General features: G+C 56.9%; 234 protein-coding genes, 3 tRNA genes and 2 pseudogenes (2 of these 239 only partly in view). 123 read left to right on the forward strand and 116 right to left on the reverse strand.

Going from position 1 to position 225201, the window contains the following annotated elements; genetic code table 11:
- The 4 genes from rlmB to AABB29_RS13380 all read left to right on the forward strand — a co-directional run.
- Positions 1–598, forward strand: the 3' portion of a protein-coding gene (gene rlmB / locus AABB29_RS13365; protein WP_341366440.1) for a 23S rRNA (guanosine(2251)-2'-O)-methyltransferase RlmB. The gene continues 182 nt to the left of window position 1, outside the view; the window shows 598 of its 780 coding nt (coding positions 183–780); the start codon falls outside the window, past its left edge; the stop codon is at positions 596–598.
- Positions 599–883: a hypothetical protein gene (locus AABB29_RS13370; RefSeq protein ID WP_341366439.1), complete on the forward strand. Its 285-nt coding sequence runs from the start codon at positions 599–601 to the stop codon at positions 881–883.
- 103 nt (positions 884–986) lie between these two features.
- Complete coding sequence (locus tag AABB29_RS13375) at positions 987–1433, forward strand: YHS domain-containing (seleno)protein (RefSeq protein ID WP_341366438.1); 447 nt, start codon at positions 987–989, stop codon at positions 1431–1433.
- Positions 1434–1651: 218 nt separating this feature from the next.
- The gene (locus tag AABB29_RS13380; protein ID WP_341366437.1) at positions 1652–2119 is read left to right on the forward strand and encodes a CoA-binding protein; all 468 of its coding nucleotides are present in this window, start codon (positions 1652–1654) and stop codon (positions 2117–2119) included.
- Here the strand turns inward: AABB29_RS13380 and AABB29_RS13385 are convergent.
- Together AABB29_RS13385 and hisF are read right to left on the reverse strand one after the other, a co-directional pair.
- A complete protein-coding gene (locus tag AABB29_RS13385; RefSeq protein ID WP_341366436.1) occupies positions 2116–2421 on the reverse strand; it encodes a phosphoribosyl-ATP diphosphatase in 306 nt (101 codons plus the stop codon). The two genes, AABB29_RS13380 and AABB29_RS13385, sit on opposite strands and share 4 nt — an antisense overlap.
- A complete protein-coding gene (gene hisF, locus AABB29_RS13390) occupies positions 2418–3179 on the reverse strand; it encodes an imidazole glycerol phosphate synthase subunit HisF (RefSeq protein WP_341366435.1) in 762 nt (253 codons plus the stop codon). The genes AABB29_RS13385 and hisF overlap by 4 nt, the downstream gene beginning before the upstream one ends.
- 79 nt (positions 3180–3258) lie before the next feature.
- Here hisF and AABB29_RS13395 point away from each other — a divergent pair, with 79 nt between their 5' ends.
- On the forward strand, positions 3259–3702 hold the full coding sequence (locus AABB29_RS13395; protein ID WP_341366434.1) for a DUF302 domain-containing protein: 444 nt from the start codon (positions 3259–3261) through the stop codon (positions 3700–3702).
- Here AABB29_RS13395 and AABB29_RS13400 read toward each other — a convergent pair.
- Positions 3692–4150 (reverse strand): DUF2867 domain-containing protein, encoded by a 459-nt coding sequence (locus AABB29_RS13400; RefSeq protein WP_341366433.1) that lies wholly within the window; start codon positions 4148–4150, stop codon positions 3692–3694. The genes AABB29_RS13395 and AABB29_RS13400 overlap by 11 nt on opposite strands.
- Positions 4151–4153: 3 nt before the next feature.
- On the reverse strand, positions 4154–4873 hold the full coding sequence (gene hisA / locus AABB29_RS13405) for a 1-(5-phosphoribosyl)-5-[(5-phosphoribosylamino)methylideneamino]imidazole-4-carboxamide isomerase (protein ID WP_341366432.1): 720 nt from the start codon (positions 4871–4873) through the stop codon (positions 4154–4156).
- 138 nt (positions 4874–5011) lie between these two features.
- On the opposite strand from hisA, the gene AABB29_RS13410 reads away from it, so the two are divergent.
- Complete coding sequence (locus tag AABB29_RS13410; RefSeq protein ID WP_341366431.1) at positions 5012–5401, forward strand: DUF2147 domain-containing protein; 390 nt, start codon at positions 5012–5014, stop codon at positions 5399–5401.
- Positions 5402–5489: 88 nt separating this feature from the next.
- Here AABB29_RS13410 and AABB29_RS13415 read toward each other — a convergent pair whose 3' ends face one another.
- The 3 genes from AABB29_RS13415 to AABB29_RS13425 form a co-directional block, all read right to left on the reverse strand.
- On the reverse strand, positions 5490–5834 hold the full coding sequence (locus tag AABB29_RS13415) for a PilZ domain-containing protein (protein ID WP_341366430.1): 345 nt from the start codon (positions 5832–5834) through the stop codon (positions 5490–5492).
- A 168-nt stretch (positions 5835–6002) separates the two neighbouring features.
- On the reverse strand, positions 6003–7397 hold the full coding sequence (locus AABB29_RS13420; RefSeq protein ID WP_373636569.1) for a DEAD/DEAH box helicase: 1395 nt from the start codon (positions 7395–7397) through the stop codon (positions 6003–6005).
- A 204-nt stretch (positions 7398–7601) separates the two neighbouring features.
- Complete coding sequence (locus AABB29_RS13425; RefSeq protein WP_341366429.1) at positions 7602–8558, reverse strand: alpha/beta hydrolase; 957 nt, start codon at positions 8556–8558, stop codon at positions 7602–7604.
- On the opposite strand from AABB29_RS13425, the gene AABB29_RS13430 reads away from it, so the two are divergent.
- The gene (locus tag AABB29_RS13430) at positions 8557–9363 is read left to right on the forward strand and encodes a WYL domain-containing protein (RefSeq protein WP_341366428.1); all 807 of its coding nucleotides are present in this window, start codon (positions 8557–8559) and stop codon (positions 9361–9363) included. The two genes, AABB29_RS13425 and AABB29_RS13430, sit on opposite strands and share 2 nt — an antisense overlap.
- Position 9364: 1 nt before the next feature.
- Here the strand turns inward: AABB29_RS13430 and AABB29_RS13435 are convergent, their stop codons facing one another.
- From AABB29_RS13435 to AABB29_RS13450, 4 genes are all read right to left on the reverse strand, one after another.
- Positions 9365–10105: a hypothetical protein gene (locus AABB29_RS13435; protein WP_341366427.1), complete on the reverse strand. Its 741-nt coding sequence runs from the start codon at positions 10103–10105 to the stop codon at positions 9365–9367.
- A gap of 29 nt (positions 10106–10134) precedes the next feature.
- The gene (locus tag AABB29_RS13440; protein ID WP_341366426.1) at positions 10135–10752 is read right to left on the reverse strand and encodes a hypothetical protein; all 618 of its coding nucleotides are present in this window, start codon (positions 10750–10752) and stop codon (positions 10135–10137) included.
- Positions 10753–10770: 18 nt separating this feature from the next.
- Positions 10771–11217: a hypothetical protein gene (locus AABB29_RS13445; protein ID WP_341366425.1), complete on the reverse strand. Its 447-nt coding sequence runs from the start codon at positions 11215–11217 to the stop codon at positions 10771–10773.
- 81 nt (positions 11218–11298) lie between these two features.
- Positions 11299–12900, reverse strand: coding sequence for a peptide chain release factor 3 (locus tag AABB29_RS13450; protein ID WP_341366424.1), 1602 nt, complete (start codon positions 12898–12900; stop codon positions 11299–11301).
- Positions 12901–13010: 110 nt separating this feature from the next.
- On the opposite strand from AABB29_RS13450, the gene AABB29_RS13455 reads away from it, so the two are divergent.
- Positions 13011–13934, forward strand: a complete 924-nt coding sequence (locus AABB29_RS13455; protein ID WP_341366423.1) for a glycosyltransferase family A protein — start codon at positions 13011–13013, stop codon at positions 13932–13934.
- 82 nt (positions 13935–14016) lie between these two features.
- Positions 14017–14634, forward strand: a complete 618-nt coding sequence (locus AABB29_RS13460; protein ID WP_341366422.1) for a hypothetical protein — start codon at positions 14017–14019, stop codon at positions 14632–14634.
- Position 14635: 1 nt separating this feature from the next.
- Here the strand turns inward: AABB29_RS13460 and AABB29_RS13465 are convergent, their stop codons facing one another.
- The gene (locus tag AABB29_RS13465; protein WP_341366421.1) at positions 14636–15598 is read right to left on the reverse strand and encodes a Hint domain-containing protein; all 963 of its coding nucleotides are present in this window, start codon (positions 15596–15598) and stop codon (positions 14636–14638) included.
- Between the two features lie 118 nt (positions 15599–15716).
- On the opposite strand from AABB29_RS13465, the gene AABB29_RS13470 reads away from it, so the two are divergent.
- From AABB29_RS13470 to AABB29_RS13485, 4 genes are all read left to right on the forward strand, one after another.
- The gene (locus tag AABB29_RS13470) at positions 15717–16496 is read left to right on the forward strand and encodes an SDR family oxidoreductase (protein ID WP_341366420.1); all 780 of its coding nucleotides are present in this window, start codon (positions 15717–15719) and stop codon (positions 16494–16496) included.
- The gene (locus AABB29_RS13475) at positions 16496–17614 is read left to right on the forward strand and encodes a hypothetical protein (protein WP_341366419.1); all 1119 of its coding nucleotides are present in this window, start codon (positions 16496–16498) and stop codon (positions 17612–17614) included. The genes AABB29_RS13470 and AABB29_RS13475 overlap by 1 nt, the downstream gene beginning before the upstream one ends.
- A gap of 75 nt (positions 17615–17689) precedes the next feature.
- Positions 17690–18760, forward strand: coding sequence for an ABC transporter ATP-binding protein (locus AABB29_RS13480; protein ID WP_341366418.1), 1071 nt, complete (start codon positions 17690–17692; stop codon positions 18758–18760).
- 313 nt (positions 18761–19073) lie between these two features.
- On the forward strand, positions 19074–19556 hold the full coding sequence (locus AABB29_RS13485; protein ID WP_341366417.1) for a hypothetical protein: 483 nt from the start codon (positions 19074–19076) through the stop codon (positions 19554–19556).
- 172 nt (positions 19557–19728) lie between these two features.
- On the opposite strand, the gene AABB29_RS13490 is transcribed toward AABB29_RS13485, so the two are convergent.
- The 3 genes from AABB29_RS13490 to ccmI are packed head-to-tail and all read right to left on the reverse strand — an operon-like array spanning position 19729 to position 21724.
- The gene (locus AABB29_RS13490) at positions 19729–19971 is read right to left on the reverse strand and encodes a DUF1289 domain-containing protein (RefSeq protein ID WP_341366416.1); all 243 of its coding nucleotides are present in this window, start codon (positions 19969–19971) and stop codon (positions 19729–19731) included.
- The gene (ruvX, locus tag AABB29_RS13495; protein WP_341366415.1) at positions 19968–20444 is read right to left on the reverse strand and encodes a Holliday junction resolvase RuvX; all 477 of its coding nucleotides are present in this window, start codon (positions 20442–20444) and stop codon (positions 19968–19970) included. Before ruvX ends, AABB29_RS13490 begins: the two co-directional genes overlap by 4 nt.
- Complete coding sequence (gene ccmI, locus AABB29_RS13500; RefSeq protein ID WP_341366414.1) at positions 20441–21724, reverse strand: c-type cytochrome biogenesis protein CcmI; 1284 nt, start codon at positions 21722–21724, stop codon at positions 20441–20443. The genes ruvX and ccmI overlap by 4 nt, the downstream gene beginning before the upstream one ends.
- Before the next feature lie 191 nt (positions 21725–21915).
- On the opposite strand from ccmI, the gene AABB29_RS13505 reads away from it, so the two are divergent.
- Entirely contained in the window at positions 21916–23160 is a 1245-nt protein-coding gene (locus AABB29_RS13505) for a sarcosine oxidase subunit beta family protein (RefSeq protein WP_373636570.1), read from the forward strand.
- Between the two features lie 17 nt (positions 23161–23177).
- Here AABB29_RS13505 and AABB29_RS13510 read toward each other — a convergent pair whose 3' ends face one another.
- Positions 23178–23312 carry a hypothetical protein gene (locus AABB29_RS13510; protein WP_341366413.1) on the reverse strand — a complete coding sequence of 45 codons (135 nt, stop codon included), beginning with the start codon at positions 23310–23312 and terminating at the stop codon, positions 23178–23180.
- Positions 23313–23479: 167 nt separating this feature from the next.
- Here AABB29_RS13510 and AABB29_RS13515 point away from each other — a divergent pair, with 167 nt between their 5' ends.
- The 5 genes from AABB29_RS13515 to AABB29_RS13535 all read left to right on the forward strand — a co-directional run bounded on the left by AABB29_RS13515 (position 23480) and on the right by AABB29_RS13535 (position 28622).
- On the forward strand, positions 23480–23701 hold the full coding sequence (locus AABB29_RS13515; RefSeq protein WP_341366412.1) for a hypothetical protein: 222 nt from the start codon (positions 23480–23482) through the stop codon (positions 23699–23701).
- A gap of 135 nt (positions 23702–23836) precedes the next feature.
- Positions 23837–24166 (forward strand): sarcosine oxidase subunit delta, encoded by a 330-nt coding sequence (locus AABB29_RS13520; RefSeq protein WP_341366411.1) that lies wholly within the window; start codon positions 23837–23839, stop codon positions 24164–24166.
- Positions 24163–27174, forward strand: coding sequence for a sarcosine oxidase subunit alpha family protein (locus AABB29_RS13525; RefSeq protein WP_341366410.1), 3012 nt, complete (start codon positions 24163–24165; stop codon positions 27172–27174). Before AABB29_RS13520 ends, AABB29_RS13525 begins: the two co-directional genes overlap by 4 nt.
- Complete coding sequence (locus tag AABB29_RS13530; protein ID WP_341366409.1) at positions 27167–27730, forward strand: sarcosine oxidase subunit gamma family protein; 564 nt, start codon at positions 27167–27169, stop codon at positions 27728–27730. Before AABB29_RS13525 ends, AABB29_RS13530 begins: the two co-directional genes overlap by 8 nt.
- Positions 27731–27821: 91 nt before the next feature.
- Positions 27822–28622: a polyhydroxybutyrate depolymerase gene (locus AABB29_RS13535; RefSeq protein WP_341366408.1), complete on the forward strand. Its 801-nt coding sequence runs from the start codon at positions 27822–27824 to the stop codon at positions 28620–28622.
- Between the two features lie 183 nt (positions 28623–28805).
- Here the strand turns inward: AABB29_RS13535 and AABB29_RS13540 are convergent, their stop codons facing one another.
- Both AABB29_RS13540 and AABB29_RS13545 read right to left on the reverse strand, forming a co-directional pair.
- Entirely contained in the window at positions 28806–29366 is a 561-nt protein-coding gene (locus AABB29_RS13540; protein ID WP_341366407.1) for an AAA family ATPase, read from the reverse strand.
- A gap of 214 nt (positions 29367–29580) precedes the next feature.
- The gene (locus tag AABB29_RS13545; protein WP_341366406.1) at positions 29581–30654 is read right to left on the reverse strand and encodes a Hint domain-containing protein; all 1074 of its coding nucleotides are present in this window, start codon (positions 30652–30654) and stop codon (positions 29581–29583) included.
- A gap of 232 nt (positions 30655–30886) precedes the next feature.
- Between AABB29_RS13545 and AABB29_RS13550 the strand changes: the two genes are divergently transcribed.
- Both AABB29_RS13550 and AABB29_RS13555 read left to right on the forward strand, forming a co-directional pair.
- Positions 30887–31486, forward strand: a complete 600-nt coding sequence (locus AABB29_RS13550) for a superoxide dismutase (protein WP_341369088.1) — start codon at positions 30887–30889, stop codon at positions 31484–31486.
- A gap of 71 nt (positions 31487–31557) precedes the next feature.
- Positions 31558–32535, forward strand: coding sequence for a threonine/serine dehydratase (locus tag AABB29_RS13555; protein ID WP_341366405.1), 978 nt, complete (start codon positions 31558–31560; stop codon positions 32533–32535).
- Here AABB29_RS13555 and AABB29_RS13560 read toward each other — a convergent pair.
- Entirely contained in the window at positions 32524–33078 is a 555-nt protein-coding gene (locus tag AABB29_RS13560) for a TIGR00730 family Rossman fold protein (RefSeq protein ID WP_341366404.1), read from the reverse strand. The genes AABB29_RS13555 and AABB29_RS13560 overlap by 12 nt on opposite strands.
- Before the next feature lie 12 nt (positions 33079–33090).
- Here AABB29_RS13560 and AABB29_RS13565 point away from each other — a divergent pair, with 12 nt between their 5' ends.
- Together AABB29_RS13565 and AABB29_RS13570 are read left to right on the forward strand one after the other, a co-directional pair.
- Positions 33091–34344, forward strand: coding sequence for a LysM peptidoglycan-binding domain-containing protein (locus AABB29_RS13565; RefSeq protein ID WP_373636571.1), 1254 nt, complete (start codon positions 33091–33093; stop codon positions 34342–34344).
- A 425-nt stretch (positions 34345–34769) separates the two neighbouring features.
- A complete protein-coding gene (locus tag AABB29_RS13570; protein WP_341366401.1) occupies positions 34770–36590 on the forward strand; it encodes an ABC transporter ATP-binding protein/permease in 1821 nt (606 codons plus the stop codon).
- Positions 36591–36703: 113 nt separating this feature from the next.
- Here AABB29_RS13570 and AABB29_RS13575 read toward each other — a convergent pair whose 3' ends face one another.
- Positions 36704–40390 (reverse strand): efflux RND transporter permease subunit, encoded by a 3687-nt coding sequence (locus AABB29_RS13575; RefSeq protein ID WP_373636572.1) that lies wholly within the window; start codon positions 40388–40390, stop codon positions 36704–36706.
- Positions 40387–41622, reverse strand: coding sequence for an efflux RND transporter periplasmic adaptor subunit (locus AABB29_RS13580; protein ID WP_341366399.1), 1236 nt, complete (start codon positions 41620–41622; stop codon positions 40387–40389). The genes AABB29_RS13575 and AABB29_RS13580 overlap by 4 nt, the downstream gene beginning before the upstream one ends.
- A gap of 269 nt (positions 41623–41891) precedes the next feature.
- On the opposite strand from AABB29_RS13580, the gene AABB29_RS13585 reads away from it, so the two are divergent.
- The 4 genes from AABB29_RS13585 (at position 41892) to AABB29_RS13600 (ending at position 46614) form a co-directional block, all read left to right on the forward strand.
- Entirely contained in the window at positions 41892–42548 is a 657-nt protein-coding gene (locus tag AABB29_RS13585) for a tetratricopeptide repeat protein (RefSeq protein ID WP_341366398.1), read from the forward strand.
- Between the two features lie 19 nt (positions 42549–42567).
- Positions 42568–43863, forward strand: coding sequence for a PQQ-binding-like beta-propeller repeat protein (locus tag AABB29_RS13590; RefSeq protein WP_341366397.1), 1296 nt, complete (start codon positions 42568–42570; stop codon positions 43861–43863).
- A 48-nt stretch (positions 43864–43911) separates the two neighbouring features.
- Complete coding sequence (gene der / locus AABB29_RS13595; RefSeq protein WP_341366396.1) at positions 43912–45369, forward strand: ribosome biogenesis GTPase Der; 1458 nt, start codon at positions 43912–43914, stop codon at positions 45367–45369.
- Positions 45370–45447: 78 nt separating this feature from the next.
- Positions 45448–46614, forward strand: a complete 1167-nt coding sequence (locus AABB29_RS13600; protein ID WP_341366395.1) for a DUF2235 domain-containing protein — start codon at positions 45448–45450, stop codon at positions 46612–46614.
- On the opposite strand, the gene serS is transcribed toward AABB29_RS13600, so the two are convergent.
- Positions 46589–47881 (reverse strand): serine--tRNA ligase, encoded by a 1293-nt coding sequence (gene serS / locus AABB29_RS13605; protein WP_341366394.1) that lies wholly within the window; start codon positions 47879–47881, stop codon positions 46589–46591. The two genes, AABB29_RS13600 and serS, sit on opposite strands and share 26 nt — an antisense overlap.
- A 250-nt stretch (positions 47882–48131) precedes the next feature.
- Here serS and yajC point away from each other — a divergent pair, with 250 nt between their 5' ends.
- From yajC to AABB29_RS13655, 10 genes are read left to right on the forward strand one after another with little or no spacing between them, the layout of a single operon-like run.
- The gene (gene yajC, locus AABB29_RS13610; RefSeq protein WP_341366393.1) at positions 48132–48413 is read left to right on the forward strand and encodes a preprotein translocase subunit YajC; all 282 of its coding nucleotides are present in this window, start codon (positions 48132–48134) and stop codon (positions 48411–48413) included.
- A gap of 21 nt (positions 48414–48434) precedes the next feature.
- Complete coding sequence (gene secD / locus AABB29_RS13615) at positions 48435–50096, forward strand: protein translocase subunit SecD (protein ID WP_341366392.1); 1662 nt, start codon at positions 48435–48437, stop codon at positions 50094–50096.
- Position 50097: 1 nt separating this feature from the next.
- Positions 50098–51066: a protein translocase subunit SecF gene (secF, locus tag AABB29_RS13620; RefSeq protein ID WP_373636573.1), complete on the forward strand. Its 969-nt coding sequence runs from the start codon at positions 50098–50100 to the stop codon at positions 51064–51066.
- A gap of 9 nt (positions 51067–51075) precedes the next feature.
- Positions 51076–51429: an Mth938-like domain-containing protein gene (locus tag AABB29_RS13625; RefSeq protein WP_341366391.1), complete on the forward strand. Its 354-nt coding sequence runs from the start codon at positions 51076–51078 to the stop codon at positions 51427–51429.
- Entirely contained in the window at positions 51430–52047 is a 618-nt protein-coding gene (ccmA, locus tag AABB29_RS13630; RefSeq protein ID WP_341366390.1) for a heme ABC exporter ATP-binding protein CcmA, read from the forward strand.
- Positions 52044–52700 (forward strand): heme exporter protein CcmB, encoded by a 657-nt coding sequence (gene ccmB / locus AABB29_RS13635; RefSeq protein ID WP_341366389.1) that lies wholly within the window; start codon positions 52044–52046, stop codon positions 52698–52700. The genes ccmA and ccmB overlap by 4 nt, the downstream gene beginning before the upstream one ends.
- A 42-nt stretch (positions 52701–52742) precedes the next feature.
- Complete coding sequence (gene ccmC / locus AABB29_RS13640; protein ID WP_373636574.1) at positions 52743–53474, forward strand: heme ABC transporter permease CcmC; 732 nt, start codon at positions 52743–52745, stop codon at positions 53472–53474.
- Positions 53467–53610, forward strand: coding sequence for a heme exporter protein CcmD (gene ccmD / locus AABB29_RS13645; RefSeq protein ID WP_341366388.1), 144 nt, complete (start codon positions 53467–53469; stop codon positions 53608–53610). The genes ccmC and ccmD overlap by 8 nt, the downstream gene beginning before the upstream one ends.
- A complete protein-coding gene (locus AABB29_RS13650) occupies positions 53603–54142 on the forward strand; it encodes a DsbE family thiol:disulfide interchange protein (RefSeq protein ID WP_341366387.1) in 540 nt (179 codons plus the stop codon). The genes ccmD and AABB29_RS13650 overlap by 8 nt, the downstream gene beginning before the upstream one ends.
- A 1-nt stretch (position 54143) precedes the next feature.
- Positions 54144–54827, forward strand: coding sequence for a hypothetical protein (locus tag AABB29_RS13655; protein ID WP_373636575.1), 684 nt, complete (start codon positions 54144–54146; stop codon positions 54825–54827).
- 72 nt (positions 54828–54899) lie between these two features.
- Here the strand turns inward: AABB29_RS13655 and acnA are convergent, their stop codons facing one another.
- Positions 54900–57590 carry an aconitate hydratase AcnA gene (gene acnA, locus AABB29_RS13660; RefSeq protein ID WP_373636576.1) on the reverse strand — a complete coding sequence of 897 codons (2691 nt, stop codon included), beginning with the start codon at positions 57588–57590 and terminating at the stop codon, positions 54900–54902.
- Between the two features lie 228 nt (positions 57591–57818).
- Between acnA and AABB29_RS13665 the strand changes: the two genes are divergently transcribed.
- The gene (locus tag AABB29_RS13665) at positions 57819–58511 is read left to right on the forward strand and encodes a DUF1223 domain-containing protein (RefSeq protein ID WP_341366385.1); all 693 of its coding nucleotides are present in this window, start codon (positions 57819–57821) and stop codon (positions 58509–58511) included.
- Here AABB29_RS13665 and AABB29_RS13670 read toward each other — a convergent pair.
- The 6 genes from AABB29_RS13670 to AABB29_RS13695 all read right to left on the reverse strand — a co-directional run bounded on the left by AABB29_RS13670 (position 58508) and on the right by AABB29_RS13695 (position 62359).
- Positions 58508–59398, reverse strand: coding sequence for a lysophospholipid acyltransferase family protein (locus tag AABB29_RS13670; RefSeq protein ID WP_341366384.1), 891 nt, complete (start codon positions 59396–59398; stop codon positions 58508–58510). The genes AABB29_RS13665 and AABB29_RS13670 overlap by 4 nt on opposite strands.
- The gene (nthA, locus tag AABB29_RS13675; RefSeq protein ID WP_341366383.1) at positions 59395–60039 is read right to left on the reverse strand and encodes a nitrile hydratase subunit alpha; all 645 of its coding nucleotides are present in this window, start codon (positions 60037–60039) and stop codon (positions 59395–59397) included. Before nthA ends, AABB29_RS13670 begins: the two co-directional genes overlap by 4 nt.
- A complete protein-coding gene (locus tag AABB29_RS13680) occupies positions 60029–60310 on the reverse strand; it encodes an SH3-like domain-containing protein (protein WP_341366382.1) in 282 nt (93 codons plus the stop codon). The genes nthA and AABB29_RS13680 overlap by 11 nt, the downstream gene beginning before the upstream one ends.
- A complete protein-coding gene (locus AABB29_RS13685) occupies positions 60303–60608 on the reverse strand; it encodes a ScnB-like protein (protein ID WP_373636917.1) in 306 nt (101 codons plus the stop codon). Before AABB29_RS13685 ends, AABB29_RS13680 begins: the two co-directional genes overlap by 8 nt.
- Positions 60609–60775: 167 nt before the next feature.
- Positions 60776–61822, reverse strand: coding sequence for a FliG C-terminal domain-containing protein (locus tag AABB29_RS13690; RefSeq protein WP_341366380.1), 1047 nt, complete (start codon positions 61820–61822; stop codon positions 60776–60778).
- A gap of 48 nt (positions 61823–61870) precedes the next feature.
- On the reverse strand, positions 61871–62359 hold the full coding sequence (locus AABB29_RS13695; protein WP_341366379.1) for an autoinducer binding domain-containing protein: 489 nt from the start codon (positions 62357–62359) through the stop codon (positions 61871–61873).
- Positions 62360–62498: 139 nt separating this feature from the next.
- Between AABB29_RS13695 and AABB29_RS13700 the strand changes: the two genes are divergently transcribed.
- The gene (locus tag AABB29_RS13700; protein WP_341366378.1) at positions 62499–63107 is read left to right on the forward strand and encodes an autoinducer binding domain-containing protein; all 609 of its coding nucleotides are present in this window, start codon (positions 62499–62501) and stop codon (positions 63105–63107) included.
- Between the two features lie 123 nt (positions 63108–63230).
- Positions 63231–63890 (forward strand): acyl-homoserine-lactone synthase, encoded by a 660-nt coding sequence (locus AABB29_RS13705; protein WP_373636577.1) that lies wholly within the window; start codon positions 63231–63233, stop codon positions 63888–63890.
- A 51-nt stretch (positions 63891–63941) separates the two neighbouring features.
- On the opposite strand, the gene purB is transcribed toward AABB29_RS13705, so the two are convergent.
- Positions 63942–65249, reverse strand: a complete 1308-nt coding sequence (purB, locus tag AABB29_RS13710; protein ID WP_341366376.1) for an adenylosuccinate lyase — start codon at positions 65247–65249, stop codon at positions 63942–63944.
- Between the two features lie 72 nt (positions 65250–65321).
- On the opposite strand from purB, the gene AABB29_RS13715 reads away from it, so the two are divergent.
- Positions 65322–65753 carry a DUF6314 family protein gene (locus tag AABB29_RS13715; RefSeq protein ID WP_341366375.1) on the forward strand — a complete coding sequence of 144 codons (432 nt, stop codon included), beginning with the start codon at positions 65322–65324 and terminating at the stop codon, positions 65751–65753.
- A gap of 79 nt (positions 65754–65832) precedes the next feature.
- Positions 65833–66474 (forward strand): biotin transporter BioY, encoded by a 642-nt coding sequence (locus AABB29_RS13720; protein ID WP_341366374.1) that lies wholly within the window; start codon positions 65833–65835, stop codon positions 66472–66474.
- 50 nt (positions 66475–66524) lie between these two features.
- Here AABB29_RS13720 and AABB29_RS13725 read toward each other — a convergent pair whose 3' ends face one another.
- Positions 66525–67730, reverse strand: coding sequence for a bifunctional alpha/beta hydrolase/OsmC family protein (locus AABB29_RS13725; protein WP_341366373.1), 1206 nt, complete (start codon positions 67728–67730; stop codon positions 66525–66527).
- Between the two features lie 110 nt (positions 67731–67840).
- Between AABB29_RS13725 and AABB29_RS13730 the strand changes: the two genes are divergently transcribed.
- Positions 67841–68707: an endonuclease/exonuclease/phosphatase family protein gene (locus tag AABB29_RS13730; RefSeq protein WP_341366372.1), complete on the forward strand. Its 867-nt coding sequence runs from the start codon at positions 67841–67843 to the stop codon at positions 68705–68707.
- Positions 68708–68752: 45 nt separating this feature from the next.
- Here AABB29_RS13730 and AABB29_RS13735 read toward each other — a convergent pair whose 3' ends face one another.
- The 3 genes from AABB29_RS13735 to AABB29_RS13745 all read right to left on the reverse strand — a co-directional run bounded on the left by AABB29_RS13735 (position 68753) and on the right by AABB29_RS13745 (position 71437).
- Positions 68753–69169: a hypothetical protein gene (locus tag AABB29_RS13735; RefSeq protein ID WP_373636578.1), complete on the reverse strand. Its 417-nt coding sequence runs from the start codon at positions 69167–69169 to the stop codon at positions 68753–68755.
- 491 nt (positions 69170–69660) lie between these two features.
- Positions 69661–71067, reverse strand: a complete 1407-nt coding sequence (gene glnA / locus AABB29_RS13740; RefSeq protein ID WP_341366370.1) for a type I glutamate--ammonia ligase — start codon at positions 71065–71067, stop codon at positions 69661–69663.
- 31 nt (positions 71068–71098) lie between these two features.
- The gene (locus tag AABB29_RS13745; RefSeq protein WP_341366369.1) at positions 71099–71437 is read right to left on the reverse strand and encodes a P-II family nitrogen regulator; all 339 of its coding nucleotides are present in this window, start codon (positions 71435–71437) and stop codon (positions 71099–71101) included.
- A 173-nt stretch (positions 71438–71610) separates the two neighbouring features.
- Between AABB29_RS13745 and AABB29_RS13750 the strand changes: the two genes are divergently transcribed.
- From AABB29_RS13750 to AABB29_RS13765, 4 genes are all read left to right on the forward strand, one after another.
- Positions 71611–73290: an NAD(P)H-hydrate dehydratase gene (locus tag AABB29_RS13750; protein WP_341366368.1), complete on the forward strand. Its 1680-nt coding sequence runs from the start codon at positions 71611–71613 to the stop codon at positions 73288–73290.
- An 89-nt stretch (positions 73291–73379) separates the two neighbouring features.
- Positions 73380–73464 (forward strand) — tRNA-Leu (locus AABB29_RS13755).
- A gap of 23 nt (positions 73465–73487) precedes the next feature.
- Entirely contained in the window at positions 73488–74819 is a 1332-nt protein-coding gene (gene tig / locus AABB29_RS13760; protein WP_341366367.1) for a trigger factor, read from the forward strand.
- Positions 74820–74947: 128 nt separating this feature from the next.
- Positions 74948–75424, forward strand: coding sequence for a hypothetical protein (locus AABB29_RS13765; RefSeq protein ID WP_341366366.1), 477 nt, complete (start codon positions 74948–74950; stop codon positions 75422–75424).
- Between the two features lie 95 nt (positions 75425–75519).
- On the opposite strand, the gene AABB29_RS13770 is transcribed toward AABB29_RS13765, so the two are convergent.
- The 4 genes from AABB29_RS13770 to rpsF all read right to left on the reverse strand — a co-directional run bounded on the left by AABB29_RS13770 (position 75520) and on the right by rpsF (position 79040).
- Positions 75520–77475, reverse strand: a complete 1956-nt coding sequence (locus tag AABB29_RS13770) for a bifunctional 2',3'-cyclic-nucleotide 2'-phosphodiesterase/3'-nucleotidase (protein WP_341366365.1) — start codon at positions 77473–77475, stop codon at positions 75520–75522.
- A gap of 309 nt (positions 77476–77784) precedes the next feature.
- Complete coding sequence (gene rplI, locus AABB29_RS13775; RefSeq protein WP_341366364.1) at positions 77785–78423, reverse strand: 50S ribosomal protein L9; 639 nt, start codon at positions 78421–78423, stop codon at positions 77785–77787.
- Between the two features lie 12 nt (positions 78424–78435).
- The gene (rpsR, locus tag AABB29_RS13780; protein WP_320238886.1) at positions 78436–78663 is read right to left on the reverse strand and encodes a 30S ribosomal protein S18; all 228 of its coding nucleotides are present in this window, start codon (positions 78661–78663) and stop codon (positions 78436–78438) included.
- Positions 78664–78686: 23 nt separating this feature from the next.
- A complete protein-coding gene (rpsF, locus tag AABB29_RS13785; RefSeq protein WP_341366363.1) occupies positions 78687–79040 on the reverse strand; it encodes a 30S ribosomal protein S6 in 354 nt (117 codons plus the stop codon).
- A 264-nt stretch (positions 79041–79304) separates the two neighbouring features.
- Here rpsF and AABB29_RS13790 point away from each other — a divergent pair, with 264 nt between their 5' ends.
- Together AABB29_RS13790 and AABB29_RS13795 are read left to right on the forward strand one after the other, a co-directional pair.
- Positions 79305–79880 carry a hypothetical protein gene (locus AABB29_RS13790; RefSeq protein ID WP_341366362.1) on the forward strand — a complete coding sequence of 192 codons (576 nt, stop codon included), beginning with the start codon at positions 79305–79307 and terminating at the stop codon, positions 79878–79880.
- Between the two features lie 118 nt (positions 79881–79998).
- A complete protein-coding gene (locus tag AABB29_RS13795) occupies positions 79999–80577 on the forward strand; it encodes a YceI family protein (protein ID WP_341366361.1) in 579 nt (192 codons plus the stop codon).
- Between the two features lie 22 nt (positions 80578–80599).
- Here the strand turns inward: AABB29_RS13795 and AABB29_RS13800 are convergent, their stop codons facing one another.
- Positions 80600–81802 carry a cytochrome b/b6 domain-containing protein gene (locus AABB29_RS13800; RefSeq protein ID WP_341366360.1) on the reverse strand — a complete coding sequence of 401 codons (1203 nt, stop codon included), beginning with the start codon at positions 81800–81802 and terminating at the stop codon, positions 80600–80602.
- A gap of 140 nt (positions 81803–81942) precedes the next feature.
- Between AABB29_RS13800 and fabD the strand changes: the two genes are divergently transcribed.
- The 3 genes from fabD (at position 81943) to AABB29_RS13815 (ending at position 84065) form a co-directional block, all read left to right on the forward strand.
- Positions 81943–82878, forward strand: a complete 936-nt coding sequence (fabD, locus tag AABB29_RS13805) for an ACP S-malonyltransferase (protein WP_341366359.1) — start codon at positions 81943–81945, stop codon at positions 82876–82878.
- A gap of 22 nt (positions 82879–82900) precedes the next feature.
- Positions 82901–83638, forward strand: a complete 738-nt coding sequence (gene fabG, locus AABB29_RS13810) for a 3-oxoacyl-[acyl-carrier-protein] reductase (RefSeq protein WP_341366358.1) — start codon at positions 82901–82903, stop codon at positions 83636–83638.
- A 193-nt stretch (positions 83639–83831) separates the two neighbouring features.
- Complete coding sequence (locus AABB29_RS13815) at positions 83832–84065, forward strand: acyl carrier protein (protein WP_272146625.1); 234 nt, start codon at positions 83832–83834, stop codon at positions 84063–84065.
- 17 nt (positions 84066–84082) lie between these two features.
- Here AABB29_RS13815 and AABB29_RS13820 read toward each other — a convergent pair whose 3' ends face one another.
- Positions 84083–85009: a hypothetical protein gene (locus tag AABB29_RS13820; RefSeq protein WP_341366357.1), complete on the reverse strand. Its 927-nt coding sequence runs from the start codon at positions 85007–85009 to the stop codon at positions 84083–84085.
- Between the two features lie 149 nt (positions 85010–85158).
- On the opposite strand from AABB29_RS13820, the gene fabF reads away from it, so the two are divergent.
- From fabF to cysE, 19 genes are all read left to right on the forward strand, one after another.
- Positions 85159–86418 (forward strand): beta-ketoacyl-ACP synthase II, encoded by a 1260-nt coding sequence (fabF, locus tag AABB29_RS13825; protein ID WP_373636579.1) that lies wholly within the window; start codon positions 85159–85161, stop codon positions 86416–86418.
- Complete coding sequence (gene mltG / locus AABB29_RS13830; RefSeq protein ID WP_341366356.1) at positions 86418–87578, forward strand: endolytic transglycosylase MltG; 1161 nt, start codon at positions 86418–86420, stop codon at positions 87576–87578. Before fabF ends, mltG begins: the two co-directional genes overlap by 1 nt.
- Before the next feature lie 158 nt (positions 87579–87736).
- A complete protein-coding gene (locus AABB29_RS13835; protein WP_341366355.1) occupies positions 87737–88132 on the forward strand; it encodes a hypothetical protein in 396 nt (131 codons plus the stop codon).
- 10 nt (positions 88133–88142) lie between these two features.
- On the forward strand, positions 88143–89372 hold the full coding sequence (locus AABB29_RS13840; protein WP_341366354.1) for a terminase large subunit domain-containing protein: 1230 nt from the start codon (positions 88143–88145) through the stop codon (positions 89370–89372).
- Between the two features lie 111 nt (positions 89373–89483).
- A complete protein-coding gene (locus AABB29_RS13845) occupies positions 89484–90662 on the forward strand; it encodes a phage portal protein (protein ID WP_341366353.1) in 1179 nt (392 codons plus the stop codon).
- 201 nt (positions 90663–90863) lie between these two features.
- Positions 90864–91394, forward strand: a complete 531-nt coding sequence (locus AABB29_RS13850) for an HK97 family phage prohead protease (protein ID WP_341366352.1) — start codon at positions 90864–90866, stop codon at positions 91392–91394.
- Positions 91395–91421: 27 nt separating this feature from the next.
- Positions 91422–92603, forward strand: a complete 1182-nt coding sequence (locus AABB29_RS13855; RefSeq protein ID WP_341366351.1) for a phage major capsid protein — start codon at positions 91422–91424, stop codon at positions 92601–92603.
- A 168-nt stretch (positions 92604–92771) separates the two neighbouring features.
- A complete protein-coding gene (locus AABB29_RS13860) occupies positions 92772–93371 on the forward strand; it encodes a head-tail connector protein (RefSeq protein WP_341366350.1) in 600 nt (199 codons plus the stop codon).
- Positions 93368–93706, forward strand: coding sequence for a head-tail adaptor protein (locus AABB29_RS13865; RefSeq protein ID WP_341366349.1), 339 nt, complete (start codon positions 93368–93370; stop codon positions 93704–93706). The genes AABB29_RS13860 and AABB29_RS13865 overlap by 4 nt, the downstream gene beginning before the upstream one ends.
- Positions 93703–94116, forward strand: coding sequence for a DUF3168 domain-containing protein (locus tag AABB29_RS13870; protein ID WP_341366348.1), 414 nt, complete (start codon positions 93703–93705; stop codon positions 94114–94116). Before AABB29_RS13865 ends, AABB29_RS13870 begins: the two co-directional genes overlap by 4 nt.
- A 30-nt stretch (positions 94117–94146) precedes the next feature.
- Entirely contained in the window at positions 94147–94563 is a 417-nt protein-coding gene (locus tag AABB29_RS13875; RefSeq protein WP_341366347.1) for a phage major tail protein, TP901-1 family, read from the forward strand.
- Complete coding sequence (locus AABB29_RS13880; protein WP_341366346.1) at positions 94563–94877, forward strand: gene transfer agent family protein; 315 nt, start codon at positions 94563–94565, stop codon at positions 94875–94877. The genes AABB29_RS13875 and AABB29_RS13880 overlap by 1 nt, the downstream gene beginning before the upstream one ends.
- The gene (locus AABB29_RS13885) at positions 94874–95065 is read left to right on the forward strand and encodes a rcc01693 family protein (protein ID WP_341366345.1); all 192 of its coding nucleotides are present in this window, start codon (positions 94874–94876) and stop codon (positions 95063–95065) included. The genes AABB29_RS13880 and AABB29_RS13885 overlap by 4 nt, the downstream gene beginning before the upstream one ends.
- Positions 95066–95068: 3 nt before the next feature.
- Positions 95069–95728 (forward strand): phage tail tape measure protein, encoded by a 660-nt coding sequence (locus AABB29_RS13890; RefSeq protein WP_341366344.1) that lies wholly within the window; start codon positions 95069–95071, stop codon positions 95726–95728.
- Between the two features lie 13 nt (positions 95729–95741).
- A complete protein-coding gene (locus AABB29_RS13895; protein WP_341366343.1) occupies positions 95742–96374 on the forward strand; it encodes a DUF2460 domain-containing protein in 633 nt (210 codons plus the stop codon).
- Positions 96371–97255, forward strand: a complete 885-nt coding sequence (locus AABB29_RS13900; protein WP_341366342.1) for a DUF2163 domain-containing protein — start codon at positions 96371–96373, stop codon at positions 97253–97255. Before AABB29_RS13895 ends, AABB29_RS13900 begins: the two co-directional genes overlap by 4 nt.
- Positions 97252–97680 (forward strand): NlpC/P60 family protein, encoded by a 429-nt coding sequence (locus AABB29_RS13905; protein WP_341366341.1) that lies wholly within the window; start codon positions 97252–97254, stop codon positions 97678–97680. Before AABB29_RS13900 ends, AABB29_RS13905 begins: the two co-directional genes overlap by 4 nt.
- A gap of 6 nt (positions 97681–97686) precedes the next feature.
- A complete protein-coding gene (locus tag AABB29_RS13910) occupies positions 97687–101598 on the forward strand; it encodes a glycoside hydrolase/phage tail family protein (RefSeq protein ID WP_341366340.1) in 3912 nt (1303 codons plus the stop codon).
- Between the two features lie 378 nt (positions 101599–101976).
- Positions 101977–102783 (forward strand): serine O-acetyltransferase, encoded by an 807-nt coding sequence (cysE, locus tag AABB29_RS13915; RefSeq protein WP_341366339.1) that lies wholly within the window; start codon positions 101977–101979, stop codon positions 102781–102783.
- Positions 102784–102854: 71 nt separating this feature from the next.
- Here cysE and AABB29_RS13920 read toward each other — a convergent pair.
- The 6 genes and pseudogenes from AABB29_RS13920 to pgk form a co-directional block, all read right to left on the reverse strand.
- Positions 102855–104146, reverse strand: a pseudogene (locus tag AABB29_RS13920) (pyruvate dehydrogenase complex dihydrolipoamide acetyltransferase).
- Between the two features lie 12 nt (positions 104147–104158).
- A complete protein-coding gene (locus AABB29_RS13925; RefSeq protein WP_341366338.1) occupies positions 104159–105529 on the reverse strand; it encodes a pyruvate dehydrogenase complex E1 component subunit beta in 1371 nt (456 codons plus the stop codon).
- 3 nt (positions 105530–105532) lie between these two features.
- Complete coding sequence (gene pdhA / locus AABB29_RS13930; protein ID WP_341366337.1) at positions 105533–106534, reverse strand: pyruvate dehydrogenase (acetyl-transferring) E1 component subunit alpha; 1002 nt, start codon at positions 106532–106534, stop codon at positions 105533–105535.
- Between the two features lie 123 nt (positions 106535–106657).
- Positions 106658–106957 carry a septum formation initiator family protein gene (locus AABB29_RS13935; RefSeq protein WP_341366336.1) on the reverse strand — a complete coding sequence of 100 codons (300 nt, stop codon included), beginning with the start codon at positions 106955–106957 and terminating at the stop codon, positions 106658–106660.
- A 453-nt stretch (positions 106958–107410) separates the two neighbouring features.
- Positions 107411–108340: a class I fructose-bisphosphate aldolase gene (locus tag AABB29_RS13940; protein ID WP_341366335.1), complete on the reverse strand. Its 930-nt coding sequence runs from the start codon at positions 108338–108340 to the stop codon at positions 107411–107413.
- Positions 108341–108524: 184 nt separating this feature from the next.
- Positions 108525–109700 (reverse strand): phosphoglycerate kinase, encoded by a 1176-nt coding sequence (gene pgk, locus AABB29_RS13945; RefSeq protein ID WP_341366334.1) that lies wholly within the window; start codon positions 109698–109700, stop codon positions 108525–108527.
- A 131-nt stretch (positions 109701–109831) separates the two neighbouring features.
- On the opposite strand from pgk, the gene AABB29_RS13950 reads away from it, so the two are divergent.
- Positions 109832–110338, forward strand: a complete 507-nt coding sequence (locus tag AABB29_RS13950; RefSeq protein WP_341366333.1) for a peptidylprolyl isomerase — start codon at positions 109832–109834, stop codon at positions 110336–110338.
- Positions 110331–110876: a peptidylprolyl isomerase gene (locus AABB29_RS13955; protein ID WP_341366332.1), complete on the forward strand. Its 546-nt coding sequence runs from the start codon at positions 110331–110333 to the stop codon at positions 110874–110876. The genes AABB29_RS13950 and AABB29_RS13955 overlap by 8 nt, the downstream gene beginning before the upstream one ends.
- Positions 110877–110950: 74 nt before the next feature.
- Here the strand turns inward: AABB29_RS13955 and AABB29_RS13960 are convergent, their stop codons facing one another.
- Positions 110951–112366 (reverse strand): protein adenylyltransferase SelO family protein, encoded by a 1416-nt coding sequence (locus AABB29_RS13960; protein WP_341366331.1) that lies wholly within the window; start codon positions 112364–112366, stop codon positions 110951–110953.
- The gene (locus tag AABB29_RS13965) at positions 112366–113307 is read right to left on the reverse strand and encodes a nucleoside hydrolase (RefSeq protein ID WP_341366330.1); all 942 of its coding nucleotides are present in this window, start codon (positions 113305–113307) and stop codon (positions 112366–112368) included. The genes AABB29_RS13960 and AABB29_RS13965 overlap by 1 nt, the downstream gene beginning before the upstream one ends.
- Before the next feature lie 356 nt (positions 113308–113663).
- On the opposite strand from AABB29_RS13965, the gene AABB29_RS13970 reads away from it, so the two are divergent.
- Positions 113664–113906, forward strand: a complete 243-nt coding sequence (locus tag AABB29_RS13970) for a hypothetical protein (protein ID WP_341366329.1) — start codon at positions 113664–113666, stop codon at positions 113904–113906.
- Between the two features lie 222 nt (positions 113907–114128).
- On the opposite strand, the gene ilvN is transcribed toward AABB29_RS13970, so the two are convergent.
- The 7 genes from ilvN to AABB29_RS14005 all read right to left on the reverse strand — a co-directional run bounded on the left by ilvN (position 114129) and on the right by AABB29_RS14005 (position 120726).
- Positions 114129–114695, reverse strand: a complete 567-nt coding sequence (gene ilvN, locus AABB29_RS13975; RefSeq protein ID WP_341366328.1) for an acetolactate synthase small subunit — start codon at positions 114693–114695, stop codon at positions 114129–114131.
- A gap of 76 nt (positions 114696–114771) precedes the next feature.
- Positions 114772–115176, reverse strand: a complete 405-nt coding sequence (locus tag AABB29_RS13980) for a hypothetical protein (protein ID WP_341366327.1) — start codon at positions 115174–115176, stop codon at positions 114772–114774.
- A 2-nt stretch (positions 115177–115178) separates the two neighbouring features.
- Positions 115179–116933: an acetolactate synthase 3 large subunit gene (locus tag AABB29_RS13985; RefSeq protein ID WP_341366326.1), complete on the reverse strand. Its 1755-nt coding sequence runs from the start codon at positions 116931–116933 to the stop codon at positions 115179–115181.
- Positions 116934–117204: 271 nt separating this feature from the next.
- Positions 117205–117831: a hypothetical protein gene (locus AABB29_RS13990; RefSeq protein WP_341366325.1), complete on the reverse strand. Its 627-nt coding sequence runs from the start codon at positions 117829–117831 to the stop codon at positions 117205–117207.
- Between the two features lie 257 nt (positions 117832–118088).
- On the reverse strand, positions 118089–118964 hold the full coding sequence (gene yghU, locus AABB29_RS13995) for a glutathione-dependent disulfide-bond oxidoreductase (RefSeq protein WP_341366324.1): 876 nt from the start codon (positions 118962–118964) through the stop codon (positions 118089–118091).
- 95 nt (positions 118965–119059) lie between these two features.
- Complete coding sequence (locus AABB29_RS14000; protein ID WP_373636580.1) at positions 119060–119911, reverse strand: polysaccharide deacetylase family protein; 852 nt, start codon at positions 119909–119911, stop codon at positions 119060–119062.
- 8 nt (positions 119912–119919) lie between these two features.
- Complete coding sequence (locus AABB29_RS14005; protein WP_341366322.1) at positions 119920–120726, reverse strand: arginyltransferase; 807 nt, start codon at positions 120724–120726, stop codon at positions 119920–119922.
- A gap of 105 nt (positions 120727–120831) precedes the next feature.
- On the opposite strand from AABB29_RS14005, the gene AABB29_RS14010 reads away from it, so the two are divergent.
- Positions 120832–121059: a hypothetical protein gene (locus AABB29_RS14010; RefSeq protein ID WP_341366321.1), complete on the forward strand. Its 228-nt coding sequence runs from the start codon at positions 120832–120834 to the stop codon at positions 121057–121059.
- A gap of 104 nt (positions 121060–121163) precedes the next feature.
- Here AABB29_RS14010 and AABB29_RS14015 read toward each other — a convergent pair whose 3' ends face one another.
- Together AABB29_RS14015 and AABB29_RS14020 are read right to left on the reverse strand one after the other, a co-directional pair.
- Positions 121164–121598 carry a DUF2852 domain-containing protein gene (locus AABB29_RS14015; protein ID WP_341366320.1) on the reverse strand — a complete coding sequence of 145 codons (435 nt, stop codon included), beginning with the start codon at positions 121596–121598 and terminating at the stop codon, positions 121164–121166.
- A gap of 108 nt (positions 121599–121706) precedes the next feature.
- The gene (locus AABB29_RS14020) at positions 121707–122186 is read right to left on the reverse strand and encodes a YbaK/EbsC family protein (protein ID WP_341366319.1); all 480 of its coding nucleotides are present in this window, start codon (positions 122184–122186) and stop codon (positions 121707–121709) included.
- A gap of 81 nt (positions 122187–122267) precedes the next feature.
- Here AABB29_RS14020 and AABB29_RS14025 point away from each other — a divergent pair, with 81 nt between their 5' ends.
- Positions 122268–125033: a glutamine-synthetase adenylyltransferase gene (locus AABB29_RS14025; RefSeq protein ID WP_341369087.1), complete on the forward strand. Its 2766-nt coding sequence runs from the start codon at positions 122268–122270 to the stop codon at positions 125031–125033.
- Positions 125030–125296, forward strand: coding sequence for a hypothetical protein (locus AABB29_RS14030; RefSeq protein ID WP_341366318.1), 267 nt, complete (start codon positions 125030–125032; stop codon positions 125294–125296). Before AABB29_RS14025 ends, AABB29_RS14030 begins: the two co-directional genes overlap by 4 nt.
- Before the next feature lie 12 nt (positions 125297–125308).
- Here the strand turns inward: AABB29_RS14030 and AABB29_RS14035 are convergent, their stop codons facing one another.
- The 3 genes from AABB29_RS14035 to edd form a co-directional block, all read right to left on the reverse strand.
- Complete coding sequence (locus tag AABB29_RS14035) at positions 125309–126172, reverse strand: hypothetical protein (RefSeq protein WP_341366317.1); 864 nt, start codon at positions 126170–126172, stop codon at positions 125309–125311.
- Between the two features lie 146 nt (positions 126173–126318).
- Positions 126319–126957, reverse strand: coding sequence for a bifunctional 4-hydroxy-2-oxoglutarate aldolase/2-dehydro-3-deoxy-phosphogluconate aldolase (gene eda, locus AABB29_RS14040; protein ID WP_341366316.1), 639 nt, complete (start codon positions 126955–126957; stop codon positions 126319–126321).
- Positions 126958–126998: 41 nt separating this feature from the next.
- Positions 126999–128804 carry a phosphogluconate dehydratase gene (gene edd, locus AABB29_RS14045; protein ID WP_341366315.1) on the reverse strand — a complete coding sequence of 602 codons (1806 nt, stop codon included), beginning with the start codon at positions 128802–128804 and terminating at the stop codon, positions 126999–127001.
- 173 nt (positions 128805–128977) lie between these two features.
- Between edd and AABB29_RS14050 the strand changes: the two genes are divergently transcribed.
- The 3 genes from AABB29_RS14050 to AABB29_RS14060 all read left to right on the forward strand — a co-directional run bounded on the left by AABB29_RS14050 (position 128978) and on the right by AABB29_RS14060 (position 131379).
- Positions 128978–129535, forward strand: a complete 558-nt coding sequence (locus tag AABB29_RS14050; protein ID WP_341366314.1) for a DUF6778 family protein — start codon at positions 128978–128980, stop codon at positions 129533–129535.
- 93 nt (positions 129536–129628) lie between these two features.
- A complete protein-coding gene (locus tag AABB29_RS14055; RefSeq protein ID WP_341366313.1) occupies positions 129629–130837 on the forward strand; it encodes an RSP_2647 family RNA methyltransferase in 1209 nt (402 codons plus the stop codon).
- Positions 130834–131379 (forward strand): RSP_2648 family PIN domain-containing protein, encoded by a 546-nt coding sequence (locus AABB29_RS14060; RefSeq protein ID WP_341366312.1) that lies wholly within the window; start codon positions 130834–130836, stop codon positions 131377–131379. Before AABB29_RS14055 ends, AABB29_RS14060 begins: the two co-directional genes overlap by 4 nt.
- Here the strand turns inward: AABB29_RS14060 and AABB29_RS14065 are convergent.
- From AABB29_RS14065 to AABB29_RS14100, 8 genes are all read right to left on the reverse strand, one after another.
- Entirely contained in the window at positions 131376–132059 is a 684-nt protein-coding gene (locus AABB29_RS14065; protein WP_341366311.1) for a M48 family metallopeptidase, read from the reverse strand. The two genes, AABB29_RS14060 and AABB29_RS14065, sit on opposite strands and share 4 nt — an antisense overlap.
- Positions 132060–132063: 4 nt before the next feature.
- A complete protein-coding gene (locus AABB29_RS14070; RefSeq protein WP_341366310.1) occupies positions 132064–132696 on the reverse strand; it encodes a DedA family protein in 633 nt (210 codons plus the stop codon).
- On the reverse strand, positions 132693–133067 hold the full coding sequence (locus AABB29_RS14075; RefSeq protein ID WP_341366309.1) for a hypothetical protein: 375 nt from the start codon (positions 133065–133067) through the stop codon (positions 132693–132695). The genes AABB29_RS14070 and AABB29_RS14075 overlap by 4 nt, the downstream gene beginning before the upstream one ends.
- Positions 133068–133083: 16 nt before the next feature.
- A complete protein-coding gene (locus tag AABB29_RS14080; protein WP_341366308.1) occupies positions 133084–134271 on the reverse strand; it encodes a VWA domain-containing protein in 1188 nt (395 codons plus the stop codon).
- A complete protein-coding gene (locus AABB29_RS14085; RefSeq protein WP_341366307.1) occupies positions 134271–134447 on the reverse strand; it encodes a hypothetical protein in 177 nt (58 codons plus the stop codon). Before AABB29_RS14085 ends, AABB29_RS14080 begins: the two co-directional genes overlap by 1 nt.
- A 10-nt stretch (positions 134448–134457) precedes the next feature.
- Complete coding sequence (locus AABB29_RS14090) at positions 134458–135804, reverse strand: DUF2927 domain-containing protein (RefSeq protein WP_341366306.1); 1347 nt, start codon at positions 135802–135804, stop codon at positions 134458–134460.
- Positions 135801–136259: an N-acetyltransferase family protein gene (locus AABB29_RS14095; RefSeq protein WP_373636581.1), complete on the reverse strand. Its 459-nt coding sequence runs from the start codon at positions 136257–136259 to the stop codon at positions 135801–135803. Before AABB29_RS14095 ends, AABB29_RS14090 begins: the two co-directional genes overlap by 4 nt.
- 98 nt (positions 136260–136357) lie before the next feature.
- Positions 136358–137197, reverse strand: a complete 840-nt coding sequence (locus AABB29_RS14100; protein ID WP_341366305.1) for a MoxR family ATPase — start codon at positions 137195–137197, stop codon at positions 136358–136360.
- Between the two features lie 177 nt (positions 137198–137374).
- On the opposite strand from AABB29_RS14100, the gene dksA reads away from it, so the two are divergent.
- Positions 137375–137797, forward strand: coding sequence for an RNA polymerase-binding protein DksA (dksA, locus tag AABB29_RS14105; RefSeq protein WP_341366304.1), 423 nt, complete (start codon positions 137375–137377; stop codon positions 137795–137797).
- On the forward strand, positions 137772–138947 hold the full coding sequence (locus tag AABB29_RS14110; RefSeq protein ID WP_373636582.1) for an FAD-dependent monooxygenase: 1176 nt from the start codon (positions 137772–137774) through the stop codon (positions 138945–138947). Before dksA ends, AABB29_RS14110 begins: the two co-directional genes overlap by 26 nt.
- Positions 138948–138955: 8 nt before the next feature.
- Here the strand turns inward: AABB29_RS14110 and AABB29_RS14115 are convergent, their stop codons facing one another.
- From AABB29_RS14115 to AABB29_RS14125, 3 genes are all read right to left on the reverse strand, one after another.
- The gene (locus AABB29_RS14115; protein WP_341366302.1) at positions 138956–139276 is read right to left on the reverse strand and encodes a hypothetical protein; all 321 of its coding nucleotides are present in this window, start codon (positions 139274–139276) and stop codon (positions 138956–138958) included.
- Between the two features lie 65 nt (positions 139277–139341).
- Positions 139342–140142, reverse strand: coding sequence for an exodeoxyribonuclease III (xth, locus tag AABB29_RS14120; protein WP_341366301.1), 801 nt, complete (start codon positions 140140–140142; stop codon positions 139342–139344).
- A 54-nt stretch (positions 140143–140196) separates the two neighbouring features.
- The gene (locus AABB29_RS14125; protein WP_373636583.1) at positions 140197–140523 is read right to left on the reverse strand and encodes a HesB/IscA family protein; all 327 of its coding nucleotides are present in this window, start codon (positions 140521–140523) and stop codon (positions 140197–140199) included.
- A gap of 75 nt (positions 140524–140598) precedes the next feature.
- Here AABB29_RS14125 and AABB29_RS14130 point away from each other — a divergent pair, with 75 nt between their 5' ends.
- Together AABB29_RS14130 and AABB29_RS14135 are read left to right on the forward strand one after the other, a co-directional pair.
- Positions 140599–141771 carry a deoxyguanosinetriphosphate triphosphohydrolase gene (locus AABB29_RS14130; protein WP_341366300.1) on the forward strand — a complete coding sequence of 391 codons (1173 nt, stop codon included), beginning with the start codon at positions 140599–140601 and terminating at the stop codon, positions 141769–141771.
- Complete coding sequence (locus AABB29_RS14135) at positions 141761–143596, forward strand: sodium:proton antiporter (RefSeq protein WP_341366299.1); 1836 nt, start codon at positions 141761–141763, stop codon at positions 143594–143596. The genes AABB29_RS14130 and AABB29_RS14135 overlap by 11 nt, the downstream gene beginning before the upstream one ends.
- A 36-nt stretch (positions 143597–143632) precedes the next feature.
- Here AABB29_RS14135 and AABB29_RS14140 read toward each other — a convergent pair whose 3' ends face one another.
- Positions 143633–144136, reverse strand: coding sequence for a hypothetical protein (locus tag AABB29_RS14140; RefSeq protein WP_341366298.1), 504 nt, complete (start codon positions 144134–144136; stop codon positions 143633–143635).
- Between the two features lie 177 nt (positions 144137–144313).
- Between AABB29_RS14140 and argS the strand changes: the two genes are divergently transcribed.
- The 7 genes from argS to AABB29_RS14175 all read left to right on the forward strand — a co-directional run bounded on the left by argS (position 144314) and on the right by AABB29_RS14175 (position 151133).
- Positions 144314–146053 (forward strand): arginine--tRNA ligase, encoded by a 1740-nt coding sequence (gene argS / locus AABB29_RS14145; RefSeq protein WP_341366297.1) that lies wholly within the window; start codon positions 144314–144316, stop codon positions 146051–146053.
- A gap of 71 nt (positions 146054–146124) precedes the next feature.
- Positions 146125–147090: an SPOR domain-containing protein gene (locus tag AABB29_RS14150; RefSeq protein ID WP_341366296.1), complete on the forward strand. Its 966-nt coding sequence runs from the start codon at positions 146125–146127 to the stop codon at positions 147088–147090.
- A gap of 1 nt (position 147091) precedes the next feature.
- On the forward strand, positions 147092–148081 hold the full coding sequence (locus tag AABB29_RS14155; RefSeq protein WP_341366295.1) for a glycoside hydrolase family 3 N-terminal domain-containing protein: 990 nt from the start codon (positions 147092–147094) through the stop codon (positions 148079–148081).
- Between the two features lie 6 nt (positions 148082–148087).
- The gene (locus AABB29_RS14160) at positions 148088–148882 is read left to right on the forward strand and encodes a ScpA family protein (protein ID WP_341366294.1); all 795 of its coding nucleotides are present in this window, start codon (positions 148088–148090) and stop codon (positions 148880–148882) included.
- The gene (gene scpB / locus AABB29_RS14165) at positions 148875–149516 is read left to right on the forward strand and encodes an SMC-Scp complex subunit ScpB (protein WP_373636584.1); all 642 of its coding nucleotides are present in this window, start codon (positions 148875–148877) and stop codon (positions 149514–149516) included. Before AABB29_RS14160 ends, scpB begins: the two co-directional genes overlap by 8 nt.
- 46 nt (positions 149517–149562) lie before the next feature.
- Positions 149563–149763, forward strand: a complete 201-nt coding sequence (locus tag AABB29_RS14170) for a hypothetical protein (protein WP_341366292.1) — start codon at positions 149563–149565, stop codon at positions 149761–149763.
- A gap of 158 nt (positions 149764–149921) precedes the next feature.
- A complete protein-coding gene (locus AABB29_RS14175; protein ID WP_341366291.1) occupies positions 149922–151133 on the forward strand; it encodes a Hint domain-containing protein in 1212 nt (403 codons plus the stop codon).
- On the opposite strand, the gene AABB29_RS14180 is transcribed toward AABB29_RS14175, so the two are convergent.
- The 8 genes from AABB29_RS14180 to AABB29_RS14215 all read right to left on the reverse strand — a co-directional run bounded on the left by AABB29_RS14180 (position 151130) and on the right by AABB29_RS14215 (position 156496).
- Positions 151130–152212, reverse strand: a complete 1083-nt coding sequence (locus AABB29_RS14180) for a 2'-deoxycytidine 5'-triphosphate deaminase (RefSeq protein ID WP_341366290.1) — start codon at positions 152210–152212, stop codon at positions 151130–151132. The genes AABB29_RS14175 and AABB29_RS14180 overlap by 4 nt on opposite strands.
- A 62-nt stretch (positions 152213–152274) precedes the next feature.
- A tRNA-Pro gene (locus AABB29_RS14185) sits at positions 152275–152351 on the reverse strand.
- 59 nt (positions 152352–152410) lie between these two features.
- A complete protein-coding gene (locus tag AABB29_RS14190; protein WP_341366289.1) occupies positions 152411–153052 on the reverse strand; it encodes a MerR family transcriptional regulator in 642 nt (213 codons plus the stop codon).
- Positions 153053–153055: 3 nt separating this feature from the next.
- On the reverse strand, positions 153056–153358 hold the full coding sequence (gene ihfA / locus AABB29_RS14195) for an integration host factor subunit alpha (RefSeq protein ID WP_341366288.1): 303 nt from the start codon (positions 153356–153358) through the stop codon (positions 153056–153058).
- Positions 153359–153456: 98 nt separating this feature from the next.
- On the reverse strand, positions 153457–154428 hold the full coding sequence (locus tag AABB29_RS14200) for a beta-ketoacyl-ACP synthase III (RefSeq protein ID WP_341366287.1): 972 nt from the start codon (positions 154426–154428) through the stop codon (positions 153457–153459).
- Positions 154429–154430: 2 nt separating this feature from the next.
- Positions 154431–155555: a phosphate acyltransferase PlsX gene (gene plsX / locus AABB29_RS14205; protein ID WP_373636585.1), complete on the reverse strand. Its 1125-nt coding sequence runs from the start codon at positions 155553–155555 to the stop codon at positions 154431–154433.
- Between the two features lie 25 nt (positions 155556–155580).
- Positions 155581–155787: a 50S ribosomal protein L32 gene (rpmF, locus tag AABB29_RS14210; protein WP_373636586.1), complete on the reverse strand. Its 207-nt coding sequence runs from the start codon at positions 155785–155787 to the stop codon at positions 155581–155583.
- 163 nt (positions 155788–155950) lie between these two features.
- Positions 155951–156496, reverse strand: coding sequence for a DUF177 domain-containing protein (locus AABB29_RS14215; RefSeq protein ID WP_341366286.1), 546 nt, complete (start codon positions 156494–156496; stop codon positions 155951–155953).
- Between the two features lie 81 nt (positions 156497–156577).
- On the opposite strand from AABB29_RS14215, the gene AABB29_RS14220 reads away from it, so the two are divergent.
- Positions 156578–157063 (forward strand): outer membrane protein assembly factor BamE, encoded by a 486-nt coding sequence (locus AABB29_RS14220; protein ID WP_341366285.1) that lies wholly within the window; start codon positions 156578–156580, stop codon positions 157061–157063.
- Between the two features lie 27 nt (positions 157064–157090).
- Here the strand turns inward: AABB29_RS14220 and AABB29_RS14225 are convergent, their stop codons facing one another.
- Genes AABB29_RS14225 through AABB29_RS14245 form a run of 5 tightly spaced genes read right to left on the reverse strand, consistent with a single transcriptional unit; the run spans position 157091 to position 160509 of the window.
- On the reverse strand, positions 157091–157633 hold the full coding sequence (locus AABB29_RS14225) for a pseudouridine synthase (protein ID WP_341366284.1): 543 nt from the start codon (positions 157631–157633) through the stop codon (positions 157091–157093).
- A 56-nt stretch (positions 157634–157689) separates the two neighbouring features.
- A complete protein-coding gene (locus tag AABB29_RS14230; RefSeq protein ID WP_341366283.1) occupies positions 157690–158406 on the reverse strand; it encodes an SDR family NAD(P)-dependent oxidoreductase in 717 nt (238 codons plus the stop codon).
- 1 nt (position 158407) lies between these two features.
- Positions 158408–159064: an HAD family phosphatase gene (locus AABB29_RS14235; RefSeq protein ID WP_341366282.1), complete on the reverse strand. Its 657-nt coding sequence runs from the start codon at positions 159062–159064 to the stop codon at positions 158408–158410.
- Entirely contained in the window at positions 159061–159879 is an 819-nt protein-coding gene (gene mazG / locus AABB29_RS14240) for a nucleoside triphosphate pyrophosphohydrolase (protein WP_341366281.1), read from the reverse strand. Before mazG ends, AABB29_RS14235 begins: the two co-directional genes overlap by 4 nt.
- A gap of 60 nt (positions 159880–159939) precedes the next feature.
- Positions 159940–160509: a porin family protein gene (locus AABB29_RS14245; RefSeq protein ID WP_341366280.1), complete on the reverse strand. Its 570-nt coding sequence runs from the start codon at positions 160507–160509 to the stop codon at positions 159940–159942.
- 237 nt (positions 160510–160746) lie between these two features.
- On the opposite strand from AABB29_RS14245, the gene AABB29_RS14250 reads away from it, so the two are divergent.
- Genes AABB29_RS14250 through speB (AABB29_RS14260) form a run of 3 tightly spaced genes read left to right on the forward strand, consistent with a single transcriptional unit; the run spans position 160747 to position 163858 of the window.
- The gene (locus tag AABB29_RS14250; protein WP_373636587.1) at positions 160747–161916 is read left to right on the forward strand and encodes a M20 aminoacylase family protein; all 1170 of its coding nucleotides are present in this window, start codon (positions 160747–160749) and stop codon (positions 161914–161916) included.
- Positions 161917–161948: 32 nt separating this feature from the next.
- Entirely contained in the window at positions 161949–162917 is a 969-nt protein-coding gene (gene speB / locus AABB29_RS14255; RefSeq protein ID WP_341366279.1) for an agmatinase, read from the forward strand.
- Positions 162917–163858 (forward strand): agmatinase, encoded by a 942-nt coding sequence (speB, locus tag AABB29_RS14260; RefSeq protein ID WP_341369085.1) that lies wholly within the window; start codon positions 162917–162919, stop codon positions 163856–163858. The genes speB (AABB29_RS14255) and speB (AABB29_RS14260) overlap by 1 nt, the downstream gene beginning before the upstream one ends.
- Before the next feature lie 385 nt (positions 163859–164243).
- On the opposite strand, the gene AABB29_RS14265 is transcribed toward speB (AABB29_RS14260), so the two are convergent.
- Positions 164244–164813, reverse strand: a complete 570-nt coding sequence (locus AABB29_RS14265) for an outer membrane beta-barrel protein (RefSeq protein ID WP_341366278.1) — start codon at positions 164811–164813, stop codon at positions 164244–164246.
- 176 nt (positions 164814–164989) lie between these two features.
- Here AABB29_RS14265 and AABB29_RS14270 point away from each other — a divergent pair, with 176 nt between their 5' ends.
- The 4 genes from AABB29_RS14270 to AABB29_RS14285 all read left to right on the forward strand — a co-directional run bounded on the left by AABB29_RS14270 (position 164990) and on the right by AABB29_RS14285 (position 168141).
- Positions 164990–165424 (forward strand): DUF1499 domain-containing protein, encoded by a 435-nt coding sequence (locus tag AABB29_RS14270; protein WP_341366277.1) that lies wholly within the window; start codon positions 164990–164992, stop codon positions 165422–165424.
- Between the two features lie 18 nt (positions 165425–165442).
- Positions 165443–166498 carry a peptide chain release factor 1 gene (prfA, locus tag AABB29_RS14275; RefSeq protein WP_341366276.1) on the forward strand — a complete coding sequence of 352 codons (1056 nt, stop codon included), beginning with the start codon at positions 165443–165445 and terminating at the stop codon, positions 166496–166498.
- On the forward strand, positions 166495–167352 hold the full coding sequence (gene prmC, locus AABB29_RS14280; RefSeq protein WP_341366275.1) for a peptide chain release factor N(5)-glutamine methyltransferase: 858 nt from the start codon (positions 166495–166497) through the stop codon (positions 167350–167352). Before prfA ends, prmC begins: the two co-directional genes overlap by 4 nt.
- 231 nt (positions 167353–167583) lie before the next feature.
- On the forward strand, positions 167584–168141 hold the full coding sequence (locus AABB29_RS14285; RefSeq protein WP_341366274.1) for a DUF4167 domain-containing protein: 558 nt from the start codon (positions 167584–167586) through the stop codon (positions 168139–168141).
- 194 nt (positions 168142–168335) lie between these two features.
- Here the strand turns inward: AABB29_RS14285 and rsmA are convergent, their stop codons facing one another.
- The 6 genes from rsmA to AABB29_RS14315 are packed head-to-tail and all read right to left on the reverse strand — an operon-like array spanning position 168336 to position 175687.
- Entirely contained in the window at positions 168336–169181 is an 846-nt protein-coding gene (gene rsmA, locus AABB29_RS14290; RefSeq protein ID WP_341366273.1) for a 16S rRNA (adenine(1518)-N(6)/adenine(1519)-N(6))-dimethyltransferase RsmA, read from the reverse strand.
- On the reverse strand, positions 169178–170137 hold the full coding sequence (pdxA, locus tag AABB29_RS14295) for a 4-hydroxythreonine-4-phosphate dehydrogenase PdxA (RefSeq protein ID WP_341366272.1): 960 nt from the start codon (positions 170135–170137) through the stop codon (positions 169178–169180). Before pdxA ends, rsmA begins: the two co-directional genes overlap by 4 nt.
- 6 nt (positions 170138–170143) lie before the next feature.
- Positions 170144–171385 (reverse strand): peptidylprolyl isomerase, encoded by a 1242-nt coding sequence (locus tag AABB29_RS14300; protein ID WP_373636588.1) that lies wholly within the window; start codon positions 171383–171385, stop codon positions 170144–170146.
- Positions 171386–171387: 2 nt separating this feature from the next.
- Positions 171388–173487 carry an LPS assembly protein LptD gene (locus AABB29_RS14305; RefSeq protein WP_341366269.1) on the reverse strand — a complete coding sequence of 700 codons (2100 nt, stop codon included), beginning with the start codon at positions 173485–173487 and terminating at the stop codon, positions 171388–171390.
- A complete protein-coding gene (gene lptG, locus AABB29_RS14310) occupies positions 173487–174581 on the reverse strand; it encodes an LPS export ABC transporter permease LptG (protein WP_341366268.1) in 1095 nt (364 codons plus the stop codon). The genes AABB29_RS14305 and lptG overlap by 1 nt, the downstream gene beginning before the upstream one ends.
- Positions 174578–175687 carry an LptF/LptG family permease gene (locus AABB29_RS14315; protein ID WP_341369084.1) on the reverse strand — a complete coding sequence of 370 codons (1110 nt, stop codon included), beginning with the start codon at positions 175685–175687 and terminating at the stop codon, positions 174578–174580. The genes lptG and AABB29_RS14315 overlap by 4 nt, the downstream gene beginning before the upstream one ends.
- A gap of 160 nt (positions 175688–175847) precedes the next feature.
- On the opposite strand from AABB29_RS14315, the gene AABB29_RS14320 reads away from it, so the two are divergent.
- Positions 175848–177317 carry a leucyl aminopeptidase gene (locus AABB29_RS14320; RefSeq protein ID WP_341366267.1) on the forward strand — a complete coding sequence of 490 codons (1470 nt, stop codon included), beginning with the start codon at positions 175848–175850 and terminating at the stop codon, positions 177315–177317.
- A gap of 1 nt (position 177318) precedes the next feature.
- On the forward strand, positions 177319–177774 hold the full coding sequence (locus AABB29_RS14325) for a DNA polymerase III subunit chi (protein WP_341366266.1): 456 nt from the start codon (positions 177319–177321) through the stop codon (positions 177772–177774).
- Between the two features lie 12 nt (positions 177775–177786).
- Here the strand turns inward: AABB29_RS14325 and AABB29_RS14330 are convergent, their stop codons facing one another.
- A complete protein-coding gene (locus AABB29_RS14330) occupies positions 177787–178368 on the reverse strand; it encodes a GNAT family N-acetyltransferase (protein ID WP_341366265.1) in 582 nt (193 codons plus the stop codon).
- Complete coding sequence (locus AABB29_RS14335; protein WP_341366264.1) at positions 178302–178844, reverse strand: TetR/AcrR family transcriptional regulator; 543 nt, start codon at positions 178842–178844, stop codon at positions 178302–178304. Before AABB29_RS14335 ends, AABB29_RS14330 begins: the two co-directional genes overlap by 67 nt.
- Positions 178845–178922: 78 nt before the next feature.
- On the opposite strand from AABB29_RS14335, the gene AABB29_RS14340 reads away from it, so the two are divergent.
- Entirely contained in the window at positions 178923–179786 is an 864-nt protein-coding gene (locus AABB29_RS14340; protein WP_341366263.1) for an alpha/beta fold hydrolase, read from the forward strand.
- An 88-nt stretch (positions 179787–179874) separates the two neighbouring features.
- Here the strand turns inward: AABB29_RS14340 and AABB29_RS14345 are convergent, their stop codons facing one another.
- On the reverse strand, positions 179875–180453 hold the full coding sequence (locus tag AABB29_RS14345; RefSeq protein ID WP_341366262.1) for a TIGR02281 family clan AA aspartic protease: 579 nt from the start codon (positions 180451–180453) through the stop codon (positions 179875–179877).
- A gap of 16 nt (positions 180454–180469) precedes the next feature.
- On the reverse strand, positions 180470–181099 hold the full coding sequence (locus AABB29_RS14350) for a MarC family protein (protein WP_341366261.1): 630 nt from the start codon (positions 181097–181099) through the stop codon (positions 180470–180472).
- Between the two features lie 212 nt (positions 181100–181311).
- Between AABB29_RS14350 and AABB29_RS14355 the strand changes: the two genes are divergently transcribed.
- Positions 181312–182400, forward strand: coding sequence for a hypothetical protein (locus AABB29_RS14355; protein WP_341366260.1), 1089 nt, complete (start codon positions 181312–181314; stop codon positions 182398–182400).
- A gap of 61 nt (positions 182401–182461) precedes the next feature.
- Here the strand turns inward: AABB29_RS14355 and abc-f are convergent, their stop codons facing one another.
- Positions 182462–184315 (reverse strand): ribosomal protection-like ABC-F family protein, encoded by a 1854-nt coding sequence (gene abc-f, locus AABB29_RS14360; RefSeq protein WP_341366259.1) that lies wholly within the window; start codon positions 184313–184315, stop codon positions 182462–182464.
- A gap of 285 nt (positions 184316–184600) precedes the next feature.
- Between abc-f and AABB29_RS14365 the strand changes: the two genes are divergently transcribed.
- Entirely contained in the window at positions 184601–185437 is an 837-nt protein-coding gene (locus tag AABB29_RS14365; protein WP_341366258.1) for a hypothetical protein, read from the forward strand.
- Positions 185438–185483: 46 nt separating this feature from the next.
- On the opposite strand, the gene AABB29_RS14370 is transcribed toward AABB29_RS14365, so the two are convergent.
- A complete protein-coding gene (locus AABB29_RS14370; RefSeq protein WP_341366257.1) occupies positions 185484–185858 on the reverse strand; it encodes a DUF1304 domain-containing protein in 375 nt (124 codons plus the stop codon).
- Between the two features lie 183 nt (positions 185859–186041).
- Here AABB29_RS14370 and ndk point away from each other — a divergent pair, with 183 nt between their 5' ends.
- Positions 186042–186464 carry a nucleoside-diphosphate kinase gene (ndk, locus tag AABB29_RS14375; protein WP_341366256.1) on the forward strand — a complete coding sequence of 141 codons (423 nt, stop codon included), beginning with the start codon at positions 186042–186044 and terminating at the stop codon, positions 186462–186464.
- Here the strand turns inward: ndk and AABB29_RS14380 are convergent.
- The 4 genes from AABB29_RS14380 to AABB29_RS14395 all read right to left on the reverse strand — a co-directional run bounded on the left by AABB29_RS14380 (position 186461) and on the right by AABB29_RS14395 (position 191073).
- The gene (locus tag AABB29_RS14380) at positions 186461–186880 is read right to left on the reverse strand and encodes a DUF4112 domain-containing protein (protein WP_341366255.1); all 420 of its coding nucleotides are present in this window, start codon (positions 186878–186880) and stop codon (positions 186461–186463) included. The genes ndk and AABB29_RS14380 overlap by 4 nt on opposite strands.
- A gap of 200 nt (positions 186881–187080) precedes the next feature.
- Positions 187081–188205 carry a Hint domain-containing protein gene (locus tag AABB29_RS14385; protein WP_341366254.1) on the reverse strand — a complete coding sequence of 375 codons (1125 nt, stop codon included), beginning with the start codon at positions 188203–188205 and terminating at the stop codon, positions 187081–187083.
- A gap of 114 nt (positions 188206–188319) precedes the next feature.
- Positions 188320–188655, reverse strand: coding sequence for a TfoX/Sxy family protein (locus AABB29_RS14390; RefSeq protein ID WP_341366253.1), 336 nt, complete (start codon positions 188653–188655; stop codon positions 188320–188322).
- Between the two features lie 339 nt (positions 188656–188994).
- Complete coding sequence (locus tag AABB29_RS14395; RefSeq protein WP_341366252.1) at positions 188995–191073, reverse strand: DEAD/DEAH box helicase; 2079 nt, start codon at positions 191071–191073, stop codon at positions 188995–188997.
- 251 nt (positions 191074–191324) lie between these two features.
- Here AABB29_RS14395 and AABB29_RS14400 point away from each other — a divergent pair, with 251 nt between their 5' ends.
- From AABB29_RS14400 to AABB29_RS14410, 3 genes are all read left to right on the forward strand, one after another.
- The gene (locus AABB29_RS14400) at positions 191325–192398 is read left to right on the forward strand and encodes a GTP-binding protein (RefSeq protein WP_341366251.1); all 1074 of its coding nucleotides are present in this window, start codon (positions 191325–191327) and stop codon (positions 192396–192398) included.
- A 97-nt stretch (positions 192399–192495) separates the two neighbouring features.
- Positions 192496–193824: a glutamine synthetase family protein gene (locus AABB29_RS14405; protein WP_341366250.1), complete on the forward strand. Its 1329-nt coding sequence runs from the start codon at positions 192496–192498 to the stop codon at positions 193822–193824.
- A complete protein-coding gene (locus AABB29_RS14410) occupies positions 193824–195128 on the forward strand; it encodes an FAD-binding oxidoreductase (protein WP_341366249.1) in 1305 nt (434 codons plus the stop codon). Before AABB29_RS14405 ends, AABB29_RS14410 begins: the two co-directional genes overlap by 1 nt.
- 4 nt (positions 195129–195132) lie before the next feature.
- On the opposite strand, the gene AABB29_RS14415 is transcribed toward AABB29_RS14410, so the two are convergent.
- Genes AABB29_RS14415 through AABB29_RS14425 form a run of 3 tightly spaced genes read right to left on the reverse strand, consistent with a single transcriptional unit; the run spans position 195133 to position 196754 of the window.
- Positions 195133–195723 carry an HD domain-containing protein gene (locus tag AABB29_RS14415; protein WP_341366248.1) on the reverse strand — a complete coding sequence of 197 codons (591 nt, stop codon included), beginning with the start codon at positions 195721–195723 and terminating at the stop codon, positions 195133–195135.
- The gene (locus tag AABB29_RS14420) at positions 195724–196098 is read right to left on the reverse strand and encodes a hypothetical protein (RefSeq protein ID WP_341366247.1); all 375 of its coding nucleotides are present in this window, start codon (positions 196096–196098) and stop codon (positions 195724–195726) included.
- A gap of 2 nt (positions 196099–196100) precedes the next feature.
- Positions 196101–196754 (reverse strand): alpha/beta hydrolase, encoded by a 654-nt coding sequence (locus AABB29_RS14425; protein WP_341366246.1) that lies wholly within the window; start codon positions 196752–196754, stop codon positions 196101–196103.
- Positions 196755–196920: 166 nt separating this feature from the next.
- Between AABB29_RS14425 and AABB29_RS14430 the strand changes: the two genes are divergently transcribed.
- The 11 genes from AABB29_RS14430 (at position 196921) to AABB29_RS14480 (ending at position 206468) form a co-directional block, all read left to right on the forward strand.
- Positions 196921–197382 carry an Rrf2 family transcriptional regulator gene (locus AABB29_RS14430; protein ID WP_341366245.1) on the forward strand — a complete coding sequence of 154 codons (462 nt, stop codon included), beginning with the start codon at positions 196921–196923 and terminating at the stop codon, positions 197380–197382.
- Between the two features lie 84 nt (positions 197383–197466).
- Positions 197467–198498 carry an aminotransferase class V-fold PLP-dependent enzyme gene (locus tag AABB29_RS14435; RefSeq protein ID WP_341366244.1) on the forward strand — a complete coding sequence of 344 codons (1032 nt, stop codon included), beginning with the start codon at positions 197467–197469 and terminating at the stop codon, positions 198496–198498.
- An 11-nt stretch (positions 198499–198509) separates the two neighbouring features.
- Positions 198510–200033 carry a Fe-S cluster assembly protein SufB gene (gene sufB / locus AABB29_RS14440; RefSeq protein ID WP_341369083.1) on the forward strand — a complete coding sequence of 508 codons (1524 nt, stop codon included), beginning with the start codon at positions 198510–198512 and terminating at the stop codon, positions 200031–200033.
- A 145-nt stretch (positions 200034–200178) separates the two neighbouring features.
- Entirely contained in the window at positions 200179–200694 is a 516-nt protein-coding gene (locus tag AABB29_RS14445) for a hypothetical protein (RefSeq protein ID WP_341366243.1), read from the forward strand.
- 111 nt (positions 200695–200805) lie between these two features.
- Complete coding sequence (sufC, locus tag AABB29_RS14450; protein WP_341366242.1) at positions 200806–201561, forward strand: Fe-S cluster assembly ATPase SufC; 756 nt, start codon at positions 200806–200808, stop codon at positions 201559–201561.
- Positions 201561–202847 (forward strand): SufD family Fe-S cluster assembly protein, encoded by a 1287-nt coding sequence (locus tag AABB29_RS14455; protein ID WP_341366241.1) that lies wholly within the window; start codon positions 201561–201563, stop codon positions 202845–202847. The genes sufC and AABB29_RS14455 overlap by 1 nt, the downstream gene beginning before the upstream one ends.
- A complete protein-coding gene (locus AABB29_RS14460) occupies positions 202847–203350 on the forward strand; it encodes a hypothetical protein (RefSeq protein WP_341366240.1) in 504 nt (167 codons plus the stop codon). The genes AABB29_RS14455 and AABB29_RS14460 overlap by 1 nt, the downstream gene beginning before the upstream one ends.
- Positions 203347–203946, forward strand: coding sequence for a YIP1 family protein (locus AABB29_RS14465; protein WP_341366239.1), 600 nt, complete (start codon positions 203347–203349; stop codon positions 203944–203946). Before AABB29_RS14460 ends, AABB29_RS14465 begins: the two co-directional genes overlap by 4 nt.
- Positions 203943–205166, forward strand: a complete 1224-nt coding sequence (locus tag AABB29_RS14470; RefSeq protein ID WP_341366238.1) for a cysteine desulfurase — start codon at positions 203943–203945, stop codon at positions 205164–205166. The genes AABB29_RS14465 and AABB29_RS14470 overlap by 4 nt, the downstream gene beginning before the upstream one ends.
- Positions 205167–205226: 60 nt before the next feature.
- Positions 205227–205303 (forward strand) — tRNA-Arg (locus AABB29_RS14475).
- 493 nt (positions 205304–205796) lie between these two features.
- Positions 205797–206468: a sulfotransferase family 2 domain-containing protein gene (locus AABB29_RS14480; protein ID WP_373636590.1), complete on the forward strand. Its 672-nt coding sequence runs from the start codon at positions 205797–205799 to the stop codon at positions 206466–206468.
- Between the two features lie 627 nt (positions 206469–207095).
- Here the strand turns inward: AABB29_RS14480 and AABB29_RS14485 are convergent.
- From AABB29_RS14485 to AABB29_RS14505, 5 genes and pseudogenes are all read right to left on the reverse strand, one after another.
- Complete coding sequence (locus AABB29_RS14485) at positions 207096–207263, reverse strand: hypothetical protein (protein WP_341366236.1); 168 nt, start codon at positions 207261–207263, stop codon at positions 207096–207098.
- Positions 207264–207340: 77 nt separating this feature from the next.
- Entirely contained in the window at positions 207341–207754 is a 414-nt protein-coding gene (locus AABB29_RS14490) for a type IV pili methyl-accepting chemotaxis transducer N-terminal domain-containing protein (RefSeq protein ID WP_341369082.1), read from the reverse strand.
- A 102-nt stretch (positions 207755–207856) separates the two neighbouring features.
- Positions 207857–208141, reverse strand: a pseudogene (locus AABB29_RS14495) (type IV pili methyl-accepting chemotaxis transducer N-terminal domain-containing protein); the annotation flags it as partial.
- A gap of 436 nt (positions 208142–208577) precedes the next feature.
- Entirely contained in the window at positions 208578–208904 is a 327-nt protein-coding gene (locus tag AABB29_RS14500) for a hypothetical protein (protein ID WP_341366235.1), read from the reverse strand.
- Between the two features lie 258 nt (positions 208905–209162).
- Positions 209163–211598, reverse strand: a complete 2436-nt coding sequence (locus AABB29_RS14505; RefSeq protein WP_373636591.1) for an FAD-dependent oxidoreductase — start codon at positions 211596–211598, stop codon at positions 209163–209165.
- A gap of 103 nt (positions 211599–211701) precedes the next feature.
- On the opposite strand from AABB29_RS14505, the gene AABB29_RS14510 reads away from it, so the two are divergent.
- The 3 genes from AABB29_RS14510 to AABB29_RS14520 all read left to right on the forward strand — a co-directional run bounded on the left by AABB29_RS14510 (position 211702) and on the right by AABB29_RS14520 (position 218858).
- Positions 211702–212631, forward strand: a complete 930-nt coding sequence (locus tag AABB29_RS14510; RefSeq protein WP_373636592.1) for a LysR family transcriptional regulator — start codon at positions 211702–211704, stop codon at positions 212629–212631.
- A 245-nt stretch (positions 212632–212876) separates the two neighbouring features.
- Positions 212877–216986 (forward strand): hypothetical protein, encoded by a 4110-nt coding sequence (locus AABB29_RS14515; RefSeq protein ID WP_373636593.1) that lies wholly within the window; start codon positions 212877–212879, stop codon positions 216984–216986.
- A 357-nt stretch (positions 216987–217343) separates the two neighbouring features.
- Complete coding sequence (locus tag AABB29_RS14520; RefSeq protein WP_373636594.1) at positions 217344–218858, forward strand: DUF2235 domain-containing protein; 1515 nt, start codon at positions 217344–217346, stop codon at positions 218856–218858.
- A 49-nt stretch (positions 218859–218907) separates the two neighbouring features.
- Here AABB29_RS14520 and nqrF read toward each other — a convergent pair whose 3' ends face one another.
- The 6 genes from nqrF to AABB29_RS14550 are packed head-to-tail and all read right to left on the reverse strand — an operon-like array spanning position 218908 to position 224753.
- A complete protein-coding gene (nqrF, locus tag AABB29_RS14525; RefSeq protein WP_341366230.1) occupies positions 218908–220128 on the reverse strand; it encodes an NADH:ubiquinone reductase (Na(+)-transporting) subunit F in 1221 nt (406 codons plus the stop codon).
- Positions 220129–220140: 12 nt separating this feature from the next.
- Entirely contained in the window at positions 220141–220749 is a 609-nt protein-coding gene (gene nqrE, locus AABB29_RS14530) for an NADH:ubiquinone reductase (Na(+)-transporting) subunit E (protein WP_341366229.1), read from the reverse strand.
- On the reverse strand, positions 220749–221402 hold the full coding sequence (locus tag AABB29_RS14535) for an NADH:ubiquinone reductase (Na(+)-transporting) subunit D (RefSeq protein ID WP_341366228.1): 654 nt from the start codon (positions 221400–221402) through the stop codon (positions 220749–220751). The genes nqrE and AABB29_RS14535 overlap by 1 nt, the downstream gene beginning before the upstream one ends.
- Positions 221402–222217, reverse strand: a complete 816-nt coding sequence (locus AABB29_RS14540) for a Na(+)-translocating NADH-quinone reductase subunit C (protein WP_341366227.1) — start codon at positions 222215–222217, stop codon at positions 221402–221404. The genes AABB29_RS14535 and AABB29_RS14540 overlap by 1 nt, the downstream gene beginning before the upstream one ends.
- Positions 222210–223409 (reverse strand): NADH:ubiquinone reductase (Na(+)-transporting) subunit B, encoded by a 1200-nt coding sequence (locus AABB29_RS14545; RefSeq protein WP_341366226.1) that lies wholly within the window; start codon positions 223407–223409, stop codon positions 222210–222212. Before AABB29_RS14545 ends, AABB29_RS14540 begins: the two co-directional genes overlap by 8 nt.
- A 3-nt stretch (positions 223410–223412) precedes the next feature.
- Positions 223413–224753, reverse strand: a complete 1341-nt coding sequence (locus AABB29_RS14550; RefSeq protein WP_341366225.1) for a Na(+)-translocating NADH-quinone reductase subunit A — start codon at positions 224751–224753, stop codon at positions 223413–223415.
- A 171-nt stretch (positions 224754–224924) separates the two neighbouring features.
- Here AABB29_RS14550 and AABB29_RS14555 point away from each other — a divergent pair, with 171 nt between their 5' ends.
- Positions 224925–225201, forward strand: the 5' portion of a protein-coding gene (locus AABB29_RS14555; RefSeq protein ID WP_341366224.1) for an FAD:protein FMN transferase. 752 nt of this gene lie beyond the right edge of the window; the window shows 277 of its 1029 coding nt (coding positions 1–277); it begins with the start codon at positions 224925–224927; the stop codon falls past the right edge of the window.

Below are 225201 nucleotides of genomic sequence, written 5' to 3' on the forward strand. Positions count from 1 at the left end.
GGACCTGACCCCGGAAATTTCCGACCCGCGTAAATTTGCAGCGCCGCTTGATCCGCAATCTGTCCATCAGGGGGCCGCGCTTGAGGTGAAACCGCTTGATTGGGGTAGCCTGGAGGATGTCGCGCTGGGCGAGGGGCCAACACCGCCGCGTATTGTCTTGCTCGACCGGGTGACCGATCCGCATAATGTGGGCGCGATTCTGCGCTCCGCAGAGGTCTTTGGCGCACGCGCCGTTGTCGCCGTGCAGCGCCATGCCGCGCCGGAAACGGGCGCTTTGGCCAAGACCGCCAGTGGCGCATTGGAACGGCAACCCTATATAAGGGTGCGGAACCTTGCCGATGCGATGGAGGCGCTACGGGCTATGGGATATATGGTGCTGGGCCTTGATGGCGAGGCGGACACAACGATTGAAACGGCTCTTGCGGGCAAAAGTGACCGCGCTGTTGCCTTGGTGCTCGGCGCCGAGGGGCCGGGCCTGCGTGACAAAACCAAAGAGACATGCGATCAATTGGTCAAGATTGATGCGGCATCGGGCTTTGGGTCTTTGAACGTCTCAAATGCTGCGGCTGTGGCACTTTATGCGGCGAAAGGCAGCTAAATGGGCGCGACCAAGATTACGACATGTTGCTATTGCGGGAATCGTGCGGCGTTGGTGCTGCGCGGCAAGGAACGGCATGAGCTAAGCTGCAATGCCTGCGGCGCTCCGCTTCATGCGATGAAAATGTTACCAAAGGACGGTGGCGGTAAAAAGCGGTCGTCCAAGCCCCCAAAACACGACGACCCCCGTGCAAAAAAAGAAAAGAAACGCAAGAGCTTCGGCAGCCGGGTCGTGTCGGGCCTTTGGGACGTCATCGAAGATGTCGTGGATGAGGTCTTTGACTGACCACTTATCACCTCTGGTCACGGCTTGGAGAGGCACCTAGGCGTCGGGGCATGCTCTATGCATATTAAAGGGGAATCGACCCCATGCAGGAGCTGCCTACACCATGATCACCCGCCGCCACATACTTGCCACCCTTACTGCAACCGCCTTTGCGGGACCGGCATTGGCAGGACCCTCCCGGATTTTTGCAAAATCCGGCCTGGCGATCTGCGGCTATGATCCGGTCGCTTATTTTCGTGATGCAGAGCCGGCATTGGGCGCATCTGCTTATCGTATCGGCTGGCGCCGGGCGGTTTGGCAATTCGCATCGGCAGAGAACCTGGCCCTGTTTGAGCGTGATCCACATGCCTACGCGCCTCGATATGGCGGCTATTGCGCGATGGCGCTTTCACGGGGCGAGGTGGCCTATAGCGATCCTGAAATGTGGGCGATCCATGATGGCAGGCTTTATCTGACCCATTCAGCCACCGTGCGCGAACAGTGGCTTGATGATCCCGATCAGCATATCGCAGATGCCGATTTGCACTGGCCCGCGCTTTTGCTGGGCTGATCACGCGCCTTAGCCAAATTTTGACACGCCGTTCACGTTTCGCTGAGCATGTATTCCGACACGGGCATTACACCCTAAGTATGTATCACGGAGGCCCGCAACGGAACATGCGTGTCTCAACTTACTGTCCCTCGTTCCGAAACTGCGCCCGGCTCAGGTCGGGCGCCTTTTTTACGGGGGGTATTATTATAAGGGGCATATTTTGCTAGGCTTTTTGCATGACCTATACGGATGATCATCTGCGCGGGATTCTCACACGAACCAAAACCATCGCGGTTGTGGGTGTGTCATCCAATCCGGTTCGTCCCAGCTACTACGTCGCCCGCTATCTTGGGCTGAAAGGCTATCGGGTGATCCCGGTGAACCCGGGGCTGGCCGGGCAAGAGCTGCTTGGCGAAACGGTCTATGCCGATCTGGCTGCGATCCCGTTTGATGTGGATATGGTGGATATTTTCCGGCGGCCTGACGCCGTGCCCGCTATTGTTGATGCAGCATTGGCGCGCTGGCCGGGTTTACAGACGATTTGGATGCAAATCGGGGTCGAACATGCCGAGGCCGCCGCCAAAGCGACTGCGCGCGGCGTTGATGTGATCCAAGACCGCTGTCCGAAGATCGAATATCAACGTCTGTTTGACGAATTACGCATGGGCGGGTTTGTGACGGGTCGCGTATCGGCGCGAATCTAGCGCGATGCCTTTTCGGCAATGCCTGAGACACCTTGCCGACGTGCTAACTCTGCCATCACCGTATCGAAACTGACGCCACGCGCGGTCAGCATGACAAGCAGGTGATACAAAACATCAGCAGCCTCAGCCGTCAGACCGATATTGTCGCCCTTCACGGCCTCAATGACGGCTTCGATCGCTTCTTCACCAAATTTTTCAGCGCATTTTTCGGGGCCCTTGGACAGCAGTTTGGCCGTCCAACTGGTTTCAGGGTCAGCATCTTTGCGGGACGCGATGAGATCTGCCAGTTCATTCAGGGTCATGAGAGCCTCACAGGGATGCCGGCTGCGGCCATATGGTCTTTGGCCTGCCCGATTGTGTAAGTGCCAAAGTGAAAGATGGACGCGGCCAGCACAGCCGATGCGCCGCCTTCGGTGACGCCTTCGACAAGGTGGTCCAGCGTACCAACACCGCCCGAAGCAATGACCGGGACCTCAACCGCATCCGAAATGGCGCGGGTCAGGGGCAGGTTGAACCCGGCCTTTGTTCCGTCGCGATCCATTGAGGTCAGCAAGATCTCACCGGCGCCTTTTTCAACCACCTTGCGGGCGAAATCGACCGCATCAATACCGGTTCCCCGGCGACCGCCATGGGTGAAAATCTCCCATTTTCCCGGGGATACGGTCTTTGCGTCGATGGCGACCACAATACATTGCGAGCCAAAGCGCATCGCGGCCTCTGCCACGACATTGGGGTCGGCCACAGCGGCAGAGTTAAAGCTGACCTTATCTGCGCCCGCCAAAAGCAGATCACGCACATCGTGATGCGTACGCACGCCGCCGCCAATGGTCAGGGGCATGAAACACTGCTCTGCCGTGCGGGTGGCCAGATCAAACATCGTGCCCCGGTTTTCATGGGTGGCCTTGATATCCAGGAACACCAATTCATCCGCGCCAGCCGCATTATAGGCGATGGCCTGTTCCACTGGATCGCCAGCATCGATCAGATCAACAAAATTTACGCCCTTGACCGTGCGCCCTTCGGCGACGTCCAGGCAGGGGATGATGCGGGTTTTCAACATACCGTGAGGTCTAGGAGGAATAGCAGGAAATGGGAAGAGCAAGATGTTAACCAGCCCCCACTGGAATAGGGAGCATCACATGAAATACCTCATTGCCTCAGCCCTGATTGGGCTTTCTGCAACAACAAGTTGGGCGCAAGACATGATCAAACCATCGCCGCATTCTGTCGGTGACACAATCGACGCCCTTGAGGCCGCCGTTGCTGGCGCTGGCGCGACCGTGTTCGCCCGTGTCGATCACGCACAAGGGGCCGAGAATGTCGGCAAATCCATTCCTGACGCGCAATTGCTGATCTTTGGCAATCCGGCTTTGGGAACGCTTGCGATGGAGGCCGATTTGCGCGCCGGTCTGGTCCTGCCGCTTCGCGTGCTGGCCTATCAGGACGCAGACGGAAACACGCAGCTGACCTGGTCCTCAGCAGAAGAGCTGTTCGATGGGCTTGATATCCCCGCCGATGCCGAAGTTGTCGGTCGCGTGAACGGCGCGCTGAACATGCTGACGGATAAGGCCGTCAGCCAGTAGCGTGCGCCACCCTTGCCAGCGCGTTGCGCGCGATCGCAATGTGGAATGGCATGATCGCCCCCAGGTAGATGCGCCCACCGATATTGTTGGGCGACACCCAGGTCGCAAGGTGGACTTTGCCTTCATGGCTGAGGACAGAAACACGGAAATCGAGGTGCTTGTCGTCAAACCCGGCAATCACTTCGGTTTCCGTTTCGCTTTCCACGGGGAAAATCCCGATCTTATCGGCGGAGTCCGGCCCATCATTGTTCAGCCCGAAAGGGGCGGTTACGATGCGCCGGATGACCAGCAGAAACCGGCCCCAGCTTGGAAAATCTGTAATAATCTCGCCGGCCTGGCGCGGGGACATGGTGGATGGGACGCTGAAACAATCAAGAAAATCAGTTGCGGCTTTGCGTTGATGCAGGGCGCTGATTTCGGGAAGTTCGGTGGCGCGTACTTGGGCCATGTCCTATCCTTTCAAGGTCTCCAATGCAGAGCTAAGATCGATGGCCCCATCATACAAGGCGCGGCCCGAAATCGCGCCTGAGATCACGCCGGTGGCCTTCAGCGCCGACAGGTCCGCCATGGAAGAAACACCGCCCGATGCAATCACCGGGATCTCAACCGCGCGGGCCAGGTCAGCCGTCGCGTCGATATTGGGGCCCTTCATCGCCCCGTCCCGCAGGATATCAGTGTAGATGATCGCAGCGATGCCCGCATCCTCAAAGGATTTTGCCAGATCCGTGACCATCACATCGGTTTCTTCGGCCCAGCCGCGCGTTGCGACTTTGCCGTTGCGCGCATCAAGGCCCACGGCGACCTTGCCCGGAAATTCGCGGGCCGCTTCGCGCACCAGATCAGGGTTTTCGACCGCCACAGTGCCCAGGATCACACGGGCAAGCCCCTTATCCAGCCAGCGTTCAATCGTGGCCATATCCCGGATGCCGCCACCCAATTGCGCAGGAACGGGGCAGGCGGCCAGGATCGCCTCAACCGGGGCGGCGTTTACGGGCTCACCGGCGAAGGCGCCGTTGAGGTCCACAAGATGCAGCCATTCGCAGCCCGCGTCGACAAAGGCACGTGCCTGGGCCGCGGGGTCATCGTTGAAAACGGTTGTCTGATCCATATCCCCATGGACAAGCCGGACGGCATTCCCGTCTTTAAGATCGATTGCAGGGTAGAGGATCATGGCAAGCCTTTCGTCATTTTGCGTGTTTTATGCACGGGGCCTAAGAGAATGCAATGTGGCGTTCGGACCCAACGTTATAGTTGATCCCAAATAGGGGCAGGGCGCATGCTGCATTCAATTTCTCAGGGAGGAGACGAGATGAAAAAGATCATGATGGCCGCTATTGGCGCGATCGCATTTGCAGGGGCGGCTTTTGCTGACCCGCTGGAAGGCCTGTGGCAGACTGCGCAAGATGACAACGGTAATTTCGGGCATATTCAGGTTGCGCCATGTGGGCCTGCGCTTTGCGGGACACTTGTGCGGTCCTTCGATGCATCGGGCAATGAGATTGCTTCGAACTTCACTGGCCGGAACATCATTTCCGAAACAACGCCCAGCGGCGGCGGGCAGTATCGCGGCAAAGTCTATTCGCCCGATCGGGACAAGACCTATAATTCGCGGCTGCAGCTGAACGGCAACAGCCTGTCGGTCTCTGGTTGCGTGCTAGGGATTTGCCGCGATGGCGGGACGTGGACGCGAGTGCAATAATTAGATCAGCCAACAGATGACGTGCCCGGGCAAGTTTCTTGGCCGGGCCAAGCGCCAATGGCGGACTTACACGCCCAAACGGTGACTATTAGCCATCGAGCAGCCGGATGGTGCCTGCGTCGGCAAGACTGTTCAACGTGTTTTCAAGACTTGCTTTCTTTCCGGCGCTGGTGACGAATTGCAATCCAAATTCAGAGCCTCGTTGCCAAATTTTCTTGGCGCGGAGGCGACCAATACGGTCGATGACGAGGTCCCATTCATCTTCACGAAAGCTGGAGATCAGGGAAGGGGCGACCCCGATCTTCGCACCGGTTGCCGAAATGTCGACGACCCTGCAGGAAAAATCGAAGGTCTTCGTGCGTACGCGCGCCACAGCAAAACCTGTGTATCGGCGCGCTGATCTACGATCGACGACTGAAGTTGCAAAAGCCATGCGCATTCCATCTCAAAGATATAGCGTCTGGAATGGCATAGAATAATTATCAAAACCTGAAGGAATTTTGGCCCCCTTCAAGCAATCCAGGATTACGCAATGATCGCGCCAAGGTATCTGCGCGGCCAAGGCAGGTTCACAGCTGACCGCATTATCAGATAAAGCCGGTCAGACCTTCGCGCGTTCGGCAAAGCTTAGTGCGATAAATGCAGGCGGCTCATCACCCATGCCAACGACCTCGGGCTCGTTCCGACCGCGTCCGCGATTACGTTCGCGCCGCGGTTTTTCTTCGCGGGCAGGCGCGGCGTCTTTTGGAGGTGTTTCCGTCTGCTCGGGTGCGGCAACATCTTCCTTCTTGCGCCGACTGCGGCTGCGCTTGGGCTTTTCCTCTGCCTCTTCCTTGGCCGGTTCGGCAGGTGTCGGATTGTCGAGACGGGGGATTTCCTGTTTGACCAGGGCTTCCACATCGTCGAGGTTCTTCTCATCGCGTGGGATGCAGATCATGATCGCGGTGCCGCTACGGCCCGCGCGGCCAGTGCGTCCGATCCGGTGCACGTAATCTTCGGCATGGCTGGGCACGTCGAAGTTGAACACGTGGGTTACGGCCGGAATGTCTAGGCCACGCGCGGCCACGTCAGAGGCGACTAGGAACCGCAGTTCGTTGTCGCGGAATTTCTCTAATGTGCGGGTGCGGTGCGACTGGTCCAGATCACCATGGATCGGGGCCGCGTTATAGCCGTATTTGTTCAAGGATTTTGAAACGATATCGACGTCAGACTTGCGGTTGCAGAAGATGATCGCATTGGTGCAGGCCTCACCTTCGGCTTCGATCAGCGCGCGCAAAAGGGCGCGTTTTTCAGAAGGTTCCTTGCGCTTTTCGGACCCTTTGAAAATCACAACACCCTGTTTGATATTGTCATTCGTGGTCGCGGCCCGGGCGACCTCGATCTTGGCCGGGTTGGACAGGAAGGTATTCGTGATCCGCTCAATCTCAGGCGCCATGGTGGCGCTGAAAAACAGGGTCTGGCGGGTGAAGGGCGTGCGTTTGAAGATTTCCTCAATATCGGGAATGAACCCCATATCAAGCATCCGGTCGGCCTCATCCACCACCATAACCTTCACGTCGGTCAGAATCAGCTTGCCGCGTTCCAGGTGGTCCAGCAAACGGCCTGGGGTGGCGATCAGTACATCAACGCCTTTGTCGATGATTTTATCTTGGTCCTTAAAGCTGGTGCCACCGATCAACAAAGCCTTGGATAGCTTGGTGTATTTGGCATAGGCATCGAAATTCTCGGCCACTTGGGCGGCCAGTTCACGGGTTGGTGCCAGCACCAGACTGCGCGGCATCCGCGCCCGTGCACGGCCGCGGCCCAAAAGTGTGATCATGGGCAGCGTAAAACTGGCGGTTTTGCCTGTCCCGGTCTGGGCAATGCCCAGTACATCGCGGCCTTCCAAAGCGGGGGGAATGGCGCCCGCCTGAATAGGTGTCGGGCTTTCATAGCCGGTTTCAGCTACGGCTTTGAGAACCTTGGCATCAAGGTTCAGGTCGGTAAATTTGGTCATATACGTCCTATTTCTGCGGTTTCGGTCCGCAAAGGTGAAAGGACGCATTGTTCCGAGCGTCCCGCGTCGTCGGCGAATTTTGCCGTGTCTGCGGATAGCGGATATGCCGCACTGGGTCAAGAACTGCCCAATTTGCAAGGTTTTGGCCTGTTGCCGGGGGCTGGGTGTCACGCGTTATCTGCCGATCCAAATCACCCCGGGGTCTTAACCCTGGCGTGGCGACAGGTCAAAATCCGCAAGCCAGTCAAGGATTGCCATGCTCGTCTGATCCGGCCGTTCTTGCTGAATCCAATGTCCGGCATCAATGCCTATTTCCGTCACATTGGGCACGATATCTTTCAGATTCGGCGCGCGCGGGATCACGTCACGGTCGCCATAGATCATCAAAGCAGGGTGGTTGATCACCGGATCCACATCCGCCAAATGATGCCAGTTCCGATCCAGATTACGATACCAGTTGATGCTGCCGGTAAAGCCTGTGCTGGCAAAGGCGGCATCAAACACCGCAAGTTCGTCATCGCGCAGCAAGGCCGCGCCCGGCGCGGATGTGGCCTGGGCCAGATTGATCATGGCCATGCCTGGCTCTGGCGGGGCAGGCGGGATGTCCTTGCGATAGAGGTTGCGCAGGAACTGAAGGCGGTTTTGATCCAATATCGCATCGGCCACACCTGGGCGCCGGTTGAAATGGACCATATAATGGTCTGGGCCGAACAGACTTTCGATAAATTCGGTCCAGGGGATATCCCCGCGTTCCTGATAGGGCAGGCTGAGCGCAATCAATTTGCTGACGCGTTCGGGATGCAATAGCGCCATGCTCCACACGACATTCGCCCCCCAATCATGGCCGACAAAGATCGCGTCCGCATAGCCAAAATGGTCAAGCAAAGCGGCAAGATCACCCGTCAGATGCTTGATATCATAGGCGTCCACATCGCCAGGGCAGCTGGAATGGCCATAGCCGCGCTGGTTCGGCACGATCACGTGATAACCTGCGGCGGCAAGCGCTGGTATCTGGTGGCGCCAGGAAAAGGCGTGTTCGGGCCAGCCATGGCAGAGGACAATCGGCCCTTTACTGCTGGGCTGACCGGCTTCAAAAACTTCCAGTGTCACACCGTTCACGGGGATGATCGTAGGGCTGGGGAAATCTGTTGGGGTCGTCATGGTGGTCCTCATTTTTGTTTACGCCCCAGGCTATATTGATAAATATGCCGATAATTGGCATATTAATGCGATGGCAAATATCAGCTTTGAAGAACGGTCCGAGCGGCGGAACCGGCTGATCGGGATTTTGCGGTCCGAAGAGCATTGGAAAACCGCGGATTTGCGGGCACAGCTTGGGGTCAGCCAGCGCACCTTGATGCGTGAACTGGCCGAGCTGCGCCTTGCCGGATACCCGATCGAATCGGACCGGGGGCGCGGCGGCGGCGTGCGGTTGAGTGACCGTTGGGGGATTGAACGGCTCCACCTGACCCATCAAGAGGTGGTAGAGCTGATCCTGGCGCTGACGATCATGGAAACCTTGCAATCACCGCTTCTAACGGGGCACCTGCGGGCCATTCGGCAAAAGCTGTTTCAGGCCTTCCCGCAAAAACAACGCCAAGCGGTCAGCACGCTCCGTAAGCGGATCTTGTTGGGGGATCGTGCCTCGGGAAATGTGGTGTCACTTTACGCAAATCCAGGCGCGCCCCTGTCCGAAGATATCGCCAGCGCGTTTCTGCAACAGCACTGCCTTGAAATCACCTATCTGTCCGAGGCGCGGCAGACTACCAAGCGTCTGATTGAACCGCATTATATTCTGCTGAACTGGCCTGTTTGGTACATCATCGCCTGGGATCATCTGCGGGACGCCTCCCGCGTGTTTCGGATCGACCGAATCCGGGCGCTGCGCAGTACGGGCGAGCGGTTTCAACTGAAACCAGTTGAGACTTTCGGTGATATCTTTGCGCCGCATTTCAAGGCGATTTGACTTACCGGTTTTGCGCGGTTTCGCGCATCAGGGCAAAGCGCCGAAAGACGGTGCTATCGTCTGCGTTCAGCAGGTTCAGCAGATGGCGCACAAGGTTGCCAATAGCTGGCGCATGTTTCGCATCACGCCAAAGCGGGGCCAGCAGATGCGCCTCAAGATCACCTTTGAGGACCGAAAAATCCTTCATTCCCATGGGCAAGGGGGACTTGTTGCGATCCTTGATCCGGAACGGCTCTTGCGGAGGCAGGCCTGAGAAACAGCGCTCGGCCTCATAGATTTTCATCAGCGAAAACAGGATGTTCATGGATTGGGCCAGCATCCGGTCATCCTCGGTTTGCCCATGCTGGGCAAAGGTGATCACAGCCGAGATCAGCCAACGGGTGGGCAGGTTTTCCAGCAGCCACTCTTCTTCCTCGGCCCATAGCCGCAGGAACAACGCCGGGGCCTCGTCGGGATAGGTGTGTTTGCGCAGATGGGAAATCAGCAGCCCGTGCAACAGGGTAAGCTCAGAATGCCCTTCCAGTTCGCCCAGCAACATATGGCGCTTTTTGGCGACCCGGCTCATCCCCTCGGGCCGCGGCAGTTCCTGCGGGGGCAGGGGCATCGCGGCCAGCGCCTTGAAATCCACGTCCATCGCGGGCAGCTCTTGCCCCGGCTTATGGGTCAGCAGCGCGCGTCTTTTCTGGTATTGGGGCAAAAGCGTGCCAATGCCGCCGGGGAAGGTTTCATTTGGGTCAGTCATACCCGCACTATCGCGGGAGCAGCGCAGGCTTACAAGGTCGCAGAGGGATGCAGGGCAGGGCGATATCCTGCGCGCAGCACGGCAACGATAGGCCGGGGTGTCAGAACCGTTGTGTGCCCGGTCGTTGGCCTGTCAATGGCGGGCAGGTAACCGGTTGGTTGATAGGGATGCATCCGGCCTTCGCCCAGCACATGCGGCTGGTTATCATGCAGGACAGTCGCACCTGACGGCAGATCGGCAAGTGGTGCCTGATAGGTCTGCTGTGTGCGACTGCGCGGGATGATACGGGCGCAGTGCAATACCTTATCCATCTCCTTGGCCGAGGGGCGATCACCCGCCGCCTTGGTCCATGCGGTGACAAACTGCTGGTACGCAGCGCGTCTGCAATAGCCACAAGGGCGATGCCCGGCGGCAAAAGCGACGGCCTCATCCAGAAAAAACAGCTCGGTCCATTTGCGGCCTGTCATGACCGGGCGCTTGCGACCCTGCCAGTCCAGCACGCAACAGATCCAAGCATGATGGGACCAGCGCGATGTGCCAAGGGTTCGGTTCGGGCGATGAATAATTCCCCGGTTCCCGGTCAACGTGCCACGCGCGGGGTCAGCGACAATCTCACCGGTGGGCAGGACACGGTTTTGTAGTGGCATAGTGCCAGCCTATCACGGCTAGCCTTCGATCAACACCGCGTCGCGCAGGATGACAGATTGGGATGTCTGCGGGTCCGTGACCGGCTCAAGCGCGCCGCGCAGGGACAGGCGCATGCCTTCCTCGATAAACGGGATGGGTTCCGCAAGCGTCACCTGCAAGGCGGTCCCATGTTCCGGGTTGCCGCAGAACGGGCAAAACCCCATGTCCGACACGATCATGAACTCACGCACATTGGCCACATCACCCAAGGGCACGGCAAAACCAGTGATATCAAACTGGGCCACGCCGCCTTCAAGATCAGCGGGAAAAGTCTTGCGGGCCTCGTAAGAGGTCTCGGTCATAACCTCTTCGATTTCGATAGCGGCTAGAGCATCCCAAGCGGGGCTGTCCACCCGTTCCGCGAACGCGGGCGCGCCTGCGAAAAGCGCTGTTGCGGAAACGGTCAGTGTGCGGGGCAGAGCCATCGGAAACCTCATCCTTGTGTTGGCGGCGATCCTAGCAGGTCAACACGGCCTGTCCAGATCACCGGCGAGGAATGCGCGGGTTTACCCCGAAACCATCATTTCCTTCGTCGCACTCAGCGTCACATCCGGATAATCGCGCCCAACGCGGTCAATATCCCATTGCAGACGGGTCAGGAACACCGCGTCCCCGTCATTGTCCGTCGCGATATGCTGCTTGTTGGCGTCCGAGAACTTGTCCACCGCTTCCTTGTCCCCATGCACCCAGCGGGCGGATGTGAATTGCGACGCTTCAAAGCGGACCGGCAGCCCGTATTCCATCTCAATCCGGCTGGCGAGCACCTCGAACTGCAGCGCCCCCACAACGCCGACGATAAAGCCGGAGCCGAACGTCGGTTTGAACACTTTGGCGGCCCCTTCTTCGGCAAATTGCATCAAAGCCTTTTCCAGATGCTTGGCCTTCATCGGGTCACCCGCACGGCAGGTCTGCAGCAGTTCCGGCGCAAAGGACGGAATACCCGACACGCGGATCGCTTCGCCCTCGGTCAGCGTATCGCCAATGCGCAACTGGCCGTGGTTGGGAATGCCGATAATATCGCCCGCCCAGGCCTCTTCGGCCAATTCCCGGTCAGCGGCCAGAAACAGCACCGGATTGGTCACGGCCATCTGCTTTTTGCTGCGCACATGGGTCAGCTTCATCCCCCGCTCAAAATGACCCGAGGCCAGGCGGACAAAGGCCACCCGGTCCCGGTGCTTGGGGTCCATATTGGCCTGCACCTTAAAGACAAATCCCGCGACCTTCTTTTCCTCAGGCGCGATATTACGGGGTTGGGCGGTTTGGATCTGCGGCTCGGGGCCATAGGTGGCCAGACCGTCCATCAATTCTTTCACGCCAAAGGAATTCATCGCAGAGCCGAACCAGATCGGTGTCATGGACCCATTCAAAAGGGATTCAGGGTCAAGCTGCGGCAACAGCTCCTTAGCCATCTCGATCTCTTCGAGGAACTTTTCCAGCAAATGCGCCGGCACATGTTCCGCCAATTGTGGATCATCAAGGCCGCTGATCTGGATGCTTTCAGCCACCTTGTTCCGGTCAGCACGATCCATCAGTTCCAGCTTATCGCGCAGAATATCATAGCAGCCGATGAACTCACGGCCCACACCAATGGGCCAGGAGGCCGGGGTCACGTCAATCGCCAGATTTTCCTGAATTTCGTCAATAATATCAAATGTATCGCGACTCTCACGGTCCATCTTGTTACAGAACGTCAGGATCGGCAGATCGCGCAGACGGCAGACCTCAAACAGCTTCTGTGTCTGGCTTTCCACACCCTTGGCCCCATCGATCACCATCACGGCGGCATCCACGGCCGTCAGCGTGCGATAGGTATCCTCGGAAAAATCCGAGTGCCCGGGGGTGTCGACCAAATTGAACCGGTATTTCTCAAAATCAAACGACATGGCGGAGGCGGACACGGAAATCCCCCGATCCTTCTCCATCTGCATGAAATCCGACCGGGTGCGCCGGGCCTCACCCTTGGCGCGGACCTGTCCGGCCATCTGAATAGCGCCGCCATAAAGCAGGAATTTCTCAGTCAGCGTCGTCTTGCCCGCATCCGGGTGCGAGATAATCGCAAAGGTGCGGCGGCGGGCGATTTCGGGCGGAAGATCGGGGCGATTTGTCATGGCACCGCTTTAGGGCCTCTGCCGGGCAAGGGCAATGGCGCCGGCCGATAGAATAAACCGCTGTGCTGACGCGTAAGCCGATCAAGTGATAATGATTAAACGGGGAAAACATGGGCTTTCGGGAAACGCAGCCTAACATCGTGAAACACACAGTGGTGATCCCAACCAAAGACCGACCAAACCTGCTGCGGCGTGCGGTGGGCAGCGCGCTGGCAGGGCTGGCGCAGGGCGGTGAAGTCCTGGTTATTGATGATCACTCTCAAACAGAGGCAAAGAAGACATTGCGGCAGGTCCATGATCCGCGTCTGCGCATTCTGTGTGTGCCGGCCGGGCAAACCGGCGTTTCGGCGGCACGCAATTTTGGCATCGCCCAAGCGCGGGGGGATGTGATCTTTTTCCTCGACGATGACGATACTTTACAGCCGGGATATTGCGCGCATGTGCTGCGTGAGGGCGCTATGGGTCATGACTATGGTTTCTCATCGGTGTTTCAGGCCACCTGTAAACAGGGCAAGCCACGTCTTAAAACTGCGCGTTTTGCCCAAGGGACCATTCCATCGGCGGCCGGTTTGGGCAGAAAACTCTGCGGTTTTGGAATGGGCTTTTGGATTTGGCGGCATGTGGTCTTCCAGATGGGGCCAATACGCCAGGATCTGAGCATCAATGAAGATACCGAATATCTTTGCCGCTTAATCTCAAAAGGGCGCAAGGGCTGGTACTCTGAATTGCCCGGGGTCGTCGTTTGGGACCATTCCGGCGGCACGCCCGGGGATCTGGGGCATTTGACCCGTCGCGCCAGCGCGGCTGAGCGGGCACGTTGCATGTCGATTTTGTGTGAGACTTATCCAACGATGGCCAGTTATCTTGGCCGGGGCTATCTGCGCCACTGCCTCAAAGCCGGTACGTATCAGCAAATGCGTCAGTTCATTGTCGGGTTGCAAAGCTGGCGGATGCGCGCGGCGATGCTGCGCTTTGCCCTGGTCAAAGGGGTCGCTTACAGCGCGACAGGACGGTTAGGGCGTTTGGCAGCCTGACGTATATGGTTGCCGGGGTTTAACCGATAGTTTGCCTTCCCAATGTAGGGTCCGGCAAAGGCAGGTAAATCACGGTGGTATCATGCGATTTGGATCAGCACTGGCTGCGCTGTTGCTGGCCGGTTGTGGCGGCGGCGGTAGCGGCAGCAACGCGGGCAGCGGCATCGATCCTCGTCTTGAACGGCTTGATGTCTATGAGGCGCAGAAACTGCGGGTGCTCGGTGATCCCGATATCGGTGTCATTGGGATGGCGCCAACCCCAGATGAAATGATCCCCGATACGGGCACCGCCGTCTTTACCGGCTCTGCGACAATCAGGGTGGAAGATCCCAATGCCGAACTGGTTCTATTTGGCGATTCCTCGGTCAGCATTGGGTTTGATGATGGGGCAGTCTCAGGTGTGATGGATAATTTCTTTGGCACAGATGCAACGGGGGATGTCATCGATTATAGCGGGACGATCAATATCGATGATGGCGGGCTCGATCCGGCGCTCACGCTTGATTACGCCGGGACATTGTCAGGTAGCGGCACCGATCTGGTGATCGCGGGTGTCATGCAGGGCGCATTTCTGGATGATCCACTGGGGGCGCTTTCCGGAACTGATCTGGAAGCCGACATCATCTATAATGGGGTGCCGACCGATGGGACAATGATCGTCATTGGCGAGACGGAAGGAGTGACCACGGCGGAACCCTAATTTACCCCATCGACGCACGCCGCAACAACACGGCAACCCGGTTGGCAGGCAGCAAACTGTCAGTGACCTCGTACGCCTTATATGGTGAGCGTTCATGGAGCGTGCGGCTGGCCTCGTCTGGCAGACCAATGCGGGCGCGTTGGTCAACCAGATGGGATTCGGCGGCGATACCTTCGGCATAGATGATGTAATGGCCATCAAAAACCAGTTGAAAATAGTCGATGAAACCACCGTGACGGCGGATGATTGTGTCGTCATCAACCAGCTTTTCTGCCTTGATCAGCACCTCTGCGCGGCCAAGCCCGGCATGATCAACGCGTTGATAAACAAAAAGGCGATGATCAGAACGCAGGACCAGATCATGCTCATTGTGAAGCGCGCCTTTGGTGATCACGACCGGCGCAAAATTACCCTCGGCGCGCATTGTGTTCTGAACAATCCAGCGCACCGGGCGCATCCCCGCATCGCGGGTCAGGACCATGTCACCAATTGCGATCGCCTCGATTGGGCGCTGGGTACCGTCGGCCATGGTGATGCGGGTGCCTGTCGCGAATGATCCGGTGGCAGCCTCTGCAAAACGGCGGGTCGTGGTATGGCGGTCGGTGCTGACCAGCGTATAGGGGATATCGGGTCGTAGTTCGGCCATTGGCAGCAGATAGATCGCGGCAACATGGGCGTCTGCGGTTTCAACCAGGATCAAAGCCTCATAGGTGCGCCCGTCGGGGGCCATGATTGTCAGGCAGCAATCCAAATGCACCGGGTTATGGGGGGGCAGGGCCATGTGCAAAGCGTCGCCATCGATTGTCAGGTCGAGGGGGCGCAATTGCGCATCGTCTGACAACTGATAGGCATCATCCATGACCAGCTCATCGGCAAATGACAGCGGATCGCCCAAGGCGACACCTGCCGATGCGCAAAAATCAGCGGCCCGAAAAACGTCAACTGTAAAGCTATCTTGCGCCATGCCCTATTGAGTAACGCGCGCAGCGTACCGGGCCAAGTGGGAATAAGGGGCGATTGCTCCCATGGGATGTGGATGCTAGGTCAGTTCCAATCATAAATCAGTCGGGGAGGCTGCGGTCATGGATCTGGGAATCAAAGGAAAACGGGCACTGGTCTGTGCATCATCCAAAGGGCTGGGGCGTGGTTGCGCCGAAGCCTTGGCCGCCGCGGGCGTCAATCTGATCCTGAACGCACGCGGGGCAGAGGCGCTGGAAGAAACCGCCGCCCATATCCGCGATACCTATCAGGTGCAGGTCCTGACGGTCCTTGCGGATGTGACGCAAGAAGCCGGGCAGGCAAAACTGCTCGATGTTGCGCAAGGCGTTGATATTCTTGTGAATAACGCTGGGGGACCACCTCCGGGGATCTGGTCGGACTGGGACAGGGATGATTTTATTGCGGCCCTTGATGCCAATATGCTGGCGCCCATCGCGCTGATGAAAGCGCTGATGCCTGCGATGATTGATCAGGGCTGGGGGCGGGTGGTCAACATCACCTCAGGGTCCGTCAAAGCCCCGATCCCGCAGTTGGGCCTATCCAATTCCGCACGGGCCGGGCTGACCGGTTATGCGGCAGGGACCGCGCGGCAAGTTGCGCAATACGGGGTGAACATCAACAACATGCTGCCCGGCATCCACGCGACTGACCGGGCCGTCAGCCTGGATACCGGTGTGTCCAAGGCGCAGGGGATCGATCTGGAGACAGCCAAAGCGCAACGCGAGGCGACGATCCCAGCCCGGCGCTATGGCACGGCCAGCGAATTTGGCGCGATGTGCGCGTTTTTATGCTCGCAACATGCAGGCTTTATCGTCGGGCAGAATATCGTGCTGGATGGCGGCGCGATTAACGCCACGATCTGATGGCCGAAAAATTCAGCCTCAAGGACCATCTATTCAACGCCGAAACGGTCTCCCTTTTGGGGGGGCATTTCGAACAGGCAGGCGTCTTCACCGCCGCCCCCTTTGTCCAAGACGTGATGGCTGAAATGGGCCCGCTTGAGCTGAAAGCGCGGATCAATCTGATTGCGGCAGTGCTGGCGCGGTATCTGCCAGCAGATTTCCCCGCTGCGGGGCAGGCGATCAGTGCGGCCTTGCCACCACCGCTTGACCCAACTTTATCCGATGATGATTTCGGGCATTTCATCTATGCGCCCCTTGGTGTTTATGTGGAAAATCATGGGCTTGAGGGTGATCTGACGCTCAGCCTTGATCTGATGGAACAGATCACGCAGCGGTTTTCCATGGAATATGCGATCCGTGCTTTTCTGAACCGATGGCCTGATGAAACCTTGGAACGGATGCAGGATTGGGTGGGGCATGAACACTATCATGTGCGCCGTTTGGTCAGCGAAGGGACGAGGCCAAAATTGCCTTGGGGGCAGGCTATTGGGCTGACATCGGCGCAAACATTGCCGCTTTTGGACCGGCTCTATGCGGATCGCACGCGCTTTGTCACCCGGTCCGTCGCGAACCATTTGAACGATATTACGAAAAAAGAACCTGATGCGGTGCTGGCCCGGTTGGAAGGCTGGCAGACAGCGGGCGGGCAATCGCAAAAGGAACTTGAATGGCTGCGCAAACATGCGCTGCGCGGTTTGATCAAGGCAGGGCACCCCGGGGCCATGCGTCATCTGGGCTATCACCCGGATGTTGCCGTCACGGTGTCGGATCTCAGTATCACGCCCGCGCAGGTCGCCCGCGGGCAAAGCGCCGAGATCACGTTCACCTTGACGGCAAAGCAGGACGCGCCGCTTATCGTGGATTACGTGATCGACTTTGTAAAAGCTAACGGCAAAACCGCGCCGAAAGTGTTCAAACTGAAACTGCTTAAGGCCAAGGCAGGCAAACCGGTGCATCTAAAGAAACGCCATGTTTTCAAAGACAACGCCACAACATTCACGCTGCATCCCGGCGCACATCAATTGCATGTGCAAGTGAACGGGCGGTGCGCAGCGTCGCTGGGTTTTGAATTGAGCTAGGACCCAAGCTTGCCCCAGACGGGAACTGTTGCTAGGGAAACCAAACCCTTATTTGGTCAGGCACCCGTACCCTTCATGCAGTCCCCCCGGCTTGAGATCGCAAATATCGTCAAGGACTATGGCGGGCGGCGTGTTGTTGATGACGTCAGCTTGCAGGTGATGCCCGGGCAGGTGACGTGCCTTTTGGGGCCATCAGGCTGCGGGAAATCGACAACGCTGCGGATTATTGCCGGGGTGGAAAAACAGGATCGGGGGACGATCCATGTCGATGGAAAACTGGTCTGTGACACCGTTTTTCGCCTGCCGCCTGAGGCCCGATCAATCGGGCTGATGTTCCAGGATTTCGCGTTGTTCCCACATCTGACCGTTGGCCAGAACGTGGCCTTCGGATTGCAAACGCGGGACGCGGGGGCGCGGGTCCAGGCATTGCTTGATAAGGTTGGCATGACCCGGCATATCGATGACTACCCGCATCAGCTTTCGGGTGGCGAGCAGCAGCGCGTCGCCTTGGCGCGGGCCCTGGCGCCCAAGCCGCAGATCATGCTGATGGATGAGCCCTTCTCGGGCCTCGATGACCGCCTGCGCGACGACATCCGGGACGAAACGCTCGCGGTGCTTAAAGACGAAGGAACAGCGGTGCTGCTGGTGACGCATGAACCCGGCGAGGCGATGCGCATGGCCGATGAAATCGCGTTGATGCGCGATGGCCGGGTTGTGCAGCAAGGGGCACCTTATAACATCTACAATGCGCCGATTGATCGGGCGGCAGCGGCCTTTTTCAGCGATATCAATGTGATACCAGGTGTTGTGCAGGGTGCGCTGACCGATACGCCCTTCGGGCAATTTCTGGCGCCGGGCCTGCCCGACGGGACTGAAGTTGATATCGTGATCCGCCCGCAGCATCTAAAGATCGATTTTGACCGTGGCGGGCGGGGCCCAAAACCAACCTCGTCCGAGGGCACAGCAGCCCGGGCCACCGTCGCGCGGGCGCGATTCATGGGGGCGTCCAGTCTGGTCGAATTTCGGATGGACTATGATGGATCAATCCTGAAAGCGGTTGTGCCATCGGTCTTTCTGCCCAAGCCGGGCACAGCGCTGTGGCTGATGATCCGGCGCGACCGCTGCTTTGTGTTTCCGCGTGCGTGAGTGATGAGGCGCCAGCGCTCGGCGCATCAATCGATGTTAAGAAACGTGCAGTATGCCGTGGCTTATTTACCCGTCGAATATGGACATGATCCAAGCAGAGGATGCCTTGTCGCAAAATGCAGCGAACGGCAGGATTGAGCCCAAAGTGACCGATGCTGCGGGCTGCACGAATGTCCACTGATCAAAAAATTGGCTGATGGACCTGCCACGGTCGGACCTAGCTCTATCTGCGTTCTCCAAAACGCATCGACGGGGCCACAGTGATCCTATATCCCCCGAGTAGCCAAATTTCCTGCAGTCAGAGGACCCGCAAATGGAACCAGAATTTGTCGACGGTGTTATATTCGACGCACTTACGTTTTTGCGGTCGGCAGCAAACCAAAATGGCCCAGAAATCATAACATTCGCTTTGTACTTCGATCATGAAGGAAGTGCGCTTTCGGTTTGTGCAGATACCATCGAAAATTCACAAAGAACCGTCGATCAAACAAACTCTTTCAATTTCAAATACTTCTCCAAAGCGATTGAGCATAGCGATCTGGAAAAGGCGTCTCTGTGGCAATGCAATATTGGCCGCAGCCTGAGTGTAGGTGACTTCAAGCATGTCAATCTTGCACGAAGAGATATGCCAAGTCATATGAGCGCTACCAAGCTATTTTTGGAAATGCCAAAAGGCATAATGCGCCATACACATTCGATTCTTGCGGTGTGCGATCCACGCAATCAGATCGTATTTGCTACCTCGACAGAGAATGATGAAGTTGGTCTGGTTTGGAGCCCACCAACAAACACTTAAATCCTCCGAAAAGCGCTCAGCACAACAACATTGATTTAAGCGATGTTCCATAAGCAGTCATTGGCGCAACCTCAGCGAAAGCTCACTTTGTCCGCATAGTAGCCTTACGTGAAATAATCCGCAAACTTCTGCTTTGATCTTCCAAACACGCTCGGCTTTACGCTTAAAGTCGCTATTTTGCTCGCGCTGCCCGGCCACCGCGACGTTTGGTGATTTCACCAGCGCGCGCAGGCAGCGCGTCCATCACCGCTTGGCGTGCCGCTGCAGTCATCCCCGACCAGGCGCCTATCTCGTCAATGGAACGCAGACAGCCAACGCAAAGGCGGCTTTCGGGATGGATGACGCAGGTCTTGACGCAAGGGCTTTCGATCTCAGCGCGGGCCCAGATGTGATCAGTGTTCTCAGATTTACTCATCCTTGGGTCCTCATATAGGTCAGCCGGTCCAGCATACCTTGCAGAATATAACCCGCAGCGACATGGTCGATCACCTCTGCGCGACGTTTGCGTGACGTATCCGCCTCGAGCAGGGCGCGTTCGGCGGCGACGGTTGACAACCGTTCATCCCAAAAGGTGATCGGCAAGGGGGTCAGTTTTTCCAGATTGCGGGCAAAGGCGCGGGTGGCCTGACAGCGCGGTCCCTCTGATCCATCCATATTCATGGGCAGCCCCAGCACCAGGCCGGTGACCATGCGATGCGACGTGATTTCAAGCAGTTTGGCCGCATCGATCCCGAATTTCTTGCGCCGGATCGTTTGCAGCGGCGAGGCAACGCTGCGCATCGAATCTGAGATCGCCAAACCAATCGTTGCCGTGCCCAGATCAAGCCCGGCAAGCGGGCCCAGATCGGGCAGCGCATCCAGAAATGCGTCAGGTGTTTCGCAGATCATTCCAGGACCCCTGCATCGCGGGCGGCATTGGTCAGGATTTCCATATCGCGCATCGAGCTGACAAAGACCTGTTGGGCTTCCTGCCATACGGTGCTGGCGGCGTCGAAATCACCCAGCACGGCATAAGCGCGGATCAGACGGGCCCAATCCTCGGCCGGGCCGCCTTCGGTCGCAAGGCGCTCCGCAAGGCCGGATACCATGCCGCCAATCATCTCGGCTTGTTCTTCAGGGGTGAGATCTGCGGCTGCATCCATCTGTTCAAATGATGGGCCACGGGTTTCGGGCAGGGCATATTCAATCCCGGCGAAATAGGCGACATCAGTGATCTGGGCGCGGGCGTTGGCGACGTGGAAATCATTGGGGTCTTCGCGCTCAACCAATTTGCGCCAGATACGAAACGCCAGATCGGCGCGGTCGGTTTGGTAATACAGTGCGCCCAGATAATAGCGGGCGGGGATACTGTCTGGATTGGCGGTCATGATGCGGTTGATCACTGCCTCAGATTCGGGCGACACCGCACCGCCGGCCGCGACAACCTGCAGATCCAGCAGCCGTTCCCAATCGGTCAGGCTGGCCGCGTCACCTTGAATAGTAATCACTTGGGCTTGGGCGGCAGCGGCACCTGCGTAATTGCGCAGCTCGACCTCGTGAAAGGCCAGGCGCGACCACGCTTCAAGATCATCGGGGCGGGTCGGGGCGATGGCGCGCAGCTGGGCAATCGCAGCGCGGTAATCCTCGGGCAGATCGACCGCTGGCGGGGGCGGGGCGATTGCCTCGAGCGCCGCTTGCGAGGGGCGATTTGCGCGCAAAGTTTCGCTGGTGTCCAGACGGGCCTGCAAAGGCAGATCGATATAGCCAGGGCGGCCAACGCCTTCGAAAAATAGGGGCGGCGCCAATTCGTGCAGCGTTGTGATACGGTCTTCGGACATGCCAAGCTGACGGGCGATACCGGCTGGGCCGACATAGAGGACAACCGCCAAAACCAGACAAAACAGCACAACCAGCGGCGCGCCCCAGCGGCTGGGGCGGTCGGCCAAATCGGCCTTTTGCTGGCTGCGATTTGCAGCGAGCAATCGGCGGGCAACCTCAACCCGGGCGTTTTCGGCCTCCTGCGGTTCCAATAGCCCGCGTTCAAGATCACGCTCAATCTCGGCCAGTTGCGCCTGGTAGATTGCAACATCGGTGCTTTCGTCCTGGCGCGGGGCCGGGCGCAAAAGCGGTACGGTTATGACAGCCGTGGCAGCCAATGTCATCACAATACAGGTGAGCCAGAATAGCATCTTCAGCAGTCCCTTGGGTGACCCCGACATAGACCGGGGCACGGCCCAAGAAAAGGGGCTGCGACCTTGTCGACATCGGCGCGGGCGATCACATGTCGTAAATTGCAGGCCAGACGCCGCTGGCGGTCTTATGCGGCGACGCTGTTGCAGGCAAAAAAGGGGCAGGGTGCCCGAAAGGACAAGACCAACCTATGAAACGATATTCCGCCTTTGCTATCGCGCGTGAGGCCCTGCGCAACCATCGCGGCTGGGACCGGGCATGGGCGAAGCGCAGCCCCAAACCCAAATATGATGTGATCATCGTTGGGGCAGGCGGGCATGGGCTGGCAACGGCTTATTATCTTGGTAAGAATTTCGGCATCACAAATGTCGCGATCCTTGAAAAAGGCTGGCTGGGCGGCGGCAATACGGGGCGGAACACGACGATTATCCGCTCCAACTATCTGCAAGACGCGTCGGCCGCGATTTATGAAAAATCCCGCAGCCTGTATGAAACGCTGAGCCAGGATTTGAACTACAACGTGATGTTCAGCCCGCGCGGCGTGATCATGCTGGCGCAGACCCATCACGAGGTACGCGGCTACCAGCGCACGGCCCATGCGAACGCGCTGCAAGGGGTGCAGACCGAATGGATCGGACCCGCACGGGTCAAGGAACTTTGCCCGATCATGAATATCAGCGGGCCGCGTTACCCGGTGTTGGGCGGTCTGTGGCAAGCGCGGGGCGGCACCGCGCGGCATGATGCGGTGGCCTGGGGTTATGCGCGGGCTTGCTCGGATATGGGCATGGATGTGATCCAGAACTGCGAAGTCACGGGCATCCGGCAGGAATTTGGCAAAGTGACCGGGGTTGAGACGACCCAAGGCCCGATTGATTGCGATAAGCTGGGCATGGTCGCCTCCGGGCATTCGGGCGTTTTGGCGCAGATGGCTGGTTTCAGGCTGCCCATCGAAAGCGTGGCGCTGCAGGCCCTGGTGTCCGAGCCGATCAAACCTTGCATGGATGTGGTCGTTATGGCGAACACCGTGCATGGCTATATGTCGCAATCGGATAAGGGTGAAATGGTGATTGGTGGTGGGGCTGACAGCTATAACAATTACACCCAACGCGGATCATTCCATCATATCGAAGAAACGGTGCGGGCATTGATCGAAACTTTTCCGATGATCTCTCGGCTCAAGATGTTGCGGCAATGGGGGGGGATTGTGGATATGACGGGGGACCGGTCGCCGATCTTGTCGAAAACCCCGGTTGAGGGCGTTTTCGTCAATTGCGGCTGGGGGACCGGCGGGTTCAAGGCCATTCCCGGCTCTGGCTGGGCCATGGCCGAATTGATGGCAAAAGGGCAATCGCCGCTGACGGATGATTTCAGCATGTTCCGCTTCCGCGACGGAAAATTCATTGACGAAAGCGTGGCCGCAGGGGTGGCGCATTGACCGGGGCGCAGCGCAGTCTATGCGGTATCGTCCGTCTGGTCGGTCTGGCGCGCCTCATCTGTGTCTTGCCCGCGCTGGGCGAAGGCTTCGGCCAGCATAAAGATGATTGCGGTGCTCAGGCCGCCGCCAAGGATGATCAACAACAATTCCATGCGCACAGGCTACCAAAAGCAGCGGCCAGGTCGATCCCGGCAAGCGATGGCCGAGCCAAATCGGCATATTTGGCGGCGCTTGGCCCATTTTGTCCGGGGATTTCCGCCGATGTTTCGCTTTTAAGCAAGGTCGTTTTGATGGGGCCGTCTGAAAAGGAGGACACATCATGGATGACTTCACTCAGTCCAAGGCCAGCGCAAGCACAGGCAGCGGCATCGGTTTTCTTATCGCCGCCGTCATTGTTGTACTGGTTCTTCTCTACGCGCTTTTTGCAGGTGGATCGGTTGACCCAACGGTTGACCCGGCTGCAGCGGGCGCAGCCGATGGCGCAGCTCCGGTTCTTGAAGAAACAGCGCCCGCAGCACCAGCGGTGCCTGCGACCGACTAACACGACCTCTTACCTCAGTACGATCAGGGGCGGACACGCGGCTGTGTCCGCCCTTGTTGCGTTTTTGCAGGCTGTACATACGCCATATGTACAGCATCTGTACGCGAAACATATGCCCCAGACAAAGGCCTGCCCATGCTGATCTTGCGATGCCCCTATTGCGGCGTGGATGTCGATGAAACCGATTTGCACGCCGGCGGGCAGGCCCATCTGACCCGCGAAGGCCCCGGCTCATCCGATGCTGATTTTGAAGACTACCTGTTCATGCGCGAAAACCCCAAAGGGGTGCATTTCGAACGCTGGCGCCACGCCTATGGCTGCGGGAAATGGTTTCATGCGGCGCGCTGCACCGTCTCGCTTGAGGTCTTTGGCACCTATCCGGCCCAGACGCTGAGACCGCCAGAGGAGTTGTGTGATCGTATTGCAGCAAAGCGACCCGGCTGGTCATGGGGGCGCGGCGAATGAGCACACGCCTTAGCGACTACGGCCGATTGCTAAACAGAAACAAAGCTGTAGAGTTCACATTTAACGGAAACCGGCTGCGCGGGTTCGCAGGGGACACGCTGGCCTCGGCCTTGTTGGCCAACGACCAGATGCTTGTCGGGCGGTCGTTCAAATATCACAGACCGCGCGGTGTGGTCGCAGCGGGCGCTGAGGAACCCAATGGCCTGGTCGGCCTTGGTGCCGATGGGCGGTTTGAGCCGAACCAGCGGATCACAACGACCGAGATTTTTGATGGTTTGACCGCAAAAACGCAAAACCATTGGCCAAGCCTGGAATTTGATGTCGGCGCGATCAATGCGCGCCTGTCAAAACTGCTACCTGCCGGTTTTTATTACAAAATGTTCATGTATCCACGCGCCTTTTGGAAACATGTCTACGAACCTTTTATACGCAAATCTGCAGGTCTTGGCGCGGCCCCCAAGGACCGCGATGCAGATAGTTATGAACATTTTCATGCCCATGTTGATGTTCTGGTCATCGGCGGCGGCGTGGCGGGACTGTCTGCTGCGTTGGCAGCAGGGCAATCCGGCGCGCGGGTGCTATTGATTGAGCAAGAACCCGACTGGGGTGGCCGCGCTGTTGTGGATCAGCCGGTCATCGATGGAATACCGGCGGATGAGTGGGTGAAGAATGCGCTGGAAGATATTGAAAAAAATGAAAATATATCTATAAGATCGCGCTGCATGGGCGCTGGCGTTTACGATCACGGCTACGCTTTGGCCTATGAACGTCTGACCGATCACAGCCCTGCAACCGGCGGCCCGCGTCACCGGCTCTGGCGTATCCGGGCCAAGCAAATCATCACCGCGACAGGGGCAATCGAGCGCCCGCTTTCTTTTGCCGGAAACGATGTGCCGGGCGTGATTTTGGCCGCAGCCCTGCGGGATTACGTGGTGAATTACGGCGTCTCGGTCGGTGACCGTACGGTCATCGTGACGAACAATGATGACGCCTATCGCACGGCGATTACGTTGAAACAGGCGGGGCTGGAAGTGCCTGCGATCATCGACGCGCGCACAGAGGCCAAGGGCGATCTGATCGACGAAGCCCGCGCCCTGGGGATCCACATTGCCTTTGGTAAGGGGATCGCCAAAGTCATGGGACGCAAGCGCGTGACCGGCGTTGGAATTTGTGCACAGGCTGGTGAAGGCGCCGTCCTGGAAGAGATCGCATGCGACTGCGTTGCGATGTCCGGCGGCTGGTCCCCGGTTGTGCATCTGTGGTCGCATTGCGGTGGCAAGCTGCATTGGGATGCAGCGCAGGCCATGTTCCGGCCTGATCCAGAGCGCCCGCCGAAAGGGCATGACGGTGCGGGTTTTGTCACCCCCGCCGGTACCGCAAATGGCAATCTGTTCACCGGTGATGTGATACAGGATGGCTGGGCGGCCGGGCAGGCAGCTGCGCAAGCGGCGGGGCATCGCAAACGCATAGGGAAGGCGCCAAAGGGGGATGATGCACAAGAGGATGCGTTGGCGCCGGTTTGGATGATGCCGCAAGGCGCAGGCGATGGGCTGCGCAGCAAAGCCTGGCTGGATTTTCAGAATGATGTGAAAGTCTCAGACATCGTGCTGGCCGCCCAAGAGGGGTTCGAAAGCGTTGAACATGCCAAGCGCTATACGACGCTGGGCATGGCGACGGATCAGGGGAAGCTGAGCAATATCAACGGATTGGCAGTGCTTTCGCAATCGTTGAATGCAGATATCCCGGATGTCGGCACAACAACCTTCCGCCCGCCGTACACGCCTATTTCTATGGGCGCGATTGGGGGCCATGCAAAGGATGATTTGTTCCAGCCCGTGCGCCTAACGCCGGTATCTGATTGGTCAAACGCCCATGGCGCTGATAATGAACCGGTGGGCCAATGGCGCAGGCCTTACGCCTATTTGCGCACAGGCGAAAGCGTCGCGGATGCGGTCAATCGCGAGGTGAAAAATACCCGCGAAAATGTGGGCCTGCTGGATGCCTCAACCCTGGGCAAGCTGATTGTCAAAGGGCCCGACGCAGGGCGCTTTTTGGACATGATCTACACTAACATGATGTCGACGCTGCCTATTGGAAAATGCCGCTACGGGCTGATGTGTTCGGAAAACGGGTTTTTGATCGATGATGGTGTTGTGGCGCGATTGTCTGAGGATACATGGCTCTGCCACACCACAACCGGGGGTGCGGATCACATCCATGCACATATGGAGGATTGGCTACAATGCGAATGGTGGGATTGGCAGGTTTATGTGGCCAATGTCACAGAACAATTTGCGCAGATTGCAGTTGTCGGACCTAACGCACGGAAAGTATTGGGAAAACTGGGCGGTATGGATGTTTCGGCCGAGGCAGTGCCGTTCATGCACTGGGCTGACGGGCAAATCGGCGGCTTTGATGCGCGGGTCTTCCGCATCTCATTCTCGGGTGAGCTGTCTTATGAAATCGCCGTGCCCGCCGGGCAAGGCGCCGCCTTTTGGGAGGCGCTGGTCGCTGCAGGGGACGCGTTTGGCATGATGCCTTATGGCACTGAATGCCTGCATATTTTGCGGGCTGAGAAGGGCTTTATCATGATCGGTGATGAAACCGACGGCACCGTGATCCCGCAGGATCTGAACCTGCAATGGGCGCTATCCAAGAAAAAGGATGACTACTTAGGCAAGCGCGCGCATGAGCGCAGTCATATGGCCGACCCGGACCGCTGGAAGCTGGTTGGATTAGAGACGCTCGATGGTTCTGTCTTGCCGGATGGGGCCTATGCGGTCGACGAGGGGCGCAACGAAAACGGGCAGGTGAACACCCAAGGGCGCGTTACCTCAACCTATTATTCGGCCAATTTGGGGAGGGGCATTGCCATGGGGCTGGTGCGGCATGGGCCGGAACGCATGGGCGAGGTGATCGCATTTGCCAAGGTGGACGGCACAAAGGTGCAGGCCAAGATCGTTGATCCGGTTGTCTATGACAAAGAGGGGGCCAAGCAGAATGTCTAACGCTGTCAGTGCTTTGGCGGGCCGAGAGGCCGTTGGCGAAGTGACGGTCCGCGATGCGGGCCTGCGCGGTATGATCACCCTGCGTGGTGATCTGGCCGATCCAAAGCTGCACGCGATCTGTACCGGCCTTGCAGGTGTCGATTTTCCTGGTGCGATGCGGGCCAATTGCGTCGGGCAGAAAGGGCTGTGCTGGATGTCACCCGATGAGATCTTGATCCTGCTGCCCTATGCTGAGGTGCCCAAAGCGCTTGGGATGATTGATGCCGCCCTGGAGGGGACCCATTATCTGGCGCAATCTGTCTCTGACGCGCGGGCGGTGCTGTCGGTCGAAGGCGGGTTCTGCCGTGAAGTCATAGCCAAGCTCGCCCCGGTTGATCTGCATCCCGACGCATTCAGGCCCGGTGATTTCAGGCGCACGCGGCTTGGCCAGGTCGCTGCTGCATTCTGGATGCGCGATGAGGCCTGTTTTGAGATCATCTGCTTTCGCTCCGTTGCGGGTTATGCCTTTGATCTGCTGGCCGCGAGCGCCAAGGCGGGCCCTGTCAGGCTGTTCTGAATGGCTCCGGGAGATGTTTCGATGCGCTTGGCCACAACTGGCTGATACAATTGTGAGTTCCGCAGCGCCTGCGAAATGCCTATCAAAGGTTATGTCGCGCCTATTCATTTGTTTTCTATTCGCTTTTCTTGGGTTTTCAGGGCCTTTAGCTGCTTGCGAAGGACAAGAGGCCTGCCAGCTTGGGGATCGATCGTACCATCTGCGCCTGCCGGATCAGTGGGACGGTCAAAGCCCGCTGCCGGTCTTGCTGCATTTTCATGGCTGGGCCCGTCAGGGGGATTTGATCGTGCGGCATGATCGTATCGCTACGGGTGCGATTGCCGATCATGTGCTGCTGGTTGCGCCGAATGGTTTGAACAAGTCCTGGTCATTTGGCCGCCCCCGTTCGCCCGATACTGATTTTGCCCGTGCGTTGCTGGCGGATGTGGCCAGCCGCTATCCTGTGGACCCCGAGAAGATCTTTGTCTCAGGCTATTCCTGGGGCGCGCGTATGGCCTGGCGCTTTGTGTGCGAGGATGGGGACGGGATTGCGGCGCTGCTGGCCGTGGCTGGCACCCTGTCCCAAAGTGAAACCTGCCAAACCGCCCCCGACGTCGTGCGCCAGGTCTACGGATTGAATGATCAGGTGCTGGACTATCCGATGGGGCCGGGCGGAGATCAGACCTACCCCGTATCGCTATGGCGCAGGCATTTTGATTGCGCCGCAGGACAGGACGAGGGCCAGTGGGCCGCGAGGTCATTTTTGACATTCACGCGGACGGCCTGGGATTGCCCGGGCGGCCAGGTTGTTATGGATGTACATCCGGGCGGGCACTTTATCCCGCATGATTGGATACCGCTTCAGGTGCAACAGCTTTTAGAAACCGGCGAGACGGGTTCGCCCATTCGTTAGGGGGCTGCTGTGGGACGTTAGGTGGTTTGGGCTGTGGCAGCCCCTGAATAGTTCGCAAGAAGCAAATTGGACCTTAACGTTTTGCTGCTTTTGTGCGTGGTGCACCGCCGCAAGTCCGGTTTGAGCCCATTTTGACAGATGCTGCGGTGTGCATGAATGCCCGCATAGATCGGCGACAAGAAATCAGCCTACATCCTTGGTTGCAGCAAGAACTGCAACACAATGGTTCGCGATTTTGTCGGCAGCTTCCTCCGGTTTCATATAAGTCACGTTCAATCGAAAGGTATGGGGAAGTTCGCCGCCGATTAGTGGCTCTGATGAAGCGTGGTTGCGCTCTGCGACCTCTGCGTCCTGCAACTTCCCTTTACCTCTACGCTCCGGCGACTGAATACGCTTGATGTTTTCTTCCAGATCGCAGGCGATGTGAACCATTACGAGGGGTGGACGCCTGTCGCTTCGCTCCAGGAACCTTCGCCACTCTTCCATAGCCCATTCTGTCTCGCCAGTTAGCACCGTAGTGAATATTACTGGAGTACCTGAGGGCAGGGCCGCAATTAGCTCGTCCGCAATTGCTTCAACACGCCGAACGGTCTCTCGAAATTCGGGAGTGCGGAATTCGGTCAGAGCGAATGCGAGGTTGTATAGTGTATGGATATCAACAAGACGCGCCTTCAAGAGCACCGCGAGTTCCCGCCCGACAGTCAGTTTGCCGACGCCCGGATAGCCATTCAGAACAATAATCATTCTTCTAGCCTGTTATAGTCGGCAGGATTTGCCAACAGCGAAAGCCGACATTGGCACGAATGCCGCGAATTCACCCTTCGTCCCGCATCTTGTCAGAAAGGCATTGCCTGGTGAATGTTCCGCCTGATTCAGGAGTGCCTGAGACAGCCTCTTAGTCCACCTCTTAGTCCACCATAGGACGTTGAATTGTATCGCCACTCAGGTTTGCGATCTTTCAAAGCTCAAGCACGGGGCGCGCGTTTTTTGCGACCCGCGATACAAACCGGATTTGCTTTTCGCGGCTTGGGACCTGAGCGGCCCCATCCGCGCCCTTGTGCCGCGCGCGGAGCCCCGGGAAAATCAGGTCGATTTCTGCAATCGCATCTTCGCCGATTGCCTCTGCCGCGTACTCGCCCAGATGTAGCGTTTCGGCGGGGGCATCCTCGGCAAGGATGATTTCGTGGTCGTCCAGCAGCAAATGGACGTAGTCGATTTCGTTGATCTGCTTATCCACAAAAATGCCGGGCAGGTCGGTCAAACGGATTGCGGCCAGCAAAACCTCTGCCTGGCCAAACATGCGCTGCGCAATCGGCGAGCGTGCCAAAAGCCGGTGCTGCCGCGAAACCAAAAGATCACGCGTCGGGAGCCCGCCGCCCAAAGCCCCTTGGCTGATCCGAACGGGCAGAAATCGTTCATCGGCGCCGATCATATCGGCGTCAACATGGCGGCGCCCGACCCAGCGAATGGGTTTGGGCCCGTTTTGTGTTTCAACCAGCTGGCCCGGTTTCAAATCGCTGGCGCAAACGTAGCCGGTGGGTGTTTTGATCCGGGTTGTCCCTGCAAAACACACCAAAATTTCGATATTATCGACAAGCGCGCCTGAGCCGTCGGCGTTATCACCGATCTCGGTAAACCGTATCGTATAGTCACCAGCCGCAGGGAAAGTCACGTCGGCTGACAATTGCAGATACACCGATTGCTGATCAGGCACGATGTTGGCACTGTAGATCACCACACCGTTGCTATCCAGAATTTCGACCGTGAAACCGTCGACACCCAGTGTTCCGCTGTCTCTGAGCGCGTAATCGAGATTAAGTTGGGCATCCCGGGCCTGATCGACCGTGAAGGTTTGTTCCATTACCGTGACATTGCCGGTGCCGCCATTGATCTCGGCAACACGCCCAGGTCCGGAGCCAGCGATGTAGGTACTGGACGGCCTCGTTTCCAGATCTGTGCCAGACCATCCGGTTGCGCTGTTATTGGTACTGCTGGAAAAGTCGCCGTTGACGATCAAATTTGTTAAAGCCACTGACACATCCTCGACACCTAAAACGCTGGCATGCTTATATACGTCTTTTGCTGAGGGGACAGTTAATTTTGTTTTTCGGCATATATTTCGCGAAGAATTGCCAAAATTTGTGCAGTTGAGTGTCCTTTTTGGGCGCTTCGGCGTCAGATCGGCATCCATCACGCTCTTGACCTTGCGCTGTCATGTGACATGTATCGACGCATCCCATTCTCAACTTAGAAAGATGACTGATATGGCTTTTTCACTTCCTGATCTTCCCTATGCCCATGACGCGCTGGCTGGCAAAGGCATGTCTGCCGAAACGCTGGAATACCACCACGACCTGCACCACAACGCCTATGTGACCAACGGCAACAAGGCCATTGAAGGCACCGAGTGGGAAGGCAAGTCACTGGAAGAGATCATCGTTGGCACTTATGACAAGTCGGCTGTTGCTCAGAACGGCATCTTCAACAACATCAGCCAGCTTTGGAACCACAACCAGTTTTGGGAAATGATGGGCCCAGGTGATAGCGCCATGCCTGGTGAGCTGGAAAAAGCCATCACCGAAAGCTTTGGCAGCGTTGATGAGTTCAAGTCGCAGTTCAGCGCCGCTGGTGCAGGTCAGTTCGGCTCGGGCTGGTGCTGGCTGGTCAAGAACGCTGATGGCTCGCTGGCTGTCACTAAAACCGAAAACGGCGTGAACCCGTTGTGCTTTGGTCAAACAGCATTGCTCGGCTGTGATGTGTGGGAGCATTCCTACTACATCGACTTCCGCAACAAGCGCCCGGCCTATCTGACCAATTTCCTTGATAATCTGGTCAACTGGGAAAACGTCGCCTCGCGCCTCTGATCCTTTTACCATCGACATTCGAAAAGGCCCGTGAGACATCTTGCGGGCCTTTTTATTTATTGAGGACCCTCATGCACCAACCCAGTCTGGATGCGATCCGCACTGCCGCTGATGAGCTGGCAGATGCGATCATCGAAACGCCTGTTTTGCCGCTATCCGCGGACCGCTGGCAGGGCCTGCTGCCCAAGGGTGCGGATGTCACCATCAAGCTTGAGCTGTTCCAGCAAACCGGCGCGTTCAAGGCGCGCGGCGCGCTGCTCGGGATCAGACGCCTTGGTGCCGATCAGCGCGCTGCCGGTGTTGTAGCCGCCAGCGGGGGCAATCATGCGCTGGGCGTGTCCTGGGCTGCGAAAGAGGCCGGGATTTCTGCCCTGATCTGCATGCCCCGCGCCGTCGATCCGGCCCGCATTGCGGGGTGCAAGGCGCTGGGCGCTGAGGTGCAGTTGTTTGACGATATGGCCGGGGCCTTTGCCGCGATGAACAAGGCAGCTGGGGCAGGGCGCACGCTGATGCACCCGTTTGAGGCCGATCACATGGTGCTGGGCGCGGCGACCTGCGGTCTGGAATATTGCGCGCAGGCCCCGGATGTGGATGTCTTTGTCGTGCCTGTCGGCGGCGGCGGTCTGATCTCTGGCATGGCCTCTGCCATTCGCCATCTGCGCCCGAATGCGCAGATCATCGGGGTAGAGCCCTTCGGCGCGGACAGCCTTTATCGCAGCCTGGCTTCGGGACAACCGGAGACGCTGGACAAGGTCGATACGATGGCCGACAGCCTTGGCGCGCCCATGTCGCTGCCGGGCACCTTTGGGATTTGCCAAAAGCTGGTGGATGAGGTGGTGCGCATCAGTGACGCCGAGATGGCCGAAGCCATGCGGCTTATGCAGGCGCATATGGCGATCACGGCAGAACCGGCTTGTGCCGCTTCACTGGCTGCGATCATGGGGCCGTTGAAGCATCAGCTCGCAGGGTGCAAGATTGGGATTATTGCTTGCGGATCGAATATCTCAATCCCGCGGTTTGCAGAATTGACGGCGCTGTCAGAGGGCTGATCGCAACGTGGCCTCAAGCGTGGGCACATCATTGACGAACTGCACGTAGGACAGGATGTCATTGCCTGCAAAGCCTTGGTCGACGACGTGGGTCATCAGCGTCAAAAGCGGGTCCCAGAACCCATCGATGTTCAGCACAAAGATCGGCTTTTCATGCAGTTTCAACTGCCGCCAGGTGAGCGCTTCAAAGAACTCATCCAGCGATCCGGCTCCGCCGGGCAGAACGACAACCGCATCGGCATTCATGAACATGACTTTCTTACGCTCATGCATGGTCTCGGTCACCACGAAGCTGTCCAGATCGCGTTTGCCGACTTCCCAGTCCATCAAATGGGCGGGGATCACGCCAAAGGTTTGCCCACCCGCAGCCTGCACCGCATTGGCCACGCGCCCCATCAGCCCCACATCGCCTGCGCCGTAAACCAGTCGCCAGCCATTGGCCACGAGCATTTGGCCTGTGTTCTCTGCCGCGTTGACGTAGCTGTCTTTGGTCCCATCACGTGAGCCACAATAGACACAGACGGATTTGGGAAATGTTGGCATAACGAACCTTTCATGAGCTTGGCTTTGACCGGTCATAGCCGCGTTGCTAAGGTGGCTCAACCACATGCGGTTGGGGTGCCGCATATTGGCGCGATGAGGGGTGAAAACGTGTCTGACGGAACGAAATCGAGCGCTTTGCCGATTATTTTGGGTGCGACGGCTGCGGTCGTTATTGGCGTGGGTATTTTGATGTTCTTGCCCGAACCGGAAGTCGCATCCGAAATAGCGGCGCCTGTAACTGCTGAAGTTGCACCGCAAGTCGATCCAGTAGAACCCGTGGAGGTGGCCGAGCCAACGCCAGCACCCCCAACTGGCCCGCTTTTTGATACTTTTCGCGTTGAAACAGATGGCAGCATGGTGATCGCCGGGCAGGCAGAGCCGGGCCAGGACGTTGGTATCATACTGGCCGGTGAGATGATCGAACGCGTGACAGCGGATGCAAGTGGCAGTTTTGTGGCCTTCCCTGTCGCGGGCCTGTCCGAGCAGCCCCGCCGTTTGCATCTTTTGGCCGATCCGGATGGGCAGGCCATCGCCTCTGAGGCCAGTTATATGGTTGCGCCAATCGTCCCGCCGGTTGTTGTTGCCGATGAAGTCCCGACGCCTGATCAGCCGCCGGTATCTGTTGATGTCGCCACGCTTGAGACGGCGCCTGCGCCCGGGGCTGCGCCACAATTGCCCGTGGTTGAGGAGAGCATTGCGCCCCCAGCCGCGCCGACTGCCCCCACGGTGTTACAAGCGGATTCGAGCGGCGTGCGCGTCGTGCAAACCAGCCCGGCATTGACGGTTCCGAATGTTGCGCTTGATGCGATCACCTATGATCCTGAGGGCGATGTGCAACTGGCAGGGCGCGCCACAGGCGATGGGGCCGTGCAAATCTATATCGACAACAAACCGCTAACGACGTCAGACGTGTCGACCGGTGGCGATTGGCGCGTTGATCTGCCCGATATCGACACGGGCGTTTACACCTTGCGCATTGATGAGCTTGATGAAGAGGGTGCTGTCGTCTCGCGCGTTGAAACTCCGTTCAAGCGCGAAGAGGCAGAAGAGGTGGCCGCTGTGTTGGCCGAAGAAACCGCCAGTGAGGGTTTCGAAGTTGCCGTGAAGACGGTGCAACCCGGGGCGACGCTTTGGGCAATTGCCGAAGAGAATTTAGGCAATGGGATTTTCTATGTCGAAGTATTCGAGGCGAATACCGACCTGATCCGTGATCCTGATCTCATCTATCCTGGCCAGATATTCCGGATCCCCGATAAGCCGGAATAAACAGACCCTAGGGTCAGGACCCATTAATCTTGCACCATCAGCGGCAATTTCACGAAATATCAGTGGTTTGCGCCGCGCGGCCATAGTGTTCTACGGCCAAGCGGCGTTCGCCGCTGAGATGAAGTGAAATCGCCGCCCGTCGCCCCACAGGGGCGCCAGCTATGGCAGGCATGCCTGTGGCATGACGGGTTTGCCCAGGGCTCCGCCCGTTCGCGCCTGAAAATGTCCCCCGGACATTTTCTGTTCCGGCGCAAACTCCCTCTGATCTGCGGCACATCTGCTTGAAGTAGAACCACTATTCCAGCGCAGATGCGTCTTGTCAGAGAAAAAATCTGGTAAACTGACGGCGCAAGATTAATGGGTCCTGACCCTAGAATTCTGGCGCTATGCGTCCTAGGTAAGATGGCTTCCAGCAGGAGAGCCAGATGCCCCGTCTCGCCAAAACAGATGCCAATTTCAGTGATGCCAAGGTGCAGGGATGGGCTGTGATCCGCCATGTCATCCCCTATCTGTGGCCAGAGGGGCAGGCCTGGGTCAAATACCGCGTTGTTTTTGCGCTGGCCGCCTTGCTTATGGCCAAGCTGATCGCGGTTACGACCCCGATTTTTTACAAGCAGGCCGTTGATGCGCTGGCGGGTGAGACGCTGGACGCAGGCACGGTGCTGGGGCTTGGCGCGATTGGTCTGACGTTGGCCTATGGGTTGGCCCGGCTGATGAATGTCGGCTTTCAACAGCTGCGTAATGTCATCTTTACCAAGGTCGGGCAAAGGGCGCTACGCCGGTTGGCGCTTGAGACCTTCACCCATATCCACCATCTGTCCATGCGCTATCACATCAGCCGCAAAACCGGCGGCTTGAGCCGGGTGATCGAGCGCGGCGTCAAAGGCGTCGATTTCCTTTTGCGTTTTGTGCTGTTCAGCATTGGCCCGCTGGTGCTGGAGCTGTTGATGATCTCGGTCATCTTGTTTTTCTTTTTTGATATTGGGTATTTGGCCGTGATCGCCGGGACGGTTGCGCTTTATGTCCTGTTTACATTTCGCGTGACGGAATGGCGCGTGCGCATCCGCAAAGAGATGAACGATCAGGACACGGACGCCAATCAAAAGGCGATCGACAGTCTGTTGAATTTCGAAACCGTCAAATATTTCGGGGCCGAGACCTGGGAGGCGGATCGTTATGATGGCGCGATGGCCAATTATGAAAAGGCGGCCATTCGCACGAATTATACGCTCGCCTTCCTGAATTTTGGCCAGTCATGCCTGATCACCGGCGGGCTTGTCATCGTCATGGTCATGGCCGCGCGCGGCGTGCAGGCGGGCGCATTGACTGTGGGCGATTTTGTTATGGTCAATGCCTATATGATCCAGATCATGATGCCGTTGAACATGCTTGGCAGCGTCTACCGGGATATTCGCCAGGCCTTGATTGACATGGGCGATATGTTTGACCTGCTTGGCCAACCGCCCGAGGTGCAGGACAAGCCGGGGGCCCCTGATCTGGTCGTCAGCGGTGGCCATGTGGTGCTGCAGGATGTGCATTTTGGCTATGACGCGGAACGGCCCATTCTGAAAGGCATCGATTTGGATGTGCCACCCGGCCAGACCGTGGCGATTGTTGGCTCTTCTGGATCGGGTAAATCGACCATCGGGCGGCTTTTGTTTCGGTTTTACGATGTGGGCGATGGCGCGCTATTGATTGATGGGCAGAATCTGCGCGATGTGACCCAATCCAGCCTGCACGCGCAAATCGGTGTCGTTCCGCAGGATGCGGTGCTGTTCAACGACACGATCCATTACAACATCGCCTATGGGCGTCCGGATGCAAGCGAGGATGAGATCATTGCCGCTGCCAAAGCCGCCAAGATCCATGACTTTGTGATGCGCCTGCCAGAGGGCTACCAGACCACCGTGGGTGAGCGTGGCCTCAAACTTTCGGGCGGTGAAAAGCAGCGGGTTGGGATTGCCCGGACGTTATTGAAGAACCCGCCGATCCTATTGCTGGATGAGGCCACATCGGCGCTGGATACGGACACAGAGATGGAAATCCAGGCTGAGCTGAAGGCCATGGGCGAAGGGCGCACGGTGATTACCATTGCGCATCGGCTTTCGACTATTGCCGATGCCGACCGGATTATTGTGCTGGAGGACGGGCTGATTGTGGAAGAGGGACGGCACCAGGCACTGTTGGCCGAAAACGGCCGTTATGCCCATCTGTGGAACCGCCAGTCGGAGGATGAGGTCGCTTGACCTAAACGGTCGGCTACGCCGGTTCGATTGTTTGGTAGGGGCTTTGCCCCCGGCCCGTGCGGGCCTCTCCCAGGATATTTTTGGCCAAAAGAATGAGGGGGAGGCGCTGTTGTTTATTCGGCGGCCTGGAGCGGCTGGGTCAGTTGCAGCGGGTCAAGCGGTTCGTCCTCGGACCAGATGATCTCGGATTTTTTGAGCCGCTTGGCTTGACGCCGCAATGCCCAGTCGCGCGCAGCGCGGCTGCTGCGCCCCATTGAAAGCTTGGCCAGAAGCTGGGCGAACCATTGAACATAGGTCACGAACCAGACCCGTAGCGCCAGCATTGATGGGGTGAAGACCAGCGTCAGTACCGTCGCGATCCCAAGTCCAAACACAACGGCCGTCGCCAGTTGTTTCCACCACAGCGCGGTGGGGCTGTCGATGCTGTAACCGCCATTCATGAAATCAAGGCTGAGCCCGAACATCATCGGTGCCAAGCCGGCCATGGTTGTGATGGTTGTCAGCAAGACGGGTCTGATACGTGCCTCGGCCGTGCGGGTGATCGCCTCGGCCCGGGGCATGTATTTGCTGTATTCCTGGTAGGTGTCGATCAGGATGATGTTGTTATTCACAACGATCCCGGCCAGCGCGACGATCCCTGTCCCCGTCATGATGATTGAGAAGGCCTGATCCATGACAAGCATGCCTACAAGCGATCCTGCGGTCGACATCACAACGGCCATCAGCACAAGGATGGAATTATAGATACTGTTGAACTGCGCCAGCAGGATGATGAACATCAGCCCAAGCGCCCCGGCAAAGGCCGTCTGCAGGAAGGCGCCGGATTCGGCTTGCTCTTCCTGATCGCCAGTCCATTCCCAATCGATGCTGCCGGGGAGGGGGGATGTTTCCAGCCACTCTGTCAGAACGCCGATTCGTTCGTTGGCATTCACGGGGCTTTCAGTTGTGTCCCCATCGGTCACCATTTCGGCAAGTGCATCAATGGTGATACCGTCCGAGAGGTTGATGATGTTGTAGCGATCAAACCCACTGGCGTCTTCACTAGTGATCAGTGCGATGGCTTGTGTTTCACCGTTCGCAACGATGTTCACAAGACCATTTTCCACATCCGCTTTGACGTCGAAATACCGCTTTTGATCGATCCGGTCGATCTGTGCGAGTTTTTCAACGGGTGTCCGTGTAATGAAGTTCGACAGGGGGATCAGCCCCTGATTGGTGCGCACCCGGAGGCTGTCGAGCGTGGACAGGACCCGGTCCTCTTCTGGGAGCCGCACCCGGATCTCGATTTCCTCGTCCGAGCTATCGACCCGCATCGTGTCCAGCAGAATGCCCCGCGTGACCAGCTGCACCATCGCCCCGACCGAGGCGACATCGGCCCCGAAACGACCCGCCTTTTCGACATCAACATCGATTTGCCAATCGATACCGGGCAGGGGCAGCGAATCCTCGACCAAGATCAGGCCCGGTGTTTGCTCAAACTGTGCACGGGCCAGATTGGTTGCTGCGATCAGCTCTTCCCAATTATCACTTTTCAGCCGCAGATGCACCGGTTTGCCCGATGCGGGGCCGCGTGCTTGCGCCAGAATTTCGGTCTGAATCCCGGGAATCGTGTTCAGCTCGGCCTGAAGCTCGGCCAGAACGACATCGCCGTCGAGTTCCGCAATGCCTGCACGGTCCTCCCATGGAATGGTTTCAAGCTGCACCTGCCCGATCGTGTCGCTGGGGATGCTGGCGCCGCTTGCATCGGTGTTCAGCCCGCCATCGCCTGCAAAGGAAAATGCAGTGATCACACCTGGATGGGCCAAAACGATTTCTTCGGCTTGCCGGACCAGGTCGTCTTTTTCGTTGAGCGACAGGTTCCCGCGTGCTTTGACATAGACAATCGCCTGTTCGGGTTCTGATTCAACGAAGAATTCCACCCCGTTATTGTTGCTGCCGTAATAGCCAAAGATTGAGATCACCAGGAAAACCACCGCCCCAACGGTCACCAGTGGCATGATCGCATTGCCTGCGATGAAATGCATAAAATGCCCAAAGGCTGACCGGCGGTAGCCCGCTTTGATCTGCTTGGCTTCGCGTTCGATCTTTGCCGCGCCGATCGTAATCGATAACAGCATGGCCCCTGCCATGAAGAGCAACATGCCGGGCAGAGAATCGAAGAAACCTTTGGTCTGGACGGCTTCGCCGGTCAAATAGCCGGGGTTTAATGTCAGCATGGCGCCGGTGAAGACGATCATGATCGCCGGGACAACAAGCACGGCCCGCACGACCCAAGGCAACCGCGCCCGTAGCGCGTCTGATGTGTTGCCGAACAGCCGGCTGAGCCTGCCTGTTACGCCGCCCATGACAGGCAGATAGATCAGGGCCACGATCAGCGATGCGGAAAGCACAAAGATCAGGGTGACGGGTAACATGCCCATGAACTGCCCCGGCACACCCGGCCAGAACAGCATGGGCAGGAACGCACAAAGCGTTGTCGCTGTTGAGGAAATGATCGGCCAAAACATCCGCTGTGCGGCCTCGACATAGGCATGCATCGGCCCGCTGCCTTCGCGGATTCGCTTGTCGGCATATTCGACCACGACAATGGCCCCATCAACCAGCATCCCGACCGCAAGGATCAGGCCAAACATCACGATATTCGAGATGGTGATATCCATCACCGCCAACAGGGCAAAACACAGCAGGAAGGATGTGGGAATTGCAAAGCCCACCAGAAGCGCGGGCCGCGTTCCGAGCGCCGCCAAGACCACGATCATCACCAGCGCGATGGCCGTTAGGACTGAACCTTCAAGCTGGCTGACCATTGAGGCCACGTTGCGCGATTGGTCGTTGGATGTGCCCACATCAATGGCCGCTTGCAGTTCTGGCGGCCAGCTGGCGCGCTCTTCTTCGACGACTTCGCGGACCAAAGCGGCCGTGTCGATCAGGTTGAACCCTTTGCGTTTGACCACTTGCAGGGCCACCGTGTTCACCCCGTTAAAGCGGGCCGTGCCCACGCGGTCCTCAAAGGTAAGCCGGATGGTCGCCAGATCACCCAGTGTGATGACCCGGTCCCCATCGGTTTTCACAGGCAGGTTATAAACATCCGCTGGTTCATCAAATGAGGAGGGAATTTTGACCGCGAATGTTCCTTGGTCGGTCTCAACCTCGCCCGCTGCGATCAGAAGGTTGTTGTTCGTCACTACCCCGATCAATTCGCCAGCGGTCACGTTATAAGCTTCAAGCCGCAGCGGATCGATGACCACCTCGAGCATTTCATCCCGCTGTCCGGCGAGCCCGGCTTCCAGCACGGCATCCAGCCCTTCGATCCGATCTTGCAGATCTTTGGCCACCCGAAGCAGGGTGCGCTCCGGCACTTGGCCGGTCAGGTTCACGATGACGATTGGGAATTCAGAGAAGTTGATTTCGTTGATCGAATATTGGTCAGCACCGGCCGGAAACTGCGCCTCAGCGCTGTTCATGGCGGATCGGATATCGGCCAGTATTTTGGTCTTGTCCCAGCCAAATTCGAATTCCAGCGCGACCCCCGCATAGCCTTCGGCAGCGGTTGCGGACATGGTTTTCAACCCGTCCAAATCGGACAGCTCTGTCTCCATCGGTTTGACAAGAAGGGTTTCACTGTCTTCGGCCGAGATCCCCGGAAAGGGGACGGAGACAAAGATCGCAGGTATTTCGATATCCGGCTCGCCCTCTTTGGGCAGGCCAACATAGGCCATACCGCCTGCCAAAAGCGACAGCGCGATAAAGGCAAGAACCATGCGGGCCCGTGAGGCGGCCCAGTCAACTATCCCAGTCATCCTTCGGCCTCTTGAAATGTCGGTTTCACGCGGACCCCGTCGATGACAAATTCCTGACCGACGGTGATAATATCAACGGTTTCAGGCAGATCGGTGACCCAGACGCCTTCGGATGTGTCCCGCAGCAGCGTCACCGGCATGAAGGTGGCCACATTGTCGGGTGAGACGGTCCGGACGCCCAATACCCCATCATCATCCAGCGTGAGCGAGGATTGCGCCACCAGATGCGCCGTGCGTCCTTCGGAAGCCACGATGATTTCCGCTGTCTGTCCATCACTGATGGCCAGATCATCATTTGCGACAGTGACCTCGACGCGGAAGGTGCGCGTCAACTCGTCGGCGCTGCGTGACAGGAATGTCACCCGGCCCTGCACGTCGACGCCTGTTGACAGTCGAGCCTGCGCAATGGCGCCGACGCTGATCTTGTTCACGTCCAGTTCAGGAACAAAGCCAACCAGTTTGATGGGGTTCAACTGAATGATCGTCGCGCAAAGCGATCCGGGCTGCATGAGTGAACCAAGTTCAGCTGTATCGGTTTCCAGCAATCCGGCGAAAGGGGCGTTGATTTGCAGTCTTTCAATCTCACGCTCGGCCGACGCGACGGCAGCTTCGGCGGCTTCAATGCCTGCCTGCGCCGAGGTAACGGCTGAAATGGCGCTTTGTACGCCAGCGGTGGCCGCATCCATAGCGGCCTGTGCACTGGCCAGTCGGGTCTCGGATGCAAAGCCGTCCTGAGAAAGTTGCCGTGCGGCGTTCAGGTTGATCTCGGCCTCGCGCACACGGGCATTTGCTTCGGTCACGCTGGCCTCGGCTTCGGGGACGCGCCCTGTCGCTTCGGCCAGCCGCGCCCGCGCTTCGGCAAGCGATGCTTCGCGGGTGCCCGGATCAAGGCTGCACAATGCTTCGCCTTCATTGACGAAGGCCCCTTTGCGCAATGGCTCGGACACGACAAGGCCAGAGGTTTCTGCAGCAACCGAAACTTGGCGGGCCGCTTCGGTGCGCCCGCGCAAGATCACGGCGCTGTCGATTGTCTGCGCTACAGAATGCATCGCGACAACGCCAACCCCGGTGTCTTCGGGGTTTTCATCGGCTGTGTTGTCTTGGGCCGCTGTTTCAGATGCGGCTGCATCTGATGTCCCTTGGGCAAATGCAACCAGTTGATCCCGTTCGAAGACCAGGAAGAAAAGCGCTGCGCACACTAGGATTGCGGTGAGCAGGGGTATGATTCTCATTGTCTGGCCTCTTGATGTAACCAACGCGGTGATTGGTGGGTGTTTTGCTTTTTAAGGCTGATACGGATCACCGTATCGATTAGATCATGATAGTATACTAAACCATTCAGTTCACTTTATCGCGCAAATGACCTCGCGGCAAGATCACTTTTCTGCATTGCCGCATGATAGAAGGCCCGATGGATGCGTTGGGCACTTGTTCATCCCTTAAGCTTCGCGATATGTACGGCCAAACGGAATGTCGCAACCCGCGATAAATGGGGGCTTTGGTGAGTAATACCGACAGTTTTATCGATGAGGTCACCGAAGAGGTGCGCCGCGAAAAGCTCTACGGCCATTTGCGCCGCTATGGATGGATCGGTGTACTGGCCGTCCTGCTGTTGGTCGGTGGCGCCGCATGGACAGAATACCGCGCGGTCCAAACGCGCAATGCTGCCGAAGCTGCAGGCGATGCGCTGCTGGCCGCATTGAATGAGAACGATCCGGCGGCCCGCGCTGCGGCCATGGCCGAAATCGAGAGCCCGGGCGCTGCGGCTGCGATAACGGTTCTTTGGCAAGCGACATCAGAGCAAGAGGCGGGCGATATCGCGGCGGCACATGCCACGCTGACGGCGTTGGCCTCTGATGCGGGCATGCCGGAAATGTATCGCGATCTCGCCGCCTTTAAGGCGGCGACTCTGCCGACCGAGGATACAGCGGCGCGTATCGCCGCCCTTGAAGCCCTGTCAGAGCCGGGTCAGCCTTTCCGCCTGCTGGCACTTGAACAACTGGCCTACGCGACCTTGTCGGGGGGCGATGCAGAGGGCGCAATGACGATCTTGCGCAGCATTGAAGAAGACGCCGGCGTATCGCGAGGCTTGCGAGAGCGCGTGCAAACACTGATTGTTGCGCTGGGCGAGACGCCCTCGGAAATCGAGACCCAATAACCGCAGATCGGATCGCATCGTGACAGCCAAGACAATCATCGGCGTGACCTTCGCATTGGGCCTTCTGGCGGCTTGCGGCGAAGAAGACGTTATCTTGCCGGGCGAGCGTTTTGATCTGCGCCCCAACGCCGCAGAGGTCAACCAGACCCGAAATGTTGCGATTGCGGCCGCGCAGGTAAACGCCAATTGGACGCATCGCAATGGCGGCGCGGATCATCAGATCGACCATCCGGCCTTGCCCGCGACGTTATCGCCCGCATTTGTTGCCGATATTGGCGAAGGCGATAGTAAACGCGCGCGGATCACGTCTGAACCGGTGATCGCGGGCGGCATCATCTACACAGTCGATGCGCGGGCGACGGTGACCGCAACGTCGCTGAATGGCGATCGCATTTGGTCCCGTGATCTGACCCCGACACGCGATAACGCAAATGACGCATCCGGTGGCGGCGTGTCCGTCGGCGGCGGCCAGGTCTATGTGACCACAGGCTTTGGCGAGATCACCGCAATGGATGCGGCCACTGGTAATATTCGTTGGGTTCAGGACCTGGATGCGCCGGTCACCACAGGACCGACGCTGAATGGTGATCTGGTCTATGTCGTCTCGCGCGATAGCACCGCTTGGGCGCTTGAGCCAAGCAACGGACGCATCCGCTGGCAACGGTCCGGTACACCATCATCGGCGAATTTTGGCGGCGGGGCATCCCCTGCTGTCAGCGGTGAATATGCGATCTTCCCGTTTCCATCGGGCGAGATTGCCGCGACATATCCGCGTGGCGGTTTGCCCCGCTGGTCGGCTGTTGTGTCAGGGGACCGGCTTGGGCGCGCGGCCTCTTTGATCAATGATATTGCGGGCGATCCTGTGATCTTTGACGGCCGCGTTTATATTGCGAATTTTGGCGGGCGGACTGTTGCGCTAGATCTTGATGATGGCAGTCGTATTTGGACCGCCGGGGAAGGGGCTGTAAGCCCTGTCTGGCCAACCACAGATTCGCTGTTCCTGATCAACGACGTCAATGAGCTGGTCCGCCTGGATGCGGCCACAGGCGCAGCTGTTTGGCGCATCAGCCTGCCGAATTTCGATGAGGGGCGTACAGCCCGGCAACGCAGCGTTTTTGCCCATTACGGGCCGATCCTTGCCGGTGGCCGGCTGATCGTGGCATCTTCGGATGGGCTGATCCGTCAGTTTGATCCCACTTCTGGCGGGTTGATCGGCACGATTGATTTGCCCGGTGGTGCCGCCTCGGCCCCTGTTGTGGCGGGCGAGACCCTGTATGTTCTGAATAAAGACGGTCAATTGCACGCTTTTCGTTGATGCCGAATTGGTGTATCCGCGCGGCTTGAACCCGTCTGGAGCATACCGATGACCTTTACCCTTGCCATTGTGGGGCGCCCGAATGTGGGCAAATCCACCCTGTTTAACCGGCTGGTTGGGAAGAAGCTGGCATTGGTTGATGACCAACCCGGCGTCACGCGCGACCTGCGCGAGGGCGAGGGGCGCATCGCTGATCTGCGCTTTACGGTGATTGACAGTGCCGGTTTGGAAGAAGCCACGGATGACAGTCTGCAAGGGCGTATGCGCCGCCTGACCGAGCGCGCCGTGGAAATGGCAGATGTCTGTCTGTTCATGATCGATGCCCGGACCGGTGTGCTGCCCGCCGATGAGGTTTTCGCCGATATCCTGCGCAAGAAAAATGCCCATGTCATCCTTGCCGCCAACAAGGGCGAAGGGAAGGCAGCGGACGCCTCGATCTTGGAGGCCTATGCTTTGGGGCTTGGTGAGCCGATCCGCATGTCCGCTGAACATGGCGAAGGGATGGGCGAGCTGCTGGATATGCTGCGCCCGATTGCCGAGGCCCAAGCCGAACAGGCCGCGGCTGACGCACCTGAGGTGGATGTGGACGTTGGCGATGACGACGAAGATGCGGCGCGGGTTCCAACAAAGTCCAAACCTTTGCAGATTGCCGTCGTTGGTCGGCCCAATGCGGGCAAATCCACCCTGATCAACCAGATCATCGGGGAAGAACGCCTTTTGACCGGTCCAGAGGCCGGGATCACCCGTGATGCCATTTCCGTCCAGCAGGACTGGGGCGGGGTGCCCATGCGGATTTTTGACACTGCGGGCATGCGCAAAAAGGCCAAGGTGCAGGAAAAGATCGAAAAACTTTCGGTCTCGGACGGGCTGCGGGCTGTGAAATTTGCCGAAGTGGTTGTTGTGCTGCTTGATGTGGAAATTCCATTTGAGCAGCAGGACTTGCGGATTGCTGATCTGGCAGAGCGCGAGGGGCGGGCCGTCGTTGTCGCCGTGAACAAATGGGACATCGAAGGCGACAAGCAGGTCAAACTGAAGAAGCTGCGCGAAGACTTTGAACGGCTCTTGCCGCAGCTGCGCGGCGCACCTTTGGTCACCGTCTCAGCCAAGACCGGCAAAGGGCTCGACCGGCTGCAGCAGGCAATCATGCGCGCCCATGAGGTTTGGAACCGGCGCGTGACAACCGCGCATTTGAACCGCTGGTTGACGGGCATGCTTGAACAGCATCCGCCGCCCGCACCGGGGGGCAAAAGGATCAGGATGCGCTATATGACCCAAGTCAAAACGCGCCCACCTGCCTTTGTGGTGATGACTTCGCATCCTGACATGATGCCCGATAGCTATAAACGCTATTTGGTCAATGGGTTGCGGGCCGACTTTGATATGCCAGGTACGCCCATTCGGCTGTTTTTACGCGATCAAGGGGACAAAAACCCTTATAAGGATAAAAAATCGTCGCAACCCTCTCGCTTGTCCAAGCATCTGAAAAAGGGCCCGTCTGACCGTTAACCTTTGGTCAGGAAATGCTGACTTGCGGCAAGGCGAACCCTACGTCACCTTCTCATTATTAGAGAGGGATATTTTGCGATGAAACGGATAGCTATTTTCTGCGATGGGACGTGGAATTCGCCCACGATCTCTGAAACCACCAATGTCCATCATATGTATGAGGCTTGTGTTCAGGATGACGGTCAGGTTGCGATCTACCTTGAAGGGGTCGGCGTTGGCGAGTTTTCCAATAAGATCAGAACCTTTCTGAACAAGATCGGGGGTGGCGCGTTTGGCTGGGGTTTGGCTCGCAATGTCAAAAAGGCTTATGCCGCGCTGTGCCGTGTCTATGAGGAAGGTGATGAGATCCTTATTTTCGGCTTTTCGCGCGGCGCGTATACGGCCCGTTCGCTGGCCGGAATGATCCGCAAATGTGGTCTGATCCCGAAAGATGATCTGGGCGTCTACCGTTTGGCGATGGCTTGGAACCTCTATAAAAAGGCCGGGAAAAAGAACCATCCCGACAGCTATCATATCTGGGCAAAGCGCCAGAAATTATCGCCTGATGTGGCCACCTCTACCACGGATTTGGAACGCCGCGCAGGGCAGGGGCATCTGGTGAATATCGCCTATCTGGGTGTCTGGGATACCGTTGGCGCCTTGGGCATACCAGAGCAATTGCTGGGCCCTATCGCCAAGCTGTGGAACTGGCGTTACCGGTTCCATGATGCAGAATTGTCGTCGCTTGTGCGCACCGCGCGGCATGCTGTTGCGCTGGATGAACGCCGTGTCTTCTACAAGCCCGCCCTTTGGGACAATATGGATGACCCGGATGGCAACAACAAAGGGCGCATGACTGCAAATAGCCCATGGCAGCAATTATGGTTTGTCGGCAGTCATAGCATCGTGGGTGGCAGCAGCCCCAGTGAAAAGCTGGTCGCCTTTCCGCTGGAATGGATCTTGGAAGGGGCCACCGGACTGCGGCTTCGGTCCGATTTTCATATTCCAAAGGAAAAGGGTGATCCGATCTTTGAAACGGATGAGCTGACCGATCCTGGCCGTATCTACAATATCGCGCCCAGTTTGCTGGCCTGGCGTGATCCGCCACAGGACGCAGGCCAAGTCCATTGGTCCGTTGCGCAACGCGCGCAAACGTTGGCCGATATCTACCGGCCGGGCACGATTGAGCTGGTTCTGGCCGCCCTTTTGCAGCAAGAGCAGCCAGTATTCACAGATGATATCAGGCCAGCTGTCCGTCAGGCGTGATCCGCGTTTTGCCGCGCAGATAAGGGTGCAGGGCGGTGGGTAGATCAACAGACCCGTCCTCTTGCTGCCCGTTTTCGACAACCGCGATCAGCGCCCGCCCAACAGCCAGACCTGAGCCATTCAGCGTATGCACAAATTGCGGCTTGCCGCCGCCTTCGGGTTTGTAGCGCGCATTCATGCGCCGGGCCTGATAATCACCCGCGACCGAGACCGAGCTGATTTCACGATAGGTATTCTGGCCCGGCAGCCAGACCTCGATATCGTGGGTCTTGCGCATGCCAGCCCCCAGATCACCGGTACAAAGCACGACCGTCCGGTAGGGCAGGCCCAGTTTTTCTAAGATGGCTTGGGCACAGCCGGTCATCCGGTCATGTTCTGCGGCGCTGTCTTCGGGGCGGGTGACGCTGACCATCTCGACCTTTTCGAACTGGTGCTGGCGCAACATGCCCGATGTATCGCGGCCCGCGCTGCCGGCCTCAGAGCGAAAACACTGGGTATGGGCCACATAGCGGCGCGGCAGATAGTCTTCGTCGATGGTCAGACCATTTACGATATTGGTCAGTGTGACCTCTGCCGTCGGGATGAGCCACCAGCCATTGGTCGTCTGATAGCTGTCCTCGCCGAATTTTGGCAACTGGCCGGTGCCGTACATCATCGCTTCGCGTACTAGCACAGGGGTGATCGTTTCGGTCAGGCCGTGTTCTTCGACATGAACGTCCAGCATGAACTGGGCGAGAGCGCGGTGCAGGCGCGCAACTGCCCCCGATAGCAGAACAAAGCGGCTGCCCGACAATTTAGCCGCCGTTTCAAAATCCATTCCGGGTCGGATGGCGGGGATGTCGTAATGTTCAACCGGGTCAAAGCTGAAATTGCGCGGGCTGCCATGGCGATGGATTTCGACATTGTCATCCTCATCGTCGCCATCGGGTGTCGCGTCATCGGGCAGGTTTGGAATGCCCATCAACAGATCCGTCAAAGCGGCATCTTGTGTCTTCGCTTCTTCATTAAGAGCCGCGATTTCTGCCTTTTTTTCGGCGACAAGGCCGCGTAGCCGTTCAAATTCAGCATCATCGCCGCGCGCTTTGGCAGCGCCCACTTCTTTTGCGGCTTTGTTGGCGTCGGCCTGGGCGGTTTCAGCCGCCAGGATTTTGGCGCGCCGCGCTTCATCCAGCGCCAGAATATCCGATGAGACAGGTGCAACCCCACGGCGAGACAGTGCTGCGTCAAATGCAGCAGGGTTGTCACGGATGGTGCGGATATCATGCATGGGTCCGGTCCTTCGGATTGCTGTTTCAAGTGCGGGACATATGCCCGATTGTCCCGATCAAGTGAACCGTGAAAATTGGCTGGTGACGTGCCAGTATCAGATGAAGCATTGCTTTCCCGCTGTGCTGGCCCCATATGGCGACAAAGGCTGTTAAAAACAGCCCGCAATCGCGGTTGCCAATCGCCCAAGCGGATCATAATGTGCCGCGACTTTCCGGGCGCTTGGCCCCTAATAACAAAAGGGATGGGAAATGAGACCTGCTGACCTGATAATGCTCCTGCTGATATTTGGGATCATGTATTTCTTCTTGATCCGTCCACAGCAGAAAAAGATGAAAGAGCATGCGGCGATGTTGGATGCGCTGCGCCGGGGTGATCAGGTGATTACGCAAGGCGGGCTGATCGGAAAGGTTGTCAAGGTCAAGGACGAGGTGAACGAGGTCGAGCTTGAGGTTGCCAAAGGCACCAATGTCCGTGTGGTCAAATCGACCATCGCCACCGTCATGAACAAGACCGAACCGGCCAATTCCTAATCTGCCGAAAAGGCGCGCTTTATGCTCAATATCTCTTTTCCCAAACTGCTGGCGATCTGGTTAACGGTCGTTGTCGGTTTGACCTTTGCCATGCCCAATGCCTTTTACGGGCGGGTCGAAGCCCATAATGATGCGGTGGCGATAATTGAAACCGGGCAAACGAATGCAGAGCTTGAGGCAGACGCCGCCCTTTGGCCTGGGTTTCTGCCATCGGGCCTGGTTAATCTGGGGCTTGATCTGCGCGGCGGTGCGCATTTGCTGGTTGAGGTACAGGTTGAGGATGTACATGCCTCTTTCTTGGAAGGTCTTTGGCCTTCGGTACGCGATGTCTTGGCGGCCGAACGCGACATAGTTGGCTTTGTCACAGAAGAGGATGGCCCCCCGACGGAACTGCGCGTGCGTATTTCCGAAGCCAGAGGTGCGTCGCGTGCTTTTGAGCTGGTGCGCGGTCTTGGAACCCCGGTGACATCATTTACCGGGGCCGCGGCCAGTAATATCGATGTGACCATCAACGGGACCCTTTTGACCATTACGCTAAGCGAAGCCGAGATCGTTGCGATGGATGAACGGACGATTTCGCAAACGCTTGAAATCATTCGCCGCCGGATCGATGAGGTCGGCACGCGTGAGCCGACCATCCAACGCCAAGGATCGGACCGTGTGCTGGTGCAGGTGCCGGGCGTCGGCTCGGCCCAAGAGATTATCGATCTGCTTGGCACGACAGCGCAGCTGACCTTCAATCAGGTTGACGGGCGCACCGCGGATGCTGGTCAATCCCCGGGCACAGGCAAAGTTCTGCTACCATCGGTGGATGAGCCCGGCACATTTTACATTTTGGAAAGTCGTCCGGTTGTCACGGGTGAGGATCTGGAAAACGCGCAGCTGGATTTTGATCAAAACGGACGGCCTGCGGTGGCGTTCCGGTTCAATACCTCTGCTGCACGTGAATTCGGCGATTACACGCTTGAAAATATCGGGCGTCAGTTTGCCATTGTCCTTGATGATGAAGTGATTTCGGCCCCAACCATCCAAAGCCATATCCCGGGCGGTTCTGGCATTATTACCGGCAATTTCACCGTCGAAGAGGCAACAAACCTGGCCATTCTTCTGCGCGCCGGTGCCTTGCCCGCCGAGCTGACATTCCTTGAAGAACGCACAATCGGGCCAGAACTGGGCCAGGACAGTATCGATGCCGGGAAAATTGCCTGTATCGTCGCCGGTATCGCGATCCTCATCTACATGATACTTAGCTACGGTCTGTTTGGTATCTTTGCCAATATCGCCTTGGTCATCAATGTGGGGCTGATCTTTGGATTGCTGAGCATCGTTGGGGCAACGCTCACGCTGCCCGGGATCGCGGGGATTGTTTTGACCATCGGTATGGCGGTGGACGCCAATGTGATTGTGTTTGAGCGGATCCGCGAAGAGCTGAAGACAGCCAAAGGCCCCGCGCGTGCCATTGAACTGGGCTATGAGAAGGCGCTCTCATCGATTGTGGATGCCAATATTACCACCTTCATCACGGCGGTGATCTTGCTGGTCATGGGTTCTGGCCCGGTTCAGGGCTTTGCCTGGACATTGATGTTCGGCATCATCACGTCTGTTTTCACTGCGATTTTCGTCACCCGGTCATTGATCGTGGTCTGGTTCTCGCGCACCCGTCCTAAGACGATTGAGGTTTGATATGCGGTTAAGACTTGTCAAACAGGGCACCAATGTCGATTTCTTCGCCCGTGCGAAGCTATGGCTTGGTATCTCGCTTGTGATGATGGTGGTGGCTTTCGGGTCATTCATGCTGCAAGGCTTGAATATGGGGATCGATTTCCAGGGTGGCACCAGCATTCGGACCGATTCAACCATCCCTGTTGATGTCGGGGCCTATCGCGAGGCGCTTGAACCACTTGCGCTTGGCGATATTTCCATCGCGTCGGTCGAAGATCCACTTTTTGATGAAGATCAATATGTGGCACAGGTCCGCGTCCAGGCGCAGGAAGGTGATGAGCGGATCGCGAGCGAGACGATTGAAGCCATCCAAGATGCCCTGCGCACCATCGACCCCAATATGACCTTCCCTTCAGTTGAATCAGTTGGCCCAAAAGTATCTGGCGAGCTGATCCAATCGGCAGCAATCGCTGTTGCTTTGGCGGTATTGGCGATCTTGGCCTATATCTGGCTACGTTTCGAATGGCAGTTCGCGGTTGGCGCTGTCTTGGCACTGACCCATGATGTGATCCTGACCATCGGCATCTTTTCCGAGTTTCAGATCAAGTTCGACCTGGCCATCATCGCGGCCTTGCTGACGATTGTGGGCTATTCGATCAATGACACTGTGATCGTTTTTGACCGTGTGCGGGAAAACCTGCGCAAATATAAGAAAAAAGAGCTGAAGGATGTGCTGAACATCTCGATCAACGAAACGCTAAGCCGGACATTGATGACCTCGGTGACGACCTTGCTGGCGTTGATCGCCCTCTTTGTCTTGGGCGGCGACGTGATCCGGGGCTTTGTCTTTGCGATGATCTGGGGCGTTGTCATCGGGACCTACTCGTCGATCTTTGTTGCGTCTGCTATCCTGCTGGTACTGGGTGTGAAACGGGACTGGTCCAAAAAGGATCCGGCTGCGGGCACACGCTATGGTCATATCGATACCTAAGGGGGCCATATGCGCCTGAACGAAATCAACTATGATGAGGCCGCACCAATCGATAGCTACGGCCCGGGGTTTTTTCGGATCGGCGGCGAACGTTATGATGGGCCGGTCATGGTCTCTGCAGGCGGGGTCAAGGCCTGGGGCGGTTTTGACGACACCCAAACAGTGCTGGATCAGGCCGGAACACTGGATGTGCTTTTTGTCGGCACGGGCGCTGAGATCGCGCATCTGCCAGCTGCTTTTCGGACGACGCTGGAAGAGGCGGGAATGGGGGTTGAGCCTATGGCCTCACCCGCGGCCTGCCGCACCTATAACATCCTTTTATCCGAAGGGCGGCGCATCGCCGTTGCCCTGATCCCGGTCTAGATGCTGCAAGTCCGCGATGTGACCTGCGCCCGTGGCGGGGTGCCTGTCCTAAGCAATCTGAATTTTACGGTTAAGGCCGGGCAGGCGCTGATCCTGCGCGGGCCCAATGGGATCGGGAAGACAACCTTGCTGCGGACGCTGGCCGGGTTGCAACCGGCCATTGCGGGCGAGATCAACTATCCAGAGGATGAAGGCGCCTATGCCAGCCATGCCGATGGCATCAAAAGCGCTCTGAGCGTTGCCGAGAACCTCGCCTTTTGGGCGGATGTCTATGGAACAGCGCTGCCGGATGATCTCTACGCAGCCTTTGATCTGACCGATTTGAAGCATCGTTTAGGTGGCACGCTGTCAGCGGGTCAAAAAAGGCGGCTAGGCTTGGCGCGTCTGGGCGTGATTGGCCGCAAGGTGCTTTTCCTGGATGAGCCGACGGTGTCGCTTGATGGTTTCTCGGTCAAGCTATTTGCCAAATGGCTGCAACAGACCCATCTGGCGTCAGGCGGGCTTGCGGTGATTGCGACCCATGTTGATCTGGGGCTTGATACGGCCCCTACGCTTGCGCTGGAGCCGTTCAAATCGGCCCCAGATGCATCAGGCGGGTCTGATGAGGCATTCTTGTGATCGCTTTGCTGATCCGCGACCTGCGGCTGGCGGTCCGGGCCGGGGGCGGATTTGGACTTGGGCTTGCGTTCTTTTTGATTGTTGTGATCCTCGTGCCGTTTGGGGTTGGGCCAGACACGGCGTTGTTGTCCAAAGTGGCGCCGGGGATATTATGGGTGGCATCGCTTTTGGCTGCGCTTTTGTCGCTGGACCGGATTTTCGCGCTTGATTTCGAAGATGGATCGCTTGCGCTGTTGGCCACATCGCCCCTGCCGCTAGAGGCCGTGGCCTGGATGAAGGCGGCGGCGCATTGGATAACCACGGGATTACCGTTGACCATTGCAGCGCCTGCGCTTGGTTTTTTGCTTAGCCTCGCGCCAGAGGCTTATGGCTATCTGCTGATCTCGCTATTGATCGGAACGCCAGCATTGTCGGTGATCGGCACTTTCGGGGCCGCGTTAACGGTTGGTTTGCGGCGGGGCGGTCTGCTGCTGTCACTGTTGGTACTGCCGCTTTATATCCCAACCCTGATTTTCGGGGCCGAGGCGGTGCGGCGCGGGGCGGATGGGCTGGATGCAACGCCTGCGCTTTTGTTGTTAGGGGGGATCACCGCCGGAAGTTTTGTGATCCTGCCGATAGCCGCTGCGGCGGTCTTACGCATCAACCTGCGATGATCAGGGATTGAGACAGGGTATGAGGCAGGATAGATAAACGCCATGTCAGTATGGGAATTTGCCAATCCAAAGCGGTTCATGGACTGGACCAAACCGGTGCTCCCTTGGGCATTTGGGCTGGCAGGGGCATGTCTTTTCATTGGGCTGATTTGGGGGTTCTTCTTTACCGGCGATGACTACAGGCAAGGATCGACCGTCAAGATTATTTACCTCCATGTTCCAGCCGCGATGATGGCGATTAACGCGTGGATCATGATGCTGATTGCGTCGCTGATCTGGTATGTGCGGCGTCACCATGTCTCGGCGCTGGCGGCGCGGGCGGCAGCACCAATTGGGATCGTGATGACGCTGATAGCGCTCGCGACGGGGGCGCTTTGGGGCAAACCGATGTGGGGCAGCTATTGGGAATTTGACCCACGGCTGACATCCTTTCTAATCCTGTTCCTGTTCTATCTTGGCTATATCGCCCTATGGGAAGCGATTGAGGATCAGGACACCGCCGCAGATCTGACGGCAATCTTATGCATCGTCGGATCGCTCTTTGCGATTTTGTCGCGCTACGCAGTGCGGTTCTGGGGGCAGGGGTTGCACCAGGCCACATCTGTACCGGTTGCGACGGGGGGGCGGACGGTGGATAATGTGTTTTTCTACCCGCTGTTGATTTGCATGATTGGTTTCTTTCTGCTTTTCGTGGCGCTTGTTCTGCTGCGCACACGGACAGAAATCCGCCTGCGCCGGATCAGCGCATTAGAAGCGAGGGCGCGCCGTGCCTGACTTGGGTGAATACGCACGCGAAGTTTTGGGGGCATATGGGGTCAGCCTTATATTGATCACCATATTGGTGGGGCAAAGCTGGCGGCGCTATAAACGCGTCAAAGCGGCTTTGGAGGAGGTCGAGAAGAATGGCTAGTATTTCACCCTTGATGATCTTACCGCCCGCGATTTTTGCCGCTATGGCAGGGCTGTTTTTGGGCGGTATGCTGCGTGAAAACCCTGATGAGCTGCCATCGACATTTGTCGGACAGCAGGCGCCAGCGGTTCCGGCCGAGGCTGTCGTGGGTACCGCGCAGCTGACCGATGCTGATCTGCGCACGGGCGAGGTGACAATCGTTAATTTCTGGGCCAGTTGGTGTCCGCCCTGCCGGGCCGAGCATCCCAACCTGCTGGCGCTTGAGGCCGAAGGCTATCGCATTGCGGGCGTCAATTTCCGTGACCAGCAGGATCAGGCCGGAACCTATCTGGCCGATTATGAGGATCCGTTCTTTGCGACGGGCTTTGACCTGCGCGGGCGTACGGCCATTGATTGGGGGGTTACTGCACCGCCCGAGACATTCATCGTGGATGGGGATGGGACGGTGCTGTTCCGCTATATTGGCCCGCTTGTCGGATCCGATTATGAACAGCGGTTTCTGCCTGAGCTGGCGAAGGCAACCGGCGGATAACATGGACGCTGAAACGCTCGAAAATATTGTCCTTTTCCTGCGGATCGGCGTTGTTACGGTCGCGCTTTGGGTCGCGTCGCGCATTTTTGATCTGGCCATGGGGCATTCGCAGCGGCGGGCGGACCGGAACGCTTTTGTGCGCGCGATCTATGCCGAGGTTGATTTCAACACCTTCGATATGACTCGGTTCCTTAATACCAAGGTTCCGCTGTCCCGGTTTCACGGGCTTTTCGAACAGTCTGAGGCGTTCGTGCCGCATATCACGGATGCGCGCCACACGGATGTGTATCGCAGCCGCATCGATGAATTGCATTTTGTCGCTGGCGGGGTCACGGCCAATGCCAGCCTGGTGGGCGATTTGGTGCGTTTTTACGGTGAGCTGGAAAAGGTCGTTCAACAGATAGAAGGGCTGTCCAAGGACAGTTTCAAGACGATCTCGGTGCCTGGGAAGGTTGGAACAGTCCGCACAATTTATCAAACCTGCGCTGTATGCGAGGCTTTGGGCACGAGCGTTTTAAAGAAAATGGAAACTGAATTCCCCAAGCTGCACCTGACTAGGAACGAATCCCAAGTGCACATCATGGGGCCTGAAAAAAGCGATATTCACTTGCTACGCCAAAGGCTTAGCCAGCTTCAGTCAGACTTGGATCGGGTCAATCATCGAAAGCATCAGTCTCTCCTTTGATACATATATAGCGTAGTTACCCCTTACAGACAAGTAAACGCCCCGAACGAAAGGATTCGGGGCGTTTGTTATTTAGGCTGCCTTTGCCAGGTTCTGCAGCACATAGTGCAGCACACCGCCTGCTTTGATGTAATCGATCTCGACGGCTGTATCGATCCGGCATTTCAGCGTGATGTCTTTGGTCGACCCGTCGCCGAAGGTGATGTTGGCGGTGACCTCTTGCAGGGGTTTTACATCGGCGAGCCCTGCGATCGTCACCACTTCCTCGCCCGTCAACCCCAGCGTCTTGCGGGTGTCGCCGCCGGTGAATTCGAATGGAATGACCCCCATGCCGACAAGGTTACTGCGGTGGATGCGTTCGAAGTTTTCGGCAATCACCGCCTTGACGCCCAGAAGCGCTGTGCCCTTGGCTGCCCAGTCGCGCGAAGAACCGGCGCCATATTGCTCGCCGCCAAAGACGACCAATGGGGTGCCTTCGGCCTGATGCGCCATAGACGCCTCAAAAATCGAGGTCTGCGCGCCGTCCGGTCCTTTGGTATAGCCGCCTTCGACCCCATCCAGCATCTCGTTCTTGATGCGGATATTGGCGAAGGTGCCGCGCATCATCACCTCGTGGTTCCCGCGGCGTGAGCCATAGCTGTTGAATTCGCGCACCGGCACCTGCCGTTCGATCAGGTACTTACCAGCGGGCGTCGTGTCCTTGAATGATCCCGCAGGGCTGATGTGGTCGGTTGTGACCATATCGCCCAGGACGGCCAGAACCTTGGCGTTCACCACATCCTGGATCTCGCCCGGCTCTTTGGACATGCCCTGGAAGTAGGGCGGGTTCTGCACATAGGTTGAGGCAGCGGGCCAGTCGTAGGTTTCGCCCGTCGAGGTTTCCACCGCTTGCCATTTTTCGTCGCCTTTGAAGACGTCCGCATATTTGTTGATGAACGCCTCGCGGGTGACGGTTTTTTCAACGAGCGCGTTGATCTCGGCCGAGGTGGGCCAGATGTCTTTGAGGTAGACGTCATTGCCATCCTTGTCCTGCGCGATTGGGTCCTTGGACAGGTCGATATCCATCGTCCCCGCCAGCGCATAGGCCACGACCAAAGGTGGAGAGGCGAGGTAGTTCGCGCGTACATCCGGGCTGATGCGCCCTTCGAAGTTCCGGTTGCCAGAGAGGACAGAGGTGGCGACCAAATCGCCCTCCGCAATCGCGTCGGACAGTTCCTTCTGGATCGGGCCAGAGTTCCCGATGCAAGTGGTGCAGCCGTAGCCGACAAGGTTGAAGCCGATTTTATCGAGGTCATCTTGCAGGCCCGCGGCCTCAAGATATTCGCTGACAACCTGTGATCCCGGGGCGAGCGATGTTTTGACCCATGGCTTGCGGTCTAGCCCCAAGGCGGCGGCTTTGCGCGCCACCAGACCTGCGCCGATCATCACGTAAGGGTTGGATGTGTTGGTGCAGGATGTGATCGAAGCAATCACAACATCGCCCGAAGACAGGGTGTAATCCTCGCCAGCAACGGCGACTTCTTTGTCCATGGGGCGTTTGAACGTCTCTTCCATTTCCTTTTTGAACGCCGCTTTCGCGTCGGTCAGCGCCACATAATCTTGCGGGCGTTTGGGGCCGGAAATGGCGGGGACGATGGTGCCCATGTCGAGGTGCAGGGTAGTGGTGTAGATCGGCGCGTAATTCTCATCGCGCCAGAAACCATTTTCCTTGGCATAGGCTTCGACCAGAGCGATCCGGTCTTCGTCGCGGCCGGTATTGCGCAGGTAACGCAGGGTTTCGCCGTCGATCGGGAAGAAGCCACAGGTCGCGCCGTATTCGGGGGCCATGTTGGCGATTGTGGCGCGGTCGGCGAGCGGCAGGCGGTCCAGTCCTTCGCCGTAGAATTCAACAAATTTGCCGACGACGCCCAGCTCACGTAGCATTTCCACAACTTTCAACACCAAATCGGTGCCGGTGGTGCCTTCCATCATTTCGCCGGTCAGTTCAAAGCCTACAACCTCGGGGATCAGCATGGAAACGGGCTGGCCCAGCATCGCGGCCTCAGCCTCAATCCCGCCAACGCCCCAGCCAAGTACGGCGAGGCCGTTGACCATGGTTGTGTGGGAATCGGTGCCGACGAGCGTATCGGGATAGGCGACCTCTTCGCCGTTCTGATCCTTGTCGGTCCAGACCGTCTGGGCCAGATATTCCAGGTTCACCTGGTGGCAGATACCGGTTCCGGGGGGGACTACGCGGAAGTTGTTAAACGCGCCTTGGCCCCATTTCAGGAACTGGTAGCGCTCCATATTGCGTTCATATTCGCGGTCGACGTTCATCTGGAAGGCACGTGGATTGCCGAATTCATCAATCATGACCGAGTGGTCGATGACCAGATCGACCGGGTTCAGGGGGTTGATCTGCTGGGCATCCCCACCAAGGGCCACGATGCCGTCGCGCATGGCGGCAAGGTCAACCACGGCGGGGACGCCGGTGAAATCCTGCATCAACACGCGGGCAGGGCGGTAGGCGATCTCAATCGGGTTCTTGCCGCCGTTGTCGGCCCATTTGGAAAAGGCTTTGATGTCGTCGACAGAGACGGAAAATCCGCCATCTTCAAAGCGCAGCAAGTTTTCTAACACGACTTTCAATGCGGCAGGTAGCTTTGAAAAGTCGCCCAATCCGGCGGTTTGTGCCGCGGGGATCGAATAATAGGCGACCGACTGATCGCCAACGGTGAGGGTTTTGCGGGTTTTGGAGGTGTCTTTTCCGACAGTGATGGTCATGGCTATCCCTTTCGTGGCGTCGCAGATGTTGGCTGTCTATCTCGGTTGTGCCTGACGTCATTGCGTCAATCAAGTCGCGACGGCAGAGCGGTATGTGGTCGTTTGCAACAGGCGCCAATTGTCAATGAAAGGTTGAAACATTCGTCACAAATGGCTCGCAATTGCTTGATTGGCTATTTAAGTTCGCGCCGCTTAAAACCAATGGGAAATCGTAGTTCAGGTCCCCTTATGCGTCATTTTCTTGTTGCTCTTGCGTTTTGTGGTTGGTTGCAGCCAACATTCCTTGCGGCCCAGTCGGGGCCGGTGGTAGTTGAGCTTTACACATCGCAAGGCTGTTCCTCATGCCCGCCCGCAGATGCGATGATGCATGAACTTGCGCAGCAGGATGATGTGATCGCCTTGGCGCTGCATGTGGATTACTGGGATTATATCGGCTGGAAGGACAGCTTTGCCGATCCCGCATTTACGGCAAGACAACATGATTATGCGCGCGCTGCAAATTCGGCGACTGTATATACCCCGCAAATGGTGATTGGCGGGGTAGAGCATGTCGTTGGATCGCGGCCGATGCAGGTGATGGATGCGGTTCAGGCACAGCGTGCGCGGGGCTATGCGGTATCGGTTGCCCTGACCCGGGATGGGGACAACGTTCAAATTGCCGCTCATCCAGAAAGTGCTGGCGATTACGTGGTGCAACTGGTGCGCTTTATCCCAGAAGAAACAGTTTCGATCCGCCGCGGTGAAAACGCGGGGCGCAGTCTAAGCTACGCAAATATCGTCCGATCTTGGGATATCGTCAGCCAATGGGACGGGCGTGCGCCGCTGAATTTGACGGCAGAAGCCCCCGGAAATGATCCCGTGGCTGTCATCATCCAGCAGGCCAGCAATGGGCCGATCGTCGGCGCCGCACAGCTGCGCTAGCGCTTTTTGCGCCGATCTTTCCAGCGGCGATGTACCCAGAACCATTGTTCAGGACGGCGTGCAATCTGCCCTTCAAGCCTTTGGGTCATTTCTATCATCATATCATGCGGCGTGGCGGGTTTGATCGGCGCCTCGACCTCAACCTGAAATGAAAACCCGTCTGGCTGACGAATACCGAAATACGGAATGACAAGCGCATCCAGTTTCAGCGCGATGTCTGCGGCAGAGGTTGCTGTATGCGCCGGTTGGCCTAGAAATGGGATCTCAATGCCTCTGGCGCGCACGTCGAACAACAAAGTCCCCATGCCGCCCTTTTTGAGGTGCCGCGCGAATCCCATCGTGCCCCGTTTGCCTTGTTCAAAAACGGGACCACCCCACGAGGTCATTGTCTTGGCGTAGTGATCATTGAAATAAGGGTTTTGCATGGGACGGTAGAGGCCACCAATCTCATGCCCCATCGCAGTCAAAACCTGACGGGGGGCTTCGTGATTTCCGAAATGTCCGGTGACGAAGATGACTGGGCGCTTGTCGGCGGCGGCCTGGGCCAAGGGTGCAAGCCCATCGCCTTTGGGCTCCGTTCGGGCGAGCCGTTGACCAAATTCCTGCCAGGCGTAGTTTTCGATCAATGTCCGCCCGAAATTATCGCAACAAGCCTTTGCAATGCGCTGCCGCTCAGGCACAGGCATTTCGGGGTAAATCATCGCAAGATTATCTTCAGAGCGCCGGCGATAGCCTGCAAGGGGGCTGATTGCGCGGTTGACAGCCGCGCCCATTAGCCGAACCCGGCGTTCGTAAGGCAGTTTCAACATCGTCGCAATCAGACCGCGCAGCGCGCGGTCAGCAAGCCAATCGGCTTTGGTGCCTGATTGCGGTGATGCCTGTGTCACGGAACTTGGGGTGCTTCGATGATCCCGGTGCCAATCATGCTGTCACGGGTGACCAAGTCTGCCAGCGCTTTTTCAGACCAGTTTTCAGTGCCCGCAGGACGATTTGGAATCACAATGTAACGCATGTCGGCGGTGCTATCATGGACCCGCACAGTTGTCTCGGGGGGTAATAAGACCCCAAATTCTGCCAGAACTTTGCGCGGCTCCTTCACAGTGCGCGATCGGTAGGCGCGCGATTTGTACCAATCGGGCGGTAGGCCCAGCAAATTGCGCGGATAGCAGGAACACAAGGTGCAGACGATAATGTTGTGTATATTGGGTGTGTTTTCCACCGCAATCAGCCGCAATGGGCCGATGTCAAAACCCATGTCTTTACTGGCCGCGCTTGCATCCTTCAAAAGGGCGCTACGAAATGCCGGATCAGTCCAGGCGCGGGCCACAACTGCGGCACCATTGGCCGGACTACGGCTGTCCATCAGATCGATCTGCCCGTTGATTTCGGCGGCCGTGGTCACGCCTTTTTCGATCAGCAATTCTCTGATCGCGATTTCCATTTGCTGCCAATAGGTCAGCGGGTGATCGTTATCTGCGCGGTACGGGTGCCCCGATGGCGACAGATTTTCATGGTGATCATGGGGCATGCGGTTGCTCTATATTTTCCAGCCAATGGGCATATATCTCGGCATCGACAGTGTCATCGGGGTGGGCGGTATCGGTGCCCCAAATCTCGGACATGGTAAAGCGGATACGCATCAGCGGTGTGGGTGTGCCGTCATGCCCGTAAGCCAGCGCTTCGGGGTTCGGGAATGGCCCGAGATGGCGTTCAACCCAACCTGTTTTGCCGCGCAGATAAACAGGGGTCCGGACATGGCCGGGGGGCATGTCGGCGCGGACGCGTACCCATTCAACCATCGGCGGCATCCCCATAGGTTGCCCCGCGCGCTGCGACTTCGGACATACGCGCGGCAAGTTCTGCAGTCGAATAGACGCCAGCCTCAATCAGGTTTTGGTTGATCGATGCGACCCAGCGTTCGTAATAGGACATGGTTTCAAAGGCCTCGGGGCCCATATCCTCAAGGACGCGGCGTAGACCATCAACGGTGAAATGCCCTTTGCCCGAGCAAATGACCATCAAGGCATCAACGCGTTTCTCCCAAAGGGCAAAGTCATGTTGATCCGTTGGGATCGGCCCGGCCAAGCTGCCGCCCATGTCGTGCCAGCGGCGTCCATCAAACGTATCTGTATATTCTGCCATGACGAAAGGGTAAATCAGATCGCAACGCAGTGTCTACGCGCAATTCGGCCTCAAGACCGCTGATCGGCAGCGCGAGGCCACCAGGATGCTTCACAATCCTTGGCCCTGGGGGACGCCACCAACTAGGTGTCTTCGTCCTCCTCATCAAGGGTGCGCATTGTAATGGTGCCCGTATCGACAAGTTCCCGGATCGCGTTTGTTACAGAGCCCATGGCCTCTTCGCCAGCCGCTTTCTTAATGGTTCCTGCCTCCATTGCATCATCGCGGATTTGTGTCGCCATACGTTGCGAGACATTTGAGAGGATAAATTCAGCGGATGCTTTCAGATGGTCGTCACCCTTCAAAGCAGCGGCAATCGCGATGGTAAGCGTTTCACCAGGGACAGCCCGGATGCAGTTCGGGATATCCAGCTCTTTGATCCGGTGCACAATGTCCTTGAATGTGAAGATCGCGTTGCGCACATCGGTGGCGAAAGCCGGATCATCATTGTCGAGGCTTTCCAAGACCTCTTCGCGGCGGTCAGATTTGGTTGAGTTCAGGATTGCACCAAGGCGCTGCACCGGTGCGCGTTCGAAAGCAAGCGCTGGGGTCTGACCATAGTCTTCGGCCAAACCCTTGCCGATGATGCGGACAGCCTCTGGCGATGTGTCTGCGGTTTGCGACATGGCGAGGCTGATCTTACGTGCGCGATCGCCTGGGGTCAGACTTAACACCTCGGCTGCCTGAGCGACGGAGAGTTTCGACAGAGTAATTGCACAAACTTCAATACTCTCAGAGGTCATAATGGCGACAATCCGCTCATTCGGAAGCGAGGTAATCAGAGGCCAATGATCGCCATTTCGCACGCTCGCCGTCTGTTTCCGTAGCCTGTCTGCAAGCTGCGGGCTGAGGTGATCGGCAATGGCAAGGATGGCTGCGTCTTCGTTCCCTGGCGCGGTCAAACCAACCGCATCGACGGCGCTTAGAAACTCTTCGGCAACAGCACTGACAGTTTCACGATCCACAAGTTTGATCGCGCCCATTTCGCGAGTCAGCAGTTCCTGCAAGGATTCTGGCAGTTGGGACAATGACAGTTCACCGCCATCGCTGATCAGCATTTGTACGATCATCGCCGCCTTGCGGCGGCGTGTCAGTTCAGGCGAGGGGGACATGGACATCTGCATATTCATGCAGCTCTTGTAACCCTGGGCCCGTAAAGGAAGAGTTATCTTTGATCCTTATGAACCAGGATGGGTCACCAAAATCGACATATTTTTCAATTGCTGAACTGTCTCTGGCGACAACTGCGCCTGTTCAGCAGTGCTGTCATGCAGCTTAAGTACGTCTGCGGACAACTTGTTGATTTCATCATCGGTGAACTCGCGAGCTGCATTTGCAAAGCCGCAAATACTTCGGCTGTCACCCTGATCTGTTGCGATCACAACACCAAAATGCATACCGTGATCTGCGGCAAGTTTCATCACACCCGCAGGGTCGTCAAGATCGGACCAACGGCGGGCGCCGACATGCTCAAAACCCCAGGCGACCATGGGGTCATTCATCAGCAAACCGTTCTGAGAGTAGTAGTCCAGCCATGCCTTTGCGTAAGTTTGGAACATAAACCTTGGAGTCGTGTAAGCGATATGAAACCCAAGGGCGTAGCCTGTTGGTGCTAACTCATTAAGCCCGCCAAGGACTTCACTGATCTCAACTTGTGTTGCTGACATGGTCGTAACTCGCTTTCCGGTTGCCAAGCACTTGGCAATGCTCATATTGTACTACTCGGCACTGCATAAACGATAGTAGTATCAAGCGCTAAGCATCAACAAGAGCTTTGTAAGACCTAAAGCTTTTTGAGGAACCTGAATGTCGAAACTTCTGGGCCCGGAGGAGGTCGCACAACTCGCCCCATCTGGATATTATGTTGCTTTGCGGATCGGATTTGCATTCCCCATGGAAGAGACGAACGCATTTCCGCAGGAGTGGGTAGATCACTATACAAATAACCGCTTTATGCTGTTTGATCCTGTGGTTAGATGGGCCTACAGCAATGTAGGAATATGCCGTTGGAGCGAGCTCCCTATCGATGATCCTAAGCGCATTGTTGCGCAGGCGCAAACATTTGGGATGCGTTATGGTGTCACTGTTTCGATTTTTGAAAACGGCGCAGATGCTCAAAGATCGTATGCATCTTTTACGCGATCTGATCGGGAGTATACCGACTTAGAGATGAAATTGCTTAAGGCATATTTAACCCGTCGACACTCCGAAACCGCGCCGCCGACGAATCTGACCAAGGCCGAATTGGAAGCACTTGGGATGGTCAAGGATGGAAAACGCCTCAAGGAAATCGCCTTTGAGTTGAGCGTCAGCGAAGGTGCTGTTAAGCAACGGCTCAAAAATGCAAAGCTCAAACTCGGCGCAAAGACCGGAACGCAGGCTGCGGCTTTGGCGAACCAGTACGGTCTTATCTAGAAAATTAACCAATTTTCGCTCTCACTTAAGTACAATTCGCGCTAATTTATCTCTGTCTTGGTAAAGACCAAACAGCAAGGTGGACGAGCGATGGCTCGTCTCAGGGTAGAGAGAAAAGTAGACATGGAAAATATCACCTTCAATCTGGCAGAACTTCACAAGTATGGGACGGCCTTTTACGAATTTCTGGCGCTTCGTAAACGCTTCTTCGTCGATAAGCTTGGGTGGGATGTTCCACATGATGACGACGTGGAAATGGATCAGTATGACAATCCAAATGCCTATTATTCTTTGGTGTTGCGCGACGGGAAAGTCATTGGCGGAATGCGTGCCATGGCAACTACGGCGCAATGGGGTAGCCATACTTACATGTTGCGCGATGCGGTTGATGGCAAGCTGATCGGCATCCCCGCAGACATCATTCCACAGGCTGAAGTAACCCCCAATTTGTGGGAAGCGACACGGGTTGTCATATCCGACGAAGTGACCACGCACGCAGATCGGTCACAGTGCTTGTCACTGATTCTCGACGGCGTGGTTGATCAGGCAACGACCCATGGGGCGACCGAAATCATTGCACTTTGCCCGCCGATCTTTGCGCGGACGTTACGTCAACTTGGCTACCCCGCAAAACTGATCGGCGATTCGTATGTGAACATGCATGATGACCGTCGTTATGTCGCCATGAGCATGCCAGCGGTGCGCAGAAAGGCAGCAGCGCCCGCGACCAACCGTCGCACGGCAAAAGCCCAAGACGTAGCGCATCAATCGGCCGGACAATGATCTTCGAATGATCGGCCGTGTTGCTGGAGCACGGCCGATCAATCGCAACCTCTACTGCTCCCCAAAGACACGCGTGAAAATCGTGTCGACATGTTTGGTATGGTAAGCCAGATCGAATTTCTCTTCGATCTCTGCGACTGACAGTGCGGCAAGAACTTCTTTGTCGGCCAACAGCTCGGTCTTGAAGTCGGCGCCTTGCTCCCAGACCTTCATGGCGTTCCGCTGTACCAGGCGGTAAGCATCCTCGCGGCTGACACCGGCTTGGGTCAGTGCAAGCAAGACGCGTTGTGACATCACAAGCCCGCGGAACTTGTTCATATTCGCCAACATATTGTCGGGATAGATGACCAATTTCTCGATGACGCCAGCCAAGCGGTTCAGGGCGAAATCCAATGTGACAGTCGTATCCGGTCCAATCGCGCGCTCAACGGATGAGTGGCTGATATCACGCTCATGCCAAAGGGCGACATTCTCCATCGCGGGGACAACAGACATACGAACGAGGCGGGCCAGCCCGGTCAGGTTCTCTGTCAGAACGGGGTTGCGTTTATGGGGCATGGCCGAGCTGCCTTTTTGACCCTTTGAAAAGAACTCTTCGGCTTCCAGAACCTCGGTGCGCTGCATATGGCGAATTTCGGTCGCGATGTTTTCAATACTGCTGGCGATCACGCCCAAGGTGGCAAAGAACATCGCATGACGGTCGCGGGGGATGACTTGGGTGCTGATCGGCTCAGGGGACAGGCCAAGCTGGGCGCAGACATGTTCCTCAACTGCGGGGTCGATATTTGCAAAGGTGCCGACCGCGCCAGAAATAGCACCGGTCGCGATTTCGGCGCGGGCGGCAACAAGGCGGGCACGGCCGCGATCCATTTCGGCATAGAAGCGGGCAAAGGTCAGGCCCATGGTCGTCGGTTCGGCATGGATGCCGTGGCTGCGCCCGATACGGACATCCATTTTATGCTCATGGGCGCGCGTTTTCAGCGCGGCAAGCACCCGGTCCATGTCCGCAATCAGAATATCCGCAGCCCGCACCAGTTGCACATTCAATGTGGTGTCCAGCACATCGGATGAGGTCATGCCCTGATGCACAAACCGGGCATCTTCGGACCCGATATGTTCGGCCAGATGGGTCAGGAATGCGATCACGTCATGTTTCGTGACGGCCTCGATCTCATCAATGCGGGCTACGTCGAATTCTACATCCTTGGCCTTCCAAACAGCCTCGGCGTTTTCTTTGGGGATGACGCCCAGGTTGGCCTGTGCATCGCAGGCATGGGCCTCGATCTCATACCAGATGCGGAACTTGGTCGCGGGGTCCCAAATGGCGGTCATTTCAGGGCGGGAATAACGAGGGATCATGGGGCCTACCTTTGCAGCGAAAGTCGCTTGCGTCATAAGGGGGGAACTGCCGAGCCTCAAGGGAGCGACGACGTGAAACTGGCAAGCCTGCCGCAAAATATGGCCGATTTCGAAGGCAAATGGGTGCTGGACCGGCAGATCGCCGATGCGCGGGCCGGGCAGAACGGTCATTTGACCGGGCATGCGGTGTTCACACGCCGCTCGGAAAGTGTCTTGGAATATTGTGAAGAGGGCCGTCTGCAAATGGGGCAGGGCCCCGCATTGCAGGCGACACGGCGATACATCTGGCACTTTGATGCGGGGCAGGTGGCGGTCCAGTTCGATGATGAGGCCCCGTTCCACCGGTTTGCGCTGACGCCAACAGCAGTGGGCGAGGATCACCTTTGCGGCGACGACCTATATAGATCCACATATGACTTTGCCGATTGGCCCAAATGGGAATGTCGCTGGTCGGTTGTGGGGCCGCGCAAGGACTATGTTTCGACAACGCGCTACCGCAGGTGATGCGACCGTGCTGCTTGCGTTGCAGGCATGGCTAGGGCAATAAGCGGTCAGGAAAATAGATATAAAGGGAGAGCGGCGCATGGCCCTTGCACTCAACAATAAGGTTTTGGCAGAGACATTTGGCCCATCTGAGGGGATGTCTCGGACGCTGAAACAAGTGATGCTTTTGGTCATCGGCGTCGCGGCGCTGTGGATCTCGGCGAAAATCCAGATCGCGACAGTGCCCGTTCCGGTCACGCTGCAATTGCTGGTGATCATGTCAATCGGGGCCGCTTACGGCTCTGCGTTGGGGCTTAGCACCGTTGCGGCTTACGTGGCGCTGGGTGTGCAGGGTTTGCCGGTTTTTGCGGGGACACCTGAAAAAGGCATTGGTCTTGCATACATCATGGGCCCGACAGGCGGTTATATCCTGGGCTTTATGCTGGCGGCCTATGTTGTCGGTATGCTGGCGAAATCCGGTTGGGACCGCAGCCCTGTGTCTATGGCTGGCGCCATGGCGGTTGGTATCCTCTGCGTCTATATCCCAGGTGTGATCTGGCTCTGCTCTGGTGCAAATCTGCTGGCTGGTCTGGCCGGGCAGGATGCGTTCATGGGCTTTGGGTGGCAGAACTGGTATGCCTACGGTGTGAAAACATTCATCTGGGTCGATGCGCTGAAACTGGTTGCGGCTGTGATTGCATTCCCAATGATCTGGCGCCTGGTTGGCGACGCTCGCCAGTAGGCCATCACACTATCAGAGTTTTGAGAAGGGCGCCCGGCGGCGCCCTTTTTTCATGCGAGCGTTGTTGTCACGGTTGAGCTGCGCTCTATCGTGCGATGGACTGGGCATTTATCGGCAATCTCTAGCAGACGTTCACGTTGGTCGTCTGATAAGTCGCCCGTCAACTTAATGATGCGCTCAAAATGATCGACCTTGGCACCTGGGTCGGCCGCGTCGGCGGCATGTTCCTTTGCATGGGTGATATCGACGCTAACGCCAGTCAAGGGCCAGCCTTTGCGGCGCGCATACATCCGGATCGTCATTGATGTACAGGCACCCAAACCGGCCGAGACAAAGCCATAGGGTGTCAGACCTTTATTGGTCCCGCCAAAGGCCGCAGGCTCATCCGCCAGAACGTGATGGGGACCCGATTGGACATCCTGTAGAAAGCCGTTGGGATCGGCCTCGGTCACGCGCATCACGCCTTCGGGTGCGGACGGGGCTTTGGATGGCTCTGGCAGCTTCAAATAGCGCTTTGACCATGCGGCGATCACATCGGCGGCGTATTCGGCATCACTTGGGCGCGACACAAGATGATCGGCATCATCCAAGGTCACAAAGCTTTTGGGATGTTTCGCGGCCAGAAAGATATTGGATGCGTTCTCAACGCCAACGGTGCTGTCGCGCGGCGCATGCAGGACCAGTAAAGCCGCATCCAAATGGGCGATGGCCCCGGTCAAAGCGGCGTTTGACACATCATCCACAAATGCCTTTCCAATGCGGAAGGGGCGCCCGCCAAGGTTCACCTCGGCGACGCCATTATCGACGATTTCTGGGATAGCTTGCGCAAAATTATGGGTGACATGGCCCGGATCAAACGGCGCGCCGATCGTCACCACTGCTTTGATCTCGGGCATCTTGGGGGCGGCTTTCAGCACTGCCGCGCCACCCAGCGAGTGGCCAATAATCAGCGAAGGGGGCATATCGCGGGCGTTTAGGGCGTTATAAGCGGCAATCAGGTCGCCCACATTCGACGAAAAACTGGTGTTCTCAAATTCGCCTTCCGAATGGCCAAGCCCGGTGAAGTCGAACCGCAATACGGCGATCCCCATGGATGACAGGCGACCGGCGATCCGACGGGCGGCAGAGATATCTTTAGAGCAGGTGAAGCAATGGGCAAAAATCGCCGTGGCGAGATGCGGACCATTGGGCAGGTCAAGGCGGGCGGCAAGCTGGTCACCGGCATGACCCGCAAAAGTAAGCTTTTCGGTTGGCATCGGCTGGACTCCTATCTCGCTGTCTATAAAATTTTGTTCAGAGTTGCCGATTCATTGCCTCTGTCGCAATGCTCATGCTCTCAGATCGCAGCACAGTGAAAGAAGTTACAATGATTGCGTCACTTCGATTGGGGTTGGTCTGTGTGGCAAGCGGCCTGGTTGTGACTGTCTGGGCAGGCTTTGGCGGCGGGTGGCACCCGGCCGCCGATAGCCTTTCCTTGCTACGTCCTGTTGCTGGCATTTTATGCGTGCTGCTGATGTTGGGACTGCGCGGGCGGATTTGGGGCGTGGCATTGGGGCTCACCGGTGGTGCAGCACTCATCACCACGCTCCCGTTGATGATGGGCAGCCCGACCGCTGGAACCCTGACGCTTTATTCCAAAAACATCTGGTCGCGGAACCAAAACCTGGATGCACTGGCTGCAGATATCAGTGACAGCAATGCAGATGTTGTGACTTTGCAAGAGGTCTCGGCCCATAACCGTGGGTTGCTTTCACGACTGGCTGGGGATTACCCCTATCAACACCTTTGTGCCTTCGGGGGCTGGAGCGGTATTGCCGTTCTCGCCAAGGTCCCAATACATGATCAGGTGTGTTCATCACGGCGCGGGGTGGCTGCAGCACAGATTGATCAAGCGGGACAGCGCATCTGGGTCGGGTCCGTCCATTTATTGTGGCCTTTCCCCCGTGGAAACAGACGTTCGGCCGATGCGGTGACTGACGTGATTGCCGGACTTGAGGAGCCAGTTGTTCTGGCCGGAGATTTTAATATTTTTCCGTGGGCGGCCAGCGTTCGGCAAATTGCCGATGCTGCGGGCACAGAGCCGCTTCGCCCCGTCCGACCGACCTATTATTTGCAGGGGGTTCCACTGCTTTTGGACCATGTCTATGGACCATATGGGGGCCAAGTCAGTTACCGGTCATTCCTTGGATCTGACCATCTTGGCGTCTTAGCCACGGTGCGACTGATGCCGTAAAAGGCGGGCCTGCGGCTTGGTCTTTATGCTGCGGGCCAGCGCGCGCTAATCGATTGAATACATCTCGGTGCTTACGCCCAGCATCTGGCTGAACCCAAATTGGCTGTCCAGATAGAACAACGCGAAATATAGGGCAAAGGCGCCAATGATCTGGAATACGATCTTGCCAGACCCATAACCGCGTGCGCGCTGGCCAATAAGGGCAGCTTTGATCTTGTAGTACAGCGTCGCTGGCCCAAAGAGATTCGCCCAAAGCGGCGCGTCACGCAGCGCGGCCTGCTCGGCGTCATTCCCGATCTTTTCCCGGGCGCGGCGTTCCATGGCGTCACTGTCGCGAATGGGTCCGGATTTTACGCCGGGCAGGGGCGCCGGGTCTGCAACCTTACGCCATGGCCGATTCGGACCGTCAGTTTTTTGTTTGTCGGCTTTGTTGCGGGTATCGAGCGGATGATAATCGGGCATCAGAAAATCAACGCAAAAAGGATGTAAATCAGGGCGAGGGACCATCCCAAACCCAAATTGCGGAACAGACTAAAAATAGCGCCCAGGGGCCACGGCAGCAATTGCACGGCCAGCGGCGGACGTTTGGCTTGCGGTTGACGCATGCGGGGCTGTGCTTGGCGCGGCGGTGCGGCTTTTGCCGCGCTATTGTCGTTGCCGTTCCATGGATTCGCCCCGCCAGACTGCGTTTGTTGTCTCTGGATTGGCTTGCGTACCGGTTGCTTTGCAGGCGTGGCTGCATTTTTGCCTGGCTTTTGTTTGCTGGCGGACCCCCGATAAGCGGTTGAGGGGCCTTTATAGCGAACGTCTATGGGATGATATTTGCTCATGGTGAGGGGCTAAACCGCAATTTGGGCGTTTTTGGGACTGCGTGGTAGAGCATATCAATTCCACGCGGCGGCTCAACGAAAAAGGCGCCCCGCGGGGCGCCTTTCCTGTCTCTGCTGTGCAGCTTAGCAGCTGTAATACAGCTTGTATTCCATTGGGTGCGGCGTGTGCTCGTAGGCGTACACTTCTTCCCACTTCAATTCCATGTAGCCTTCCAGCTGGTCTTTGGTGAAGACGTCGCCAGCAAGCAGGAAGTCGTGATCGGCTTCCAGCTCTTCCAAAGCTTCGCGCAAAGATGCGCAAACTGTTGGGATTTCGGCCAGCTCTTCTGGTGGCAGATCGTAAAGGTCTTTGTCCGAAGACGCGCCAGGGTCGATCTTGTTCTTGATGCCGTCAAGGCCAGCCATCAACAGGGCTGCGAAGCACAGGTAAGGGTTTGCCGCCGGATCAGGGAAACGGGCTTCAACACGCTTGGCCTTGGGGCTTTCGGCCCATGGGATCCGGACACAGCCCGACCGGTTACGGGCAGAGTAGGCGCGCAGAACAGGGGCTTCAAAGCCTGGGATCAGACGCTTGTAGCTGTTTGTGGATGGGTTGGTGAACGCGTTCAGCGCTTTGGCGTGCTTCAGGATACCGCCGATGAACCACAGGGCCTCATCCGACAGATCAGCGTATTTGTCGCCAGCGAACAGGGGCTTGCCATCTTTCCAGATGGACATGTTCACGTGCATGCCGGTGCCGTTATCGCCAGCGATTGGCTTTGGCATGAAGGTTGCGGACTTGCCGTAAGCCTGTGCCACATTGTGGATGACGTATTTGTACTTCTGCAGCTCATCAGCCTGGTGGGTCAATGTGCCAAAGATCAAGCCAAGCTCGTGCTGACAAGAAGCCACCTCGTGGTGGTGCTTATCAACTTTCATGCCCATGCGCTTCATGGTGGACAGCATTTCCGAACGCATTTCCTGCGCGTCGTCCACTGGGTTTACAGGGAAGTAGCCGCCTTTGACGCCGGGACGGTGGCCTGTGTTGCCCATCTCGTATTCGGTGTCTGTGTTCCAGGCGCCGTCCATTGCGTCGACCTGGTAAGATACTTTGTTCATCTCGACGCTGAAACGCACGTCGTCAAAGACGAAGAACTCAGCTTCTGGGCCAAAATAGGCCGCATCACCGATGCCAGAAGATTTCAGGTAAGCTTCGGCTTTTACAGCTGTGCCGCGCGGGTCGCGGTCATAGGCTTCGCCCGTGTCAGGCTCAACGATGTTACAGTGAATGCAAACCGTCTTTTCAGCATAGAATGGGTCCACATAGGCGCTTTCGGCCTGTGGCAGCAGTTTCATGTCGGACTGGTCAATGGATTTCCAACCAGCAATGGAAGAGCCGTCAAACATGAAGCCCTCTTCGAGGAAGTCCTCATCAACCAGGTCAGCAACGACCGTGACGTGCTGTAGTTTACCGCGTGGGTCGGTGAAGCGGATATCGACATAATCGACCTCTTCATCCTTGATCAGTTTCAGAACAGCTTTGTTGTCCATCGATATTGTCCCTTATTTGAAGATGTGTGGGTTAAAGCGCTTCGTCGCCGGTCTCGCCGGTCCGAATGCGAATGGCTTGCTCAATCGGAGAGACAAAGATTTTGCCATCGCCGATCTTGTCGGTTTTCGCCGCGCCGATAATAGCTTCGATCGCGCCATCAACCTGATCGTCTGCCAAGACGACCTCAATCTTCACCTTGGGAAGGAAATCAACCACATATTCGGCACCACGATACAGCTCTGTATGGCCTTTCTGCCGTCCAAAGCCCTTCACTTCGACCACCGACAAGCCCTGCACGCCAACTTCCTGGAGCGCCTCTTTCACTTCGTCGAGTTTGAATGGTTTGATGATCGCTTCGATCTTCTTCACAGTCGCGACTCCCCCTTTGGTGTTTCACTGGTCGAGAGACCATTTCTCTTGCATAGGTACAATTCGTAGCAGAACCTACCCCGATACCGGTCAGGTGAAACTGTATATGCTGCCTAATTTTTGGGCAACTAGTTGTGATATTGGGCGGTTTGAAAACACGAGGTGCTGAATCCATGACCGAATTGTTAACCGCTGCCCAAATGCGCGCCATAGAAAAGGCCGCAATTGATGCCGGCGAGGTCACCGGATTAGAGCTGATGGAACGCGCCGGTCAGGGCGTCGTCGATGCCATTTTCGAAGAGTGGCCCGCGCTGCGTAGGGTGGGTGAAACCCACCGCGCTGTGGTCCTTTGCGGACCGGGAAACAACGGCGGCGACGGCTTTGTCGTGGCGCGGCTGCTGAAAGAGGCCGGGTGGGAGGTCGAGGTGTTTCTGTATGGCGACCCCAAGAAATTGCCGCCTGATGCGAAGGTGAATTATGAGCGCTGGGGGCAAACAGGAGTCACGATACCTTTGTCCGAAATCCGACGCTCATATTATCAAGGTGCAGGGTTGGTCATTGATGCGTTCTTCGGAACTGGCCTCGCGCGGCCCTTGCCGCTCGAATGTTCGATACCGATCCGAGATGCCTACATTAACCAAGATCAACCAAATGGTCCTCGCATCGTGGCTCTAGATGTGCCGAGTGGTTTGTGCGCCGACAGCGGTTTCTTCTTGCACGATGACGATGATGGCAGAAACTGGATTGGATGCCACCTGACCGTCACGTTCCACCAGGCGAAACTTGGTCACTATCTAGAGCGCGGGCTCACGTTGTGTGCGAGGATTATCAAGGCCGATATTGGTTTGCCACCGATCGATAGACGCTGGGTTCGCGGAAAGGGTTTTGTGCCGCCTTTACCAGTAGCGCTTCTGTCGTCAGACGAAAAACAGCTCGCCGGGCTGGGGAACCGCCTCGGAAAAGCTAAACACAAGCACCACAAATACTCTCACGGCCACGCGCTCATCCTCTCCGGCGGAGTTGGCAAAGGCGGCGCGGCCCGTCTCGCCGCACGCGGTGCGCTCCGCATCGGGGCAGGGGCCGTGACACTCGGCGCGCCACCTGCGGCACTGATCGAAAACGCGGCGCAACTCAACGCGATCATGCTGACGGCGTTCAAAGACGCGGACAGTCTCACCGAGACCCTGCAGGACAAACGGATCAATGCGCTGTGCCTTGGGCCGGGCCTTGGTTTGGGCGCGCGCGAAAAAGAGCTTATTGTCGCCGCTTTAGACCAACGCAGTCCCGGACTTGATCCGGGACCTCAAACACAGGCCGCACGCAGAGGTCCCGGATCAAGTCCGGGACTACGTCCGATTGTTCTCGACGCGGATGTACTCACACATCTCGCGCAGGATGACACCCTCTTCGGCAAACTCCACGCGAAATGCATCCTGACACCGCATGCAGGCGAATTTGCACGGCTGTTCCCCGACTTCGCCGAAAAACTGAACGCACCCGCCACCAAAGGCCCCGCGTATTCCAAAGTTGACGCTACGCGCGATGCGGCCAAACGGGCAGGGTGCGTTGTGCTGTTCAAAGGGCCTGACACAGTCATTGCCGATCCCTCTGGACGGTGCAGCATCAACGCATCGGTCTACGAACGCAGCGCACCCTGGCTTGCGACTGCAGGGTCGGGGGATGTGTTGGCGGGGTTCATCACCGGCCTTTTGGCGCGCGGGTTCCAACCCATGCAGGCGGCAGAAACCGGGGCCTGGCTGCACACCGAATGCGCGCTCGGCTTTGGGCCGGGGCTGATCGCCGAGGACATTCCAGAAGAACTCCCCAAGGTCTTTCAAAAACTGGGGGTCTAAACTGTAATTTTCTGCTCGCATCCCCCTGCGGGCTTTGCTAGAAGGCGCGCAACATCGGGGCAGGCGGACGCTTGCCCCTTTCAGATCATGCGGGTGTGGCGGAATTGGTAGACGCACCAGATTTAGGTTCTGGCGCCGCAAGGCGTGGGGGTTCAAGTCCCTTCACCCGCACCATGAATATAGAAGGACGGACATAAATGCAGGTCACCGAGACCCTGAACGAAGGCCTCAAGCGCGGTTACGCGATCACGGTCACCGCCGCCGAGTTGGACGCGAAAGTCGAAGAAAAGCTGAAAGAAGCGCAGCCAACCGTTGAGATGAAGGGTTTCCGCAAGGGTAAGGTCCCGATGGCCTTGCTACGCAAGCAATTTGGCCAGCGTCTGATGGGCGAATCGATGCAGGAAAGCATCGATGGCGCCGTGTCCAAACATCTTGAAGAATCAGGTGACCGTCCCGCGGCGCAACCTGAAATGAAAATGACCAACGACGACTGGAAAGAGGGCGACGACGTCAATGTCGAAGTCTCCTACGAAAAGCTTCCGGATATCGACGAAGTTGATTTTGCGAAAATCAAGCTTGAGCGCATGGTGGTCAAAGCTGATGAAGACGCGATCAAAGAGGCGCTCGATAACCTCGCGGACAGCCCGCAGGCTGTCACTTATGAAGCGAAGAAAACCCAAGCCAAGAAAGACGACCAGGTTGTGCTGGATTTTGTCGGCAAGGTTGATGGCGAGGCTTTTGAAGGCGGCGCGGCAGAAGATTACCCGCTGGTGCTCGGCTCCAATTCGTTCATTCCCGGCTTCGAAGATGGCCTGCTGAAGGTCAAGGCAGGCGATGAAAAAGACGTCGAGGTCACGTTCCCCGAGGATTATCAGGCTGAAAACCTGGCTGGCAAAAAAGCCGTTTTCACCTGCACAATCAAAGAGGTAAAGGGCCCCAAGAAGCCAGAGATCGATGATGAGCTTGCGAAAAAGTTTGGCGCTGAAGATCTGGAAGGTCTGAAAACACAGATTACAGAGCGTCTGGAAGCCGAATATACCGGTGCCGCCCGCGCGGTCACAAAGCGCGGCCTGCTGGATGCGCTCGATGATAAGGTGAAATTCGACCTGCCGCAGTCGCTGGTTGATGCCGAGGCGAACCAAATTGCCCATCAGCTATGGCATGAAGAAAACCCTGATGTCGAAGGACATGACCATCCTGAAATTACGCCAAGCGATGACCACATCAAACTGGCCGAGCGCCGGGTGAAACTGGGTCTCTTGCTGGCTGATATTGGTCAAAAGGCCGACGTCAAAGTCAGCGATCAGGAAATGACACAAGCGATCATGAATCAGGCCCGCCAGTATCCTGGTCAAGAGCGTCAATTCTTTGAATTCGTGCAACAAAACGCGCAGTTCCGCCAGCAATTGCAGGCGCCGCTTTTCGAAGACAAGGTTGTTGACCACATCTTTGAACTGGCTGCCGTGAAAGACAAAGAAGTCAGCAAGGATGATTTGCAGGCTGCTGTTGAGAAGCTCGAAGAAGAGTAAGCGCCGCGTGCAATAAATGATCAAAAGGCACCCAATTCGGGGGCCTTTTTTTTGGTCTGGTTTTGATCATCTTTCATTCATAATTTGGCATTACGCAAGGTTAACTACTTGCTAATTTGGAGTGAAAAGTGAGAATTCTTAGTCTTTCATCATGCCTTGTTTTGGGCCTTGCATCCGCCGCCGCCGCTTGCCCGAACTATGATTTGGCACCTGCCGAATCCTATAGTGCCACCGGCCAACAGCTGTATTCCCCGCGCACATTTGGCGTTGTTGCGGGCGGCGAAAATTACGTTTGGAATTGCCCGAACGTGACGCCCGGAACCGACACCGGCGCCGGTTATTTCACCTCGGCCCCGGACTTTTCCTTCGGTCTTACCGGCATGGGCGCGTATGAGCTTGTGGTCAGCGTCGTCAGTGCGTGCGACTCGGCCCTGCTGATCAACACAGCCTCTGCCAACTGGTATTATGACGACGATGATAACGGTAATTTAGACCCGCAGATCGTGCTGACCCGGCCTGCTGATGGCCGGATCGACGTCTGGGTCGGAACATATGACGGGGAATATTGCGACGCGCAGCTGCAGTTAGAGACCTTTGATCGTTAGCCTGATGTATTGCAGGCTGTACATACGCCGTATGTACGCGATCTGTACCCGCTGAATATGACGCGGTGCCCTGTTTCCAGGGCACCGTCATCCGGTTACATTTCGATCCGGAACAGGGCAAAGCCGCTGTCCGATGTGCCAGCTGGCGCGATTTTCATCCCTTCTATACTATCGGCATAAGCCGCCCCAGCAGGACCGGTTTCAAAGATCATCGAAGTGCCAGGCATATCCTTGAACGACCAGTTGGAATCGGCCTGCGGGTTCACCGTGCCTTGCTCAACAATATAGCGGACAATCACGTCGCGATTGGTGTCGGGCCCTTCAAAGATGATCGTATCGCCAGTTCCGGGGAAGCTGCCCCCACCTGAGGCGCGGTAGTTATTGGTGGCGACGATGAACTCTTGTTCCGGGTCAATGGGTTGCCCTTCGAACTGCAGGTTAACGATACGCGTCGCATCGGGGTTGATCACTTCGCCTGAACGATCGAATTTTGACGGCTGGCTAAGGTCGATTTCATAGGTCACCCCGTCCATCACATCAAAGTTGTAGCTAGGGAATTCAGGGTTCAGCAGCACCGCATCGCTGGCCCCGGCCTCGACCTGATTGAACATGCCGGCGCTGCGTTCCAGCCAATCCTTAACCTGGGCGCCCGTGACCTTAACGGCCCGTACAGTGTTGGGATATAGGTATAGATCGGCGACATTCTTGATCGCCACATCGCCCACGGGCACATCGGTGAAATACTCTGGCCCGCCACGGCCACCGGCCTTGAAGGGTGCGGCGGCAGACAGAATCGGAAGACCTTCATATTCCGTCCCGACCATCTGCTCTTTGATGTACCAGGTTTGGGCGTTGGACACGATTTGAACCGACGGATCATCGGCCACGAGGGCAAAGTATGAATGCAGCGGCGCGTCGGTCTTGCCGACGGCGGTGCGCACGTAAGCCAATGTTTCTGCGTGGATATCTGCGACGGAATCGAGCACCGGCTGATAATCGGCGACCAGCGGGGTGATGCTGCGATCCTCTTCACGGCGCGAGATTGGGCGCGCCTCGGACGTATGTGACAGCACCCGCCAGCCCGATCCGTCACGTTCCAGCAACAAGTCGATAAGTCCCATATGGCTGCCCCAGAACCCGGCCATGACGCCGGGTTTGCCGTTGATCGTGCCAGCTGCCGTATCAACGCCGGGGATGTCGTCATAGTTGGAAGAGGGGAAAACAAGATGGTTATGCCCGGTCAGAATCGCATCAATCCCGTCGATCCCAGCAAGCGGGATCGCGGCATTGGCCATGCCTTCAATCGCCTCAGGTTCGGCAATACCAGAGTGGCTGAGGGCGATGATGATGTCAGCGCCTTCCTCTTTCATCTGGGGCACATAGGCGCGGGCGGATTCGATAATGTCGCGGGCCTGTACGTTGCCTTCCAGATGGCGGCGGTCCCAATTCATGATTTGGGGCGGAACAAAGCCGATCAGGCCGATCTTGATCGGGTGGGTTTCGCCCGCGCCATCGGTGAGTGTCCGCTCCATGATCACATAAGGTGGCACCAGCGTGGTATCCTGTGTCGGGTCCGCCCCCATCTCTTTGACAACATTGGCAGAAACGATAGGGAATGCGGCCCCGGCGACCGATTTCATCAGGAAGGAAATACCGTAGTTAAACTCGTGATTGCCTAGTGTTGAGGCATCAAACCCAAGCGTGTTCATTGCGGTGATGACAGGGTGCATGTCGCCTTCGCTCATCCCCCGTTCATAAGCGATATAATCGCCCATCGGGTTGCCCTGCAGGAAGTCGCCATTGTCGAGCAGCATGGAGTTGGTCGATTCCGCGCGAACCCCTTCGATGATGGTGGCCGCGCGGCTGAGGCCGACAGTGTCGACAGGGCGGTCGGCATAATAATCATACGGGAAGACATGCACATGCAGGTCGGTGGTTTCCATCAGGCGCAAATGGGCCTGACCGGTGGCGGCATTGACCGAAAACGGATGCATCGCGATCAGCCCGGCCGAGCCTGCGATAAAGTGACGACGGTTCAAACGTGGCGACATGGTAACCCCTTGTGGTTCGCTATGATTATCGAGTGATATCTGGTCTTTCTTTGTAACAACTGTTTGGACGGGTGCCGAAATGGGGCTGGCGGCCAAGACATTCATGAACTCTGAACAGATTGGGCGGGGACTGGAAAAAGAAAACGCGCAATTACTGCGCGCACTGTGAAAGCGCCCGTGATGTCAGCAATATTGCGGGGGAGCGGGCAAGAAGTCCACAAGTTTGGGACGGCAGGGCGACGCAAAAGCGGGCCAATAAAAAAGGCCGCTTCGTTTTCGAAGCGGCCTTTTATGTGTGATTTTGGGGGCTTACGCCTCGTCTTCGCTTTCGCCTTCAGCAGCGTCGGCTGTTTCGACACCGGCAGATTCGGCCAGCTCGTCGTCGTCGGATGCCGCAGCACCGATGTCGTCGAACAGCTCCTGAATTTCGAATTCAGCAGCGGCTTCTTCTTCTGCGGCCAGTTCGGCGATCGATTTACCGGCTTCTTGCAGCTCGGCTTCTTCTTCCGAACGGGCGACGTTCAGCGTGATGGTTGCGTCGACTTCCGGGTGCAGTTTGACGGCAACGTCATGCAGACCCAGTTCTTTGATCGGACCCAACAGGGCGACCTGTTTCTTGTCGATGCTGAAACCAGCCTCGGTCGCGGCTTCGGCGGCGTCACGGGTGGTGACAGAGCCGTAAAGCGAACCTGCGTCAGAGGCAGAACGGATCACGATGAACTTTTGTCCATCCAGCTTTTCAGCCAGCGATTCCGCTTCTTTTTTGGTTTCAAGGTTGCGCGCTTCCATCTGTGCTTTTTCAGATTCGAAGCGGGCCATGTTGGCGGCGTTCACGCGCAGCGCTTTGCCTTGTGGCAGCAGGAAGTTGCGTGCGTAGCCTTCTTTGACAGAAACGACTTCGCCCATCTGACCCAGCTTGGCCACACGTTCCAGTAGGATGATATCCATTGCGGTTTCCCCTTACTTTACGGCGTAGGGCAGCAGGGCCAGGAACCGTGCGCGTTTGATGGCTTGTGCCAGTTTACGCTGGTTTTTGGCACCGACAGCGGTGATACGGGCGGGCACGATTTTGCCGCGCTCAGAGATGTAGCGCTGCAGCAGTTTCGTGTCCTTATAGTCGATCTTTGGGGCGTTATCGCCCTCAAACGGATCGGACTTGCGACGACGGAAAAATGGTTTGGTTGCCATGATTGATGTCCTTTCCTAAGCGATCAACGACGTTCGCGACGGCTGTCGCGTTCTTCACGTTTTTGCATCTGGACCGATGGGCCTTCTTGGTGCTCATCGACCTTGATGGTCAGAACGCGCATGACGTCTTCGTGCAGGCGCATCAGACGTTCCATTTCCTGCACAGCAGGGGCAGGGGCGTCGGTGCGCATAAAGGCATAGTGCCCTTTGCGGTTCTTGTTGATCTTGTAGGCCATCGTCTTGACGCCCCAATATTCGTTTTCCAGCAGCTTGCCACCGTTGTCGGCAAGGACGGATCCGAAATGTTCGATGAGGCCTTCAGCTTGCGTGTTGGACAAGTCCTGACGCGCAATCATGACATGCTCGTATAGCGGCATGTATACTCCAGTTCATATATCGGCGCATTTCAAAGAATGGGGCTTTTCGCCTTCCGCCCCCATCCACGAGAGACTGCGCAGTTTCATCAACAGCGGAAGGATGGGGCCTTATACAGCGGCGCGCCCATGATGCAAGCCCGGATTGGCCTTATTCTGTTGCGATATGTGACCGCGCCAGATTTCTTCACGATGCCTTGACGTTGCCCATATATTGCCCTGTTTGCCGGGCATATGTGCTCGAACACTTTGAAGAAGGACCTGTTCATGGCCGATCTTGCCCCATCCGTGACTGGAATTCATGACGCGATGGCAAAGCAGAGCAGCTTTGCAGTCGAAGATATGTACTGGGGCTATGCCATCCGCTCGGGAAGCGGCCCGTCATTCGGCGTCGCCTTGGCGCAGGCCGTTTGCTTTTTCTTCGGTGTTTGTCTTTTGACAGCTGCCGTTGGCATTCTGGTGCTGCCCGCCCTATTTTTTGATGGTGGTTTCGGCGCGATGCGTTTGGGGTCTGCGGCGCTGTTTGGCGCTTTTTCCGCCTATCTGTTGTGGTTTGCAAGCCGTGGGACCCAGTCCGAAGTGCATGTGGATACCAGCGTGGGCGAGATCCGTGAAGTCATCTGCAATCGTGCAGGAAAGCCCAGCACCGTGGGAAGCTATGGCTTTGACACGATTGGCGGGATTCATTTGGAGCCTGCCAAGGATAATGGCGTTGCGACATTGTTTTTGCGTTACCGCAATACGTCACAAACCGTTTGTGTGGCCGAAGCACCCGAGGCCCAACTGGTCGGGCTGCGTGACCGTCTGGCGCAGGACTTGATGGTCAATATCAACGGACGCTAGAAGCGACGACGTTCCGCTTACCAGCACTGTTGAACAGAATTTGTTCAGATTTGATGGATTGCTTTGAGGCGCGTGGGTCTATTGCTTAGCACACGTATGATCACTCAAGGAGACTTCCATGAAGCCCATCACCGCCGCGACGGCCCTGTTGATTTCTGCAATGGCATCAGGGGCCACGGCTGCGCCTGAAGCCTATGTTTTGGACGCCAGCCATAGCCAGATTGTGTTTAGTTACGAGCATTTAGGATATTCCACCACCTGGGGCATGTTCTCGGGGTTCGACGGTGAAATTCAGTTCGACCAAGAGGATCCTGCAGGGTCTTCTGTTACTGTTGCGTTCCCGGTCAAGACCATGCTGACCGGCTGGGAAGCCCGGTTCAATCACTTTATGGGCGACGATTTCTTTGCGGCTGCCGATGACGAAATGGTCACGTTCAGTTCAACCGGCATTGAAGTCACCGGCGAAAACACGGCCCTGATCACGGGTGATCTGACGTTGAATGGTGTGACCAAAGCAGTGGTGCTGGACACCGTTTTGAATCAGGCTGGCGACCACCCAAGACAACAGCGCCCTTGGGCGGGCTTTGATGCCACGACCACGATCTTGCGATCTGACTTTGAAGTTGGCGCTTTTGCGCCGTTTGTAAGCGATGAAGTTGAGGTGATGATCTCAATCGAGGCGATGGCGGCGGAATAAGCCAGCATTTAAGTGCCTGATATTACTCATTCCGGGTGGCGGTGACTGCAATCGCCACCTCGACATTGAAACCAACACTTGTCTCATCCGCCATGCTTTGACCGATCAGAAAATCACGTCGGTCCAGCGTTAGGCTGCCTGTCATCACAGCCTCATCCCCTGTCAGAGCCAGCTCGAACGGAAAGCGAACCGGCACCGTTGTGCCCTTGATCGTAAGCGTGCCGTCGGCGGCATAACCGTTCTCGTCGCGTAGCAGATCAGCGTCAAAGGCGGCTGTTGGGAAGGCCTCAGCGTCAAAGAAATCCGCCCCCATAGCCTCGCCCGTGACTGACCCGAGCGTGAGCGAGCCGATGGCAATGGTTGTTGTCACATGCCCGGCGGTGCCTTCTGCTTCGGGGTCAAATGTGATCTCGGCGGTCCAGTCAGCGAAACTGCCCGCGACAGAGCTGCCCAGTTGCGTGATGCTGATGTCAATGCTTCCGCTTTGCACCGCCCACTGAGACTGCACGCTGGCCAGAGCGGTAGTTTCTGTTTCTATGGTGTCCTCGTGTTTCGAGAATAGCCCCGCCGCATTGCCACCAACCGCAGCTGCTAGAAAAATCGTCGCCGCTGCGATGGGGGTGATCAATCGGGCTTTGTGGGCGGTGGCTTCGGGCAAGCCTCCTGATCCAAACCACATGCGCCGCAGCGTCGCATCCTTGTCGATGATCTGATGTTTCAACGCGCCAGCCACATGCAAAAGAATGGAAGCGACCATTATCTTGCTCCACAACCAATGCAGCGCTGAGGTGGTTGCGGCGAGGCTTTCGCTTTTGGGAACAAGCGGCAGGTCTTGCCCGATTGGTAACAGGATAGGTGCGAAGCCGGTTGTCGCGGCGTGATGAACCCAGCCACTCAGCGGTACGGCCACGAGCGATATATAAAGCAGCCAATGCACCAGTTCGGCCAGAAATGTCTCGGCCTTGCGGTCGGGGTGCAAAGGCCCGGGCTTTCGCTGCATCAACGCCCACAGGATCCGTCCGCAGGCGACGAAGAAGATCAAAACGCCCAAGGTTTTATGGATTGAAAACAGTTGCGCCTTGAAAGCCAGCTGTTCGCTGGTCTCATAGGGCAGTTTATTGGCGACCAGCCCCAGAGGGATCACAGCGAAGATGAGCAGCGCAGTGATCCAGTGGAATATCTTGGTCACACGGCCATAATGGCTGGCAGTATTCGCTGTGGACATCGCTTGCTCCTTCCCGGGTTGCTGCGTGCGAGCATTCGCATTCCCGGGCGGTCTGTCCAGTGTGCATAGAGGTAGATTGCTTGTGCGCCTTTGCGCATCACTGTAAGCGGGGGTCCAATTAGGACGAGGTGGAGAGGTTCATGCGGGCGTTTGTTTTTCCCGGGCAGGGGGCGCAGTCCATTGGGATGGGCAAGGATTTGGCGGACAGCTATCCGGCTGCAGCAGCGGTATTTGAAGAAGTGAATGACGCTTTGGGCGAGGATTTGTCCGCTTTGATCTGGGGCGGTGATTTGGAAGAATTGACGCTAACCCGCAATGCGCAGCCTGCCTTGATGGCAACTTCACTGGCCGCGATCCGTGCCTTGGAAGCTGAAGGTGTGACGATGGAAGGGGTTTCATTCGTCGCGGGTCATTCTTTGGGCGAATATTCGGCTTTGGCTGCGGCTGGCGCGCTAAGCGTGGCAGATACCGCCCGCTTGTTGCGCATGCGCGGCACGGCCATGCAAGAGGCTGTACCTGTCGGTGTTGGCGCCATGGCTGCTGTTCTGGGCCTGGATTTCGAAGCTGTCGCTGAGGTCGCTGCCGAAGCTGCCGAGGGCGATGTTTGTGCAGCTGCCAACGACAATGATCCGGGGCAGGTTGTGGTATCTGGCCACAAGGACGCGGTTGAGCGCGCGATTGAGATTGCGAAGGCGCGCGGTGCAAAGCGCGCGATTTTGTTGCCTGTCAGTGCCCCATTCCATTGTAGTCTAATGGCACCAGCGGCGGACCTGATGGCCGAGGCTTTGGCCAAGGTCGACATAGCGGCCCCATCTGTGCCCCTTGTTGCCAATGTATTGGCACAGGACGTGTCGGATCCGGCGCAGATTCAGACGCTGCTTGTGGAGCAGGTCACAGGCTCGGTTCGTTGGCGCGAATCTGTGGCATTTATGGCTGCTAAAGGCGTAACTGATTTTTATGAGATCGGTGCAGGAAAGGCATTGTCGGGGATGATCAAACGTGTTGATCGTGCGTTGAAGACGCAGGCGGTGGGTGCCCCAAGTGATGTAATGGCGGCTGCGGAAAGCCTACGCTGAAAAATTGAGGAAGGGTCTTTAGATGTTTGATCTGAATGGAAAGAATGCTTTGATTACAGGTGCCTCTGGCGGCATCGGCGGTGCTATTGCAAAGTCGCTTTATGATGCAGGTGCTTCAGTCGCCTTGTCGGGTACGCGCGTTGCCCCGCTTGAGGCTTTGGCCGCAGAATTGGGCGAGCGCGCGTATGTCCTGCCCTGTAACCTAAGCGACGCAGAAGCTGTCACGGCGCTGCCAAAGCAAGCTGCCGATGCGATGGGGTCGGTCGATGTGCTTGTCAACAATGCCGGTATCACCCGCGATAATTTGTTCATGCGCATGTCGGATGAGGAATGGGCCTCGGTTCTGGAGGTCAACCTGACCTCGACCATGCGGCTTTGCAAAGGGGTTGTGCGGGGGATGATGAAGGCCCGTTGGGGCCGTATCGTCAATATTTCATCTGTCGTCGGCGCCACCGGTAATCCGGGGCAAACCAACTATGCCGCTTCAAAGGCCGGCATGGTCGGCATGTCTAAATCGCTTGCTTATGAGGTTGCCAGCCGCGGTATTACGGTAAATTGCGTGGCCCCCGGTTTCATCACAACGGCCATGACCGATAAGCTGACCGATGATCAAAAGTCGGGTATTTTGGCGCAGGTCCCTGCAGGCCGTATGGGCGATGCAGAGGAAATTGCTGCCGCCGTTCTATACCTGTCTAGCCCGGAGGCAGCTTATGTCACCGGCACCACCTTGCATGTGAATGGTGGTATGGCCATGTTCTAGGCAGGCGCTTTGAAATCGTTTGCCTAAGCGGAATTCTCTGTTATAGGCCTCGCAGATTTGCTGAAAGCCGCATCTGACACAGTGTCATTTGTGTGGGGTGCAGATTGGCATTGCCCGGCGTTCCGGGCGCAAGAATGGGCGAAAGCCCGCATTGAGAAACGGGGCTTGGCCCAGAAAGACATGAGGAATTGATATGAGCGACGTTGCAGACCGCGTACGCAAGATCGTTGTAGAGCATCTTGGTGTTGAAGAAGACAAAGTAACCGAAGCGGCGTCTTTCATCGATGACCTTGGCGCTGATAGCCTTGACACAGTTGAGCTGGTTATGGCGTTCGAAGAAGAGTTCGGGATCGAAATCCCTGATGACGCAGCCGAAACGATTCAGACATTCGGCGATGCGGTTAAGTTCATCGACGGCGCACAATAAGCGCTGACCTTTTTGATTTAGGCGGCGCCTGTTTGGGCGCCGCTTATTTTTTGCGGTATGGCTATCGGCACGGCGTTACAAACTGCGTTTACGCTACGCAAGCTGATCCGTTTTTTGAATTGCAAGCCCGCGTAGTGGTTGTTGGCCCACGCCACGCTGCCAAGCACCCATCCATCTTCAATCAGAATCTCGACCGGGGTCGCGGTGATGATATCGTCGGCGCTGCCGTGTTTCAGTTTGATACCAAAGCAGTTGATATCCAGTATCAAACCTGTCGCGATATTACCGCCCCACCGATATTGGGTCGTGTAGGCAGCAACGCGCCGCCTTGCCCGCCGTTTCCGTCGGCGAATGGCCATGTTAAAGGTCTTGGTCCCGATGATGCCAAGGGTGCTGAGTATGACCAATATGATTAGGTTTCTGAAAGAGAACACCTGCTCTGCTGCTGCCTTTATGATTTCTGCTGCATTACCGTCATCCTCATGCGGATCAACGTCCCGATTCTGTGCCATGGCAATCTGCGCGGCTGTTGCGTCTGCTGCAAGGCAACGGTGTTGCGATAAGTAACGATTGACGGTCTCCAAATTCGATCTTACCGCAGGGGTGAAATGACCGCGGATCGTGTTGACGTCGTTGATGTTCCCGACCGCCAGAAGATGTTCTGAGTTATTTAGAAAGAGCTGAAATGTGCGCCCCTTGGGCGTTTCAGCATTTGTCTGAACCGACGCCAGAATATTCCGCCCTTCCAATATATAAACGGCGTTTCGCAAGATATGCATGTCCGTCTGAAGTCGCATGTTGTCTACGTTTCGGCTAAGACGTGCCTGGATGCTGTGCAGAGTGTCCAGACGGTCAATAACCCAGCAATCGACAGGCGATGTGTTCGCCTGCGCGCTGCCGCCCAAAAGGAGGCTAATCAATGCGATAGCTGTCAAACGCACCATTGGTTCCAAACGTGATCTCGGACATGCAACACTAGGCCGATCTTCTTAAAGCGGGATTAAGTGTGGCTGGGCGTGTCCGCACGCCCTTGCCCATGCGGCCTTGGCTGCGCTATCACCTGATCAAACACACCAAGAGGTGAGGGCAGAAAATGCGTCGTGTCGTTGTAACAGGATTGGGGTTGGTCACACCCCTGGCGGATGGTGTTGAGAATTCATGGACTCGTATTCTGGCGGGCGAATCTGGCGCTGGACGGATCACGGGTTTTGATCCTAGCCGTTTGACCACCCAATATGCCTGCGAGGTGCCTTTGGGTGATGGATCTGATGGGACCTTTGATGCCAATGCTTACATGGATCCCAAAGAGCAGCGCAAAGTTGATACTTTTATTCTGTTTGGTATGGCTGCTGCCGAGCAGGCCATTAAGGACGCCGATTGGCAGCCTGAGGACCGGGACAGCCTTGAGCGCACTGGCGTCATGATGGGCTCTGGTATTGGTGGTTTGAATTCTATCGCCAATACCGCTGTGATGATGGCCGAGAAGGGCCCGCGCCGTGTTTCTCCCTTCTTTGTGCCTGGTGCATTGATCAATCTGATCTCTGGTCAGGTTTCGATCAAATATGGCTTCCGCGGTCCAAACCACGCCGTTGTGACGGCGTGTTCGACGGGCGCGCATGCCATAGGTGATGCATCCCGTCTGATCCAATATGGTGATGCCGATGTGATGATTGCAGGCGGCGCAGAGGCTGCGATTTGCGAGGTCGGCATGGCCGGTTTCAATGCATGCAAGGCTCTGAGCACGAAACATAATGATGACCCGACAAAGGCGAGCCGCCCTTGGGATGCCGACCGTGATGGTTTTGTCATGGGCGAGGGCGCCGGTATGGTTGTGCTGGAAGAATACGAGCATGCAAAGGCGCGCGGTGCGAAGATCTATGCCGAAGTTTTAGGTTATGGTTTGAGCGGGGACGCGCATCACATCACTGCGCCGCCGCCTGACCATGAAGGTGCTGAGCGCGCGATGCGTGCAGCCTGCAAAAATGCCGGGATTGATCCGGCGCAGATCGACTATGTAAATGCCCATGGGACATCGACCATGGCTGACACGATTGAGCTAAGCGCGGTTGAGCGTCTGGTGGGGGATGCAGCATCGCAGCTGACTATGTCTTCGACTAAATCCGCAACCGGCCATTTGCTGGGCGCTGCTGGCGCGATTGAGGCGATCTTTTCGATCTTGGCGATCCGGGATCAAGTGGCCCCGCCCACGATCAATCTGGATAATCCTGCTGTTGAGACGAAGGTTGACCTTTGCGCCAATGAAAAAAGGCCACGCCGGATTGATATCGCCTTGTCGAACTCGTTTGGGTTTGGCGGCACAAATGCCAGTGTGGTTTTTGGGAAAACTGACTGATGTGGCGTCATATTGCTGCGAACACGATGACCTTTCTGATAGTGGCGCTGTTCCTGCTTGTTGGCGGAATAAGCTGGGGCGTGCGCGAATACCGTGCGCCTGGCCCGCTGACTGAAGCCATTTGTTTACCCGTCCCTGGCGGTGTGGCGAATACGGATGCTTTGACAGAAACCCTGCTGGAACGCGGTGCGATTACTTCGGCATTCATCTACGAATCTGGCGCCCGCTACACCGAAAAATCCGGTGAAATCAAACGCGGTCAATTCCGTATTCCTGCGGCGGCGTCGATGGAAGAGATTATCGATATCGTGACCCGTGGTGGCCGCAATACATGCGGTACGCAGGTCATTTATCGAGTGGGTATCAATCGCACTGTCGTGGATGTGCGTGAGTTGGATGCTGTATCCAATAGCTTTGTTGACGTGGTCAGCTTCGAAGCGGGCCAGCTTGAGGTGCCCGAGGAATATGCAGAGGTCCGTGCTGCCGGTGATGCGACCTATCGTGTGGTCATCGCAGAAGGTGCCACCAGTTGGCAGATTCTGGACGCTTTGGGAAAGATCGATATCTTGCGCGCAGATGTCACAGACGTTCCCGCTGAAGGGACTTTGGCCCCTCGCGACTATGATATTGTTGAGGGGGATACTGTTTCATCCGTTTTGGACGAAATGCGCACCGCTCAGCAAATTATCCTGACTGAAGCTTGGCAGAACAGGGCGGAAGGATTGCCGCTGATCTCTGCGGATGAAGCGTTGATCCTGGCCAGTATCATTGAAAAAGAAACTGGTGTTTCTGGCGAACGTGGCCAGGTGGCCAGCGTATTTGTGAACCGTTTGAACCAGGGGATGCGGTTGCAAACTGACCCGACTGTCATTTACGGCATTACAGGCGGGGAGGGCGTTTTGGGACGTGGTCTTCGTCAGAGCGAATTGCGCGCCGAAACCCCGTGGAACACCTATGTGATCGAAGGTCTACCGCCGACCCCTATTGCCAACCCTGGCGAGGCGAGCATCCAAGCCGCATTGAACCCCGATACCACCGATTACATCTTCTTTGTTGCTGATGGCACTGGCGGTCATGCTTTTGCGACCAATCTGGATGATCACAACCGCAATGTCGCTCGCTGGCGTGAAATCGAAGCCGAGCGCGCGGATAGCGACTAACCACGGCGTCTCAATTCGTTAACATCCCGCGCGACCCGCAACCCTGGATTGTTTGACTTTCGAGGGCCCTTCATCGATTTTGATCCTTGCTAGGCGCCATTCAGTTTGGTTTGGATGGTGCTCGACTGTAACGGAAGCATCCTTACAGGCCCATTATCATGATCGAATTTGAAGACGACGCCGATGAGGCGATCCAAGACACCATCTATGACGAACCCGTACTAGAGACCGCGGAAATGAAGCGGGTCTTCTGGCGTATTCGCGCCCTATTGGAACCTATGCTTGTTGCAACCCCTAGCATGGACGCACCGCTGCCAATGTCGCTTATTGCCCGGCTCGCGGAATTACAGAATGCCTACCAGATGGTCGTTGCTGCACAGGAGGCTTTCAATGCCCAAAACCCAACACCAACCGCAGACTCAAATATCGACCTTACCGCAATCCGCGCTGAAATTGGGGGCGCACTTGATCGCATCCGGGACGCGGGAGCAACAAAGGCGCTTTCTGACGAGCCTAAATGCTGCCCAACTTGCAGCGCTGCCCTATCTGTTTGAGTTCTGGGCGATGCCCCATCAGTTGCCGCCAGAAGGCGCGTGGCGCACATGGGTCATCTTGGGTGGGCGCGGTGCGGGTAAAACCCGTGCCGGTGCCGAATGGGTGCGCAGCGTGGTCGAAGGCCCCCGTCCGGCTGTGCCGGGTGAGTTGCGTCGTCTTGCGATTGTTGCAGAAACGATCGATCAGGCGCGCGAAGTCATGGTGTTTGGCGAGAGCGGCATCATGGCGGTATCCCCGGTGGCCCATCGTCCGGAATGGGTTCCGGGCCGCAGGTTACTGGTTTGGCCCAATGGCGCGACTGGCCAATTGTTTTCTGCCCATGATCCTGAAGCATTGCGCGGTCCGCAATTTGATGCGGTTTGGGCCGATGAGTTGGCCAAATGGCATCGTGCACGTGATGCTTGGGATATGATCCAATTCGGGTTGCGACTAGGATTGCATCCGCGCGCTTGTGTGACGACGACACCGCGCAGGGTGGATGTGCTGAATGACCTTTTGGCCCGTGATAGTTCGGTTGTCACCCATGCCCCGACGCAGGCGAACAGAGCGCATTTGGCTAAAGGGTTCCTTGAGGAAATCGAAGCGAGATATGGCGGAACTTCTTTAGGCCGTCAGGAGATCGAAGGCGTCATGCTTTCGGATGTGGATGGCGCGCTTTGGCAGACCGAACAACTGGATGCATTGCGCGTAACCGCATTGCCTGAGCTGACGCGGATCGTCGTTGCCATTGATCCACCCGGCACCTCGCGGGCTGGATCGGATGAGTGCGGCATCGTTGTCGCAGGTGCGATCATGGACGGGCCCATTAATGAATGGCGGGCTTATGTCCTGGAAGATGCTACAATTTCTGCGGCAAAACCCTTGGATTGGGCACAAGCTGCAGTGGCCGCCATGCGCCGTCATGGTGCTGACCGATTGGTTGCTGAGGTCAATCAGGGCGGCGAGATGGTTGAGGCCGTCTTGCGTCAGGTCGACCCCTTGCTGCCCTATCGATCAGTCCATGCCACCAAGGGGAAGATCGCGCGTGCTGAGCCTATTTCCGCCCTTTATGAACAGGGCCGCGTTTTTCATATGCGTGGATTGGGCAAGCTTGAAGATCAAATGACACAGATGACCACCGCTGGTTTTGCTGGCAGTGGTTCGCCTGATCGCGTGGACGCATTGGTCTGGGCCTTGCATGATTTGATGATCGTGCCAGCTGCAAAATGGGCTAATCCCCAGATTCGCAGTCTGGGTTAGCCGTTGCGCAGGCCTGCGTACGCAGCTGTGACGGCTTCCTCATCTGTTTAGAGCAAATTGATTTTCGTGGATCACAGACGGCCACCATCGGCCGGCACCAAGGAGTTTTGGATGTTTGATTTTTTAACCCGTACGAAGCCTGAAACGGCGGCCGTTGAAGTGAAGGCTTCGGCGACTGGGCGTGTCATGGCGATGTCCGGTGCCGGTCGTGTGGCCTGGTCCCCCCGGGATGCAGCGTCGCTGACCCGAAATGGTTTCACAGGTAATCCGATTGGTTTTCGCGCTGTGAAGCTGATTGCCGAAGCAGCTGCGGCTTTGCCTCTTGTCGTGCAAGATGTCGATCGTCGCTACGACACCCATCCTGTGCAAGAGCTGCTGTCCCGCCCAAATGGGGGGCAGGGCCGGGCCGAGTTGTTGGAGGCTCTTTTTGGTCAGGTATTGCTGACCGGAAACGGGTATTTGGAGGCCGTTTTTGACGAGGCTCTGCCTGTTGAGTTGCATGTTTTGCGCTCTGACCGCATGTCTGTCGTGCCAGGCGCCGATGGTTGGCCTGTTGCCTATGAATATAATGTCAGCGGCCGGAAGCACCGATTTGCTGTTTCAGACGCTGTTAGTCCGATTTGCCATATCAAGAGCTTTCATCCCCAGGATGATCATTATGGCTTCTCTGCATTGCAAGCGGCTGCTTCCGCTATTGACGTGCATAACGCGGCATCCAGATGGTCCAAGGCCTTGCTGGATAATGCAGCGCGCCCGTCTGGCGCGATTGTTTACCGCGGCGCCGATGGTCAGGGCGCGTTGAGTGCCGATCAGTATGATCGCCTGCTTGGTGAGATGGAGACCCAGCACCAAGGTGCCCGGAATGCGGGCCGCCCAATGTTGCTTGAAGGTGGTCTTGATTGGAAACCTATGGGTTTCTCACCCTCCGATATGGAGTTTCAAAAGACCAAGGAAGCCGCTGCCCGAGAGATCGCTATAGCCTTTGGTATTCCGCCTATGTTGTTGGGGATTCCAGGTGATGCCACCTATGCCAATTACCAAGAGGCAAATCGGGCATTTTATCGCCTGACGGTCTTGCCCCTGGCGACCCGCGTTGTCAGCGCGATTGCCGATTGGTTGTCCGATTTCACGGGTGAACGGATCGCGATGCGCCCTGATCTTGATCAGATCCCGGCACTTTCGGCAGAGCGTGACGCGCAATGGCGCCGCGTTGCAGAGGCTGCTTTTCTGACTGATGCAGAAAAGCGTTCCTTGCTTGGCCTACCTGCATTGGAGGTCGGCGATGGATAACAATGTCGTTGACCTAAAGGGAAAACCACGGCCTCAAAGCAAACCGCCTGTTTCTGATTTCTGGTTCGCACAAGTGGATGTTCGCCTGGGCCGGATTGAATTCATGGTGTCGCGGCTTGAATGGCAGATATGGCTGATTGTCTGCGGTTGTGCGGGGCTTTTGGTTTTCGAGATCGTCAAAGCGCTAAGTGGGGGACCCCTATGAATTTGGAACATAAGTTTTGTGCGCTGGGCACGGATGTGACTGTCACTGACGGCACAACGATCAGCGGTTACGCTTCGCTATTTGGTAAGGCTGATCAGGGCGGTGATACGGTTCAACGCGGCGCTTATCGGTCATCTTTGGCCAAAGGCCGTTCGATCAAGATGCTTTGGCAGCATGATCCGGCGCAGCCCATCGGTGTATGGGACGAAGTGCGCGAAGATGATCGCGGCTTGTGGGTCAAGGGCCGGTTGCTGACCGATGTTGCGAAAGGCAGAGAGGCCGCGTCATTGATTGGCGCTGGTGCGATTGACGGTCTGTCGATCGGCTATCGCACCGTAAAGGCCCAGAAGGATGACAAGGGCGGTCGCCTTTTGTCTGAACTGGAGCTTTGGGAAGTGTCCCTTGTGACCTTTCCGATGCTTCCTGATGCGCGTGTCGCTGCCAAGGGGGATGACCCAGCGGATGCTGCACTGCGTGACTTGGCGGCTGCATTTGAGGGTGCGCGCTGCTTGATGGCTCGGGACTGACCCCCGCCACGATCAAAGGACCGATTGATGACGACAACTGAGAGCTCCTCTCGGGCCGGGGAAGATGTGTCTCCTGCCCAGGCTTTGAACACGGCGATCGCCGGTTTCATGAGCGATTTCAAAGACTTTTCCCAAGGCGTGACTGCCAAACTTCAAAAACAGGATGACCGGATGAATAAGCTGGACCGAAAGACCATGATCTCTGCCCGCCCCGCATTGGCGGCGGCTGCTTCAGAAGATGCGCCCCATCAAAAGGCTTTTGCTGCCTATTTGCGCTCGGGCGATGATGACGCGCTGCGCGGCCTCGAGATGGAGGGCAAAGCCCTTGGCACAGCCGTTGCTGCCGATGGTGGCTATCTGGTTGACCCGCAGACGGCGGACGCTATTCAGGGCACGTTGTCTTCGACTGCATCTATTCGTTCGATTGCCAATGTCGTGAATGTTGATGCGACATCATACGACGTTCTGGTCGATCATTCTGAGCTGGGTGCTGGATGGGCGACTGAAAGCGCTGCTGTCGTCGAGACAGACACCCCGCAGATTGAGCGAATCTCAATTCCGCTGCATGAATTGTCGGCTTTGCCGAAAGCATCCCAACGTCTTCTTGATGACAGTGCATTTGATATTGAAGGCTGGCTGGCCAACCGGATTGCTGACAAATTTGCCCGTTCTGAAGCGAATGCATTCGTGTCTGGTGATGGCGCAGACAAGCCAACCGGCATTCTGACCTACCCGACAGTTGATAATGACAGCTGGGCCTGGGGTAGCTTGGGCTATGTTGCATCTGGTGCTGCTGGCAGCATCACCCGTGCCGACGCGATCGTTGATCTGGTTTATGCGCTTGGCGCCGAATATCGCGCGAACGGCACATTCGTCATGAACTCAAAAACTGCGGGCACCGTCCGTAAGCTGAAGGACAATGACGGTCGCTTTGTTTGGGTTGACGGTCTGGCTGTGGGCGAGCCCGCCCGCCTGATGGGCTACCGCGTTTTGATCGCTGAAGATATGCCGGACATCGATGATGATGCCATGGCCATCGCGTTTGGTGACTTTTCTGCCGGGTACACCGTTGCAGAACGTCCTGACCTGCGCGTCCTGCGCGACCCATTCTCAGCCAAGCCGCATGTTCTGTTTTATGCAACCAAGCGTGTTGGCGGTGCTGTGAGCGATTTTGCGGCGATCAAATTGCTGAAATTCGCGGTCAGCTGAGGCTGACACGCGAGAGATGCGCCCCATTCATTTGGGCGCATCTGCCCCGGACGCATGTCAGGCAATCCCCGCATTGTCTAGCTGCTCCCTTCCGTCCGAGCAATGCGGGGGGTGTGCATGCGTCCGGGCTCAACTGCCCGGATGATCAGTGAATTTCGGAGTCGTTCCATGATGTTAATCGAAGAGACCACAGTGCCGAGTGCTGCACTTCCGGTCGCACAAATGAAAGACCATATGCGCCTTGGTTCGGGTTTCTCCGACGATGGATTGCAAGATCCTGTGCTGGAAACATATCTTCGCGCCGCCCTCGCGGCGATCGAAGCCCGCACCGGCAAAATACTGGTCGAACGCGAATTTAGCTGGACATTGACTGCCTGGCGGGATTGCCGGCGTCAGCCGTTGCCCGTTGCCCCGGTGAATGCTGTAACCAGCGTCACGCTGATCGCCATGAATGGCGAAGAGACAATCGCCGATGATGCAGCATGGTCTTTGCAGCCTGACAACCAGCGCCCCTGTCTGCGCGCAACTGGCGCCAGTCTGCCGGCCTGTCCGGCTGGCGGTTCAATCCGGATCGGCTTTCTTGCGGGTTTTGGGCCGGATTGGGGCGATTTACCTGCCGATCTGGCCCAGGCCGTCATGATGTTGGCCGCCTATTATTACGAATACCGGCACGACACTGCACAAGCGCGCGGCTTGTTACCTTTTGGCGTTTCGTCCTTGATTGAGCGCTACCGGACCGTGCGCATGTTCATGGGAGGCCAGAGATGAGAATGCCCGATCTGTCGCGCCCGCTGGTCCTGGAGCAGCCCGTCCAGGTTGCCGATGGCGCGGGCGGCTACACACGCGATTGGCAAGAGCTTGGCGTTCTATGGGCTGAGGTCACGTCCGGAGCGGGCAGGGAGGCTGCCGCCTTTGCTGTCACTGTTTCACGCGTGCCTTATCGCATTGTTGTTCGCGCATCCAAACCCGGCGCGCCGTCCCGTCCTGTGCCTGGCCAACGATTTCGGGATGGTACTCGCGTTTTCAATATCAATGCTGTCGCCGACAGAGGCACGGATGGGCGGTATCTGATCTGCCGTACGGAAGAGGAGGTGGCGTCATGAGTTATGGTGTCGCGGCCGCCTTGCAGACTGCAATTTTCCAGGAGCTGACAAATCATGCAGGGCTTACGGCGCTGCTGGGTGGTGCCGTTTATGATGCGCTTCCGCCCGGCGCATTGCCGCCTCTCTACGCGATACTTGGCTCGGAAGATGTCAAGGATGCATCCGACAAGACTGGGGGCGGCGCGCTTCACGAGTTCACAGTGACAGTTGTGACCGAAAGCGCAGGCTTTGCGTCGGCTAAAGTTGCAGCAGCAGCGATCAGTGATGTGCTGACCGCAAGCGATCTGGCTTTGTCACGTGGCACGCTTGTCGCCTTGAACTTTTACAAGGCCAAAGCAGCCCGTATCGGCACCGGCGACAAGCGCCAGATTGACCTTATTTTTCGTGCGCGCGTGTCTGACGAAACCTAGTCCAAGAATTAGCAAAAAGGAGTGCCCCAGATGGTGGCTCAGAACGGTAAAGACCTGTTGATCAAGATCGATATGACGGGCGGTGGTTTGTTTGAGACGGTTGCTGGATTGCGTGCAACACGTATCAGTTTCAATGCTGAAAGCGTTGAAGTGACGAGCCTTGAAAGCTCTGGTGGGTGGCGCGAATTGCTATCAGGTGCAGGTGTGAAAACCGCATCCTTGTCTGGATCCGGCGTTTTCAAGGATGAGGCCACTGACGAACGTGCACGGCAGATATTCTTTGATGGTGAAACGCCGAACTTTCAGGTGATCATTCCTGACTTTGGCACCGTGGAAGGTGCGTTTCAGATCACCTCAATCGAATATTCGGGATCTTACAATGGCGAGGCGACCTATGAGCTGTCGCTCGCATCGGCCGGTGCGCTGAGCTTTACGGCACTGATCTGATGGCGAATCCGTGGTCTGGAGAAGTGTCGATTTGCATCGATGGGAAAGCCCATAACTGCAAATTGACGCTGGGTGCCTTGGCGGAGCTGGAAAGTGCGCTTGGCGAAGGGTCTTTGGTGGCCTTAGCCCGCCGTTTTGAAAATGGCGATTTTTCGGGAGCCGACGTTTTGGCCGTCATCGTTGCAGGCCTTCGTGGCGGCGGATGGACCGGCCAGACTGCGGATTTGCTGACCTGTGAGATTGAAAATGGTCCTGTCGGGGCTGCGAAGGTTGCGGCGTTGCTGTTGACCCGCGCATTTACGGCGCCTGGATGACCCGGCTTGACTGGCCCGGCCTGATGTATGCGGGGTTAGCTATCCTGCGGCTTCGGCCTGCTGAATTTTGGGCGCTTACACCTGCGGAACTGCAAATGATGCTGGGCTTGACCAGCAAGGAAAGCCCGATGGATCGGAGCCGGCTTGATGCTTTGGCAAGAGCTTTTCCGGACAAGATAGAGGACTAGGCCATGGACGAGATTGAACAAATTGATGCGCTTGAGGGCGATGTCAGTTCGCTCGAAAACACGTTGAGCGATGCGGCAGAAATGACCGCCGCCTTTGATCGCCAATTGCGTGACGTTCAGGGCGCGCTGGGTGAGACAACCCGTGATTTGGGCAACCTTGAGCGTGGTTTTTCTAACGGTCTGAGACGCGCCTTTGACGGTGTCCTGCTTGATGGAATGAAGCTGTCGGATGCGCTGGGCGGCCTGGCGCAGTCCATGATCAACACAGCCTATTCTGCTGCGATGCAGCCCGTGACCAACCATTTGGGATCGCTGTTATCGGATGGTCTGAATGCGGCGGTATCGAGTGTGATGCCCTTCGCCGATGGCGCCCCGTTTTCGCAGGGTCGTGTGATGCCTTTTGCCAAGGGCGGCATTGTGAGTAGCCCGACATCTTTTCCGATGCGTGGCGCAACCGGTTTGATGGGCGAAGCTGGACCGGAGGCGATCATGCCCCTGGCCCGCGGTGCGGATGGTCGGTTGGGTGTCCGCACCCAAGGGTCGTCGGCTGTGTCGGTCACTATGAATATCAGCACCCCGGATGCGCTGGGTTTCCAGCGCAGTCAGGGACAAATTGCGACGCAGATGGCCCGGGCGTTGGGCCGTAGCCAACGTAATCGTTAGGGAGCATCAAGCCATGTCATTTCACGAAGTGCGTTTCCCCGCATCATTAAGCTTTGGGTCGGTTGGCGGGCCAGAACGCCGTACAGATATCGTCACTTTGGCGAACGGGTTTGAAGAGCGCAATACACCATGGGCGCATGCCCGCCGTCGCTATGACGGTGGTATGGGCCTGAGATCATTGGATGATCTTGAGACGCTGATTGCCTTTTTCGAGGCGCGGCAAGGACAATTGATCGGTTTTCGCTGGAAAGACTGGAGTGACTACAAATCATGCGCCCCGTCGCAAGAGGTGTCTTCTTCTGATCAGCTGATCGCGACGGGGGACGAGGTTACCGATACGTTCTCGTTAACCAAAACCTATCGTTCGGGTGAATTCAGTTATGCCAGACCGATTACTAAACCCGTCGCGGGGTCGGTACGCGTGGCGGTCGGCGGTGACCCACTTCAAGATGGGCCTGATTTCACCGTTGACGAAACCACTGGTGCACTGATCTTTCAACGCGCTCCTGGAGTTGGTGCGGAAATACGTGCCGGTTTTGAGTTCGATGTTCCGGTGCGCTTTGACACGGATGCGATCCTAACCTCGGTCTCAAGTTTTCAGGCGGGTGAGGCGCCGAATATTCCGATCGTTGAGGTTCGGGTATGAGCGCGTTGGATCTACATGAGCACTTGGCAACCGGGGCGACCCATATGTGCCATTGCTGGCGCCTGCAGCGCCAAGACGGCGTGACGCTTGGCTTTACAGATCACGATCAACCGATTGGTTTTGACGGTGTGATCTTCCAGCCTGATACCGGGATGACGGCGCGGGCATTGTCCAGCACGACGGGGCTGTCTGTCGACAATAGCGAAGCGGCTGGCGTCCTGTCCGCGGCGGCGATTACAGAGGCCGATATTGAGGCGGGGCGCTATGATGAAGCGGCCGTGTCGACTTGGTTGGTTCAATGGGATCAGCCCGAAAATCGTCAATTGCTGTTTTCCGGAACAATCGGTGAGATTACGCGTGTTGCTGGCGCCTTTCAGGCAGAATTGCGGGGTCTTGCTGACCCAATGAACCAGGCCACTGGGCGGACATATCTGACAACCTGTGGTGCCACTTTGGGCGACGGATCTTGCACCGCGAACCTGCTTGATCCGCGTTATTCGACAATAATCGCCGTTCAATCTGTAGAGGCAAATCAGTTTTTCAGTTTTGATGATCTGAGTGATTTTGCCGTCCAGTGGTTCGATGGCGGATCATTAGAAGTGATATCTGGCGCTGCGACTGGGCTGTCAGGCCTGATTCGACAGGACACTGAGCATGGATCGTCGCGGCATATCCGTCTTTGGGAACCGATACGCGCTGCAATCGTCCCCGGAGATGAGGTCCGCTTGGTGACTGGTTGCGACAAACGCGCTGAGACTTGCAAAGAGAAATTTGCGAATTTGATCAACTTCCAGGGCTTTCCGCATATCCCGGGTGATGATTGGCTTGTCAGCGTGCCGCGCTCTGATCAGTCCAATACTGGTGGAAGTCGTAACGGATGAACCAAGACATCGTAAATTCTGCACGCTCGTGGATTGGAACGCCCTATCTTCATCAAGCGTCGGTCAAAGGGGTCGGTTGCGACTGTTTAGGCTTGTTACGTGGTGTTTGGCGTGAAGTCATTGGCCCAGAACCTGAACTGGTTCCTGCCTACACGCCAGATTGGGCCGAGCCGCAAGCTGATGAATTATTGCACGCTGCCGCCCAACGCCACATGCAAGAGACCACAGACGAACTGCGCCCGGGCCAAATACTGCTGTTTCGGATGCGCAGCGGCGCTGTTGCCAAGCATATCGGGATAATATCGCAAGCGGCCTCGGACGCCCGTTTTATCCATGCCTACACAGGGCATGGCGTGATCGAGAGCCCGCTTTCCGCGCCTTGGCACAGACGCATTGCGGCTCGTTTTCAAATTTCACAAGGATAATCTATCATGGCGACGATTGCGCTTTCAGCGGCTGGAGCAGCTCTTGGTGGAAGTATTGGCGGATCAGTACTTGGTCTGTCGATGGCGACAATTGGCCGTGCGGTTGGCGCGGCTGTTGGCCGGCGGATTGATGAACGCATCATGGGCAGCGGGAGCGAGCCGATTGAAACCGGCCGTGTTGATCGTTTTCGTCTGACCAGCGCGGCTGAAGGGGCCGATATTCGCGTGCTGTATGGGCGTTTGCGGGTGCCGGGGCAAGTGATCTGGGCCTCACAGTTTAGCGAAGTCAAGAAAACCTCTGGCGGTGGAAAGGGGGCACCACCGACACCCGAAGTGACGACCTATTCCTACACCGTAAATATTGCTGTTGCCCTTTGTGAGGGAGAGATTAGTCGGATTGGTCGGATTTGGGCCGATGGTGAAGAAATTTCACCTGTTGATCTGAATCTGCGTGTTTATACCGGGACCGATGACCAGCAGCCCGATCCGAAAATCGCGGCGGTCGAAGGGTTGGAAAACACACCAGCCTATCGAGGCACTGCCTATGTGGTGCTGGAGGGTTTACCGTTAGGTCAGTTTGGCAACCGTATTCCGCAATTGACTTTTGAGGTCATGAGACCGGCACCGGGACATTTGGCCGACGATCTTTCTTCCTTGGTTTCCGGTGTCGCCTTGATCCCCGGTACAGGCGAATATGGGTTGGCGACTTCTCAGGTTTTCATGTCGCCCTCTTACGGCGAGCAGGTCGCGATAAATACAAATTCCCCATCTGGTCAAAGTGATTTTCTGACATCTTTGGATGCTTTGGAGGGCGAGTTGCCCGGGTGTCAATCGGTCGTTTTGGTTGTTTCGTGGTTCGGCGATGACCTTCGGTGCGAGAGTTGCGAGATCCGCCCTAAAGTCGAACAAAACGATACCGATGCGGAGAAAATGCCTTGGCAGGTCTCTGGCCTATCCCGCAGCGCTGCATCGCAGGTTCCTTTGCTGGACGGTCAGCCCGTCTATGGTGGAACACCGACTGATGCCTCGGTTTTCGAAGCGATTGTCGCGATGCGGAACCGTGGCATGGACCCAGTTTTTTATCCGTTTATCTTAATGGAGCAGTTGTCGGGCAATACACTGCCTGATCCTTACACTGGTCAGGCTGGTCAGGCTGGTCAGCCCACGTTGCCCTGGCGTGGGCGGATTACGTCTTCGCTTGCCCCCGGTGTTGACGGCTCGCCTGACGGAACGGCAAGCGCTGAGGCCGAGGTTGCGGCATTCATGGGCAACGCTGAAACGGGTGATTTTGTCGTGTCCGGTGATCGCGTCACCTACAATGGCGATCCCGATTGGGGATATCGGCGTTTCATTCTGCACTACGCGCATCTTTGCGCGGCCGCAGGCGGGGTTGGTGCGTTCTGTATCGGCTCTGAAATGCGCGGTTTGACCCAGATCCGGGGGGCGGGGAACAGCTTTCCTGCGGTTGAAGCGCTGCGCGTTTTAGCTACAGATGTGCGTGCGATCTTGGGGCCCAATTGCAAGATCAGTTATGCCGCTGATTGGACCGAATATCATGGGTATCAACCAGCTGGGACGGCAGACAAGTTCTTTCATCTGGATGCTTTGTGGGCTGATCCGAATATCGACTTTATTGGTGTTGACAATTACATGCCGCTATCTGATTGGCGTGAAGGCGAAGATCATGCCGATGCCGATGCGAAATCCATCTACAACCTCGATTATCTGACTGCCAACGTCGCCGGCGGCGAGGGCTATGATTGGTATTACTCCACGCCAGAGGCCCGCGATTCACAACGTAGGTCGGTCATTACAGATGGCGATGATGAGCCATGGGTCTGGCGTTATAAGGACTTTGAAGGATGGTGGGGCAATCACCATCACAACAGAGTCGATGGTGTTCGTCAGGCCACGCCGACCGCGTGGACACCGGGTGCAAAACCAATCTGGTTCACCGAATTTGGTTGTGCTGCGATCGACAAGGGCACCAACCAACCTAATAAATTCCTCGATCCTAAGTCATCAGAGTCGCAATTGCCCTATTATTCATCCGGCAATCGGGATGATCTTATTCAGGTTCAGTACATCCGGGCCGTTCATGCCCATTTTGCGGATAGGGCAAACAATCCGATCTCTGAGGTTTATGGCGGCAGTATGATCGATGTGGAACGGATGCATGTGTGGGCATGGGACGCGCGGCCTTACCCCTATTTTCCCGGAAACCGCGACTTTTGGTCCGACGGTGACAATTACGCGCGCGGGCACTGGCTGAACGGTCGTGCTACGAACCGGTCTTTGGCCTCTGTCGTTGCTGAGATTTGCGAACAGTCTGGTGTCACGCAATATGATGTCTCAGAGCTTTATGGGATCGTTCGTGGGTATGCGCAGGACGGCGGTGCATCGGGGCGGGCAGCGTTGCAGCCGCTGATGCTTGCCTATGGTTTTGACGCTGTTGAGCGTGGCGGAAAACTTGTCTTTCGAAACAGATCCGGACGTGTCGACCATCTGGTTGATGATGACACGATCGCAATCGACCCAGAAGCCGACCGTGCGCTGACCTTGATCCGTGGCTCTGCGATTGAAGTTCCGAGCCGCGTTCAAGCGTCTTACTTGGATGCTGATGCAGATTACGCGGCAATCGCGTCAGAGGCAGTGTACCCGGCAAGTGGCCGTCCTGTGTCGTCCCAAAGCGAATTGCCGCTCGCCCTGACAAGAGGCGAGGGGCAACATACAACCAATCGTTGGCTTTATGAGACGCGGATTGCCAGAGATAGCGCAACATTTGCGCTGCCACCTTCACAAAATACCGTTGGCGCTGGCGATGTCATTCGCGTGGATACACTGGATCATGACGGGCTTTATCGTATTGATCGGGCAGATGAGGCCGGGATGCGGATGGTTGAGGCAACACGTATCGATGCCGAAGCATACAAGCCGCAAGTGACCATCGATGATGATACGGCCCTGGCGCCATTCACAGCGCCTGTTCCGGTGGAACTGTTGTTTCTTGATCTGCCTTTGCTGACGGGGGATGAGCTGCCGCATGCACCTCATGTCGCGGCGGCTGCTGCGCCTTGGCCAGGGGATGTTGCCCTTTATAGCGCTGCGCAGGATAGTGGATATCTTCTCGACGAATTGATCAGCGAGGCCGCGACGATTGGTACACTTATAAGCCCGCTTGCAAGTGGTCCTGTTGGTATCTGGGATCGACAGGCGGGTGTGCGTGTCAATCTGACGACTGGTACGCTCAGCTCGGCGATGGCAAGCGCGCTTTTGTCAGGGGCGAATACAATAGCAATTGGTGACGGCACGCCTGATCAATGGGAAATCCTTCAGTTCCAAAGCGCGGCGGTTATCGCGAATGGCAAATACGAGATCCGAGGGTTGCTGCGCGGGCAGCTTGGCACCCATGGCTTGATGCCTAGCGTATGGCCTGCTGGATCAATCATGGTTTTGTTGGACGGCAGTCAGCAACAACTGAACCTCGCATCCAGTGCGCGGAGGAGCACCAGACACTTCCGCTATGGTCCGGCCAGCAAGCCAATCACGGACGCCAGCTATCGCTACGCAAGCCATGCGTTTGCAGGAAATGGTCTGCGGCCATATCCGGTGGTTCATTTGAAGGGCGAAAGCGGCGCAAACGGGCTTGATATCTCATGGATACGATCCAGCCGGATCGACGGGGACCTATGGTCTGACCAAGATATCCCGCTGGGAGAGGACAGCGAAAATTATGAAATTCGGATCATCCAAGATGGGATCGACAAACGCGTGGTCAATGTAAGCACGACCTTCTGGACCTATGATCAGGCAGATCTCGCAAGCGATGTCGGCAGCGCCCCGTTCCGTCTGGAAGTTGCGCAGTTATCGGCACGTTTCGGGGCTGGTCCTGCTGCTTCGCTTATCTTGCAGGCTTAGGGCCGTGCGAGCTGTCCAATTAGCCGATATCGAAGCGGCAGCGCGGGCGCTTTTGGTTGTGCCGGCACATGAACGCGCGGCGCTTGCTACCAAGATATGCCAGCGGGCGCAGGCGGCGGATAAGTATCGGCGACGGTTGGGAAGGGTACATCCAGATTTCGGGACCGGTTCAATTCTATCAGCGGCAGCACGTTTTCGGCAGGCCCCGCGCCCAGATCGTATATGCTCAGATTACCTGGGTTGTTTTGCGCAGGTTTGTACGCATCTGAGCGCCTCTTAGGATGATCAAACTTTGTGAAGTTGCAGTTCACCGAAAATTTCTTGGAAAAATGAACCGAAGTAGCCTACATCAAAGGTCTCAGACTAGGGAGCCTTGCTATGGCACAATTACAAAAGACGCTTGCCGAAGTTGATCCGGTTTGGAGTCGTATTTGCCAAGAGGCTGAGATGGCTATCCAAGAAGAGCCGCTGATGGGTGGATTGATCCACTCAGGTGTGCTGCACCATGGCTCTTTCGAGGGGGCGCTTGCCTACCGGCTTTCGATGAAACTGGCTTCGTCAGAGATGTCCGAACAGATTTTACGCGAAATTGCTGATGCGGCCTATGCAGCGGAACCAAACCTGACAAGTGCCGCCCGCGCGGACATGGTGGCGATCTTTGACCGTGATCCGGCTTGCCATCGGTTGATCCAACCATTGTTGTTTTTCAAAGGGTTCCAAGCGATCCAATCCTATCGCTTGGGCAATTGGCTCTGGCGCAGTGGAAAACGGGATTTGGCATATTTTGTGCAAATGCGGGTTAGTGAGATGTTCGGCGTTGATATTCACCCGGCTGCGCAGATCGGGCAGGGTATTATGATTGATCACGCGCACTCAATCGTTGTGGGGGAAACAGCCGTGGTTGGGGACAACGTCTCAATGCTACATTCGGTCACACTTGGGGGCACCGGCAAAGAGGACGATGATCGGCATCCGAAGATCGGAAACGGGGTTTTGATCGGGGCGGGGGCGAAGGTGCTTGGTAATATTCGCGTCGGACATTGTAGCCGGATCGCGGCGGGGTCGGTCGTGCTGGAAGAAGTGCCCCCCATGAAGACCGTCGCTGGGGTCCCCGCAAAAATCGTTGGTGAAGCAGGGTGCTCGCAGCCATCGCTGACGATGGATCAGTTGCTAAATGGCTCTTAAGGCCACCTAAGGCAAGACAAACGAAGTAAGAAAAGAGCTGCGTTCTTTGAGGACGCAGCTCTTTTCGAATTTTATGCCAGCATGGTCATCGGGCTTTCAAGATTCGCCTTGATTGCCTGCAGCAGGTTCGCGCCCAAAGCGCCGTCGATGACCCGGTGGTCGACCGATAGGGTAACAGACATCACGGTGCCCACGGTCAATTCACCATCTTCGCCCACGATTGGCTTTTTGGTACCTGCACCCACAGCCAGAATTGCCGCATGGGGTGGGTTGATGATGGCGTCGAAGTTATCGATGCCGAACATCCCAAGATTAGAGATCGCAAAGCTGCCACCCTGATATTCATGTGGCGCAAGTTTGCGGTCACGGGCGCGGCTGGCGAGGTCTTTCATCTCGGTCGATAGGGACGACAGCGACTTCATATCCGCATCCTGCAAGACAGGGGTGAAGAGCCCACCTTCGATAGCCACTGCGACCGCCACATCCGAGCGTTCGAACTGCAGGGTCCGGTCACCGGCCCAGACAGCGTTGGCCTCTGGCACCTCTTGCAGGGCCAAGGCGCAGGCCTTGATGATGAAGTCATTGACCGACAGTTTCACGCCGCGCGGCTCGAGCTGCTTGTTGAGCTGGCTACGGAACTTCAGCAGGGCGTCAAGCTGAATATCGCGGCGCAGATAGAAATGCGGCACCGATTGTTTGGCTTCCGTCAGGCGAGCTGCGATGGTCTTGCGCATCCCGTCGAGCGGCTTTTCTACAAAGGCACGGCTTTCGTAGGTCTTGAGCACCACATCGGTGTCCGGACCTGCGGCCAATGCGGTCGGAGCGGCTGCTTTGGCTGTTGGGGCCGCCGCCTTCGGCGTCGCCGTCGCATTTTCGACGTCGGCCTTGATGATCCGGCCATGTGGTCCTGAGCCTGTGATCTGCGACAGATCAAGGCCCTTTTCGGCGGCAATCCGGCGGGCCAGGGGCGTGGCGAAGACGCGGTTGCCGTCTTTGACAGGGGCGGCTGGCGCAGGGGGGCGGCCTTCTCGGAGCTCCCGGTGGGAGCCGCCTCGGCGGCCGCGGCAGGCTGCGCTGCCGGCGCAGGAGCGGATGTATCGCCGATATCATCCGCGCTTTCGCCATCTTCCAGCAGGATCGCGATTACATCGTTGACCTTGACCCCTTCGGAGCCTTCAGGCACCAAAATTTTGCCAATGGTGCCTTCATCCACGGCTTCGAATTCCATCGTCGCCTTGTCGGTTTCAATCTCGGCCATCACATCGCCGGAATTGACGGTATCGCCTTCCTTGACCAGCCATTTGGCCAGCGTTCCTTCCTCCATCGTGGGGGACAGGGCGGGCATCAGAATTTCTGTAGGCATTGCGCTGTCTCCTTAACGGTATGTGACTTGTTTCACTGCGGCGATCACCTCATCGGTGGTGACCAGCGCAAGTTTTTCAAGGTTGGCGGCATATGGCATCGGAACGTCCTTGCCCGTACAGGTGATCACTGGGGCATCAAGATAGTCAAACGCCTGCTGCATGATCTCGGAGGCCAGCCAGGACCCGACAGAGCCTTGCGGCCAGCCTTCTTCGACGGTGACGCAGCGGTTGGTTTTCTGAACCGAGGCCAGAACCGTGGGCAAATCAATCGGGCGCAGGGTGCGCAGGTTGATCACTTCGGCGCTGATGCCGTCCTCGGCCAGTTTTTCAGCCGCCTCAAGGGCGTATTGCATACCGATACCAAAGCTGACGATGGTCACGTCGTCACCGGCGCGCTCGATCTTGGCCTTGCCAAAGGGAATGGTGAAATCATCCATCACCGGCACATCAAAGCTACGGCCATAAAGGATTTCGTTTTCAAGGAAGATCACCGGGTTCGGATCGCGGATGGCGCTTTTTAGCAGGCCCTTGGCGTCAGCCGCCGAATAGGGCATCACAACCTTGAGGCCGGGGATCTGCATGTACCAGGCGGCGTAGTCCTGGCTGTGTTGTGCACCGACGCGGGCAGCAGCCCCGTTCGGGCCGCGAAAGACCATGGGCGCGCCCATCTGACCACCTGACATATAAAGCGTCTTGGCAGCAGAGTTAATAATTTGATCAATGGCTTGCATGGCGAAGTTAAACGTCATGAATTCGACGATCGGCTTCAAGCCACCAAAGGCCGCGCCCGTGGCGATCCCGGCAAATCCGTGCTCGGTGATGGGGGTGTCGATCACACGCTTGGCGCCAAATTCGTCCAGCAGACCCTGGCTGATCTTATAAGCACCCTGATACTCAGCGACCTCCTCACCCATAAGGAAGACCTCTTCGTCCCGGCGCATTTCTTCGGCCATAGCATCGCGCAAGGCTTCGCGGACGGTGGTTGACTTCACCTCAACATCTGCGGCCCAATCGGGTGAGGTGTCTGCAACAGCGGCAGGGGCGGCCGCTTCTGCGGGTTTCGGCTGAGGCCCCGGCGCAGGGGCCGGGGCTGCGTCGCTCGCGCTGCCGCTGTCCCCGACTTGATCGGGGACCTCTTCGCCGTCTTCCACCAGGATCGCGATCACATCGTTCACTTTGACGCCTTCGGTGCCTTCCGCGATCAGGATTTTGCCAACGATGCCTTCATCGACGGCTTCAAATTCCATCGTGGCTTTGTCGGTCTCGATTTCGGCCATGATATCGCCGGATGAAACGGTATCGCCTTCTTTGACCAGCCATTTGGCCAGCGTGCCTTCTTCCATAGTGGGCGAGAGGGCGGGCATAAGGATTTCAGTTGCCATGGCTTACGCCTCCACTTCTGCGTAAATGTCTGTCCAAAGCTCATCCAAGGCAGGCTCTGGGCTTTCTTTGGAAAACTCTGCCGCGTCATTGACGATGGCTTTGATCTCTTTGTCGATGGCTTTCAGATCGTCTTCTGAAGCGTGCTTGCCGGTCAACAGAATGTCGCGGACCTGCTCAATCGGATCACGCTCATCGCGCATTTTCTGCACTTCGTCACGGGTCCGGTATTTGGCAGGGTCGGACATCGAATGGCCGCGGTAGCGATATGTCTTGACCTCAAGGATGTATGGGCCCTTGCCAGCACGGCAATGGGCAACGGCGCGTTCACCGGCCTCTTTCACGGCAAGGACAGACATCCCGTCAACCTCTTCACCGGCGATGCCATAGGCGGCACCACGCTCCCACAGGGATGGTGATTTTGTCGAACGTACAACTGATGTACCCATGGCGTAGCCGTTGTTTTCAATGACAAAAACAACGGGCAGATCCCAAAGCTGGGCCATGTTATAGGTTTCATAGACCTGACCCTGGTTCGCGGCACCATCGCCAAAATAAGCAAAGGTGACGCGGTCATTGCCTCTGTATTTATCGGCAAAGGCAAGGCCCGCGCCGATAGGAACCTGAGCACCAACGATCCCGTGACCGCCGTAGAAGTGCTTTTCCTTGGAAAACATATGCATCGAGCCGCCCTTGCCCTTGGAAAAGCCGCCCTCGCGGCCGGTCAGCTCGGCCATGATGCCTTTGGGGTCCATGCCACAGGCCAGCATATGACCGTGATCACGATATGAGGTGACGCGCTTGTCACCCTCATCTGCTGCGGCCTCAAGGCCTACAACAACAGCTTCCTGGCCGATGTAGAGGTGGCAGAACCCACCAATCAGGCCCATGCCATAAAGCTGGCCAGCCTTTTCTTCAAAGCGCCGGATCAGCAGCATTTCACGGTAATGTCCCAGCAGCTCCTCGGCTGAGACGTTGGGTTTCGCGGCGGCCTTTTTGGGCGGCATGTGCACTCCTCCAGCGTTTTCGCATATAGTTTAGCGTTAAACTATCTCATAAACCATGCGTGCAATAATTGCGAGAGCCAAAGTGACGCCCGGTCAGAAGCTGTCGGAATAGCGGGTTTGCGTTCAGCGGATGACGATTTCGTCGGCCCGGATCATGCCCAGCACATCGCGGGCTTGCTGATCCAGCAGATCGAGGTCCAGGAAATTGTCTGATAGACGTGTCGTCAGGTTTTCCATGCGATCCACTTCGGCCTGCAATGCGGCAAGCTCGGTTTGCAGCGCGTCAGCTTCGGCCTGCATTTCAATGCGTTTGAACAGGCCATAGTCACCTTGAACGGCCGCAAATGTGAAATACAGCCCAAGCATCAACATGCTGAGGAAATAGAACAAAGATCCCAACGGGGGGCGGCTGCGTCGTAACATATGCGTTCCTCTTGCGCCGCCTCTGTCGAGCGGCTTGGAGATAGAATCGCATAGGTGGCGCTTAAAGGGAATCCCCTAATTTCGTTTGTATGAATGCGTTCGTTGACCGGGCCGTCGAATTGTTATTTGGTATTGGACGACAGAGCCGTTTCGGAGAGTTGGTCAAACGATGCGTTGTAAATTGATGTTGGCAAAACCAATCTTGATCTGCGGTTTGATAAGCCTCGCCGCTACATCTTATGCTGAAGACAGTTCTTTTGACCCGGTTCCTCATGCCCAGGATATTCCCCGAAAGTGCTTTCTCTTTGAAAATGGAGACCCGCAAAATGGGCTCTTGGAGATATCCTGCGAAGCGATGGACACAATGCGGGAAGAGGAACAAATCTGCTTTGTTGTCAGGCGTGAAGGTGGCTTTCGCACCTTCCGCCAACTGTCATGTTCCGGTTAGCGGCGTTATGCCTTTCCGCGATAAATCTCAACCAGTTGCGCCAACATCGACAGCGCGTCAGCACGGTCGCGTTGGAACGAGTTGCGCCCGATGATCGAGCCATTCCCGTCGCCATCGCGGATAGCCCGCGCATCATCGTAAACCGCATCAGCACCTTTGGCGGCACCGCCGGAAAACACGATAAGACGACGACCGCCAAGCGCGCTTTCAACACAGTGCCGGACCCGGGCGGCTTGTGTGGCAATGTCGATCTTTCGCTCTTCATAAACAGTTTTGGCGGCAGGCAGGCTCAGATGATCGGTGCTGAGCTTGATCTTGATGATATGGGCACCCAATAGCGCCGCGATTTGCGCGGCATAGGCGGCAATATCAATTGCAGTCTCACCGTCTTTATCCAGGGCTTCACCACGTGGATATGACCAGATGACCGTTGCAATCCCCTTTGCGGCGGCCTCTTTGCGCATCTCTGCAATGTCCGAAAACATGTTCAGTGCGGCAGAAGAGCCAGGATAAATCGTAAAACCAATGGCCGCGCAGCCCAGGCGCAATGCATCATCGACGGACGCTGTGATTGCCTGTGTTTTGGGGGCGGCATTCGGGATTAGGGAGTTTGCCGAATTGACCTTCAGGATGGTTGGGATTTGCCCGGCAAAGGTATCGGCGCCAGCCTCAATCATGCCCAAGGGGGCGGCATAGGCGTTCAGGCCCGCATCGATCGCCAGCTTATAGTGGTAATGGGGATCATAGGCTGCAGGATTGGGCGCGAATGACCGGGCAGGGCCATGCTCAAACCCCTGATCGACGGGCAGGATGATCATCTTGCCTGTGCCGCCCAGCTTTCCGGCCATCAGGATACGGGCCAGATTGGCTTTGACGCCGGGCGTCTCCCCCTCGTAATTGCGCAGGATTTTTTGGACAATCTTGGTCGTTTTCATGGCGGGCCTTTCTGGAATACCAGTTGGGATTTTCTTCCCGATAGGCCCGCCAAAAACGGGTTGCAATGCTGTTAGCGCAACCGGTTTCGATGTTAACGCAAACAGTCGAAAGTTATTTCTGCCTCAGATACCTAGCGGGCAAATCAGAGGCATTTTCTGGCAGTGTCGCTTGCTGGCCCGGGCCCTAGCCCAATGCCGCAACGCCGGGCAGTTCTTTACCTTCCATCCATTCCAAAAAGGCACCGCCCGCCGTTGAAATATAGCTAAAGCTCTCGGAGGCTCCTGCTTGGTTCAACGCGGCCACCGTGTCGCCCCCGCCCGCAACCGACACCAGCTTGCCCGCCGCTGACAATTCTGCGGCTTCCTTGGCGGCCGCATTGGTGGCCGCATCAAAGGGGGCGATCTCAAAGGCACCCAAGGGGCCGTTCCAGACCAATGTCTTGGCAGCTGCCAGTGTTTTGCTGATATGGGCGACGGTGGCAGGGCCTGCATCCAATATCATAGCATCGGCTGGACACGCATCTGCCGCGACGGTTTCATTGTCGGCACCCGCTTTGAATTCGCGCGCGACGACAATATCCGTAGGCAGAATAATCTCGCATCCGGCAGCGTCGGCTTTGCCCAGAATGTCGCGGGCGGTATCGGCCAGATCATGCTCGCAAAGCGATTTGCCCACATCGATCCCCTGGGCGGCTAAGAATGTGTTGGCCATGCCGCCGCCAATGACCAGATGATCGACCTTGCCAACCAGATTGCCCAGCAGATCCAGCTTGGTCGACACTTTGGCGCCGCCCACAACGGCGACCACGGGGCGTTCTGGCGTGCCAAGCGCCTTTTCAAGCGCGCTTAGCTCTTCGGCCATCAGGCGGCCCGCACAGGCTGGCAGCAGATGGGCAATCGCCTCTGTGCTCGCGTGGGCACGGTGCGCGGCTGAAAAGGCATCGTTGACATAAATATCAGCAAGGCTCGCCAGACGTTTGGCAAATTCCGGATCGTTCTTTTCTTCCCCAGGGTTGAAGCGCAGATTTTCAAGCAAGAGCACCTCATCATCCCGCATTTCAGCAACCGCATCGCCATAATCGGAGTTAACCCACGTCACAGGCAGACCCAGCGCATCGGCAACGGCAGGGGCGATGATCTCAAGCGACATCTCCGGCACGACCTGCCCCTTGGGGCGGCCAAAATGGGCCATCAGGATCACCTTGCCGCCTTTGGCGCGGATGTAGTCCACGGTGGGCAGAATGCGGTCTATGCGGGTTGTGTCGGTCACAACACCGTTTTCGACAGGAACATTGATGTCGACCCGGACCAACGCGCGTTTACCTGCAAAATCCATGTCATCGATTGTTTTCCAAGCCATCTGACGCTCCTGTGTGCTGTTTGATTTGGCGCTTTGTTGCGGCAATGCGTTGCCCGCGTCAACCAGACCCGCTTGGCAATTGGCTCTGCGCACCATATGTCAGTGCGCAAATACCAATGAAGGAGCGCCCAATGGCCGATATCAAAGACCCCGAGAACACGATTATCATGACACTCAAAGGCGGCGATGTCGTTATTGAGCTTTTGCCAGATGTGGCCCCGCAGCACACCGCGCGGATGAAGGAACTGGCCCGCGCAGGCGCTTACGACAATGTTTGCTTTCACCGCGTAATCGATGGGTTTATGGCGCAGACTGGCGATGTGGCCAACGGGAACATGGAAAAAGACTTTAACTTGGGACGTGCGGGCACTGGCGGCTCTGACAAGCCTGACCTGCCTGCAGAATTTTCCAAAGTCCCCCACGCGCGCGGCTCTTTAGGGGCAGCACGGTCGCAAAACCCGGACTCGGCCAACAGCCAGTTTTTTATCAACTTCTCGGATAATGATTTCCTGAACGGACAATATACGGTCTATGGCCAGGTTATCTCTGGGATGGAACATGTCGACGCGATCAACCGGGGTGAGCCACCAATGAACCCTGACCGGATGATCAGCGTAAAGGTTGCAGCTGATGTATAAGCTGGCAACCGCACTGGCGTTTCTGGCTGCACCTGCTTTCGCAGATGGGCTGGAAATCGATGTTGAGGGCGAGGCCAACGGGACCATCGTCATCGACTTGTTTGAAGAGACAGCGCCGCTTCATGCGGCACAGATCACAGCAATTGCCGCGGCTGGGGATTATGACGGGGTTGTCTTTCACCGCGTCATCGACGGTTTTATGGCGCAAACGGGTGACGTTCAGAACGGCATCATGGGAAGCGATCTGTCCCGTGCGGGCACAGGTGGCTCTGACCTTCCGGATATCCAGGCAGAGTTTTCCGATCTTCCTTTTGATCGCGGCGTTGTTGGTATGGCGCGCTCGCAGAACCCCAATTCCGCCAATAGCCAGTTCTTCATTATGTTTGAGCCGGGGTATTTCCTGAATGGACAATATACCGTGGTTGGCGCTGTGACATCAGGCATGGATGTCGTTGACGCGATCAAGCGCGGCACCGGTCAAAATGGCGCCGTTATCGGCCAGCCCGATATGATGGCCACCGTACGCGTAACCGAATAGTAATAACGCCCCGCGTCCTTTGCACAGCGCAAAGGGCGCGGGGCACCCTGATCCTTCCCTTTTTGAAAATCAGATCACGTGCCGCAGAAGGTCCGGGTGACGCGTTCGTCATCCCTTGGCGGGCGGGCATAGGGCGCGGTATCATCTGTCAGCGCAGCGAAGGGGTGGCTCACGGCATCCAACATCGCTTCAAAGGGGGCAAAGTCACCGTCGCGACCGGCCGTAATGATCTCTTCTACCCGATGATTGCGGGGGATGATCTTTGGATTGGCAGCGGTCATAATCTGCGCGGTATCGGGTGATTTGCGCTGTTCCCATCGTTCCTGCCATGCAGCAAATGCCACGCGATCCGTAAACTGATCCTGCGCGGCGGAGCTATTCAGATTAGCAAAAGTATTTGTGAAATCGGCACCATCCTGGGCCATCAGACCCAGCAGATCACCGATCAATGCGCGATCCTCGTGGGTTGGATGTTCAATCCCAATTTTCGCGGCAAATACAGATAGCCAAGCCTGCTCAAACATATCGGGCATCTGGTTGATCGTGGCGGTGAAGGCTTCGATGGCCTGATCTTGGTCGGGCATCAGCGGGACCAACGCCGTTGCGAATTGGGCCATGTTCCACGTGCCGATTGCGGGCTGGTTTGCATAGGCATAGCGGCCCTGCTGGTCGATGGCGCTGAAAACTGTATGCGGATGGTACACATCCATAAAGGCGCAGGGCCCGTAATCAATGGTCTCGCCAGCGACCGAGACATTGTCGGTATTCATCACCCCATGAATGAATCCAACGCCCATCCATTGGGCGATCAGCGAAGCATAGCGTGCGATGACCTGATCCAGCAAATCGGCGGGGCCTTTTGCCTGCGGATAGTGACGGGCAATCACGTGATCGGTGAGGGCTTTGAGCGCCACGATATCGCCGCGCGCTGCGAAATATTGAAATGTACCAACGCGGATATGGCTTTGGGCGACACGGGTGATGATCGCGCCTGGCAGGATTTCTTCGCGCAGGACCGGCTCACCGGTGGTGACGGCGGCCAGGGCCCGGGTTGTGGGGATGCCAAGGGCATGCATGGCCTCGCTGACCAGATATTCACGCATCACCGGGCCCAGCCAGGCACGGCCATCGCCATTGCGTGAATAAGGTGTCGGGCCGGATCCTTTCAGCTGAATATCACGGCGCAGACCGTCATTGCCGACCACCTCGCCGAGCAGGATGGCGCGGCCATCGCCCAATTGCGGGTTCCAGTGACCAAATTGATGACCGGCATAGACCTGGGCCAAGGGGTCAGCCCCGTCTGGAATGGCATTGCCAGCAAAATAGCGCAGCGCTGTGGGGGCGTTCAGATCATCTGGATCGATCCCCAACATTTGGGCAAGGTCAGGGTTCGTTGCGATGATCTTTGGATCTTTGACGGGCGTGGGCGGCAGGGCCGTATACATCTGTGACGGCAGGTCTTTATAGCTGTTGTCAAAGGGGATGTGCATCAGAGCCGGGCCAGCCGCTCTGCCAGCAAACCGTAAAACCCTTCAGCATCAATATCCCGCATAAACATCGCATTGGCGGGGCGATCCGTCACGCGCCACCAATCAGCAACGGTCATTCCGACAGTCAGAGGCGAGGTCGTTTCAATCTCAACATTGATATGACGTCCCTGAAAAAGCGTGGGCGCAATCAAATAGGCGATTGTACACGGATCATGCAGCGGGGCGCCCTCTGATCCGTATTTTTCCATATCGAAGCGTTCAAAAAAGTCGGTCCATCCGGCCACGGTATCCCCGACCTTGGTGCCAAGCGCGCGGAAGGCCGCGATGCGCGGCGGGGTGGTTAGGGCCTGATGGGTGACATCAAGGGGCATCACCGTCAGCGGAACGCCTGCGCCAAATACGATTTCGGCGGCTTCGGGATCGACATAAATATTGAACTCGGCCGTGGGGGTAATATTGCCCACTTCAAAATACGCGCCGCCCATCAGCACAATTTCCTGTATGCGCGGGATAATGTCAGGGGCGCGCTGCATCGCTGTGGCAATGTTGGTCAGCGGACCAATCGGGCAGAGGGTTACCGTGCCGCTGGGCTCATTACGCAGGGTCTCGATGATGAAATCGACGCCATGTTGTTGCTGTAGATCCATACGCGGGTCGGGCAAATCAGCGCCATCAAGGCCTGTTTTGCCATGGACATGCTCTGCCGTGACCAGATCGCGCTGCAGCGGCTTATCGCAACCAGCAAAGACCTTGATATCCGTCCAGCCTGCCAATTCGCAGACGATCCGGGCGTTCTTGTGGCCCAGCGGCAGGGGCACATTGCCCGCGACGGCGGTGATGCCCATCAGATCGATCTCTTCAGGTGACGCCAGAGCGAGAAGGATGGCGACGGCGTCGTCTTGACCGGGGTCGGTGTCTATTATGATCTTGCGGGGGGGCATTGGGAATCCTTGTTGCGTTACGGCCAATGTGGGCAGGCTTGCAGCCGGGGGCAAGCGCTCAGACGCGATCTGCCGGATAAATTCCTGCCCTTTGGTGTTGGGCGCGGTCAAAACAAAGGGAACACTGCCCTGAGCCAATCTTTGCCCACTGGCGCAGGGGGGGATAGGACAAGACTTGCCACTTGGCCTGATCGTTCAAATGCTAAGCATGCTTTTGCGCATCAGTTGCGCAAAATCGGGCGCATCGATGCCGTTTTTCATTTATTTTTATCAGCTCCATGGAAAGGACAGGGCAGGGCGCACATGTAGGCGGAGAAGGCAAAAGCCTTCTTCATGTCCTAAATAGGAGAACGAAAATGACACGTACAACCAAGCTGATTGCACCTTTCACTGTTCTGACTGTGCTGGCTGTTCCAGCTTTCGCACAGGATGCCGCGATCGATATCAACGGCGACGGAATGTACAGCTTTCCTGAAGTTCAGGCCGTAATGCCTGAGATGACTGAGGACGACTTTACAGCACTTGACGTCTCAGGCGATGGCCTGCTGGACGCTGATGAAATTGAAGCAGCAACTGCAAACGGTTTGCTGCCTTCCTAAGGCGTTTTCCGAAAACCGGCTAAGCGCATTGATGCTTGGGGACGCCTAAGCATATCGAAACAAAGCGTTTTGGCCTTTTCGGTGATCGTATGACAGCCTTGTGTGGCCGGTTATCAGCCCTCTGATCACCGGCCACCAGCGCCCCTCGCGCGGCCCCAATCCGCAGCGAGGGGTTGCAAGAGCGTCTGGCCGACTCCTCCCTTTCGGCCGGGCGCTTTTGATTTAGGCAGAGGCCCCGCGCGACAAAGCGGCAACGCCGGTACGCGCGATTTCCTCTAATCCCAATGGTTGCATAAGTTCAGCGAAGGCGTCAATTTTTTCTGACGTTCCAGTGATCTCAAACACAAATGATTCCAACGTGCTGTCGACAACATTGGCCCGGAAAATATCCGCCAGGCGGACTGCCTCGATGCGGTGTTCGCCTTGCCCCACAACTTTAAAGAGTGCCAGCTCGCGTTCAACCGATGGCCCTTCGACGGTCAGGTCATTGACCTTATGGACATCCACGATCCGCCCCAGCTGAGCCTTGATCTGCGTGATGATCTGCGGCGTTCCGGTCGTGACGATTGTGATGCGGCTGCGGTGGCCCAGGTGATCCACCTCGGCCACGGTTAGGCTGTCGATGTTATAACCGCGCCCGGAAAATAACCCGATGACACGGGCCAGAACCCCCGGTTCATTTTCGACAAGAATGGCCAGCGTGTGCTGTTCCTCCCGGTCCGAAAAGGTGGGGCGGAGTTCGTAGGCTGAATGGCTGGTTGAGCCTTTTTTGATCTTAAGCGGTGACATGGGATGCCCCTTAATTCTTGTATATGTTTTGTGTACAGAAGCTGTACAGATGGCGTATGTACGTTAGGCCGGATGACTATGCTTCTTCGATCTTTATGTTGTCGATGTCGTCAGCTCTATTGAGTATGTCCATGATCTGATCCTTCAGCAAAACTATCTTGGGGAGAGCGTGATATTTCTTGAACCATCTTCGAACATAAGATGATTTGGGAATGAACTGGATCAAATGATCTTCGCCCTCGTAATTTTGGCACCCAAATCCGAGCTTGTAGGGCTCATCATGTTTGATTTGATGATACCAACCCCAATCCTCAGCGCACCGAAATGTTACGTCAACGCCGACTTTCTCTAGTTCGGCCACGAGGTAATCACTCAACTCTCTTCCGAAAATCCCGCCATTGATATATTCGTCGCTTTGATCGTCCAGCTCTCCGGGTGTTGGTTGAAACCTCGCCGACCGGAATGTGATAATTTGATCCATCGTTAGACCAACACCGCACCGCCCGCCTGAATGGCGTTTGCCGTATCGGCATCTGCGCCCAGCAGCATTTCGTTATGTGCCTTGCCTGAAGGGATCATCGGGAAGCAGTTTTCGTGCTTTTCGACCAGACAATCGAACAGGACCGGCCCGTCGTGGGTGATCATCTCCATGATTGCATCATCCAGCGTGTCAGGGTCGTGGCATTGGATGCCCTTGGCCCCAAAAGCCTCGGCCAGTTTGACGAAATCGGGCAGGCTTTCGGACCAGCTGGAAGAGTAGCGTTCCCCGTGCAGCAGTTCCTGCCATTGCCGCACCATGCCCAAGCGTTCGTTGTTCAGGATGAACTGTTTGACGGGCAGGCGGTACTGCATTGCCGTGCCCAGTTCCTGCATGTTCATCAGCCACGAGGCCTCTCCCGCGACGTTGATCACCAGCGCATCGGGATGCCCCATTTGCACGCCGATAGAGGCGGGGAAGCCGTAGCCCATGGTCCCGAGCCCACCGGAGGTCATCCAGCGGTTGGGGTCTTCAAACCCCAGATATTGCGCGGCCCACATTTGGTGCTGGCCCACTTCGGTGCAGATGTAGCGGTCGTGCTTTTTGGTCAGTTCCTCAAGCCGCTGCAAAGCATATTGCGGTTTGATGATCTTGCCTTCCTGTTTGTAGGACAGGCAATCGACCTTTTTCCAATCGTTGATCTGGTGCCACCATTGGCCGACGGCCTCTTTATCGGTTTTGCGGCCGCGGGATTTCCAGACGTTCAGCAAGTCCTCGAGCACATGGGCCACGTCGCCCAGAATCGGGATATCGACCTTGATCACCTTGTTGATCGAAGACGGATCGATATCGATATGCGCCTTGGTCGAGTTCGGGCTGAACGCATCCAGCCGCCCGGTGATCCGGTCGTCAAACCGCGCGCCGATGTTGATCATCAGATCGCAGTCATGCATGGCCATATTCGCCTCGTACAGCCCGTGCATGCCCAGCATGCCGATCCAATTGTCGCCAGAGGCCGGATAGCAGCCCAGCCCCATCAGGGTTGAGGTGATCGGAAAGCCGGTGGCGGCCACCAGTTCGCGCAGCAATTGCGACGCGGCGGGCCCTGAGTTGATCACGCCGCCGCCTGTATAGAAGATCGGCTTTTTCGCCGTTTCCATGGCTTTGGCCAGTTCTGTGATCATCTCTATGTCGCCTTTGACCGGCGGGTTGTAATGGGTTTCGACATCGCGCGCCTGCGTGTAAGTGCCCGTGGCGAACTGCACGTCCTTGGGAATGTCGATAACCACGGGGCCAGGGCGGCCAGATGTGGCGATATGGAACGCCTCATGCAGGGTGGGGGCCAGCTTGTCGGTTTCCTTGACCAGCCAGTTATGTTTGGTGCAGGGGCGGGTGATGCCAACGGTGTCGGCCTCTTGGAATGCGTCCGAGCCGATCATGAATGTGGGCACCTGACCGGTCAGCACGATGATCGGGATGCTGTCCATCAGCGCATCGGTCAGCCCGGTGACCGCATTGGTTGCCCCGGGGCCGGATGTTACCAGTGCAACGCCGGGTTTGCCGGTTGCCCGGGCGTATCCTTCGGCGGCATGCACCGCGCCTTGTTCGTGGCGCACCAAAACGTGCTGGATGTGGTTTTGCTGAAAGATCTCGTCATAGATCGGTAGGACGGCGCCACCGGGATATCCAAAGACGACGTCCACGCCCTGATCGATCAGAGCTTGCACCACCATTTTTGCGCCCGTCATGGCATTTGTCATTTTACTCGCGTCCTTCGCGTTTCAGGTTGCATCAGTCACAAAAAAACCCCCGAGGATGTCGGGGGCGCATGGGATCGTTATGGTCTTACCGTTACCGGCCCATGCGCGTTTCATCCACAATTAGTACGACGTTTTTCATCAGAGTTCCTTTGCTGCGAGTGACAGTAATGGGCGGTCTTGCAGGGGTCAACCGCCCAAATGCAGAAAATGTCGTCTTGAGGCTGCTTTTTGCAACTTTATTTCCGAGTGCGCGGTTCGGATACCGCGCGATTCAGATACGCCCGTGTCGGTAAAATCGGTTCCGCCAAAGGCTGGCGATTTCACTGCCAAAGAGGATGAGATGCGCAAGCAGCATGATTACTGCCAAAACCATCGCATAGACGATCAGGATTTGGATCATCGGCACCTGAAAGTTCAGTTGCGGGACATTGGCGATCACTAACGGCCCGTACCAGGACACAAATGAGATCATACCGGTGGTCACAAACCACAGTTTTTTGCCCAGCGGGACCCCTTCAAGCATGCGCCGCCCGATTTGCCCGCTCATGAATGGCAGGACGGTTTTATGTATGAACGCCCCGTTGATCGTCAGGATGCCGACGATCACCATCTTGGCCCAGACCTTTTCATTGCCCAGTTTCACCGGTTCATACATCCAGTAATACCACAGGAACCCAAAGCCGGTCAGCCATAGCAGCTTTAGTCCGATGGAGACCAGGCTTGAGAGAAATTCAAAGACCTCGACGCTTTGCGCGGTCATCGCCCGGCCGATGAAGAAACGTATGATCATCAGGTCCAGCAGGGTGGCGGCCCCAAGCCCCAATGTGATCCCGATAAAGTGGAAAATCCGCAATACCGCCCGCATCATTTGTTCAGGTTCGCTGGTCAGGGCGGTCATTATTTCGGTCATTTGCATGCGCCGGTCTCACTATCGTTGGACCCGCCCCACACGGATCAGTCTTCGTCCTGCAGCTTATTCGGAGTGGACTGAATAGCTGCGTCACATGTCTATTGGACGCAGCGGGCAAATTGTCGCAACAGATTAACCAAGTCATTGAGATTATCGGCGAATTCGCGCCAGTGGCTGTGCGAATTTAGGGGCAATCCGAGGCGTTCAACCCAGGATTGCCGGTTTTTTGAGCGCGGAATGTAAGGTTACGTATCGTCACCTGCCGGTTTGATCTTGTCCCAGGTTCGCGAGTCGAAATCGCTGGCTGCGTGCCGTTCGCGCAATTGCTCGGCCTCGTCGCCCCATGCCCGGTTCACCATTTTGCCCCGTTGATAGGCGGGCCGTGACATGACCGCGTCTGCCCATCTGTTCACATGGGTGTAGGAGTCCACATCGAGGAATGTCGCTGCATCATAAAGCAGCCCCTTGACCAAGGCGCCGTACCAGGGTGCGGTCGCCATATCGGCGATAGAATAATCGTCACCGCCCAAATAAGGCGCCTCGGCCAGCCGTCTGTCGAGCACGTCAAGTTGCCGCTTGGCCTCCATCGCGAAACGGTTGATCGGGTATTCGAATTTCTCGGGCGCATAGGCGTAGAAATGGCCGAAGCCCCCGCCCAGATAGGGCGCGCTGCCTTGCAGCCAGAAAAGCCAGTTGAGCGTTTCCGTCCGCGCTTGGCCGCCTGATGGCAGGAAGGCCCCGAATTTTTCCGCAAGGTAGAGCAAGATCGCCCCGCTTTCGAACACCCGTGATCCGGTGTCGTGATCCATCAGCGCAGGGATCTTGGAGTTCGGGTTGATGTCCACAAAGCCGCTGCCGAATTGATCACCTTCCTGGATATTGATCAGCCAGGCGTCATATTCGGCGTCATGCCCAGCCGCGAGCAGTTCTTCGAGCATCACAGTCACTTTGACCCCATTGGGCGTTGCAAGTGAATATAGCTGCAAAGGATGTGCGCCTTTGGGCAACTCTTTGTCATGGGTTGGTCCGGCGATGGGCCGGTTGATGCTGGCAAACTTACCGCCGCTTTCGGCGTCCCAGGTCCAAACTTTGGGCGGGGTATATTCAGGATTGTCCGTCATCGGCTGCTCCGGTTTTGTGAATTGCGTTGTTGTCTATGTAGGCAGGCGGGCCATAGCGGCAAGCGTCTGGCATCTGGTTTGAATTTGTTGTGATGTCAGTCGCTTTGCTGCCCCATGACCCGTTCGATCTGCGATAGCCCGCGCGCGCCTGCGTACAGATCAGGTGCGCTGTAAAGCGGGTCGGTCAAAGCCTCTTGCACGGTAATGAAGACCCAGCCGTTATCGGCATACCAATCCAGCAGGGTCCCTAAATGGTCTGCGTTGATCTGATTGAGATGCAACAGCAGAATATGTTTGACGTCCCGGCCAAGCGCTTGATGGCCCAAGGCCTGGAAATGGGCGGTGCGTTCGCGCATATGCTCGAGATAGTCCTCCGCAATCGCCTGGGCGAGATCGGTGTCGCCCGCGGTCAGCGCGTCTACGTAATCTGCGTTGAACCGCCACTCATCATTGTCGATGGTCACGGGGACATTGGTGTAGCCAAGCGCCGCCAGCACCTCTTCGGCGGCCTGTTTCGTCTGTGGTGTTTCACCTTCGTGCAGATAGGGAAACCGGTAGAGCAGGGGCGTGTCGATCCATGGCGCCAAGGCCCGGTGCGTGCGCCGGGTTTCGCGCCGAAAGGCCCGGCGTGTCAGTTCATCGTAGCTGGGATGGGACCAGCTGTGATTGCCGATGCGATGCCCTGCCGCCGCAAAGCTATTCAGGATGGGCGCGGTATTGCGATTGATCTGATTGCCGATCACAAATCCGGTGGCGCGGATATCATGCGCCGCCAAGGCTGCGTTGATTGCGTTGACTTGTACAAGCCCCTGTTCGGACGTCGTGCCGCCGTAGCGCACAAAGGGCAGATCATCGATGGTCACCGCAATTTCGCGGGTTTGGGCGGAAGCCGCGCTAATGCTAATGATGAAAATGGCTGTCAGGCTTGCGAGCCATTTAGGGATCATGTCGGCCCCTAGCTGCGCCCGTCAGGCAGGTTGATCCGGGCCACCTGTTCGGCGATCGGATCGGTTGAAAGCGGGTGCACATCGGCATCATAGGCGCTGGGGTCGCCAAGGGGATTCCAAGCGCCGTTGCGGTAGACCTCAAGCCCTTTGAACTTGGCTTTGTAATCCATCTTGGGGCTGCCGGGCACCCAATAGCCTAAATAGACGTAAGGCAGGTCCAATTCCTGCGCAATCGCGATGTGATCGAGGATGATATACGTCCCCAGCGATAGCCGTTCGAGCGTTGGTTCAAAGAAGGAATAAACCATCGACAAGCCATCATCGAGGATGTCGGTCAGGCAGACGGCACGTAATGCTGCCCCTTCGTTATATTCGATCAGGCGCGAGCGGATGGGCGTTTCTTCGACCATGGCGGCAAATTCGAACATATCCATGTCCGCCATACCCCCGGTTGCGTGCCGCCCGTCCAGATATTCACGAAACAGCGCATATTGCTCTTCGGTGGCCCAAGGCGAGGTTGCGCGCCGCGCTAAATGGCCAGCCCGTTTCAAAATGCGCCGCTGGCTGCGCCCGGGGCTGAATTTCGACACGTCGATCCGGGCGGACATACAGGCCGAGCATTCCGCGCAAGATGGCCGATAAAGGACATTTTGCGAGCGTCGAAACCCTTGCTTGGACAGCGCATCATTCAATTTTGTCGCCATGTCGCCCTGCAGGGCCGTGAACAGTTTACGCTCCATCCGCCCCTCAAGATAAGGGCATGGTTGCGGTGCAGTTACATAGAACTGCGGTGCAATAGGAAGCGTGTGGCGCATCGAATAATCCGTTTGGTTTGGTTGAGCTTAGCAATGCAAACCCGGCTCGCCAAGCCCCAGCTTTAACCCAGAGTTAACGTAGAAAGGGACGATTTGATACAATCTATGGCTGTGCTGCGCTTTGGTCTTGCTAATTGGATGCCGGTTGCATGCCGTTTGAAACTGCGGGAGTTTGCAGCGATGCGACATAAACTTGTCATTACGCCTGATACTGGTTCCCATGTGGCCATGCATCGCTCGCTCAATCAATGCAGCGGCAGTATCGGAGATGTGATGATGCTAGGTGGATGTCATGACAGCGTCTGTGGTTCAGCGATGCCGATGATCGTCTGACGACTGTTTAATTGTCGGCAAATGGTTGATCAGGTGGCCTGTGGGGAACCGGTCACCTGATCGGGCAGGGCGTTTGGCGTGCCCTTACGGGCTGCCAGATTGCGTTACGCCGCTGCGTTGCTTGGATCAGTGTCGTCTTGATCGTTGCGGTTGGCCCGCTCGTTCATGAACTGATCAAACTCTGCCTTGTCTTTGGCTTCGCGCAGGCGTTCCAGGAAGGCTTCGAACTTGTCCTGCTCTTCCTCCAGGCGGCGCAGCGTTTCAACCTTATAGGCGTCAAAGGCGCTGTTCCCGGATGTTTTGGACATATGGCGCGTCCGGCTGCGGGTCATGGCGGTGCAGGAAGAATTGAACATGCGTTTGCTCCAGATCATATAAGCGAGAAGGGCAAGGCCGACGGGCCAGACGAAGATGAAGCCCAGGACCATGGCGGCAATCCATGCGCCTTTGCCGCGCTCATCAAGCCATGCCTCGGCACGGCCGAAAAATCCGGGGCGGGTCTCAAAGGCCATTGGGGAATGGGACGTGGCGGTGTTCATTTTGGGCTCCTTATCTGTTTGTCAAAAATTATGTGAATGCTTTTCACATTAACAGATATCGGAACATTGGGCCGCTCCTTCAAGGCATAATGTAAATGTTTTTTACATTTATTTTGAAAGTCGCGTAAAATCAGATACTTGCGCGCCTGATATTGCCAGTAATTTATCGGGTGCAATCGGGAAAATATGCCGCGGTGTGCCTGCTGCCGCGAAGATTTCATCAAATTCCAGCAGCCGTGGATCGATAAAGGCCCGGATCGGATTAAGGTGCCCGACAGGGGACACCCCGCCAATCGCAAATCCGGTTTGCGCCCGGATCAGGGCCGCATCAGCCTTGCCCAGGGGTTCACCCGCAACGGTGCTGGCTTTGTCGCTATCCACCTGATTGCCGCCTGCTGTGATAAACAGGATCGCTTGGCCGCTGCTTTGCCCCGCGAAAATCACCGATTTGGCGATTTGGTCCAGCGCGCAGCCAGCCGCATCGGCCGCTTGTTGTGCTGTGCGCGTCTCGGCCTCCATTTCCAGCGGCGTGATATTCAGCCCCGCCTCCGCCAGTGCTTTGCTGACCCGTTTTAGACTTTTGCTCATGACGATGCCTTTTGGTTTTGCCGCAGCCTACACGGCGCTGGGCGATTGACCAGACCGCAAGAGCCGATCACATTGCGATCTATGAATTTTGCCTCTGCCATGACCCGTTGTCCCCGGCCTTATGACCCTGATCGCGGGCAGGATGTTTTGCAATCTGTGCCTGCGTTGCAGGGCGATCTTGCGGCATTGATCACCGGTACGGCGGGATGTAGCCCTTATCTGGCGGGTCTTATTCAGGCCGAGGCCGCGTGGCTGCCCGGTGCGCTGGATGATCCGATTGCCGCCGTTTCCACCGTTTTGCGCGATCTGCCGCAGATTGCGCCTGATGCTTTGCCGCAAGAGCTGCGACAGGCCAAGCGCCGTATCGCGTTGATCACAGCCCTTGCTGATCTGGGCGGCGTTTGGCCGCTGGAGCAGGTCACACAAATCCTGACCGATTTTGCCGATGCGGCGGTCCAAAGCAGCTTGTCAGCCTTGGTCGCGGCTGAGGTCGCGCGTGGCAAGCTGCCGCCCAGCGATGATCCGCAAGATTGCGGCGGTATGGTTGTGCTGGCCATGGGCAAGATGGGCGCGGGCGAGCTGAATTATTCATCCGACATCGATCTGATTTGTCTTTTCGACGAAACCCGTTTTGACCCCGATGATTATCACGATATACGTGCCGCCTTTATCCGTGCGACCCGCCGCATGGCCAGCATGCTGTCCGATGTCACAAAGGGCGGCTATGTGTTTCGGACCGATCTGCGCTTGCGCCCTGATGCCTCAGTCACGCCTGTTTGTCTGTCGATGGAAGCGGCCGAGCGTTACTATGAAAGTGTTGGCCGCACATGGGAACGGGCTGCTTATATCAAGGCGCGGGCCTGCGCGGGTGATTTGGCGGCAGGCGCGCGTTTTTTGGAAACGCTGTCCCCTTTTGTTTGGCGCAAGCATCTGGACTTTGCCGCGATCCAAGATGCCCATGACATGCGTCTGAAGATCCGCCATCACAAGGGTCTGGGCGGTCCGTTGACCTTGGAAGGTCACAATATGAAGCTGGGGCGCGGCGGCATTCGCGAGATTGAGTTCTTTACCCAGACCCGCCAGTTGATCGCTGGCGGCCGTGATCCCAGCCTGCGCGTGCGCACCACCAAAGAGGGGCTGTCCCGCGTCGCCGCAGCAGGCTGGGTGCCTGAAGATGTGGCTGCAACGCTTTATGATCACTATGTTTTTCATCGTGAGATTGAGCATCGTGTCCAGATGGTCAACGACGCCCAGACCCATGATCTGCCCCAAGATGAGGCCGGTTTTGACCGTTTGGCGGCGTTTATGGGCCTGGAACGTGCAACGCTTTGTTCTGATTTGACGGCCCGCCTAACGGGTGTGCATGAACTGACCGAAGGCTTCTTTGCCCCTGAACCTGCAGAACCCATCCCGACCGCTTGGGGTGCTGATGTGATTGCCCGTTGGCACAGTTACCCCGCCTTGCGATCGGCCCGCGCAACTGAGATTTTTGACCGGTTGACCCCCGAAATCATGACCCGCCTGCAAGAGGCCGCCCGCCCGGATGAGGCGTTGGCCCAGTTCGACCAGTTTCTGTCGGGCCTGCCTGCGGGTGTGCAGCTGTTTTCCTTGTTTGAGGCAAACCCGCAGTTGACCCAGCTGATCGTCGATATTGCCGCGACGGCCCCGGCGCTATCGCAATATCTGTCGCGCAACGCAGGCGTGCTGGACGCGGTTCTGGGCGGTACCTTCTTTGCCGATTGGCCGGGCCTGCCGGTTTTGACGGAAGCAATACAGGCCGCACTCGATCCGCTGGACGATTATGAGGATAAGCTGGTCGCCGCCCGCCGCTGGGCCAAAGAATGGCATTTCCGCATTGGTGTGCATCATCTGCGCGGTCTGATCTCGGCCGAGGATGCGGGCGCGCAATATGCGCAATTGGCCGAGGCTGTACTTGTAGGCGTTTGGCCTGTTGTCGTGCATGAATTTGCCCGCAAACATGGGCCGATGCCGGGGCGCGGCGGTGTTATCTTAGGCATGGGGTCGTTGGGTGCAGGCCGTTTGAACGCGGGATCGGATCTTGATCTGATCATGGTGTATGACGCAGCGGGTATCGAGAGCTCTGACGGGCGCCGCCCCCTTGCGACCCGGCCTTATTTCGCCCGGTTGACCCAGGCATTGGTCACAGCCCTGAGCGCCCCAATGTCAGAGGGCCGCCTGTATGAGGTCGACATGCGCTTGCGCCCATCCGGGCGTCAGGGTCCTGTCGCCACCTCCTTTGACGCTTTCCGCGATTATCAACAAAATCAGGCCTGGACCTGGGAACATCTGGCCCTGACGCGTGGCCGCTCTATTGCGGGTGATGCGACATTGATGGATGAGATTGAGCAGTTTCGGCAGACGCTGCTGGCCAGCAAATCAGATGGCGCCACGATCTTGGCCGATGTTGCTGATATGCGTGCCCGTCTGGCCGATGCAAAACCGGCGCAAGGCCCGTGGGATGCCAAAACGGGGCCAGGCCGTTTGCAGGATATTGAGCTTTTGGCCCAAACTGCCGCCCTGCGCGCATGTACGCCCGCCCGCGACGCGGCTGCGCAGATCGCAGCCGGTCGCGCGGCCGGCTGGCTGACGCCCGACGATGCTGACACTTTGACCGATGCCGCTGATTTGCTTTGGAAAATGCAGGCTGCAACCAGCCTTCTGACCGGCGCGACGCTTGATCCCGATGCTGTGGGCGAGGGGGGCAGACGTTTTATCTTGCGTGAGACAGGCGCGCATGATTTGCAAGACCTGCGCGCGCGATTGGAGCACGCGCACGGGGCGGCTGATGGCATTATCGCGAAAATGTTGAAAGGGCAGATATCATGACCGACATGCATGACCCCAAAGGGCTGATCCGAGAATCCTTTCGGATGGAGGGGATCACCGCGCCTGAATGTCGGACGATCTTTCTGGATTGGGCGTTGGGGCTGCCCCAAACGGCTGATACCGGGGCTGCGGTGACGGCGCTTCTGGCTGCTTATGCGGATCAACCTGCCGATCACCCGATGCTTGCCACGCTCCGTGCCGCACTTACCGATACGGCCCCCGCCAAACGGCGCGGCGGCCGGAAGGGACGAATGCAGGCCTGACAGGGTCCTGACCTAGATTGGATCGCAGTCTTGCGTCATGGCCCAGCGAATGTTGTAGCGGAGCATTTCTGTACCGGGGCATTGCGGTCCGCTGCATTGATCAAAGTGATCATCCACAATCGCAAACCATGTTTGGAACCCGACGAAATCCGCGCCAATATCGGCGGTGTCGCGTGACAGGGGGATACATTGCGCTTCTACAGATAGCGCATCGATCCCTTCAAACGATGTCGCAAATGGATTGTTTTCTTCGATTTCCTGCCACCAAAGCGCGTAGGTGAAAAAATCTTCGTGGATGCGGAACCGGGTCCGACCGCCTGCATCCCCTTGCGAGGATACGTCATTGTTTGCGCTGACAACGGGCGTAATACCCGTGCCGCTTTCGCGATGCGTTACGGTGTCATGCGTGACATTGACCGTCCAATCCGCATCGACCAAAGCCAGATTGGTCGGCGACAGACAGGCCGTCACCGTGCCATTTACCCCAACAGAGATCGCCGCCGGATCGTAGGCTTGGGTCAGCGGCTGTGTCGATGCTTGGCTGCAGCGGACGGGCGTCCTGCGTATCTCGGTGCCGATCCTTTCGGTGACGTAACACTGATGCAGCGTCTCAATTTTATCATTGTTGTTCCCCCAAACGAGATTATTCGCGCTGTCCAGCGCGACATAGTCAAGGTTGGATGCCTCAATCGGTATCTGAAAGGCCAATTGGTCGGGGGCCGCACAGTCCGGGTGGGTATCCAGCACGGTATAGCGACCATAAAGCAGGTTTGGCGCATCACTGCCTAAGATATGAAGGTTTTCTTGCGCCAAAACCGGTGTGCCCGCGATCATGCAGAAAGCAGCCGAAAAGAGTTTGGATAACGCCGATTTCATTGCAAATTCCCCCGATCGTCCCTGCGCGCGCTGGCAGGTCTTTAGCACAACTCTAGGCGATCAAACGCGCCGCCGCATAGGCGCCATTGGATAGACGCCCGTGCTTGATCAAGTTTTCGCCGATGGGGCTTCGATGCGCATCCGCCTTAGTTGAGCGCCGCTGCCTCTTTGGCCAGTGCCGTGATGCCTGCCCAGTCTTTGGCATTCACCATGTCCTTGGGCGCCACCCAAGACCCACCCACGCAGAGCGTATTGCTCAGCGCCAGATAATCGCTGGCCTTTTTCAGGTCGATCCCGCCGGTTGGGCAGAATTTGACCTGCGGGATTGGCGCGCCGATCCCTTTGAGGGCCGCAACGCCGCCATTGGCCTCGGCCGGGAAGAATTTTTGCACGGTATAACCCCGCTCTAGCAGGCGCATCGCTTCTGTTGCCGTGGCAGTGCCGGGCAGCAGGGGCATGTCGTTGGCCTCGCAAGCCTGGAGCAAGATATCGGTCGCCCCGGGCGAGACACCAAAGGTCGCCCCTGCCTCTTTGGCGTTTTCCACATCTTTGGGTGTCAAAAGCGTGCCTGCGCCGACAACGCCGCCGGGCACTTTGGCCATTTCCCGAATAACATCAAGCGCCGCAGGGGTGCGCAGCGTCACCTCCAACGCGGGCAAACCGCCGGTGATCAGCGCCTGTGCCAGATCGCCTGCCAGGCTTGCGTCATCAACGACAAGCACAGGAACAACAGGTGCCATCAGGCAGATTTTAGCGGCAGCGGTTGAGGCGTCTTGTGGGGTCATGGGAAAAGGATCCTAAGTTCAACTGTGTTTCACGGCCGGGGTCACACAACGACCCCGGCACCGTCCGCGGCAAGCCCGACATTCTGGCGGAAGACCTCGAACAATTCACGGCCAACACCGTTTCCATTGCCGCTGAGGTCAGCCGTGGCTGGCGCGCGTGCGTCGATATCTACGCCAAGCACCTCGATTGTTCCAGTGGTCGCGTCAAGACGGACGATATCCCCATCCTGCAGCTTGGCAATCGGCCCGTTATCGGCGGCCTCTGGGCAGACATGGATCGCAGAGGGCACCTTGCCCGATGCGCCCGACATCCGCCCGTCTGTCACCAGCGCGACCTTCAGCCCCCGGTCTTGCAGAACCGCAAGGGTCGGCGTCAGCCCGTGCAATTCAGGCATGCCATTTGACTTTGGTCCTTGGAAACGAACCACGATGATGGTGTCGCTGGTAAATTCACCGGCCTTGAATGCCTCTTTTACGGCGTCTTGGGTATGAAAGACCCGGGCAGGGGCCTCAACAATATGCCGCTCGGGGGCGACGGCTGAGGTTTTGATCACGCCCCGTCCCAGATTGCCGGACAGCTGCGTCAACCCGCCCGTTTTCTGGAAAGGATCGGTTGCAGGCCGCAGGATTTTATCGTTCAGCGTTTGTCCGGCTCCTGGTGCGTAGGTGATGCCATCCTCGGTCAGCTTTGGCTCTTGTGTGTAAAGTTCCAGCCCATCACCGGCGACGGTTTTGGTGTCGTCATGCAACAGCCCGTCTTTGAGCAATTCGCCAATCATAAAGCCAAGCCCGCCGGCTGCGTGGAAATGATTCACATCCGCCAGCCCGTTTGGATAGACCTTCGCCATCAACGGTGTGACAGCGGACAGATCGCTAAAGTCTTCAAGATCCAGCATAATCCCGGCAGCCTTGGCCATGGCGGGCAGGTGAAGAACCAGATTGGTCGACCCGCCAGTGGCCATCAATCCGACAATTCCGTTCACAAAAGCGCGCTCATCCAGGATTTCATAGACCGGCCGGAAATCATTCCCAACGGCCGTGATTTCAAGCGCCCGTTTGGTGCCTGCATCTGTCAGCGCATCGCGCAGGGGCGTGCCTGGATTGACAAAAGACGCGCCGGGCAAATGCAGCCCCATGAATTCCATCAACATCTGGTTGGAATTGGCTGTGCCGTAAAATGTACAGGTGCCGGGCCCATGATAAGAGGCCATCTCAGCCTCCATCAGTTTGTCGCGCCCGACCTCGCCGGTTGCAAATTGTTGGCGCACCTTGGCCTTCTGATCATTTGGCAGGCCCGAGACCATTGGCCCTGCTGGGATAAAGATGCTGGGGATATAGCCGAAAGTCGCAGCAGCCATCACCAGCCCCGGTACGATCTTGTCACACACCCCCAGATAGACAGCACTGTCAAAGACGTTATGGGACAGGCCCACCCCTGCGGACAATGCGATCACATCCCTTGAAAAGAGCGACAATTCCATGCCCGTCTGACCTTGGGTGACGCCGTCACACATCGCGGGCACACCGCCTGCGACCTGCGCTGTTCCGCCATTTGCACGGGCGGTTGCGCGGATCTGATCTGGATAACGCTCAAACGGCTGATGCGCGGACAGCATGTCGTTATAGGCGGTGATAATCCCGATATTGGGCGTGCGCGCGTCGGTCAAAGCCGTTTTGTCTTGGCCCATGGCGGCATAGGCGTGGGCCTGGTTGCCGCAGGTCAGGTGGGCGCGGCGCGGGCCTTCGGCGGCGGCGCGGGCCATTGTATCAAGATATTTGTCGCGGCTTGCTTCTGACCGGGCGCGGATTCGGTCGGTGACCGCCGCTACGGTTGAATTCAGTGACATGGCTATCCTCATTGAAGGCGTTTTACACATCATAGCATGATATGTTAGCGCTAACAAGCGAACCTTGACGCAGAACCGACATAATGCTGCCAGCATGTCTCAGAATAAGGCCTTGTTAACCAGAAACACCTAATGATTAGGGCGTAGGTTTATGAAGTTTGGACGGATAAATCGTGATTAGAAAACTGCTTGTTCTTGTGACCGGCATCTTTGTTTTGGCGGCCTGCGGGGCGCAGACGCCTGTTGCTGTATCTTCATCAACCGCCGCGGCTGAGCGATCATATTCGGTGGCGTCGTTCCAGTTTGCCGCACCTGATGATCTGAGCGTTTCAGAGGCCGAAGGCTATTACCCGCTTGCCGATGTGGTGTGGCGCGGTGATCCCAAGGGCGACCGTATCGCGCAGATTGAGGACATGTTTACACAGGCCGTAGCCCGCAACGAGCCCGTGCTGGCAGGTGATACACCGGTGGCCGTGCGCGTCGATTTGGTCCGTTTTCACGGCGTGACAGACCGCACCCGCTATTCGGTTGGGGGTAACTACAACATCATCTTTAATTTGACGGTTGTGGATGCCCGGTCCGGGACACTGCTTGAGCCGACACGGCGCGTTGTTGGTAACCTTAAGGCCCCGGGTGGATCGCAGGCTGTTGCGCTTGAGCAGGGTGGAAATACGCAAAAAGTCCGCGTGACCAGCTATCTGACAGCGCTGCTGCGGGCCGAGCTGTCTTAGGCTAACAATTCTTGTCGCGCCCATGAAATAGCGGCGTGGTAAATGGGCGGCCGCTCTCTTCCAAGTTTGGATCAGACCTTGTAGGGGGAACGTATGACTGACGCTTCCCCCACACCCGATTTGCCTGTTGTGCGCCTTGTCCCAAAAGCAGAGGCGCGCGCGATCCGCCACGGTTTTCCTTGGGTTTATGCCAATGAATTGGTCACAGATCGGCGCACGCGCAAACTTGCACCGGGCACTATTGTCCGGCTTGAGGATGCTGGCCGTGCGCCGCTGGGATTGGTGGCCGTCAATCCAGCCTCGCGGATCATCTGCCGGGTGCTGGACCGCGATGCGGATGCGGTGATTGATCAAAATTGGCTTGCTGCGCGTTTGCAGCGCGCCCTGGCCCATCGCGCGCGACTGTATGACCAGCCGTTTTATCGCCTCGTCCATGCCGAGGCTGACGGGCTGCCCGGTGTCATCATTGATCGTTTTGGTGATTTGGCCGTTGTGCAGCCTAATGCCGCCTGGGCCGATGTGATGATCGGGCCGCTGGTTGCGGCGCTGCAGGATGTCACGGGCGTGCAGACCGTGGTCATGAACGGCACCGGACGCACGCGGAGCCTAGAAGGTCTAGACGAAAAGATTGAGATCGCAGCAGGCGCCGCACCAGACGGACCGATCCCGGTGCCGATGAACGGCGCGACCTATATGGCGGATGTCATGGGGGGGCAGAAAACCGGGTTGTTTTACGATCAGCGCCCGAACCATGCCTTTGTTGCCGGGCTGGCCAAAGATGCCCGCGTTTTGGATGTTTTCGCGCATGTGGGCGGTTTTGGATTGGCCGCTTTGGCAGGCGGTGCGGCCTCGGCCCTGGCCGTTGATGGATCGGCCCCGGCGCTGGACCTGGCGACCCAGGGGGCAGTGGCCATGGGGGCCGAAACGCGGTTCCAGGCCCGTAAAGGTGATGCGTTTGATACGCTTGCGGCGCTTGGCGACGAGGGGCAGCGCTTTGATGTTGTGATCTGTGATCCGCCTGCATTTGCTCCATCGAAAAACGCGCTGGATGCGGGGCTGCGCGCCTATGAACGTGTCGCCCGTCTGGCGGCACCGTTGGTGGCCGATGGCGGGTATCTTGTTCTTTGCTCATGTTCGCATGCCGCTGATCTGACTAAGTTTCGCAATGCATCCTCGCGCGGGATCGGCCGGGCAGGGCGCCGTGGGCAGATCATCCATACCGGCTTTGCCGGGCCGGACCACCCGCTGATGCCGCATTTGGCCGAGAGCGGTTATCTGAAGGCGGTTGTCTATCGTCTATGAGGGTGATGATCGACGCCTGCGTTCTTTATCCGACGGTGATGCGTGAAACCGTCATTGGCTGCGCGAAGGTCGGACTTTTTACGCCGCGCTGGTCGGCGCGTATTCTTGATGAATGGGCGCGTGCGGTCGTCAAGCTGGGGCCGGCGCAAGAGGTAATTGCGCAAGGTGAAATTGCGGCGCTAAGGGCGGGTTTTCCCGATGCAACCGTATCGTACCCACCTGAATTTGCGCGCAAATTCTGGCTGCCGGATGAAAATGATATCCATGTTTTGGCTGCCGCCGCTGCGGGATCATGTGATGCGATCTTGACCATGAATCACAAGGATTTTCCGCGCGATATTCTGGCGGATGCGATGTTGGAACGGTTGGGGCCGGATCTGTTTCTGTGTGATCTGCTGCAAGAGGCCCCGGATCAGGTCCGGGGCGTTGCCACGACTGTCCTGACGCAAGCCAACACAATGTCAGATCGGCCCTGGACCGTCCGTACCCTGATGAAAAAAGCCCGTTTGCCGCGTTTTGGCAAGGCGCTTGAGGTGCTTTAGGCCTGCCACTTGGCGTCATTCGCCTCAATCGCGGCGATCCGTTGCGGGGTTTTGGGATGACTGAGCATCCATGCCGGAACGGATGCACCATGCGCGCCGGTCAGGCTTTCGAGTTTTTCGAAAAGCGACTTTTGCGGCCCGGTTCCGATCCCTGCCTTCACCAGCAAAGCAGAGGCATATGCGTCAGCCTCAAACTCATCCTGCCGCGATAGGCGGGCGGCTACGAGGCTGGTGAGCTTGGTCGCAATCCAGGGACCAACGCCGGGGATGAACCGCCCCAAAATCATCGCAAGCGCCGTGCGCATGGCATTTTGCCCCGAAAAGTCGATCATCCGGCGGCGTGCATGCCCCAATGCGACATGGCCCAATTCATGCGCGATCACGCTGGCCATTTCATCGGGTGTTACTTTGCCCTGGTGGTATTTGTCGAAAAAACCACGCGTGATGAAGATACGCCCGTCCGGCGCGGCAAGCCCGTTCACCGGTTCGATTTCGTAGATATAGACCCTGATCTGCGCGATATCGAGCGCCTGGGCCATCCGGTCCGTCAGCTTTTTCAGCGTAGGATCAGCCAGTTCCGTAGATTTTTCATCCAGTTCACGCGAGGTGCGCCAGACCGAGAACCGGTAGACTATCAATCCGTAGAGGACCGCCAAAAGGATAGGGGCAAGTTTGATCATACCCTTAGATATGGGGCCCGTCGCTGGCATTGCCAGTCTGCGTTTTGGCGCGGGCCCTGGTGGCTTTGATCAGCCAAAAGCCAAGCCCGATGACCGCAACAAAGGCCACGATCAGCCCCGATAGGTTGCCTAGCAGGCTGGACACTTCGCTGATCTGGTCGGCAAATACATAACCCAGCCCCACATAGATTGAGACCCAGAAAACCTCGCCCGCCATGCCCCACAGGGCGAAACGTGGCCAGTGGAATTTTGATAAGCCGCTGACATAGTTGATGTAGGGACCCAGTGGCGCGACCAGCCAGCACGAGAAAAACACGCTGGAGCCACCCCATTTGGCCATAAACCCTTCGGATCTGTCGCGTAGCTTGGCCCGTTTGGGGTGGGCTGCCAACCAATCGCTCAGCCGATCACCAAGGCGCCGCGCGATCCAATAGCCTAGATTGTCCCCGATCACCGCCCCGCAAAAGGCCGCTGCCGCAACGGCCCACAGTGACAAGTCACCGGTTGCTGCAAACCCGCCAGAGGCCAGCATGAGCAGCGATGAGGGCACCGGCAATGCAAGGCAGCTGAGCAAGGTGACGCAAAACAAAAGCGGGACGCCGAAATCGGCGGCCAATGTCAGGATATATTCGCTCATCCGCCACGGCCCGGATTTGCGGCCCGCCATGCGGCAACGATCCCATCAAGACGTTCCTGCAATTGGGCGATTGTCATGTCCTGCTCGGCTGCAATCGTCCCTATCGAAATACGCCGTGGAGGGCCATCAGCGGCCAAAAAGAACGCCTCTTTGACCACTTCGGGCGGTACTTGGTGTGACTGCCCGACATAGCGCGGTGTCATCCATGCGGCGAGCGGCTGGTCCTGATGCGCAGGGTCCGCCCAATAGATCACGTGGCTGGCGGTTTTGATCCCGAAAAAGCCAAAAGCACAAAGCGCAATCCCGAAGGCCAATAGGGCCAATCTGTTATGCTGCCAAAGATCTTTAATCACGCGCCCCATATTTGTCATCAGATGCCTGCCGCCTTTAACGCCCCAAGAGCCGCATTCCGGCGTCGATACCTGATAAAGTCATCGGGACCATCCGATCAGCGCCAAAAATCTCTTGGATCATGGCGATGGATTGGGTGTAGGGCCAATAACGTTCATCAAGCGGGTTGATCCATAAATGGTCGGGCCATTGATCGCGCGCGCGCATCAGCCAAGTTTGCCCGGTTTCTTCATTCCAATGTTCGTTTGCCCCGCCGCGATAGGCGATTTCATAAGGGGACATGCTGGCATCGCCGACGAAGATGCATTTGTAATCTGGCCCATAGGTGCGCAACACGTCCCATGTGGCGGTCTGCGCATCCCAGCGGCGCCGGTTGTCTTTCCAGACCCCTTCGTAAAGGCAGTTGTGGAAGTAAAAATATTCAAAATGCTTGAATTCGGATTTGGCGGCGCTGAACAGCTCTTCCACCACTTTGATATGCGGATCCATTGAGCCGCCGATATCAAGAAACAGCAGCACCTTGACCGCATTGCGCCGCTCGGGGCGCGTTTGCACGTCAAGATAACCATGTTCGGCTGTGGCACGGATTGTCCCGTTCAGGTCCAGTTCCTCTGCAGCGCCATCGCGTGCCCAGCGGCGCAGCCTTTTCAGGGCGACCTTGATATTGCGCGTCCCCAGCTCAACCGTGTCGTCAAGATTGCGGAATTCACGTTTGTCCCAGACCTTGACCGCGCGCTGGTGGCGGCTTTCCTTTTGCCCGATCCTTACACCTTCGGGGTTATAGCCATAGGCGCCGAAAGGTGATGTGCCGGCGGTGCCCACCCATTTTGATCCGCCTTGATGGCGATCCTTTTGTTCTTCCAACCGTTTTTTGAGCGTTTCCATCAGCTTGTCAAAACCGCCCATGGCCTCAATCTGAGCCTTTTCGGCATCGCTAAGATGTTTTTCAGCCAGTTTTTCCAGCCAGTCCGCAGGGATGTCGACAGCGTTCAGGACGGCATCATCTGGGATCTGATCAAGCCCTTCAAAACTGGCGGCAAAGGCCCGGTCGAATTTATCCAGATGCCGTTCATCCTTGACCATGATCGTGCGCGCCAGAAAGTAGAACGCTTCGATATCATAGGTGGCCAGCCCGGCCTTCATCCCTTCGAGAAATGACAGAAATTCGCGCAATGAGACGGGAATCCCCTGTTTGCGCAGATTGTCAAAGAAGGGCAGGAACATCAGGGCGCGAAATAGCTGCGTTCAATGAAGATCAGGGCGAAAAGACCGACCAGCCCAAAGATGATTGCGAACACGACCGCCCATTGCAAAAGATCTTTGACAGTGCCGCCCCGCCGTTTGGCCTGGAACGCCCCTAACAGTGCGCCCAAAAATAGTCCTGTAAGCGGGTAGATCATGTCAAAGCCTTTACTGCGTTGGCGCTATCTGCGGTGCCAGCGATGCGATTTCGTTCAACCGGCTGACCACTTCGTCGCGGGTGCCAAAGCCATAGAGCCCCCAGCCAAGGCTGTCCAGCCGCACTTCTGCGGCTTTTTCACTGTCTCCTTGCAGTTCCAACGCTTCGGACTTGAACATCAAAAGCAGCGCCAGCAGCGCGGCATTTTCATGCTGCTCGGCGACGGGGATCGCCTCATCCGCGATGGTGATCGTCGCTTCTGCATCGCCTGAAATCAGGGTAAAAGCGGCCAGTTGCACGGCCACATGCGCCGAATGAATGTTGGTCACCGCACTTTGCCCATAGGCCCGCCCGGCGGCGTTAAAAGCGCCCAAGGCCACGGTTGCATCATTGCCGATCTGTAGCCGTCCAAAGGCGTAATTGGCAAAACCTTCCCGCGTGCCCGTCCAACCCAGGCTTTGCCCGATCGCAATGGCCCGCGCCGCCGCCTGCCTGCGCCGCCCGGCCGATCCATTGGTCAACGCCGTTTCAATCGCCGTGATCCAGGCCCTTGAGGTGCTGCTTGGAATTTGGCCGCCCGCGCGCTGACCACGCGGGTTAAAGCGCGCCAGAATGCGCGGCAGCCTGTCGGCGACCTGCGCCTCGGACATGCCGCTTTGCAATTCGGCGGCGTAGTAGGTCCGCAGGATCAGCATATCAAACCCGGTCAGCACCGCGTGGATATTATCGTCATTAAAGACAGAGTCGGGCAGGCGGTAAAGATCGTTGAGCGGGCCAAGCGCTTGGGCCAGTTCCTCATGCAGGCAGTCCCGAATTTCTTGCGGTGCGGCGTCGCCGGGCAGGAAGATCGCGGCCTTTTCGCGCTGGCGCACGGTCGCCCAATCCAGCGCGCCGGTGTTCCGCGCCGCCCGCAATTCGGCCCAGCTGCTGACCCGTGGGACAACGAAACATGCGGCATTGGGGGCAACACGGTCCAGACTGCGCGAGGGGACAGCCTCAATCACGATATTGGCGTCGCTGGATTCCGTGCGGCGAATATCGATATGCGCCTCGCGCCGCAGCCGGTCGAGCAGCGCCTCAAGATCGGTGATCATCGTGTCCGAGACATCGCCCGCCACCCGCACCGTCACCGGCCCCTCAAAACGCGAGAAGACTGGCAATTCGCGCCCGCTTTCCATGCGAAAGGCCAGATCGATGAAATCAAGCGCGATTTCCGAGTTTGGCCGGGCCGCCCGCCCGGGGCTTGCTGCATCAAATCGGCGCATATCGGGGAAGGTCAGCCGGATCGGGTCCGGTCCCTCGGGGATATCTGTACAGGCGGCAAAGAGCATGAGAGCAAGGGCGGCGATGCGTTTCATGCGGGCCTCTGATACTTGATAAAGTTGCTGTTGGCCCCAACGCGGTCATAAAGCTGGCGTGCCGTATGGTTATCTTCCTGCGTCAACCAATAGACATTTGGCGCACCGGCCGCGTCTGCGGCGGCATATACCGCCTCGATCAACTGTCGTCCAATACCTTGTCCGCGGACGCTTTGATCGGCGTATAAATCCTGCAGGTAGCAAACATTTTCGATCCGCCAGCAGTGCCGGTGGAAAAGGTAATGAACAAGCCCAACAGGTGTCCCGGCAACTTCTGCAATCAGGCAATGGAAATCCCGGTCGTCATCACCAAGAAGCCGGTTGAATGTTGTCTCATAAACCTCTGCGGGTAGTGATGTTTTGTAAAACTCCAGATACGCACGCCACAGCTTTTCCCAAGCTTGTTTGTCGCCTGGACGCAGTGGTCTGATATGCGCGTTTACGCTGCCTGCCATTGTTTTCTTCTTTCTTGCTTTGCGCCCAACATAGCCGCGAATGGATGCGTGACCAATCACTTGGCCGTGCACGCGCAATGATCGCGCCGCGCTGTGGCTTAACGGCCAGCGCGGGCCATAAAGGCGAGCCGTTCAAACAGATGCACATCCTGTTCATTCTTCAACAGCGCGCCATGCAGCTTGGGCAGGGCATTGGCACCATCACGTTTCAGATCTTCAGGGTCGAGATCTTCGGCCAGCAGCAGCTTGAGCCAATCAAGCACCTCGGATGTGGATGGTTTTTTCTTTAGACCGGCCGTGTCCCGGATTTCGTAAAACTGGGTCAGCGCGGCGGTCAGCAGGCCTGTTTTGATACCCGGATGATGCACCTCAACGATTTTGCGCATCGTGTCGATATCGGGAAAACGGATATAGTGGAAAAAGCAGCGGCGCAGGAATGCGTCGGGCAATTCTTTTTCATTGTTCGATGTGATGATCACGATAGGGCGCTGGATCGCCTTGATCGTCTCGCCGGTCTCGTAGACGTGAAATTCCATCCGGTCCAGTTCTTGCAGCAGATCATTGGGGAATTCGATATCGGCTTTGTCGATCTCATCGATCAACAGAACCACCTTGCCGTCAGCAGCAAAGGCCTGCCAGAGTTTCCCCTGTTTGATGTAGTTGGCGACGTCTTGCACACGGGCATCGCCCAATTGGCTGTCACGTAGCCGGCTAACCGCATCATATTCGTACAGACCTTGCTGGGCCTTGGTTGTCGACTTGATATGCCATTCGATCATGGGCAAACCCAACGCGGCACTGACCTGCCGGGCCAATTCGGTTTTGCCGGTTCCTGGTTCGCCCTTGACCAGAAGCGGGCGTTCCAAAGTGACGGCGGCATTGACAGCCATAGTCAGATCATCAGTGGCGACATAGCTGTCTGTGCCGGTAAATTGCATGGATTCAACCCTATTGTTTCCAAGTCAAACTAGCAGGTCATCGCCGATCATCAACACCTCGCGAACAGACCAAAAAGAGGGGGTGACACGCGCGCAGCAACGGAGTAAACCCGCCTCAAAATAAGGGATTGCGGCAGGGGTGCTGGCCTTAGACTGCCAATATTGAAGGGTATCAAGATGAAAGCCGAAGTGTTTCTTCCAGAAGACTATCGCCCCGCTGATAATGAGCCGTTCATGAACGAACGCCAGACCGAGTATTTTCGCCGTAAGCTGATCAACTGGAAAAACGAGTTGCTGGAAGACAGCCGTGATACGGTTGCTGGCATGAAAGATCAGACCCGGAACATTCCTGACGTCGCTGATCGCGCGTCGGAAGAAACGGATCGTGCGCTTGAACTGCGTACCCGCGACCGCCAGCGCAAGCTGGTCAGCAAGATTGATTCAGCGCTCCGCCGTATCGACGAAGGCGAATATGGCTATTGCGAAATCACGGGCGAGCCGATTTCGCTGAAACGACTTGATGCCCGCCCGATCGCCACGATGAGCCTTGAAGCACAGGAGCGCCACGAGCGCCGTGAAAAAGTCCACCGCGACGACTGATCCACAAAACAATGCCGGTCGTGATGTTGCCATTATCGGTGGCGGGATCGGTGGCTTAACGGCTGCATTGGCCTTTGCACGCCAAGGCGCCAAGGTGACCGTCTTTGAGCAGGCCACTGCGCTGACCGAGATTGGGGCAGGCCTGCAAATAACGCCAAATGCTGCCCGTGCCTTGAATAAACTGGGTTTGCGTGATGCGCTTGCAGCGTCCGGGAAAGAGGCCGCTGCAGTCATCCCGATGGATGCGTATAGCGGCAAGCAGATTGCCCGTTTCGATTTAACCCGGCAAAACCCGTCCTATCGTTTTTTCCATCGGGCCGCCCTGATTGATTTGCTTGCCCGCGCTTGTGAAGCCCAATCGGTCACACTGGTCTTGGATGCCAAGATCGCATCAGTTTCACCAGATGGGTCCTTTCAATGTGGTTCCAAGACGTTTCGCCCTGATCTGACGATTGGCGCCGATGGGGTGCGGTCTATTGTGCGCGATGCGTTGAACAGACCGCGCGCGCCTTTCTTTACGGGCCAAGTGGCTTGGCGGGCGATGATCAACGCGCCCGATGCGCCGCCCGCCGCCCGCATCTGGATGGCCAAGGGGCGCCACGTCGTCACCTATCCGTTGCCAAATGGGCGGCTGAATATCGTTGCCGTCCAAGAACGCAGCCAGTGGGCCGATGAAGGTTGGCATCACCCAGATGATCCGGGCAATCTGCGCGCCGCTTTTGCCGATAGCTGCTGGGAGCTGAAAGGCATTCTGGCCGAGGTGACCGAGGTCAACCTTTGGGGGCTGTTCCGTCATCCTGTTGCGGAGAACTGGCATCTGGGCAGTACCGCGCTTTTGGGGGATGCCGCCCATCCGACCCTGCCTTTTCTGGCGCAAGGGGCAAATCTGGCGATCGAGGATGCTTATGTGCTGGCCCGCTGTTGCCAGGAAAACTCGTCATTGCAGGGGGGGCTGCGAGATTATCAGAACGCCCGCCGCGCACGTGTGGTGCGGGCGATTGCGGCGGCAAACCGCAACGCGACCAATTATCATCTGAGCGGGATGAAACGTGTGATTGCGCATACGGGGCTGCGGGGCATGGGCAAACTGGCCCCCGACGCATTTCTGAACCGGCTAAGCTGGCTTTATGATCACGATGTGACGGCCTAGGCCCTGTTTTACCAGTTCCGGCTGGCCAGATGGGTCACACGCTCAAGCACTTCATGGCTGCGCCAATCGACCCGGTAAATCTCTTCTTCGATCTGCATATAGACCCAGCCATCGCTGACGCGCGGCAACCCGTAATAGGTGGCATTCATCAACATTGAATATTCGCCACGATCCAGGATTTCGCCGACCTCAACCGGGCCGGGGGTGGGGGTGCTGGGTTTGGGCACAGAAACGCAGGCCGTACCGGCCACTGCGATGCGGCATTGTGCGTGTGCCATGACAGGAAATGTTGCGGCCATAACCGCCGTCATCATCAAACGACCGAGCATCAGATGCCCCTTCTATTAGCTACCAATGACCGCTCGATTTTTTGATTGCCCTTTATATCAGCGTTTTAGGCCGCAAGGTCAACCCAGACAGGAACATGGTCCGAGGGCTTTTCCCGTCCGCGCTGTTCGGATTCGATCCAGCAATTGGTCAGCAGATCAGCGCATTGTGGGGTCAGAAGAAAGTGATCGATGCGGATCCCGTCGTTCTTGTCCCATGCGCCGGCTTGGTAGTCCCAGAAGGAATAATGCCCTGCGCCAGCCTGGCGGCTGCGAAACGCCTCGGTCAGGCCAAGGTTCAACAGACGCCGGAATGTGTCGCGGCTGTCCTGCCGAAACAGCGCATCCTCGCGCCAGGCATCGGGGCGCGCAGCATCTTCATGTTGCGGTATGATGTTGTAATCTCCCGCCAATAGGGCGGGTTCTTCCAGCGACAGTAATTCTTGCGCCCGGGCCTGCAGCCGTTCCATCCAGCGCAGTTTATAGTCGTATTTCGGCCCCGGGGCAGGATTGCCATTGGGCAGATAAAGGCCGCAAACGCGGATTGGTACATCGCCCATCACGGTTGCTTCGATATAGCGGGCCTCAACATCATCAACGCCCTCGCGCCCTGCGCCTTCTGCGCCGGGCAGGCCGCGCGTGACATCTTCCAGCGGCAGCTTGGACAGGATCGCGACGCCGTTGAACCCTTTTTGGCCATGGGTTTCGACAATATAGCCCTTGTCCTCAAATATTTCGCGAGGGAACCCCTCATCCACTGATTTGATCTCTTGCAGCAGCGCGACATCGGGCTGGGCTTCGTCAATCCAGTTGGTCAACGCCTCGATCCGGGCCTTGACCCCATTAATGTTAAATGTCGCGATTTTCATGAGGCCCCCTTTGCTCGCCCATGGTTGTGGCGCAGGCTGGGCCCGGCTGCAAGCCTACATCGAAAAGGAGGTGCCGCAGCCACAAGACGATGTCGCATTGGGATTGTTGATCACAAAGCGTGCGCCAATCAGCTCTTCGCTGAAATCGATGACCGCATCGGCCAAAAAGGGCAAAGACACGCTGTCAATCACGACCGTTTCGCCCTGTTCGGTCAGCTTAAGGTCATCCTCTTTGGGATCATCAAGATCGATCTCATACTGAAAACCTGAACAGCCGCCGCCTTCAACGGCGATGCGCAGGGCTTTGCCTTGCGAGGCCGCGCCAATCTCGGCCAGTCGTTCAAAGGCGCGCTCGGTCACCTTGGGGGGGATTGTCAGCATGATTGTAACCTATCGGTTCGGTTTCAGTTGCAATATAAGGCGGGCAGGCAAGACGAACAAGACAGGCAACCACAAATGGCAGCGCCATATGCGACCGACCCCGCCAATCCGCGCGGGCGGCTTTATCCCGAAGAGGAAAGCGCCTTTCGCTCACCTTTTCAGCGCGACAGGGATAGGATTATCCATGCATCGGCCTTTCGCCGGCTCAAGCATAAGACCCAGGTCTTTATTGAACATGAAGGCGACTATTTCCGCACCCGGCTGACCCATTCGATTGAGGTCGCGCAAGTGGCCCGGACAGTGGCCGCCGCGCTGGATCTGAATGTTGAACTGACCGAAGCCGTGGCCCTGGCCCATGATTTGGGACACACGCCCTTTGGCCATACCGGCGAAGAGGCGCTTGATGCGCTGATGGCCCCCTATGGCGGCTTTGATCACAATGCCCAAGCCTTGCATATCGTGACCAATCTGGAACGGCATTATGCTGAATGGGACGGGTTGAACCTGACCTGGGAAAGCCTTGAGGGCATTGCCAAACATAATGGTCCTGTCACAGGCGATATCCCCTATGCGCTGGCCGCATATGATGCGCGGCACGATCTGGAATTGCACACCCATGCCAGCGCCGAGGCCCAGGCCGCCGCATTGGCCGATGATATCGCCTACAACAATCATGACCTGCATGATGGGTTGCGGGCCGAGCTGTTCAGTACAGATGAGCTGGCCGAGCTGCCGGTTTTGCAGGACTGCTTTGCGCGGGTGGATGCCAAATATCCGGGGCTGAATTATTACCGCCGCAGGCATGAGGCGCTGCGCCGTTTCTTTGGGGTCCTTGTTGAGGATGTGATCAATGTCAGCCGTCAAAATCTGGCTGACCTCGACGCCGGATCGGTGCATGACATTCGTCATGCCGGGCGCATGATGGTGCAGTTCTCGCCCGCGCTATGGTCCGATCTCAAGGTGATCCGCGCCTTCCTGTTCACGCGGATGTACCGCGCCCCCGCCGTGGTCGAGATGCGCGAAGTTGTCACGAAAATGATCAATGAGCTGTTCCCGTTTTTCATGGAAAACACCCATGAGTTGCCCAAGCAATGGCGCAAGGATGTGGCCGAGGCCCCAGATCAGACGGCACTGGCCCGGATTGTTTCGGACTATATCGCAGGTATGACCGACAGATTTGCCATTCAGGAACATAAGCGTTTGATTGGTGGGCAAGAAATTCCAGAAGGGGTGATTGATGGCCATTGAAACAGAAGCCGGGGCGATGGCCCCTGTCATGGCCTTTGCACTGGTTGGCGCACTTGGGGTCGGCTCGCAATGGCTGGCCTGGCGGCTGCGCATGCCCGCTATCGTTTTGATGCTGGCGGCAGGGGTTCTGATTGGTCCGGTCGCAGGCATTTTTGACCCTGCCCGTGATATCGGCCCGCTGATGGCGCCGATCATCTCAATCGCGGTGGCGATTATCTTGTTTGAGGGCGGGCTGACGCTGAATTTTCACACGTTGCGCGATGCCGCCGTAGGGGTGCGCAGGCTTGTCTTTGTAGGCGCGCCGCTGGGCTGGCTGACCTCGGCCTTGGCGCTGCGCTATGGGGCAGGGTTAAGCTGGGAAAGCGCAGCGGTGTTTGGCGGGATCATGATTGTCACAGGACCCACGGTGATTGCACCTTTGCTGCGCACGGCGCGGCTGTCCAAACGGCCTGCCGCCTTGCTGCAGTGGGAGGCCATCGTCAATGACCCCATCGGGGCCTTGGCGGCTGTGCTGGCTTTTTCGGTTGTCCTGGTGCTGCACACGGCCACCACGTTTCAGGCGGCGATGATCGAACTTGTGATCGGGATCGGGGTTGCCGGCGCGTTGGGCGCTGCCGCCGGTTTTGGACTGGCACGCAGCTTTAAACGCGGCTGGGTGCCTGAATTCATGAAAGTGCCGGTGCTGTTCGCGTTGCTTTTGGCGGTCTTTGCGCTGTCCGATACGGTCTTGCATGAAAGCGGATTGCTTGCCGTGACGATCATGGGGATCGTGATCGCGAATGCCGATCTGCCCAGCTATGTCGAACTGCGCCGTTTCAAGGAACATGCCACGGTGCTGCTGGTCTCGGGGGTGTTTATCCTGCTGGCGGCGGGCCTTGATTTTGCGGCGCTCGCCCAGCTTGATTGGCGGGCGGGCCTGTTTGTGTTGCTTGTTGTGCTCGTGGCGCGGCCCTTGACGGTTTTTGTCTCGCTTTTGGGGTCGGGTGTTCCGATGAAAGAACAGGTGCTTGTCGCTTTTACCGGCCCGCGCGGGGTCGTTTTGGTGGCTGTGGCCGGGCTTTTTGGCGAACGGCTTTTGGCGCTTGAATTTGCAGATGCCGCGCTGATTGGTCCTTTGGCCTTTGTGCTTGTCGCCGTGACGGTTGTGCTGCACGGGTTTTCGCTGGCACCCTTCGCGCGCTGGCTTGGCCTGACGGGGGCAGAAACACCCGGGGTGATCATGATTGGCGGATCACCCTGGACCACCGCCTTTGCCGAAGCCTTGCAACGCGCTGAGGTGCCGGTGTTGATGACCGATCCGAATTTCGGCCATCTGCGGGCCGCACGCACCGCCGGGATCGCGACATTCTCGGGCGATATTCTGTCTGAGGCGGCTGAACAGCGGCTGGAACTGGTCAGCTATGCCACCTTGGTCGCGGCCACGGATAACGACGCGTATAATACGCTTGTTGCAACCGATCTGGCGCCAGAATTTGGACGCGATAATGTCTTTCAGGTGATGCGCGAACGGAGCGAAAATGCCCGGCACCAGTTGCCGCAGACACTGGGCGGGCGCCCCTTTGGGCCCGATGTGACCCATGCCGCGCTTGATCAGATGATCACCGATGGCTGGACCTTCCGCACCTCGCGGCTAACCGAAGAGTTCACGCTTGCCGATTGGCGGGATGAGCAGCCCGAGGCCCATGTGGTGGCCCGGATCGCGCCCAATGGGACAATCAAACTGATCCGTAAGGACGAAGATGTGAGCGCGGGACCAGACGTACGGCTTATCGCACTGCGTCCGCCAGATGGCCTTGGGGGAGCACAACCGCCCGCTGATACCTAGAGCCTAAGGCGATCTAGGGTTTCAACGGGCTTGTCTCTATGCAGCCGCAACCACCCGTTCGGTTGCAGCTAGAACCTCTTTCGGAAAAATCATTTGATCCAGCATGGGGCTGGCTTGTCTTTTCGTCGCCACAAGCACAAAAGGTTTGGCATCTTCGTCGATCTTGCCTTCGTCCAGCAGCTGGGACAAGGCCGTGGCCATGATCGTAACATCAAGTGTAAACATATCCCAACCGTCTGAAAACGGGGCCTCGTATGGGTTGGCGACGTCTTTGGCAACCTGTGCGTTACTTGCAAGATCGGCGTTATATGCGCCGTAATCACTACCCAATATCCATTTGAAACAATCTGTTAGTGGGGATGTGGGATTACTCTGCCGCCACTCTTTCCAGCTATAGTAAGATTCGTAGCCCTCATCGCTGCCAAATGGGGCTGCCTCATCGGACGGGCTCCAGAAAAAGTCTTCTACCATCAGTTTGACGGCGGTTGGATGCGCCTTTTCTTTGTCGCAATAGGCATCCTGCGCTGGCTCTGTTCGCATTGGTCGTCGTCCTTTGTTTGTTTTGTGCCGCAAGCCTAAGCAGAGCCCGATGCCCCGCACAACCCGAGATGTCTGTTGGGCAATGCGATATGGCAAAGAACGCGTTGCTTGATTGACCTCATGTGTGGCAATGATACATGGCCCCAAACGCGTCTTCACTGCGCCTAAGGAAATGCCATGAACCTTTTTGCCGATACCCGTGCCGCCGTCATCGACTGCCTTGATCAGATGGTCAGCGAAAACACCCTACCCGAGGGGCTGTCTTTTGCATCTGTAACGGTCGAGCCGCCGCGCGATGCCGCCCATGGAGATATGGCAACCAATGCGGCCATGGTTCTGGCCAAACCTGCCAAAATGAACCCCCGGATGATCGCCGAGGCGCTGGCCGAAAAACTACTGGCCCATCCCCATATCGCTGTGGCCGACGTGGCTGGCCCCGGGTTCTTGAACATGCGTCTTGTGCCTGAGATTTGGCACGGCGTGATCAAGGCGGTTTTGGGCGATAGCAACTTTGGCCGCTCATCGCTGGGGCAGGGGCAGAAGATGATGGTCGAATATGTCTCGGCCAACCCAACCGGCCCCCTGCATGTCGGTCATACGCGGGGCGCTGTCTTTGGGGACGCGCTGGCGCGTCTGCTCGATTATGCGGGCTATGATGTCACCAAGGAATACTACATCAATGATGGCGGGGCGCAGGTCGATGTACTCGCGCGGTCGGTGTACCTGCGGTATCTCGAAGCGCATGGGCAAGAGGTTGCGTTCCCGGACGGGACATATCCTGGCGATTACCTGAAACCTGTCGGTGAAGCGCTGAAAGCCAAGGTTGGTGATGCGTTTATCGACAAGGGCGAACAGTTCTGGCTGGAAGAGGTGCGCGAATTTGCGACCGAGGCCATGATGGACCTGATCCGCGAAGACCTGGCCCAGCTGGGTGTCGTGATGGACAACTTCTTTTCCGAAAAGTCGCTCTATGGCACGGGTTTGATTGAAAAAGCCATCGGTGAGCTGGATGAGAAAGGCCTGATCTATCGCGGTACGCTAGAGCCGCCCAAAGGCAAGGTGCCCGAAGACTGGGAACCGCGCGAACAGACCCTATTCAAATCCACCGCCCATGGCGATGATGTGGACCGGCCTGTGCAGAAATCTGATGGGTCTTGGACCTATTTCGCGCCCGATATCGCCTATCACTATGACAAGGTGCAGCGCGGCTTTGATCAGCTGATCGATGTCTTTGGCGCCGACCACGGTGGCTATGTGAAACGGATGAAGGCCGCAGTAAGCGCCTTATCCGATAGCAAAGTGCCACTGGATATCAAGCTGACCCAATTGGTGAAGCTTTACAAGAACGGCGAGCCCTTCAAAATGTCCAAGCGGGCAGGGACCTTTGTGACCCTGCGCGATGTGGTGGATCAGGTGGGGCCAAACGTGACCCGTTTCCACATGCTGACCCGCAAGAACGACGCGCCGCTTGATTTCGATTTCGACAAGGTGCTGGAGCAGTCCAAGGATAACCCGGTCTTTTACGTCAATTATGCCTATGCCCGGGTCAATTCTGCCGTATCAAAAGCGTCAGAATTTGCAGATGTAGCGGATACAACATTGGTGGGTGTGGATCTGTCAGGACTGACCCATGATGCGGAAATGACGGTGATCAAAAAGCTGGCTGAATGGCCGCGCTTGGTTGAAATCGCCGCCAAGGGGCATGAGCCGCACCGGATCGCTTTCTACCTTTACGATCTGGCCTCGGATTTCCACGCGCTTTACCATCAGGGCAATGCTGATGAAGCGCTACGCTTTGTGCAAGAGGGTGACTCAGATACCACACAGGCAAAAATTGCCCTGATTCGCGCCGTAGCGATTGTCATTTTGCACGGGTTAGGTATTCTTGGCGTCACACCGGCAGAAGAGATGCGCTAACGCACCAAACGCCGGATCGAGCAGCAGCAACAGACCCACAAAGCCAAAATGGCACGGGCAATGAGGCAGAGATGGCAGTTTATGATGAGGGTTTCGCGCCCGCAAACGGCGCATCACGCGCAGGTATCCTTGTAAATTATGCTGGGGCGGCAATGTCGCTTGCACTGATCCTCGGCGTCAGTGTCTGGGGCTATAAGCTGATCATGCGCGATGTCAGCGGCATTCCAGTGGTGCGCGCTATGGAAGGCGATATGCGTGTCCTGCCCGACAATCCGGGCGGCGATGTGGCCTTGCACACGGGTTTAGCCGTGAACGAAGTGGCGGCATTGGGCGAAGCTGGCGGTCCCGAAGATCGGCTGGTTCTGGCCCCGGTCACATCCGGGCTGGCCCAGGAAGACCTTGATGCGCAACCCGTCGCCGAAGTGATCCAGGCCGCCGTGACAACAGACGCACCAGCCATTACCGCGCCGACCGCGTCAGAGGTGGCTGAACCCGCCGCGATGAGCACCGAAGACATTCTGGCGCTGGCCGATGAGGTTGCCGCGCTGTCTGAAGCGCCTGCTGCCGAACCAGTTGCCGAAGCCTTGGCCGAAGCCGCCAGCGTAGATGAGACCCCGGAAGCTACGATCATTCCCGCATCCATTCCCGGTGTGGCACTGTCCTTGCGTCCCAATATTCGCCCTGCCAGCCTGCGCGTTCCAGCGCCAGCCGCAGAGCCTGCAGTTGCCGCGGCCCCAGCCGAAGCCAGCAATGACGAAGTGGCTGTCAGCACAGCCTCTTTTGCGCCGGGCACGAACCTTGTGCAGCTTGGCGCCTTTACCTCGCCTGCCTTGGCCGCCGCCGAGTGGGAGCGTCTGCAGGATCGTTTTGGTGATCTGATGGCCAATAAATTCCGGGTCATTCAAGTCAGTAATCAAGCGGCCAATACATGGTATCGCCTGCGTGCCAGTGGCTTTGATGACCGGGCGACCGCCCGCCGCTTTTGTGCGGCCTTAGAGGCTGAAGGCGCAGATTGCATCGCAGTGGTCGTCGACTGACATGGCCCATAACGCGGCTATTTTTGGCCCCGAAACAGCGCAGATCACATCATGGGAGCGCGCATTTTTCCGGGACGCCGATCCGCTGGGCTTTATTCTGTTTGCCCGCAATATCGAAACGCCTGATCAGCTGCGCCGTTTGACAGCTGATCTGCGCGAAAACGTGGGCCGAAATGCGCCGATCCTGATTGATCAAGAGGGCGGGCGTGTACAGCGGATGCGCAGCCCGCATTGGCGCGAATACCCGCCCGCGCTGGACCAAATGCAGCGGGCCCGCGATCCAATGCGTGCCCATTGGATCCGCAACCGGCTGATCGCGGCGGAACTTTACGATGTGGGCATCGATGTAAACTGTGCCCCGCTGGCTGATTTGGTTGAGGATCAGACCCATCCAGTGCTGCGAAACCGGCTTTATGGCGATGATATCGACACGGTGATCGCTGCCGCGCGCATTTGCGCAGATGCGCATCTTGCGGGCGGTGTCTTGCCCGTGCTGAAACATATCCCGGGCTATGGCCGCGCCCATGTGGACAGCCATAAAGCACTGCCAGTGATGGATTTTCCGCTGGACGCGCTCGAAGCGCGTGATTTTGCGCCGTTTCGTGCGCTTAGCGATATTGCGATGGGTATGACGGCACATATGGTTGTGTCTGCAATTGACCCTGACAGCCCGGCGACGACTTCGCCTGCCATGATGCGCTATATCCGCGATAAGATCGGCTTTGACGGGTTGATCATGACCGATGATTTGTCAATGGAGGCGCTCAGCGGGACAGTCGCCGAACGCGCCACCGCCGCAATCCGGGCGGGGTGCGATATTATCCTGCATTGCAATGGTAACGCCGCCGAGATTGAAGCAGTCGCCGATGCGGCAGGCCGCATGACCCCGCAGGCTGTTGTCCGGGCCGACCGTGCGTTGTCACAGCGAAAAACCCCAACAAATATTGACATCCCAGAGCTAGAAGCAGAACTTGCAACGCTACTAGGCTGAGGATCGATGCAGGACGATATTTTCCAAGAAGACCGCATGTCAGTCAGCGAACGGCTGGCCGCCGAGGCGCTCATCGTGGATGTGGGCGCTTTTGAGGGGCCGCTTGACCTGCTGTTGACCCTGTCGCGAACCCAAAAGGTGGATCTGCGCCAAATCTCAATCCTGGCTTTGGCCGAACAGTATCTGGTCTTCGTTGAGAGGGCCAAACAGCTCCGGCTTGAGCTTGCAGCAGATTACCTGGTGATGGCCGCCTGGCTGGCCTTCCTTAAATCCCGGCTGTTGCTGCCACCCGATCCTGCCGAAGAGGGGCCATCGGGCGAAGAGCTTGCCGCGCATTTGGCCTTCCAGCTGGAACGGCTTGAGGCGATGCGCAAGGCTGCGGCGCAGCTGATGGCGCGTGATCAGTTGGGGCGCGATTTTTTTGCGCGCGGGATCACCGAAGATGTGCAGCGGGTGCGCAAGGTGACCTATACCGCCACGCTGCTTGATTTGATGCAAGGCTATGCGCGTATCCGCACCCGCGATGATTTCCGCCCCTTCGTGTTAGACCGTCAACATGTCATGACGATGGAGCAAGCCCTAGACCGGATGCGCCATTTGATCGGCTTTGCGGGCGAATGGACCGACATCGCCAGTTATCTGCCCGATGGCTGGGATGCCGACCCGCAGCGCCGCCGCTCAACCACGGCGGCCACCTTTGCCGCCAGTCTTGAGCTTGCCAAGGAAGGCAAAATCGAAATCCGGCAGGGCGAAACCTTTGCCCCCATTCAAATTCGCAAAAAGGCACCCGGTGATGAGTAAGCCCGAAAATGACAGCCTCTTTGAAGCGCCGCCCATGGGCGAGCAGGAACGCATGGTCGAGGCTATCCTTTTTGCCACAGCAGATCCGGTCAGCGTGAATGAGCTGATCGGCCGCATGCCCCATGGCTGCGACCCAGCCGAGGCTTTAGCGCATCTGCGCAAGCGCTATGAGGGGCGGGGCGTGAATGTGGTGAAGGTCGGTGATGCCTGGGCCATCCGGACTGCGGCTGATCTGGGCTTTTTGATGCAGAAAGAGACGATTGAGACGCGCAAACTGTCCCGAGCGGCGATCGAAACGCTGGCCATTGTGGCCTATCACCAGCCAGTGACCCGGGCCGAGATTGAGGAAATTCGCGGCGTCAGCGTTAGCCGGGGAACGATTGATCAGTTGATCGAAATGGAATGGATCCGCTTTGGACGGCGAAAAATGACACCGGGGCGGCCCGTAACTTTTGTCGTCACGCAAGGGTTTCTTGACCATTTCGGGCTAGAGAATGCGCGCGATCTGCCGGGCTTGAAAGATTTGCGCGCTGCAGGTCTGCTTGAAAACCGACCGCCACCCGGCGCCACCGGGCTGGATGAGGCGGAAGATGCCGATGATGATGAAAACCAGACCGAGATGTTTGAAGAATGATTATTCCGGTTTATATTAAGACCAGTGCAAGGCGGTGGATTTAGCAATGAACGTAAACCGAATGATCAACAGGGCGATCCGCATGGCGGTGAACCGCGGGGTGAATAAGGGTATCGATGTCGCCAGCCGTCGGGGCAAAAGCACCGATGAAATGACCGCAGAAGAACGCCAATCGGCCCAGTCATCGAAAAAGACGGCCCAAAACGCCCGGCGTAACCTGCGTTTCTTGCGCCGGTTCCTGCGTTAATATTGCAGGCGCAATATCCGTCACGTTAATGGCCTGACGTCTTGTAATGCCCAAAGGTGCATATGACGAACCGTTGAGCACATGTTTACGGGTAATAGTATAGACGGTTTGGCAGGTTGAATACCCGATGGCGGTTGGTCTGTCTGTTGAGGTGAAAAATGGCATCATTTGCGGTTCTTGGCGCTGACGTCATTCAGGGCGGGAACATCAATACGAATTCGACCGGTGGCTCGAACGGGCAGGGCGAGGTGACATTCAACAATGGCACAGCTGTGTTCGAGGATGATGACATCGTTGTTTTCGAAGTACAGGACCCAACCGGCACAAATGAAATCGGCAGCGGCAGCAGCATCTCTGACCTGACGGTTTTTGACAGCTATGCCGACTATCAGGCCTATCTTGCCAGTGTTGATGCCGGAACGCCCGACACGACCCTGATCAAATATGATTATGCCCCGCAAAACCAGGGGCAGACGGCGACTGTGCAATCCGACATCTCGGGGCTTGGTGACAGCTATGTACGGTTCAACGCAAATATCTTGCAGCCGCAAAACGGCGGTCCTACGTTGAATAACACGCTGACGATTGCGCCGGGCACAAATATTGCCAACGCGACGGGGGCCGTCGTTTTGGATCGCTACTCTGACTTCGACATTGACGAAGATGGCACCATCGACAGCGGTACTGTCGAGGTTGGGAACTCTGATTTCTATGTCGGTGATTATGTCGACATCCTGAATCAGGCGCCGGTTTGTTATGTCGATGGGACCATGATTTTGACAGATATGGGACCGCGCGCCATTGAAACATTGCAGGTCGGCGATCTGGTTCAGACCGCAGCGCATGGGTTGCAGCCAATCAGGTGGATCGGACGGCGTGATCTGTCACCGCTGGAATTGCGTTTGTTCCCGAAATTACGCCCCGTACATATCGGCAAAGGGGCCTTAGGCGCGGGTCTGCCTGAACGTGACCTCAGGGTGTCGCGCCAGCACCGCATGTTGCTGGCCTCAAAGATCGTCAAGCGGATGTTTGGGGTGGATCAGGCGCTGGTCCCTGCGATCAAGTTGATTGATTTGCCGGGTATCTCATACGATCAGGGCGATACCGCGCTAAGCTATATCCATCTGATGTTTGCACAGCATGAGATTATCTTTGCCGAAGGCGCCCCGTCAGAAAGTCTTTATCCGGGGCCAGAGGCACTAAAATCCCTGACAAATGCGGCGCGGACCGAATTGAAGACCTTGTTTCCACAGCTGGGGCAGGACACGCTGCCGCCATGCGCCGCGTTGGTGCCGACCAAAGGCGCGCAGCGCAATCTGATTGCACGGCATCTCAAAAACCAAAGGTCTGTCTTGCAGCAGGTTAATTAGCCCGATTTGAAATGCTTGGACAGTTTCAGACCCTGTCCTTGATAATTCGACTTAATCTCGCGCCCATAAAGCGCATCGGGCATTGCGGCCATATGTTCATAAACCAGACGGCCGACGACCTGCCCATGTTCCAGAACAAAAGGCGCCTCATGGCAGCGGACCTCTAGCACACCGCGCGAGCCGCTGCCGCCTGCCTCGGCATAGCCGAAACCGGGATCGAAAAAGCCCGCGTAATGCACCCGAAATTCGCCGACCATCGCCAGATAGGGCGCCATTTCGGCGGCCTGCATCGGGGGGATCACGATCGCTTCGCGGCTGACCAGAATGTAAAACGCGCCCGGGTCCAGGATGATCCAGCCGTCATCTGTGTGCACGGGTTCCCAAAAATCAGCGGGGTCGTAGTGGTTCAGCTTGGACAGATCAACAACGCCCGTATGCGGCTTGGCGCGGTAACCGACCAGATTGCCCTTTTGCGGTTTCAGGTCCACCGAAAAACCCAGCCCGTCCGAAATGACCGGATCACCCGAAACAATCGGGGTTTGGGCATGCAGGGCGCGTAAATCGTCATCTGACATCAGGGTTTTGCCCTGCCGAAAGATGATCTGGTTCAGCATCTGGCCCGTTTGCGCGACCACCGAAAAGGATCGGGGGCAAATTTCCACGTAAAGCGGGCCGGAATACCCCGCAGGAACGCGATCAAATTCGACACCGTAGTCCGTGATAATCCGGGTCAGCAGATCAAGGCGGCCGATGGATGATTTGGCACTGGCGGCGGCTGACATATCGGCGGGCAGCGATAGGCTTTCGATCAACGGGACAACATAGACGCAGCCCTTTTCCAAAACAGCGCCGCCGGTCAGGTCCACCGCATGCATCTGAAAGTCTTTCAGGCGGTCCTTTACGGTACGATTCCGGCCGGCCAAAAAGGATGCACGTACACGGTAGGCCGTTGTTCCTAAACGTAAATCAAGGGATGCAGGTTGTATTTGATCAGTTGTGATCTCGGCGCTGGCCGTGATCCCGCCTGTCGCAATCATGGCGCTGATTTGGTGATCGGCCAAGACACCGGATGTGGTCATATCTGGATCCCTTCAGATACCAAAACGCCCGCTGCGCCAAGGCGCAAGCGGGCGGTTATGATTGGTCGGGCTAGCAGGACTCGAACCTGCGACCTTCCGTCCCCCAGACGGACGCGCTACCAGGCTGCGCCATAGCCCGAACAGACGCTTTCATAACGCAATTCAGTGGCAGGGCAAGCCCGAAAAACACTTCGGCCATTACTGAGCGCGCATCCGGTCGCGCAAGGCTTCCAGGCGGCTGAGCAGCGGCGCGATTTGTGCGGCTTTTGCGTGCAGCGCCGATAAGTCGGCTGGAACGGTACCGATCACGCGACCCGGTGCCGACAGCAGCTCATCTGGGAAAGCAGGCAATGCCAGGTCGGGCGCTGGTGGCGGGGCAGGTGGCGTTTCTGTTGCAGGCGGGATGTCGTCAAAGGCGAACATGTCCTGCATCGGCTCTGGCGCAGCAGGGGGCGCTGGGGCGGCAGGTTTGGACGCTTCAGGTGCTTCGGCTGCTTTTTTGACGGCGGGCTGCTTGTACGGTTCTGGCGCAGGCTTTGCCAGCTCTGGCGTGGCGGCCCCGGCGTGTGTTGACGCACCAAGGGTTGCTACATACTTGACGCCTTTTTCGCGCAGCAGCTTCTGGGTGCCTTTGATGGTCAGCCCATCTTCGTGCAGCAACTGTTTGATACCGCCCAATAATTCCATGTCGGAAGGGCGATAATATCGGCGCCCGCCCGCACCTTTGACAGGTTTGATCTGGGAAAACTTGCTTTCCCAGAACCTTAACACATGGGTTGGGGTGTCAAGCCATTCAGCGACTTCACTAATCGTGCGGAAGGCGTCTTTGGCCTTGGCCATGGTTTAGCGCTTATTTCCAGCCGCAACGCGATCTTTCATCAAATGCGATGGCCGGAATGTCAGCACACGGCGGGGGTGAATTGGCACTTCTTCACCTGTTTTGGGGTTACGGCCAATCCGGGCCGCTTTCTCGCGGACTGAAAAAGTCCCGAAGGACGAGATTTTCACAGTCTCGCCTTTCACCAAAGAGTCAGACACATGCGACAACACGCTTTCGACAAGATCGGCACTGTCGTTGCGTGACAATCCAACCTGATTGTGCACTGCATCCGCAAGATCCATTCGTGTCAATGTTTTTGCCGTCATCACCGGTCCCCCTATTATGTTTGGTGGAGCATAGTCCTCGGCCAAAATCAGAGTCAATAACAATGGCTTGGCAATCACAGATGCAGGTCTGATTTAGCTTACCAGCGCAGCACAACGGCGCCCCAGGCCAGCCCGCCGCCGATGGCTTCGGTCACGACAAGATCGCCTTGTTTGATCTGCCCATTGGCCACCCCAACCGAAAGCGCGAGGGGAATCGATGCAGCCGAGGTATTTCCGTGATCCTGGACCGTCACAACAACCCGGTCCATCTCGACCCCCAGCTTCTTGGCCGTGGATTGGATGATGCGAATATTGGCCTGATGGGGTACAACCCAGTCGACATCGTCAGGGCCCAGCCCGACGCTTTCCAGCGCTGTGTCGGCAGTCTTGGCGAGCTTTTCAACGGCATGGCGGAAGACCTCTTTGCCCTCCATGCGCAGCATGCCGGTGTTCTGGGTCGCAACACCGCCATCAACGTAAAGCAGGTCTTTATAGCGCCCGTCAGAATTCAGATCGGTCGACAACACACCGCGATCCGTGCTTTCGCCGGTGCCTTCTTCGGCCTCAAGCACCAGCGCGCCCGCACCGTCGCCAAACAGCACGCAGGTGCTGCGATCCGTCCAGTCCATGATCTTGCTAAAGGTCTCGGCCCCGATGACCAGCACCCGGTCAGCCTGGCCCGAAGCAATCAGCGCATTTGCGTTGCTCAGCGCGTAGACGAAACCGGCACAAACAGCTTGAACATCAAAGGCATAGCCCGTGGTGTTTCCAATGGCATGCTGCACCATGGTCGCGGCAGATGGAAACGTGTTATCCGCGGTGGAGGTCGCCAGAACAATCGCATCGATTTGCGATCCATCCATTTGCGCCATGGCCAACGCGGCGTTGGCCGCATGGGTCGCCAGCTGCGATGTGGTCTGTCCGGGTGCCGCGAAATGCCGTCTTTCGATGCCAGAACGGGATCTGATCCATTCATCGCTGGTATCGAGTGTCTTTTCGAATTCAGAGTTCGGAACCACGCGTTCGGGCAGGTAATGTCCAACCCCTTTGACGACTGCGCGACGTACCATTTTTACTTGTCCGTATTGGTGCTGAGACTGCCCGTCTCAATGTGTTGCGGACCATCTTGGGCAAGTGACGCAGCGGATGCAACCCGTGCAGCCAGTTTATCCGAAAAACCGCCCTGTCCCAGCCGGTAAGCCAGGTGCAGCGCGGCGGCAACGCCAGTGGCATCGGCTGATCCGTGGCTTTTGATCACGGTCTGGTTCAGCCCCAGAAAAACACCGCCATTGACCCGGCGGGGGTCGATCCGTTTGCGTAGGCGGCGCAGCGATCCGCGGGCCAGCAATGCGCCCAAAATAGAAAGGGGATTGCGCAGCAACGCGCTACGCAACAATTCGCTGATCAGCGATGCCGTGCCTTCGCCGGTCTTCAATGCGACATTGCCGGTGAAACCGTCGGTGACGATCACGTCGATTTTGTCAGAAGGCAAATCACCGCCTTCGATAAAGCCGACATAATCAAAATCACCAGAATCAGCGGCATTTGCGATCAGCTCATTGGCGACCTTCAGTTCGGCGCGCCCTTTGTGATCTTCAGTCCCGACATTCAGCAGGCCGACGCGGGGGCGGTCGATATCAAGCCCGTTGCGCGCGTAAGAGGCCCCCATCAAGGCATATGTCAAAAGATCATCCTGATCGGCGCTGATATCGGCCCCGGCATCCAGCATCACGTTAAATCCTGATGGGTTGCGCGAAGGCCATAGGCAGGCGATGGCCGGGCGATTGACCCCATCGGTCTTGCGCAAGCGGATGGTCGACATCAGCATGAGCGCCCCGGTATTACCGCAGCTGACACAGACCGAAGCAGCCCCCGAGCGGACAGCCTCAATCGCGGACCACATCGATGTGGTCGCCCCTTTACGGAAAGCCACTTTGGGTTTGTCCGTCATCTTCACAACATCAGCGGCATCGTGGATCGTGACACGGTCGCCGATATTATGCTTTGAAATCAGGGGCTTCAGCTCGGCCTCGGGGCCATGCACAATCACCTTAGCATCCGGGTTCTTGCCCAGAAACTTCGAAAGGCCCGCAACGACGGTTGCAGGCCCTTTGTCGCCGCCCATGGCGTCGACTGAAAGCACGTGGCTTGCAGCATTGACCTGCGCCGGATCGGTGTCCGTCTGGGCTGATGTCATGCTGCAGTCACTCTCGCGAAGCGGCTTACGCTGCGTCGTCTTCCAGATCGATCTCAGTGGTATCAGCAATCACTTCGCGTGATGCGTAATGTCCGCAAGCGGGACAAACATGATGTGGGCGCTTCAGCTCACCGCAGTTTTCGCACTCGTTCGGATTCGCAGCAACAAGTGCGTCATGCGCACGCCGGTTGTTACGGCGGGATTTGGATACTTTATTCTGCTGGACAGCCATGTCTCAACCCTATGATATAAAGGGCACATGGCCCTGATTTCCTGCATCTCGGGGGGTCCTACGCCAATCTGGCCGCCCTGTCGAGACACGATGTAAAAGAGGCCGCGAACATACTGCGATTCCGTATTTGTGCAACCCTTTTTGCGACAGGCCTGTCGCCTGATTATTCTTCTTTGTTTTCAAGCTTTTCGCGCAGCGCCCCGAGGGCCGCGAAAGGTTTCGCATCTTCATCGCTCATCGGGGTGATGCCAGGCGGCGCGCTGGCCGCAGCGGCAAGCGGCGCATCGGCACTGCGCGGATAAAGTGGCAAAGCCAGTGTCAGCGCCTCAATCATGATTGCAGCCAGATCAAGGCTGGCGGGCAGCGGCTCAACCGTGTCGTCCTCGGGCATTTCAGCCTCGGCGGCGTCGATTTCGGGCAGATCAGCGATATAGCTGCGCCTTACAGGTTCATCGATACGGGTCGTCACGGGGGCAAGCGTTGCAACGCAAGGCTGGACCACTGTGGCCCCCAAATTGGCCGTCAGCGCCCAGTCGCTGCGTCCAACAGGGGCCAGCTGGCCGGAAAACCGCAATTTCTTGACACCCGATATATTCAAAGCCGCAGCAATGGCTTGGCGCTCGGGGGCGGTGGGCGTGATGTCAAATGCGGTGGCGTTCTGGTTGCTCAGATCGGCCAAACGCAAGTGTGATTGGGGCAATTGGGCCAAGGGTGCTTCCATTCTTGAACAGGGGCGGGGTGTGATGTAGGGGGAATAAAAGGCGCATGACGCCAAAGCAAGAGGCCTCATATGACCCGTTCGACATCCGGATTTCGCAAAGCCGTTCCCGCAATGGGGCTGGTGCTGGTTTTGGCTGTTGCATCGGGCTGCACGCGCATTGAACGGTTTCACGGCTTCACGCCGACAGATGCTGATCTAACAGCGGTTGAGGTTGGCCAAACCACCAAAGACAGCGTGATTTCCGCCTTTGGTCCGCCATTTTCGGATAGCAGCCTGGAAAACAACGCGATTTATTACGCTTCCAGCCAATTCAGCTATTTCGGGGCGTTGCCACCGGAAGAGGTCGATCGCCAGATCGTCGCGATCCATTTTGATGGCAATGACGTCGTGCGCAATGTGATCCGCTATACGCTGGAAGACGGGCGCGTTGTTGGGCTTGATCGCCGTGTCACAGATGACGGGATCAATGATGTGACCTTCCTTGGTCAGCTTCTGGGATCGTTTGGACGGGTCGATGCGGGTGCGCTGTTGGGCGAAGACGGCACAACGCCCTAAAGGGTATATCTGACGATTCGTACCGTATCAGGCGTCGCACCACGTTCCGTTTTTGATGCCATCCAGGCACCAATCGCCAACGCGCCAGCGCACAAGGCGCAGGGTTGGAAAACCGATATGCGCGGTCATGCGCCGGACCTGTCTGTTGCGCCCCTCGCTGATCGTGATCTCAACCCAGCGATCCGGCACCGATTTACGGAAACGCACGGGCGGGTCACGTTCCCACAGGGCGGGGGGATCGATCAGCCGTGCTTTTGCAGGCCGGGTTGGCCCGTCCTTCAGCGTGACACCATCGCGCAAAGGGGCAAGGTCCGCATCGGTGGGTGCCCCTTCGAGCTGCACAAGATAGGTTTTGTGCAGCTTATGTTTGGGATCAGCGATCCGGGCCTGCAGCTTGCCATCATCCGTCAGTACCAGAAGCCCCTCACTATCACGGTCGAGCCGGCCTGCCGGATAGACATGCGACACATCTACAAAGGCCGACAGGGTCGGGCGCGGCGACGGGCTGTGCGCATCTGTAAACTGCGACAGCACGCCAAAAGGTTTGTTGAACAAAATCACGCGGGCCATGTGGGCCCATTTGCCCCAGATTGCTGCGCGCGTCTATGGCCGATTGGTTTCACGGCTCATGGCATTCGCAGCGCGCCATCCAGCCGGATTGTTGTCCCGTTCAGGTAATCGCATTCAACAATGAACCGCGCGAGAGCCGCAAATTCGGCCGGATCACCCAAACGCTGCGGATAGATCACATCCTTTGCCAGCCCATCCATCACCTCTTGGCCTAGACCCTCGAGCATGGGGGTGTGGAAGATACCCGGTGCGATGGCCATCACCCGTATGCCGCTGCGCGCGAGATCGCGCGCCATGGGAAGCGACAGACCGGCAATCCCAGCCTTAGAGGCCGCATAGGCGACTTGTCCCTTTTGCCCATCAAAAGCGGCGACAGAGGCCGTGTTGACAATCACACCGCCCTCTTTCATGCGCGCGGCGGCCTGACGGGCGACGTTGAAGCTTCCATTCAGATTGATATCCACGGTGCGGGCAAAGCTGCCCTGATCATGCGGCCCATCGCGGCCCAGCGTTTTTTCGGCTGTGGCAATGCCAGCGCAGTTGATCGCGACATTGATGACATCCACGATATCCAGCCCTTCAGCAACGTTGTTTTCATCTGTGACATCGACCTGCGCAAATCCGGCCCCGATCTGAGCGGCATAGTCCGCCCCTTGGAGGTCGCGATCAAAGATTGTCACCTTGGCGCCTGCGGCAGCAAATGCCTTGGCCGTCGCAGCCCCAAGTCCCGAGGCCCCGCCGGTGATAATTGCATTCACGTCCTTCATGTCCATCTCAACTCTCCATCAGATTGAGCATTTGGGCGCCTGCCACCAAAGTCTCGGCAACGTGGTGGCCAAGTGATAGCAGCGCCTCACTGGGCGGTTTGATATCGGGGACCTGTACGGTCTGCATGCCTGCGGCAACCGCTGCACGCACGCCGTTTTCGGAATCTTCAAATGCAGCACAATTGCCGGGGGCAATGCACAGTGTTGCTGCGGCTTTCAGATAAATATCAGGTGCCGGTTTGCCGTTGACCACCTGATCGCCGCCGATGATGAGCGGGAAAAGATCATCTAGTCCGGCGCGGGCCAGATGATTATGGGCCTTTTGCGTATAGGTGCTGGTGGCAATGGCGTAAGGGATCTGGCGGTCTTGCAAGGCCTCGATCACATCACGCACGCGGGGCTTGGCGGGGATTTGGGCTTGCATCAATTTGCGGATTTCCTGATCCCACTGCGCCTCAAACGCATCGGTAGCGGGGCCCAGATGGGCCTCAAGAAAAGGGCGTCCAGCGTGGTTGGGCAGGCCAATCAGCTCAAGAAAGCCAGCATCGTAGGGGGAAAGGTCCATGGCCGTGCGAGCGTTTCTGTAGCCTTGCAGATACACCTGCTCGGTGTCCAATAGCAGCCCGTCCATATCAAAAATGACGGCTTTTATGGGCGTGGTCATCGGGATTTTTCCGCCTGTTTCACAGCATCCCAAAGCGCATCCATCTCGGCCAGGTCGCTGTCGGCTGGGGTTTTGCCTTGTGCGGCCAACGCGTCTTCGACCGCGCCAAAGCGCCGTGTGAATTTGGCATTGGCGGCACGCAGGGCGGTTTCAGGATCGATCTGCAGGTGCCGGGCCAGATTGGCGATGACAAAAAGAAGATCGCCGAACTCTTCTTCCGTCTCTGTTTGGGTCAACGTCTCGCGCGCCTCAACCAGCTCGCCCGCTTCTTCGATGATTTTATCAATGACATGGGTTGTATCAGGCCAGTCAAAGCCGACCCGGGCTGCCCGGTTCTGCAATTTGACCGCGCGGGTCAGTGCGGGCAGCCCAGTGGCGACACCGTCCAGCGTGCGGGTTTGGGCTTTGTCTGCGCGTTCAGCCGCTTTGATCTTTTCCCAATCCGCCGTTTGCTGAGCCGCCGATTTATCGCGGCTTTCGTCGCCAAAGACATGCGGATGCCGCGCAACCATTTTATCGGCGGTGGATTTGACAACGCTGTCAAAACTGAAATGGCCTGCCTCGCTGCCCATTTGGGTGTGATAGACCGTCTGCAACAGCAAATCACCCAATTCGCCCTCAAGCTCGGCCCAATCCTGGCGGGCGATCGCATCGGCTACTTCATAGGCTTCTTCGATCGTGTAGGGGGCGATGCTGTCAAAATCCTGTTCAACATCCCACGGGCAGCCGGTGACGGGATCACGCAACCGGCGCATGATCTCAAGCAGGCGGGGCATGCCGCCATTGGGATCGTGGATCAAACTATCGTCCGGCATAGGGCCCCCGCTTTGGTTTTTGGGGGCACGCTATGCAAAGATGTACGCTAGGCCAAGGGCTTAGAATTTGTAGCTGGCGCGAAAGGAGAGTGTATCGAAATCGATTTGCACAGTTTGACCGCCCCCATCGGGGTTATCTCCTTCTAGGTCTCGAACCAGATATTCGGCGCCAACGACAAACTTATCGCCAATTATGTATTCGGCGCCAATCCCGTAGTTTAGGCCTGATACGTCCCACTCATCATCTGGGAGATTCGTGTAAATGCCAGAGCTCATTCCAAGCAGGCCGTATAGTAGAACATCGTCAATAGTGTATCCTCCACGAGCCTTGAAATCGAACATAGGTTCGCTGATTTCTGACTCGGAGAAGCCTGTTACAAAAGCATCGCTGGTATTAAAAATTGCGACTTCGCCGCCATACACAAAAGCACCTGATTGTACCTGATATCCAGCAAAGACACCAACAGTTGTCCCATCATCCAACTCTTGTGCCACGTCAGTGTCAAAAAAGTCGAGATCACCGGTCGTTGTTCCAAAGTTGAGGCCAGCATACCCACCGCTCCAGTCCGCGAATACGGTCGTCGGCAGCAATGCGGCGCAGGCTAGTGTAAGTGGTTTCAATATTGACATTTAGAAATCCTTTCTTGGGAGTTAATATATAACTTATTAGATTAATTTTGCGTGCGGTTCGACTCGATTAAGCGGGCTTTTTTCCGTTGTGGTGTTTTGGCCACATCGTTATGGCTTTGGTCTGTTATGACAACGAATTTTGCCTCTGGGGATGGTCTCTGAAGAGCAGGCGCTAATCCCCTTGCACAGCTGCAATTGTCGCTGCATCTTTCCCGCAAACCTGCGCAGGAGCCGCCTTTGCCTATCATCAACCGTATCGCTGATTTTGCCGAGGACATGACCGCGTGGCGCCGGCACCTTCATGCGAATCCCGAGTTGCAGTTCGATTGTCATCAGACAGCGGGCTTTGTCGCGGATCGGCTGCGCGATTTTGGGGTGGATGAAATCCATGAGGGGATCGCGACATCCGGGCTCATCGCGATCATCGATGGGCGCGTCGATGGGCCAACCATCGGATTGCGCGCAGATATGGATGCGCTGCCGATGGATGAACAAACCGGGCTTGATTATGCGTCAACGACGGCAGGGCGGATGCATGCATGCGGGCATGATGGGCATGTGACGATGCTGCTTGGCGCCGCGAAGTACCTGGCTGAGACCCGCAATTTTGCGGGCCGTGTTGCGTTGATTTTCCAACCCGCCGAAGAAAATGGCGGCGGTGCTGGGGTGATGGTCGAAGAGGGGGCTTTGGACCGGTTCGACATCACTGAGGTCTACGCTTTGCATAACGCGCCGGGTACGGCGGTTGGCGCGTTTTATACAGCACCGGGGCCGATTATGGCGGCCGTTGATACATTTGACATTCATATCAAGGGGCGCGGCGGTCATGGGGCCATACCGCAAGAGACGGCAGATCCGATTATCGCCGCCGTGGGGATGGTCAACGCGATCCAGACGATCGTCAGCCGCAATCACGCGACGCAAGACGAATTGGTTGTATCCGTCACGCAAATTCACAGCGGATCGGCCGATAATATTATCCCCGAAACGGCCTATATTAACGGTACGGTGCGCAGCTTTGATCCAGCGGTGCAGCAGATGGTCATGGACCGGCTTCAGGCGATTGTGGACGGGCAGGCGGCCAGTTTCGGTGTCGAGGCCAGTTTGACATATGAGATCGGCTATCCGGCCACCATTAATGACCCGCAAAAGGCGGGCTTTGCCGCTGATGTCGCGCGCGAGGTCTCGGCGGATGTGGCCGATGATACGGTCCCCCAAATGGGGGCAGAGGATTTTGCCTATATGCTGCAGGCGCGCCCGGGCGCTTATCTGTTTGTCGGCAATGGGGATAGCGCTGGGTGGCATCATCCGGAATTTGACTTCAACGATGAGACCGCGCCATTCGGCGCGTCATTCTTTGCGCGTCTGGTGGAACGGGCGCTGCCGGTGGGGGGATCAAATTTCTAGAAATTTGATCGGCGTGAAACGGAAGGTTTGCGATGACATTAGATAAGGCAAGCAGTGAAATCGACGGGGCCTTTACCCGCCAAGAGCGGCGCGGGCTTTCATTCGAAAACGCCTTTGGCGGTGCGACGTCGTTCCTGCGCCGCAGCTATACCAAAGAATTGGCCGGATTTGATCTGGCCGTCACCGGTGTGCCCTTTGATCAGGCCGTGACCCATCGGCCAGGGACCCGTTTCGGGCCGCGCGCCATCCGCGAGGCGGCCACTTTGCAAACCTTCGATCCACCTTATGGGTGGGACGGGTTTGACCCGCTTTCCGAATTCGCCATCGCCGATTACGGCGATATGGCCTTTGACTATGCCGATATCTCGGGTCTTCCAGGCCTGTTACAGGCGCATATTGCGGGCATTTTGGCGCAGGACTGTAATGCGATCACACTTGGCGGCGATCACTTTATCACCCTTCCGATCTTAAGGGCCTATGCAGAAACATATGGCCCTTTATCTGTTATCCAATTCGATGCGCATTCCGACCTTTGGCCGGATGATGATATGGACCGGATCGATCATGGAACGATGATGTATAAGGCCGTAAAGCTGGGTGTGGTGGATGTAAGCCGTTCGATCCAAATCGGGATTCGAACCGAATGCGCCGACTATCTGGGCATGCCCTATATCGATGCCCGCAGCTGCCATGAAAAAGGGGCCGCTTGGGTTGCTGAACAGGTCAAGGCCCGGGTGGGCGCCCATCCGGCCTATGTGACCTTTGATATCGACGCGCTGGACCCCGCTTTTGCCCCGGGCACAGGCACGCCTGTTTGGGGCGGGCTGGCCAGTTGGCAGGCGGCGGCAATCCTGCGTGATCTGGCGGGGATCAATATGGTCGGCGGAGACGTGGTTGAGGTCTCACCCCCTTATGACACAACAGGTGCCACCGCTATTGCAGGGGCGCATGTGGCGATGGAACTGTGCTGTCTTGCGCTATGGAACAAAAGGATAAAATGATGCCCAATATGCCAATCAGCGGGAATGATCTGGCCCGGTTCTCTGGCCCGCAAAGCTTTATGCGTCTGCCCGAGGTCGCGGGCCCTGACGGCTTGGATGTCGGCTTTATTGGAATTCCGATGGATATCGGAACGTCATGGCGCTCGGGCACGCGGATGGGTCCGAAGCAGCTGCGCGAGCAATCGGCGATGATCCGGCCGTATAACATCCAAACGGGGGCCGCCCCCTTTGATGCGCTGCACTGCGCGGACTTGGGTGATGTGGCGGTAAACACTTTTTCGCTTAGTGATACAATTCGCATAATTACAGAGACTTACGCGGCACATCTCAAACATGATTTCATCCCGATGACGCTGGGCGGTGATCATACATTGACCTTGCCTGTTCTGCGGGCGGTGGCCGCGAAACATGGGCCTGTGGCGCTGGTGCATGTGGATGCCCATGCCGATGTGAATGATGAGATGTTTGGCGAGCGTGAAACCCATGGCACCGTCTTCCGCCGGGCTTACGAAGAGGGGATCATCACGGCTGACAAGGTCTTTCAGATCGGTCTGCGGGGAACAGGCTATACGGCTGATGACTTTACCGAGGCTGCGGGCTGGGGCTTTCAGCAATATCTGGCGCCGACGCTTTGGCATAAGTCGCTGACCCCGCTTGCAGCTGAAATCAAAGAGAAAATCGGCGATCAGCCGTGTTACATCACCTATGATATCGACAGCCTTGATCCTGCATACGCGCCCGGGACAGGCACGCCTGAAATTGGTGGGCTGACTACGCCGCAAGCGATGGAGCTGATCCGCGGTTTGCGCGGGCTGAATATCGTCGGCTGCGACTTGGTTGAGGTCTCTCCGCCCTATGACCCGTCTGGCAATACCGCGCTGACGGGGGCCAATCTGATGTTCGAGATGTTGTCGATCCTGCCGGGCGTGCCATATCGGTGATTGGGCATAAAGATGTCGTACAGATGGTGTACATACGAGGTAATTTGATCGGGAACTGAGAAACTGTCACCAACCAAGCAGGTTTTGGCGACGACCATCGGCTGTGGAGCGATCGAACACTTGTAGTGTTTGGCAGTGATGACCTTCAAAAGCTGAGCGACGGCAGAAGGAGACCCGCAGGTATCAGAATTAGCGTTCACGCCGGACACATGACTAATTCTGGAAAATGTACCAATGATATAAACAGGGTCCTACTCTGGATGTCCTCTTACAGCAGGGCCTGAATCATTTGTAATCTCCGGCGTTGGCATCCCCAACTTCCAATTCGGGATACTTCGTGTGCTCAGGCCCCAATTTTCAGGGCCTGAGCCGATATGGTAGTAGATTAGAAGTGGTATGCTGCGCGGAGCGTGATTGTCTCTGCTGTCACGTCGTAGGTGCCTTCGACAAACTCTTCAGAAAGACTGCGGGTCAGGTACTCGGCCCCAATCGAGAAATCATCGCCGAATTTATAAGCCGCTCCGGCCCCAATGCCAAATCCACCGGCACTCATGTCATTCACAGAATCATAATTGCCGCCAGCTATTGATATCGAAACAATACCGTAGATAAGCGCATCGCCCAGGGAAGTACCCGCTGTTCCCTTCATATCAAAAATATAATTAATATCGGAACCGGGGGTGCTGGCTTCGTCGTCATCATCGTCCCCCAAGAATTCCAGGGCGAATTCACCGCCATAGACAAAGTTGCCGTTTTCCGTCCGGCTACCAAAAAACGCACCGAAAGTTGAACGATCAGCGAACTCGTAGTCGATGAATGGAGTGACGTTGATCTCTTGTTCGAGATTGGAAGCTGTGCCGAAAGATCCGCCTGCATAGCGACCTGACCAGTCCGCGCTGGCGGTGGTCGGAATAGTCATGGCAGCTGCAAGAGCGAGTGAATAAGTTTTAAGCATTTTTGACCTCATGGTTTTATGGTGTCGAGTTAGCAGAGCGCTTTCAGCGATACAAATAGAGTCCAATTTCAATCCGGAAGCGTGCTGATGTGGTTACATCTACTGATCACCACGGTACATTAACCACAGGTGACGATGTGATCGTGGCCGTAACGCGCATGGAATATGGAGACTGAATGCTTAATTTGGTTATTCTTTTGGGATTTTTACTGGCGACAGTCGTAACATGTGTCCGGCTGTCCCGTGCGGACCTTGATCGTTGGCACCAGCATCCCGATATTGCCGATCCTGGCGATCTGCATGGCGAAGGAAGCTTTCATTGCGCCCGCCGCATCGCGGCGCCTGAGGCCGAGGTTTTGGCCGCGCTGAAAGAGAATGCGCTGGCCACACCCCGCACGATATTGGTGGCGGGCGATGTGGCTGACGGGATGATGACGTTTGAGACGCGCTCTGCCGTGATGGGCTTTCCCGATTATACCACGGCGGCTGTCAAAGACGGCTTGTTGGTCATGCATGGCCGTTTGCGCTTTGGTCGCAAGGATTTTGGCGTGAACCGGGCCCGGGTGACAGGTTGGCTTGATGCGCTTGGCCCCTTGACCGAGCCGCTCTGATCGGCCAATCGGTGTGTCATGATTGCAGCAGACCGTATCGCACAACTGATTGACCGTTTCCAGTTTCTGGAGGCGAAGATGGCCGATGGCTCGGCTGGGGCGGATATTGCCGCGCTTGGCAAGGAATATGCCGAATTGCGCCCGGTTGTGGAAACCGTCACGGCCTATAAGGATCTTGTGGCGCAGATTGCTGACGCCGAAGCGATGCTGTCTGACCCTGAGATGAAAGAGTTGGCCGAGGCCGAGCTGCCAGAGCTGAAGGCGCAGCTTGCCGCCTCTGAGCATGATGTGCAATTGGCGCTTTTGCCCAAAGACGCTGCCGATGGCCGGCCCGCGTTGCTGGAAATCCGGCCGGGGACGGGGGGCGATGAGGCCTCGCTTTTCGCCGGGGATTTGTTGCGCATGTATCAGCGCTATGCCGATACGCAGGGCTGGAAATTCGAAATCCTGGAAGAAAGCCAATCCGAGCTGGGCGGCATCAAGGAGGTCGTCGCCCGCATCGCCGGTGATGGCGTTTTTGCGAAGATGAAATATGAAAGCGGTGTGCACCGCGTGCAGCGCGTCCCCGAGACTGAAAGCGGCGGGCGTATCCATACATCGGCGGCCACTGTTGCGGTGCTGCCCGAGGCCGAGGATGTGGATATTGAGATCAATCCGGCCGATATTCGCATTGATACGATGCGCGCATCGGGGTCCGGCGGACAGCACGTGAACACGACGGATTCGGCCGTGCGTATTCTGCATGAGCCAACCGGGATCATCGTGGTCAGTTCCGAAAAATCACAGCACCGCAACCGCGAGATTGCGATGCAGGTGCTTAAGACCCGGCTGTTTGATCTGGAACGGCAAAGGGTCGATAGCGAACGCTCGGCCGACCGCAAAAGCCAGGTTGGCTCGGGTGATCGGTCTGAGCGTATCCGGACCTATAATTTCCCACAGGGACGAATGACGGATCACCGGATTAATCTGACACTTTATAGCCTGGGGCAGGTGATGCAGGGCGATCTGGATGAGATCATCGCCGCATTGCAGGCTGATGCGCAGGCAACGTTGTTGGCTGAGATGGGTGAATGACAACTGTTCAGGACGGTTTGCGGTTCCTGACGCAGTACCTTCAGAATGAACGTCAGGCGTCATGGCCCGAGGTTGTTGTTGATCACCCGATGCGCGAGGCGCGATTATTGCTTGCGCATGCCATGTTGTTACCTGCAGATCGTTTAAGCTTGCTTGCATATGATCAATTGGATGAAAGCACGTTAGAAACCGCGCTCATCTACGCATCGCGCAGACGCATGGGCGAACCGGCTAGTCATATCGTAGGATCCCGCGCGTTTTATGGGCGTGATTTCTTTGTGGACAAGCGCGTACTTGATCCGCGCCCTGAGACCGAAACGCTGATTGCTGCAGCATTGGCTGCCCCTTTTTCGCAGGTTCTTGATCTGGGGACGGGGAGCGGCGCGATTATAGTGACGCTTATGTGTGAGCGACCAGACAGTGTTGGTGTGGCAATGGACCTTTCAGAAGATGCACTGGCGGTTGCTGAACAGAACGCGACGACACATGGTGTGGTGGACCGCATTGGGTTTGATGTTTCTGATTGGTTTCAGGCGGTTGGGGGGCAATTTGATCTGATCGTATCCAATCCACCCTACATTGCCGCTGATGAGATGGGGGCATTGCAGCCCGAGGTTCGGCTGTATGAACCCCGTATCGCGTTGACTGATGGGGCCGATGGTCTGACTGCCTATCGCAGGATCACTGCAGGTGCCCCTGATCATCTGACCCCGGGTGGCCGTCTGATTGTTGAGATTGGCCCCACCCAAGCCGCCGCTGTTGCCCAAATGATGACCGATGCCGGTCTTTCAGACGTTTCGGTCACCCAAGATTTGGATGGTCGGGACCGTGTTGTGACAGCTCATAAGGCTTAAAATGCGACCGTAAGCAGCGAAGTTGCGCCCAAAATAGCAAATTTTCCGCAGTTTATACTTGTCTTGGACCGCGCTGCGTGTTTTACCTCGGGTATCAGAAGGCGAAGGGTTTTTGATACCCTTTCCCTGATCAGTCGCCAAAACATTGCAAGGCTTATAGAGAAACCAAGCGCGCGAAGATGCGCGATGCCAGGCTAGAGTAACGACAGCCAAAGGCTTGAAAGCACACCTATGAGATCATCGAAATCACGGTCGCGGAACAAGAACCGCAACAATCGCCCCTCGGGTGGCAATATCATTAACCGGGTTTTTGACAGCTCGGGCCCCGATGGCAAGGTGCGCGGTACCCCGCAGCAGATTATCGATAAGTATAACCAGCTGCACCGTGATGCTGTTTTGTCGGGCGACCGTGTTGATGCTGAAAACTACGCCCAGCACGCTGAGCATTACACCCGTCTTTTGGCAGAGGCCCAACGCGAGGTTGAAGCCAAGCGCGAAGAGCAGGATGCCCAGAACCGCGAACGCCAAGCCGAACGTGATCGTGAGCGTCAAGAGCGTCTGAAGGCGCAGGAAAATGGGGCCAATCAACCCGCCGCTGACCAGCCAGCTGATGCGGCGCAGGCCGATAGCGACCAACCCGTGATTGACATGCCTGATGAGGCCGATTCCGGTCTGGTAGAAACCCCAGAGGAAAAGCCGAAACGCGCCCGCCGCCCACGCGCCCCGCGCAAGCCGCGCGAGACACCAGAGGGTGATAGCGCCCCAGAGGCTCCAGAGGCCGCAGAGTGATCAACCAGCCCTCCGAATACCGGGGGGCTTTTTTTCGGGCGCGATCAAATTTCGCGAAATTTGATCTGGGTCTTGGACGTCCCGTTGCGCAAAATTATCGCGATCAGTTCCGAGAAAAGCATGCGCTTGAATATGCGGTCTATGATTTCGCAGCGTCCCGGTTTGCGCTTGAACGATAGCGCAGATAAGGCGTTTTATACGGTTCCGTCTAAGCTGCGTGCCAGCGCGCAGAATGCTTCCAGTTCGACCCGTTCACCGCGTTCAGTTGCCTTGATCCCGACTGCGCTGAGATGTTGTTCGATATCCGGGCTAATCCCTTTCAGCGCTGAGCGTAGCATTTTCCGCCTTTGGTTAAAGGCTGCCGCCACAACCTTGTTCAAGGTCGCGGCATTGGCCGGATAGCGCGGGGCGGGCAGGGCGCGTAAATGGACAACGGCCGAATTGACCTTGGGCGGGGGGCTGAATGCCTCGGGCGGCAGTTCGAGAACGATTGCTGGATCGGTCCGCCATTGCGCCAGCAGTGCCAGCCGTCCGTAAGCCTTGCTGCCCGGCGCGGCCACGATCCGTTGCGCCACTTCGCGTTGGAACATCAATGTTAAACTGTCCCAAAAGGGCGGCCAATCGGGCGGGGTTAGCCAGCGCACCAGCAGCTCAGTGCCGACATTATAGGGCAGGTTGGCTGCGATTTTGATGGGCGGTGTCAGATGGTCATGCGGGTTCACGTTCAGCGCATCGCCATTGATACTGTGCAAGCGTTCTGGGTAAGCCTCGGCTATTTCTGCCAGCGCCGCCATGCAGCGCGGGTCTTTTTCAATCGCCAGCACCCGCCGCGCCCCTTCGGCCAAGAGCCCCCGTGTCAGCCCACCTGGCCCCGGCCCGATTTCAAGCACATCTGCGTCCGTCAAATCACCGGCCAGCCGCGCGATCTTGGCTGTCAGGTTCAGATCCAACAGAAAATTCTGCCCGAGCGATTTCTTGGCCGCTAGCTGGTGTTTCGCGATCACCTCGCGCAGCGGGGGCAGGTTGTCGATCGTGCTCATGCCTGGGCCATTGCCATCTGACCTGCCATCTTGATCGCCGCGATCATAGAGCTTGCATCCGCTTTGCCTTGCCCAGCGATATCAAAGGCGGTCCCATGATCGGGTGAGGTGCGGATAAAGGGCAGCCCCAATGTCACATTCACACCGCCCGAAAAATCGAGCGTCTTGATCGGGATCAACGCCTGATCATGATACATGCACACTGCCACGTCATATCGCGCCCGCGCGCCAGCATGGAACATCGTGTCAGCCGACAGCGGCCCGCTGATATCCATCCCCTCATGCCGCAGCGCATCAAGGACGGGGCCGATCAGCGTGCCTTCCTGCGTGCCCATTTTGCCATCTTCACCCGCATGCGGGTTCAGCCCGGCCACGGCGATACGCGGCTTGGCGATCCCAAACTGCCGTTTGAGCGCGCTATGGGTGATCAGCAATGTGTCCGTCAGCAGGCTGGCGGTCAGCTTGGTTGCAACCTGATCCAGCGGGATGTGGATCGTGGTTGGCACAACACGCAGTGCATCGCAGGCCAGCATCATCACCACCCGCTCTACCCCGGCCAATGCGGCCAGGTATTCCGTATGTCCCGGATAGGCAAAATTGGCTCCGTCGATCAGGGCGGCCTTGTGAATAGGCGCTGTGCAGAGCGCGCTGGCTTGCCCCGATTGCACCAGGTCTACCCCGGTTGCGATGGCATCGATCACCCCTTGCGCATGGGCGGGGTTGGCCGTGCCAGCTGTGGCAGGGCTGCCAAAATCCTGGGCCAAAACCGGAAATGATGTGGCGCGTCGCGCCTCGTCCATCTGTGTGATGATTTGGAAATCTGTGCCTGCTGGCAGGTGGCGCGGGTCCCCGATCCAAACCGTATCATGGCTATCCCGCAACGCTTGCCAAGCGGCTACGGCGATTTCGGGTCCGATCCCTGCTGGTTCGCCGCAGCTGATTGCAATGGGCTTCACGGGTACCTACTCACCACGGATGACGGCCGAGGCCCGCAGATCTTCGAGAAGCGCATCGGCAAGGCTGGCCAGCCTTTGGCTGCGGATCTGATTGCGGACTGTTTCGGGGTTTGTATTCGCCTGTCCGGCGCTGACCCGTTCACAGAGCATCAGGAAGACCAGCGTTTCCCCATTGTCCCGTGTCAGGTTCGTCGAAACCTCGCCCGGGTCCAGCCGTGCCAGTTCCAGCGCGATGTCACTGGCGATCTCGGACGGGGCCAGCGACACGCGGTCCAGCACTTCGCGCGGTTGCCCTTGGGCGATCCCATAAAGGTCGGCGCAAGTATCCACATTGTTGCGGATATCCATGGCTGTTCGCTGCGCCGTTTCGCTTTGCCCGCCGGGGATGTAATAGGCGGCGTAATCGATGCTGACGGGCGGCGGCACGGCCCGCGCCGCTTCGCGGATGCCGCGCATCTGGAATAGAGCAATCCCGTTGGTGATCGGGATCGGGTCGGTCACTTCACCCGGTTCAAGTGCCAGAATGACCGCCTGAATTTGCGGCGGGTAGTTGCTGATCGGCAAATACCCAAGCCGTCCACCATTTTCGCGAGAGGGCAGGGCAGAGACCTGTCTGGCCGCATCCTCAAACGCGGAGAAGGACCGGAAAGTCGCAATCTGGTTTGCGGCACGTTGCGCCTGTGCGGCCCGGTCAGGCGGTGCGGCGATGATGATTTCGTTCAACGCCACCTGCAATTCGGTTGTCGCATTCCCGCGCGCCGCAATCGCCCGTTCCACGTCAGCATCCGTGATCGTGACCTGCCGGCTATAGCGGCTGCGGATATATTCGCGCCAGCTGGTACCGACCTCAACAAAATCACGCAGCGATTGCTCTTGGATGCCGTTTTGGGACAGCACCCGTAGGAATTGCGGCAATGTTAGATTACCGCGTGCGGCGAATTCTTCCATCGCGGTCTGCAGCGCGGCTTCGGGCAGTTGCAGCGCCACACGGGCCATTTCCTGTTGCTTCAGCCGATCCTCAACCAGCCCGGTGCGCGCCTGCTGGTTCAGATCGCCCGGCGTGCGGAACAGTTCAAGCAACCGGATTCGTTGGTTCAGTTCGAATTGGGTGACGGCCCGGTCATTGACCGTGATCACAGGGGTCAATTGCCCCTGTGCTGCGCCAGCTGTACCGACCGTCGTGGCCAGCACAAACCCACAAAGGGCAACCATTAACCGAAAAGCGCGCATGCGGTGCCTCGTCTTCATTGTCAGTCTTTACATCCTGCCGCTAAGCTGCGGCTGGCCCGGCCCGTTGAGAAACCTGTTATGGAGCCGCTTAGCCCATAAGTCGTGGTTGGATCAACCGTATCGGAAGAGGTGTAGCGCCGCGAGACCGAAACGTCGATGCTCACGCATTCGTTTTGCCACTCCAGGCCCAGCCCGCCGCTGACCGGCCGATCATCGGCCACGTCATAGCGTGCGTCCATATTGACCGCCCATGCCTCGCTCAGCTGAAAGTCGCCGTCAAACGACCATTCCGAGATCGGATCGTCCCTGTCTTCATCTGCGTCAGCCGATTGCCAGATATAGGCCGCTGACAGCGTCACGTCCTCATTTTGCCAGATCAGCCGCGCGTCGGCCCGGTTCACCCCGTCATTGTCATCCCAGAGCGTCCGGCTATCAAAGAGAAACCCATCGACCGTTGTGATCTGTCCGCCGATCAACCAATCTGATTGCTGCTCTTCCAGGCCTGATGAGGTCGTGAATTCCGCTTGCGCGTCCGTCCGATAGACCCGTCCAAAGCTAAGTATGGAGTTCATTCCCAGCGCCCCGTTGCGTGTCCAGCTCAGCCCGATTGCGGCTTGTCCGCCGGTTTCAATCACGTCTTCGCCTGAGAACCGTGACAGATCAAAAAGGTTGCCCGCATCGAGTTCGCTGCGCGTGCTGTCTTCGTTTGGCGGGGTGGCGCCATAGCTTTCTGCCCAGCTGAGACTAATTGTCGGCTCGATGAGGTGGGCGGTTCCGTTTTCGCCCGCTCGCCCAAGGGGCCAGCGCAGGGTGCCGCCGACCTGCGGGGCCACCCGCAGGTCAAGCTCATCATAGCTGCTATCATCGGAAATTTCGTAGAAATCGCCGCGCAGCCCGGTTTCAAATGTGCCGACAAATCCTTGTTGCAGAACCCAGCTGTGTTCCCAAGCGGCCTGCGCGCCCACGCGCGTGACGTCCCGCCCGTCATCGCCATCATCATCGCTGGACCGATAGGCGGTGTCGATGCTGCTTTCCAGCGTTAGCACACCCCCGAAATCGGGCTTTAGCCTGGTTTCATAGCTGGCATCCCCGATGATCGGTGGCAGCGAGCTGTTCGTTTCGTCATCGCGTAGCGTTTGGTAATTGGTTAGCCGCCCTTGGGCCAGGCTGTCCTCGGTCACCTTGACCAGCGAGATCGCGCTATCAAGCCGGTCCTTACTGGAATAGCCGTAGTCGAGCAGATAGGCCGTGTCGCTGACCGCTTCGATATCAAAGCTGAGCTGCACATCGTTTTCCAGCCGGAAGGTTCCGTCCAGGAAGATATAGGACCGGTCTTGATCCTGCAGCGTGTCGTCGCTGGCCGCGGCTTCAACGTCGATTGATCCATTCACGAAATTCTGCCGATAGAGCAATTCAAGGGTTGTTGTCTCGGATGACAGATAGGGTGTCAATGTGATGTCAGCATAGTCACTAAGCGTGATAAAGTATGGTATCTTAATCCCGGTCCCAAGCTGTGTTGTGTTGCGCTGCTCGGGGATCAAAAAGCCAGTGGCCCGATCCAGCGTCGGATCCGGTAGCCGCATTTGCGGCAGCCAGATCAAGGGAACGCCGCGCACCCGGAATGTTGCGTTGGTAAAATACAATTGTCGCGCCTCGGTGTCATGCACGACCCGTTCGGCCCGGATTTCCCATAGTGGCGCCTGATCGCTGCACACCTGGCAGGATGTTGCGACCGTCTTGTAAAGCTGCGAATATCGCCCGTCTTGCCTGTCAATCTGATTTGCGGCCAGCTGCAATTGTTGATCCAACACGATCCGGGCCCCTTGCAGGATGCCGTTTTCCAGCTGCGGGTCGAGTTCGGCCCGATCAGCGATCAGAACTGTCCCATCAGCGGCCCGGATCACGATGGGCCCAGTGATGATCAGCGCATCTTGCTGGCGATCATAGATGATTTGGCTGGCCGTTAGCCGGCTGCCTTCATAAAGCACCTCGACGCTTCCTGATGCGATCAGCTGTTCTTGATCATTCAGCTGCACCTGATCTGCGATCAGCGTCGCCGCCCCTTGCGCAAACAAGCTGCTGGGCAAAAGCAGGGCCAGAAGAAGGGCAACAAGACGCATCAGCCATCCTCATTATGCAAGAGGATGCCAAGCGACAGGCCAATTGCCGCCAGTGGCGGCGCCCATGCCGCCAGTATGGCGGGCAGTTGTCCGTTTTCGCCCAGCACCAGCGCGAAATTTCGGATGAAATAGATGACGAAAGCCAAGAGGATCGCGAACATGACCATCAACCCGGTCCGTCCACCCCGTTGGTGGCGCAAGGTAAAACTGGCCCCGATCATCACCATCGAGAGCAGAAAAGCGGGCAGGGCGAGTTCGGTGTGGAACCAGACCAGATGCCGCTGCGCAGAGAACCCGGCGGTTTGGAGGCGGTTGATGAAACTGGGCAATTCCCAGATCGGGATTGAGGACGGCGTGCCGAAACTGTCGCGGATTTGATCACCGGTCAGGGTCGATGGCACCGAGAATGCATCATGCAAGATCGCGTCTGCTTCGGGTGTTGCACTGTCATTAAGCGGCCAGATTTTGACATCCTGCAGCGCCCAGGCCCCGGGGGTCAGGCGCGCGCTTGCGGCCTCAATCCTTTGGGAAGGGCCCCCATCGGGCATGAAGGTGATGAAGGTCACACCGCTCAGTTCCGTGCCGTCCAGATTGGCATTGCTGGCCCGGATCACGGTTTGCCCGTCTTCGTTCCCTTGCCGCAGCCAGAGCCCGGTCGAGCCCAGTGTCAAAACCGCGCTTTCACCGCGCAGCGCGTCTGAACGCGCCTCATATTCGCGCGAACTGCTGGCGACGATCGGGTTCAGCATTCCGACTGCCATGGTGCCGATGACCAGCGCCACAAAAAGCGGCGCCCAGAGCGCCCGTAGGGCCGAGCGCCCCGCTGCCCGTGTCACCACCATTTCAGAAGACCGCGCAAGCCCCAAGAACAGGGCAATCGAGGACAGGATCATGATCAAGGGCAGGATCTGGTAGATCCCTTGCGGTATATTCAGCAGGGTCAATGATACCAGCTGCACCAATGTCGCGTCCTCGCTTGCATAACGGCGGAATTGGTCGGTCAGGTCGATGAATGTCATCATCAGACAGAACACGGTCAGGACCCCAAGAAAGGTCATCAGAAAACGGCGGGCAAAATAGCGGTGCAGGATCATGGGGCAGGTACATCCTTGATCCGGCGTTTCAAAAGATAGGGTCTACCGGCCCAGAAAAGCAGGAACCAGACAATCGCAAGGCCGAACACAACTGCCAGATAACTCGCGAACCAAAGCTGGGCATCGCTGCGCGCTGCATTGACCCCTGCCGTCTCAACAGCCTTGATCACGACGATCAAAGCGATTGCTGCCAGGATTTGCCGCCAGACGCCAAACCTGCTGAAATTGCCGATCAGTAGCGTCGAAAAGCCAAGCAATGCAGCGACCGTGCCCAATAGTGCCTGCGCGAACCGGGCATGCCCGGCCGAGACCAGGCGCGCCTCGGATTGCCGGGTTTCTTGCTGAACGGCCTCTGAGGCCTCAAGCAATTCCCATGTCATCAGATGCGCCGCCCTGCGCCCGCGCCGTGTCTGCGTGTCGATCAATGCGCCGATATTATAGGCGAAATCTTCAAATGAGGTGGTGAAAAGCCGTTGATCCGCGACACGTAGATTTTGCACCATCCCGTCAATCATCACCAGCTGTGTCTGGCCCACATCACGGACCAAAAATGCGCGCGCGGCGGTGTAGGTTACATGGTCGTTGTCGTTCCGGGTATCGGACAGGAAAATATCAACCAATTCGCCGGCCGGTGTGATTTCGCGGATGTAAAAGGTGACCCCATCAATGGGCTCAAGAAACTGTCCTTCGGTCAGTAGCCTTGCGGTGATGTTTTGTGCGATCTCGCTTTGGCGCAGGTCAAGTTGCGCCCGGCTCATTGGGCCCAGCACATGGTTCAGGACTGATATCAGCAGCGCCACAATCAGCCCGAAATAAAGCACGGGCCGGGCAAGCCGGAAGGTGGAATAGCCTGTGGCCTGCACCACGACCAGCTCGGATTCGGCGGTCATCCGGTTGGTCACATAGACCGCTGCCGCAAAAGAGGCCAATGGCAGCGCCAATTGCATCACAGAGGGCAGTGTCAGCGCCGTGAATTCCAGAAAAACCGTGGCGGATTGCCCATCCGCGATCAGTTGATCAAACAGCACCACCGCCCGGTTGATCCAGTAGATCAGCACCAGCACCAGGCTGAAGAACCCGAACAACATCATCAGTTGTGACAGCATGTATCTGTCAAATCGCGCCAATGATCGGTCCTTTGTTCAAATGCCTGCCTTTTGCCGGTGCAAGCTAGCCCATTGATGCGGTGGATTGAACAGCTATCTGGTCATTGTCAATCCACCGGGCTACCTATTGCGCAATCCATTCACACCAAAGGAACCCCGCATGACAACGCCTGCAGAAATTCAGTTCAAAGATATGGATCTTGATCAGATCGCAACCGCCCAAGGCCGGGTTGCTGTTTTTGTGGGGCCTGACGGGCGTCTTGACCTTGCTGGGCGCCGTGTCAATCGGCTGACCCGCAAGGCGCTTTCACGCTTTGTCCAAAGCGATGCTTTTGAAAAAATGACCATAGGCGATGTGCAATCCATGGCATGGCCTGCTGGGATGGAGGCCGAGGCGGTTCTTGTCGTCAAACTGCCCCGCCGCCCCAGCGTTGCGGAGGCCCGCAAGGCCGGGGCCAAGCTGGCCAAGTCCCTGGGGCAGGCGGATTTATGGGTTCTGGGCGGTAATATTGGCCGCGCTGCTGAAATCGCCCTTGGCCTTGCGCTGCGCGCCTACACGTTTGATGCCCATAAAACGGCAGAGCCGAAACCTGCCCGCGCTATTACCTTTTTGCTGTCCAAACCCGAAGAGGTCGCAAAGGCCGCTGCCCCGATGGCCGCAATTGCTGAAGGGGTGTTTTTTACCCGCGATCTGACAAATGAGCCTGCCAATATTCTGACTACAGATGATTTCGCCGCTCGCCTTGCCGCGATGCAAGAGCTGGGTCTTGAGGTCGAGATCCTGGAAGAGGATGAATTGGAAAAGCTGGGCATGCGCACGCTGCTTTGCGTCGGTCAGGGCTCGGTCAGCCCGTCTAAAGTGGTCGTCATGTCCTGGAATGGCGGCAAGAAAGGCGATGCGCCCTTTGCGTTGGTTGGCAAGGGTGTTGTCTTTGACACTGGCGGTATCAGCCTGAAACCCGCCGCGGGCATGGAAGATATGACCATGGATATGGGCGGCGCTGGTGTCGTGGCGGGCGTGATGCGCACCCTGGCTTTGCGCAAGGCCAAGGCCAATGTCGTGGGCCTGGTGGGTCTTGTGGAAAATATGCCGTCGGGCAATGCCGTACGCCCCGGCGATGTCATCACATCTATGAAGGGCGACACGGTTGAGATCATCAACACCGATGCCGAGGGCCGCCTGGTTCTGGCCGATGTGCTTTGGTATGCGCAGGAACGCTTTGCGCCTGTGGGCATGATCAATCTGGCCACCCTGACCGGTGCGATGCTGGTCGCGCTTGGCCATGAGAATGCGGGCGTCTTTTCCAATTCCGATGATCTGAGCGCCGCGTTTATCAAGGCGGCGGGCACCGAGGGCGAGGGCGCGTGGCGTATGCCGATGGGGCCAGCCTATGATGAGCTGCTCAAATCCCGTGTGGCGGACATGAAGAATGTGGGCGGCCGTTTGGCCGGGTCCATCACTGCCGCACAGTTCCTGCAGCGTTTTGTCAAAGAGGATGTGCCCTGGTGTCACCTGGATATTGCGGGCACGGCCAGCGTCAAAAAGGAAACCACCCTTGCCCCGGCAGGGGCCACGGGCTGGGGTGTCATGGCGCTGAACCGCCTGATTGCCGACAAATACGAGGGCTAAATTGGGCAGCGCCTATTTTTATCATCTGACGGACAGCCCGCTCGAGGCGACCTTGCCGATGTTGATTGGCAAGGCGCGCGGGGCGGGCTGGCGTGTCTTGGTGCGCGGCCCGGACCCAGCCCTGCTGAAGCGTTTGGATGACATCCTATGGCAGGGCCCCGAGGATGGGTTTACCCCGCATGGCATGGCGGGCGGCCCCCATGATGCTGATCAGCCGGTACTGCTGGGCGATGCTGTGCCCGCCGATGGTTTCGCCTGTATCATGAGTGTCGGCGGCGCAGAGGTTTCACCCGATGAGGTTACCGCTGCCGACCGTGTTTGCATTTTGTTCGACGGTCACGACGGCGCCGCTCTGCAGCATGCGCGGGGGCAGTGGAAAGCGCTGACGGAAGCGGGCTGCTCTGCGCAGTATTGGGCGCAAGAGGGTGGGCGCTGGATGAAAAAGGCTGAAAAATAAGGCCTTAGTCCGTTATTCGTTTCGCAAATCCCACGTGACAATGACGTTTGACGATTGCCACAGTGGCCCGGGGTCGGTGAACGTACCCGCCTCAATACCACCCATTGCCTTGTAGAACTGCCGTGCGGCCATGTTCTGGGTCACGACGGCCAAAGAAACCCGGCTTTTGCCGATTTCAGCGAATGTCGCCCGCAAGAGCCGCTTGCCAAGCCCGGTGCGCCGGGCGGTGCGGTCGATGTAAAAATGTTTGATTTCATACCCCCCATTCATGGCTGGATGGGTGGCGGGCGCAAAGCTGGCAACGCCGATAATCCTGCTGTCCTCCAATGCGACAAGCGCGCCGATATCAGCATCTTTTGCGTTCAACGCATTGCGCCAATAGGGCAGGCGGGCCGGTTTGTCCAAAGCCTGATAGGCGGCGGCGGGTGCGATATTGCGATAGGTTTCCCGCCAGATGTCGACATGCAGCTGCGCAAGCGCATCTGCATCAGCGGGCCGGGCACGCCGGATGATGCCACCTTTGGGGATCAACAGACCAGATCGGGCAGGGCGCGCATGATATCTGAATCCCGCCGCGCCCGTGCCAAGGTCCATGACCCTTCCAGCGACAAGAAGAGACGCCGGGCGCTGTGATTTGCCTGGGTCTCGGACTGGCCGAAACGCACCGCATGCGCGGCGATCTGTGCCATCCAGCCCGTGAAAATGCTGTCAAGTGCATCCCGGAAGGCATCATCGTCCTGCCCACCCAGCAAGGTGGCCGAGACGGGGCAGCCGACATTGCCCTCATGGATGTCGAAATACTTGGCCAGCTTATGGCAAAAGGTCGTCACACCGTCCCGGTAGTCAGCTGCCCCGTCAAAAGAGGCATTGATGATGCGCAAAACCTCAGCCGATGCCAAATCGGCGGCGGCCAAAGCCAGATCTGCCTTTCCATTTGGAAAGTGATGATAAAGCGATCCTTTGGGCACCCCGGCTTTGCGCAGGATTTCGGACAGGCCGACCCCGTTATAGCCCTTTTTCTGAAAAAGATAGCCTGCCTCGATGGCCAGTTTGATCCGCGTCGATGTCATAAGAAACGGTATTGCATGAATGGACCGACTGGTCTACCAATGCAATTAGACCGTTTGGTCTAGCGCGGGAGAGGCCTGATGAACATGCATGTTGAAATAGGCTTTCAAAAACGGCTGATCCATTCGGGTGGCCATAAACTGCGAGGAAGGCTTTACCGGCCGACCAACGCCCCGCGGGCGGTTGCGGTTCTGCATGGCGCCACCGGCGTGCCGCAGCGCTATTACGCAGATTTCGCCACGTGGCTTGCCGCCACGCAGGACATCGCCTGCCTGACCTATGATTACCGCGATTTTGGTGCCTCAGCACGTGGGCCGATGAAAGCATCCCGCGCCACCATGGCCGATTGGGGCGTGCATGACCAGCAGGCGGCCCGTGATCATCTGCGCACCAGTTTTCCCGGTGCGCCCCTATGGGTTATTGGCCATTCGCTGGGGGGTTTTATGCTGCCTTTTCAAAAGGATCTTGATCAGATCGATCGGGTGATCACCATTGCCTCGGGGCCTGCCCATGTGATGGGCCATCCTTTTCCTTACAGGTTTTATGCGGGTGCTTATTGGTATCTGGTTGGGCCCGTTGCCACGGCTTTGGCCGGGTATATGCCGGGCCGGAAGCTGCGCTTTGGCAATGATATCCCGGCGGGCGTCTTTTGGCAGTGGCGACGCTGGTGCACACGGCGGGGTTTTTTCGCCTCTGAGATTGGGGACGGCTTGCCTATGCCCGACTGGCAAGGGGTGAAAGCGCCCCTGAAAGTTGTGGCGATCAAGGACGATGTCTTGATCCCGCCAAAATCGGTCTGGGATGTGATGCCGTTTTATCCGGCGGCCCCGACCACACAATTACTGATCGATCCGCCGACATATGGCCTAAACAAGATTGGCCATATCGCCCCATTTTCAGCCCGCAACCGTTTGATTTGGCCGGATTTGATCAAAGAGTGCTAAAACTCAAAACTGGGGTCGAAATCTTCGGGCAGTTCATTCGGGACTGGCGTGCAAGCGGCCAGGAAAAGCACAAGCGGAAGCAGTAATTTCATCGTGTCAGGACCAATTCGCCGTTGAAGATTTCGATCCGGTCATAAAGCCCCAAATAGGTCATGCCCAAAAGGGACATATCCATGTCGCCTCGGTTAACGACCGCCGGTAGGTTCTGGTCTGACATCTCGCCCAATGTCGTTGTGCCCAATGTCACGGGGGCGGTGGTGACGATCCCATTGGCGGTGGAGGCGAAGCCAGAATATGCCAGATCATTAAGATCGATCCCCACCCGCTGCGCATCGCGCCGGGTCAAAACCATCTCGCTTGCCCCGGTATCGACCACAAACTCAACTGGGACATCATTGATGGTCAGGGTCAGGTAGTAATGCCCGTCGGGCCCACGCGGCACGCTGACGCTGCCATCATCCATGACGGTCTGCCGGGCGGCGACATCGCGGCTGATATCATCCCAGAGCCCAATGGCGCCGATCACACCGATAAAGATCAGCGCCCAGATTGCCGCGTGCTGCGCCGTCTTGCCAAGATCCCGTCGCCCAGCCACAAGGGCCGATCCGCCGATCGCAGCGCCAAGCAGGACAAGGTAGATGAATTGCATGGTTTGGTCTGTATTCATAAGACCGATATAGGCGTTAAGCGCCGATCCCGAAACCCCGAAGGCCATCCAGCACGAATTGGACCGCCAAAGCCGCCAAAAGCATGCCAAGCACGCGGGTGACGATGTTCAGCCCAGTCTTGCCCAAAGCCCGCTCGAGCGCGGGGGCGGCCAGAAAGGCGAGCAGCACAATCAGCAAGACGGCCAGCAGCACCATCGCAATGGCACCGAAATCGGCAGCGTCCTTGGCACCGCCCGCAAGCAGAATGATTGTGGTGATTGCCCCAGGTCCAACGATCAGAGGCAGGGCAAGCGGGAAAACCGAAGGGTCGTCTTCGTGTTCCGCTTGTCCTTCGGCGGCGTTTTCTTCGCGTCTCGCCTGGCGTTTCTGGAACAGCATATCAAGCGCGGTCAGAAACAGCAAAATACCCCCGGCGATCCGGAAGGCGTCCATTGAAATGCCGATGAAACCCAGGACCGTCTCGCCCAGAAAAAGGAAGATGATCATCAAAATGGCCGAGATCACGCAGGCCCGGATCGCGATGGTACGGCGCTGCGCGGGGCTCATCCCTTGGGTGAGGGCGATGAACACTGGCGCAAGACCCGGGGGGTCGATGATGATGAACATCGTCGTGAAGGCGGTGATGAGGGCGGGGAGTTCGGTCATTTGGGTTCTTTGGTCGTTTTTGAGGCAGGGGGCAAGTAGGGAAGGATTGATACTAGTGCATTTGGTCGGCATGCTAAGAGCTAATAAACAATTCGGATAAATTAATGCGTTCTATATTTCCAATCCTGTTGCTCTGGCAGTGCCTTCTCGCACAGCCAGTACGGGCAGAACCTTTGCCGGGAATTGATGACCCCCTGTTGCGGGAGGCTGCATTGACATGGCTCGCGGAAGATGATCCGGAGGGCGCTTTGTGGGCGATAGGAGAACTCGCTGCAGAGGGGAACCTCGCCGCACGTGACTTTGTGCGTAGGGTTTATTACAGCGTCGGCAATGGCGAGCCACGGCTCTCGCGTCAGGAGTTCAACAAGTTAATTCCTGAAGACAGGGACCCCAACGCTGATGGTTTTGGTCCCTATCCAATTCAATCTTCTACGATACCGGCCTTAGACGCTCTTTATGCAATAGAGCGGGAGCTTACCGCAGATGAATGGATCGCCCATGCAGAGGTTGTGATTGCTGCGGGTATGCAGTCACGTCTTCTTTCGCGTGTTGAAGCTGTTCTTAACAATCGCGAAGAAATAGACATTGAAGTTGCGGGGTTTGTGCAAGACCGTTTGTCGGATGATCCATATTTTCATTTGTTACTCAACCGATTTTGGGGGCTGCAGTTGATGACATTCAATGCCTTGGCTGAAGTTGAGCCCGAACTTGTCGAACAAAGACGTGAGCGCTGGACCCGCGTGTCGTTTCCGCAAGAGATACCCGAACCATTTCTCGAAGCCTTGTCAGGGCAGGACTGGGGCGCAATGTTCATTGAGGGCTCTTTGCGCAGATGGGCAAGACAAGTTGGTACAGCCCCTCCCTTTATCGAGACGTCATTGGTTGGCGATGATGTACAACGTCTCGCTGACCTTGTTAGTGCTGGTGCCATCGCCACAATGGATGACATCCCGCCTCCGACGGACCTCGAATTCGGAGTGCTTGCACAGAGTTATTCCCAGTACGCCGAGCGTTTCCCATCCGCCATTCCGAACTGGACGCTTTGTGAACGGTATTGCCCGGACCAACCCGCGATATGTGCTGTGCAAGCAGGGCTTTTGGGTGATCTTGGGTTTTCAGGTGCGTATGATTTTTCGCCGGTCCTCACGCGGCGCGAGTATTATCAGTCCGACCGTGCGGCACGGACGCAGCTTGCGATGTTAGGGCTTATTGAGTTCCCCCAAGAATTCAAACCGGATTGGCTGGCCCTACCACACTGTCTCAGCGATCCCGCACGCGAGGCCGCAGCCGCACTGCGGTAAGCCGGATCAAATTTCTAGAAATTTGATGCCTCCGGCGGGAGTATTTTTGGCAAAATGATAATCAGGCTTTTTCGGCCTTCTCCAGCTTTTCCAGTGCTGCCATCCACATCGCTTCGGCCCTTTCCAGACCTTCCATGACTTCGGCGTATTTCTTGTTCCACGTCGCAAGCTCGCCCGCTTTGCCGTCTTCGTAAAGCACCGGGTCGGCCAGTTTTTTGGCCAGTTTGTCCCGCATCTCGTTGATTTTCTTGACCCGCTCTTCGTTCTTGCGCACGTCCGTGCGCAGCGCCTTGATCGTTTCTTGGCTGGGCTTGGCTGCCTTGACGGGTTTGGGCTTCTCTTTTTCGGCCGGTTTATCCGGCGTCAGCAGCATTTTGCGGTAGGCCTGCAAATCCTCATCATAAGGTTTCACATGCCCGTCTTTGACCAGCCACAGCCGGTCGGCCACCATCGACAAAAGGTGCATGTCGTGGCTGACCAGGATGACCGCGCCTGTGTAGGCGGTCAGCGCCTCAACCAGCGCCTCGCGGCTTTCGATATCGAGGTGGTTTGTCGGCTCGTCCAAGATCAGCAGATGCGGGGCAGGGAGCGTGGCCAGCAGCAGTGACAGCCGTGCCTTTTGCCCACCCGACAGCCGCCCGACTTCAGTGTCCGCTTGATCCGCCCCCAGCCCGAAACCGGCCAGTCGGGCGCGCAGTTTGGCCTGGCCTTCGTGGGCCCGTTCCCGGAACAGGTGATCAAGCGGGGTTTCGTCGATCCGTAGCTCATCCACCTGATGTTGCGCAAAGAAGCCGATCCGCAGTTTGTTGGATGTGACCATCTTGCCCTTGGCCAATGCCAACCGGTCGGACAGCATTTTCGACAGGGTCGATTTGCCTTCGCCGTTGCGCCCGAGCAGCGCAATCCGGTCGTCCTGGTCGATCCGCAGGTTCAGGTCGCGCAGGACAATGGTTTCGCCGTAGCCCACAGCGGCCCCTTCGGTGGCAATGATGGGGGGCGAAAGCTCCTCGGGCTCGGGGAAGGTAAAGACCGTGCGGGCCGCGTCTTCGGGCGCGCGGATTGTGTCCATCTTTTCGAGCATTTTGACGCGGGATTGCGCCTGTTTCGCCTTGGATGCCTTGGCTTTGAACCGGTCCACGAAAGCCTGCAGATGCGCGCGCTGCGCGTCTTGTTTCTTGGCCGCGGCCGCTTGCACCGCCCGGTTCGCCGCCCGCTGTTTAGCGAATGTGTCGTAGGGGCCTGTGTAGTAGATCAGTCCCTTGTCTTCGAGATGCAGGATGCCGCCCACGGACCGGTTCAACAATTCCCTGTCGTGGCTGACGATCAGCACCGTGTGGGGGTATTTGACCAGATACGCCTCAAGCCAAAGCGCGCCTTCCAGGTCCAGATAGTTGGTCGGTTCGTCCAGCAGCAGCAGGTCAGGTTCCGAAAACAGCACGGCGGCCAGCGCAACCCGCATCCGCCAACCGCCCGAGAAGGCAGAGCAGGGCATTTGCTGTTCGTCGTGGGTGAAGCCGAGGCCCTTGAGGATCGTGGCGGCGCGGGCCTCGGCGGACCATGCATCAATATCGGCCAGCCGTGTTTGTACCTCGGCGATGCGGGTGGGGTCGGTGGCGGTTTCAGCCTCGGCCAGCAGCGCCTCGCGTTCGGTATCGGCGCGTAGGACGGTGTTGATCAGGGATACCTCATTGCCGGGGACCTCTTGGCTGACGCCGCCGATTTTCCAGCCCTTGGGGATATGCACATTGCCCGTATCCAGCACCATCTCGCCCCGGATCACCCGGAAGAGCGTGGTCTTGCCCGACCCATTGCGGCCCACAAGCCCCACCTTATGACCGGCAGGGATCGTGACAGAGGCGTTTTCGACCAGCGTGCGGCCTTCGACGGAGTAGGTGATGTCTGATATCTTGAGCATGGAAGCGCTATGCGCGATCAATCAGACGCGGTCAATCAGGCAATGCGGCTATTTCGGTTGCCAAGCCAGAGTAGGAACAGCACATCGGTGGCGAGGCCTGCTTGGAGCAACAGGATTTAACGGATACCAGCGTACCCAAAACCCCGTGACGCTTCAATTTGGATGGTATTTGCAAAACAATTGGCTGTGCGTCACTACATTGGTCGAGGTCAGTCATCTTAAAGCGTGTTGTGAGAGGATTTAATTGCTTGGACAAAGTATGAAATCAGACGCCATGATAAGGATATGATGACCAACGAAAAAAAATCCCAAAGGCATGGAAAGCTGGTAGGCTTGTCCGAACTGCCTCATGCTTTTAGAGAAGCTGATCTTTCGGCCAGGACAGACCAGTTTCACAGCATTGACCGTTTTCAAGTTTTTGGAGAGCGGCGTTCAGGCACCAATGCTGTTGAGCAATTTTTTTCAAGGAACACGCAGCTTAAGCCAACCCGTGACTACGGATGGAAACACGGTTTTCCTTACTTTCCGGTCCTGCCGCAGCGGTGTCTTTTTGTTGTTGTGGTACGTGACCCAATGGCGTGGTTGCGCAGTTTCTATTCTGCGCCATTTGAGGCGCATCCTGATCTCGCCGCGCTGTCGTTTCCGGATTTTCTACGGGCCGAATGGCGTGGGGTATTCACGCCGAGACGCTCTGGTTGGCGGGGGCATGGATATACGCTTGATATGAGGGTCGGCCAACGCGAGGAGTTACAAGCTGACCGGCACCCCATCAGTGGGCGCCGTTTTCAGAATGTGGTGGCGCTTCGGAATGCGAAACTGACTGGACATTTGTCTTTGCTGGACCGCGATATCAACGCATGTCTTTTGCGCTATGAAGACTTTCTTAAAGATAGGGCGGCTGTATTGGAGCGGATTTGCCAGCGTTTTGACATTGAGCGGCAGGCTGAGTACGTGCCGTTGGCTGACCCTGTCGGCCCATCGTCACGAAAGGATCGGCCGAAGGGCGCGATCTCATTTCGTCCAGAGGACACCGCGTTCGTTCTGGACCAACTTGACATCGCCCAAGAATGCAAATGCGGTTACCGTGATGTAATCAAGGCAGCCTACGCCCAAATCAGCTAGGACAAGGCGGCAGTGGTCCCAATCGGAGTTTTTTACCCTGCGAAGATCAGCTTTTGGCCCGGCCAAGCCACAGCAGGATCAGCGTGATCGTGGCTGGGGCGGTTTGTGTCATCAAAATCTGGGTAGAGACGGTCAGCGCGCCCACGATTCCAGCGACAAAGACGAACAGCAAAAAGCAGGTGGCGATGTTGCGTTGCCAATGGGTGTCGCGGATCAGCAGTGACCATATCAACCCAGCCGCAAGGAAGGCGTTATAGATGCCTTGGTTGGCCGCCAAGGCCTTGGTTTGGCTGAAGGAATCCGGTGGAAGCGTCGGGAAAACCCTTGGGCCTGTGGTTTCCCAGGCGAACATTTCAAAATAGGCGATATAGAGGTGCAAGGCCGCGATGAGCGCGATCAAGATAAGTGAAACGATACGCATTGGGGCGGTCCCTTCGTTGGTTGGGTATGTCTTATCCGTTATGCGTGAAGGCTCCAACCTGATTTATGCGGCGGCGATTTTGGCTTTTGGCAACGCCGCTGCCGTGCTGCCCCTTTTCACGGCTGAGGTTGCGTGTTAGGGGACCGCCAAAGCAAACCCCAAGCGAATGAAAGACCTATAAACATGGCTATCCAGCGTACATTTTCGATCATCAAGCCCGACGCCACAAAGCGTAACCTGACAGGCCAAATCGTGGCCAAATTCGAAGAGGCGGGTCTGCGGATCGTGGCCTCTAAGCGTATCCAGCTGACATTGGCCCAAGCCCAGCAGTTCTACGGTGTGCACTCCGAGCGCCCATTCTTTGGCGAGCTGTGCGAATTCATGATCTCTGAGCCAATCGTGGTACAGGTTCTGGAAGGCGAAGACGCGATTGCGAAGAACCGCGAAGTCATGGGCGCCACCAACCCAGAAGACGCAGCCCCCGGCACGATCCGCAAGGAATTCGCGCTGTCCATCGGCGAAAACTCGGTTCACGGGTCGGATGCGCCAGAGACAGCTGCCGAAGAAATCGCTTTCTTCTTCTCCGGGCTTGAGCTGGTTGGCTAAGCGATAAGCGTGGGTTTCACCCACCCTACGGGTTTTAAGGCCGTCTGCACCGTTTTGGCGCGGGCGGCTTTTTTGTTCAGACTGCGCTCTAACGCGTTGTAATTACGGATATTTGCATTGTAGAGCACGTCAAAAATATCCCCCACAAGGGGAATCGCGCCTATGGCCATGTCCACAAACGTGTTGAAGATCATATAGGCGATCGCGCCGGGGCTTGCGCCCAATTTGCGCGCCCGTGTAATCATCCACAGCGATGGCAACGTCGCCAACGCATCCCCCACAACCGGGATCAATCCGATCAAGTTATCAAACCCCACCGAAATCTTGGTGCCCGGGATGTAGAAAAGCGCGTCCATACGCCAGGCCAGCTTGCGCAGGCGGGCGAGTTCAAAATCAATATCCTGTTCTATGTTCATGGTGTTAACATAGCCGAAAATTACGGCGATGTGAAGGGTTTTTACTTAAATCATTCCGAAATTAGATTTCCGGTTTTAAACTGCTTAGAAACAGGATGTTATGGTGTTTCGAATTTAGCTAATGACACGCGATATCACTTCTTGCGTTCGACTGAAGCAAGAACCCGCGAACAAGTGATTCAATGATTAATCGACAGGCTCTAGCCTTGGTGTGTGACGTCATAAAGGGGTTTGTTGTTCATCTGATGTCGCGTGACGAGCTTTTTCACTCGTTTGCCCGTTAGTGGAATATAGTGGGCCGACACTGGTTCGAAATCAGGTTTGCAGATTTCGGGAAAGAGCGTCTCAATCTCTTGCCGTGCGTGATGGGATAGCGCTTTGAGAGCCTCCGGACCTGTAAAGAGGCTTTCAGTTGGCGCGCCGTTAGACCAGATGACCTGGTGATCATCAAACAACACATGCCAATAGGTGACCCCGTTTGGCATGTCATCAAGCGCGGTAATACCATCCAAAGGCAATAGCTTTTTAGCGGGGACCAAAACCTCTTTGCGGCCAAACATGCGCATTGCAATGGCAGAAGATACCAAAACGCGATGTTGTGGCGAGACGATCAGATCATGCTTTGGGTAACCGGCGCCAAGCGCATCAGCACGGATAAGGATAGGCCGCAGACGGGGCTGGTCAGCCAGCTGTACCCCGCTGACGTAACAGGACCCAATCCACCTGATGGGATGATAGCCCTGATCATGGGTCAGGACTTTGTCCCCGGTGCTAAGGTTTTCAACCCGGACATGCCCTTGGGCGGTTTCGATAAGCGTTCCGGATGCAAAACAAGGCACATCGATGATTTCGCCAGCCGCGACCGTGGGCCCTGTGACGATCTGATCGATCACAATCGTGTTTGACCCGGTGTCGTCCCAGGCTGCGGCAATCGCGGCGGTGTTGACGCTCAGCCCGTTGACCAGCTCAAGCGGAACCAGCGTGCCGTCATCTGCCTTCACGCCATAAAGTGCGATCGTTCCATCGGGGTTAATCTCAATCTTGACAACGGGCGAGCCGTCGCTGTTTTCCAGTTGCCAGATTTGCGGTGTGTCGGTCCCGTAGATGTCCCCATCTGCAAAGCGAACGGTCTGTCCGCTTGTACCGGGGGTTTGAAACTGAAGTTCGTTTTCGGCCCCCGTCGGTCCGCCGACGAACAGGTCGACACCATTGACTTGAACGCTAAAGCTGTTGTCGAGCACTGCAAAATCGATAACGACACCGCCATTGGGCGTGGTGTCGGTATATGTCGTTGACCCACCGCTGAAAATTTCAAAATCTGTCATTTTGTCCTTACCCGACCAAAATCATTAATATTTCGTGAAGATAAGATGAAGCATGACCCACGAGCAATCCCTGGGCAGGCGCACATGCGAGAAAATGCCAGCCCAATCAACAGCTCAGGATTTATCCATCCGCTTTCCAACGCCGATCCTGTCCAGGATCGCTTCGAATTCTGAGAGATCCTGATCAAAGCTTTGCGCTTTAATCTTATCGAATGATTTACGCAGGGCTTTCTTTTCGTCGCCCTTGCAATCATTCCATGGCCGCCCTTGCAGCGCCATATGTAGCACGTAATAGCCGATGAAATGCGGCTTTGCGCCGCTTTCAAGGATCCGCGCATAGGCCGCATCGGCGCCGATGTCGCGCAATTCTTCCGCCGTCTTGATGCCAACGCCCTGAAGGGCCGCCGCAAAGGACGGTCCGATGTTCCTGATTGTCGTCAGCGCTGCCATGGTCTGATTTTATCGACCAAGGGAAAAAAGACCAGTGAGGTTTGAGGCGGATCGGGGAGGACGATCCCGGCAGCACAGAACCTCACCGGTCTGAAGCGGTGCCGTCAGATACTCGCGTAATCGGTATAGACGGTTGGTTTGGGCGCGTTTGGCACCTGCGGCGCGGCCGTAACCGGCGCGGGGGCAGGGGGCGGGGTATTCGGTTTTGCAGTGGCCATTTTTCTGGTCCTTTTGCCTATCTATGGGGTCAACTGTACAAAGCGTACCCCAATTCAGACCAGCCTGCTGCGGACCTAGCATGCTTGTGACGTGACAAAAATGTGACCAATAGGGCGTGTTTTAGCCTTTCCCGCGCCGCGGTGCAGCATTGCCACCCTTGCCTAACCCCTTGCGAGGCTTCGATTTTCCGCCCGGCGGCGTGAACCGCTTTGAGGTATCCTTGGCGCTATTGGCAGGCTTGCCTTGCGGTTTTCCGGCCCGGGGCTTGCGCGGTTTTGTGTCAGAATTGAAATCAGATTTACCTGTGCTGCGCGGCTTTTTGCCATCTGATTTGCCCTTGAATGGGGGTTTTTGACGCTTTTCGCGCAGCGCTTCGCCATGATCTTTGCGGGCCGGTTTGCCGCGCGGTTTGCGTGCTTTGGGGTCATCGGCAGCCCCGTCAATGGGCTGGACGGGCGCCAAATCCTGCTGCGCTGAGGGCGGCGGCGGTGTCTGGTCACGCGGCGCGTGTTTTTTCGGCTTGCCGCCATGGCGCGGCTTGCCCCCATCATCCCGCCGGGGGCCGTTGTCATAATCGCGTTTGGTTTTACGCGGCCCGCGCGCGCCAAGTTGGGGCGGGCCATCAAGCGCGGTCAGCTTGGCCTGATTTTCCAGCGTCATCGCCCCGCCAACCGATTTGAGGAATCCGGCCACCGCAGGTTCGGCGATTTCCACAAAGGTTTCGTTTGGCTGAATGCGGATCGCGCCGATCTCATTCTTGGTGATCCCGCCCGCTTTGCAGATCATGGGCAACAGCCAGCGCGCCTCGGCCTTGCCTTCACGGCCCACATCGACGCTGAACCATTTTGAAGGGCCAAAGGATTTTGTTTCGCGCGGCTTGCGCTCTTTGCTTTGCGGGCCGTCCTTATAGTCGCTGATATGTTCGGGGGCCGATTGTTTGCCAGCATAAAGCCGCAGATAGGCCGCTGCGATCTTTTCAGGGCTGTGATCAGCCAACAGGCGTTGCGCGAAAGCGGTTTCGTCTTCGGTGAATTCCTCGGCCCAGACCGGGTCGGTCAGAAGCCGCTCTTCGTCTTTGCTCTTGATCTGCTCGGCGGTGGGCGGGGTGCCCCAGGTCGCGGTGAGCTTGCCCCATTTCAGCAGGTTCTCGGCGCGCCGTTTCATCTTGGCCGGTGCGATAAGCGCAGAGACCCCTTTGCGCCCAGCCCGCCCGGTACGCCCTGACCGGTGCAGCAGCGTTTCGGCATTGGTGGGTAGTTCGGCATGGACGACCAGTTCCAGATTTGGCAGGTCGATCCCGCGTGCTGCCACATCCGTTGCCACGCAAACCTTGGCCCGCCCATCGCGCATGGCTTGCAGCGCATTTGACCGTTCAGACTGTGTCAGCTCGCCCGATAGTGCCACAACCGAGAAACCCCGGTTCGACAGCCGGGTTGTCAGCCGCGTGACAGATGCGCGCGTATTGCAAAAGACGATGGCATTGGGCGCATCATAAAACCGCAAAAGATTGATGACAGCGGCGTCGATATCGTGATTGGCCACGCTAAGCGCATGGTATTCGATATCGGCATGTTGCTTTTCTTTACTGGTGGTTGCGATGCGCACTGCATCCTTTTGATAGGACTTTGCCAAAGTCGCGATCATCGGCGGTACCGTGGCCGAGAATAGCAGTGTGCGCCGCTCTTCAGGGGCCTGTTCCAGGATGAATTCCAGGTCCTCGCGAAAGCCCAGGTCCAGCATCTCATCGGCCTCATCCAGAACCACCGCTTTGATATCGCTCAGGTCAATAGTGCCGCGCATGATGTGATCGCGCAGCCGCCCCGGTGTGGCCACAACGATATGCGCGCCGCGTTCCAGGCTGCGCCGTTCATCGCGAAAGTCCATCCCGCCCACGCAAGAAGCAAGCGTCGCGCCTGCAGCAGCGTAGAGCCATTGCAATTCTCGTTTGACCTGCAGCGCCAGTTCCCGTGTGGGCGCGATGATCAGCGCGTGCGGGCGGCCTGCGGGTCCAAATGTGCCACCTTCGGCCAGGATGGTCGGGCCGATGGCCAGACCGAACCCAACCGTTTTACCGGATCCTGTTTGCGCCGATACTAGAAGATCCTGCCCCTCAAGATCGGGGTCGGTCACAGCCTGCTGGACGGGTGTGAGATCGGTATAGCCTTGTTTGGCGAGGGCATCGGCGAGGGTCGGGATCATGGCGCGGGCTTTCTTCGGCGGTAAGCCCCGCCGGTTACGCCTGTCGCGCCGGTTTGTATAGGGGGGATGTACGGGGATCGTAAAGTAAAGCCCGAAAAGTGCGGCTTTATGGGCGTGGCGTGTATGTTTGGCGTATGTTTCCTGTACAGAATGCGTATTGCTGTCCGCAACATCCCCGAAGAGTTGCGATATGCAAGGCCAGCCCGTAGAACCGGCCCCACGCTGCCTGACATGGCCCGAGAGATGACGCTATGAATGATCCACGCCTTCCTGTCACCTTGCTGACCGGTTTTCTGGGGGCCGGAAAGACGACCCTGCTTAATGCTGTTCTGGCGGACAATACGGCGGGCCGCGTTGCCGTCATTGTCAATGAGTTTGGCGAGGCCGGGCTGGATCATGATCTGATCACTGAAAGCAGCGATGAGGTGATCCTGATGGCCTCGGGCTGTTTGTGCTGTTCGGTGCGCGGTGACCTGGCGCGTACCATGCTAGAGCTGTTTGAAAAACGTGACCGCGGTGATCTGGCCTTTGAGCGGGTGGTGATTGAGACAACCGGCCTGGCTGATCCAGGGCCTATCGTGCAAACGCTGGTCAGTGACCGCGATCTGGCCCGGACAACACGTTTGGATGGTGTTGTGACCGTGGCAGATGCGGTCCATGGGATGAGCACGCTGGATACGCAGTTTGAGGCTGTATCGCAGGCTGCCGGGGCTGATCTGATCATACTTAGCAAAACCGATATCGCGGATGCCGGTGCTGTATCTGCCATTGAAACCCGCCTGCGCGGGCTCAATCCGACGGCCCCGATTATTCATGCGGTCCGTGGCCAGAATATACATAGCCATATCTGGGGGCTGTCCGTGGTGCGCCAAGGCGTCAAACCGGCTGAGGCAATTCGCTGGCTGACCCAGCAAGGCCCGGCCGCTGTGGACCCTTTGCAGAATATCTCGGGGCTGGCCGCCGCGCCCGTGCTGCAGCGGCAGTTTTCACCGCATGACAACCGTATTCGCAGCGCATCGATTGTCATCGATCAATCTCTGAAGGACAAGGTTTTTGACGATTGGCTGGATGACCTTGTTGCGATGCGCGGCCCGAACTTGTTGCGTGTCAAAGGGCTTGTTTTTCTGGAAGGCATAGAGGCCCCCTTTGTATTCCACGGCGTTCAGCATGTCTTTGATGAACCCGTTCCCGTCACGGATTGGGACCGTGATGATCGCAAGAGCCGCATTGTCGTGATCGCCCGCGATCTGTCTGAAAACCGGCTGCATCGCTGCCTAAAGTCGCTTGGTGATCGGTCACAGATCGCGTTTACCGGCACGTTTTAGATTCGGTTTTGATCGGCCTGCACCCAATACATGAAATCTGGAATTAAGGTGCCTGAAACGCGTTGACTTGGCTTGGCCTGCGCTTATCCATTTTCGCATGAGTTCAACGCATCATCCGCCCGGCAGTGCCGAAACCGTTTTTGCGGCCATGACCGATCTAAACGGGGTCTGGCGCGGCAAGCGTCTGCCTGCCGCACAACTGCCGAAAATGGGGCAGGGCGGTTTGCGCATGCCGCTGTCGGTCTGCGCGCTGGACATCTGGGGCGAGGATATGCAAGGCAGCGGTCTGGTGCTGGCCACTGGGGATGGGGATGGTCTGTGCCATCCAACCGGGCGCGGGCCGATTGCAATGCCTTGGCTGGACCAACCCGCAGCCTTGCTGCCTGTGCAGATGCGCCGCGAGGATGGATCGCCATGGCCGCTTGATGCCCGGCAGGTGCTTGCAGGCATTGTGGCGGGTTTTGCCGAAAAAGGCCTGACGCCGGTCGTGGCCACTGAGCTTGAGTTCTACCTTTACGACCCCGCGCAGGATACAGCCGCCCCGCCGCAGGCCCCGGGCGAGCCGACCCCGATGCAATCTGATCGCATCCTGTCCATGGACGATCTGGAACGTTTTGCGCCGCTTCTGGATGCCCTGTTTGAGGCCTGCCGCGCCGCTGGCATTCCGGCCGATAGCGCCACCTCAGAGGCGGGCCCCGGCCAGTTTGAGGTCAATTTCACCCATGTTGCCGATCCGATGAAGGCCGCTGACGATGCGGTTTTGTTCAAAAAGATCCTGCGCGGTCTGGCCCGGAAATTTGGCTTTGGTGCCAGTTTCATGGCCAAACCCTATGGCGATCGGTCCGGTAGCGGGCTGCATATTCATTTTTCGCTTTTGGATCGGCAGGGCGCGAATGTGTTTGACGATGGCACTGCGCTTGGTTCCGATCTGCTGTGCCAAGCGGTGGCCGGTCTGATGGCCGCAATGCACGCGCATACGCTGATCTGGGCCCCCCATGCCAATTCTTATCGCCGCCTTGTTCCGGGCGCCCATGCCCCAACGGCGATCTGCTGGGGCTACGAAAACCGGACCAGTGCCTTGCGCATTCCGGGTGGTGCGCCACAGGCGCGCCGGATTGAGCACCGCGTTGCCGGTGCCGATGCCAACCCCTATCTGGTTTTGGCCGCTGTTCTGGGCGCGGCTTTGCAAGGCATTGAAAATGCCGCCATCCCGCCCGATCCAGTCCTGGGAAATGCCCATCAGCAGGATTTACCGCAATTGGCCCCCGATTGGGCCAGCGCTGTTGATGCTTTTGCGCAGTCCGATGACGGGGTTTTCCCTGATCTGTTGACCCGGGCCTTTGCCCATATCAAACGTCAAGAGATCGCCCGCTTTTTGCAGGATATCAGCCCGTTTGAATATCAGACCTATATGGACATCGTGTAATGCCTGAGCAGTCATATGCCGGTCAGGGTGAGCATACCCCCAGCTACTACGCGGCCTCTGCAAACCCGGCCCCTGCGCGCCCGGCTTTGACCGGTGATCAGCGTTTTGACATCTGTATCGTTGGTGCGGGCTATTCAGGTTTGTCTGCGGGTCTGCATCTGGCCGAAAAGGGCCATAACGTCGCTATTGTCGAGGGCGCCCAGGTTGGGTGGGGGGCCTCGGGCCGTAATGGTGGGCAGATCGTGAATGGGCTGAATGCCAGTTTGCAAACGATCGCCCGGCGCTATGGCCATGATATGTCGCGCTTTGTGGCGGGTATCGCCCAAGAGGGCCAAGAGATTATTCGCGACCGCATCGCCACTTATGACATCAAATGTGGTTTAAAGAATGGCAATGTCTTTACGGGCTATACCAGCGCCCATATGCGCGAACTTGAAGACCGCCGCGCCCTGTGGGCCAGCTATGGTCTGACCGCGCAAGAGATGCTGTCCAAAGAAGATCTGCGCGCCAAGGTCGGATCGGACGTTTATGCTGGCGGTCTGATTGATCATACCGGCGGCCATATGCATCCGCTGAACCTGGCGCTGGGCGAGGCTGCTGCCTTTGAGCAAAATGGTGGCGTGATTTTTGAACGCACGCCCGTAACCGCTGTAGATGATACAGGCCCTGCACCTGTTGTCAAAACGGCCAAGGGTCAGATCACCTGTAACACCCTGATTTTATGTGGGAATGCCTATCTGGGTTCGGTTGTTCCGAAGCTTGCTGTCCGGGTTATGCCAGTGTCGACCCAAATGATTGCGACCGCCCCGTTGGGCGATGAATTGGCCGCGCAGTTGATCCCTTCGGATCATTGCTTTGAGGATATTCGCTATATCCTGGATTACTTTCGCCTGTCTGAGGACAACCGCATGATCTTTGGCGGCGGTGTGGGCTATGGCGGCACGGACCCGTCAGATCTGACCCGTAAGATCCGCCCCGCCATGCTTAAGGTGTTTCCTGCGCTGCGCGATATTCCGATCGATTATGCCTGGAGCGGGAATTTCGCGCTGTCCTTTAGCCGTGTTCCGCAGATGGGCCGTATTGGCCAGAACATCTATTTCGCCCACGGCTATTCTGGCCATGGTGTGACCGGGTCCCATCTGTTCGGCCGTATCCTGTCAGAGGCTGTCGATGCTGATCTCAGCCGTTTTGATGTCTTTGCGGGCGTCCCGTGGTACCCGTTCCCGGGTGGGCGGTTGTTGCGCGTGCCTTATTCCATGATGGGCGCGTGGTATTACGCGTTGAAGGATCGGCTGGGGCTTTAGCCGCTCATTTGCCTGCCATATGTGCCGCGAACCACGTGTCGATCCGGGATTTCAGGGCCTCCCAAAGGGCGGGGGCGCCGCGGGCGACCTTTGTGCCGACCCGGGCTTCGACCTGATCGCGCGTCACATTGTAATCCACCCAGCTGCGCCCGCCTGTTTCCAGATTGGCGATCACCGGCTGTACCCGGTCGATGGATTTGGCAAAGACCGCATCATCGGTTTCGGCGGCTTCGAATTCATCCCAAAGCGCCCGAAAGCTTTGCGCCTGATCGGGGGGCAATAGCCCGAAAAGACGGGTGGCGGCGGCCTGTTCGATGGCGGCTATCTTGACCGGGTCATGATCGCCGTGGATCGGGGTGTCGCCTGCGTCAATCTCGACAATATCATGGATCAGCAGCATTTTGATGACCCGGTCGATATTGATCGGCTGCGTGGCGTGTTCGGCCATGACCATCGCGTAAAGCGCGATATGCCAGCTATGTTCACCCGCGTTTTCATGGCGCGAGCTATTGCAAAGCGTTGTCGCCCGCAGGACCGATTTCAGCTTGTCAGCCTCGGTCAGGAAGGCCAGCTGCGCATCGATCCGGCCCGTCATTTACCGGGTGATGCGCTTGGGCGCGTTTGCGGCCGGAAGGGCGGGCGTTTCGGCCGCGGGCGGCGTGTCATCATCTGCGGTTTGCGCCTCTTCCACATCGGCCAGAGCTTCGTCCAGGGTTTCATCGTCGTCCTCGATAAGCTCGGCGAGTGGGACTTTTGCGTTTCCGGCCCGTTCGGCCAGAATAGCGCGCGCGCGCGCCTCGGCCCGCCGCACCCGGACGGCTGTCAGATAAGTTTCCTGCAAGGTTTGCGAGGACGCCCCAAGCACGTCACCAATCATATCCACAACACCAATATCGCCCGTGGCTTCCTGATCAGCCAGCGCCAGATCGGCCAGTTCATCGGCGACTTTGTCAACGTAGGATTGGGCCATGCTTATCTCGTGTTTTCTGTCAGGCGGCGCCGTACATAGGTTTTGACCGTGTCGATCATCGGGTCCATATGCGGATCTTCAAAGAAGTGACCAGCCCCTTCCATGCAGTCATGGGTGATCGTGATCCCCTTCTGTTCATGCAATTTGCTGACCAGGTTGACCGTGTCTTGAGGCGGCGCGACCCGGTCATTGGTTCCGTTGATGATCAGCCCCGAGGACGGGCAGGGTGCCAGGAAGCTGAAGTCGTACATGTTCGCAGGTGGTGAAACGGAGATGAACCCGGTGATTTCAGGCCGCCGCATCAACAGCTGCATGCCGATCCAGGCCCCGAATGAAAACCCCGCCACCCAGCAGTGTTTGGCATTGTTGTTCATCGACTGCAGGTAATCGAGCGCCGATGCCGCATCAGAGAGTTCACCCACGCCCTGATCATATTCGCCCTGGCTGCGTCCGACACCCCGGAAGTTAAACCGCAAAACGGTGAAGCCCATGTTGTAGAACGCGTAATGTAAATTGTAGACGACCCGGTTATTCATCGTCCCGCCGAATTGCGGATGCGGGTGCAGCACGATCGCGATCGGTGCGTCACGGTCTTTTTGCGGGTGATAACGCCCTTCGAGGCGTCCTTCTGGTCCGGGGAAGATGACTTCGGGCATTACTGTTCCGTCACTGCTGCGGCCCAAGTACATCGTTGACGAAAATGCTCGGGCACTTTAGAAGAATTCTAAATTTGGGAAAGTCCAAATCAAGATGTTCTCGGTGAAGTAATGATGCAGCCGTGCGGCGTCAATGGACTTGCGACGGTGTGGAGGACCTATCGCGATGAAATTAAGCACAAAAGGGCGCTATGCGATGGTGGCGCTGGCCGATTTGGCGCTGCAGGACGGTGACAAGCTGATTACGTTGACCGAGATTTCGAAGCGTCAGGACGTGTCGTTGCCCTATCTGGAGCAGCTGTTTGTCAAGCTACGCCGGGCCGGATTGGTCGATTCCGTGCGTGGGCCCGGTGGCGGGTACAAGCTGGCGCGTCCGGCTTCGGATATTCGCGTGTCCGAGATTCTGGGCGCTGTGGATGAGACGGTCTCGGCCATGCACAAGGGTGCGGGGGCCTCTGGTGCTGCTTCGGGCAGCCGTGCTCAGTCGATGACCAACCGCTTGTGGGAGGGCCTGAGCGCCCATGTCTATGTGTTTTTGCATCAGGCCCGGTTGTCGGATGTGGTCGGCAATGAGCTGGCCCCGTGCCCGGCTGTTCCTGCCTTGTTTGAGTTGGTGGATGAAGAGTGATTCAGCGGTGCGGCTGCGCCGCATCACATGTTTTGCCGGGGCCAGCCCCGGACCCCGGAGTATTTGCCAGAAATAAGAAATGTGATGAGAACCTATCTGGATCATAATGCCACGGCCCCTTTGCGGGAGGAGGCCCGGGCGGCGATGCTGGCGGCGATGGATGTTGTCGGCAATCCTTCGTCCGTGCATGCCGAAGGTCGCGCGGCGAAAGCGTTGGTTGAGAAGGCGCGTGCGCAGGTCGCGGAGGCTGTTGGGGCTTCGGGTGCGGATGTTGTGTTTACGTCGGGGGCGACCGAATCTGCTGCCTTGGCTTTGGCGGGGCGGGATTTGAAGGCGGCGCCCATTGAGCATGATGCCGTGCATGCCTGGATTGATCCGTCTTTGCCGGTTGAGGCTGGCGCGGTGCAGGTGGCGGAGCCGGGGGCTTCGGCGGTGCAGCTGGCCAATTCCGAGACGGGGATTGTGCAGAAATTGCCCGAGGGGCTCGCGGTGTCGGATATCACCCAAGGCTTTGGCCGGGTCCCGTTTTCTTTTTCCTGGTCGGGCGTGCGCATGGTGTTTCTGTCGGCCCATAAATTTGGTGGCCCCAAGGGTGTGGGCGCGCTGATCTTTCCGCAAGGCACTGATATTGCAGCACAAATCAAGGGTGGCGGGCAGGAGATGGGCCGCAGGTCGGGCACTGAGAACGTTGTGGCGATTGCTGGAATGGGGGCTGCCGCCGCCGCCGCACAGGATGATTTGGCGGCGGGCAAGTGGGACCGGGTTGCAGAACTTAGAAATATTCTAGAAAAGGCCATTGAGACCGTCGAAAGCCGCACTATTTTTCTAGGAGAAGGAAATGATCGGCTGCCCAATACCAGCTGTTTCGTCACACCCGGATGGAAGGGCGAAACGCAGGTGATGGCGATGGATTTGGCGGGATTTGCTGTGTCTGCGGGCTCGGCCTGTTCCAGCGGGAAGGTCAAAGTGAGCCGCGTGATGCGTGCCCTGGGCCTTGATGATGATCTGGCGGCCTGCGCGTTGCGCGTTTCGCTGGGCATTGAGACAACGGAAGATGAGGTCATGCGCTTTGTGCAGGCCTGGACGGATAAATACACGCGGCGACGGGCTGCATGAGTGAGGGTGAGATGAACGCGATGGATACGGTGGAAGTCAAAGAAGGCGTTGATCAGGAGACGGTGGATGCCGTCAAAGAGCTGTCGGGGACGTATAAATACGGGTGGGAAACCGAGATTGAGATGGATTACGCCCCTAAGGGCGTGAACCCTGATATTGTCCGCCTGATTTCCGGCAAGAACAATGAGCCCGAATGGATGACCGAGTGGCGTCTGGCTGCGTTCGAGCGTTGGGAGAAGATCGAAGAGCCCACTTGGGCCATGGTCGACTACCCGGCCATCGATTTTCAGGACATCTATTACTATGCCCGTCCCAAGAGCATGGAAGAGAAGCCGAAGTCGTTGGATGAGGTCGATCCTAAGCTGCTTGCCACCTACGAAAAGCTGGGCATTCCGCTGAAAGAGCAGATGATCCTTGCCGGTGTAGAGGGGGCTGAAGAGGCCCCGGCAGAAGGCCGCAAGGTGGCTGTGGATGCTGTGTTTGATTCCGTCTCGGTTGGTACGACCTTCCAGAAGGAACTGGAGAAAGCCGGTGTCATCTTCTGTTCCATTTCGGAGGCGATTGAGAAGCATCCGGAGTTGGTGAAGAAGTATCTGGGCACTGTGGTGCCGCCGTCGGATAATTTCTATGCCACTTTAAACAGTGCGGTCTTCTCGGATGGTTCGTTTGTGTACGTACCCCCCGGTGTGCGTTGCCCGATGGAGCTGTCCACCTATTTCCGCATCAATGCCGAGAATACCGGCCAGTTTGAGCGGACGTTGATCATTGCTGATAAGGGGTCCTACGTGTCTTATCTTGAAGGCTGTACTGCGCCCAAGCGTGACACGGCCCAGCTGCATGCCGCAGTTGTTGAGATCATCGTCGAGGAAGACGCTGAGGTGAAATACTCGACCGTCCAGAACTGGTATCCGGGCGATGAGGAGGGCAATGGCGGCATCTATAACTTTGTGACCAAGCGAGCCGATTGCCGTGGCGCGCGGTCCAAGGTGATGTGGACGCAAGTTGAAACAGGTTCAGCCGTGACCTGGAAGTATCCGTCATGCATTCTGCGGGGCGATGACAGTCAGGGCGAGTTCTATTCCATCGCCATCGCCAACAATATGCAGCAGGCCGATACCGGCACGAAGATGGTGCATTTGGGCAAGAACACGAAATCGCGGATCGTGTCGAAGGGGATCAGCGCGGGCAAGGCGCAGAATACCTATCGCGGGTTGGTGTCGATGCATCCAAAGGCCAAGGAAAGCCGCAACTATACCCAGTGCGATAGCTTGCTGATCGGCGATAAATGCGGTGCGCATACGGTGCCTTATATCGAGGTCAAAAATAACTCGTCCCGGGTGGAGCATGAGGCGACCACATCGAAGGTCGATGACGATCAACTGTTCTATTGCCGCTCGCGCGGAATGGATGAGGAAGAGGCCGTGGCCTTGGTTGTGAACGGGTTCTGCAAGGAAGTTTTGCAGGCTCTGCCGATGGAGTTCGCCATGGAGGCGCAGGCGCTGGTGGCGATTTCGCTGGAAGGGTCGGTTGGGTGACATCTGTTTGGGATTGTCAGGGATAGTGCCATGAGCATGAATTCGCCACTTCGGTTTCGTCGTGTTCCGGACATGACGCGGCCCCGTTTTTGCCGCAGTTCTTTGGGATGTTCCCAGGGACGGACGACAGACGGACAATCGACGCATGCCTGCCAAGCAAGACATCAACGACTTCAAAAAGCGCGTGAAGAGTATCAGCAATCCGCGCAACAACTCTTATTACGATCCCGATTTGGGGATGCATATTCCCAAGAAAGTGCCGCGTTCAAAGATCAAAAAGCCCAAACAGGCAAACGACGAGAACGTGATCGGCCCGTTTCTGGTGTCGGTCATTATCGGCGCGTTTTGTCTGGCTGTCGGGCAGTTGATCCGCGTGCGTTATTTCGGTCTGATCGAAAGCAGCACGACGTCTCTGGCCATCGATGTGATCGCAACGGCCTGGGTGTTGCTGCTGCTGACGGCCTTGATGCAGCGGACCACTTTGGGGCCGCGCATATCGCAGGTCATCGGGATCGCTTTGATGTTTGTCGTCGGGCACAATCTGTTCTGGCGCTGGCCGGATCAAATGGCCTACATTTACACGCCGGATTACGCAAACTACGTACAGGAAGCTACGCAGCCGCCTTCGGTCGTCGTGGGCGCAACTATCTACGGCTTCTAAGCCCCCTTACATATCTGCCCCTTACATATCTGAACGTGAAAGCCTCTTGCGACATGGTGCGCAAGGGGTCTTTTGCCGTTCATCCGTCATAGAAGAATTGAGGAGAATACCATGTTGGAAATCAAAGACCTACAGGTCAAACTTGAAGAAGAAGACAAGCAGATTCTCAAAGGTGTTGATCTGTCCATCGCGCCGGGCACTGTCCATGCGATCATGGGGCCGAACGGGTCGGGCAAGTCGACACTGTCTTATGTCCTGTCCGGCCGCGAAGGCTATGAGGTCACCGGCGGCACTGCTGCGTTGGAGGGCGAAGATCTGCTGGATATGGAACCGGAAGAGCGTGCTGCAGCCGGGCTGTTTTTGGCGTTTCAGTATCCGGTTGAGATCCCCGGTGTCGGTAACATGACCTTTTTGCGCACTGCAGTGAATGCGCAGCGCAAGGCCCGCGGTGAAGAAGAGCTGAGCGCAGCGGATTTCCTCAAAGAGGTCCGTGCCAAAGCCAAAAGCCTGAAAATCGATGCGGATATGCTGAAGCGTCCAGTGAATGTCGGCTTTTCTGGCGGTGAGAAAAAGCGCAACGAAATCCTGCAGATGGCGATGCTGGAACCTAAGATGTGCATCCTGGACGAAACCGATTCCGGGTTGGATGTTGATGCCATGAAATTGGTGTCAGAAGGCGTGAATGCGCTGCGTTCGGAAGGCCGGTCGTTCCTGGTGATCACCCACTATCAGCGTCTGCTGGACCATATCAAACCTGATATCGTGCATATCATGGCCGATGGTCGGATCGTGAAATCAGGTGGCCCTGAGCTGGCGCTTGAAGTTGAGAACAACGGTTATGCCGATATCCTGGCAGAGGTTGCCTGATGGCTGTTGCACAGATGAAAATGGACTTGACCGAGGCGCGGCTGGCAGGGGTTTCCGTTCCTGAAGCCGCCGCCTGGTCGAATGAGGCGCGGGCCAAAGCCTTGGCCCGAGTCCGCCAAATGGGTCTGCCCACCAAGCGCGATGAATATTGGAAATATACCGATCCGGCCTCGCTGACCGCTGTTGACCCTGCTGAGGCCGCGCTGTTTGAAACAGATGAAGGCGCTTTGTTTGATGCTACTGATTGCGTCAAGATCGTCTTTGTTGACGGTGTGTTTGACGCAGAGGCTTCGGATGATTTGCAAGCGGAAGGCGTTGAAATAGAGCGACTTTCTGATGCGATGGCTGCGGATATTCATTGGGCTAAGGATGTCTATGGTGTCCTTGAGGCCCGTGGACAGGTCCCGGTTGAGCGTCCCTTGGCCGCCCTGAACACCGCCCTTGCAACCGATGGCGTGGTCATCCGTGCGACGGCGAAGGCCAGCAAGCCGATCAATCTGGTTTATCTGCATCAAGATACCCGTTCGGACGCGATGCTGCATAATATTGTGAAGGTGGAAACCGGCGCTGAAGTCACGCTGTTGGAAACAGGCCCGGCTGCCGCGCGTTTTTCAAAATCGCTTGAGGTGGATGTCGCCGATAATGCCGCCTTCCATCACGTCCGTGTCCAAGGCCGCGATCATGAGCGCCGCGCTGTGACCCATTGCTTTGCCCGCGTTGGCGCAGAAGCGACGTTCAAATCCTTCACCCTCACTTTCAATGGCGTTTTGACCCGCAATGAATGCGTGCTGGATATTGTAGGTGATGATGCAGTGGCCCATGTGGCGGGTGCCTGCGTTGGTGATGGCAAGGATTTCCATCACGATGATACGGTCTTCATCACCCATGACGCGGTCAATTGCGAAAGCCGTCAGGTTTTCAAAAAGGTCCTGCGCAATGGGGCGACAGGTGTGTTTCAGGGTAAAATCCTGGTCAAGGAAGGCGCCCAGAAGACCGATGGCTATCAGATCAGCCAGTCGTTGCTGTTGGATGATGACAGCCAGTTCCTGGCCAAGCCCGAGCTTGAGATCTACGCCGATGACGTGGCCTGTTCGCATGGTTCAACATCGGGGGCGATTGACGAAACGGCATTGTTTTATCTGCGCTCGCGCGGGGTGCCCGCACGCGAAGCCCGCAATCTGCTGACTTTGTCCTTCCTTGCCGAAGCCTTGGAAGAAATCGCGGATGAGACTTTGGCAGAGGCCCTGCAGGACCGGCTGGAAAGCTGGCTGGCCCGGCATAGCTGATGCCGGTCACGTCCGATATCGTGCGGACTTGGCGCCGCCCGCGTGCTGTCATGCGTGACCTGCTGGCGCAGGGCACGCGTGAGGACCGCGCGATTGTCTATCTGATGATCGCCTGCTTTTTGGTTTTCGTGGCGCAATGGCCGCGTCTGCGGCGCATCTCAGAAGGGTTTGAAACCTCGCCCTGGCCCAATGATATCAATTTTGAAGGAATGATGACCTATTCCTTCTATGCGACGGTGATCATTCTGCCGCTCTTGGCTTACGGCGTTGCGGCTTTGTCCCGTCTGGTCGCCAAGGCCTTGGGCGGGCAGGGGACATGGTATCGTGCCCGGCTTGCGTTCTTCTGGACCTTGCTGGCCACGACCCCGCTTTTGCTGCTGCATGGTTTGGTGCGCGGTTTCATCGGCCCCGGCACCCAAGCCAGCATCGTCGGCGGTATCTGGCTGTTGGTGTTTCTGACGATTTGGATCCAGTGCCTGCGTGAGGCAGAAAGCCAATCATGACCCTGAACCTACAAAGCTGGATGCGGGCCGTCTGGACAAGCCTGATCGCCCCGGCCGAGGTCGCAGCCCAGATGCTGGCGCTGCGATACCCTCGCCATGTGTTATGGACAGGCTTGGCCCTTGTCGCGATTTTAAACGTGCTGCCCTATAGCGTGGTGCAAATGATCGCACCGGTGCCGATTGTTTTTGACCAGCAGGTCATCACGCTGACGCCTTTCGCCTATGCAGTGATCATGAGCGCCTTCTTGGTGCTGGTGGTGCTAACGCTGACCCATCTGGGCCGATTGATGGGGGGAACTGGCACCTTGGATGGCGCCTTGATGATGATCATCTGGTTTCAGGCGATTAATCTGACGCTTAAACTGATCCAACTGGGGCTGTTGTTTATCGCGCCTGGCGTTGCGGCGCTGTTTGGGACGATGATCCTGGGAGCGACCATTTGGGTCTTGCTGAACTTCGTCAATGTCCTGCACGGCTTTGCCCATTTGGGTAAAGCGATTGTCCTGATCATCGGTGCCTTTCTGGGCGCGATGTTGGGCACAGGTATTGTGATGACTTTTCTGGGTGTGGTGCCGCCCTTGGGAGAGATGACATGAGCTTTGATATCAATGCGATCCGCGCTGATTTTCCCATTCTGGCCCGTCAGGTGAATGATAAGCCGCTGGTTTATTTGGATAATGGTGCCTCAGCCCAAAAGCCGCAGGTCGTGATTGATGCGGTCACGCGCGGCTATGCCGAAGAATATGCCAATGTGCATCGCGGCCTGCATTATCTTAGCAATCTTGCGACCGAAAAATATGAGGCCGTGCGCGGCACAGTGGCCCGTTTTCTCAATGCCGCGTCTGAGGACGAGATCATCATCAATTCCGGCACGACCGAGGGGATCAATATGGTCGCCTATAGCTGGGCCATGCCCCGGTTGGAGGCGGGTGACGAAATTGTTTTGTCCATCATGGAACATCACGCCAATATCGTCCCCTGGCACTTTTTGCGTGAACGGCAGGGGGTGGTGATCAAATGGGTGGATGTGGACGCCAATGGCGATCTGGATCCCCAGCAGGTGATTGATGCTATTGGCCCTAAGACCAAACTGGTCGCCGTCACCCATATGTCCAATGTGCTGGGCACTGTTGTCGACGTCAAAGCGATTACGGCAGGGGCGCATGCCAAAGGGGTGCCGGTTCTGGTCGACGGATCGCAAAGCGCGGTGCATATGCCTGTTGATGTGCAGGATATTGGCTGCGATTTCTATGCGATCACGGGCCATAAGCTGTACGGGCCGTCAGGGTCTGGCGCCATCTATGTGGCCAAAGACCGGATGGCCGAGATGCGCCCCTTTATGGGCGGCGGTGACATGATCCGCGATGTGACCCGCGATACGGTGACCTGGAATGATCCGCCGATGATGTTTGAAGCCGGCACACCGGGCATCGTCCAGACGATCGGGCTTGGCGCTGCGCTGCATTACATGATGGATGTGGGCATGGCCGAGATTGCCGCCCATGAACAAAACCTGCGTGACTATGCGCGCAACCGCCTTGATGGGCTGAACTGGCTGAATGTACAGGGGCAGTCGGCGGGGAAGGGGGCGATCTTTTCCTTTACCCTCGACGGGGCCGCCCATGCGCATGATATTTCCACGGTGCTGGACAAAAAGGGTGTTGCCGTGCGGGCGGGCACGCATTGCGCGATGCCGTTGATGGAGCATATGGGCGTGGGCGCGACCTGCCGGGCCTCATTCGGCATGTATAACACTGCGCAAGAGGTTGACGTGCTTGTTGATGCGCTTGAGCTTTGTCGCGATCTATTCGCCTAGGATAAATAGCATGACTTTGGCGTTGCGAGGCCGGACAGCGGGCGCTATAGACGCAATGACGCACCCGTAGCTCAGCTGGATAGAGCGCTGCCCTCCGAAGGCAGAGGCCAGAGGTTCGAATCCTCTCGGGTGCGCCAATTTTTTTATTATAAAACAATACGTTACGAATTAAGCTTAGCAGCTCGTTGCAAGTTGATGCATTGGTATGCTGGCTTCAGGCCGCTGATTTCCAAGACTATCCGTACAGATCCCGTACAGTGTTTGTCGGTTTCCATTCAGCAGGAATGTTATCCGGATGTCCGAGAAACTCCCATTTTGTAAGGTTAAACTCCAATACTTGAGCGAGATCGCGGCTGGGCAACAACCTCAACCAACTCGCACGCTGGCGTTTGACACCTCTCCGGTCCCGGTCGTTAGCCTGCCGTCGGTGTCGCGCCTTTCTGCGTCGGAAATTGGCTGGTTCACGCCGACCCGCGACGTGTGAAGGCTTTCGGTGCCTCAATAAAGTCTTCCTTTTTTGCTAGAAACTGAACCAAAGCCGATGATGATGCGATCGTGTTCGGAAAAATTTGTAGTCGCGGGCCGCTCTGACGAGTTGCCCCGCAAACACGCTGGGATTACTTTTTTAAAATGATAGTCAATTTCCAGAGACGTTTCGTTTTCGTACATATTCCCAAGACGGGAGGCAGCTCCATTGCGGCGGCCCTTTCGACAGATGCCCCCGACATGCATCAGCGCGTGCACCGGGTGTGCGCAAAACTTGGTCTGCCTGCATTCCGAAAACACCTGGCTGGGGCTCAGGATACTAAGCACGAAACCTACCAGCAGTTCATTAACCGCTTTGAAGGCAGAACCGGCCTGCCTCAGTCCGTTGCCTATTCACTGCGCCCGGTCGCATTTGTGCGCCATCCCGTATCAAGGTTCATCAGCCTGCACAGGTACCTACTGGCCAAACATGCCAATACATACCCGGAGGTTCCCGCAGACATCAACGCATGGGCGGCGGTGGTGCGGGATGGCACAGCGCCCTATCTGGAAAGAATCAGAAGCCTCCTAACGCAGAGCACCTTTATTGAGGGCGTTCAGCAGGAGTGTTTTCTCGGCAGATTCGAAACGCTTGAACAGGACATCGTAAAGCTGGGCGCCCATATCAGGACAGAGCTCCATTTGAAGCACCTAAACCAGAGTGCTAAACGCCCTGCGAGCAAGAGCGACTGGCAGGGTTTGTCGGAAAAAAACCTGTCCTTCCTGCGGGAAAAATACGCTGATGATTTCGTAAATTTCGGCTACAGTGCCGAATGACCCATCGCCGAGCGGCTATGTGTCGTAAGCGGTGCCAACTACCCTATCGGAGGGTCTTGCCGGCTTAGAACACGGGGCGTATCATGGCGTCACTCCAATACGGGATCAAAAATTGGGCGCAATCGGCCCATTCCTGCCATTCACAAGTCAGACAAGATGCTGCGGTAGCAGCCCGCATTGCAGACATTCACTCCTTGGTCCTTCAATCCCCAAACGCCAATCTCTAGTTTGCAAGACACTGCGTGATGCTCAATAAGTTTTGAAACCGCAGGACCCCACTGGTCGATGAGCTGTATTTGCTCTAACACCCTGTGCTAGTGCTTTCGTATTTCAAGATTTGTATCGTATTGTGTCAGATACAACTGCTTCGCGTAGAGCACTCATCCGCAGCGAACTCCTTCCTGCTGTTTGCTTCGCTCTTTTTGCGCTGCCATTGTTTTGTGCGCCGTTCGACCAATTGGATTATATCTAGGATCAGGTAGCTCATAACAAGCAGCTGAGACGGCGTTGCGCAGCAATCATCTTAGCATCTACTCTGACAATGCAAGTGTTTGTAAATCACGCTCGACGTGACATTCTGTAGCAAACAACGATCGGCGTCTATTTTTATGCCGCGTTCATTGCTTGTCATAGAATTGGTTTGCCGCTTTGGCTCACTATCCCACTTTCCTTATGCGCACCTGTTGTGGGAAGATTTTTGAGTGTCGCTTTTCCTCCTGGCTCTGAAAAAGAAAGCAAATTTGGTTTAGCTGTTTTGGCGACTTTTGCGTTCACTTTGTTTTTTGCGCTTGCCATCGCGGACAGTCCCTTGGTTCAGTGCGAAAGAAGTACTGTCCGCAAACGATTTCTTACAAGTGATGGCTCAACTGTCTTTAGAGCAAGGGCACCAAGCGTTGTGCGGCTTCTGCATACATACCAACGACAGTATTCATATTGGCCATTGTTGCGTTTAGCCCCTGAAACTTCGACACGTCAGCTTCATCGTCAAGTACGCCGCCAGCCAATATCTCTGCCAGATGAGGTTTAACACTTTCCCAATCTGCAGCAACCTGAACAAGGCCGGATGCGATCTGGTCATTTGGGGGAGGCTGAATACCAACGTCCTCCATGCCGTCACGCAACGCGTTGAGTGAATTTTCAAATATCTGCATCGTTCCTTGCAGATCTTCCCGCAATTCAGCAGTTTCGTTACCGCTTTCAATCATGCAGGATTCCTTTGACATCCTCTGTGTCAACATGCGTTGCCGGCCGGAAATATCGATCAGCAACAAAGATGAAAACGTCATTGCATTAGGATTTGAATATTGTCGGACGAGCTGTTCGACCAAAAGCTGGGCTGCCTCTAGAACCTGCAAGTTTTCATTCAGCACATAGGCTTGATCATTTGCGCTTGCTGTGCCGCTTGCAACCGCTTCAGCGGCCAACTGCAACGGTTCCCATCGCGCGCGTAACGTTGCTATTGCCTCTAAAGTATGACGGTTTGTTTCAGGAGCTTGAATATTCAAATCCGGATCGCCGCGTTCCAACGCTGTCAGGATTTTCTCAAATTCGGCTATCGAGGCTGAAAGCAAAGCAGATGCCGCTGTAGGGTCTACATCCTGGGTCAAATGACACGCAGCAGACGGGATGCGTTGGGACAACATACGTAGTTTGCCGGAGAAATTGATCCGTTGCTCCGCATTGTCAGTTACTGCTTACACTGGTGCGTTTTCCGCATAAGCTGCTGACATTGCCAGTGTATTAGCTGCGCCAAAAAGCAGCGCTAAAATCATACTTTTACAGTTCATCCTCTTTCCTCAACTGAAATGCCGACACCACCCGCAGCCAAATTTCGGCCAGTTGACCCAGACAAAGCATCTGTCTCAGCCCGGGGCATGATCTCAACACACCACGGGCTCGGGGTGAGTGGTGAAGATTGGGTTAACGCTTAGGTTGTTAACTTAATTGAGTTTAACAAGAGGTTAATGAACCACGACCATTTCACGGTCATTCATCGTTTTTTTCGTGTCGCCAAGCGGAAAAAACGACCGGTATCGATTTGGAAACGGGCCTATACTGCTGTTTGAAGTTGTCGAATGTCTTGGAAATTCAGAAGGTTAAAGCCATTTATTAGTTGACCTTGATCTTCTCAGGAGATGCGTTGAGCGCTTCGATTTGCGGACACATCATTCCTTCACACCGTACCCACTTTTCTGCGATCCGCAGCACGCCCAGTTCCGTTTCGATTTGATAAACGTGATCCTCATAGCCCAAGAACCGTCCTGTAACAGTTGCAGAACCGTCATGAGCGATGAGTTGGACGTGATCGGCTGCGATTGTTGCCCCTTGAGTTTCCAGGATTGGAACACCGATATTTGCGCTCACAATGGACGGGGAAACAATCGCGAAAACCGAAAACATGATCGAACAGATCGTACCGCTTACTTTGTCAAACATCTGACGGATTACCTTTGAAAACATTTACCGTAAGACGGTTATCGACGGGCACGGGTGGGGAAAACAGTGTGAAACTGCAATTAACTACCAAAAGGATAGTCTGATCAGTCCGTTTCAACTTTTCGCCTCTGTTTTGACACAGCAATGAAGAAATTTGGCCATTAACCAGACATGGCATACGCTGTTGCATCAAGTCTTCTTCATAGAGCGGGCAAGCGTACCCATTGTTGCCTTCTTCATGATTTTCGCAGCCGTTTGTCAGCTCCGCATCAGGTCAAAACCGGCATCATATGGGGACGGGTCAATCACTTGGGCTTTGACGAGCTCACCACACAGATCAAGCTGCAGCGTGGAACCCGCATCTGCAACGTCGGGTCGCACAAAGGCGTAAGCGAGGTTCATCCCGACCCGGTGCCCGTAGTCACCGGATGTGATTGTTCCGACGACTTGGTCATCTCGCATCAACGACGCACCGGGATGTGCCGGTGCATGGGCCGTTTCAATCTTTAATGTCACCAACTGGCGCTGCGGCCCTGCGGCGTGCCGTTTGAGAAGTGCGTCCTTGCCGATGAAATCCCCTTTATCAATCTTCACAAATCTGGAAAGGCCCGTCTCGTAGGGGTCGAACTCGGTGATCAGATCCGCTTTCCAGTGTAGGAAGCCTTTTTCCATACGCATGGAGTCAACCGCACGCGCCCCAAAGAGCTTCAGTCCATGTGCCTCGCCCGCCTCGCGCAGCGCCGAATAGGCTGCGTAAAGAGAGGCATTGGGGACATGAATTTCATAGGCCAATTCACCGGAAAAACTGACACCCATCACGATGGCAGGTGCGAAACCGATGGTGCATTCCCGGACCGATAACCATGGGAAGGCTTTGGCTGACCAATCTCCGCGCGCGCATTCAGATAAGACGTCCCGCGATTTCGGCCCGGCCAAAACGAGGATCGTGTGGTCGTTGGTCAAGCTGCGTAGTTGTACGTCTTCATCTGGATTCAGATGTGAGGTCAGCCAATCCATGTCGTGATATTCTGACGCCGCAGCAGATCCGTACCACACCCGCGCCGGACCGCGATCCGAGGCGGGCAGGTTGGCCACGGTTGCCTCGCCTTTGACGCACCCATGATCGTTCAGCAGATACCCAAGCCCCACGCGTCCGTCCCGTTTCGTAACAGTGCCGCACATCATGCGATCCAAAAATGCATGGCGATCCGTCCCGGTGATTTCGATCCGGTTAAACCCATTGACCTCGGCCAGCCCGACATTCGTTGCCACATTCGCTACTTCCGCAGCGATAAGATCGAAGGTTTCATCAAAGTTGAAACTGAGTGAGGGATGAAAATCGGGGGAAGGCTTGATGTAATCAACACGTTCCCATCCATTCACCACTGTAAATTCAGCGCCCTCTGCGGCCAAAATCGGGGTCAGCGGTGTCGTTTTTGCATTGCGCCCGGCGGGGCGATGCTCATGCGGGAAATGGAAGCGGAATTCGTTCTGGTAATCCTCGATCGCCTTCAGCGCCGTCAATTCCACGGTCGCATGCCCTGTGAACCTGCGCGGGTCGATGACCCAGGTGTCGTAACAGGCTTCGCCATGCACGATTTGTTGCGCCAAAAGCCATCCGTGGCCGCCGCCTTCGCCCAGCCCTGCGCGCAGCCCGATGATGCAAAAGGCGTTGCGTTTGCCCGGGATCGGGCCGACCAAGGGTGCCCCGTCGATGGTGTAGGTGATGGGGCCGTTCACGATGCTTTTGATGCCGGCCTGTTCCAGCGCAGGCATCCGCGCAAATGCGCCTTCAAGCACATCCATGACACGGTCAAGATCGTCAGGGCAAAGATCGTTGGAAAAGCTCGGGCTGATCCCGTCCATGCCCCATGTCCGGCAATCCTGTTCATAGAACCCGACGAGAAGCCCACCTTTTTCCTGACGGCTGTAGTAATCGGAAATCGGGCAACGCAAAAGGGGCATCCGGTGCCCCGCCTCGGCAATGGCAGGGATGTCTTCGGTGACGAAATACTGATGCTCCATCGACGCAACCGGATGCTGGACCCCCATCATTGCGCCGATCTCATTCACGCGGTATCCGCCCGCGTTGACCACGATGTCACAGTCAATATCGCCGTTTTCGGTATGGACGGTCCACGTATCGTCCTTGTGCTGTGTAAGCCCCGTAACAGGTGTGTTGCGATACACCTCTGCCCCTGCTTTGCGAGCGTGAAAGGCCAGCGCCTGACAGAGTTGGGCGGGATCGATGTCACCGTCCTGCCCATCCCATAACCCGCCAAGCAGGTTGTCCGTGGAAATCAGCGGATGACGACGCGCGCATTCGGCAGCATCAATAACCTCGTATTCGACCCCCATACCGCGCGCCATGGATGCGAAATGGCGATAACCCTGCATTTGCGCTTCGGTGTTCGCCAGGCGGATGCCCCCATCACCATGATGATACCCGACCGGATACTCGGGATCGTCACGCAGTTTTTTGTAAAGCGCGATAGAGTGGGACTTCAGGCCAACCATCGTCTGGGTCATGCCAAAGTTGGTCACCTGCGCCGCCGAATGCCAGGTGGTCCCTGAGGTCAATTCATCACGTTCGACTAAGACGACATCGGCCCATCCTTCTTGCGTAAGGTGATAAAGGGTCGAACAACCTGCGATACCCCCGCCGATGACGACAACTTTGGTTCTGGATTTCATGGCTGGCGCTCCGAATATTGGTCAAACACACAATGCCAAATGTGCTTTTCTTTGAAAAACTGTTTTTATTGATATAATACCTCGGAAAAAGCGAGGTTTCTAAATGGCTCTGTCCCTCCGCGCCATGCGCTACGTCCAGGCTGCGTTGCAGCACGGTAGTATTACAGGCGCTGCGGAAACCGTGAATGTAACACCATCGGCTATTGCCGCCGCGTTGGATCAAGCTGAGAAGGCCTTTGGAGTGGCACTCGTCACCCGTGCGCGCGCGAAGGGGATATTCCCAACGGCAGCGGGCCGGGACGTTGGGCGGCGTATTGATGATTTATTGGAACGGTACGATACATTGCTAACAGATGTATCGGATCTGCAATCGGGCCTCTCGGGCAACTTGGCAATCGGATACAACGCGCCGATCGCCCCCGCCTTCTTGCCGACGTTGGCGGCGCAGATCGTCTCTTCTCAACAGGACGTGACGTTTACATTTACCGAAGGCGACAACGATGCCGTCAAAAAGGGACTATTGGACGGCAAGTTTGATATGATCTTGTTTGTTGAAGACCTGCCTAATCCTCAGATCGAAACGCAGCCGCTGCTTTTTGCGCCGACCTATTGTTTGTGCCCGGCAGATCATCCACTTGCGCAGAACGAAACCGTTCATGTCTCACAGATCGTGACCGAACCCCTGATCTTATTGGACCGGCCCGCAGCACGCGAATATTATTACGATGTTCTTGATCAAGACGGTCATGATCTGCGCATCGTTGCGACCGCTAACTCAACTGAGATGGTACGATCACTTGTCGCTTCAGGAATTGGAATTTCGTTGTTGAACATGAAACCGGCAGACATGGCGACCTATGCCGGGCCCAGCATACGGTGCCTTCCGATCTCCGGCAGGACAAGCGGCGTCACCCTGTCATTGGGGTTTGCACCAGGACCGAAACGAGGACTAGTTCAATTGTTCACAGAGGCCTGCACGGCCTTTTGTGAAGGAAAACTGGGCGAACAGCTGATCGTACGCGTCGATAAATGACGCTACGCATGAAGCACAGGAAACTGCTGGGCTGAGCATCCTAAGATAATGTAATCGGTCCCTCCAATCACAAGATGTCTAGCAGACCTGCGCGACCGCTCTAAAATCCCGAGGCCAGAGTCCGCTTTAGCGGACGACCCCTATGCGCAGCTGTGTTGTTTGATACAGCAGGGCCAGTCCCACAGCCTAGGGTCGAGTCTCATAAGTGATCTTCGTCAACCACGCTCGACCCGACAGGAACATAGATGAGACTTCCAGCACGCCCTGCAATGACCACAAAGACCAAAATGTGGCCTTCCCATCTTAAAGGCGAACGCCCTACGCCTTCTCGATTTCCCGGAAAGCCGGGTGTTTTTCGTCCTAAGCGGATTGGGCCGAATTGGAAAAAACTCACCGTGCGCCACGGGCAGCGCCCGGCTGAGCCGCTGATTGCCAAGCAAAATCAGCTACGGAATTTGCCCCAATTTCGCGCGCATGTCCCAAATCAGGGGGCAGGGGCCAGAACACAGGAAGCCAACGTCGAAGAAATACGGGATCAAATCAATAAATTTTTGGACGGCTATTCGAACATAAATGACGATCTTCCGTCCGGTGACATCTTGAAGGCGCAGTTGAAGGCCCGCGGATCTTTGTTGCACAAAATCGAAGCTGGTCTGCAACATCTAGAAGCGACCAACGACATCTCAGAGCTTGGTCAGGACGATGACTACACGTCTTTGGTCCAGTTTGCAGTTAGCCTGCGACTGCCCACATGCGCAAAAGCAGCAGCTCAAGATCCGGAGGTCAAACAAAGTTTCGATAGCTTTGTCGGGAAGATCATCCAAATTCGCAAATTGTTTTCCGACAAACCGCAAGACAAGCCGCATGTCACAAATGCGCTTGTCCATGCCATAGAAAACACCAACCCCGTCAGCGCCACCGGCGCAGAACCGAAGGTTAGAATAGAGGCCGCCAATACCTTACTTGATACCATCATGTTGGGTGACACGCCGCAAAATGATGCAGCGTTGACGATGAAAGAAAGCTTCCCGGGAACACGTTCTGTATTGTCCCATCTGCGCCACGAACGTTACGCCAATGATGTGGCAAGACGCGAGATCCAAGGAATGGATGAGATCCCGCCAGAGATAATTAACCTCGGAAAAGCAAAATTAAATAGTCAAACTGCATCAGATGATGAAGCAATTGCGGCGCTTTCCTATCATGAGATTTTGGAGAATCTGGACGGGGATCAAAAGACCGCAATGCAGCAGAAAATTGATCAAGCTTTTGACGCTGCACGAAAACGCGATACTTGTGAAATTGCGCAAGAAGCACTTGTTGGCGCGGTCAAGTGGGACAAGTTCAGCAAGATTCAAGACGCATTGGACGTCGCGATAAACGGATACGATAAAGCGGCTTTTGGCTTTCGTACAGCAAAACACTACGATCCTGCACATCCGAAAGCGATCGCCAAGATCAAAAGCCTGACCAGGGGAAGCAAGAACGGATCCCTTCTTGTTGCGCGATACCTCATTACAATGAAGGATGCTGAGCAGGCAGAACGTGGCGTTGGCGTAACGCATTCGCCAAAATTGCAAGACCCGACAACACTAACATTTCAAAAAATCATACAGATTTCTGGTATCACGCAAAAGCAGATTGCTGAACTGGGATATAATGCGGACAGTGACGACCCCGCTGCCAAACTGGTGGGTTTTGCGAACGCTGGCGTGGTCAGTGTGAAAGATCTTCAAGCGATGCAGGGAAGACTTGTAAATAGTTCAAGACGTGTGTTGAAAACTACGGCGATCCAGTATCAGGCCAAGAAAGACCTAAACCAAAAAACAATGGGGCTTCTTGCACGTATCCAGGATGAGGCCGCGGCTGACGCCGCCGATGTTTATTATCGGGAGCTTGGGCACGGGCCTGACCCGAATGACGTGACCCTCGCAAAGCAACAAGCCTTCGGCAAGGTCGGAGAAGTAATATCAGGGTATAAAAAACAGGCAGATCCAGACTCCCCTGGCCAGTTCATTTTGACACCATTCGGGGCGAATTTGGATGCAAGCAAAGCCACGTTTGACGCCAAGGGCGTGGACGGTATTGAGTTTCTAAGGCAACGAAAAAGAGTTTTAGACGAAATTTCAAATACCAATTCTGTACCGGACCCAGGCGAGCTAAACTGGGAATCTGTGAAGTGGAAGAATAAGTATGTCAGAGGAAATGCGGAAAGAGTGCAAAAAGCTTTGGAGGCACACGAAGCCGGCAGAATGGATGAATACAATAGGCTGACGGCAGAACTGGCAGGACTAGATGTCGGTACTATGCTTCGTCCACATTGGACGAAGCGACGCGCATTGTCATATCCACGTCCTTCTCTTGCAGAGTTGAAAAGCATGGGTAAGGCCGCAGACAGAATTGTTCTTTCGAAGAGGCTAGATGACATTGACAAGAGAATAGATCGCAACCTTGCCAGTCAGGTAACGATCCTCAAGGATAGAGCTAGATCTGCTCCATCACTTTTTAATGCCGTAAACCGCATGATTTACGCCGCAATTATTGATAAACTTCCCGAGAATTGGGAAACAGAATTGCGAGACGGTAATTTTGAGCCGCGCTTCGTCGTATATGAGAAACGTCATGAAATAGAGGAATTGCTACAATCCTGGGGCCTAGATGTAACAGAAGATTTCAGGCCAGAGTTTGAGCATGCGCTTGCGCTGCCTGTCGACAGCGATGTTTTAGGCGACATGAAAACTGATATGGAGAAATATAGCTTCAAAGAGCTGTTGGAGGGGCCAGCGGAGGCCGAAGGATATTCATTCTACAAAGCGAGTCGTGACCTGTCGCGTTGGTGGACAAAAAGGCGCGACCTTACCGAGCAGATGCGTGATGATTTCACCGAACTCTTCGGAAGGTTAACGCCCGGTGAGGAGTATGACTTGATGTCCGGGGTCGGGGTCGGACTGGACAGTTGGAAGTTTCCCTTAGACCCAGCCAGTTTTTTTCGGCTGCGTGGTCGGCTCGATATATCGGGCATAGATCGGTTCAGGATTAAGGTCGACGATGACGGATCCTATAAAATCCAGGCGAGTTTTGGCGGGAAAGTTAAGTTCACGGGCGACCTTGAACTGCTGCCCGTTGTCTCAGAACTGGGTGACGCTGCAGGCGAGTTCTTTGAAAAAAGTCAGGTTGCCTATGCCCGCGTTGGTGCGCGTATCACGGCGTCAGGCGCGCGCGAGGTTACCAATGGGATCGAGTTGCAATTCGCGGCGGACGACGCAGGTCGGCAGAACGCAGCGAAACTTTTGACAGCGTTGATTGAGGGAACGCGTCCTGCGGCTTCCGTTCTTGAGCCGGCAACAAACATCGCAAAGGTTCGTCGCAGAAAGAATGATGTGCAGGGCAAAGCAGCGCTGATGGGAATGTTTGGCGCGGGAACGCCCGCAGTGGCGGGGGATGGGAATCCGAACGGCACTAGAACCGCTGCCAGAAATATAGTAGATGCTGGCATCGAGCTGCAGGCAGGTTATGAGAGAACCGGTGGCTGGAGCAAAGAAACCGCCGAGAATTCCCAGATGTATGATGTATCTTATACACGGGAAGTTAAGCATCGGTTTTTTGGTTATCGCGAGTTCTATTATGCCGTGCCTACGATATTTTCGGCGATAAATTGGGGTGTTATGACCGGGAGTGGGGCCCAGCGCGAGTTGGATGAACGGGTCCAAAACAACGACGGCAATGGACGCTACAATCCGGGCGATATTCATGCAGGTTATGGTGACTCTTCCAAAGACTTTGCGGAAAAGTCCTTTTGGACATCAGTTGATAAGAAAAGTAGAAGCTACAAGAAGGTTGGTGAAGACAGCCGGACGGTTCTTACAAGCGCCAAGATTACCAGCTATTTGGATGGTGCAAAATCAAAAGACAAAATGGCGGCTGTCGCTTCAGTTCTTCCTCAATCGTTGCGGGATATTCTAAACGATCAAGACGGTTCTACGGAAAAACAGAATCTGGTGGATGAGCTGACAAAAGTATTTAAGCCATTGGAAGACCACGACTTGAAAGACACTATTTTTCAAGTCAATTATGAATTGCATCCAGAAAAGCTTAGCATCGTTCAGCACTTGGAGGAGACAATTTTCGTCCTGGAATCTAAAAATCTAAAACATCTCGCAAAGTCTGTCAGAAACGAAGTTGCTGCCATACTTAAAGACAAGGAAAACTACACGGTACCGAAGATTACATTGCTTCAGAAATCCACTCATGAAACGGAAAAAAATCGCGTCAACACGCTGGTGGTGAAAGCCAAATTGACAACCGAAGTGAAGTCTAGCCGTGTTCTTGCAGAAGCGGATTTGGCGTCGCTCTAAGGTCTCTGTCGCAACTTTTGCGATGATGCAGGTGCAGTTTTCATTGGCACGTCGGTCCAAGTATTACCCTTCTACGCAACGGGTGATGGTTCCTTGATCGTTGCTGTCCGCGGGGTAGCCGTCACATCCGGTTCGGTCGGCTTATCGGGGCACTGGTATGTTCTTGGCGGCCGGCATGCCAAGGCATTGCGATGCGCGGTCCAGATCATTGCCGTTGCAGGCTTGAACTAGACTGCTACGCGACCTTTACGCCAACGCCCAGCTAGAACGTTTTCCCTTGTTTTCTTGACAGATTATAAAATACCCGCAACAGTTGTGAGAATTGATACGATTTCTTTTTTATGTCTGGCTGTTGTGATGCGTAAGTTGATTGTTTGCTGTGATGGCACCTGGAATACCCCGCATAATATGGATGGCGGCACACCGGCGCCTACAAATGTCTACAAATTTTATACCGCGATCACGGGCAGTGATCAGCAGTTGAAATATTACCGTAGCGGCGTTGGCACGAATGGCAGCAGATTGCGGAAATATTCAGGCGGGGCGCTGGGATACGGGATTGATGACGATATCAAAAGCCCGTTCAAATGGCTTTGCGATCATTATCGTGGCCCGACCAAAGATCAGATTTTCGTCTGCGGTTTTAGCCGCGGGGCCTATACTGTGCGCAGCCTCGGGGGGCTGATTGGCAAGGTTGGTCTTCTTGATCACACCAGCGCAGACCTGACCGAGCCCGAAAAATGGGAGGCTGTGACCGCCGCCTATAATTACTATCGCCAACGTAGCGACACCGCCCCCCCGCAAGAGGGCAGCCATGAAGACGTGCCGATCCGGTTTATGGGGGTTTTTGACACTGTCGGGGCGCTGGGGATCCCGCCCGATCTGAACTTTATGCGGCGCATGTTCAATCGCCGAAAATACCAGTTCCATGATACTGTTCTGGGGCAGGGTGTTAAAACCGCGCGCCATGCGGTTGCCATGGATGAGCGTCGTTTCTCGTTCACGCCCACCTTGTGGACCAAGATCGACAGTAAACGCGATATCAAGCAAATTTGGTTCCCGGGCGTGCATGGCGATATTGGCGGCTCTTACGCACAGGCGGGGCTTGGGGATATCACGCTGGACTGGATGATAACTGAGGCGGCCAAATGCGGGTTGGATTTTCAGGAACGTTTCCTTGATCAGCTGTCACCGGATGATCGGGGGCTATTGCACGATTCTGTGCAAGGCGGTTTCAAATGGTTGCGCACCCAGCCGCGCGCTGTACCTGATGTGAACAGTACGAAATATGTGCACGCCTCGGCGCGCCGCCGGTTGGCGAAACCGCCGATCACCCAATCCGATTATTGGCCGACCGGAAAGTTGAAAAAGGGCGCAGCGCCGGTCACCCGAACCATTGGTGCAAAACACCGTTGGTGCGCGACCGGTCTTTATCTGGAGAAGGGGGCGACGTATCATTTTGAGGCGTCGGGCGAATGGCTGGATAAATCCCTGAAAAGCGGCCCGGAGGGGCTCAAGAACAGCTTTCAAGCCGCCGGGCATGCCGTCCTTGCAGGGGTAGGGCGTTTGAAGCGGGCGCTGTTTTCGATAGAGGATGATCAGACCAGCCGGGCGATCCTGTCGCGTCGTCAGGACCAGTGGCCGTGGTTTGCCTTGGTGGGCGTGATTGCCAATGGTGAGCGGCAGCTAAAGCCGGGCGTACCGGAAGAGCAGGATACAGAACCGCCCACGCATCAACCCTTTCTGATCGGCGCGCGAGCGGGCCCTGTGGTCCCGCGTGAAAGCGGCTATCTGTATTGCTACCCCAATGATGCCTGGCACTTTTACGGGAATAATCGGGGAAAGATGACCCTGACAATCCGCAGGGAATAAGTGAAAAGGGCCGGCTCTTTGCAGAGCCGGCCCTTTTGTCTTCTTGCGTTTAGCCGCCGAAATCGTCCAGCATGATATCTTCACGGTCGACGCCCAGATCGAGCAGCATGTTAATGCAGGATGAGTTCATGATGGGCGGGCCACACATGTAGAATTCGCAATCCTCGGGTGCCGGATGGTCCTTGAGATATTCATCATGCAGCACGTTGTGGATGAAGCCGGTATAGCCTTTCCAATCATCCTCGGGCAGCGCGTCTGAAAGGGCGACATGCCAGGTGAAGTTTGGAAATTCTTTTGCCAGCTCGTCGAAGTCTTCGACAAAGAACATCTCTTTCTTGGAGCGCGCACCGTACCAGAAGGTGATTTTCCGATCCCGGTTTTTCAGGCGCTTGAGCTGGTCAAAGATATGGCTGCGCATCGGGGCCATGCCTGCACCGCCGCCGATAAAGACCATTTCTTTTTGCGTATCGCGGGCAAAGAATTCACCAAACGGGCCAGAGATCGTGACCTTGTCGCCGGGCTTGAGGTTGAAGATGTAAGACGACATCTGTCCCGGAGGCACGTCGCTGCCCGGAGGAGGGGAGGCGACCCGCACGTTCAGCATGATCAAGCCCTTTTCATCGGGGTAATTGGCCATGGAATAGGCGCGCTCAATCGGTTCGGATACGGTCGATTTGTACTGCCACAAGTTAAACTTGTCCCAGTCTTCCCGGTACTCTTCCTGAACATCAAATTCCTTGTATTCAAGCGCATGCGCAGGCGCTTCAATCTGGATATAGCCGCCCGCACGGAAGTTCACATCTTCCCCTTCGGGCAGTTCCAGCACCAGGTTTTTGATAAAGGTCGCCACGTTTTCGTTGGAGCGCACCGTGCATTCCCACTTTTTGACGCCGAACACCTCTTCGGGGACTTCGACCTGCATGTCTTGCTTGACGGCCACCTGACAGGACAAACGATCGCCGCAAGCTGCTTCACGCTTGGTAATGTGGCTTTCCTCGGTCGGCAGGATCGACCCGCCCCCTTCATGGATGCGCACACGGCATTGGGCGCAGGTTCCGCCGCCGCCGCAGGCGGATGGCACGAACAGTTTCTGTTCCGCCAGCGTTTGCAGCAGCTTGCCACCCGCAGGGACTGAGATCGTCTTTTCCCCGTTGATGGTGATGTTCACGTTGCCGCTGGACACCAGCTTGGACCGGGCGGCCAGGATGACCGACACCAGCGCCAGAACGATGATGGTAAATAGAAGGATACCAAGACTAAAGGTTGCCATTTCAGTCGTCCTTTACAGTTTCACGCCAGAGAAAGACATGAAGGCCATGGCCATCAGTCCGGCGGTGATAAAGGTAATCCCCAGCCCTTGCAGGCCATCGGGAATGTCCGAATATTTCAGCTTTTCGCGCACGCCCGCCATTGCGGTGATGGCCAAGGCCCAGCCAAAACCGGAAGACACCCCGTAGGTGACGCTTTCGCCAAAGTTATAGCCACGCTCGACCATGAACAGAGATCCACCCAGGATCGCGCAGTTTACTGTAATCAGGGGCAAAAACACGCCCAACGCATTGTAGAGCGGGGGGAAATACTTATCCAGAACCATCTCAAGGATCTGCACCAGCGCCGCGATCACCCCGATATAGGAAATCAGGCCCAGAAAGGTCAGATCCACATCCGAGAAACCAGCCCAGGAAAGCGCACCGGGCGCCAGCAGATAGGTCAGGATCAGGTTATTCGCCGGCACCGTGATCGATTGCACGATCATCACGGATATCCCAAGCCCAATCGCGGTTGAGATTTTCTTGGACACCGCGATGAAGGTACACATCCCCAAGAAGAAGGACAGCGCCAGATTTTCAACAAAGATCGCCTTAACGGCAAGAGCAAGATAGGCTTCCATCAGTGTGCATCCACCGTTTGAATTTTATATTCGCGCTCTTCCACCTGGGCAGGTTTCCAGGACCGGAAGGCCCAGATGATCAGCCCGATGATGAAGAAGGCGGATGGCGGCAGCAGCAGCATGCCGTTGGGCACATACCAGCCGCCATTGTTGACCGTTGGCAACACCGTAATGCCAAACAGGCTGCCCGAGCCGAACAGCTCGCGAATGAAGCCGACAAGCATCAGGATCAGCCCATAGCCAAGCCCGTTGCCGACACCATCGATAAAGCTGTCCAGGGGCGGGTTTTTCATGGCAAAGGCCTCGGCCCGGCCCATCACGATACAGTTTGTGATGATCAGCCCGACAAAGACCGACAGCGTCTTGGAAATCTCAAACGCGTAAGCCTTGAGCACCTGATCCACCAGGATCACCAGCGAGGCAATGATCACCATCTGCACGATGATCCGGATCGAGCTTGGGATATGGTTGCGGATCATCGAGATGAACATCGATGAGAACCCGGTCACCAAAGTCACCGCGATGGTCATCACCAGCGCCACTTGCAGTGATGAGGTCACCGCGAGTGCCGAACAAATCCCCAAGACCTGCAAGGTGATCGGGTTGTTGTCGACCAATGGATCGACCAGCATTTCTCTGCGTTTATGGGCCATTACACGCCTCCCGCTTTGAGATTTTCAAGGAAAGGCGCATAGCCAGATTCGCCCATCCAGAATTTGATCAGGTTATCGACCCCAACCGAGGTCAGCGTCGCGCCCGCAAGCGCATCGATATGGTATTCGTCGCCAGCGGCAGGGGCGGTTTTGGCGACGGTGATCTGTAGATCACCATTGTCGTCGCGCAGCCGCGCACCAGACCAAAGGGCACGCCAGCGCGGGTTGTCCACCTCAGCCCCCAGCCCGGGTGTCTCGGCATGATCATAGAATTGCAGGCCAAAGACATCATTGCCGTTCTCTTCGAGCGCGATGAACCCGTACAGCGTGGACCACAGACCGTAACCGTGGATGGGCAAGATCACCTTGTCGATCGCACCTGCGTCATCGCGCAGCAGATAGACCGTCACATAGTCCGACTGCCGCCCGATCCCTGCGGGATCTTCTTCCAGCGCTTCGGATGTGGCCGGATCATCGGCTGCCGCGCGATCATCAAAGGTTGCCGGATCAAACGCGTCGGTGAACTCACCTGTTTCCAGGTCAAGCACATGGGGCTCAAACGCTTCAAAGGCCTCAAGCACGTCAATCGACGGGTCGTAGATACCGGCGACCTGCAGGATGTTGATCTGCTTGTCTTTCAGCGCATTCACGGCCTGTGCGGGGCGCAGCGCCACCGCCGCAGCGGAAACCACCATGGACGCTACCAGACACACCGCCACCGCAACAACGAAGGTCTTTCCAACGGAATCGGCGGGCAGGGCCAGGAATTTTTTGATCATGCCTTTTGGCGCGGTTTGCTGTTCATCATCAGGCATGTCGCTTTGCCCTCCGCTTAATGTTGGCTTGTACGACGAAATGGTCAATCAGCGGCGCGAACACGTTACCAAACAAGATCGCGAGCATCATACCTTCGGGGAAGGCCGGGTTAATCACGCGGATCATCACAACCATGACGCCAATCAGTGCCCCATAGATGTAGCGACCCATATTCGTATGTGCGCCTGACACCGGTTCGGTCACCATAAAGACCAGACCAAAGGCATAGCCGCCCAGCACCAGATGCCAGTACCACGGCATGGCGAACATCGGGTTCGTATCTGATCCGATCAGGTTCAGCAGCAGCGAAAAGCCGATCATGCCGCCCAGACAGCCCAAGACCATGCGGTAATTGGCGATCTTCGTGGCCAGCAGGAACGCCAGCCCCAAAAGCGCCGCAAGGGTTGAGGTTTCGCCCAATGACCCCGGCACAAAGCCCAGGAAACTGTCCCACCAGGTCATGCCGCGCGCGGCCAGCGCCTGAAACCCGTCAGAGGCCGATACAGCCAGCGCCGTCGCCCCAGTGAAGCCATCAACGGGCACCCAGACGCTGTCGCCGGACAATTGCGCGGGATAGGCGAAGTAAAGAAAGGCACGGCCTGTCAGCGCGGGGTTCAGGAAGTTTTTGCCGGTTCCGCCAAACACCTCTTTGCCGATGACCACACCAAAGATGATGCCCAATGCGACCTGCCAAAGTGGCGTCGTGGCGGGCAGGATCAGTGTGTAAAGCATTGAGGAGACAAGGAAACCTTCATTCACCTCATGCTTGCGGACGGTGGCAAAGATCACCTCAAAAATACCGCCGGCCACCAATGTGGTGATGTAAATCGGCAAGAAATACAGCAGCCCATGCAACATATTGGCGAAGGGGTTGTTGTAGTTGAACCCGATGCCCAGCGTCTCAATGATCCAGGCACGCCAGCCCGATGCACCGAATTCGGCAATCGCCAGGTTCGTCTGATACCCAGTGTTATACAGCGCCATCAAAATGCAGGGGATCGTCGCCAGAACCACATAGGTCATGATCCGCTTCATATCGATGTAAGACCGCGCATGGGGCGCGGCGGTGGTCACTGTTTTGGGGGTGTATAGAAAGCTCTCGACCATTTCATAGATCGGGAAATACTTCTCCCATTTGCCGCCCTTTTCAAAATGCGGCTCAATGGAGTCAAAGAAGTTGCGCAATCCCATTGCTTATCCTTCCTTCTCGATCTTGGTCAGGCTATCCCGAAGCGCCATCCCGTATTCATATTTTGCAGGACAGGCAAAGCCGACAAGGCCAAGGTCCTCTTCATCCAATTCAAGTGCGCCCAAAAGCTGCGCCTGATCGGTGTCCATCACAAGAAGTGCGCGCAAAAGCTGCGTTGGCAAGTAATCTTGCGGCATCAATTCTTCAAACGTGCCCAGTGGCACCATCGCGCGGCGCCCGCCATTCAGGTTTGAGGTCAACGGAAAGGCCGTTTTTGCCATGGCTGAGCCTAGCACCGGCTGCACCGCAAATTTTGACGCCATCGGGCGGATCCAGCCCATGGGGATCTGCTTTTTGTCTTCTTCAATCAGCGTGATTTGCCTTGCATGGCGGCCTAAATAGCCATCAGCATCAGCCCCTGCACGCCCGCTGAGCACCGAGCCGGAAATCATCCGCACCGGATAATCGGGCAGATCATTGGCGCACAGATCGGGCAGCGAGGCCCCCGCGACGGTCCGCACCAACCGCGGTTCTTTGCAGGCCGGTCCGGTCAGCGCGACAATACAGCGCGGGTCATAAATACCCGTCAGCATCAGCCGCCCGATAAAGATCACGTCCTGATAGCCGATGGTCCAAACGGATTTCTCTGCCGTGGGCGGCGTCAGGAAGTGCATATGCGTGCCCGCCAGACCGGCCGGGTGGGGGCCATCAAATGATGCTGCCCGAACCCCAGGCAGATCGGCACCGGGCAATGCATCGCCGGGTGCGTGGCACAGATAAGTGGTGCCATCGGTCAGGGCTGCGACAGTTTCCAGACCCTTCGCAAAGGCTTCGGCATCTTCGCTGATCGCCAGACGCGGGTCAGCGGCCAAAGGCTCGGTATCCATGGCGGTGACATAGATGGCGATCGGGCTGCTATCGGGGGCAGGAACCTTGGAATAGGGCCGGGTGCGGAACGACGTCCACAACCCAGATGCGCAAAGCCGTTCAGTGATACCCTCGCGGGTGGCAGAATCGCCGATCTTGCTGAAATCAATCGCTGTGCCCGCTTTTTCATCAATATCGATGACAACGCTGATCAGCTTGCGCCGCGCACCGCGATTGATCGAACGGACCCGCCCTGCAACAGGCGAGACGACCTTTACATCAGGTGATCTTTTATCTGTCAGAATGGGTGAGCCTGGGACAACCGTATCGCCCTCAGCGACTGAAATTGTTGGCTTTAGGTCGATGTAATCCTGTCCGATGATTCCAACAGAAGCCACCTTTTCAGACGCATGAATAGTCGCGTCGGGGGCACCCGAAATCGGTAGGTCTAATCCTTTGCGCAGCTTGAATTGCGTCAACCTTGCTATCCTTAGTTTTGATGTTTCCGAGCGATCACTTATGCGGCGATCAGCGCGCGGTTTTGTTACCGCGTACCTGCTAGAGGTTTTTTATTGATTTGACCATAATGAGGTTGAAGAAATTTCAAATCTCGGTAAGCCAGCACGAAATTGTGACGGAAGGGTCCCATCTTGAGCAAGACGACAACAATTTCCCGCCGCACGCTTCTTGGCATGACATTGGCACTGGCCGCATGCAAGAAACGTGGCCAAGTTATTGAAATCATGGGTCTATCCATGGGTACGACATATAATGTCGCCATTGTGGATCATGATGATCAATTCGACAAAAACGAAATCAGAACCGCAATCGATTCTGCGCTCGCTGGCTTCAATAGCAAGCTGTCGAACTGGGAAAGCGATTCTGAGATTGCGCGCTTTAATGCCGCAGCTGCACAAATGCCGGTCA

It is taken from the genome of Yoonia sp. BS5-3 (genome assembly GCF_038069655.2).
GTDB lineage: Bacteria > Pseudomonadota > Alphaproteobacteria > Rhodobacterales > Rhodobacteraceae > Yoonia > Yoonia phaeophyticola.

Bases quoted from the DNA above. Each gene is read 5' to 3' on its own strand.
- AABB29_RS14010 (WP_341366321.1), top strand. From the start codon at position 120,832: ATGGCTGTGCTGCGCTTTGGTCTTGCTAATTGGATGCCGGTTGCATGC.
- AABB29_RS13815 (WP_272146625.1), top strand. From the start codon at position 83,832: ATGAGCGACGTTGCAGACCGCGTACGCAAGATCGTTGTAGAGCATCTT.
- AABB29_RS13460 (WP_341366422.1), top strand. From the start codon at position 14,017: ATGCGATTTGGATCAGCACTGGCTGCGCTGTTGCTGGCCGGTTGTGGC.
- AABB29_RS14150 (WP_341366296.1), top strand. From the start codon at position 146,125: ATGGCAGTTTATGATGAGGGTTTCGCGCCCGCAAACGGCGCATCACGC.
- ccmA (WP_341366390.1), top strand. From the start codon at position 51,430: ATGCTGCAAGTCCGCGATGTGACCTGCGCCCGTGGCGGGGTGCCTGTC.
- AABB29_RS13960 (WP_341366331.1), bottom strand. From the start codon at position 112,366: ATGCACATCCCCTTTGACAACAGCTATAAAGACCTGCCGTCACAGATG.
- AABB29_RS14350 (WP_341366261.1), bottom strand. From the start codon at position 181,099: ATGACCGAACTCCCCGCCCTCATCACCGCCTTCACGACGATGTTCATC.
- cysE (WP_341366339.1), top strand. From the start codon at position 101,977: ATGGCACAATTACAAAAGACGCTTGCCGAAGTTGATCCGGTTTGGAGT.
- AABB29_RS14115 (WP_341366302.1), bottom strand. From the start codon at position 139,276: ATGCTCGGTCGTTTGATGATGACGGCGGTTATGGCCGCAACATTTCCT.
- prfA (WP_341366276.1), top strand. From the start codon at position 165,443: ATGATTGCAGCAGACCGTATCGCACAACTGATTGACCGTTTCCAGTTT.
- speB (WP_341369085.1), top strand. From the start codon at position 162,917: ATGCCCAATATGCCAATCAGCGGGAATGATCTGGCCCGGTTCTCTGGC.
- ndk (WP_341366256.1), top strand. From the start codon at position 186,042: ATGGCTATCCAGCGTACATTTTCGATCATCAAGCCCGACGCCACAAAG.
- AABB29_RS13820 (WP_341366357.1), bottom strand. From the start codon at position 85,009: ATGGTGCGTTTGACAGCTATCGCATTGATTAGCCTCCTTTTGGGCGGC.
- AABB29_RS14025 (WP_341369087.1), top strand. From the start codon at position 122,268: ATGAATTTTGCCTCTGCCATGACCCGTTGTCCCCGGCCTTATGACCCT.
- AABB29_RS13445 (WP_341366425.1), bottom strand. From the start codon at position 11,217: ATGGCTCTGCCCCGCACACTGACCGTTTCCGCAACAGCGCTTTTCGCA.
- fabF (WP_373636579.1), top strand. From the start codon at position 85,159: ATGCGTCGTGTCGTTGTAACAGGATTGGGGTTGGTCACACCCCTGGCG.
- AABB29_RS13950 (WP_341366333.1), top strand. From the start codon at position 109,832: ATGGCCGATATCAAAGACCCCGAGAACACGATTATCATGACACTCAAA.
- AABB29_RS13470 (WP_341366420.1), top strand. From the start codon at position 15,717: ATGGATCTGGGAATCAAAGGAAAACGGGCACTGGTCTGTGCATCATCC.
- AABB29_RS14175 (WP_341366291.1), top strand. From the start codon at position 149,922: ATGGCATCATTTGCGGTTCTTGGCGCTGACGTCATTCAGGGCGGGAAC.
- edd (WP_341366315.1), bottom strand. From the start codon at position 128,804: ATGTCACTGAATTCAACCGTAGCGGCGGTCACCGACCGAATCCGCGCC.
- AABB29_RS13735 (WP_373636578.1), bottom strand. From the start codon at position 69,169: ATGCCCGATTATCATCCGCTCGATACCCGCAACAAAGCCGACAAACAA.
- AABB29_RS14065 (WP_341366311.1), bottom strand. From the start codon at position 132,059: ATGATCAAACTTGCCCCTATCCTTTTGGCGGTCCTCTACGGATTGATA.
- AABB29_RS13865 (WP_341366349.1), top strand. From the start codon at position 93,368: ATGAGAATGCCCGATCTGTCGCGCCCGCTGGTCCTGGAGCAGCCCGTC.
- AABB29_RS13795 (WP_341366361.1), top strand. From the start codon at position 79,999: ATGAAGCCCATCACCGCCGCGACGGCCCTGTTGATTTCTGCAATGGCA.
- AABB29_RS13440 (WP_341366426.1), bottom strand. From the start codon at position 10,752: ATGCCACTACAAAACCGTGTCCTGCCCACCGGTGAGATTGTCGCTGAC.
- AABB29_RS14460 (WP_341366240.1), top strand. From the start codon at position 202,847: ATGCCGGTCACGTCCGATATCGTGCGGACTTGGCGCCGCCCGCGTGCT.
- eda (WP_341366316.1), bottom strand. From the start codon at position 126,957: ATGACCCCACAAGACGCCTCAACCGCTGCCGCTAAAATCTGCCTGATG.
- AABB29_RS14160 (WP_341366294.1), top strand. From the start codon at position 148,088: ATGCAGGACGATATTTTCCAAGAAGACCGCATGTCAGTCAGCGAACGG.
- AABB29_RS14455 (WP_341366241.1), top strand. From the start codon at position 201,561: ATGGCTGTTGCACAGATGAAAATGGACTTGACCGAGGCGCGGCTGGCA.
- AABB29_RS14420 (WP_341366247.1), bottom strand. From the start codon at position 196,098: ATGGCCCAATCCTACGTTGACAAAGTCGCCGATGAACTGGCCGATCTG.
- AABB29_RS14395 (WP_341366252.1), bottom strand. From the start codon at position 191,073: ATGATCCCGACCCTCGCCGATGCCCTCGCCAAACAAGGCTATACCGAT.
- hisA (WP_341366432.1), bottom strand. From the start codon at position 4,873: ATGATCCTCTACCCTGCAATCGATCTTAAAGACGGGAATGCCGTCCGG.
- AABB29_RS14170 (WP_341366292.1), top strand. From the start codon at position 149,563: ATGAACGTAAACCGAATGATCAACAGGGCGATCCGCATGGCGGTGAAC.
- AABB29_RS13835 (WP_341366355.1), top strand. From the start codon at position 87,737: ATGATCGAATTTGAAGACGACGCCGATGAGGCGATCCAAGACACCATC.
- AABB29_RS13410 (WP_341366431.1), top strand. From the start codon at position 5,012: ATGAAAAAGATCATGATGGCCGCTATTGGCGCGATCGCATTTGCAGGG.
- AABB29_RS14100 (WP_341366305.1), bottom strand. From the start codon at position 137,197: ATGCAATTTACCGGCACAGACAGCTATGTCGCCACTGATGATCTGACT.
- glnA (WP_341366370.1), bottom strand. From the start codon at position 71,067: ATGGACAACAAAGCTGTTCTGAAACTGATCAAGGATGAAGAGGTCGAT.
- lptG (WP_341366268.1), bottom strand. From the start codon at position 174,581: ATGATCCTGCACCGCTATTTTGCCCGCCGTTTTCTGATGACCTTTCTT.
- abc-f (WP_341366259.1), bottom strand. From the start codon at position 184,315: ATGCTCAAGATATCAGACATCACCTACTCCGTCGAAGGCCGCACGCTG.
- xth (WP_341366301.1), bottom strand. From the start codon at position 140,142: ATGAAAATCGCGACATTTAACATTAATGGGGTCAAGGCCCGGATCGAG.
- fabD (WP_341366359.1), top strand. From the start codon at position 81,943: ATGCGGGCGTTTGTTTTTCCCGGGCAGGGGGCGCAGTCCATTGGGATG.
- AABB29_RS13380 (WP_341366437.1), top strand. From the start codon at position 1,652: ATGACCTATACGGATGATCATCTGCGCGGGATTCTCACACGAACCAAA.
- AABB29_RS13900 (WP_341366342.1), top strand. From the start codon at position 96,371: ATGAGCGCGTTGGATCTACATGAGCACTTGGCAACCGGGGCGACCCAT.
- AABB29_RS13750 (WP_341366368.1), top strand. From the start codon at position 71,611: ATGACCGAATTGTTAACCGCTGCCCAAATGCGCGCCATAGAAAAGGCC.
- AABB29_RS14220 (WP_341366285.1), top strand. From the start codon at position 156,578: ATGACCCGTTCGACATCCGGATTTCGCAAAGCCGTTCCCGCAATGGGG.
- AABB29_RS13505 (WP_373636570.1), top strand. From the start codon at position 21,916: ATGAAACGATATTCCGCCTTTGCTATCGCGCGTGAGGCCCTGCGCAAC.
- speB (WP_341366279.1), top strand. From the start codon at position 161,949: ATGACATTAGATAAGGCAAGCAGTGAAATCGACGGGGCCTTTACCCGC.
- nqrF (WP_341366230.1), bottom strand. From the start codon at position 220,128: ATGGCAACCTTTAGTCTTGGTATCCTTCTATTTACCATCATCGTTCTG.
- rpmF (WP_373636586.1), bottom strand. From the start codon at position 155,787: ATGGCTGTCCAGCAGAATAAAGTATCCAAATCCCGCCGTAACAACCGG.
- AABB29_RS14365 (WP_341366258.1), top strand. From the start codon at position 184,601: ATGATGACCAACGAAAAAAAATCCCAAAGGCATGGAAAGCTGGTAGGC.
- AABB29_RS14270 (WP_341366277.1), top strand. From the start codon at position 164,990: ATGCTTAATTTGGTTATTCTTTTGGGATTTTTACTGGCGACAGTCGTA.
- AABB29_RS13905 (WP_341366341.1), top strand. From the start codon at position 97,252: ATGAACCAAGACATCGTAAATTCTGCACGCTCGTGGATTGGAACGCCC.
- AABB29_RS13845 (WP_341366353.1), top strand. From the start codon at position 89,484: ATGTTTGATTTTTTAACCCGTACGAAGCCTGAAACGGCGGCCGTTGAA.
- AABB29_RS14535 (WP_341366228.1), bottom strand. From the start codon at position 221,402: ATGGCCCATAAACGCAGAGAAATGCTGGTCGATCCATTGGTCGACAAC.
- AABB29_RS13510 (WP_341366413.1), bottom strand. From the start codon at position 23,312: ATGGAATTGTTGTTGATCATCCTTGGCGGCGGCCTGAGCACCGCAATC.
- AABB29_RS13575 (WP_373636572.1), bottom strand. From the start codon at position 40,390: ATGACTGGGATAGTTGACTGGGCCGCCTCACGGGCCCGCATGGTTCTT.
- AABB29_RS14520 (WP_373636594.1), top strand. From the start codon at position 217,344: ATGCGTAAGTTGATTGTTTGCTGTGATGGCACCTGGAATACCCCGCAT.
- AABB29_RS13395 (WP_341366434.1), top strand. From the start codon at position 3,259: ATGAAATACCTCATTGCCTCAGCCCTGATTGGGCTTTCTGCAACAACA.
- AABB29_RS14485 (WP_341366236.1), bottom strand. From the start codon at position 207,263: ATGGCAAGCGCAAAAAACAAAGTGAACGCAAAAGTCGCCAAAACAGCT.
- AABB29_RS13475 (WP_341366419.1), top strand. From the start codon at position 16,496: ATGGCCGAAAAATTCAGCCTCAAGGACCATCTATTCAACGCCGAAACG.
- AABB29_RS13705 (WP_373636577.1), top strand. From the start codon at position 63,231: ATGGAAAATATCACCTTCAATCTGGCAGAACTTCACAAGTATGGGACG.
- AABB29_RS14095 (WP_373636581.1), bottom strand. From the start codon at position 136,259: ATGGCAGGCAGCGTAAACGCGCATATCAGACCACTGCGTCCAGGCGAC.
- ilvN (WP_341366328.1), bottom strand. From the start codon at position 114,695: ATGTCACCGCTTAAGATCAAAAAAGGCTCAACCAGCCATTCAGCCTAC.
- AABB29_RS13695 (WP_341366379.1), bottom strand. From the start codon at position 62,359: ATGTCAGCAACACAAGTTGAGATCAGTGAAGTCCTTGGCGGGCTTAAT.
- AABB29_RS14080 (WP_341366308.1), bottom strand. From the start codon at position 134,271: ATGTTCCTGCCCTTCTTTGACAATCTGCGCAAACAGGGGATTCCCGTC.
- AABB29_RS13770 (WP_341366365.1), bottom strand. From the start codon at position 77,475: ATGTCGCCACGTTTGAACCGTCGTCACTTTATCGCAGGCTCGGCCGGG.
- AABB29_RS13970 (WP_341366329.1), top strand. From the start codon at position 113,664: ATGACACGTACAACCAAGCTGATTGCACCTTTCACTGTTCTGACTGTG.
- AABB29_RS13375 (WP_341366438.1), top strand. From the start codon at position 987: ATGATCACCCGCCGCCACATACTTGCCACCCTTACTGCAACCGCCTTT.
- AABB29_RS13420 (WP_373636569.1), bottom strand. From the start codon at position 7,397: ATGACCAAATTTACCGACCTGAACCTTGATGCCAAGGTTCTCAAAGCC.
- AABB29_RS14345 (WP_341366262.1), bottom strand. From the start codon at position 180,453: ATGAATACAGACCAAACCATGCAATTCATCTACCTTGTCCTGCTTGGC.
- AABB29_RS13880 (WP_341366346.1), top strand. From the start codon at position 94,563: ATGGCGAATCCGTGGTCTGGAGAAGTGTCGATTTGCATCGATGGGAAA.
- hisF (WP_341366435.1), bottom strand. From the start codon at position 3,179: ATGTTGAAAACCCGCATCATCCCCTGCCTGGACGTCGCCGAAGGGCGC.
- AABB29_RS14085 (WP_341366307.1), bottom strand. From the start codon at position 134,447: ATGATCTACCCGCTTACAGGACTATTTTTGGGCGCACTGTTAGGGGCG.
- AABB29_RS13985 (WP_341366326.1), bottom strand. From the start codon at position 116,933: ATGACAAATGCCATGACGGGCGCAAAAATGGTGGTGCAAGCTCTGATC.
- AABB29_RS13895 (WP_341366343.1), top strand. From the start codon at position 95,742: ATGTCATTTCACGAAGTGCGTTTCCCCGCATCATTAAGCTTTGGGTCG.
- AABB29_RS14130 (WP_341366300.1), top strand. From the start codon at position 140,599: ATGGCAGCGCCATATGCGACCGACCCCGCCAATCCGCGCGGGCGGCTT.
- secF (WP_373636573.1), top strand. From the start codon at position 50,098: ATGCGGTTAAGACTTGTCAAACAGGGCACCAATGTCGATTTCTTCGCC.
- AABB29_RS14200 (WP_341366287.1), bottom strand. From the start codon at position 154,428: ATGGTACGTCGCGCAGTCGTCAAAGGGGTTGGACATTACCTGCCCGAA.
- AABB29_RS14135 (WP_341366299.1), top strand. From the start codon at position 141,761: ATGGCCATTGAAACAGAAGCCGGGGCGATGGCCCCTGTCATGGCCTTT.
- AABB29_RS14230 (WP_341366283.1), bottom strand. From the start codon at position 158,406: ATGGACATGAAGGACGTGAATGCAATTATCACCGGCGGGGCCTCGGGA.
- AABB29_RS13855 (WP_341366351.1), top strand. From the start codon at position 91,422: ATGACGACAACTGAGAGCTCCTCTCGGGCCGGGGAAGATGTGTCTCCT.
- AABB29_RS13940 (WP_341366335.1), bottom strand. From the start codon at position 108,340: ATGAAAACGACCAAGATTGTCCAAAAAATCCTGCGCAATTACGAGGGG.
- AABB29_RS14510 (WP_373636592.1), top strand. From the start codon at position 211,702: ATGGCTCTGTCCCTCCGCGCCATGCGCTACGTCCAGGCTGCGTTGCAG.
- AABB29_RS13850 (WP_341366352.1), top strand. From the start codon at position 90,864: ATGAATTTGGAACATAAGTTTTGTGCGCTGGGCACGGATGTGACTGTC.
- sufC (WP_341366242.1), top strand. From the start codon at position 200,806: ATGTTGGAAATCAAAGACCTACAGGTCAAACTTGAAGAAGAAGACAAG.
- AABB29_RS13955 (WP_341366332.1), top strand. From the start codon at position 110,331: ATGTATAAGCTGGCAACCGCACTGGCGTTTCTGGCTGCACCTGCTTTC.
- der (WP_341366396.1), top strand. From the start codon at position 43,912: ATGACCTTTACCCTTGCCATTGTGGGGCGCCCGAATGTGGGCAAATCC.
- AABB29_RS14435 (WP_341366244.1), top strand. From the start codon at position 197,467: ATGAGAACCTATCTGGATCATAATGCCACGGCCCCTTTGCGGGAGGAG.
- AABB29_RS14445 (WP_341366243.1), top strand. From the start codon at position 200,179: ATGCCTGCCAAGCAAGACATCAACGACTTCAAAAAGCGCGTGAAGAGT.
- AABB29_RS14405 (WP_341366250.1), top strand. From the start codon at position 192,496: ATGAGTTCAACGCATCATCCGCCCGGCAGTGCCGAAACCGTTTTTGCG.
- AABB29_RS13450 (WP_341366424.1), bottom strand. From the start codon at position 12,900: ATGACAAATCGCCCCGATCTTCCGCCCGAAATCGCCCGCCGCCGCACC.
- AABB29_RS14285 (WP_341366274.1), top strand. From the start codon at position 167,584: ATGAGATCATCGAAATCACGGTCGCGGAACAAGAACCGCAACAATCGC.
- AABB29_RS14380 (WP_341366255.1), bottom strand. From the start codon at position 186,880: ATGAACATAGAACAGGATATTGATTTTGAACTCGCCCGCCTGCGCAAG.
- tig (WP_341366367.1), top strand. From the start codon at position 73,488: ATGCAGGTCACCGAGACCCTGAACGAAGGCCTCAAGCGCGGTTACGCG.
- AABB29_RS14300 (WP_373636588.1), bottom strand. From the start codon at position 171,385: ATGAAGACGAGGCACCGCATGCGCGCTTTTCGGTTAATGGTTGCCCTT.
- AABB29_RS13935 (WP_341366336.1), bottom strand. From the start codon at position 106,957: ATGTTACGACGCAGCCGCCCCCCGTTGGGATCTTTGTTCTATTTCCTC.
- secD (WP_341366392.1), top strand. From the start codon at position 48,435: ATGCTCAATATCTCTTTTCCCAAACTGCTGGCGATCTGGTTAACGGTC.
- AABB29_RS14320 (WP_341366267.1), top strand. From the start codon at position 175,848: ATGACAACGCCTGCAGAAATTCAGTTCAAAGATATGGATCTTGATCAG.
- rpsR (WP_320238886.1), bottom strand. From the start codon at position 78,663: ATGGCAACCAAACCATTTTTCCGTCGTCGCAAGTCCGATCCGTTTGAG.
- AABB29_RS14070 (WP_341366310.1), bottom strand. From the start codon at position 132,696: ATGAGCGAATATATCCTGACATTGGCCGCCGATTTCGGCGTCCCGCTT.
- AABB29_RS13600 (WP_341366395.1), top strand. From the start codon at position 45,448: ATGAAACGGATAGCTATTTTCTGCGATGGGACGTGGAATTCGCCCACG.
- purB (WP_341366376.1), bottom strand. From the start codon at position 65,249: ATGATCCCTCGTTATTCCCGCCCTGAAATGACCGCCATTTGGGACCCC.
- AABB29_RS14500 (WP_341366235.1), bottom strand. From the start codon at position 208,904: ATGTTTGACAAAGTAAGCGGTACGATCTGTTCGATCATGTTTTCGGTT.
- AABB29_RS14000 (WP_373636580.1), bottom strand. From the start codon at position 119,911: ATGATCCCTAAATGGCTCGCAAGCCTGACAGCCATTTTCATCATTAGC.
- pgk (WP_341366334.1), bottom strand. From the start codon at position 109,700: ATGGCTTGGAAAACAATCGATGACATGGATTTTGCAGGTAAACGCGCG.
- AABB29_RS13490 (WP_341366416.1), bottom strand. From the start codon at position 19,971: ATGAGTAAATCTGAGAACACTGATCACATCTGGGCCCGCGCTGAGATC.
- pdhA (WP_341366337.1), bottom strand. From the start codon at position 106,534: ATGCCGCCCAAAAAGGCCGCCGCGAAACCCAACGTCTCAGCCGAGGAG.
- AABB29_RS13435 (WP_341366427.1), bottom strand. From the start codon at position 10,105: ATGACTGACCCAAATGAAACCTTCCCCGGCGGCATTGGCACGCTTTTG.
- AABB29_RS14330 (WP_341366265.1), bottom strand. From the start codon at position 178,368: ATGGACCTTGGCACGGGCGCGGCGGGATTCAGATATCATGCGCGCCCT.
- AABB29_RS14035 (WP_341366317.1), bottom strand. From the start codon at position 126,172: ATGAAATCGGCGTTATCCAAACTCTTTTCGGCTGCTTTCTGCATGATC.
- rplI (WP_341366364.1), bottom strand. From the start codon at position 78,423: ATGGATATCATCCTACTGGAACGTGTGGCCAAGCTGGGTCAGATGGGC.
- AABB29_RS13910 (WP_341366340.1), top strand. From the start codon at position 97,687: ATGGCGACGATTGCGCTTTCAGCGGCTGGAGCAGCTCTTGGTGGAAGT.
- AABB29_RS14245 (WP_341366280.1), bottom strand. From the start codon at position 160,509: ATGTCAATATTGAAACCACTTACACTAGCCTGCGCCGCATTGCTGCCG.
- AABB29_RS14015 (WP_341366320.1), bottom strand. From the start codon at position 121,598: ATGAACACCGCCACGTCCCATTCCCCAATGGCCTTTGAGACCCGCCCC.
- AABB29_RS14400 (WP_341366251.1), top strand. From the start codon at position 191,325: ATGAATGATCCACGCCTTCCTGTCACCTTGCTGACCGGTTTTCTGGGG.
- AABB29_RS13980 (WP_341366327.1), bottom strand. From the start codon at position 115,176: ATGGATCAAATTATCACATTCCGGTCGGCGAGGTTTCAACCAACACCC.
- AABB29_RS13400 (WP_341366433.1), bottom strand. From the start codon at position 4,150: ATGGCCCAAGTACGCGCCACCGAACTTCCCGAAATCAGCGCCCTGCAT.
- AABB29_RS14030 (WP_341366318.1), top strand. From the start codon at position 125,030: ATGACCGACATGCATGACCCCAAAGGGCTGATCCGAGAATCCTTTCGG.
- AABB29_RS13870 (WP_341366348.1), top strand. From the start codon at position 93,703: ATGAGTTATGGTGTCGCGGCCGCCTTGCAGACTGCAATTTTCCAGGAG.
- AABB29_RS14540 (WP_341366227.1), bottom strand. From the start codon at position 222,217: ATGCCTGATGATGAACAGCAAACCGCGCCAAAAGGCATGATCAAAAAA.
- AABB29_RS13530 (WP_341366409.1), top strand. From the start codon at position 27,167: ATGTCTAACGCTGTCAGTGCTTTGGCGGGCCGAGAGGCCGTTGGCGAA.
- AABB29_RS14430 (WP_341366245.1), top strand. From the start codon at position 196,921: ATGAAATTAAGCACAAAAGGGCGCTATGCGATGGTGGCGCTGGCCGAT.
- AABB29_RS13685 (WP_373636917.1), bottom strand. From the start codon at position 60,608: ATGGGCGGCAGCTTGGCCGGGCCGATCCCAACGGATCAACATGACTTT.
- AABB29_RS14385 (WP_341366254.1), bottom strand. From the start codon at position 188,205: ATGACAGATTTTGAAATTTTCAGCGGTGGGTCAACGACATATACCGAC.
- AABB29_RS14020 (WP_341366319.1), bottom strand. From the start codon at position 122,186: ATGAGCAAAAGTCTAAAACGGGTCAGCAAAGCACTGGCGGAGGCGGGG.
- plsX (WP_373636585.1), bottom strand. From the start codon at position 155,555: ATGACATCAGCCCAGACGGACACCGATCCGGCGCAGGTCAATGCTGCA.
- AABB29_RS13415 (WP_341366430.1), bottom strand. From the start codon at position 5,834: ATGGCTTTTGCAACTTCAGTCGTCGATCGTAGATCAGCGCGCCGATAC.
- AABB29_RS13425 (WP_341366429.1), bottom strand. From the start codon at position 8,558: ATGACGACCCCAACAGATTTCCCCAGCCCTACGATCATCCCCGTGAAC.
- AABB29_RS14315 (WP_341369084.1), bottom strand. From the start codon at position 175,687: ATGCTGTCACAACTGATGATGTTGTTCGGGTTCTTCAGCCTGGTGCTG.
- AABB29_RS14425 (WP_341366246.1), bottom strand. From the start codon at position 196,754: ATGCCCGAAGTCATCTTCCCCGGACCAGAAGGACGCCTCGAAGGGCGT.
- AABB29_RS13885 (WP_341366345.1), top strand. From the start codon at position 94,874: ATGACCCGGCTTGACTGGCCCGGCCTGATGTATGCGGGGTTAGCTATC.
- prmC (WP_341366275.1), top strand. From the start codon at position 166,495: ATGACAACTGTTCAGGACGGTTTGCGGTTCCTGACGCAGTACCTTCAG.
- AABB29_RS13990 (WP_341366325.1), bottom strand. From the start codon at position 117,831: ATGACCGCCCTGACCAGCGAACCTGAACAAATGATGCGGGCGGTATTG.
- AABB29_RS14490 (WP_341369082.1), bottom strand. From the start codon at position 207,754: ATGACGTTTTCATCTTTGTTGCTGATCGATATTTCCGGCCGGCAACGC.
- sufB (WP_341369083.1), top strand. From the start codon at position 198,510: ATGAACGCGATGGATACGGTGGAAGTCAAAGAAGGCGTTGATCAGGAG.
- AABB29_RS13550 (WP_341369088.1), top strand. From the start codon at position 30,887: ATGGCTTTTTCACTTCCTGATCTTCCCTATGCCCATGACGCGCTGGCT.
- AABB29_RS14410 (WP_341366249.1), top strand. From the start codon at position 193,824: ATGCCTGAGCAGTCATATGCCGGTCAGGGTGAGCATACCCCCAGCTAC.
- ccmC (WP_373636574.1), top strand. From the start codon at position 52,743: ATGTCAGTATGGGAATTTGCCAATCCAAAGCGGTTCATGGACTGGACC.
- AABB29_RS13680 (WP_341366382.1), bottom strand. From the start codon at position 60,310: ATGGTTGAATGGGTACGCGTCCGCGCCGACATGCCCCCCGGCCATGTC.
- AABB29_RS14060 (WP_341366312.1), top strand. From the start codon at position 130,834: ATGAGGGTGATGATCGACGCCTGCGTTCTTTATCCGACGGTGATGCGT.
- AABB29_RS13370 (WP_341366439.1), top strand. From the start codon at position 599: ATGGGCGCGACCAAGATTACGACATGTTGCTATTGCGGGAATCGTGCG.
- ihfA (WP_341366288.1), bottom strand. From the start codon at position 153,358: ATGACGGCAAAAACATTGACACGAATGGATCTTGCGGATGCAGTGCAC.
- AABB29_RS14340 (WP_341366263.1), top strand. From the start codon at position 178,923: ATGAACATGCATGTTGAAATAGGCTTTCAAAAACGGCTGATCCATTCG.
- AABB29_RS13725 (WP_341366373.1), bottom strand. From the start codon at position 67,730: ATGCCAACCGAAAAGCTTACTTTTGCGGGTCATGCCGGTGACCAGCTT.
- AABB29_RS14390 (WP_341366253.1), bottom strand. From the start codon at position 188,655: ATGGCAGCGCTGACGACAATCAGGAACATCGGACCGTCCTTTGCGGCG.
- dksA (WP_341366304.1), top strand. From the start codon at position 137,375: ATGAAAGCCGAAGTGTTTCTTCCAGAAGACTATCGCCCCGCTGATAAT.
- mazG (WP_341366281.1), bottom strand. From the start codon at position 159,879: ATGCCGGACGATAGTTTGATCCACGATCCCAATGGCGGCATGCCCCGC.
- AABB29_RS14235 (WP_341366282.1), bottom strand. From the start codon at position 159,064: ATGACCACGCCCATAAAAGCCGTCATTTTTGATATGGACGGGCTGCTA.
- AABB29_RS13925 (WP_341366338.1), bottom strand. From the start codon at position 105,529: ATGGCAACTGAAATCCTTATGCCCGCCCTCTCGCCCACTATGGAAGAA.
- AABB29_RS13890 (WP_341366344.1), top strand. From the start codon at position 95,069: ATGGACGAGATTGAACAAATTGATGCGCTTGAGGGCGATGTCAGTTCG.
- AABB29_RS14155 (WP_341366295.1), top strand. From the start codon at position 147,092: ATGGCCCATAACGCGGCTATTTTTGGCCCCGAAACAGCGCAGATCACA.
- AABB29_RS13580 (WP_341366399.1), bottom strand. From the start codon at position 41,622: ATGAGAATCATACCCCTGCTCACCGCAATCCTAGTGTGCGCAGCGCTT.
- AABB29_RS13480 (WP_341366418.1), top strand. From the start codon at position 17,690: ATGCAGTCCCCCCGGCTTGAGATCGCAAATATCGTCAAGGACTATGGC.
- AABB29_RS14305 (WP_341366269.1), bottom strand. From the start codon at position 173,487: ATGCGTCTTGTTGCCCTTCTTCTGGCCCTGCTTTTGCCCAGCAGCTTG.
- rpsF (WP_341366363.1), bottom strand. From the start codon at position 79,040: ATGCCGCTATACGAGCATGTCATGATTGCGCGTCAGGACTTGTCCAAC.
- yghU (WP_341366324.1), bottom strand. From the start codon at position 118,964: ATGACGGACAATCCTGAATATACCCCGCCCAAAGTTTGGACCTGGGAC.
- AABB29_RS14180 (WP_341366290.1), bottom strand. From the start codon at position 152,212: ATGACCACATCCGGTGTCTTGGCCGATCACCAAATCAGCGCCATGATT.
- AABB29_RS13665 (WP_341366385.1), top strand. From the start codon at position 57,819: ATGCGTCATTTTCTTGTTGCTCTTGCGTTTTGTGGTTGGTTGCAGCCA.
- AABB29_RS13485 (WP_341366417.1), top strand. From the start codon at position 19,074: ATGGAACCAGAATTTGTCGACGGTGTTATATTCGACGCACTTACGTTT.
- AABB29_RS13535 (WP_341366408.1), top strand. From the start codon at position 27,822: ATGTCGCGCCTATTCATTTGTTTTCTATTCGCTTTTCTTGGGTTTTCA.
- AABB29_RS14140 (WP_341366298.1), bottom strand. From the start codon at position 144,136: ATGCGAACAGAGCCAGCGCAGGATGCCTATTGCGACAAAGAAAAGGCG.
- AABB29_RS13560 (WP_341366404.1), bottom strand. From the start codon at position 33,078: ATGCCAACATTTCCCAAATCCGTCTGTGTCTATTGTGGCTCACGTGAT.
- AABB29_RS13730 (WP_341366372.1), top strand. From the start codon at position 67,841: ATGATTGCGTCACTTCGATTGGGGTTGGTCTGTGTGGCAAGCGGCCTG.
- AABB29_RS13965 (WP_341366330.1), bottom strand. From the start codon at position 113,307: ATGCCCCCCCGCAAGATCATAATAGACACCGACCCCGGTCAAGACGAC.
- AABB29_RS13540 (WP_341366407.1), bottom strand. From the start codon at position 29,366: ATGATTATTGTTCTGAATGGCTATCCGGGCGTCGGCAAACTGACTGTC.
- AABB29_RS13690 (WP_341366380.1), bottom strand. From the start codon at position 61,822: ATGAATATGCAGATGTCCATGTCCCCCTCGCCTGAACTGACACGCCGC.
- yajC (WP_341366393.1), top strand. From the start codon at position 48,132: ATGAGACCTGCTGACCTGATAATGCTCCTGCTGATATTTGGGATCATG.
- ccmI (WP_341366414.1), bottom strand. From the start codon at position 21,724: ATGCTATTCTGGCTCACCTGTATTGTGATGACATTGGCTGCCACGGCT.
- scpB (WP_373636584.1), top strand. From the start codon at position 148,875: ATGAGTAAGCCCGAAAATGACAGCCTCTTTGAAGCGCCGCCCATGGGC.
- AABB29_RS14465 (WP_341366239.1), top strand. From the start codon at position 203,347: ATGACCCTGAACCTACAAAGCTGGATGCGGGCCGTCTGGACAAGCCTG.
- rsmA (WP_341366273.1), bottom strand. From the start codon at position 169,181: ATGAGCACGATCGACAACCTGCCCCCGCTGCGCGAGGTGATCGCGAAA.
- AABB29_RS14470 (WP_341366238.1), top strand. From the start codon at position 203,943: ATGAGCTTTGATATCAATGCGATCCGCGCTGATTTTCCCATTCTGGCC.
- AABB29_RS13655 (WP_373636575.1), top strand. From the start codon at position 54,144: ATGGACGCTGAAACGCTCGAAAATATTGTCCTTTTCCTGCGGATCGGC.
- AABB29_RS13465 (WP_341366421.1), bottom strand. From the start codon at position 15,598: ATGGCGCAAGATAGCTTTACAGTTGACGTTTTTCGGGCCGCTGATTTT.
- AABB29_RS14505 (WP_373636591.1), bottom strand. From the start codon at position 211,598: ATGAAATCCAGAACCAAAGTTGTCGTCATCGGCGGGGGTATCGCAGGT.
- AABB29_RS14265 (WP_341366278.1), bottom strand. From the start codon at position 164,813: ATGCTTAAAACTTATTCACTCGCTCTTGCAGCTGCCATGACTATTCCG.
- nqrE (WP_341366229.1), bottom strand. From the start codon at position 220,749: ATGGAAGCCTATCTTGCTCTTGCCGTTAAGGCGATCTTTGTTGAAAAT.
- AABB29_RS13430 (WP_341366428.1), top strand. From the start codon at position 8,557: ATGGTGGTCCTCATTTTTGTTTACGCCCCAGGCTATATTGATAAATAT.
- AABB29_RS13800 (WP_341366360.1), bottom strand. From the start codon at position 81,802: ATGTCCACAGCGAATACTGCCAGCCATTATGGCCGTGTGACCAAGATA.
- AABB29_RS13720 (WP_341366374.1), top strand. From the start codon at position 65,833: ATGGCCCTTGCACTCAACAATAAGGTTTTGGCAGAGACATTTGGCCCA.
- AABB29_RS14415 (WP_341366248.1), bottom strand. From the start codon at position 195,723: ATGACGGGCCGGATCGATGCGCAGCTGGCCTTCCTGACCGAGGCTGAC.
- AABB29_RS13625 (WP_341366391.1), top strand. From the start codon at position 51,076: ATGCGCCTGAACGAAATCAACTATGATGAGGCCGCACCAATCGATAGC.
- AABB29_RS13875 (WP_341366347.1), top strand. From the start codon at position 94,147: ATGGTGGCTCAGAACGGTAAAGACCTGTTGATCAAGATCGATATGACG.
- AABB29_RS14335 (WP_341366264.1), bottom strand. From the start codon at position 178,844: ATGACATCGACGCGGATCAAACTGGCCATCGAGGCAGGCTATCTTTTT.
- acnA (WP_373636576.1), bottom strand. From the start codon at position 57,590: ATGACCATCACTGTCGGAAAAGACACCTCCAAAACCCGCAAAACCCTC.
- AABB29_RS13650 (WP_341366387.1), top strand. From the start codon at position 53,603: ATGGCTAGTATTTCACCCTTGATGATCTTACCGCCCGCGATTTTTGCC.
- AABB29_RS14545 (WP_341366226.1), bottom strand. From the start codon at position 223,409: ATGGGATTGCGCAACTTCTTTGACTCCATTGAGCCGCATTTTGAAAAG.
- AABB29_RS13525 (WP_341366410.1), top strand. From the start codon at position 24,163: ATGAGCACACGCCTTAGCGACTACGGCCGATTGCTAAACAGAAACAAA.
- AABB29_RS14480 (WP_373636590.1), top strand. From the start codon at position 205,797: ATGATAGTCAATTTCCAGAGACGTTTCGTTTTCGTACATATTCCCAAG.
- AABB29_RS14090 (WP_341366306.1), bottom strand. From the start codon at position 135,804: ATGAAACGCATCGCCGCCCTTGCTCTCATGCTCTTTGCCGCCTGTACA.
- serS (WP_341366394.1), bottom strand. From the start codon at position 47,881: ATGCATGATATCCGCACCATCCGTGACAACCCTGCTGCATTTGACGCA.
- AABB29_RS13840 (WP_341366354.1), top strand. From the start codon at position 88,143: ATGCCCCATCAGTTGCCGCCAGAAGGCGCGTGGCGCACATGGGTCATC.
- AABB29_RS14055 (WP_341366313.1), top strand. From the start codon at position 129,629: ATGACTGACGCTTCCCCCACACCCGATTTGCCTGTTGTGCGCCTTGTC.
- AABB29_RS13790 (WP_341366362.1), top strand. From the start codon at position 79,305: ATGGCCGATCTTGCCCCATCCGTGACTGGAATTCATGACGCGATGGCA.
- AABB29_RS14190 (WP_341366289.1), bottom strand. From the start codon at position 153,052: ATGGCCAAGGCCAAAGACGCCTTCCGCACGATTAGTGAAGTCGCTGAA.
- AABB29_RS13700 (WP_341366378.1), top strand. From the start codon at position 62,499: ATGTCGAAACTTCTGGGCCCGGAGGAGGTCGCACAACTCGCCCCATCT.
- AABB29_RS14005 (WP_341366322.1), bottom strand. From the start codon at position 120,726: ATGCGCCACACGCTTCCTATTGCACCGCAGTTCTATGTAACTGCACCG.
- argS (WP_341366297.1), top strand. From the start codon at position 144,314: ATGAACCTTTTTGCCGATACCCGTGCCGCCGTCATCGACTGCCTTGAT.
- AABB29_RS13565 (WP_373636571.1), top strand. From the start codon at position 33,091: ATGAGCTTGGCTTTGACCGGTCATAGCCGCGTTGCTAAGGTGGCTCAA.
- nthA (WP_341366383.1), bottom strand. From the start codon at position 60,039: ATGCCCCATGATCACCATGAAAATCTGTCGCCATCGGGGCACCCGTAC.
- AABB29_RS14125 (WP_373636583.1), bottom strand. From the start codon at position 140,523: ATGCTGACAATCCCCCCCAAGGTGACCGAGCGCGCCTTTGAACGACTG.
- ruvX (WP_341366415.1), bottom strand. From the start codon at position 20,444: ATGATCTGCGAAACACCTGACGCATTTCTGGATGCGCTGCCCGATCTG.
- AABB29_RS13385 (WP_341366436.1), bottom strand. From the start codon at position 2,421: ATGACCCTGAATGAACTGGCAGATCTCATCGCGTCCCGCAAAGATGCT.
- AABB29_RS13515 (WP_341366412.1), top strand. From the start codon at position 23,480: ATGGATGACTTCACTCAGTCCAAGGCCAGCGCAAGCACAGGCAGCGGC.
- AABB29_RS14515 (WP_373636593.1), top strand. From the start codon at position 212,877: ATGAGACTTCCAGCACGCCCTGCAATGACCACAAAGACCAAAATGTGG.
- AABB29_RS13570 (WP_341366401.1), top strand. From the start codon at position 34,770: ATGCCCCGTCTCGCCAAAACAGATGCCAATTTCAGTGATGCCAAGGTG.
- AABB29_RS14370 (WP_341366257.1), bottom strand. From the start codon at position 185,858: ATGCGTATCGTTTCACTTATCTTGATCGCGCTCATCGCGGCCTTGCAC.
- mltG (WP_341366356.1), top strand. From the start codon at position 86,418: ATGTGGCGTCATATTGCTGCGAACACGATGACCTTTCTGATAGTGGCG.
- AABB29_RS13455 (WP_341366423.1), top strand. From the start codon at position 13,011: ATGGGCTTTCGGGAAACGCAGCCTAACATCGTGAAACACACAGTGGTG.
- fabG (WP_341366358.1), top strand. From the start codon at position 82,901: ATGTTTGATCTGAATGGAAAGAATGCTTTGATTACAGGTGCCTCTGGC.
- AABB29_RS13860 (WP_341366350.1), top strand. From the start codon at position 92,772: ATGATGTTAATCGAAGAGACCACAGTGCCGAGTGCTGCACTTCCGGTC.
- AABB29_RS14075 (WP_341366309.1), bottom strand. From the start codon at position 133,067: ATGACAAATATGGGGCGCGTGATTAAAGATCTTTGGCAGCATAACAGA.
- AABB29_RS14225 (WP_341366284.1), bottom strand. From the start codon at position 157,633: ATGGCCCGCGTGATTTTGTTCAACAAACCTTTTGGCGTGCTGTCGCAG.
- AABB29_RS13520 (WP_341366411.1), top strand. From the start codon at position 23,837: ATGCTGATCTTGCGATGCCCCTATTGCGGCGTGGATGTCGATGAAACC.
- AABB29_RS13555 (WP_341366405.1), top strand. From the start codon at position 31,558: ATGCACCAACCCAGTCTGGATGCGATCCGCACTGCCGCTGATGAGCTG.